Origin of the sequence: Ensifer sp. Root1252 (assembly GCF_001425885.1) — a bacterium.
Classification (GTDB): Bacteria; Pseudomonadota; Alphaproteobacteria; order Rhizobiales; family Rhizobiaceae; genus Ensifer; species Ensifer canadensis.
Map to the genome: position 1 here is coordinate 393,453 of NZ_LMDT01000012.1, position 222,334 is coordinate 615,786.

Here is a 222,334-nt window from a genome sequence, read left to right on the forward strand (position 1 = left end):
ACGCCATGAAATCCATCCGTGAAGCGCCGGGGCGTTGGATGCCGCAGCAGGTCGAACGGCCGCCCGCTCCGGTCGATCTTCCGTCGGCGGAGCAGGGCGGCTCGTTTATGAGGCTATTGTGAAATTTCTGTCCTGTCGACGGGCGGCGCCAGCACCGCCCTTTGCCGGTCACTTCGTGGTGTAGCCGCCATTGACGAGGATGGTCTGGCCGGTCATCCACCAGCCGTCGGAGACGAGGAAGCGGATGAAAGGCACGATGTCCTCGATATCGGTAAGGCCTGTGGTCGAGAACTTCGACAGCGCGGAAGCAGTCTTGTGATAGGCAACGGCATCGGCGCCTTCGGCAGGATAGAAGAAGGGCGTATCCATCGGCCCCGGGCCGATCGCCGTCACCGAGATGCCGCGATCGCCGAATTCCTTGGCGGCGGCGCGGGTGAAGTGTTCAACCGGCGCCTTGGTGCCGGCATAGGCGGCGTAAAACGGCGTGAAGGCGCCGAGCAGCGAGGTGACCAGCGTGCAGACCTTGCCGTTGTCGCTGACATTTTTGCCGGCTTCCTTCAGGAAGAAGAAGGCGGACTTGGAATTGACCGCGGTCATCTCGTCATACTCGGCCTCGGTGATGTCGACGAGCGGCTTCTTCACCACCTTGCCGACCGTGTTGACGGCGATATCGATGCCACCGAGCGCGGCCTTGGCATCGGCAAACAGCTTTTCCACCGCGCTGGCGCCGGTCAGGTCGGCCTGGAAGGCGAAGGCATTGGCACCAGCCGCCTTGATCGCAGCCACGGTCTCCTCGGAGGGGGCCTTAGTTGCGGCGCTGTTGTAATGGATGGCGACGGCGCGGGCGCCCTGTTCGGCAAAATCGCGCGCCAACAAACCGCCGAGGTTTTTCGCGCCGCCGGCGATGAGAACGGATTTACCTCTGATGCTGTGATCGGTCATGGCCAGAACCTTTTCGGTGCTTGAAGGCCGCCCGCTGCGGCCGTCTTTCCACCCGAAGCATATCGTCGGCATCTCTGTTATAAAGCCGCCGTCCGTGACATAACCTGTCAGGAATCTCGAACAATAAGCGGCTGACCATGGACCGGATCGAGCTTTTTCGCATTTTCACACGCGTCGTCGACTGCGCCAGCTTCACTCGCGCCGCCGACACGCTGGATATGCCGCGCTCGTCGGTGTCGGCGGCGGTGCAGGCGCTGGAAACCCGGGTGGGCACGCGGCTCCTGCATCGCACCACCCGCAAGGTTTCGCCGACCCAGGATGGGGCGGCCTTCTACGAGCGCTGCATGCGGCTGATCGCCGATGTCGACGAGACGGAAAACCTGTTTCGCCAGGGAGAGGACTGGCCGACCGGCCGGCTGCGCGTCGAGCTGCCGAGCCGGATCGGCCGGCTGATCGTCGCCCTGAACTCGCCAGCTTCCTCGAGCGATATCCCGGTATCGACGTCGACCTTGGCATGACCGACCGGGCGGTGAACCTGATCGAGGAAAGCGTCGATTGCGCGCTGCGGGTCGGGCCGCGCAGTGATTCCGCCCTGATCGCCCGGCCGATCGGTAACCTCAAGCTCGTCAATGTCGCAAGCCCGGCTATCTCACGCGCTATGGCACGCCCGAAAAACCGGAAGACCTGGCCCGGCATTTCGCCGTCAACTACGCGTCGCCCTCAACCGGCCGGGTGGAGGAGTGGGAGTGGATCGAAGGTGGCGAGACACGGACCGTGGCGATGGCCGGCCGCGTTACCGTCAACAGCGCCGAGGGCAGCATCGCCTGCTGCCTGGCGGATCTCGGCCTCATCCAGATCCCGGCCTATGACGTCAAGGCGCATCTGCAGGCCGGAGACCTCGTCGAGGTCATGCCCGGCCATTGCGCCGAGCCGATGCCGCTGGCGCTGCTCTACCCGCACCGCCAGCATCTTTCCCGTCGCTTCCAGGTGTTTGCCGAGTGGCTGGAGGGATTGATGCGGCCGTTGCTCGCCACCTGATGGGGTGCGTGGCGGCGAAGGCGGGCAGCCGCTGATTGCAAGGGTGGCGAGGCGCGTCGCGGGTTTTGCGGACAAGAGGAGGCGTCCGGTGCGGCGATGGCCCTTACTCATTCGGGCTTCGGACTGTCATGGATGGCCGATCCGCGCCTCTGCCTGGTGCCGGTTTCCAAGTGCCTCATGCCAGCGGATGACGTCAGATAATGCGGGGTGACCGCCGCCCGCGGATGGGGCAATATCAGCGATTACTCTTGTCATCCCCAGCGCGGTGCCTCACCGACAGTGGGCTTTCGCGCGGAGGCATTGTAAGAGCCTGCCGCGTCCAAACGGAGTTCGATCGTGAGCGTTGCCTTCACCAAGGAAGAAAGTGCCGAAACCGCGGCGGAAACCCTTTTGCCCGACCGCCCGGTTTCGCCGCATCCCAACCTTGTCACCGAAGCGGGCCTCAAGGTGCTGGAGCAGCAGCAGCGCGAAGCGCGCGCGGCCTATGATGCGACCAGCGGGATCGAAGACGTCAACGAGCGCCGGCGGCAGGCGGCCGGCCCCTTGCGCGACCTGCGCTATCTTGCCGAACGGCTGCGCACCGCCCAGCTCGTCGCCGCCCCGACCTCGACTGACATCGTCGCCTTCGGCAGCACCGTCACCTTCAGCCGCGACGACGGCCGGGTGCAGACCTATCGCATCGTCGGCGAGGACGAGGCGGACCCGAAGGCCGGATCGATTTCCTACGTTTCCCCGGTGGCCCGGATCCTCATGGGCAAGGGGGTCGGCGATGTGGCTGCCATGGGCGGACACGAGCTGGATATTACGGGGATTTCATAGGGCGGGCGTTTTGTCCGACGGCCATTTCCTCTCGATGCAACGGCGTCAGTCGGGCATTCTTGTGAATGTTCATTCGGTGCGATCCTGGAAAACTGAGGTGTGGTAACTCCAGTCTCCTAAATCTGCTCCAAATGGACAACCTCCTGAAAGTTCACAGCTAGAGGCGCTGGCTTGGCTGCTACTGGCCCGGGATGGGACGATGGCTATCAATCACGGCTATCGTGGAAAGAGAATTCGATATTATATTCAATCAACAAAGGCTTCGAAACAAACTGGTTTTGCCATGGCGCAAGAAAAACCTACAGTCATGCGGCGCACGGTCGTGCTCATCAAGATCGTATGGTCAGTGTCGATCATCGTCGCAGCGACAGCGGTGGGAGCTTCGACTGGCTGGGAGAACCATGGACTTGTCGGAGCGCTAGCTCTTGGATTCGTTGGCCTCTTTGTTGGCGGCTTCCTAAGTTCGCCTTCGCTGCTTTTGCAACTGATAACTTAATATCTCGCCGACGTTGAGCCACTTCACATCGGGGGTGTTTTTCAACGGTATCGGCCAAAAGCTGCCGCTGCCTTTCACCCGGCTACTCGACGGTCGGGGGCGAGCCACGCCGGGTCGTGAGCGGTTGAGTCAGTATCAAGAGCGCAATCTGTGTGGTAGTATTCCGCCACATCCGGAAGACTGATCCAAGCGGCGCATCAATGACGCCGTCCGGTTGCTCGCATTCGCTGCAATCACTGCCGTCACGTCGTCCTGCTCAGAAGCGTCATCGCTGAAATAATCAAGGTGCCGATTCTGAAAGCTCCGCCGATGTTGCCGGCCGTGCCCAAGGCGACCAAGGGCACAGTCCTACGTCTCTACAGTCCGATCGAACCTTTCTTCAGTATGGAATGGCCGCCGAGCGAGATCGAAATGGTGCAGTGCGCGTCCGCCCTCGGACGGAGCTGCCACGAGGGGAGGGTGTTGACATGCGTAGCATGAAATCGACCGCGATTGCATCGACCGCCATCATCACAATCCTGATGGGGTTTGGTGCGGCGAGCGCACAACAGATCACCGGCACACCGGGCAACCCGGATGCCACGACGACGGTCGACGGGCGATATCTCCCCAACCCCCCGCCGACATTCGGTGGTGCGATCGGGCTCAGCGCGAAAGACTCGAAGCCCTATTGGCCGCCGCAGATCGTGCCCCCAAAAGGCGCGCCGAACATCCTTTTGATCAAGACCGACGACGCGGGCTACGGTGTCCCTGGTACCTTCGGCGGTGTTGTCCCCACGCCTGCATTGGACCGGATCGCGCAGGCGGGGCTCCGCTACACCCAGTTCAACTCGACGGCGCTCTGCTCGCCCTCGCGCGCGGCTCTGATTACCGGCCGCAATCATCACTCCGTGGGTTTCGGTGTGATCTCCGAGCAGGCCACCGGTTATCCAGGTTATGATTCCATCCTCGGTCTCGATAACGCCAGCGTCGGTGAAATCCTGAAAGACAACGGCTATGCGACGTCCTGGTTCGGCAAGAACCACAACACGCCGAGCTATCAGTACAGCTTGGCGGGCCCCTACGACCAATGGCCCTCTGGGATGGGTTTCGAATACTTCTATGGCTTCATGGGCGGCGAGACCGACCAGTGGACACCCTACCTGTTCCGCGATCACACACAGATTTTTCCATGGATCGGAAAGCCCGGCTACAACCTCACGACTGACATGGCGGATGAGGCGATCGGCTACATGCGACAACTCAGCGTCGTTGCGCCTGATAAGCCGTTCTTCCTCTATTACGTGCCGGGCGGCACCCACGCCCCCCATCATCCAACCCAGGAATGGGTCGATAAGTTCAAGGGCAAGTTCGACATGGGCTGGAATGCCATGCGCGACCAGATATTCGCCAATCAGAAGAAGCTGGGCGTCATTCCGGCGAACGCCCAACTGACGCCGTGGCCCAACGATCTGCCCAAGTGGGATACGCTCGACGCCGACAGCAAGAAGCTCTTCGCGCGCCAGGCGGAAGTCTATGCCGCCTATGTGGCCTACACCGACAATGAGATCGGACGGGTGATCCAGGCGGTGGACGATTTGGGCAAGCTCGACAATACGCTCGTCATCTACATCGAAGGCGACAATGGTACCAGTGCCGAAGGTTCCACCGTTGGCACGCCGTTCGACCTGGCCGCGATCGAAGGCATCAATGTTCCGGTCAAGGAACAGTTGAAATATTACGATGTCTGGGGTTCGGACAAGACCCAGCCGCACATGTCGGTGGCGTGGTCCTGGGCCTTCGACACCCCATTCAAGTGGACGAAGCAGGTGGCATCGCACTTTGGCGGCACCCGGCAAGGCATGGCCATGGCCTGGCCGGCCCGTATCAAGGATGCCGGTGGAATCCGCACACAATTCCACCATTTGATCGACATCGTCCCGACGATCCTCGAGGCGACCGGCATTCAGGCTCCCGTGATGGTCAACGGCGTGGCGCAGAAGCCGATTGAAGGCGTTTCCATGGCCTATAGCTGGGACAAGGAGAACGCCAATACTGCGTCTCGGCGTACGACGCAGTATTTCGAAATGCTGGCCAACCGCGCCATCTACCACGACGGCTGGATGGCATCCACAACGCCGCCGCTTGCGCCGTGGTTGCTCGGTTTGGGTAAGATGCCCGAAGTGGTCAATGGCTACACCTGGGAACTCTACAATCTCAACGAGGACTATTCGCAGAACAACGACCTCGCGGCCAAGATGCCTGACAAGCTTCAGGAGTTGAAGGAACTGTTCCTCGTCGAGGCGGCGAAGTATGGTGTGTTTCCGCTCGACAACGACTTTCTCCAGCGCGTTCTCGCACCCCGCCCGAGTGCCACGGCCGGAAAAACCTTGTTTACGTACTCAGGCGAAATATCCGGTCTTCCATCCGGAAACGCGCCCGACATCGTCAATAAAAGCTACACTGTCACGGCTGAGGTAGACGTGCCGCAAGGCGGCGGCGATGGCATGCTGGTCACCCAAGGCGGTCGCTTCGGCGGGTACGGGCTCTACCTGCTGAAGGGCAAGCCGGTCTTCCTTTACAACCTTCTGGCACTGGAAAAATTCCGTTGGGAAGGCCAGGACGCGCTCACTCCGGGCAAGCATACCATCGTCTTTACCTTCAAATACGATGGTGGCGGCCCCGGCAAGGGCGGCAGCGGAGTCCTGAACGTCGACGGCAAAGAAGTCGCCAGTCAAAAGGTCGCAAACACCGTGCCCTTCCTCATGACGATTGACGAGACCTTCGATGTCGGCGTCGATACCCGCACTGGCGTCGAGGACGGGGATTACCAGGTGCCATTTCAGTTCACGGGAACCATCGACAAGCTGTCGGTGCAACTGAACTAAGCAAGGGCCGGTTCGTCCGTCTGCGCCCCAAGAGGCGTCTCGTACATCCGTGCCGGCAGGGAGGATGAAATGACAGATGTTCAATTTAGTGGGCTTCAGGGCGAAACGGTCACCCTTTCAACCGACCTTTTGGAGATGTTGGGAACTCGGTGTCGCGGGAACGTGTGTTTGGCCGGCCAGGCTGGTTACGACGAGGCCAGGACAATCTGGAACGCCATGATCGATCGGCGGCCTGGGGCTGTGGTGCGCTGCCATGGCGCAGGAGATGTCGTAAAGGCGGTGCAGTTTGCCCGCGACAACGGATTGCTCCTCTCTGTACGCGGTGGCGGTCACAACATATCCGGCAATGCCGTCTGCGAAGGCGGACTTTTGATCGATCTTTCGCCGATGCGTTCTGTCCGGGTCGATGACAAGGCACGCACCGCGAGGGTCGAGCCTGGCGCGACGCTCGGAGAGTTCGACAAAGAGGCGCAGGCGTTCGGTCTTGCCACCCCGCTCGGTATCAACTCAACCACAGGGGTGGCCGGTCTCACGCTTGGGGGTGGTTTCGGGTGGCTCAGTCGCAAATACGGATTCACGGTAGACAATCTGATTTCGGCCGATGTGGTGACCGCCGACGGCGAGCTTGTCCATGCAAACACAACGGAAAATCCGGACCTATTCTGGGCTCTTCGCGGCGGCGGTGGAAATTTTGGCGTGGTCACGTCGTTCGAGTTCAAGCTGCATCCGGTCGGTCCCGATCTGGTATCCGGGCTGATCGTTCATCCGTTTGCCCACGCCCGTGAACTTCTTGCGGGGTATCGCCGCGTGGCGGCCGCTGCGTCCGACGATCTTACCATTTGGGTGGTCCTGCGTAAGGCGCCGCCATTGCCGTTCCTGCCCGAAGAGGTGCACGGCAAGGAAATCCTCGTCTTCGCCGTCTGCTATGCCGGTGAGCCGAGCAGAGCCGAGGAGGCACTTGAACCACTGCGTTCGCTTGGCGAACCGATCGCCGACGTCGTCGGCGTGCAGCCATATTCCGCATGGCAGACGGCATTCGATCCGCTTCTCACGCCAGGGGCATTCAACTATTGGAAGTCGCACAATTTCACGGCCCTGAGCGACGGGTTGTTTGAGATCCTGAGCGAACATATAGGGACGTTGCCGACTGATGAATGTGAAATCTTCATCGGGCAGCTCGGTGGTGCCAGCAGCCGCGTGGCACCCGACGCGACCGCCTATCCGCATCGCGAGGCCAAGTTTGTCATGAACGTTCACACCAGGTGGCGTGACCAGGCCGACGAACAACCCTCCATCGATTGGGCGCGGGCAATCTTTGCCGCGGCTGCGCCACATGCGACAGGTGGCGTCTACGTCAACTTCATGCCGGAGGATGAAACCGAAAGGGTCGCCCAGGCCTATGGTGGCAACCATGCACGGCTGGCGGCGCTTAAAGCCAAGTACGATCCTGGCAATCTCTTCCGGCTCAACCAGAATATCCAGCCAGAACGAAAATCGGGCTAACGCGGCAAAAGCTTTCATGCAGCGAGGAATTCGCGCGGTGCCTAGGAACGCCAACGTGCCGGCGCTCGGCACGTTGGCCATGCGCCCACCGCCGTCAGGCTTGGGACCGCGAATAGACCAGCTCGACACCGGCGCGGAAACAACGCTGGGCCATGGCTGCTGCATCAAGCAGCGGGCAGAAATCCATCCGCTTCATTTGCTGTATTCCGGCGGTTTCTCATGGGGTCGCCTTTGTCGGCACGAAAAAACTCTTGGTTTTCGCCTTCACGGTGGTCTTCGGTTGTTTCGAAGACACGCAGGCGTGTGCTTTCCACATCACTGACCGTTCGCTGGACAACAAGCGTTGGGGGCCACTCAGGAGAGGCTCCCGCACCTGCCGGGAAATCGCCCTCGACATTTGCGCTTCAATGCCTAATCTCCGCGGCAATTCAGTTATGGAATTGCTTGATGTCCCTTCGACTTGCCACCTTCAATATTGAAAATCTCATGAGCCGCTTCGATTTTTCCGGCTTCCGCAATCAGCTCAAGCAGGACCGGGTGCTCAGACTCTTCGAGGTGAAGAGCGAGGCGGAGTATCAGCGGCTGGAGGAGGCGCGGACGATCGCGCATACGGATGATACGCGGCAGATGTCGGCGCTGGCGATTGCCGATTGCGATGCGGATATTCTGTGTTTGCAGGAGGCCGACAACATGGCGTCGCTGCAGGCGTTTGAGTACAACTATCTCTTCCGCATGGTCGGCAACGGCTATCGCCAGAAATACCTGATCGAGGGCAATGATTCGCGCGGGATCGACGTGGCGGTGCTGATGCGCGAGGAAACGCGCGATGGCCAGCCGATCGAGTGCCTCGAGGTGAAGAGCCATGCGGGGCTGACCTATGCGGATCTCGATATCTTCAACGATGCGCTCGCTGCCTCCAGCCGGCCGAACGACCGGATCTTCAAGCGTGATTGCCTGGAACTGGACCTGCGGATCGGCGGGCGGCCGCTGACGCTTTATGTCGTGCATTTCAAATCCATGGGGCCGGCACGCGACGGGCTCGACGGGCGCCAGGCGACGATGCCGGTGCGGGTGGCCGAGGCCAAGGCCGTGCGCCATATCATCGAAAGCCGCTTTGGTCGCGGGCATACGGCTGACAAGATGTTCGCGATCTGCGGCGACATGAATGATTATCAGGAGAAGGTCGACATCCTTGGCGACCGGCGCAACGGCTACGAGTTCGTGCCGCGCGAGGAGGAGGAAAGCGCGCTCGATGTGCTGACTGCAGACGGTTTTGTCGAAAACCCGATGCTGCGCCGGCCGGTGCTCGACCGCTGGACGCTGTTTCACAGCCGCGGGCCGCAGGAGCGGCACCTCTGCCAGCTCGACTATATCTGGCTGTCGCCGGCGCTCGCGCAGCGCAATGCAGCCCAAGTGCCGGAAATCATCCGCGGCGGCCAGCCCTTCCGCACGATCTTTCCGCCGGGGCAGGAGGTGGAGCGCTATCCGCGCACCGGCTGGGACCGGCCGAAGGCATCGGACCATTGCCCCGTGGCCATGACACTGGACGTGTGACGATGGATACTCTCGAAAGCAACCTTGCCCACTGGCCCGAAGAAGGCGAGATCCTGCCGATCTCAGGCGTCGATATCCGGGTGAAGGAGGGCCCGCATCCCTTCCATCTCGATCAGGTGGATACCGCGCAGGAAAACTGGCGGGCGGAGATCGCCGCTAACCCGCATCTCTTCGACGGGCAGATGGTGCTGCAGCGGGCGCTCCGGATCGAGGACGGCCGCGTGGTCGGCGAGGGGCATGTGGTGCCCTATTCGACCTTTCTGTGGTGGCGCAAGACCCGCGCGGACGCCGCCTTCCACCTGTTCGCCATGCCGGTGATCGTGTCGTCCGATGGTGCCCTGATCCTGGTGCGCATGGGATCGCACACGGCCAATCCGGCCCGGGTCTACAGCCCCTCGGGCTCGCTGGAGCCTGATGACGTGGTCGACGGCCGCTGCGACATTCCAGGCAATATCCGCCGCGAGGCGCTGGAGGAAACCGGCATCGACCTCGATGCCGCGACTGCCGAACCCGGCTATCACGTGCTGCACATGGGGCGGGCGGTGACGGTGTTCCGGCTCTACCGGGTGGCGGAAACGGCGGAAGCGCTGGTTGCAAGGGTGGCCGCCCATATCGCCGGCGATCCCGAGCCGGAGATCGACGAGGCGATCGCCATCTGGGGGCCGGATCCGGGTGCGCACAACTATCCGCCGTTCATTTTGCCGATCCTCACCTGGCTGTTTGACGGAAAGCGGTGACGATGTCTCGGGGGCATGGCCATTGCGCTGTGCGGCGGCGGAGCGCGTCGTCTTTGAGATGTGGTCAACCGGTGCGCGGAGCGGCCCTGTTCGTCGGCAGGCGGCGAACGGCGGCGCTATCCATGGGCGGCGCGCGGCTGCTTGGCGTATGCCGGAAAATGGCAGGGGCTGATTCAAACGGTCGGCGTTGGCTTTTCGGCGAACGATCGGCGCAACCGTCAACCGTGCGGAATTGAGACGCTCACAGCGATCGACCCAAGACTTCCATTCTGTGCTGCTTTGTCCCGATGGGGACCGGCCCTGCGGTGCGCACCATCTCGAAGCCCTGGCCTTCCCAGAAGCGAAGGCCCTGTTCATTCTCTGCGAAGACGGCGAGCTCCACGCGGTCCGCGCCTTGTGTCTTCAGCCAGCTGAAGAAGTCGTCGCAGAGTGTTTTCGCCGCGCCGTGCCGGCGAAAGGCCGGATCGATCATCAGCAAGGCGATCCACCAGGACTTCTCCTGCGGATAATTGCGGTCGCAGGCGAGCATGCCGATGAGGTTCCCGGCGCCCGATTTCAATCCGAAGACGAACTTGTCGGCCTCGGTTCTGCCCGGCGGAAAGCTTTGAAATTCTTCGATCGCCACGGTTGCATCCGGTGGATGGCCGCGCTCCAAAACCACATAGTCCTGACAGTTCTGGTAAAGCGGCATCAGTCGCGGTGCATCCGCTTCAATCAGCCCTTCGATCTCAAAACCGGAGAGCGAGATCGGGAATGTCGTGGTCTTATCCATGGCCGGCACATTACATGGCAAAGCTATCGGTACAATCCGCATTGTGGCGGTGCGGCGGCGCCTGCACATCGGTCGTCAGGGAGGACACGGCGTCACGGTCGATAATGTCGATCGTGCCTCTTTTTGGCGTTTCGGACCCAATGCCGAAGAATGATCGTGGCTAGGCAGGCGGCTGCGGCCGGATAGATCGCGGGCCACTGGAACAGCAGTGCGACGATGGCACCCACGTAGCTGGCGAATGCACAATAGATGACGATGGAAAACGACCCGGCATAAAACGAGGTGATGCGGCGATAGTCCTGCAGGAATTCCGCCAATCCCCTGGCGAACGGCGACAAAAGCCCCCGAGACGGTGGGCGTTCGACGCCGCGCCGCGCCTCCATCTCCCTGAGCTTGTTGAGTAGCCGCTTTGTTGTGCTGGGCATTTGTCGATGTTGATGGGCGTCGTGACAGGATTTCATCCGAGATTATCGCAAGAGCAGTTTCGGCAAGGTAAAGGCAACTCTTCCGCGTAGCCGCATTCAATGCGTATCCGACCCCGATGGTGCCCAATGGTCGGGCGTTGGCTCGGATCACCAAAATCCTATAGCCGTAAAGCATGAAGACACTCGCTTGCCTCATCCTATCCGCCGCATTGGCGTTTGCTTCCAGCCTGATCATCGCGGGGTTGTTTCTACCCGTCTACGGCATTTTCGAGGGCGGGACGCACAACTGCCTGAATGACGGTTTGCGGGCGTGTGTCTCCATCATCCCGCTGAGCGCGCTGATTTACGGACCGTTGTTTGTCTTCGCCGGCGTCGTGGTCGGGACGCCCATTTTCATGACGATGCTCGCATCGCGCGGTTGATTGCTGTGGTTGGGTGCGCAGATATGCAGTCAGCAGCGCTCGCCAGATGCGGGGTCCGGGCTGGTGGGCATGATGTCGCGTTGCTGGTGCAGCGCCGCTGGCAGGGGCGCGAGACGGAAGGCCGACATGTGCCGACCCATCCGCACGCCGGCGTCAGGCCTCGATCTTGCGCGCTATTGCGATCTTCGGGTTGCGGAAGCCCATGGCGATCCAGGCCCAGAGAAGCTTGGCGTAGAAGGATACGGTGTGGGTCTTCAGGTTGGGGATGTCCTTGGGCAGCCAGGAAGCGTCGGGCAGGTCGCCGACCATGGTGCGCAGCTCGGCCTTCGGCCGCGTCTCGGCCGGCCAGAGGTGCAGATAGAGGCTGAGCCAGTGCGCGCCCTTCATTTCCAAAAACATCGGCGTGTTGCAGCAGGTGGCGACGACGCGGCGTGAGCCCGCACCCTCTGACAGCCGGAATTCGCTGAGGTTCTCCTCGCCGGAGACAATCGTGATCCGGTCCTTGCGGTATTCGGCGCTGGGGGTGGCCTCATAGGAAGTCAGGATGTTGCGGGCGCCGGGCAGGGCGCCAAGGCGGGCGGCGGCCGCCCTGCAGCTGTCGCAAAGGCATTCGGAAACAAGGATCGGCGCTCCCTGCACTTTCAGCCGTGTCTGTCCGCAGGCGCATCCGATATGGGTGGTATCGCTCATGTCGCATCCTCCTCAAGTGACGTGAAACAGGTGCCGGATGTACCGGTCGAGATGGTCGAGGCTTTCGCGCGCAAGCTCGGGGTCGTTGCCGGCCTTGGCGAGCACGAAGCCGCCCTGGATGACGGCCTGCGTGTGCCGGGCCAGGCTTTCGGCCGTCCAGGCGTCGACAATGCCGCGGTCGCTGCGTGCGGCCTCGATGTCGGCTTCGAGCGTGGCGGTATGACCGAAGATGCTGCGGGCGCAAGCCTCGCGAATGTCGGGCGCGCTGGCATAGACCTCCTGCGCCAGCGTGCCGACCAGACAGGTGAACTCGGTGATTTCACCGAGGATGATCGCCTTGCGGAAGGCGACGTAGGCGAGAACGCGCGCCAGCGGATCGGGCGGTCCGTGATAGGGGGCGGCGGCGAAAAAGTCGGTCGTCGTTTCCGCCCAGTAATCGGCCGCAGCGACGCCGAGCGCGTCCTTGCTGGCGAAATGGTGGAAGAACGCGCCCTTGGTGACGTCAGCCGCACGGCAGAGGTCGTCGACGCTGGTGGCCGCAAAGCCTTTTGCGCGAATGACATCGCGCGCCGCATCGAGAAGCCGGATCCGTGCGTTGCCGCGTTCGGGTGATTGCTTTGTTGGTCTGGGCATTTAACCAACATACCATACGGTCGGTATGTGTCAATGGCGGGATTTTTTGGTAACTGGGCGATAGGAGCGATCCCGAGCGGCTATGAGGGTGATTTTCGTGTCATTGCATTGACGAAGGCCGGAATGGGACGCGACACGGGGTACCTCACGGGCCCGGATCATGATGGGCAAATGCCTGAATTTATTCAAGGAATTGCGCGCGCTATTTAACGCAACGCAACATCTCCATGCGGCCCCGGTTTTGGCGCAACGCGCCATAACGGTTTGGCGCCGGAGCGATGGCGAAGGGCGGGTAATGCGAGGGGATGGTTCGCGACCATCAGTCGGCGGCAGTGTCGGCGATGGGAAGCCCAAGGTCCTGCCATTGCTCGCGCGGGATGGCATCGCCGACCTTGAAGTCGAAGCCGACCACTGTCGTTCGATCCGGCGTGACCGAGCAGGAATAGGCGATGCGCCACCATTGCCGTTTGCTGCGAAACGCTCCGCCATTGGTCTTCAGCGTTTCCCCGGAGAACTTCACGCCCGACAGGGCATAGGCGACGAGGTAATCCGGATCGAGGTCGGCCTTCCAGCGGTGGACCTGTTCCATCGCTTCGAGATTGCAGAGCTGCACCACGCGCTCTTCGGGCGCCAGCTGCGCCAGACCCTTACGCGCCTGGCGGCTACGCGGCGAGGCGAGGATGCCGGCGGAATAGAGGTTTTGGGCGTGCACCATGCCTGGGGCCTGCGGCGCGGGCTGGTTGCCGCGGGGGCGCTCGTCGGTCGTCTTGGCCGGCGTCTTCAGATTTTCGCGCTGCGGTTCTGGCACCGGCAGGCTCGCTTCCGACGCGGGCACGGCAGGTTTCGGCTTTTCCGGCACGCCGGCCAGGATTTCGACCTCGATGCTGTCTACGGCGCCCGGCGGGGGCATCAGCTTCGGCGGCAGGCGCGAGAATGCGGCGAAGGCGAAGGCATGCAGCACCAGCGCAAGCGCCAAGGCCCACCAGATCGTCGTGTCATCCGCCCGTCGCATCGTTTGCTGCATGCGCTACTGCCCGCTCCTTAAATCCTATTCGATTTAAGGATAAAAACATGCAGCCATTCAAAGTGCTACAGCGACCTTTGCGCGTCTAATAGATGCGCGGCGCTGTAGATCACGTCGTTCAAGATCGGTTTGCTGCGTTGTGTTTTGAAGTGTTGCCCGTTTCGACGGGGTCGCAGAAGCGCTCTACCTCTTTGTTCTTAGCTTTTCCTGACGGAAATCCGCTTCGCACTTTTCCTGGAAGTGCTTTGGCTTCTCGCCCTATGCACGTCGTGACGCGGAAGCGCGGGACATTTTCGGGCGCCATGCATGAGATCAGCACCAAATCCGCGGCACGGTCGCGCATTGGCGGCCGCGGCGATCACTTTTCCGGCACCGGCAGGGGCGTTCTTGCGCAGTCGTGCCGCTGACGGGTGTCCCATGCGGTCAACGGCGGCCTTGTTTTCGGCCCAGTGGCGAGGGGGATCGGATAACGATGGGTGTGGTGCACGATGGCGTTTTTGCGCTTGCCGCCCGGGCGATGACATTGCAAGTTCGTGGCCGGACTATATTCGCAAGGGGGAATAAATGCCGCTCAGCTACGCGATCTACGATGTCTTCACGCAGAACCGGCTGGAGGGCAATCCGCTGGCCGTCGTCTTCGGGGCGGATGCACTCGACGATCAGGCGATGCAGACGATCGCGCAGGAGTTCAACCTTTCGGAGACGGTGTTCATCCGCCGGCCGGGCGGGGCGGCGCATACGGCGCGGCTGCGCATCTTCACGCCGGGGCGCGAGCTTCCCTTTGCCGGGCATCCGACCGTAGGTGCTGCGGTGGCGATCGCCGAAAGAGCCCACGGCATGGCTGAGGAGAGCGCCGATCTCGTGCAGGTACTGGAGGAGAAGGTGGGGCCGGTGCGCTGCGCCGTGCGCATCAAGCCGGGCAAGGCGAGCTTTGCCGAATTCGACCTGCCGCGCAGATCGACCCGGCTCGACGCCCGCTTCGACAAGCAGGCGCTTGCCGACGCGCTGAGCCTGAAGACCTCGCAGATCGGCTTCGAGAACCATGCGCCGTCCTTCTGGAGCGCCGGCGTTCCCTTCGTCATGGTGCCGCTGCACGATGTATCCGCGGCCGCTACCGTCGAATTCGACCCGCAGCGCTGGGAGCATCTGGCGCCGCTTGCCGAAGGACGCCTAGCGTCTGCCTATCTCTATTGTCGCGGCGGCATCAACCACACGGCGCGGTTCCACACCCGCATGTTCAGGCCCGAGATGGGCCTTGCCGAGGACCCGGCAACGGGTGCGGCGGCGGCAGCACTTTCCGGTGCCATCCACCACTTCGACCAGCTGGTCGATGGCCACCACCCCTTTCTGATCGAGCAAGGGGTGGAGATGGGGCGGCCGTCCTTCATCCACCTGCATCTCGATGTGGCGGGCGGCCAGATCAACACGGCGCGCATCGGCGGCCATGCAGTGAAGATCGCCGCCGGCGAGCTGCTGCTTTAAGGGAGCATGGCGCAGGGGCGGATGTCAGGGCGCTTGTAGCGTGCCGCGATCCCTGGGGTTGGCCAGTCGGACTTTAGGCGTGTCGCTACCCGCAAACCGGCTGCACGCTTTTGCGCGACATGCGCTTGGGTTCTTGTCCTCGATGTATTTAGCCTGATGCATGTCGTCGTCCCGAGGCCGCGATATGCTTTGGGAGGCATGCATTCGCCACAGACGCGGCGTTCAAGGTCGGGCAGGGGAAAAGACGGCGTGTTGTTTCAGAGGCTTATGGTGGGTGCATCCAACGCAGTTGGCGAGAAGGGCGGCAGATCCTGTGGAAAAAGCCTGTTTTCCGCCCGTCTGAAATTTTTTCCCAAGAATTTTACAAAGGACGCTAGACAAGCCGAAAGAACGCCTTTATACGCCCCTCCAGACCGCAGCGACAAACACCGAAGCGGTCCGGATGGGTGATTAGCTCAGTTGGTAGAGCAGCTGACTCTTAATCAGCGGGTCCACGGTTCGAGCCCGTGATCACCCACCAAAACTTCCTTAAGCCGCTGATTTATTTCCAAAATTCCTGCTCTGTAAGAAGTTGCCGGTTTCCAAGAATTTGGAAACGGATTCCAATTTACATTGCGTTCTTGTTCCGGAAAGCAGCCGGTTCAATCTCGCTCCAACGAGCCTCCATCAGCTTCATTGCGTCCTTCGCCAATGACCGCAGCGCGACCTCTCGGCCGTAGTGCTGAACCATCTGCGCCGACATGTTGAGATCGCCCCGACCTGGTTCTCGGTGCACCCAACTTCCAGCAGATTGATGACCGCGTTTTTGCGCAATCCGTGAAAGTCAATCCGCTCGTCGCGGAACCGTGTGAACTCGTGCTTCTTCATCAGCTTCTGCCATTCGGTCCGGAAACCGTCGGCCGACTTATAGGAGGGGGCCTGGGGCGGCCCACTACATGTGGCTGGAGATCGAAACGGCCACGGAAAGCCCACCAGATTAGATCAACTTGGCGAACTTGGCGCCGTAGTAGCTCAAGCCACCGCTGACGATGAGGCCGACCCAACTTACCCACATAGGAACTGTCCAGCCGTCGATGACAACCGAAAAACCTATGAGAATGCGAACCAAGTGCACCATTGCAACGATCCCGAATATTGCGGCCGCAATCGTCAAGAAGGTCTTCTCGGTCATCGGAAGTTCCTCGTCTCAGAAACAAATAGTCTCTATCACACGCGCATCAGGGTCGTCTTGCGCCGGATCGCTCTGTGACCATACCGCAGCAGCTATGGTCGCCATGTGCAAAGTTGGTATAAGCAGGGTGAGCACTTGCAGCCAGCTAATGTCCACGTGGCGTGTCCTCCTGCAGGAGAGGCGAGTGCCGCTTGCGTGCGAGCAACACGACACCGGCGCCAATCTCGAACATCTCGGCATTCGAATTCATCGCGAGGAAATTGTTGTCGGCAAGTTCCATCAGCGCCGTCGCCACTTCCTCGCGTGACCGTCCGGCCTGGAAGGCCCGATCGGCAATCGACTGAAATTCGGCTTCTATCGCCTCCTGGCAATGGAGGTCGCGATCTGGATGGCATTTGGGATGCTTCGGCGCGGCGATTTTCGGCATGGCGTGTCCTCCCGCAGAAGATGGTAGGGCGCGGGTTGCCGTTCTCAAGGCCTAGCTAATTCACTGATGCCTTCTCGAACACGATGTGCATGTCGGTCCAACCGCGCTGGTAGGCCTCTTCGAGCACGTCGCACGACACGTCGTCGTCGACCCCGTTGACCCAATTTGCATGAGCAAGGTGGAAGATGCCCACTAGGCAAAACTCACGCAAATCGTCGTCGTCAAGCTCGGTGATGAAGGGGGTTGCTTCCATGATGGTCTCCTTTGATCGGAGGCTAAGGCGCATCGGTTGCGGTTGGCTACTCTCACTAGTGATAGTGATTTTTCGGGGTAGTCGACTCGACAAGAGCACGGATCGAAGAATTGGCCGGAGGGTTTCCCCTCCGGCCCCAGGCGCTGTGATGCCGAGGGTAGCGTCGCACGGCTCACACGCAAGGCTGCCACTAGCGCGATCAACGTCAGGCGTCATTCCCGGAGGTCTGTACCGCAAAACTTGACGTCGACCTTTTGAACCTGCCTATTCAAGAAATCTTAGGCGGACTTCCGCAAAGTGGATGCACGCGCGCGCCGGAGAAAACATGAAGTGCAGGAATAGTCCGATATGAAGGCTTCAACTGCCATCCCGCTTGCTCTGCTGCTCGGCGCTGCCACGATGCCGTTCTTGGGAACAACCGACGCGCAGGCACAGAACCGCGACGTCGATCAGTCGGTATTCGCCTTCGGCGGCACGATGGTCGACGCGGACATGTTCCAGTCAGCCAATCCTTTCGGCGTCAAATACGCCGACCTCCCGATCGTCGGCCTCGGCTACCAGTACTTCCCGGTAAGGATGGGCTCCTTCAGGTTTGGACTGGAAGCGGGGCTCGCCGGAAGATTCGGCGGGCATCCGAATGCGGAATTCTGGGGCGGCGTCGTCGGTCGCTACGACGGTTTCGAGATTGGCGATGCTGTCCGTATCTCGCCAGCCCTTACGTTTGGCATCAGCTATGTCACGCATGCCCAGGAGGGACGGGAGCGCCAGAACGAGCTGGAACGCAACGGGAATGCCAGAACCCTGTTCTATCTCGGCCCCGAGTTGAACCTTTCCTTCGAAACCATGCCCGACGTTGATTTCTTCTGGCGGGTTCACCACCGGTCCGGAGCCTGGGGGACGCTCGGCGACATGCACGGAGGCTCCAATGCAAATGTCCTTGGCGTGCGGTTCAATTTCTGAAGGACCTTCTTCGTCTCCAAATCTTCCGAATGCCACGATTTATGTTCTCTATCGGTTGCGCCATCGCACTGCAGCCGATCGAATTCCTTAGTTCACCAAACGCCGAACGGCATTGGCAATGTGTGTCGGTCGTTTGTGGAATTACAGAAAATAATCTAAATAGCGATCAGAATCGGTTGCCAATTCGCGATATGTTCCGGCGTTTCTCGTGCTTTGTCCTAAGCACATTGGAAACAGCTTTACTTGGGCGGTGGCGTTTTCAGCCTAAAGTCAATTACTCTTAATCAGCGGGTCCACGGTTAGAGCCCGTGATCACCCACCAAAACTTCCTTAAGCTGCTGATTTATTTCCAAAAGTCCTGCTCTGTAAGAATCGATCGGCTGGCTTTGGTCGACCGTTTCGCGTCTCATGTTGACCATTGAGGACAGCTCCGCCGGTTCCCTTAAGTAGACATCGTGCAAAAAACTCCAGAAATAACAGAGCACTGGCGTAAAATGAGTGGTTTCGAACTCTGTTTGCTGCTCAGTACCGTAGAAATATGAATGTCGCGCAAGCAAAGCCGTCTTGCGACGGCGTGCAACACACACGTCCTACTGCATTAGCGAGGGGCAGACCATGACGACCAGACGGAATCTCCTGCTGGCAGCCACAGCCGTCGCAGCGACGGAAGTGCCACTCAGACCGCAGCACGTCGTCCGATACGCCCGCCACTGAAGCCTCGTTGCCCCGAAGGGCGCATCGCGTTCGAGGTTTAGTTACACGCTCGTAACAGTAATTTACGTTGCTCTAAGCCCGGAAGCGACGCAGCGTAAGTGGTGCACTGAGGGAATTCTATTTCACAGATCCAACGCAATTTTAAAGGTTCGGCCATGAGAGCAATGATACGTACGACGAGACTGCTTTGCGCCGCCGCCGCGGCAGTCCTGATAGGCTTGAGTACTGCTTCTGCTGCCGATACGGCGCAGACCTACAAGATGACGACGCCCTTTGCGTCGGGCGTCGCGGTTCCGGATAAGATCGAGTCCTCGATCGGGACGCTGAATCTCAATTACGGCTACCCGTCGGCCGATACCGTCGACAAAATCTACGACAACCTCGACCGTTCGCGCGCGCTGCAGGCTTATCTGCTGGCGATTCCGATCGTAAATCAGGCCGGCATGCGCGACTCGATACGCAAGTTCGGGCCTGATAACCAGACCGACGTGATCTGGGAAAATCTGGTCGATCCGAAGTCCGTGGAGCTGACGGCCAACGATAACACGATCTACAACTACGTTTGGGTCGACACGAGCAAGGGACCGTTGGTGGCCGAGATACCGCCCAAGGTGCTGGGGATGGTCGACGACTTCTGGTACAAGTGGGTGGCCGACATCGGCATCACCGGGGCCGATAAGGGCAAAGGCGGCAAGTACCTCCTGTTGCCGCCTGGATTCAAGGGCGACATACCATCGGGGTATCACGTGGTGCGGCCGAGCACTTTCGGCAGCTACCTCGTCTTTCGCGCCTTCGTTGTAGACGGTTCCACCCAGCCCGGGGTTGACTCGGTCAAGAAGCACCTGCGGATCTATCGCCTGGACGAGGCCGCCAACCCGCCGCCGATGAAATTCGTCAATGCCTCCGGAATTCCGGCGAATTTCGTCTCGCCAGGCGACTATTCGTTCTGGAGCCTGTTGAACCAGGTCATCCAGGAAGAGCCGGCGGACGGTTCCGATCCCACCACCTTGGGCCTGTTCGCCTCGATCGGCATCGTCAAGGGCAAGCCCTTCAATCCCGATGAGCGGATGAAGAAGATCCTCACCGATGCCGCCAACATCGGCGCCGTGACGGCCCGGACGATCGCTTTCAAGGTTCGCGCGAAGGATGCGTATTTCTATCCTGACAGTACGTGGCGCCTGCCGTTTTTTGGCGGCTACAAGTTCGAGTCGGCGCCCGGTGTCAGCAACCTGGATGGTGCTGTCTTCTACTATTACTTCGCCATCGGCGTGACACCGGCGATGGAAGAGAAGATGGTGGGCGAGGGCTCGCAATATCCGTGGTCGGTTCAGGATTCGGAGGGCAATCCCTTTAATGGCGGCAAGACCTACAAGCTGCGCCTGCCGCCAAATGTCCCGGTCAAGGATTTCTGGTCGGTCATCGTCTACGACAACCAGACCCGGTCGATGGTGCAGACCGACCAGCAAGCCCCAAGCGTCAGTAGCCAGAACAAGGGCGTCAAGGCCAATGCGGATGGTTCGGTGGATGTCTATTTCGGACCGAAAGCCCCGGCGGGAATGGAGAACAACTGGGTGCAGACAATCCCGGGCACAGTCGAACGAGCGGATGGTTCGCCATCCGCTCGTTCGATCGTCAGGCGAAGGTTCGTCTCGCAGCGCCGATCGGAGCCGTGCGCTGGCCAAGGCCAGCCGCTCTGGAGGTAAATCCGCGCGCCACCCATCTTGAAAAATCGCAATTGTCGGATTACCGGATATCTCATGAAGATCTTCTCCGGAATTGCGTTTGCTGTTGCTACCCTCTTGCTTGTTTCGTCCTGCAGCGAAACTGGTCCGTCCGGGGATTCCCGGGCTGGCGTCGAAAATGCCCATCTGAGCGAAAAGGCCAAGGCGAAGCCTGCGAGCGGCAAGAAGGCCAAGACTGCAACTGCGGCCGAGGCGAAGGCGCTGGCTGATGCGAAGAGCCCAAGACAGTGCAAGACCCCGAGACAGCAGTGCGGCTATGGCGCAGGTCCGGCCGGCGAGCCGTGTTCGTGCTGGTCGAACGAGGGCTCGCCCGCAATGGGCGTGACCGTCAAGTAGCGAGAGGCAATCTGTCCCGGCCGCCGCGAATCTCTGCGCCTATGTGCCGAGGGCAGGGGTAAGGGCGTGGTGCATCTCGCCCTATTGTTGACCGTGCACTATCAAGTGATCTGTCTGGCTCCATCAGCCGTGTTCGGTTGATGGGGTCTTTTTTGTCGGCAGCGCTTCCGTTTCGACAGACGCAATCCACTGCATCCTCACCTTCAGGCCTTGCCGGCATGCCAACAGGCCGCCGCGCTCGAGCCTCTCTCGCCGATCCTCCAAAAATATTTCGGACGCATGTCGAAATCCGACGGCGGCTTCCGTTCTTGGGTCGTACGCAACTCAAACCGGGGATATCCCCATGATGCTGACGACCACTTCCCTCTACGCCCTCCTGCTCATCCCAATCTGGTTCGTTCTCTGGATCAGGGTGAGTAACGCCCTCCGGCGCAGGGCCGGGATCTCGCCGAGGAGGCCCTGTTTCTGTGCCGGCTGCTGAACCGGCTTCGCCCTGAAGATCCAGAGATCGAGGGGTGCCTTGCGCTTGTGCTGATCACGCATGCGCGCTGCCTGGCGCGCGTCGACGGCGATGGCGTCACCGTGCCGCTCGGCGAGCAGGACCGGACGAAATGGAACCGGGGGCAGATCGACGAGGGGCTCGGGTTGATCGATACCGCCATGCGGCGGCGCGCGCCGGGGCCATACCAGATCAAGGCCGCCATTGCCGCCTGCCACGTTCAGGGCGAGGCATCCGACTGGGCGCAGATCGTACTGCTCTATGACAGCCTGCTGCGGCTGGAGCCGACGCCTGTCGTGCGGCTCAACCGGGCGGTGGCGCTGTGCGAGGCGGGGTGGCAGGAACCGGCGATGCGCTCGCTCGACGCGCTTTCGGCCGAGCTTCGGGACTACCAGCCCTATCATGCGGCGCGAGCGGAGCTCCTGTCGCGGATGGGGCAAGCGGACGAAGCGGCAAAAGCCTATGCGATCGCCATTGCTCTCGCCGGTTCGCCTTCCGATGCGGCCTTCCTGCGGCAGCGGGCAGAACGTCCTTTGCGAACAGCCACTTGAAGTTTCACCTTGCAACAACCATCTCGAATCCAGGGCGTGCAACTGCGCGCTGGCAGTGACGCCTTGGTGAAACTTCATTCGTGGAGGTTATCAAATGGCGTACCATTTCATGGAAGGCAAAAGAGGGCAGGATTGGTGCAATCTTGCGCTGGCAGTGTGCCTTTTCCTTTCTCCCTGGGTGATCGGGTATAGCATGGAAACCGTTCCGGCTTGGAATGCCTGGATTGTTGGGCTTGCGCTTGCTGTGCTGGCCTACGCTACTCTCTCGGTCTTCGCAGAGTGGGAGGAGTGGGCCAATCTGGCGCTTGGGGCATGGCTGGTCGTGTCGCCCTGGGTGCTCGGCTATGCGGTCAATATGAGCGTGATGTGGACGCACGCCGTCCTCGGGCTGCTCGTGGCCGCCGTGTCGGCCTGGGCGGTTTGGGCGCATCGCCACGATCCGCATGCGCATGCGTGAAAGAGCATCGTCTGATAATCCATGATGGCCCCGGTAGGCGCAAGCCGAAGGGCCATCATGGACGAAGGACAGGTTTGATCGAAGGGTTCTCAAGGGACTGACGACACGTGCGTTCATTGGAACTGTTCGTTAAGTTCTCATGGCTCCGGGGCTGGGCTCCGGGTCTGGGGCGGAGCAGCGTCTTGCAATGCTGGTTGGGCCCTACAGCGCCGCGCATCCTGTTGGACGCGCAAAGGTCGCTGTAGCTTTGAATGCTGCATGTTTTTGTCCCTAAGCCGGATAGGGTTTAAGGAAACATGCGGTAGCAATGAAATCGGAAAATCGCTGGAATGATAGACCAATGGCGAGCGCCGACGCCGGCTTTCCATTGTCGGGCCGCGATCGCGGGCGGCGGCTTTCCGGACCGCGAGGCGCCGTTGCGCCCACGGCGCCGGCGTTCAGCGGTTTATGGGCAGCAACCGAGGCGTCTGCAGGCGAATGTATAGGTCCTGTCGGGCGGCTCGAAGACTTGCTGCGCGGACTGCAATGCGGACCAGACGACACTCCTGACGTTGTCGGCAAATAGGGCAAGGAACGTTCCGATCGGGCCTTCCGCCAGCGGGCCGTGGATGGCGGCATGACCGAGCCCCTCGTCGAGTTCGTACGACTGCTCGGCGGTGATGTGCAGCACCTCACCCCGCGTCAGATCTTCCGGGTTGGGGACGCCGACATAGGCGAGCACGGTGGAAGCCAAGAGCTTGCAGACCTGCTTGCAGGCGCGGCAGGACAACTCGCTGGCGGCACTGACAAAGGCGCTGCCGATGCGAGCGATGATGGCGCGAAACCGGCTGCCGGGTCGGGCGCGGATCTCCAGAAAGGCATCGTAGGCCCGCCGCGCGGGGGGTATGATATAGAGCCGCACGCGATCGGCGAAATCCCTGGCCAGGTTTGCGACATCCGGGCCCCTGAGCGTGAAGGTGACGTCGCCGGCCAGGATCTCCAGAAGCAGAACGATGTGGGAATCCTCGTCATCGAACAGGATGCGCTCGTCGATTTCGACGCTGCCTTCGCCAACGAACTCCCGCACCTCTATCGTGTGCTCGCGGATTTCGGTTCGTTGCAGAAACATTGCCGCCCCCAGGGTCGCAACCGTGGGCATATCCTACAATGCGGGGCGGAACCGGGACATTAGCCTTATCTGAGTATCGACCCCGTTTGCTGACTAAGCCTGCGGAGTAACGCAAGGGCAAGGGCCGTATCTCCGACGCTTTGCGAGGTAAAGCGCATCACCGGGAATGCCACGCGGACGGGAACTTTTTGCCGGGATTCGACTTTCCGTAGCGACAACCAAACAGGAGTATTTGCGATGCTCAAGTGGGCGCTGATCTTCTTCGTCGTTTCATTGATCGCCGGCTTTCTCGGCTTCTCCGGCGTTTCGTCGGCAACGGCGGGCATCGCCAAGATCCTGTTCTATCTTGCTTTGATCGTCTTCCTGATCTTCCTGGTGCTGGCGTTCATGGCCGGTAGCGTTGTCGTTTGAGGTGACGAGGGCTGCGGCGCCGACACTGGCGGACATATCGAATTTTCTGTCGCCGCCGTCAGCGAGATGATACGGACCCGCGCATGAACCAGACCTTCCTTGCCGATCGCGCCTGCGGCACCTGCACGCTCTGTTGCCGGCTGCCGGATATCGATGCGCTGGCAAAGCCGGCCAACGAATGGTGTGAGAATTGCGTCGAGGGCAAGGGCTGCCGGATCTATCAGCGGCGGCCGCAGCTTTGCCGCGATTTTCTCTGTCTATGGATGACGGATGAGCGGCTCGGGCCCGAATGGGATCCTGCGAATTCGCACATGATGATCTATCGGCAGGGGCCGCAGATCACCGTGCTTGTCGATCCGGACTTCCCCGATATCTGGAGACGCGAGCCCTATTGGCGGCAGCTTTCGGACTGGGCAAGCGAGCCGACGACGGAGGGGCAATATGTCATCGTCTTCGCCGGCGATGCCGTCTTCAAGGTCGATTGAAATGTTTCCGTCATCGACGGACGAAAACCGCTTCGCACTTTTCCTGGAAAGGTTCTGCGCCCGGTAAGAAAAAGCCCCGCGCGATGGCGGGGCAAGCAAGCACCCAAAATGGCTCAGGGTGCGGGGAAGCGCAGTTCATAAAGGAACGTACTGCGCGGTACGGTAAATACTATGCCGACCTTGGGCTGGGGAAGGTCCGATTCGGCGATTCCGGTACGCCTGATGAAATAAATACGACGGGCGAGCTGTAGCGGCGCGGTTGCGCGGGCCGGCAGTACGGCTCAGGGCCGCCGGGGCGAGACAGGTGGCGGGCCTATTCCGGCGTCGTCAATTCCTCGTCCCAGGCCTCGAGGCTGCCCAGGATCTCCCTCAGCGTCTCTCTTCCCTGAACCCAGAGGCCTTCGTCCGGGATCGGCTGCACATCACCGCCCGCCGCCGCGATCGCGCTTCTGACCTCTTCCGGGCTTTCGCGGACATATTGGCGCTTGCCGCCGATATCCAGCGCTGACCCTAGGCCAGGCACGCGGTGGTTGGGCGCAAGCGGCATTGGCCCCTTGGCCGCGTGCACATTGACCCAGACCGGCGCGCCGATGCGATGGGTGAAACGATAGAGGGATGGCAGCTCGGCCTTGACGGCAGCGGCGACGGCCGCTGCCTCCTCCTGGACGAAAAAGGTCTGGCCGGCATTGATCAGCGTGTTGCCGAGACCGTCATCGAGGCGCGGATCCGTCTTGCGGATGCGCAGCACCTGGCTTGCCTCTAGCTCCAAAGGGGTGCCACTCCTTCGCATAAGCCTGATCATGAAATCCTCTCGAACGACAGGTTTAAGAGTGCTCCAAGTTTCGGAAGGTGTCGAGTGGGCGGTGCCGGCACGAAACTGGTTTAGTCCTTGTTTTTGTTGTCGGACACGTTGATTTTACCAGCGGGCGCGTCATCTCGTCAGGCGAGGCAAATCAAGACGGAGATGAGGATGTCCAGGGCCACCATCGCGCTGGTGTGTCCGGTGCTGCTTTCGCTGACGGCCTGCGGGAACACGGTGCGCGGATTCCAGAAGGACGGCACCGAGACCGGCCTTGCTCTCGACAATGCGACGTATCGGGTGCTGAAGGCGAGCGCTCAGTAAAGAGCGCCCGGCCTTGCCACCGGGAGACGGCCGCGCGTCTTTGCGAGCCAGCGCGGTTCCGGTAAAGACGGAAACGCGCTAGCTCCTTGTTTTTTACGAAAACCGCTTCGCACTTTTCCTGGAAATGCGCTGGAGCGTTTCCCGTTTAGACTGAGCCGCAGAACGCTATGGCTCTTTGTTTTTACGCATTTCCTGACGGAAAACCGCTTCGCACTTTTCCTTGAAATGCTTTAGCGCGACGGCACCGCGGTCGGCCGCGTCACCGTCTCGCTGCTGCCAAAGATGATGGCCGCAAACAGGAGCACGCCGATGAAGGTGATGACCGACGCGATGGCGACCACCGGCTCCAGTTGCGGGCTGCCGGTCAGCATCAGGTACAGCGACGGCACCAGCAGCGCGACGCCGGCGGTGTAGACGCAGTACTGGATCATCGCCAGACGCTTCTGCGCCTTGGCCGGGTTCAGCGCGTGGTAACCACCGAAGATCGCCATCGTCACCCATCCCAAAAGGTTTGCATGGGCGTGGGCGCCGATCGCGCTGTGATCCTGGCCGATGGCCATGTGCAGGCCCATCGATATGCCGATGATCAGAAAGATGATCGCTGTCTTGAAATACAATTGTGCTAGGCGTGGCATAAAGTAATTCCCCTCTGTTCCTGCCCCACCTGATTATTAGCATTTTCGCAGATGATTGCTGCCTGCCTTTATTGGGTAGTTCTTTGGGCTGGGTGCGAGATCAGAAGCTGACGGCGATACCGCGATTGGCGAAGAAACGGTCGAAGGTGGAAAGCGGCACGACGACATCGGCTTGATTGGCCCGGTCATGGCCGGAAGGATTGTGAAACCGGACGCTCTCGCGCGAGGCGGCCGTTACCAGCACGAGGTGTCCGCCTTTTGAAGGCGGCTCGCGCTGCGGCCACCGTATGGCGCTGCTGACCGAAGCGATGAAGAAGCGGCCTTCGGAAAGCACCTCCGGAATGTCCGTCGTCGGGATGTTGGTCAGCGTTTCGGCGGCAAGCCCGAAGCGCTCGCCGACGAAAGACACGAAGGGAGCGTAGATCAGTCCCTTGATCGAGGCATCGGCCTCGTTGACGACATAGCCGCCATAGTCGGTGCAGCCGCGCGCAAGCGACAGGATCGGGTGCAACTCGCCGCGTGCGGCCAGGATCATCTTCAGGCAGGCCATGCCGCAGACATTCACCGCCCAGCGCGCATATTCCTCAATCGTCTCAGCGCCCGAGTTGCGCCAGAGCGGATCGCGGTGAAGGGCCGCCGCACCCTCCGACAGAACCGCCAATGTCATCTCCGGGCTTTCCCATTGGCTGAAATAGGGGACCTTGTGTTCTACTGTTTCCATACCGCTTACTCCGTCGGGCGCGACGCAACTTTTGTCATTGGCGCAAGCCCCTATCAAGCCGGTAGAGCAGCGCGTGGAACTGGCCCTTGCTTGGTGCGCGCGCCGGCATTCGCTGCACGATGTGCCGGACTTCGGGTGGTGCCTGCGCGATCGCCCAGCGGACTTCCGCTTCGATGATGCCGGCCGGATCGACGGCGGCGAGCGCTGCGGCTTGCGCGCCGTAGGCTGCCGGGCCAAGGATGTGGTTGACCTGGTGAGGGGTGGCGATCGGATGGGCGTAGGCGGATCCGGCGGCAGCCATTGCGGCGCGGGCGGCGGCGGAGGCTGCGGGATCGCCGGCCTCGCGTGCAGCGGAATTGGCCGCCCAGGCTAGCTTGCGCAGCGCTGCAGTCCGCGCACCGCCTTGCGCAAAGGCGCGGATGGCCGAGAGAGCTGCGCGCGGGCGGGTATCATCAGGGGCCTCCGTCTCGAAAATGGGGAGGGCGCGTTCGGCGCAAACGGCAGCCCAGAGCGCAATATTGCGCAGGTCTTCTTCGTTCAGCAGTGGCGGATTCGTTTCGATGGGCATCATCTGCGGTCCCGGCGCGATGGGCGTGTCGATGTCTGTTTCGATGAAGCGGGGGATTTCGGCAATATCAGGGCGTGGCGTGGAGCGTCCCCCAAAGGCTGTCACGTTCAACGCCTCTCTACGGCCGGCCAAGGGTGTTTCTAGTCTCAGAACCGCTGCAGCGCTTTGTTTTCACGCATTTCCTGACGGAAAACCGCTTCGCACATTTCCTGGAAATGCTCTATGCGGCGCGGAAACAGAACACGATTTCGGGGTCGTTTTCATCGAGGTTGTCGATGTACCCGCTTGTGTGAAAACCGGCGCCGCTCAGGAGCTGCTGCATTTGCCTGTTGGACTGGTTCGTCGATGTGAAGATCTTCGGCGTTGCGCATATGCTCTTGAAATGTTCGACGAGCGCCATTCCGAGGCCCTGGCGACGAAACTGCGCGCCGACCATGACCATTTCAATGAAGCCGTTGCCGAAGAAATGGTAGGCCAGGACACCATAGGCTCCGACGGATTTGTCCGTCTCGGCCACGTAGCAGCAGCCTGTCTCTATCCACGCCCTGATATGATCACGGCGCTCGGGGTCGCCAGCCGCAATCGTATCGAGGGCGACCAGGCTGTCGTAGTCGGCGATGGTGGCGCTTCTGATTTTCATCAACGAATCCGGATGTGGTCGAGTCAGGGCGTAAAGAATCCGCCGAGCGAGATGCGGGCACGACGCCTAGCTTTAGGCGGCCAGCGCATCTTTTTCCATGGCGGATTTTCAGAAGCGTACAGCGGGACGAATGTCTGAGACGGGAATGAAGAGCGATCGCACGGGCAGCCAAGATCGGTATTTGAGCTGGCATTTTGGGTGATGAGGGCGGGTCGTTGCTCGACCCTCAAGTGGTGGAACAGATGCGAACGAGTGATCAGCGCCGCGCCGCATCAGGCTGGCGAGCAGTGGCGGCGGCAAGGGTGGCGCGCTTGCGGGTGGCCATCTCGTTGAATGGGGCAAGGCCCATGCGCTCGATATAGGCTGTTACGGCTGCCTCGACGCCCTTGTCGTTGCCGTCTTCCGTTTGCCAGAAGGCTTCCATGGCGGCGAAGAGGGCCGATTTGTCGAGTGCGATATCCATCAGGGCTGGGGTCCGAACTGCTGGCGGTGATTGAGCGTGCCGTGGCCCGGCTGGCAGAAGGGAGCGGCCTGGCGGAGGCCACCACCCGGCGCCTCGAAATCCGCGCACCAGCGTTCCCACGCCTCAGACGTGCGCACGAAGGCGGGCAGGAGGTGTTCATCGTCAGGGGTGCGATCGAAATCGTCGAGCCAGGCGTCGGCGACGGTCTCGGAGATGTCTTCGCCGGAGAGCGCTTCGAGATCGAAGCGGATGAGCTTGGTGGCGTGCTCGCCGTCATGGGCCCTCAGCCAATCGGCGGCAGTCGCAAAGATGGTGCCGATGCAATCGCTTTCCTCGATGAAATGGCCGCGCCCGAGCATGGTGACCGCGAGGATGATCTCGCGGCTCTGGGTGAAGGGGCTGACAAGCTTACCTTCTCGTACTGATGTCACTGTCATGCCTTCTCCCTGGCGAAACAGCAGGAAGGGCCGGCACGAGCCTTGAGGCGCGCTGCCGGATCCGGCTTTCCTCGTTTTCAATTGATGGTCACATAATAGGGAAAATCCTATTTATCCATCAATAGGAAAAATATATTCGGCAGGATTTTTCTGACTGGCCTGTCGATATCCTTCTGTTTGTTCTTGTTTTGTTCGGAAGATTGAGTCAGCTTAGGGCTGCCATTGCAGGTGGCAGAGAGGAGCATGACATGGTCACAAACTTCGTCGTTCAGAGCTTTACGCGGGGAAATCGGGGTGCCTTGCTCGCCGACACTCCGGTGCAGGCGACAGGGGCCGATCACGCGCTCCGGCTGGCCGAAAGGCTGGCATCGACCAAGGTGGGCGTTGTCGCATTCAGCCGGGCAGGGGATCTGTCGACCGGCGAATTCGAAGACGCGACCATCCTTTTTATCGGCGGCGACCTGCCGTCCGAGATGCAGGAGATCATGGCCGCATAGACGGATCGGCAATTGCGTGAGACGGGCCTGTCCGTCGGTCTCGCGTTCTTTTCCGGTGTCCCAGGCGGCGGGGTGCGTTGTGTGGGCGGGCGCTTGGGCGCCGGTGGGCCGCTTAAGGCTTCCCAACTGTCATGCGAGCCGGCGCCGTGTCTGCCGGCGGCCACGTTGCACGCGCCGGTTCCCGGGATTTTTACTGCGTGCCGGCTTCCTCTCGGCGGCGTGCCATTTCGGCTGCGTGCTCCGCTGCTGACAGTGCACTCCAGCGCCGCGCGTCTTATTAGACGCGCAAAGGTCGCTGTAGCGCTTTGAATTGCTGCATGTTTTTATCCTTATCGCCGGCTGCTCTCGCGCATGACGTAGCGTCAAGCAGGCGCCATTTTCGAAAAGCTATTACTTTTGAAGCTGTTGCGGAGCGGTGTTCCGGGCGGCGGCTGGCGGGCGATGCCTGCGCAGCGTCAGCGGGCGCTGTATTTGCCCACGACCCGGTGGCAGAAGGACCATTCCACCCGGCTCTCGGTGAATTCCAGATAGGGATTGTACTGCTTCAGCGTCCATTCCCGGTCGTTGAACGACACCAGGCGCTTGATGATCGCCTCGGCGTCGTTGGCGGGTGGCACGTGGTAGAGCACGACATCCTTGTCGCGCGCCGGCGGCAGGTGCGGATGCACCAGCGCCATGTCGCCGGGCTCATAGGCCGGAATCATCGAGGTGCCGGTGAGGTAGATGCCATAGGCGCCCTTGACGCCTTCGAGCACCGAGGGGCGCTTGACGTATTCGACCGCATCGAAGGTGACGATCACATGGCCGTCGCCGCCCTGGGCGGCAACGAAAATCGGCAGGTCGCGATGGCCGACGAGCTGCTCGCCGGGCACGATCTGCGGATTGAAACCGGTGGCGTTGCGGGGTTGGCCGGTTTCGCCCGCGTCCGGCGTCGCGCTGATCAGGTCGGTGATGGTGCGCACGTCACGTTCGCGCAGTTCGCGCGGGCTCTCGCGCTCGACGAACTGCTGGATATAGGCGTGGTTCTTCCCGATCGCGATGGACAGATCCTTGTAGGTCGTCCTCTTCGCGTCGACTGCTTCCCGGATAAGGCGCCGCAATTGATCCATGGCAATGGCATCCCAGATTCCGCTTCCTACGTCCAATAGGATGTTTCCTCTTGATAAAACGATACGATCCTATTATTGATAGGATATGAACGGAAACGAACAGTCAATCGAACTTTACGAGGCCGACATTTTCGGTCGCGGCTCCAGCCTGGAGCGGGCCGGCTGGCACTTTGCCGGGCATGCCAGGCGCGACGCCTCGTGCTTCGCGGGCGGGTGTGACCGACGAGGTAACGCGGCGGGCCGCATCGACGATGACTGCCTGCTTGCTGGAGTGAGCCGATGACTGCCACCAGAATCGCATCAAGGACAACCAGGCGCGCCACGCGCCAGCCGCTCGGCCTGACGCTGCGGCAGAACGAGCTGCTCAGATTCATTCGCTGCTACAGCGCCGACAAGGGCGGGGTCTCGCCGACGTTCGACGAGATGAAGGACCATCTGGGTCTGTCATCGAAATCCGGCATCTCGCGGATGGTGGCGGCGATGGAGGAGCGCGGCGTTATCCGCCGGCTGAAAAACCGGGCAAGGGCAATCGTCGTGGTGGAGGTGGCACATGCTTGAGCACGTGACGGACACGCTTCTCGGCAATCCTGTTTTCGCCGGGCTTGCAGCTTTTCCGCCACCTCGGTGACGCTCGCCGCCTTCAGCTGGGCTGCCAGCCCGGCGCTTGGCTGCGGCAGGCAGCGCACGGGCAGGAGGAGGGCGGTCGGTGAGGCCGGGCTGGCCGGCCGGCTTAGGCGGTGGGGCATGGCGCTTCTCGCGGGCCGGATGAAGCTGGCGCCGGGGCTCGAGCTGATCGGCAAGGGGGACGCACCGGGCAAGAGGGACCTGCCGGGCAAGGAGGACCTGCCGGGTCTCGACTTCGAGGCATTGCAACGCGAGCTCGACGAGGCGTTCGCGCCGGTCTGGCGAGACAGGAGGAAATCGTGATGTCCGGTCCGACAGTCGTCATCGCCTTTGTCGGTGGCTCTGTCGCCGGCTGAAGGCGAGGTGGGGAATGGCTCCCTCCCTCAGGTGAACGGGAAGAGGCCAGGGAATTGTAGGCCATTGGTTCGTCGGCAACGACGGGTGAGGCCCTACTGCATGTTCCTTAAATCGTATTCGATTAGGGACGAAAACATGCAGCAATTCAAAGGGATACAGCGACATTTGCGCGTCTAACAAGACGCGCGGCGCTGTGGAAGAGACTGATCGTCGTCCTGCTGCTGCCCCCGATCTTTTCGGTGCCATGCGGCGCGGCTGCAGCGTCCCTTGCGTGCCGATCCGGCGCGCGGGCGCAGCCGCAGCGGCGATCACAGCGAGGGGCTGCTGCCCACCTCCTCCCCGGTGGCCCCTCGCTTCCATTTCGGCGCCGGCAAACCGTTTCTGACGCATGCCCCCGACGATCGGATGCGATCTCGGTGCGTGATCATGCGCGGGTTCGAAAGGCTGGAGCGGTTTGTGCGTCATGGGGGGTGCCAGGGCATCGTGGATGCCGGGGCATACCGGACGCGCAGCGCTCCAGCGCCACGGTCACGTGGCCGAACCCAGTCCCGCCCAGCAGGCTGCAGGCGGGGTTTCAGACGGCTTGCCGGCGAGGGCGCGGAGGAAAGTCAGACCAGGTGCAGGGCACGAAGAGCGATCGTCGGTTTGGGCGACGCGAACCTGTGCCGACAATCATGAGGAGCGACGTGATGCGAGAAGTGAGTTTGCAGAGATTTCTTTGTGCGTCGGTCCTGTCGGCGGAGAAATGGCCGCGGAGATGGGTGGCGGGTGCGAGCGTTTGGTCGAGCCGGCGCGTGCACGACCGTAGCGCCATGGCGGACCGGTCGTTGCGGCGAGGCGGCGTGCCTGCCGTTGTCGTGCCGGTGGATGGTCGTGTCCTTTCGTCTGCGAGCGGGATCTTGGCGACGCTTGCCCAGCCTGTTCGACCGCGCGCCATCGCCGGCCGGATCAACAGGTTTGTGCAGCGGCTTTTGCCGCAGCGGCATCGCGGTGTTTTCGTCCGCGTGGCGCTAGAGCGTTTCCGATTTAAACGGAACCGAACAAACGCTCTATCTCTTTGTTTTTACGCATTTCCTGACGGAAAACCGCTTCGTACTTTTCCTGGAAATTCTCTAGCCCTTGCGAGCGAGGACTAGGCGATGCGCATCACATCGATCGTCGAGGCTCTGGTCCAGTGCGGCGCGACGCCGGAGATGATCCTGTGTGCGGTGCGTGCGGCGGAGGCCGGCCAGCAATCGGACATCGACAAACGCCGGGCCAGCGATCGCGAACGGCAACAGCGCCGCCGCGCTCACGTGACGTCACAGGTCGTCACGGCGACGGACGGCGTCCCCCTCTCTGATAAAGAAAGATCCCCCGCACCCCCTAAAGAAATTAACTCTCCCGACAACACCCAAACCCTTGCGCCGCGGCGTCCTGTGCCAGGTGGCAGGCGCGCCACGCGCCTTCCCGAGCAATTCGAGCCGGACCGGGATTTTGCCGCCCGGCTGGGCTTCGGCGCGGCCCAGGTGGAGCTGGAGCTTGAAAAATTCCGCGATTACTGGACGGCGAAATCCGGTCGGGACGCGGCCAAGCTCGACTGGCTCGCCACCTGGCGCAACCGGATGCGCAATGCCGCAAGGCCGCGCAAGGATCACAGGCCACAGGCGCCGCCGCGCGAAAGCGCCTTTGCCCGCCACCAGCGGGAATGCCGACAAGCGATAGAGCGAGAACTCAATGGAAACCTTGGAAATGACGACCTTATCAACAAACCGATATTCGACCTTGAGCCGGGAGATTACCGCGCTCACTGAACGGCTGGCGCCGGCAAGCGACGATGCGATCCTGCGCAGCCTCAACGTGATGCAGACGGCCGGCATGACCATGCCGCAGGGCATCGATCCCCGAAAACTTCTGCCTGTCTACCAATATGCGCTGGCGGGGGTGCCCGCTTGCGGGCTTTCGGTAGCGACGCAGAAGCTGATCCGCGGCGACTATGCCGCCAACGCCAACGTGCTTCTGGGCACGATTCCGAAGCCGCCAGTGCTGGCGGCGCTGGCCAAGAGCGAGGCAGCAGCGACGCGCGCCGAACTGGCGCGCAGACGCGACCTCGCCGTGGCGCTGAACCCGACAGGGCCAGTGCCTGAGCGCTCGCCCGAGATCCGCGAGCGGGTGAGGGTGCGGCTTCGCCAGTTTCGTGCCGAGCAGGCGGCGGTCAAGGCGGCCAAGGCCATGCCAAGCGAGGCGCCAGCGGTCTCGCGGGCCGGGGTGCTGGCTGAGATGATCGGGCTTCCCGATGCAGCCACCATTACGACCGAACAGCGCGCCTATCGAGTGAGGCTGGAACGCGAGATGGCCCATCCCGCAGGGCGTGGGGCGGCGATGGATTTGACCATGGAGGTGGCGAGCGATGCAGCCTGAAACGAGATATTCGACGATGCCGACGGGCGAGCAGCTCGCCCAGAAGGGGTCCGGCAGCGTCGGCACCGCGCGCGGCAGGAGGGGCGGGCCGGATGCCGAGCCGCATTCTTTGGAAACGCGGACGGCGGACTGCACGACCAGCGGAAATGCCGGCGAAAGCGAGCCGCCGCAGGCGCCAACGCCCGACGCGTTGCTCGGCGCGCTCAGCGCCCATGTGAAGGCGCAGCGGCTGCGGGTGCTGGAGCTGGAGCTTGCGCTTGCCGACGCTGAAGCGCGGATCCTGTCGCAAGCGCAGCTGCTCTGCGGCACGAATGCCGACGGCGAGGGCGGCCTCTTCAGCCGCCGACCGGTGCGCGAGATCGTCGAGGAGGTGCTCATTGCCTATCCCGGCATCGGCTGGGCCGATGTGATCGGGGTTCGCCGGGAGCGCCGGCTGGTGGAGCCGCGCCACCGCTGCATGGCGGCGGTTTATGACGAGCGGGAGGACCTTTCGCTTCCGGCGCTCGGCCGCATCTTCCGGCGCGACCACACCTCGGTGCTGCACGCGGTCAACAAGGGCAGGGCGAAGCGATGAGCCGCTCTCTGAGCGGTCGGCCTGACGGATCGTGGCCCGGTCCACGGGCGATCGCGATCGGCGGCGACGGGACGGGGTGGCTTGGGCGGCGGACTATCGCCAGCTTCGGCTGGTGGGTCGCCGGCTATCGCCGGTGGCGGGCTGCAGTCTCTGCTCGCCGTCGCCATCGGGCGGGTGTGGCGGTGCCAGGCCCGGTGCGCGATGGACGCACTGACGAACACGTATTTTCGAGGCGAGCACCCGCATTGCCGCGGCCAAGCGGGCAGGCAAGGCGGGCCGGCCGCGCAAGGCCGATGTGGCGCGCTATCCCGGCGGGCAGATCAAGCATGGCGAAACCGAAAGAGAGGTGCGCTCGGTCGCCATCGCCGCACGGCAAAGTCACCACTTTTCAGGAGCGAAGGGCGTCGATGTCGGCAGTCCCTTTGCCGGCTACACACTCGGCCGGATGTTTCTCGACGGCAAGCTGACCGCACACGAACGCCCGGCTGGCGACGAGTATGCCCGGCAGATGGCGCGCTATTACAGCCTGACCGGCATTCCCTTCCCAAGCGTGCGGGCGCAGTCGCTGTTCAGCGTCAAGGGTTTCGAAGGCGAGACGACCGAGCGCACCCGGGCCGCAATGGCTGCGACCAACCGGATGATGGAGCTCGAGGGCGTGCTTCTGAAGCTGCCGGAAGGGCCGCGGGTGAAGACCACGGTCTTCAACGTCTGCGTCATGGACTACGAGGTGCTGCGCACCATGCCGGAACCGCAACTGGCCTGGCTGAAGCGCGGCCTGACCGAACTGCACTGGCATCTCGGGCTTTCCAGGGAGAGGGAGGCGGTTTGAGTGGCGCGCGCCTGTTGCCGAGGGAGCGGTCTCAGGCAGGCCCCCTAGGCTCCGGGCAATTGCTGATAATGCCTGGGAGTGACCCCGTTGACCTTATCCTCGTCCCTGTGGCCGGGATCCAGCGACCTTTGCGCGTCTGATAAGGCGCGCTGGGCTGTAGGGTGAGGCGGAATCGCGCCGCGATGGCCTTGGTGCAACCATGATCCATGGCGACGCTTCGGCTTGCGTCATCAACGTCTGCTTGTACCTAAAAGCAGACGTTGATATTGTTTGGTGCCGAATGGCGATCGGCCTGACTGCGAACATGGCCTTGCAAGTGCATGGACGAGCGGTGGCTCGCGCCTCGGCCCATCGCAATGGATGCTGCAACTTTCTCTCGTGTGCCACGACCCATCCCTTCCTCAAGGTTGGAGAATCGCCGTGTGTATCAATTCTTTCGAATCGCAGGAGTTGATGAAAGCCACGTTTGTGACGCGTGCCTTGTCCCACGCCGTAGCCGTGTACGCTTGTGTCCGCACAGCTTTCATGGTGCTGCTGTCCCGCAGGCGGTGGATTGCGGCAGTTCTCGTGCTCGGAGCCTGCCCGGCTGCGTGGGCGGATGATGTGCTTTTCGAGAACGTCCGCATTTTCGATGGAAAAGGAGCGACCTCGCTTTCGGCTCCGTCGAATGTACTGGTCAAAGGCAATGTGATCACTCGGATCTCGACAAGCCCTGTCGAAGCGGAGGGTGCCCAGCGCATTGCCGGGAACGGCCGAACGCTGATGCCGGGTCTTATCGATGCGCATTGGCACGCAATGCTGGCCCGGTCCACTCCTGCAGAATCGTTCGGCGACGTCGGCTTCAACAATCTTGTGGCCGGCGACGAGGCGACGGACACACTGATGCGTGGCTTCACCACCGTCCGCGATGTTGGAGGGCCGGTGTTCGGTCTGAAGCGCGCGATAGACGCCGGTATTGTCGAGGGCCCGCGCATCTACCCCTCCGGCGCCATGATCACCGTGACCAGCGGGCATGGAGACTTCCGCCAGATGACCGACCTGCCGCGGGTGATCGGCGGCCCGCTCACCCGCATGGAGCAGATCGGCGGGAGCATCGTCGTCGACAGCCCCGACGAGGTGCGCATGCGGGTCCGTGAGCAACTGATGCAGGGCGCGGCGCTGGTCAAGATGACGGCAGGTGGCGGCGTGTCGTCACCCCACAGCCCGCTGGATGTAACTACCTTTACCGAGGCTGAGCTGCGGGCCGCGGTCGAAATAGCCGACAATTGGGGCACCTACGTTGCGGCACACGCCTTCACGTCGCATGCGATCAAGACAGCGATTGCCGCCGGCGTGAAGTGCATCGAACACGGCTTCCTCATGGATGAGGAAACCGCCAAGCTGATTGCCGACAAGGGCATCTGGCTAAGCCTGCAACCGCTTCCCGAGTTGTTGCGGCAAGGCTTTCCTGAGGGATCGGTCGAGCGGGCCAAGGCAGATGAGGTGTGGCCCGGCATCGGCAGAACCTACGAGCTGGCGAAGAAGTACAAGATCAAGACGGCGTGGGGCACCGATGTCTTGTTCTCCCGCGCATTGGCGCAGCAGCAGGGGGCGATCCTCGCCTCCCTCGTTCGCTGGTACACGCCTGCCGAAGCGCTCTCCATGGCGACTGGGACTAATGCGGAGTTGCTGGCGCTATCCGGCCCGCGCAATCCCTATCCGGGAAAGCTCGGCGTGATCGAGGAGGGCGCGCTTGCCGATCTCCTGCTCGTCGACGGCGACCCGTTGGGCAACATCGACCTGGTGGCCGATCCCGCCAACAACTTCAAGATCATCATGAAGGACGGCATCATCTACAAGAACACGTTGGTGAAATAAGGAACAACTAAAACGGCTTGTTGCCTGGCACACGATTGTGAGAAACGGTACAGCAGGCTGACGGCGCAGGCCCGAGCGGCGGCGGATTTGCCGTCAGATGATAGCCAGGCACAGGCGGCAAAGACGTACCCGGGAAGATGGCGTGCTCAATGCTGGTGTCGACAGCCGGGATTCGTTAGAACCCCAGCTCTCCGCAATGCATTGCCGGTCTAAGACGCTCTCAATTGCCGCCGATGCGTTCGCGCAGGCGGTCGTCGCGCTCGGCGATCTCCGGGGTGATCAGGTCGCCGAAATCGGCGGCCTCGAAGACTGGGCGGATTTCGATTTCGCTCGGGCCCGGCATCGGGTTGGGGCAGCGCTTCACCCAGGCGATCGCCTCGTCCATGTCCTTGACCTGCCAGATCCAGAAGCCGGCGACCAGCTCCTTGGTCTCGGTGAAGGGGCCGTCGATGACGAGGCGGCTTGCGCCGTCGAAGGCGACGCGCTTGCCCCTGGACGAGGGATGCAGGCCTTCGCCCGCCTGCATGATGCCGGCGTTGACCAGTTCTTCGTTGAACTTGCCCATGGCATCGAGCAACTCGGTCGAAGGCATCTTGCCCGCTTCGCTATCCTCGGTCGCCTTCACCATAACTATCACGCGCATGGTCTTTTCTCCTTTGATCGACGAAGCCACAACGACCTCTCTGCCTGAATGACGATCGGCCGACGACGGGGCCGACATTTCGCCGAAACTTTTTTCCGCACACCGTCGCGGCACTGCGTGAACCCCACGCAGAGAGGGAGCGCAGCGTTTCCGCAACGCCTGGCCGAGTGCTCAGGTGGTGTCGTCGACCAGCGCAGGGAAGACATCTTCGTAAAGATATGGCGATTGCCGCGGATGGCGAGATGCGCTGGCGACGAGATCGGCTGCGCTGTCGCGCTGGTTTCCGAGTGTGATGACCTGTCGTTCATATCTCTATGTTTTTAAATGATAATATGACGAAGGACGCATTCACCATGGGTTCACGTCAGGGGGACATAGCTTGCGCCTGTTCGAAACGGATAGGTATCGAGATGAAGAAGATAGGCATTGTGATCCTTGCGGCGGTGACGGCTCTGACGAGCTACACGCCTGCGAATGCCATGCCGGTTGCAGCCGTTCAGCTGACGCAGCAGAGTGACATGGACAGGGTACAGAATCGCGAATGGGGCGGCGACAGACATCGTCCGCGGCCGGGTTGGAACCATGGCGGATATCGGCCGCGCCCAGGTTGGCACGGCGGCTACCGTCCGCGTCCGCACTGGGATGGCGGCTACCGCCCGCGGCCGGGCTGGCATGGCGGCGGATACCGCTATGGCTGGTACAATGGTCACCGCGGCTACCGCGGCTATCGCGACGGCTATCGTCGCCACAATGACGGCTGGTGGTATCCGCTGGCAGCCTTCGGCGCCGGCGCCATCATCGGCGGTGCGATCGCTGCTCCGCCACGCCGCGTCGAGTCCGGTGTGAACCAGCGTCATGCCAGCTGGTGCTATGACCGCTACCGCTCCTACCGCGCCTGGGACAACTCGTTCCAGCCCTATGGCGGACCGCGGCAGCAGTGCTACTCGCCGTATTATTGAGCTGAAAGAGAACCCGCCGATCGGCTGCGATCGGCGGGTTTCCTCGGGACCTGCCAGACGCTTCGTTCGGTCGCGGCGCGCGCTTTTACTTGAGCTGCCAGGCCGAACCGAGCCCCACAGACGATGGACGCGCGGATCATGTCCCAAGGAGTGGTGTAGCTTCGGCGATCGCCGTGCTTTCCGGACGGAGCCGGGAATGGGTCAGCTTGCCGCAGCGGGCAGGCTGATGAGCGGATCATCGCTCATTGCGGCGATGGTCTCAAGGGTCAGGTATCTGGAGCGCTGGACAGCCCACTCGTCGTTCTGTTCGAGCAGCAATGCGCCGACGAGGCGGACGATGGCGTCATCGTTGGGGAAGATGCCGACGACCTCGGTGCGCCGCTTGATCTCGCCATTGAGGCGCTCGATTGGGTTGGTGCTGTGAAGCTTGGTCCAGTGCTGCTTGGGAAAGGTCATATAGGCGAGCACGTCTTCTTCAGCGGTGTCCATGAGTTGGGCGAGCTTCGGCACTTTCGGCCTGATCTGGTCGGCGACGTTGCGCCACTGAGTGCTTGCGGTCTCCGGCGTATCCTGGGCGAAGGCCGTGGCGATGAAGGCGGAGACCACTCGTCGGCCGCTCTTTCCGGCATGGGCCAGCGCGTTTCTCATGAAGTGAACCCTGCACCTCTGCCAGGTGGCCGATAGAACCTTGGAGACGGCGGCCTTGATCCCTTCATGGGCATCGGAGACGACGAGCTTGACGCCTCTGAGACCCCGTCGCGTCAGTTTGCGCAGAAAATCCGTCCAGATCGGCTCGGCCTCGGACGTGCCAATCTCCATGCCCAAGACCTCGCGCCGTCCGTCGGTGTTGACGCCGACGGCGATGATGACGGCAACCGAGACGATGCGGCCACCGCGACGAACCTTCAGATAGGTGGGATGAGTAGGCGATACGCGCCTTACCGCATTACGGCGGCAGGTTTCGCATCGCCTCTCGCCGAACCGGACGTGCGCCTTTCGTTACGCATCCGGCTCTCCAGAAGACATGGCAAAGTCAGGCATATCCATCCACGCGAGACGGTATCGCTCGACAGGTGTCCAGCCGAGCACATGTTGCTCAACGGCCCCTTCTCTCCAAACCCGTCTCGTCGCCCGGCGTCTGCTTGGCTGTTTCGAGCCCCACAGTTCGCTCGGCGTAGCCTTTGGGCGTTTCTTATGCAGCCAGCAGTAAAGGCGCAGGCCGATGTACCAGTCGAGGGCGACAAATACGCGGCCGGCGCCGACACAGTAGCGATAATAATTCGCCCATCCGCTGGTGATGGAATTCACCTTCCGGAGCTTTTCGCCAAGACTGACGGATATGCTATCGCGCTGCGTCAGTTGCTTGACCTTGTGACGCAGGTTCGCGGCCTTTGCCTTGGGTATTTCAACGCGCGGGCCATAGCCGTAGCGTTTATCCCAATGCACACTGAAGCGGAATCCGAGAAACTCGAAGCCCTCTGTCATGGCCGTAACCTTCGTCTTTTCCGGCGACAACGTTAGCCCGGTCGTCTCGATCAGGTAGTCGGCCAGAGCGGATTTCTCTGCCATAGCCTCCTCCAGCGATCCAGACACCAAAACCACGAAGTCGTCGGCGTAGCGCACCGGCAGAAACACACAGCGTCCTGCTATGCGATCACTGTCCCGGGCGCTCGCCGCTGCCGCCACTCCGTCGCTTTTGCGACGGGCTTGGGTCTTTCTGCGGTGATAGGTCCACCTTTCATATCGCTCCTCGATCGCGCTAAGGGCGATGTTTGCGAGCAATGGTGAGATGATCCCGCCTTGAGGGGTACCGGCGTCCGTCCGCAGGAACTGATCCTCCGTCAAAACACCGGCCTTGAGGAATAATCCGACCAATCGCACCACTCGTCGATCACCGATGCGCTTGCGCATCCGTTCGAGCAGGTGATGATGATTGATATTGTCGAAGCATCCTTTGATGTCCCCCTCAATAACCCAAGGGTATGGCAACCGGTTTCGCCGGGTGTCCCTGTCCCGCTTCTGCGGCAAGGCTGCCCGACGAATGTACTCCAGGGCACCGTGGGTGTTTCTGCCGGGTCGGAACCCGTAAGAGACATGCCAGAACTGTGCCTCGAAGATTGGCTCCAGAAGAATCTTGACCGCGCCTTGTACGACGCGGTCTCTGATGGTGGGGATGCCCAAGGGCCGGAATTGCCCCGGTTTCCCGGCCTTTGGAATCAGTTTGCGTCTGGCCGGACTTGGCCGATATGCGCCGCTGCGCAGATCCGCTTGAAGGTCGATCAAAAAGCAATGTTCACTCCGGTTCCGGATGCGTCCCACCGTCATCCCGTCAACCCCGGCCGTACGTCCACCTTTATTTGAGGCAACGCGCAGCCAGGCATGACGCAGCACCCGCAGGTTGGTCAACCAACCCCACATGTCACGCCATTGGTCGTCGGGATTAGCCTTACTCCACTGATAGAGTTTGCTTTGAATGCCGAGTACCCAGACCTTGTCGGTCTGATGATCCATGTCCACAGATCACTCCTCCGTCTTTACAAGCCTATCGTCTTCCTGCTTCCCTTCGCCCTGTGCGCGGCTTTCCCGCACTCCGACTACTACGAAAGCTCCGCCCTTGGTGTCGTCCATATCCGGCCATCGCAGCGAGCCCAGCTTCCAACCGGGCAGACAATCCAAGTTCCCGTGTTCCGACTTCCAACCTTGTGCCGTTAGGCGGTGAGCTCTACCCCGTGCAATGCGGGAGATGGGGCATAGGAGCCAATCCCATCTCGGGTCTCTTCGAGAACCCGGCAGCAAGGATCGATGAGCCTTGCCGCCTCTGATTGCTCTTTCGTGCCTCCACGCCATCACGCTAATGGAAGCGATTTCTGTGTTTCGAGGCTTCTGACGCTCACTTCGTTGTCTCGCCATGGGCATTGCGGTAGCCCGACCTGCGGTTGATGGCCCGCATCCGGTACAGTTAAGGCCGATCTGCTTATGCAACCCAACCGGCGACGCCCGGTCAGGCTTCTCGGCCCCCTTCGATCCACTGCTCCCGTGGATCGGACGGCATTGCAGCCGTCGGTCAAAAATCGGCAAGCTTGAGAGGTTACACTAAATCATACGCACCTCCCGCGCCGCACGGCGCACCGTCGATCCACAGATACGGCCAGTCGCCTTCAATGGGGCGGCTGAGGAACGCCTTCACCTTGTCGTCGATCTCCTCGCACAGCCTCGAGACCTGGCTCTTGGAGATGCCGCTCATACCCATCGCCTTGACCAGGTCGTCGACGGAGCGGGTCGAAACGCCCTGGATATAGGCTTCCTGAATTACGGCCGTCAGAGCCTTCTCGGCCATGCGACGCGGCTCGAGAAAGCTTGGGAAATAGGTGCCGGTACGAAGCTTCGGGATGCGCAGTTCCACGGTCCCGGCCCGTGTTTCCCAGTCGCGCTCGCGGTAGCCGTTACGTTGGGCAAGCCGAAAGGCGTTCTTCTCGCCATAGGCCGCGCCCGTCTTCGCCCCGACCTCCAGCTCCATCAGCTTCTCGGCAGCAAAGCCGATCATCTCCCGCAGCAAATCCACATCCGCGCTCTTCTCAACAAGCGAGCGCAGGTTCATCATCTCGTCGGTCATCGGTGATCTTTCCATCAGGTTGAGCTTGAACAACCCGACCCTACCGGAAAAACACTGATGGCCGCCTTCCTGTTACACCACCTCACGGGACACGATCGACGCGCCTCCTCGCTGGATTGCCGGTGACCTACTGCATGTTTCCTTAAATCCTATTCGATTTAAGGATAAAAACATGCAGTAACTCAAAGTGTTACAGCGACCTTTGCGCGTCTGATAATACGCGCGGCGCTGTAGAGTACATGGTGTCCCCGATGACCCCTGATGGAAGCGCGTGAGACATGGCCGATTTTGCCGTTCATATTGACGAGATCCGGGCACTCGAGGAGGCGCTTCATCGTCCGGAGCTGCGTCGCTCAAGAGCGGCCGTCGAGGTGCTGCTGGCCGAGGGCTTTGTCGAGTTCGGAGCGTCCGGGACGAAATATCACCGCGCGGAAATGATCGACCTTCTCTCAGAGGAAGACGACGACCCAGCGGGTGATGAGCTTCGAGCGACGGACTTTTCGCTGACGCGCATTTCCGCCCGGGGCGACGACACGATGTCGACCGAAGCAGGTGCTGATGCTCGCGCACAATGCTGCCTGGTTGATGGCCGCGGCTAATTCATCCGGGCGGGCGCGGCTTTTGCGTCATGTGGACCGACGTTGCGGTCAACTCCGGTTTCAGCGTTGTTTTTGCGCATGTCGTTATCGCAAAACCGCTTCACACTTTTGCGCAAGCGCCTAGAATTTCAGCGTGGCGTCGTCGTGTTTGGGTGGCGGGTGGCTGTCTCTCTGGCGGCGCATCCCGTAGGCGAGGGCAAGCCCCAGCACGGCAGAACCGATGACGACGGCGAGTAGTGCGAAGAAATTCTCCATGACATTCTCCTCCCGGCAGCGATGATAACACAATCGGACGCGCACAACCAAATTCCTGCACATCCTCGAGAACCGGCATTGGCTGCAGGCAAAAGTCGAGCCCGAAGGGACAACGAGGGCGGGGCGTGGGTTGTTCCGAGCGGTTTGAAGATATCCGGTTTAATCGGCCGGACGCGGGCTTTGGTTGTCCGATCTGCGTTTGGAGCCGTCGGCGAAGTCGATGGGACTTTGTCAGTTTCGCGTTGAGACCGCCTGGCCGCACGTGATGGCATGGTCCGGAATGTGCGGCCTCAAAAAAAGAACGAAAATAGAACAAAGTTTGTCCGAGAGGGTTGCCATTCGCCTAGAACCGGGCTAAGGATATTACAGGATGGTCGTTTCGTAATCGAAGCGGCCTTTTTCATTTTAGCGGGGCAGGCGGCCCTTCCGGGCGACACCTCTCGTTGTACTCAACACCTCTCGTTGTACTCAACGGCGCCCAGTTTCTCTCTGTTCGTCTTCGACCCTCTCCAGCGCCTGATTTGACAGGCTTTCCGCAGGCTTTCTTTCGACGGGTCCTTCGCGCCTTTCGCGGGGATCGAGTGCTGCGCACAGGCTGGCCGATGCCGTGTTCTGTTCGGGGCCACCGTCGTCCTGATTGCGCCTGTCGATCACCTGGCGGGCGCCGTGATGACCCTTGCGCGCGGCGCTCCGCAACCAGCGAAGTGCCTCCTGCTGGTCGGGCTCGACACCGATGCCCTTGTGGTAGATCGCTGCCAGGCGGGCTTGCGATGCGGCGTCGCCCTGGCGGGCGGCTTGGCCGTTCCAGTGGTAGGACGCAGCGTAGTTTTCCTTGCGGCCATCGTTGAAATAGATTTCGCCGAGCGCCGCCTGGGCGTCGAGATTTCCTGACGTGGCGAGTTCGAGCAACCTTGGCGAGACATTTGCGGCGGAGAGCCGCGGCTTAAAAATGGTCTTCAACCTTCTGACTGCATTTTGGATCATCAGACACCCGTCTTATTCATCGCATAATTCCTCAAAGTCGGCATCGATCGAACGGATAAATTATGCTGCGATTTGAAAGTGTTATGTCTTCAACCTGCCTGTCATATCCGCTGCGAGGCGCCTTTGGCCGCCCAGCGTGCCGCGAATGCGCTGCGTGTAAATTAGTATTGGTGACAGAATACAACCTAAGGTCAAGTAGGTGAATGCAATTCCCCGTGGATATCGGGTGGCTGTTGCCTGATTGCCGATGGCCGGGCGCGTGGGTGCGTGGGCGACATTAGAGAGCTTTGCGGCGCTACTGCATGTTTCCTTAAATCGACGCGTGGCGCTGCATGGGAGCCATCATCATGAGCATCGGTAAGCCAGCCAAGGACCCGAAGACCGGGCGCTTCCTGCCGCGTGTGCCGGGGGCGGCGACACCAGTCCGGACACGCGCCCGCAAGGCGGTGCGCACCAAGCTCGGCGAGCTGTTTCTCGAAGACATGCTTGTTGCCTGGCAGAGCCGGGGGCGGCCGCGATCCACGCGCTGATCGAAAAGAGTCCGCACGATTTTCTCAAGGCCGTGGCCTCGCTGATGCCGAAGGACGTGAATGTCAATGTCAACCAGATCGGCGAGATGACGGATGCGCATCTGCCCCCCCTTTTCCTCCGGCTGCCGATCGATGCGCTTTGGCGGTCGTACTATCGATCATATGAATATCCGCATCGCCACACTTGACCAAAGCCTCAACCAGCCGCCGCCATATTCCCCGTGCCGACCAGCGATGAAACCGGTTGTAGATGGTCCTCCTTTGGTTGAGTGATTGAATCATGGCAACGAAGAATGTTCAATGGCTTGATTGGGTTTTGACCCTAGAGCCACAAGAACAAACCACTCATCGGATCCTTCAGCGAAGAATCTAAATCAGATGTCAGCCAAAATTATTGGGTCCAGAGCCTAAACGGCGATTGAGGCCGCAAGCACTGCCAGAAGTGTCGCGAGTGCGAGAGCGGCTCCGTACTTGGCCACTGTGATGCGGCGGCGGCGTCCGCCGGTCCAATCGTAGCTCATGGTCTTGCTCCGACGACTTTCATGTCGCGACGCGGACGATCGGTGATTCTGCTTAACAAATAGGAAAGCATTGTCGACAAAACTGCGCTTGCGTTTTGGGGATGCTGTTAGTCTGGCGTCCAGAGGCCCCTATGAGGCGGAGGTAGCGTATGCCGGATGCTTCGATCGACTTGGCGCTCTATTCGGCAGCGCTGAACATCACTGCGCCACCGGCGCTTATCCGGCCCTTTCTCGACCAGTTGGCGGAGGGCCAATTCTCCGTTGATGAAATCAGGAGGCGTTGCGCGGAGAACGGCGTCCGCCTCAAGGCCCATCTGCGCAAGGGCGAACGCACCCGCAAGGACCTGCGTGCGGCCTTCGACCTGCAATCGGTGGAGCGGCGGCACTTGGATATTCTCGACATGCTGATTGCGAGCCTGGAGGCCAAGGCTGCGCGTGACGCCAGCGAGTTCGATGGGCTGCTGGATGATTTCAAGGCGAGGGTTTCAACCCTTTCCGGCTCTGTCGATGTGGGGGAAGCGGCAGAGCTCGAAGAGATCTACAGGACGATCGAGGCGCAGGTGCGGGTGGAGATCGGTGAACTCGTCGATGTCGCCCAGTTCTTGCGTGGCCTGCGCTCGAGATGCGGTGACGACCGAGGCGAGAAACGCCTACCCGACAGCGAAAGCCTCAAGACGTTGCTGGGTTCGTTGTCGCCGTCCAAGCCCCCCTCTGTCTCCTAGTGCGTTTCCGGTCTAAACGGAGTCGTAGAAACGCTCTATCTCTTTGTCTCGACGCATTTCCTGACGGAAAACCGCTTCGCACTTTTCCTGGGAAGGCTCCAAACCGGCGAGAGTCCGCATGTCCTATTCGGTCGGACGCGGCTGTTACCGGCGACCCTGCGATGCAGGCGCCGCGACAGATGTTGTCCGCGAATTGCCGCTTGTCAGTAGGGCTGCACCATGATGACACAGCTGACAAGCACGATGACCAAAGCGGTCATCTTCACGAATGCGGCATCCATCATGGCTAGATCTCCCCTTTGATCGTTTCCTTAAATCCCATTCGATTTAAGGAAACATGCAGCAATTCAAAGTGCTGCAGCAATCTTTGCGCCTTTAATAAGACGCGCGGCGCTGTAGCAACACATTACCGTTGCTTCTGGTTCCCAATCTAAACAGGACAAACGACATGAACATGAACCGACGCATCAACGCGGCGGGCCTTGCGCTCGTCAAGCAGTGGGAAGGTCTGAAGACGAAGGCCTATCGGGACGTCGCCGGTGTGTGGACCATCGGCTATGGCCATACCAGCGCCGCGGGCGCTCCGGCGGTGACGCCGGGAATGGTGATCTCCGAGGCGCAGGCAGACGATATCCTGAGGGCGGATTTGGCGACATTCGAGGAACGGGTCTTGCGTCTCGTTAAGGTGCCGCTTTCCGACAACCAGTTCGCCGTGCTTGTCTCGTTCGATTTCAACACCGGTCGCCTCGGCAAATCGACTTTGCTGAACAAACTGAATGGCGGCGACTATGACGCTGTGCCGGGCGAGCTTATGAAATGGGTCAATGCCGGCGGCAAGCGCGTGAAGGGGTTGGTCAATCGCCGAGCTGCCGAAGCCGGGCTTTGGGCCAAGGGCGAGTTCGTGGCCTCCAACACCGTTATCGCCGCGCCGAAGCCGCCCGAAGCGGAACAAAGGAGAATATCTCCTGGCTCGCGGGCATTCTGTCCTCGCTCGGCTTTGCGTTGACCGGAAGTGGCCCGCTGCAATGGGTGTTTGCCGGCATCATTGTTGCTGCCTTCGCAATCGGCGCCTTCCTCTTCGTTCGCAAGCGGCTCGATCCGGCATGATCGCCCGGCCAAAGATCCTTTTCGGCGGGCTTGTGCTCGCTGCCGTCACCTGGGCCGTACTCGAGATCCGGGCGGACGGCGCCCGGTCCGTTCTTCATGCGATTGAAAGGCAGAATGATGACGCTGCGAACCGCGCTCGAAAGATGCGCCTTGATTACGATTCCTGTCTTCGCGCTGGCGGGCTATGGGATTTCGGCGCCGAAGACTGTGACCGGCCTTAAAAGCGTCGTCGGCGTCGACCTTGTCGGCGCGCGCGGCGCGACGCCGGCAGATCAGCGCAAGATCGACCGCACTGTCGTCGGTCTCTGCGCCGCGGCAGTCTGGTCAAAGGCGGACTGCGCAAGGCACGGAGGGCGTCAAGATGTCTCCAGCTGAAATCGATGTCAGCGTGCACCGCCAGCTCGGAGAGCTGGTCGCGGGCATGCGCGGTCTGCAGGAATCGATCCGGCGGATCGAGGAGGGCGCACAACGTGCCGAGGATAAGGCGACGAGCAGTCGGGCGGGCGTCCATCAGCGGATGGACCAGTTGGTCGATCGCGTCGGTGATCTCGAGGCTTCGGTCTCGACGCTTGGTGGTGACGTTGCAGAGATGAAGCCGGTGACCGACGACGTCAAACGCTGGAAGCTGATGGGCATCGGCGCCCTTGGTGTTACCGGCATAGCGGCGATGGCGCTTGGCGTCAGCTTTGCCGAGGCGATAAGGCGGATCATATTCGTCATTGTCGGAAAGGGGTGATGGTGTCGTTCGCAGCTGCTGCTCTGCCTTGGCCGAACAGGGGTGAGCCAAGCAACGTGACAGCGGCAAGCTGCCGCTGTCACTGATGTGCGCGTGAGAGCATGAGGCGTGAAGGGGGCCGCGGAAATGGTTCGATTGGCTCAGTCCAACCGGGCCAGCCTAATGAAGCGTCTGGACGGGATGTTCGGTGAACGTGTGGATGCCATCGCGTTCGATCGTGGCGAGGAATTCTTCGTAGGCGTCGCGGTCGGTGGGGAAGGAATCTTCCCAGACGGTGGAGTAGCCCTCCTCGTCGATCACCTCGAGCGTCCAGTCGAGATTGGAGCCCGTCGGGCGCGAGATGCGGATATGAACAACGACGTCGTCGTCGGCAAACTCGCCGGACAATTCCGAAAGCTCCAGGTCTTCTTCTGTTTGGGTCATGAGCGTTTATAACATGTCCTGAGTGAGCGAACCAATCTTGTGGCGGTTCCTGGCCTTTGCCTGCGTACGAAGGCTACGTTTGCGTAGCCGATTACTGCATGTTTCCTTAAATCCTATTCGATTTAAGGAAACATGCCGTAATTCAAAGTGCTACAGCAACCTTTGCGCGTCTGATGAGACGCGCGGCGCTGTAGGTGAGGGCGTTTGACGCCTTGATAGGCCGAAAGGCGATTGCCATACAATAGGATAGGTTTGGCCGGGGTTGCTTTGCAACCCCGGCGTCTTTTGCACGTCAAGATGGCGGCAATAGCGAAACGATCCCGGATCGCTACTGCATGTTTCCTTAAATCCTATTCGATTTAAGGAAACATGCAGTAATTCAAAGCGCGACAGCGATAGCAGGTCATGCCGGCGCCGGTCATCCTTGTTGCCTTGCAACGTCACTGCTCGGGAGCCAACGACCACGGCTCGCTTCTGCGCTCGAACCACAGAGCCCGCTCGCACAGGGCCGCCTCGTCGCGTGTGCCGGAGCGGAATTCGCCGATGATGAATTTCGCCAGGCGATTGGCACGGTAGTCACTGCGCGGCATCCTTGCTGCAAGGCAGGCCGTGTTGAGAACCCGCTGGAGCATGGCGATCTCAGCTGGATTGAATGCACAATCGAAGTGTTTGGAATGATGCTGCATTTTGACCTCCCTACTGCATATTTCCATAAATCGTTTTCGATTTAAGGATGAAAACATGCAGCAATTCAAAGTGCTACAGCGACCTTTTCCGCGTCTGATAAGACGCACGGCGCTGTAGGTGCGACTGCGGGAGCCTTCATTTCTCACTGTCGGCTTGTATCGTCGTGCACGCATGTATCAGGTGGTCAAGTTCCACCTTATAGGGGCCGTGCTTCGCGAAAATCTCGCGTGCCTCCAGCGGCGGCAGGCCGGAGGCGGCGATGAATTCCTCCAGGTCGTATCGTGTATTCCAGTTTTTGACGATCCGGCCGAACTGTCTTTTCGTATCTGACGCAAACATGATGAACCTCCCGTTCTGCAGGCTAAATTCGCGACGCGAACGGTGGTTCCACGGTGCTGAAAATTCCGTCTTCTGGGATGTGCCGGCCCTGTTTTCTCAGCTTGCATCGTTCGGGCGCCGCCGCGACGGCCTCGCGACCAGACAGTTATAGAGAAACGTCTGTGGCAGGTCAGAAATCGCCACACGCGACCCGTTGCAGTTGTGGTCCTGCGGGCAAGACAGGCGTAGAGTAAGCCATTGCACATCAATCTTGAATGCGGTCTCGGTTATCCACGGAGAGGCCGCATTTTTTTGTGGCGGCCTCAGCGCTGATGCGGACTGCGCCGGCCGGGTCTGGCAACCCAGATGTCGACGGTTTCGGTCTCTTCTGTCCTTGGCGGTACCCGGCGCCGTTCGCGCCACAGCGCGCATTCCAGCAGCGTGCGCTCGTCGCCATTGCCGATGCAAAATTCATCCATGATGAATTTGGCCAGCCGGTTGGCGCGTTCGCCGCGGCGTGGGACGCGGGCGGCAAAGCAGGTCGCGTCGAAGACCCGCTGCAGCATTTCGATGTCATCCGGACTTAATTGTCTGCCCGAGGTCTGCGGGAGATCATGCATTCGAACCTCCTTCATGGACGTCCATAGCCAGTGCCGAAGGGAGACAAGATACATCAGCCGTCTTATCGGGCAATACGGAAATATTCGCCTGCATCCCGGACGTGGTGTCGGCAGCAATTCCAAGTCCTACGGCGACCTTAGCGCGTCTAATAAGACGCGCGGCGCGGTAGACCGCGCCATCTGCGCACGATCGTTCAAGATCGATGCCCGCGCTCCATGCATGTTGGCACTTCATCGAAATGAGGAAAGACATGACGGAAAGCATCGAGACGTCCGACCGCAAGCCCATCAAATTCTCCGAGAAGCTGGAGATGATCGCGGAACTGTGGCAACCGCGCGTGATCGCCGAGATGAACGACTACCAGTTCAAACTCGTGCGCATCGAGGGCGATTTCATCTGGCACGACCACCCCGAGACGGATGAGACGTTCATCGTGCTCGATGGCATCCTGCGGATCGATTTCCGCGATGGATCTGTACAGATTGGCCCTGGCGAGATGTTCGTCGTGCCTCGAGGCGTCGAGCACAAGCCGTTTGCAGAGAGCGAGGTGCGGATGCTGCTGATAGAACCGCGTGGCGTTTTGAACACCGGTCATGCCGGCGGCGAGCGCACAGCGCAGAACGACCGCTGGATCTAGGGCAGGGCTGTCGCGCTGGCGTTTCCTTGATGCCCGCTCGCGTCGTATTCCTGTCAGGCGCCTACAGCGCCGCGCGTCTTATCAGACGCGCAAAGGTCGCTGTAGCACTTTGAATGGCTGCCTGTTTTTATCCTTAAATCAAATAGGATTTGAGGAAACATGCAGTAGTGATCACCCGCGCCTGATCGGCAATGCCGATGCTAGAAGGGGCAGGCCGGGCCGACGGCCAGGCAGGCACGGGCGAAATCGGCCCCCGGATCAGTGCAATGCTGGTGTAATGAAATCAGTAGAGTTTGCCGCCAATGCTCCAACGATGAGGATTGGCGTCATCCCATGTGTTTTCTCAGGATCGGTCTGCTGGCATGTCACCTGCTCGGGGCGTCATCCCAGATGGAACACAGCCGCCTCGAAGCGAGCGGCGACGATCGCTTTGCACTCGAGCGACAGTTCGTTCAGTATCGCCCGGATCCCTGCCGCGACGGGCGTTTCAGTGACGGCCGGCCGCGCAGCTGCGCGGAGCTTCGCCGCTGGCTTGACGACGGCGGCGACCCCGGCTGGCGAAAGCACCGGGAGGGATTGAGTTGGGCCGAGCGTCGCCGGCGGATCTGCACCGACGGACGTTTCAGCGATGGCCATGCGCATACCTGCGACGAGCTGATGGAGCGATACCATCCGCAGGACGAGGATTAGAACATTTCCTGAGATAACCCCCTGCCGTATTGCATCCCTCCGATTTTCTGAAAAGTGGTCGAAAAATAATGGTCTTTCATCAAGCTAGCTCTTCATCGCCGCTACGATACTTGGTCTCCATCCTGTTGTGGCCGGCGCTTTATTTCGGCGGACTGGCCGCAGCCGGATTGGCTTTTGCCACATCCTCGCCGGTGCCCTGGTTCAACGTCGTCTACCTCTCGGTGGTGGCGATCATCGCGCTGTTCGAGCGCATCATGCCCTATGAGCCGACCTGGCTTGCTCCGGATGGCGAGACGCTCAACAATCTCGGCCATACGATGTTGACGAAGGGGATCGTGCAGATCGCGGCGGCGTTCGGTGCATCCTTTCCATTACTGGTCGCCATTTTCGCGCAGCCGTTCTTCGGGTCGCAGCCGCATATCTGGCCGGCACATTGGTCGATGTTCGCCCAGGTCGTGCTCGGGCTGGTCGTTGCCGAGTTCGGGCTCTATGCCGCTCACCGCCTGGCGCATGAGCGGCTTGGGCTCTGGCGCTTCCACGCGCTGCATCACAGTGTCACGCGGCTTTGGGTGCTGAACACCGGCCGCTTTCACGTCGTCGATTCCCTGCTGAAGGTGGGCCTCAGCCAGCTGCCGCTCTATCTGCTCGGGGCGCCGCTGCAGGTCTTCCTCTGGATCGGTGCCGTCACCGCCTTTACCGGCCTTCTGACCCATTGCAATGTCCAGATGCGCACCGGCCCGCTTGACTGGGTCTTCTCGACGCCACGGCTTCACCGCTGGCACCATTCGAAGGACATGGCCGAGGGCAACAGCAACTACGGCGAAAACATCGTGCTTTGGGACCAGCTGTTCGGCACCTACTTCAATCCCGACCGGCCATCCTCCACCGACATCGGCATCACCGGCAAGGTGTCGCGCAGCTTTGTCGGCCAGCTGGTGCAGCCTTTTTCAAAGAGCGGCGCGCGCCAGATCTTGGGGCGAAAGCCGAGCGGCGATTAACGGCACCCGGAAAACGTGTTGGCGAAACATGCCGGCGTCGACGCCGTGCAGATCAGGCGGGCGCGGCGGCTGCAAGTCCTGCCATGGCCGGCCGTCGCGTGCCGTCCGACACCGAGAAGCGCAACCGGTACTCCCGCGGCGACAGGCCGAGGATCTTGCGGAAGATCTTGCGGTAGGCGTTGGTGTCGTCGTAGCCGCTCTGCCAGGCAACCTGCTCGATCGACAGGTGCGAGCGCTCGAGCAGGTCGCGTGATTTGGCGATCCTCAACCGCTGGCAATATTCCGTCGGGTTGAAGCCGGTCGCCTTCTGGAAGCGCCGGAGAAAAGTGCGGTCGCCGAGCCCGGCGCGCTCAGCCATCATCTGCAGCGTCACGCCCTTGGTGTTGGCGCCGTGCAGCCAGTGCTGGATTTTCAGGATCGTGCTGTCGCCGTGGTCGAGCTTGGGCGCAAAGACGCTGTAGTAGCTCTGTTCGCGGGCACCGGGATCGATGATCATGAAGCGGGCGGTTGCCAGCATCACATTGGTTCCAAGGAACCGGTCGACGAGTTTCAGCCCCAGATCGATCCAGGCCATCATGCCACCGGCAGTGATGATATCGCCTTCGTCGATCAATAGCTTGTCGGTATCGACACGGACATCGCGGTAGCGATCGGCGATCAGGTCCTGGTGCGACCAATGGGTGGTGATCGTGCGACCTGCGGCGAGCCCGGATTCCGCCAGCAGATAGGCGCCGCCGCAGACCGAGCAGACAGTGGTGCCACCGGCATGCTGCTCGCGCACGAAGGCGGGCAGCTGGCCCATGCGCCCGCCTACGGGCAGCTCCGCCAGCGTCGGCGGCAGGATCAGCGCGACGAGACCCGAGGAGGGGCCGGGGTGGGTGTCGAGCGTCTTTTCGACCGAGCCATCCTCCTGAAGCTGCCAGTGGCTGACGCGGATGCGAGGTGCGCGTGCGCCGCCCTGTTCTGTCGCCTGCATGCCGGCCACCTGGAACATGTCGGTCAGCCCATGGACCGCCGACTTCAGCGCGCGCGGATAAACGACGATGCCGATCTCCGCCGGTTCGCTTTCGAGTGGTTTTGTCACTTCTGCCCCCATCGTTGTCAGCTTTGCCGGTCGAGAGGGTAGGCCGGTCATTCTATCAATTCAACCAGCGCTCCGGAACGGAGATCGCCGGTCAACCGAGATGGAAGAGGGCAGGACAATGATTGAAGCAGAAGCAGTTTCCACAGCAGTCTCCACTGGCCTTTCGCGCCGCACAGTTCTTTCGGCTGCCTTTGGCGCCGCGGCCACAGCCGCCGCCGTTCCAGCCGTCATTCGCCCGGCGAAAGCCGAAACCGCATCAAGCACCACATCCGACACATTGGGAGTAACGACCATGGGCAGCCGCATCATCACCCGCGATGGCGTCGAGATCTACTACAAGGACTGGGGCTCAAAGGAGAGCCCGGTGGTCGTGCTCAGCCACGGCTGGCCATTGTCATCGGACAGCTGGGAGGCGCAGGCCTTCCACCTCGCCAGTAACGGCTTCCGCGTCATCACCCATGACCGGCGCGGCCATGGCCGCTCCTCTCAGCCCTGGGACGGCAACGACATGGATCACTATGCCGACGATCTTGCCGACCTGATCAATGCGCTTGATCTGAAGGACATATTCCTCGCCGGGTTCTCCACCGGCGGTGGCGAAATCACCCGCTATATCGGCCGTCACGGAACAAGCCGTATCGCCAAGGCCGGATTGATCTCGGCGGTGCCGCCGCTGATGGTCAAGACCGACAGCAATCCCGGAGGGCTGCCGAAGGAGGTGTTCGACGGGTTGCAGGCGGCAAGCCTGAAGGATCGCTCCAAGCTCTATCGCGATATCGCCTCGGGTCCGTTCTTCGGCTTCAACCGGCCGGGTGCCGTGGCTTCGCAGGGCATGATCGACAGCTTCTGGCTGCAGGGCATGATGGGCGGGCACAAGAACACCTATGACTCGATCGTCGCCTTCTCGCAGACCGACTTTACCGAGGACCTGAAGAAGTTCGACGTGCCGACGCTGATCATCCATGGCGACGACGACCAGATCGTGCCGATCGATGCGGCCGCCCGCGCTTCGAAGCAGCTGGTGCCGAGCGCCACCCTGAAGGTTTATCCCGGCGCGCCGCACGGCATCACCGACACCCACAAGGACCAGCTCAACGCTGACCTGCTCGAATTTGCACGGTCTTGACCCTCGGCCCCCGGCCGGTGCCGCGGAAACGCGCTGCCGGCCGGTTGCTCTCGCTCAAAACAGAAGGAACCGATCCATGACCTGCACAGACGACAAAACCTCCGGCCTCAACCGCCGTTCCTTTCTCGCCGGCTCCGTAGCGGGCGCTGTATTGCCGCTGCTGCCGAAGGGCGTTTACGCCGCAGACACCCACCGCTTCACCCATGGGGCTTTCGATATCGCCGTCGTCAGCGACGGCTTCCTGACGCTGCCGGTCAGCATCGTGCTACCGGATGCGGCGCCGGAGGAGCGCGACGGAATCATGCGCCGGCTCGGCGGCACGCCTGAGGGCGCACCCTTCCACACCAACATCCCGTTCATCCGCACCGGCAGGGACCTGATCGTCGTCGACAACGGATCGGGCGGCAATTTCCAGGCGAGTGCCGGCAAGCTTGCGGCCAATCTGGCGACTGCAGGTATTAATCCGGCGGATGTGACCAAGGTGGTCTTTACCCATGCCCACCCGGATCATGCCGGCGGCACGGTCGGGGCAGACGGCAAGCTCACCTTTCCGAATGCGCAATATTTCGTCTCGGAGCGCGAATGGGCATTCTGGACGAACCCCGACTACGAGAAGGTCATGCCGAAGGCGCTCCACGGCTTTGCCCGCGGTGCGCAGCGCGATCTTTTCGCGGTCAAGGAGCGCCTGACGCTGGTCAAGCCGGGCGACGAGATCGTGACCGGCATGCAGGTGCTCGACACGCGCGGCCACACGCCGGGCCATATCTCGCTGGAACTTGCCGGCGACAACGGGCTCGTCATCTCAGGCGATGCGGCAACCAGCAATATTGTCTTCTTCGAGCACCCGGACTGGCACTTCGGTTTCGATGCCGATCCGGAGCAGGCGCTGAAAACCCGCAAGACGCTGATCGACCGGGCAGCAACGGAAAAGCTGACGCTGCTCGGCTACCACTGGGGCTATCCCGGCATCGGGCGGGCCGAACGGAACGGTGCCGCGTATCGCTTCGTCGCGGGCGCGTAGGGGGCGAGGCCGCTGTCGCCACCAGGCGCAATGGCCAACGTTGGATCAGGGGTTCTTGCCATGGCAATGCCTAAACCGTCCTCATCTCTGTGCTTGTCACAGAGATCTCGCGCAGTTCCGTAGGAACTGCGGGACCAGCCCAAGTCTTTGGGCTGAAGGGTCTTTTGACTCGACAGACGTCGGGTCGCTGGATTCCGGCACAAGGCCGGAATGAGGGACTGGGGATGTTCCTACGCTCAAAGCAGGCCTGTCAGCTGCCAGGCCAGGGCGGCGCCTTGTTGTGGCGCCGCCTCTCTTGGCTCAAAGCTGAAGCTCGCTGTCCTTGATGTCGCTGATCGGCGACAGCATTTCCAGCTTCAGCGGGCGGGCCTCGCGCTTCTCAGTGGCGATGCGCGGCCAATCGGGATTGGCGAGCGCGCCGCGACCGAGCGCGATCATATCGGCGCCGGCCTGCAGCACCTGCTCGGCGCGGGCGATATCGTGCAGACCGCCATTGGCAATGACGAACAGATCGGGCGCATGCTGGCGGGCAAGGGAGACCAGCGATCTGCCGCCGGAAGCAAAGGCCGGTTGCCAGGCTTCGAACTCAGTCACGTGTACGAAGTCGGCGGGACTGGTGGCCAGCGCCTTGAAAACGATGGCAGCACCTTCTTCGCCCTCCGCCCATTTATGTAAGGGGTCGTTGACCTTGCCCTGGGACAGGCGGATGCCGACGGGCACCTTATCGCCGACGGCGCTGCGAACCGCGTCCAGCACTGCGAGGCTCAGGCCCAACCGCTTGCCGATGTCGCCGCCCCAGCGATCCTGCCGCCGGTTGGTGTAATCGGTGAAGAACTGGTCGAGCAGATAGCCGTTGGCGCCATGGATCTCGATGCCGTCGAAACCGGCGACATCGATGGAAAGCCTGGCGGCTTGCGCAAAGCCTGATATCGCTTCGGCAATCTCCGTCCCATCCATCTCCCGCGGCTCGGCATAGAGACCCTCACCGTGGTAGGAGACCATCTGTTTGCCTCTCGGCTGCAGTGCCGAGGGTCCGACTGTGTCGCTGCGGAAGCGATTGCCCTGGGCGAGCGCACCGCCATGCATAAGCTGGGCAAAGATGCGGCCGCCCGCGGCGTGCACCGCATCGACGACCGCCTTCCAGCCTTCCGCCTGTTTCCGGTCGGCAAGTCCCGGTTGGTCCCTATAGGTTTGCGCATAGGCCTTGTCGGGATAGATGCCTTCAGTTGTCAGGAGGCTGAAGCCGCCCTTTGCGAAGCGCCGGTAGTAGTGCGCCATCCTTTCGGTCGGTACGCCCTCGGCAGTGGCGCTGATGCGGGTCATCGGCGCGACGGAAAGCCGGTTGCCGAAGGCCAGCCCTTTGAGCGTCGTTCCGGTCAGGATCGGCGAGGCGACCGTGCTGTGCGCGTTCATCTCAACGATCCTCGGTCAGCGCAATCGCCTCGATCTCGATCATCGCCTTCGGCGAATAGAGCGAGGAGACCTCGATGATGCTGTCGGCGGGATAGGGTGCCGAGAACCATTTGCGGCGCAGCTCGACGATCTTCCCGAAGTTTTCCATCGAGCGCAGGAAGATCGTTACCTTCACGACCTTGGAAAGGCTGGAGCCGGCAGCAGTCAGGACGCGGTCGAGATTGCGGAAGGCCTGCTCGGCCTGACGGTCGAAATCGTTCTCACCGACGATTTCGCCATCGTCGCCGATTGCGGCCTGGCCGGAGACGAAGACGAAACCGTTGGCCTTGATCGCCTGCGAAAGCAGGAATGGCGCGTAAGGATCGGGCTTGGTGATGACCTGTTCGAGAAACACGGGGAATCCCTCTATGCTTGAGTTCAACTCAGCTTGGCGGCGTTGCCTTGGCTGCTGAACTCAATATGATGAGGCTTCGCCCGGCTGACAAAAGACCATTTTTCAGCCGACAGATGAATTCAAGTCATTTGTTGCCGTCATGAGAAAATTGCCGCCGCTCGGCGCATTGCGGGTTTTCGAAGCGGCCGCCCGCCGCTTGAGCTTCAAGCAGGCGGCCGACGAGCTGAACGTGTCGGCGACGGCCGTCAGCCATCAGATCCGCCAGCTTGAAGATCTGCTGGAGCTGAAGCTGTTCGAGCGCGGCACGCGCCAGGTGCGGCTGACGCCGGCTGGGCAGACGCTGTTTCCGGTGCTACGCGATGGGCTCGACCGCTTCGAGCAGGCGATCGGCGAACTGCGCCGCAGCCGTGACACCAAGGTGGCGCGGCTCACCTCAACCGTCGCCTTCGTCGCCAAGCGGCTGGCACCGCTCGCCGGCAGCTTTCGCGACGCTCATCCGGACTGGAACCTGCGCCTCGACGCCTCGAACAGGACGGTGGATCTGGATGCCGATGCCGACGCGGCCATCCGCTATGGCGACGGGCAGTATCCCGGCCTGCTTTCCGAGCCGCTTTTCGCCGATCGTTTCGCGCCGGTCTGTGCGCCGCGGTTGGCGCCGATGTCCCTCGATGCGCTGCGAGAGGCGACACTCATTCACTTCGATTGGGGGCCGGCGCGGCGCGACGACGAGCGGGCGCCGGTCTGGCGGCAATGGCTGAGGCACGCAGGCGTCACCGATATCGACCCGGCTGGCGGCCTCTCCTTCACCGACGAGATCCATGCGGTGCAATCGGTCGTGGCCGGGCAGGGCATCGGTCTCTTGAGCCTGACCCTGGTTGCCGAGGAACTTGCCTCCGGCATACTCGTCCAGCCGTTTGCACTGTCGCTCGAAAGCTACCGCTACGATCTGGTCTATAGTCCGCGGGCTGCCGAGCGGCCGGCAACGCAGGTGCTGAGGGATTGGGTACTGCAGCAGTTCAACGGCGGAAGCCAGTAAGAGGCGAGGCAGCCGATCGCCTCGGCAAGCTCAATTGCCGCAAGGTAGGCCCCGCAATCAGTCGAAGTCACCGAAGACGTCGAGGCTCCTCCAGCGGCGGCTGACGAGGCGCAGCGAGCGATCTGGTTCGATCACGTAGGTCTCAAAGACCTGACGGCCGAATTGGTCGAAGAACTGGTGCGGCACGATACTGCCGACCGGCGCCTTCTTCAACTTGGTGCGAGGCTGGCCGCCATAGGTGATGCTGCCGGGGATCGGCTGAAGGTTCGGCGAGTAGCCGTAGGTCTGAACACCAGTGGTGCAACCACTGAGAAGGAGGACGACGGAAAGGGCGGCAAGAGCATGTTTCATATCGATGGTCCTCGACTATGCAGAAGGCGGATCGGAGTTCTGCCCGACGCCATGCGCAACTTCCAGGGCGTTACGACTTACTTTGGCGCCTGCCGGCGATAATCCAGCACCTTTCTCTAAAGTGTAGCGCTTCAACGGAAATTTCCAAGTTTCCGTGCGGCGATTGCCGATGGCGACAGGACCCTCGGTGGCCGCGTGTCTCATTAGACGCGCAAAGCTCGCTGTAGCACTTTGAATTGCTGCATGTTTCTACGCTTCTTCGCGGGTGAGGCCGTCGCGCAGCATCTGGACCTTTTCGTTGAGATCGATCATCTCGGGCACGGTAAATCCGGAACGACGCAGCAGCGTGTCGGTGAGGCATGCGGTCTTGGGGTGAAGCTCCTTGCCCTTCTCTGTCAGGAAAACCTCGACCAGCCGTTCGTCGACGGTGCTTCTGCGTCTTGAAAGGAAACCGGCCGCCTCGAGCCGCTTGACTGCCGGGGTGATGGTGCTCGGTTCCAGGCCGAGCCGATCGGCAATCGCCGATATGCTCAAGCCGTCCTGTTCCCACAGTGTACTGACGGCCAGATACTGCGTGTAGGTGACGCCGAGCGCGTCCAGCATCGGCTTGTAGGCGCGATTGATGGCGATCGCTGCCGAGTAGATCGAGAAGCAGAGCTGGCTGTCGAGCGGAAGCGGTGCGGGTTCGGTCATGGTCGTCTCCAATATTTAAGTCCGTGGCTTTTCATGAGCTTAGCACGAAAACCATTATTGCGATAATAAAATGCTGGACAGGTGATCGCGTAAGGCATATCTAATGATTACCGCGATAACAACTATCGCGCTAACAAATTAAGGAGTTGCGCAAATGTTGAAGACATCTCTGCTTGCCGCCGCCGCCTCGCTCACCCTGGCCGCCACCGGCACCACCGCGTTTGCCGCTGATGCAGGCGCAAAGAACGTCGTTCTCGTCCATGGCGGTTTCGTCGATGGCGCCGGCTGGAAGGGTGTCTACGACATCCTGAAGAAGGACGGCTACACCGTCAGCATCGTCCAGAACCCGACGACCTCGCTTGCCGCCGACGTCGCTGCCACAAGGCAGGCGATCGACAAGGCTGATGGATCGGTGGTGCTGGTCGGGCATTCCTATGGCGGCGTCGTCATCAGCGAAGCCGGCACCCATGAGAAGGTGCAGTCGGTCGTCTACATCGCCGCGTTCGCCCCGGATAAGGGCGAGTCGGTCTCGACCTTGATTGCCAACCCGCCGGCCGGCGCGCCGGTGCCGCCAATCCTGCCGCCGGTCGATGGCTTCCTGTTCCTCGACAAGGCAAAGTTCGCCGCATCGTTTGCTGCTGACGTCGATGCCGAGACGGCCGCCTTCATGGCAGACTCCCAGGTTCCGTGGGGCGTCGAAGCGCTGGCCGGCGCCGTCACCGAGCCTGCTTGGAAGACCAAGCCGAGCTACTATCTGGTTGCGGGTGAAGATCGCATGATCCCGCCGGCTGCCCAGCAGATGATGGCCAAACGCGCCGGCTCAACCGTCGTCGAAGTGCCCGGCAGCCACGCCGTCTATGTCTCCAATCCGAAGGCGGTCGCCGATCTCATCGAGAAGGCGGCGGAAACCGCCAACTGATCGTCGGCGACGAACGACACAGCAACAATCGACCAACACAGGGCCGGGAGAGGGATCTCCCGGCTCTAAAGCGCGTCGCGATCTCCAGGATTCGCTTGCTGCCCTTTAAGCTCTTGTTTTTGCGCATGTCGTCATCACAAAGCCGCTGCGCACTTTTGCACGACATGCTCTAGATTGCCGACATACCCCAGAGAATCCTGTCTAACGGGAGGCTCACCCAGTTCTCCCTCATTCCGGCCCTGTGCCGGAATCCAGCGAGCTGACGTCTGTCAGGTCGAAAGACCTTTCAGCCCAAGGACTTGGGCTGACTGGATTCCTGTGACGGGCACAGGAATGAGGGTGCTTTGAGCGCCGTGAAGGCGCCCGAATGTCGAACAGGTCATATGGATGACTTTGTCATCAGTCTGAGGGGCGGGAGAGGGATCTCCCGGCCGTGTTTGCTGGGCAGGACCTTCCGTCTTCCGAACGGCCCGGCGGCAACATGCAGCTTGCCCACAGCTTCGCCGTTGATGGCCACGCTGGCCCATTGGTACAAGCCTTCCACCGTCAGCTGTGGGAAGAGGGCAGGTTGCGAGTTCGCCGCGCCAACCCGATGCGTTTCGCGCTCATACCCAGATTTGTCGCTGCGGCGAATTCCGATTTGGCGAAACATGCGGTAGTCCTTGGGTGAACTTCCCGTCGGATTGTGCGTCAGGCCCCAAGCGCCTGTCGCGCGCTCTGCTGTCGCCCAGTCCTTCTGCCGAACCCAGGTATTGCATGACCGCCGAACAGTCCCTCGCGTTTATAGTCATCGGCGCCATGATGGCATTCTTCATCTGGGGGCGGTTTCGATATGACGTGATTGCCTGTTCCGCCCTGATGCTTTCGGTCGCCGTTGGCATCGTGCCTTTCGATCACGCCTTTGATGGTTTCAGCGACGATATCGTCATCATCGTCGGTAGCGCCCTTATCGTCAGCGCCGGGGTGGCGCGCTCCGGTGTCGTGGATGCGGCGATCCAGCGGTTTCTGCCGAACATTTCCTCGGTCCGGGCGCAGCTTGCGCTGCTGGTCATCACGGTCACGGTGCTTTCCGCCTTCATCAAGAATATCGGCGCGCTGGCGATCATGATCCCGGTGGCGTTCCAGTTTGCCCGCCGTTCCGGCGTCCAGCCCTCGGTGTTCCTGATGCCGATGGCCTTCGGCTCGCTGATCGGCGGGCTGATGACCCAGGTCGGAACCTCGCCCAATATCGTCGTTTCGCGCGTGCGCCAGGAGTTGACGGGCGAGAGCTTCACCATGTTCGATTTCACCCCCGTCGGCGCCACGCTTGCTGCCGTCGGTGTCGTCTTCCTGCTGTTTGCCTACAAGCTGGTGCCGCAGCGCACGAGCCAGCATGTCTCGGTGCAGGCGGCGATCGAGATCACAGACTATACCTCGGAGGCGGTGGTTGCCGCCGGTACGCCCATGATCGGCAAGTCGCTGAGCCAACTCGTCAAGATTGCCGACGGCGGTGCCGTCGTCACCGCGATGTTCCGGCGCGGCCTGCATGTGGCGCCATTGCCTGACGTCAAGCTCGAGGCCGACGATATCCTGCTGCTCGAAGGCGGGCCGGATGCGCTCGATCGTATCGTCTCGCAGGCCAAGCTGAAGATCTCCGGCGACCGTTCGCCGTCATCCAGCGAAAAGACCGGCGCGGAGATCGAGGCGGTCGAGGCTGTGATCGGCGGCGGCTCGCCGCTCGAAGGCATGACCGCGCAGCGCCTGGCGCTGTTCAGCAACCACAACATCAACCTGCTTGCCGTCAGCCGGCAGGGCGAGCGGCTGAAGCAGCGGCTCGGCAACATTCGCTTAAGGGCCGGCGATATCGTCGTGCTGCAGGGCGCGCGCCGTGAACTGCCGTCGTTCCTGCAGGACTTCGGCTGCCTGCCGCTGGCGCAGCGCGAGATCCTGCTTGGCACCATCCGCAAGGCGACGCTGCCGCTCCTCGTTCTTGCCGCCGCCATGGGCTCGACGGCCGTCGGCCTCGTGCCGATCCCGATCGCCTTCTTCGCCGCGGCCCTTGCCATGGTGATCTTCCGCATCATTCCGCTGCGCGACGTCTACCGGTCGGTCGACGGGCCGATTTTGGTGATGCTGGCAGCGCTGATCCCGGTCAGCGATTCGCTGCGCACGACAGGGGGCACCGACGTGATCGCCAGCTGGCTCGGCACGATTGCCGCGGGCCTGCCGCCGGCCGGGGCGCTGACGCTGATCCTGCTCGCCGCCATGGCAGTGACGCCGTTCCTCAACAATGCCGCGACCGTCCTGGTCATGGCGCCGATCGCCGCCAGTTTCGCGACCACGCTTGGCTACCGCCCCGAAGCCTTCCTGATGGCGGTTGCCATTGGCGCAGGCTGCGATTTCCTGACCCCGATCGGCCACCAGTGCAACACGCTGGTCATGGGCCCGGGCGGCTACAAGTTCAGCGACTATCCGCGCCTCGGCCTGCCGCTTTCGGTGGTGATTGTCATCGTCAGTGTGCCGGCGCTGATCGCCGTCTGGCCGCTGCGCTAATCGCCTTCCTAAAGGTAGTTGCTTCCTCTAACGGCAATCGGACCGGACCCCAGACGTCACTTCACAGCGACGACGACTTTCCCCTTGGCACGCCCCGTTTCGACATAGTCCAGCGCCTCGTTGGTCCTCTCGAACGGGAAGACCCGATCCACTACCGGTCGTATGGCACCTGTGTCGATCAGGGAGGTGATCTGACCAAGCTGCCCACCGTTGGCCGTCATGAAGTGGAAGGAGTAGCTGATCCTTCGGCGCTTCGATTTTCTCCTGATGCCGAAACTCAGCAGGCGCATGACCTGTTGAAGCAGCCAGCCAGAACCGTTCTGCCGCGCGAAGTCCGGATCGGGCGGACCGGAAATCGAAATCAGCTTCCCGCCCGGCTTCAGAACAGCGAGGGATTTCTCCAGCGTTTCCCTCCCTAGGCTGTTCAGCACGACGTCATAGCCCTGCAGCACTTTCTCGAAGTCATCCTTCTTGTAGTCGACGACGACGTCTGCGCCGAGACTTTTCACAAGAGCGATATTTGGTGTGCTCGTGGTCGTCGCCACATATGCCCCAAGATGCTTGGCAAGCTGGATCGCGATCGCGCCCACACCACCGGAGCCGGCATGGATCAGGACCTTCTGTCCCTTTTGCAAGTTGGCCCGCTCGACAAGCACCTGCCATGCTGTCAGGGCAACAAGCGGAATGGATGCGGCCTCGTTCATACTCAGATTGTTCGGCTTCATCGCTACATCGGCCTCGTCCATGGCGATGTACTCTGCAAATGTCCCGATGCGATCCTGGGCCGGGCGTGCATAGACCTCGTCACCAGGCTTAAATCGCCGGACATTGGCCCCGACCCTGACCACCACGCCCGCTACATCGTTGCCCAGCACCAGTGGAAGGCGGTAGGGAAGGATGACCTTGAACTCTCCGTCCCTGATCTTATTGTCCAAGGGGTTCACGCCGGCGGCATGAATCTCAACCATGACATCGTTCTCTCGGCTGTGGGCCTTCGCCGAGCCGGAGAGCGCCGCCTTTCAGATAGCGATCGATCAGGAATGATTTCATCAGACTAACTTTCGTTTCTATGGTGAGCCGGCAGCGCCAGCAGTGCGGCGGCGACAGCTCAATCGGGAAGTCTGCTGAACTTCCGAAGGTTCTTGTCGACGATGGACTCGGGCAGGAAGCGACGCATGAAACGGACTTGTCCTGCAGCTTTTCCGGCGGTGTAGCGTCGTTTGGGCGATGCCGCATTGGCGGCCCTTACGACGGCTTCGGCGACCACCTCGGGTGCATCGCCCTTCGCGACGATGTCGCGCATCAGCCTCTCCGCGTCGGCGCGAACCGTGTCGTAAACGGCAAGCGGGCGGTCCGGTCGCGTGATGTTCTCTTCGAAGGATGTGCGGGTTACGCCGGGCTCGACAAGCACGATGCGGATGCCTTGCGTTCGCACTTCGTGGTCAAGAGACTCCGAATAGCCTTCGATGGCATGTTTGGTCGATGCGTAGAGCGCATTGTAGGGGGCGGGGATCAGCCCGAGTATGGAGCTGAGGTTGACGATCCGTCCTCGATGCTGCCGTCTCATCGTGGGCAGCACCGCATTTGTCATGCGTATGATGCCGAACACGTTTACGTCGAAGACGGCTTTCGCCTGTTTCGTCGTGGATTCCTCAGCGCCGCCGAGCAGTCCGATCCCGGCATTGTTGACAAGAAGATCAATCCGTCCTGCGCGACTTAGAACCTCGTCGACGGTTGTCTGCACCGATGCGTCATCGGTTACATCGCAGATCAGCATCGTGATCCCGTCCGGGGTATCGGGCATCGGCTTTCGGCTGGTACCGAAGACACGGTAGCCATCGTGCCGCAGCGCTCGTGCTGTCACCAACCCAATGCCTGAGGAAGCGCCCGTGACCAGGGCAATGCCGCGTTCTGTCTTGCTCATCGGCTTGTGCTTTCATTTTATCATGGAATATCGCTGAACATTCAGTTACTATTAAATTAGTAGTTAGTCACTATCAAAAAGATACTAACATGAAAAATCTGTCGAGCCAGCCATGCCTGATCGCCAGGAGCCTTGCGCTTGTGGGGGATGCCTGGAGCATGCTGATCATGCGAGATGCCCATGCGGGCCTGACCCGCTTCGATGATTTCCGCAAAAGTCTTGGTATCGCGCCGACGATGCTGACGGGGCGGCTTTCAGCGCTGACGGAGGAGGGGCTGCTGGAGAAACGCCGCTATTCCGATCGTCCGCCACGAGACGAATATGTCCTGACCGAAGCTGGCCAAGACTTCCTGCCGGTTCTGTTTGCCATCGGCGCGTGGGGACGCAAGCATCGCGGCGGGGGCGAGGTAACCCGGTTCTTCGACGCCGAGACCGGAACGGAGATCGATCCCGTCACCATCGACCGGGCGACCGGCGCTCCAGTCGGGACACGTCCCATTCGTATCGCCGCACCGGAATGAGGCACCCCAGGCAGATGAAGTATCGCCTGACAACGCCTCTTGAAATCGCTTCCAGCACAGAGTTGCCGGTCCGTTGGTCGAGCAATGTCTTATGACCGTCGCCGGCAAACGCTGATGCCAGATTAATAGGTCCGGTTGACAGTCGCGATCGATCGTCCTGATGGCGTGAGAAGTGCTCTGCCAATGTGCGTCGCAGGCATCATTCGTTAGCTTGTGTTGTATTATGATATTACATAACAGATGAATATGAAAATATGCCGCATGTTGATATGCCAATGCCGCACCTTTGCGGTAAACGTCGGAAGCTGCTGGAACAATGACGGCCCGACTGCTTAGGTGGCAACGCCTTCCAGCGTCATGATCCGCGTCTTGGCGCAGCGCTCTCGGATCGCCTTGAGGCGTTGATACGCCGGCGAGTTGTACCACTCGAGCAAGGAGTGCATGTCCGGGAACTCGACAATGACGAGCCGGTGCGGCTCCCAGTCTCCCTCGAGCACCCGGGTAGCGCCACCGCGCCCCAAATATCGGCCACCATAGCGCGCCTCCGTTGCCGGCACTTCCCGTATGTATTCTTCAAAGGCCGCGGCATCGGTGACCTCGACATCCGCAATCAGATAGGCGGCCATGGCAGATCTCCTTTTCCACACAGGCGCCATCGAAGGATACGCCCGTTGGTCGGTGCGGGCGAGTTGGTCAACATATTTTTGTGTTGAATAATGTTATGTTATCACATAACAAATGCGCATGAAAAAATGCGACATGTTGATAGGCCAAGGCCGTGCTGTCGCGGCGGTTGTCACCTCCGCCGAAGTGTGCGACGAAGGCTTTGATGGTGCTGCAACCGCGACAATGCGGAAGCGGCTGAAAAGGGAACACGGAGCGGACGACCCAAATGGGGCCGAAACCGTGGCTGCCCCCGCAACTGTGAGCGGAAAGCGCATTCACACCATGTCACTGGCGATCAGCCGGGAAGACGTGGATGCGCCGCGACCCGCGAGCCAGGAGACCTGCCATCGAACCGATCAACCACAACGGACGGGGTGTTCCGATGGAAAAGAACTGGTTTTTGCGCGACGGTCATCCGTCATCATGCCGCGTTGCCACATTCTCTCCGGACCAATCCGGAGGAGAAGAGACATGGCCAATCCGGTTTCCCGACAGCACACGATAACGGTCTGCACCGATTGCCGTTTCACCGGCGGCCCATGCCGTCCGGGAGCGGATCTGATCCAGCGGCTGAACCGCAGTATTGCCGCGCTCGGCGAGCCGCTCGACCGGGATTTCTCCATTACTGGGACGGTCTGCATGGCCGCGTGTACCAGGCCTTGCACCATCGCTTTCCAGGCAACCGGCAAGGCGACCTACCTCTTTGGCGATATCTCGCCCGAGGAGGATATCGATGATCTCGTCTCGTTCGCGACCACCTATGCCGGAAGGGGCGATGGCATGACGCGGGCGGCCGAGAGGCCGCGCGGGCTCAACGGCAAGACGCTGGCGCGCATCCCGGCAGCGATGCTGGTCTCCGAAGACATCGGCTGGCATTTCCAATGATGGCGCGGGGAGGGACGAGCCGATGAGCTGCACCGCGACAGGGGCCGGGCTTCGGGTCCACGCCCTGGATTGGGGACCGCGCCCGGACCTGCGGCTGGTCCGCGAGATCGACTTTGCCATTGCGCCCGGCAGCCGGCTTGCCATTCTCGGGCCGAACGGTGCCGGCAAGACCTCGCTGCTGCGCTGCCTCTATCGCTCGGCCCAGCCGATAGCGGGCGCAATCGAGGTCGATGGCGTCGACATCTGGGCGATGACGGCGCGCGAGGCGGCAAAGATCATTGCCGTCGTGCTGCAGGAAATGCCGAGCGACTTTCCCTTCAGCGTGCGCGACGTGGTGATGATGGGCCGCATCCCCCGGCGTGAGGGCATGAGCGGCTGGACCGCGAGGGACCGCGAGACGGTTGCGCACGCGCTCGAGCATCTCGATCTCACCCACCTTGCCGGGCGGCAATTCGCGACGCTTTCGGGCGGCGAGAAGCAGCGGGTGCTGATCGCCCGGGCGCTTGCCCAGCAGCCGCGCATCATCATTCTCGACGAGCCGACAAACCATCTCGATATCCGCCACCAGCTCGAAATTCTCGAGTTGTTGCAGACGCTGCAGCTGACGATCGTCACCACGCTGCACGACATCAACCTGGCAGCCGAGTTCGCGACCGATGTGGCGATCCTGACGGAGGGACGCATGACGGCCTTCGGCCCGCCCGAAGACGTGCTCAACCCACAAGCGCTTTCCGCCGCCTTCGGCGTCACCGCCACTGCCCACAACAATGCCGTTTCGAGCGGCGCACGCTTTTCCTTTTCACTTGCTCGACAGGAACTGATTTCATGAAGACCTTCATTGCCCATTCCGCCTTTGCCCTGCTGGTTCTGGCGGCAACGCCGGCGCTCGCCTATCCCGTGACCGTCAAGAGCTGCAACCGCGAGGTGACCTTCGATTCAGCACCGAAGCGCGCCGTTTCCAACGACGTCAACCTCACTGAAATGATGCTGGCTCTGAAATTGCAGGACCGCATGGTCGGCTATACCGGCGTATCCGGCTGGAAGACGCTGGACGAAAAGCTGCGCGAAGGCGTCAAGGCGCTGCCGGAGCTTTCGGAAAAATATCCGACCAAGGAAGTGCTGCTCAATGCCGACGCCGACTTCTACTTCGCCGGCTGGAACTACGGCATGAAGGTCGGGGGCGAGGTGACGCCGGAAACGCTCGAACCCTTCAAGATCAACGTCTATGAGCTGACCGAATCCTGCATTCACGTCATGGCCAAGGGCAAGCCTGTCATGGACGACATGTTCGTCGATATCCTCAATCTCGGCCGCATCTTCGGCGTCGAGGATCGGGCGCAGGCGCTGGTCGACGGTTATCGCCGCGATCTCGACAAGATCACTGCAGACACCGGCGGCATCGAACGCCCGACCCGCGTCTTCGTCTATGATTCCGGCGAGGAGAAGCCGTTCACGTCAGGCCGGTTCGGTATCCCGACGGCAATGATCGAGGCGGCGGGCGGCGTCAACGTCATGGACGACATCGAGAAGAGCTGGACCGAGATTTCCTGGGAGCCGGTGATCGACAAGAACCCTGAGGTGGTGGTGATCGTCAACTATGGCGAGGTCACCGCCGAGCAGAAGATCGCCTTCATGAAGAGCAACCCCGCCTTCAAGAACATCGATGCCGTCAGGAATGACCGCTTCGTCGTGCTCGATTATGTCGAGGCGACACCGGGTCCACGCAACATCGATGCCATTGCGCGCCTTGCCAGGGCCTTTCACGGGCAGGCGATGTAACCGAGGCGGCCTGCGGGAGCATGCCGTTTCGCATGCTCCCGCCTTTCCATTCCAATAATTGACCAGGGACGGACTGTGAAAACCACGACCGCCATTCTCGCGGCGCTGCTGTTGCTGTGCCTGACGATCACTGCCGCCGTCTCATGGGGTTCAGCGCCCATCCCGGTCTCGACCGTCTGGTCGATCATCGCCTCGAAGCTGTCGCCCGGCAGCGTCGACGTCGTCTGGTCGGCGGGGCGCGAAAGCATTGTCTGGGACGTGCGCCTGCCGCGTGTCGTGCTTGCCGGGCTGGTTGGAGCCGGGCTGGCCTTGACCGGCGCCGTGCTGCAGGCGGTTACCCGCAATCCGCTTGCCGATCCGCATCTGCTCGGTGTGTCCTCCGGCGGCGCGCTCGGCGCGATCATCGCGCTACTGCACACCGGACTCATTCTCGGCCTTGCCACGGTGCCGCTGTTTGCCTTTGCCGGCGCGCTGGCTGCGACCGCACTTGTTGCGCTCGTGACAAGGGTGCTCGGCACCAATGCCGACCGGCTGGTGCTATCAGGCGTGGCCGTTGCCTTCACCTTGACGTCTGTCGGCAACCTGATGATTTTCCTCGGGGATCCAAGGGCGGTGCATACGGTGATTTTCTGGATGCTCGGCGGTCTCGGGCTCGCGCAATGGCCGCATCTTGTCTATCCCGCGGTGGTGCTGACAGCCTGCCTCGGCTACCTCGTGCTGAGGGCGCGCGAGATCAATGCGCTTGCCATGGGCGACGAGACGGCAACGACGCTCGGCATTCCCGTTCGCCGGTTCCGCCTCGTCCTCTTCGTCGTCACCGCACTTCTGACCGGGGTCATGGTCGCTTTTTCCGGCGCGATCGGCTTTGTCGGCCTGATGGTGCCGCATTTCGTGCGGCTGTTTGCCGGCAGCGACAATGTCCGGGTCATCCCGCTTTCGGCCTTCGTCGGGGCGCTGGTGCTGATCTGGGCGGACCTCTTTTCCCGCGTCGTCATGGCGCCCGAGGATATGCCGATCGGCGTCATCACCGGGCTTGTCGGCGGCATGGCTTTTATTGCCATTTTGAAGCGTCGCGCGTAAGCCAGCGGCATGGACACGGTGCGATTGCCGCCTATCTGATAGGTCGACCGTCCCCACGGCATGACATGAGGAGCGAATGACCCATCAAGCTGAGGCCTGCACCCCAGATGAAGTGCTGAAATTCTGGTTCGAGGAACTGTCGCTCGACCACTGGTTCAAGCCGTCGCGCGAGCTGGACGAACATTGCTTCCTGCGCTTCCAGGCGTCGCACCTCGCCCTTGCCAGGGAGATCGGCGACATCTGGCGGGCGACGCCGGAAAACCGGCTGGCGGCAATCGTGCTTCTCGATCAGTTGCCGCGCAACATGTATCGGGGGACGCCGCTTGCCTTTGCGACCGACGGCCTGGCGCTCCGGGAAGCCAAGCTCGCCGTCGGCGCCGGCGCCGACATGGCGGTCCGGCCGGAGTGGCGGGCGTTCTTCTACATGCCGTTCGAGCACTCGGAGAACCTGACGGATCAGACGATGGCGGTGAAGCTTTTCACCGAGCTCGGCGATCCCATGTATATCGATTATGCAATCCGGCACCGGGAGGTGATCGAGACCTATGGTCGCTTCCCGCACCGCAACGCCTTCGTCGGTCGGACGTCGACGGCGGCGGAACTGACCTATCTGGCGCAGCCGGGCGCAGGATTCTGACAGTTTTACGGGCTGTGAAGGCATGTTTTACCGTGTCTTTGCATCTTTCCGCCGTCTTTCGTATTCAAACCGCATTGTGACGGCTGCCGGGGCGATTCCGCATCCGGGCGAGGTCTGGGCTTCCGAGGGTTTTGAAATTGCATTTCGTGGCAAAGTTGTTCGCTGTTTCTGTCTGCCTGCTGTCGCTGGCCGGTGCCGGCACTGTCGTGGCGCAAAACGCCCAACCGGTGCAGACGACGACGCAACCCGGCGAGAAGCCCGCTCAAGCTCCGGCAGTGCCTGCCGAGGGCGGCGCGCAGCCTGCCCAGAACACACAACCGGCCGCCGACGGCAAGGCGCAGCCGGCAGCGAACGTGCAGCAGCCTGCAGCGGGTGCTGCCCAACCGGCGCAAAACGCCGCGACGCCAGCGCAGCCGACCGACGCAGCCGTTGCTGCCGAAGCCGGCCAGAGCCAGACGGCGGAGCAACTGGCTCACGCCGGCAAGGAACTGGCGCGGCTGAGGGACCTCATTGCCAAGGCCAGTGACGACGACATTGCGCTTGCCGAGCTCAAGGTGCAGGTCGATGCCGTCGCCAAGCAGATCATCTCGACCTCGATCGCCACGCGTCCGCGGCTGGACGAGATCAAGGCGCGGCTGACCGAACTCGGCGATCCACCGGGCGCGGGGCAGCCACCGGAAGCCGATATCGTCACGGCCGAGCGCAAGCGGCTGCTTGCCGAACGCGGCGAGATCAATGCGCTGACGGGGGAGGCCGAGGGCCTTTCGGTCCAGGCGACGAAACTGTCGAACGGCATCACGGCGACGCGACGCGCGCTGTTTTCCAACACGCTGTTGAAGAACACCGACGTTTCGGTCGAAATGTTCGACGAGGCGCTGTCGGCAACGGCCAATGAAACCAAGGTGCTGTCGCGCAGCACGATGAGCTGGCTGACCTTCGTCTGGAAATACAAGCGGATTCCCTTGCTGACCGCGATCTTCCTGTCGATCTGTGCCGCACTCGTCTTCCTCGTCGGCAGTAACAAGCTGTTTTCACCCTATATCCACCACGACAAGTCGGACGAGGAGCCGAGCTATTTCCGGCGTCTGTCGGTTGCCTTCTGGTCGACATTCATTCCGACCATTTCGACAGGCGCCTTTGCGCTGTCGAGCTTCTTCTTCCTGCACAGTTTCAACGTGCTGCGTTCGGATATCACGCCGATCATCGCGATTGCGCTTGCGGTCACGGTGGTCGGGTTCTTCGTGACCACGCTCGCCAATGCGGTGCTGTCGCCGTCGGACTCGCGCTGGCGCCTCGTGCGCGTGTCGGATCGCGGCGCCAAGGTGCTTTTGGTCACCATCTTCGCCATGGCGCTGGTCAACGGCCTTGACTACATGTTCGGCGGCGTCAGCGAAGCGCTCGGCTCGCCGGTCGTGCTGACGGTGGTGAAGAGCTTCACCGCCTCTGTCATCATCGGTCTGATCATCATTGCTTCGGCCTGGATCAAGCCGACGCTCAAGCACGATGAGCCTTTCGATGCGCCGGGTCGCCCGTGGCCGCGCCTGGTCTCCATCGTTCTGATCCTGACTGGCGCGTCGCTCATCATCGCCGCCGCTACCGGCTATGTCGGCCTGTCCCGCTTCATCGCCACGCAGATCATCATTACAGGCGCGATCCTGGTGATGATGTATATCGGCTTCCTCACCGGCAAGGCGGTCTCGCGCCAGGGGGCGTTCGCCGAAACGGCAGCCGGGCGCTATCTCGAGCGCCGCTTCAAACTTGAACAGGTCGGGCTCGATCAGGTGGGCCTGGTGGCAGGCCTCAGCATTTACGCGCTGGTGACCCTGTTCTTCATTCCGCTAATCCTGCTGCAATGGGGCTTCCAGGTCGCCGACATCGAATCCTGGACCTATCGCGCCATCACCGAGATCAAGATCGGCACCATCACCATCTCGCTCATGGGCATCATGGCGGGCATCCTGTTCTTCATTCTTGGTTACATCGTCACCCGCTGGGTGCAGCGCTGGATCGACGGCAACATCATGGCGCGCAGCCGGGTGGATGCGGGCGTCAGAAACTCTATCCGCACCGGCATCGGCTATATCGGCGTTGGGCTCGCGTGCCTGATCGGCCTTTCGGCTGCCGGTATCGACCTTTCCAATCTCGCGCTCGTCGCCGGTGCCCTCTCGCTCGGCGTCGGTTTCGGTCTGCAGAACATCGTTTCGAACTTCGTCTCGGGCCTCATTCTCCTGGTCGAGCGTCCGTTCAAGGTCGGCGACTGGATCGTCAGCGGCACGACGGAAGGCTTCGTCAAGCGCATCTCGGTGCGCGCCACCGAGATCGAGACCTTCCAGCACCAGTCGATCATGATGCCGAACTCGCTGCTGATCAACGCGTCGGTCGGCAACTGGACGCACCGCAACAAGCTCGGCCGTTCGGAAATCGCCGTCACCGTCACCTATGCCAGCGAGCCCCGGCGGATCATGGATCTCTTGGCCGAGATTGCCGCCGCCCATCCGATGGTGCTGAAGAACCCGTCGCCAAGCGTCGGCTTCACCTCCTTTGGCGATGACCGCATGACCTTCGAACTCCGGATCTACGTGGCCGATGTGTTGACCGGCGGCGGCGTGCGCAACGATCTGCGTGTGGCCATCTACGAGCGCTTCCGCGACGAGGGCATCGGTGCACCGTTCCCCTTGAAGATCGAGGACGTGCCGATCGAAGATCAGACCGGCATCGAGAGCCACGAGCCGGAAACCGTCGGCGAGCCAAAGGGCGCAACGTCGGCCGAGGCGAGGGCCACAGCCTCGAAAAAGGAAACCGCTTCCGCGGCGCCGCTTGACGAGGAAAATGAAGAGGAAGGCGGCAAGCGCCGCGCTTCCAGCCGCCGCTCAAACCCCAACCGCTGATAAACGGAGCGTTCAGCCGCTATTCAGCCTGCCCGCGATAAAAAGCATGCAATTCTTCTTTTGACGGTCTAGGCTGTCATGGGCTGAAGAGGTGGCCGGAGCCACCGTCGCTTATCCGACGGGGCGGACGGCTGTGCAAAAGGGCGGCGCCGCGGGCGTCGATGGGCGATGAAGACATTTGTGATTGCTTTGCTTTCCGGCGTGCTGGCGGCAGGGGCGGTTTCGGCCGCGACTGTCACGAACAAGGATGGCGAGACTGCTGTTCTGGTTGTCGTCGAGGGCGAAAGCCGCATGGAAGTGGCGATCAGCGCCGGCGCCACCGAGATGATCTGCCCCAGCGGCTGCTTCGTCACCACGCCGAGCGGCGACCGTATCGGCCTGCAGGGCGACGAGAATGTCGAGATCGTCAACGGTTCGGCGATCGTCAAGTAAGCGCAGCTCTTCAAACGGAATTCGAAACGGCGTCGGGATCACCCGGCGCCGTTTTCCGTTTCACGACATCGCGCCAGATGCATCGGTGCGCGACCTCGCCGGCAAAAGCGGCCTGCGCGCAGCCCTAAACCGAAGGGGTGAGGACGCGCTAATCCCATTTGGCAATTGAATGAAATGCGGCGATCGCCCGTTATTCCAGAGACGAAGCGTCCACAAGGTTTCGCGCAGACCGGGTGACGCAAGGGCGGGTCGGCGGCATTGACAGGGCCGGCAATGGATCGCACCCTTGCGACAACAGGCGCTGTGCGGCGGCGGGGCAGGCGAGTTAAGACAGCGCCGCGCGTCTTATCAGACGCGCAAAGGTCGCTGTAGCGCTTTGAATTGCTGCAGGTTTTATCCCTAAATCGACAACGATTTAAGGACACGTGCAGCGGGGGGCATGCATGGGCATGCCCGGGGGGTATGGCATGCATTGGCTTCGCATCGTCATCGCGGTCTTCCTGGTGCTGATATGTTCGCAGGCGCTTGCCGAAAGGCGGGTGGCGCTGGTCATCGGTAACTCGGCCTACCAATATGTGCCAGAGCTTCCCAACCCCGACAACGACGCAGGCGACATGGCCGCCAAGCTTGAAGCGCTGGGATTCGAGGTCGTCGTCGGTCGCGATCTTGATCTTGCCGGCGTGCGCAACACGATCCGCGACTTCGTCGGCAAGCTCGACGGTGCGGACCTCGCGCTGTTCTACTATGCCGGCCACGGCCTGCAGGTGAACGGCGAGAACTATATCGCTCCCATCGACGCCAAGCTTCTCTCCTATATCGACCTTGAATTCGAGGCGGTACCGATGAACCTGATCCTTTCGGCGATGGAGCGCGAGACGCGGGTCAATCTGGTGTTCCTCGATGCCTGCCGCGACAATCCGCTGGCAGTCAATCTTGCCCGCTCGATGGGCACGCGCTCCAGCTCGATCGGCCGGGGGCTGGCGAAGGTCGGTACCGGCATCGGCTCGCTGATCGCCTTTGCCACCCAGCCCGGCAACGTTGCGCTCGACGGCGCCGGGCGCAACTCACCGTTCACGGCGGCGCTGCTGCGCCACCTCGGCAAGCCCGGACGCGACATCACCCGTGAGCTGATCGACGTGCGCCGTGACGTGCTGGAGGCGACCGATGGCAAGCAGGTGCCCTGGGACAATTCCTCGCTGACCGGCGAGGTGGTGCTGAAGCCATCGACATCGACGGAGCCTGCGGCGTCGGCCGGCGGCGACAAGGGCGACAACGCCGCCGAGCTTGCCTATTGGGACACGATCAAGGGATCGAGCGACCGAGACCTGTTCGACGCCTATCTGCAGCAATATCCTGGTGGTGCCTTCGTCTCGCTGGCGAAGGCGAAAATCAGGATCATCGAGCGTGCGGCGGCCGACGTTGCGGCTGCGCAGCTGGAAGCCGAGGGGGCGAAACAGCAAGCACCGCCTGTCGGGGGGCTGCCCACCGCAACGGAGCAGGTGGCTGCATTGACCCAGCCGCTGGCCAACCAAACCCCGACGCTTGAAACCGCCTCGCCCGACCGGGAGCTGGTGCGCTCGATCCAGAAGGAGTTGAACCGCGTCGGCTGCCGCGCCGGCAGCGAAGACGGGCTCTGGGGTCTCGGAAGCCGCAGGGCGCTGGAGCAGTTCGCCAAACTGATCAAGGTCGAGCTTGCGGCCCTTGAGCCGTCTGATGGCGTGCTGGAACGATTGCGGACGCAGAAGGCGCGGATCTGCCCGCTCGTCTGCGCCCAGAACCAGCAGCTGAAGAGCGGCCGCTGCGTCGATATCAAGCGCGAGGCGAAGCTGCCGGAGCCGGCGAAGACGCGCAGCACCGACGAGACGCCGACCAGGAAAGCGCCATCGAACACCATTACGGCGCCTGACGACGCCAAGAAAAAGAGTTTTGCCAACTGCCCGGCCAGTGCCCAGCTCGCAGCCCGCCAGACCCTGGAGCGCGGCACGGGGCGCGGACGCACGATGAGATCCGCCATGCATTCCTGCGGCCGCACCTTCGTGTGCCACCGCGCCGCCCGCGGGCAGCCCTGGGACTGCAGCTGGCGGTGACAGGGCCGCGGCATGGCGACCGACCGGAACGGCGTCGCGGCCACACAACAGCGTGATCTTCGGACCCATATGGAGGATAGTCAGCATGAGCCAAGCGATCCGCGCACTGCAACCGGGCGAGCCTGCTCCGGCCTTCTCGCTACCCGCCGCCAACGTCGGGGGCGTGGTTTCGCTCGCGGACCTGCGCGGACGCCCGTTTCTGATCGGGCTGTTTCGCGGCCTGCATTGCCCGTTCTGCCGGCGCCAGCTGCGGCAATTTTCCGCGCTCCAGCCCGCCTTGCGCGAGGCGGGCGTCGAGACACTGGCCGTGATCAACACGCCGCTCGAGCGGGCAAGGCTCTATCTCCAGTTTCAGCCGACGCCGGTGACGGTGTTGTGCGATCCGGAGTGCCGCACGCATCGTGACTTCGGCGTGCCGCGCGTGGTCTTCGCCCCGGCCGACGGTGAGGAAAAGAAGCAATGGCCCTTTCACGCCAGCTTCGAACAGTTTGCCGCAGCGCGCATCAATCCGAACGACGAGATGGCCGAGCCGGCACACCCGATGGAGGCCAATACCGTGCTCAACACCAAGGATGGCTTCGAGCTGAATGACGTCGACCGGTCCATCTTCGAGAACCATGGCACCCAGCTTGTCGGCCATTTCCTTGTCGATGGGTCAGGCCATATTGCCTGGGCCGAGGTCGAGGCACGCAACGGCCCCGAGGGCCTTGGAACCTTGCCGACCGCCGAGCAGATCATTGCCGCCGCAGGAGATGTGGCGGTTTCCTCCGCCAACCAGGGGCCGCGATGATGGATGCTGCCGTGGCGAAATCAACCGCGCTCCTGCATGCGTGATGTTTCAGTCGCGCCGAAGACCGAAGCTTGTTGTTGCGCCGCGCTGGGGCTGGCCTGTCTCGGCCGGTCCGCCCGTGTGTTTTCGGCTGGCGTAGATGAGATAGACCGAGGCAGCGATGAACAGCGACAGCGGCAGGCCGGGATAAAGGGTGAAACGGTGCAGGTAGACCTTGGCCCAGGTCAGCGCACCGTAGAGACCAAAGCCATGCAGGCCAAAGAAAAATGGCCACAGCATTATCGCAAGCCCGAGCAGGCCGTACGCCATCATGAGAACGAGCAGGGTGGACCAGACGCGATACGCGGCGGCGTGGCCCTCGTTCATCGGACCGCTTGGTGCGCGTGCAAGACTCAGCGTGATGATGGCAATGACCGCGCTCAGGAGCGAAGTGGGTAATTGCGGGCCGGCGAAGCCGAAAAAGAAAGCGACGCCCCAGTGCGCCCCGAAAATGAGCGCAAAGGGAAGATCGGACAGGGCAAGCAGGACGATGTAGATGCCGATCTTGCCCGGCATGCCGACTACCTTGCTCCGGGCGATCGAGATGCGTGCAAGCGACGCTGCGAAGGTCAGGTAGATGATCGGCTTCAAATAGACGCCAAGCACCACGGCGAAGGCGCCGGCAGCATCAGTTCTGGCGGCGCCGCTCATATGGACCAGGGCATACACGATAAACGGAAATGCCAGGGTGACGACGACGAAAAGGCCAAAACGCCATGCCCATGCCCGCGCGTAGGCTCCGCCGCTAATGACGTTTTCCACGATGTCTCTCCCGATTGCTCGTGCTTGTCGCCACGTTTGGCGATAGGTCGTTAAAGTTCTGCTCGGTAGAACAATGCAACTTTAGGGATTGTCTCCTTTGGCGGTGGTAATTGCGAACGCGGGCAGTTCCCGCGGTCGGCGCTCCCAGCCCCATCCGCGTCGTCGGGACCACGCCGCGTGTCCGGCTCGCCCGGCCGTGGTCGCATTTCGGGGCTTGATTTTGTCGCCGCAATCGTAACCATCCGGCGACCGTCAAACACCTGATGTCGCCAGAGGATGCGCCCCATGAAACTGCAGCTGATCCGCAACGCCACCTTGAAGCTCGACTATGCCGGCCGCACGGTGCTGATCGATCCCTATCTGGCGCCGAAACACAGCCTGCCGTCCTTTGCCAACCGGTCCGAGAACCCGATGGTCGAGCTGCCGGTGTCGATCGAGGCGATCCTTGATGGCGTGGAACTGGTCATCGTTTCGCACCTGCATTCCGACCATTTCGACGATGTGGCCAAGGAACGGCTGCCGAAGCATCTGCCGATCTTCTGTCAGCCTGGCGATGAAGGCGAGATCCGCGCCGCGGGCTTTACCGACGTGATCCCGCTTGTCGACCGCGCCAGCTGGCAGGGGCTGACGCTGACGCGGCGCGAAGGCAGCCACGGCCTTGGGGCCGTCGTCGAGCTGATGGGCTCGGTCATGGGCTTCACGCTTGAAGCTGCGGGCGAACCGTCGATCTACTGGGCCGGCGACACCGTGCTCTATCCGCCGGTGGCAAGCGTGATCGCCGAGACGAAGCCCGACATCATCGTCACCCATTCCTGCGGTGCCCGCTGGGACGGCGACCTCATCGTCATGGATGCGCAGGAAACCGTTGCCGTCTGCGAAACATCCGGCGATGCCGTGGTCGTCGCCACGCATATGGAGGCGCTCGACCACGCCACGATCACCCGGCATGACCTGCGCGAAGCTGCTGATAACAGCGGGATTTCGGCGATGAAGCTGCGAATCCCGGCCGATGGTGATGTCCTGGTTCTTGAAGGGGCTGCGACATAATTTCGAGCGCGGGCGCCATCGCGAGTCATGCTGGCCCTCAGCGGAAAGGCGGCTCTCGCATTCGCAGACGGCTGCCGCCGTCTAACTCCGCTCTCGCGTCTGCATTTACAGTAACGCACTTACGTCTGCGATCGATTCGGACAATGCTGTAGCTCCACGGCCAATTGGCAGGAGGGCAGCATGAGGCGGTTGTTTTTTGCGGCGATGGCTCTGGCGGCGATGTCGTCGGCCGCCGCAGCACTTTCACCCGATGAACTCGCACGGCGGACGATCGAGCGTCGTGCGGTGGAGGCAGTGATCTGGGGCATGCCAGCGGTCAATTATGATCTGATGCTCCAGGAAATGCTCACCAAGACCAAGGGCAAGGTCAACGAGATCGTCTACTGGTCCCGTCCGCTCGATTGGCAAAATCAGACGCTGACGCCCAACCCGGATGCGATCTATCTGATGACCTTCACCGATACCCGTGATGTCGGGCCGGTGGTCATCGAGGTGCCCCCTGCCGAGGGTGGATCGATCAACGGCAACATTGTCGATGTGTGGCAGATGCCCCTGGAGGATGCCGGTCCGTCCGGCGCCGACCAGGGCGAGGGCGGAAAGTACCTCGTTCTGCCGCCGGGCTATGTCGGGACGATCCCCGAAGGCTACATACCACTGAAGTCGAATACCTATGGCGGTTATGCGCTGTTGCGGTCCAACCTCGCCAGCCACGCCGACGCTGATATCGAAAAGTCCGTGGCCTACGCCAAGAGGCTGAAGGTCTATCCGCTGTCCCAGGCGGCATCTCCGCCGGAGACGGTGTTTACCGATGCCAGGGACGTGCTGTTCGACAGTACCATCCGCTACGATGTCAGCTTCTTCCAGTCGCTCGATCGCATTGTCCAGAGCGAACCATGGCTGGCGCGGGACCGGGCGATGATCGATCAGCTGCGGTCTCTCGGCATCGAGAAGGGAAAGCCGTTCAGGCCGGAAGCCACGACCACCGAGGCGCTCGCGGTAGGAATAGAGGAGGCCCGCGAATGGCTCGAGTTGAAATACGATGCCGGCTTGAAACCCTTCTATGACAAAGGACGCTGGAATTTCCCGGCCGACCCGGAGCTCGTCAAGGCGGCGCAGGCGTCGTACGATGAGCCGGATGCCTATCCCGTCGATATTCGCGGCGTCACCTACAGCTATGCCTATGTCGGCATCAAGCGCCTGGGGGCGGGGCAGTTCTACCTTATTGCCATCAAGGACAAGGACGGCCAGGCTTTCGAGGGGTCGAAGACCTACCGGCTGACGGTACCGGCCAATGTCCCGGTCGAGCAATACTGGTCGCTGACCGCCTACGATCGCCAGACCCACGCGCTGATCCGCAATATGCCGCACGCCAGCCGTTCCTCGCAGGTCGCCGAACTGCAGAAGAATGCCGACGGCTCGGTCGATATCTACCTTGGTCCGAAAGCTCCTGATGGAAAAGAGTCGAATTGGATCCCGACCGATTCGCAGCGCGACTTCGAACTTATGTTCCGCCTCTACGCGCCGACAAAGGCCTTGTTCGAAAAGACGTGGGTGCTGCCGGACGTCGAGCCGGTACGCGAATGATCCGGGATCGGTAACCGGGGCAGCCGTCATGTGGCTGCGCGTCGTGTGCCCCTTGCGGTGGAGAACTCGCGCGTCGCACCACACGCCGCGATAGGTGGCGACCGGCTGCACTGCGGCCGGTCACCTTGCCTCGGTATTGATCGTGGCCTCAGTACTGGTCGCAGCGGCGCACCCATTCCATCGGGTAATTCAAGCTGTCCTCGTCGCGGCCCTTGGGTACGAGGTCGAGGAAATGGTAGGCGCCGTTCAGCATCTCGACGCCGCGCGAGTAGCAGGAATAGGTGTGGAACAGCTCGTTCCTGTCGTCCCTGTAGAATACGCTGATGCCCACCTGTTCCGACACGGTGCTCGGCTGGATCTTGTAGTTGTAGTAGGCCTCGCCCTTGGCGAGCTGTTCGGGCGTCCGGGATGCCTGATAGTCGAAGTTGAAGTCGCTGCCGAAGGATGACACCCATGGGAAGCTCCAGCCCAGCCGCTTCCTGTAAGCCTCGATCTGGGTGAGCGGTGCGCGCGATACGGCGGTGAAGGTCACGTCGCGATGGTTGAGATGAACCGGGATGCCGTTGAAATTGTCGGCCCAGAACGAGCAGTGCTTGCAGCCTTCCTGCCAGTCGGGACCAAGCATGAAGTGGTAGACGATCAGCTGCGAGCGGCCGTCGAAGAGATCGGTGAGCGACAGGGCGCCGTTCGGCCCGTCGAACTGGTAGGATTTTTCCACGCGCTCCCAGGGCATTTCCATGCGGCGGCGCGTCAGCGCCTCCCGTTGACGGGAGAATTCCTTTTCGGCGGCAAGCAGGTCCAGGCGCGCCTTCAGCCACGCCTCGGGTGAAACGATTTCGTTCTGCATCGTGGTCTCCTTGGTGTTGAGATGTTTGTCTGGTGGCAACGATCGGGGCTCACGGCCGATGGGTAGAGTTTCGCCGTCCGGAGAGCAGCCGCAGCCACGGCCCGGAATGGAAGGCGCTCATCAGCCCGTACATCGCCACCATTCCCGTCAGCGGGGACGCGGCTGAGGTCGTGCAGAGCATGTCCGGCTCGCCGATGCTCAGAACGCCGGTCAAAAGCGCCATGAACGCAAAGGTCGGACTGGCGAGGAGAGGGAGCCGATCGGCCGCGCCACGAGCTATCGCCCTTCGCGACCCTTCAATCGTTCCGGTTCTGTGCGTCGACATTTTCGGCTATCCATTTGTTCGGCGGTTGCGCAGGTCGTTGCGGGTCTGCGAATACAGTTAGCGTCCGAAGCTGAGAGTGCGGGAGTTACAAGTTTGACGGGATTGCGATGGACTCGCTGATCACGGCTGCGGCGCGGGCGCTGGCGGCGGGCGATCCGCTCGGCGCGCTGAAACGCGTCGCACTGCGCGACGACGCGCCGGCGCTGGCGCTGCGCGGGATCGCGATGGCGCAGCTCGGCGACTTCCCACGCGCAAAAGCCCTGCTGAAAAGTGCCGCGCGTGCATTCGGCCCAAGGGAAGCGGTGGCACGGGCGCGATGTGTCGTGGCTGACGCCGAGATTGCGCTGGTTTCACGCGACCTTGGCTGGCCGGAGAAGGCGCTTGAGACGGCGCGGGCTGTGCTCGAGGCCCATGGCGACCGCGTCAACGCCGCCCATGCGCGCAATCTCCAGGTCCGACGTCTCGTCCTGATCGGCCGCCTCGATGAAGCCGAGCAGGCGCTTGACGGCTTCGACCCGATGCCGCTGCCGCCCGCATCACGCGCCGCCAACGCTCTCATTGTCGCCGGCATCGCCGTCAGGCGCCTGCAGACGAAGACGGCGCGCGCTCAGCTGGCGCTGGCGCGCGAGGCGGCGCGTGAAGCCGGTATCCCGGCATTGACCGCCGAAGTCGACGGCGCCTTTTTAGCGCTCTCCAAGCCGGCTGCGCGCCTGATCGCCCGTGGCGAGGAGAGGGCGTTGCTGCTCGAAGAGGTCGCGGCGCTGCTGGCATCCGGCGCGCTGGTCATCGATGCATGCCGGCATGTCGTGCGGGCAGGTGATAGGTTAGCATCACTCTCGACGCGCCCGGTTCTCTTTGCGCTTGCCAGGACGCTGGCTGAAGCCTGGCCGGGGGATGCTTCGAGGAGCGCGCTTCTCGCCCGCGCCTTCCGGGCGAGGCACGCAGACGAATCGCACCGGGCGCGACTGCGCGTCGAAATCGGACGGCTTCGCGCTGAGCTACGGGATGTGGCCGAGGTAAGCGCGACAGCGCGCGGCTTTGTGCTGGTGCCGCGGCACGCTCGCGAGGTCGCCGTGCTGGCGCCGCCCGTCGAGGGACAGCACGGCGCGGTGCTTGCCTTGCTCGCTGATGGCGAGGCGTGGGCGAGTTCGGCGCTGGCGATTGCGCTTGGGGCGAGCCCGCGCACGGTGCAGCGGGCGCTTGACGCGCTTTGCGCGGCTGGCAAGGTGCAGCCGATCGGGCGGGGACGTGCACGCCGATGGATGACGCCGCCGGTGCCGGGTTTCCCGACAGTGTTGTTACTCCCCGGGCCGCTGCCGAGCGATTAGGATGAAACCATGAAAAAAGCCTCAGCCGAAATTCTCCGCGAATATGGTCCCTTTCCCGGTGCCGAGCAGGTGCATGGCGTGACGTTCGACGGCCATCACGTCTGGTTTGCCACCGGCGACAAATTGAATGCGCTCGACCCCGAGAGCGGTGAGACGGTGCGTTCCATCGATGTCGCCGCCCATGCGGGCACGGCCTTCGACGGGGAGCACCTGTTCCAGATCGCCGAGGATTGCATCCAGAAGATCGATCCGAAGACCGGCCGCGTACTTTCGACGATCCCGGCGCCGGGCAACGGTGGCGACTCCGGCCTTGCATGGGCGGAAGGTACGCTGTGGGTGGGCCAGCATCGGGGGCGAAAAATCCATCAGATCGATCCCGAGACGGGGGCCATCCTGCGCACGATCGAGTCAAACCGTGTCGTTACCGGCGTCACCTGGGTCGATGGCGACCTGTGGCACGGCACCTGGGAAGGCGACGACAGCGATGTCAGGCGCATCGATCCGCAAACGGGCGAGGTGCTGGAGCGGCTCGACATGCCGGCCGGCATGGGCGTGTCGGGGCTTGAGGCCGATGGCGGCGACCGTTTCTTCTGCGGCGGAGGCGCAAGCGGCAAGGTCAGAGCCATCCGCCGGCCGAAGCGGGCGGAGGCCGCCGACCGCAGCGCCAGAAGCAAATAATCCACGCTCTCTCTATGTCCCGCGCATCGTGAGGAATAGCAGAGCGCCTTGTCGCCTCGTCGCGGCGTCGCGTGCCTACGCTGACGCGACAAGGACGCCGTAACGTCTTGCATCAGTTGCCGAAGTCTCTTTTCAAATCGGTGCCGGCTCAACGAATTGTCAGGCCGGCTTCAGCGATGCAACGCTCACGCGCCGAACCTCTGGTCAAAGCGTGCAGGCGTACCTACCTACAATGCAGAGACGAAAATCGGCGCCCGCAAATCCGTCTCGTGGCCGCGACGTTCGTTTGCGCCAAGTAATAGGCGGCGCTTTGGAAGAGGCAAGAATGGCTAGGACGTTCCAGTCCTTCATTCACGGTGTTTGGGTCCTTGCCATCATCAGCGCGGCGACATCTGTAGGTATTGTCTATGGGTGGCAAAGCCACGGCTGGGTCGGGGCGAGCCTGTACGGGCTGATCGGTTACGGCAGCGGCGTTTTGTTCGCCTACTCGCCCTCGATGTTTTTCGATTTCCTGGAGTTGTTGGGATCCTGAGCGCGCGCTGAACGCGCTTGCCGACATCACGATCAAGGTATGGCGAAGATGCTGATCTCGTTGGTGATGCCGCGCAGCGTGACGTTGTGTGTCATCGGGTTGAGGCCGCGCTCGCTGAGCAGGTCGGCGGCGGCCGGATTGCGCAGCACCGTGCTGGTGGCGAAGATCTCCTGGGCGGTGGCGAGGTGCTGCACGCGCGAGGCGATGTTGACCGTCTGGCCGAAATAGTCCTGCCTCTCGTTGAGGCTGACGGCGATGCAGGGGCCTTCATGGATGCCGATCTTCAACAGCAGGTCCTCGCTGCTGCGCTCGTGATTGAGCTCGCGCATGGCGTCGCGCATCCGCATGGCCGCGGCGATCGCCCGATCGGGCGTCGGGAAGGTTGCCATGACGGCGTCGCCGATCGTCTTGACCACGGCGCCGGCTTCGGCGGCAACGATCTCGTTGAGCACGGTGAAATGGGTCTTGACCAGATCGAAGGCGGCGAGATCACCGACACGCTCGTAAAGCTCGGTCGAGCCGCGAAGGTCCGTGAACAGGAATGTCATGCTGGTGATCTTCAGGCGCTGGTCTACGTCGATCGTATCGGTGCGGTAGATGTCGCGGAATGTCTGGTTGGACAGCAGCCGCTTGGCCGTCAGGAAAGGACGACGGCGCCCGAGCAGCGCATGCAGCGCTTCGCCGGCGACGCAGACCGTGGGCAGCGTGCGCACCTCCGCATGGTTCTCCACCTGGATCCGCAGCGGACCCGGCTGCATGCTGATGGTCTCGTTATGCCGATGGGTGCGATCGAACACCAGGGATAGGTTGCGCCTTTCCTTCGTCGGTTCTCCCGACACGTCGATGAACTGCGCTGCGTGTGTCACCGGCTCGAAGATGATGATGAACTCGGCCGGAAGCTGCAGCGCGATGACGGCCTTTTCGCCGGGCGGCAGTTCGAGAGTCTCGAGAATGAACTCCTCGGCCTTCGCCTCGTAATCGTCTTCAGGCAGGTCGACACCGGAGCCCCAGTAGACCTGGCGGAAATATTCGGCGGCTGGAAGCTCGTGCGGATTGTGGGCCTCGATATGGCGGACGCGCGGGCTGACGGTAAACGTCACCTCGATCATCTCGTCCAGCGTCGGCTCGTAGCCGGCTGCGCAAAGCGCGCAGGTATAGGCCTCGCTCTGCACGGTTTTCAGCGAGGTGTTGGCGTCGAGCACCCCGCCGCAGCCGGGGCAGAGCACATTCCAGGACAGTTCGAACAGACCAAGCCGCGAGGCGTGCAGGAAACCGGCGATCGTCTTTTCTTCGTCCAGCCCGTGCTCGGCGGCAAAGGCGAGCGCATTGATGCGGCCGAGCTTGCGGTCCGGCGCGTCGCGCACGTGCCGCTCGATGGCATCGGCGAAGGCGGGTGCCGCCGACTGGCGCAGGACGTCGAAGAGGGCCTGGGTTTCGCTCATGGTGGTATCTTATACTGAAATGGGCGCGCGGTCAGCGCCTTGTCTTGGCGGGCTGAGAAACTGAGCCGGCTCTTCGACCAGCCGACGGGAGCCGGCGCCGCGTCGACGCTTTTGCCAAGGTCAACTCTGCTCCAGGGTCGTCTCGTTGGCCCCATTGCGCTTGGCCTGAAGCATCTTATGCTAAGAGGGTGGTAGGCCGCGGGAGCGTTGAATGTCGGCACGGCCGTTCTCGAAGATTTCTGCGCCGCTCGGCGGGCTGCTCGCCGTGGTTGGGCTCGTGGCGGTCGCTGCACTCACGACGCCGGACATGACCGGACGAACCAGGCTCAATTTGGAGGTCCTGCTTGCTCTCATCTGGGCCATCTATGTCCTGCAACTGATCGTGACGCTGATCGCCGCGCGCGAGAGAGACTTTTGGGACAGGCTGCCGGCGATTGCTATCGATGTGCTTGCTGTCTTGGTTCCTTTCGCCGCGGTGCTGTTTGTCGGCACGCGCGATCAGACCCTCTACTGTGCCATCTGGCTGCTGAAGCCTCTGCGCGAATCGCCCTTCTTCCGGCTTATGGGCAGCGTCCTGAGCAAACAGGCACGTAACCTGATCGGCATCACCTCGATCTTCGGCATCGTTCTTTTTGGTGCGGCGCTCACGGCCTATCTCATCGAGCGCGACGTCCAGCCTAACACGTTCGGCAGCATCCCCCAGGCGATGTGGTGGGCGGTGGTGACGCTGTCGACCACCGGCTATGGAGACGAGATTCCGCAAAGCTTCGCCGGCCGCGTCCTTGCCGGGCTGGTCATGATGTGCGGCATCGGCATCTTTGCGCTCTGGGCCGGCATCCTCGCCACCGGCTTCTACGAAGAGGTCCGTCGCCGGGACTTCGTGCGCAATTGGCAGTTGGTGGCGACCGTGCCACTGTTTCAGAGGCTTGGCTCGTCGGCGCTCGTCGAGATCGTGCGGGCGCTGAGGCCTCGCGTCGTGCCGGCGGGCGCTGTCATATGCCGCAAGGGCGAGGCCGGCGACCAGATGTTCTTCATCGTCGAGGGACGCGTCAGTATCGCGACACCGAACCCGGTGGAGCTAGACGCTGGCAGCTTCTTCGGCGAGATGGCGCTGATTACGGGCGAGCCCCGCTCGGCGACCGTCAGCGCGGCGACCGAGGTCTCGCTGTTGTCGCTGTATTCGGAGGATTTCCAGATGCTGTCCAGCAGCAACCCGGAGATCGCGGACATCATCCGCAAGACTGCGCTCGAGCGGCGCGGAGCGACGCCGAAGGCTTGACGGCCCCGCAGGGCTATTGGGTCGTATGCGCAGACCTGAATGCAAGCGCGCCAAGCAGCATTTCACGGCTACCTCATTAACAGCCGGGAAAGTCTTTCTCCTCTAGCATGGCTTCGGGGACACTCTTTCTTATAGGCGATCAATGTCATTTTTCGGCGTTTCCGGAATGTACTATTCCGGTGAATCTCTTGCTGAGCACCGCATCGTGCTTGCCGAGGACTCCAATCTGTTTTCGTCGATGGTCTCGAAGCGGCTGAAAGAGCTGTTCGACATCGACGTCATCGTCTGCCGCGATTATGACGATCTGCAGTTTGCCGTCGAAAATGCGACATTCCCGGCGTCGCTGGCCATTTCCAACATCAACCTGCCCGGTGCCGAGAATGGCGAGGCGCTGAATTATCTCATCGAGATGAGCGTGCCGACCGTGGTCTTCACCGGCTCCTTCCAGGAAAGTACGCGCGAGAAGATCCTGGCCAAGGAGATCGTCGACTATGTCATCAAGGACAGCGTCTTTGCCGTCGACATGCTGGCGGAATCGGTTTGCCGGTTTCTCACCAACCACAAGCACCATGTGCTCATCGTCGACGACAGCCCGACGGCGCGCGCGCTGCTGACGACGCAGCTGAAACGCTACAATTTCCGCACCAGCACGGCAGAAAACGGTGCGACGGCGCTCGAAATCCTCAAGAACCATCCGGATATCGGCCTCGTCATCACCGACTACAACATGCCCGACATCGACGGCTTCGAGCTGACGCGGCGCATTCGCGGCACCTATGGGCCGCACCAGTTGCGCATCATCGGCGTCTCGTCCTCGACCAACCGGCTCTTGTCGGCACGCTTCCTCAAGGCCGGCGGCAACGATTTCGTCGTGCGCCCCTTCGTCAACGAAGAGTTCTATTGCCGCGTCAACCAGAACCTCGACACGCTGATCAAGATCAAGACCTTGAGCGAAAAGGTGAAAGTTCCGGCCTAAAGCATGTCGCGCAAAAGTGTGCTGCGGTTTTGCGATAACGACATGCGTAAAAACAAGAACTTGAAGCGCGGCAAGCGAATCTGAAAGATCGCGACGCGCTTTAACGCGCCTGCGAACTCCGCGAACCTGGCTGCCGGATGCGCCGTTTGTCGGCGCCTTGATCCCGCCCGCCACCTCCGTTTCGAGGCGGTGGCGCTCATCCGTCGGCTACACACGCCGGCGCATCTGCCGCTTTCCTGCGCTTGCGACCCCTAAAATTGCCGGGGTCGCGAGAAAAGCCCTCTTACGGTTGCCGCATTAACGAAATTGCAATCCGGACCGTCTTCAATCGGCCGCAACAAAAGTGGGGAGCCCGGTAACGCCTGGTCATGCCAAGACAAAATGTCTGGCGCGATCCGTGCCGGGTATAATTGTATATTGGGAGCCAGCGTCGCCCTTTTTGGGACAGCACGCCTGCGGCTCGAAATCGGGATTTGCAGGGACGTGAGATTGCGCCGCACGCCAGGTCGGATCAATTCTGTGCAGAAGCACAGCGACAAGCGCATGTTGCTGATCGAAGATTCCCGCATGTTTGCCACCGCGCTGAAATACGGCCTGGAAACGGTGCATGGTATTCGTGTCACCCATTGCGCCTCGCTGGAGGCGCTGCGCCAGGAAATGACCGCAGCGCCGGATAGCTTCTCGCTCGCCGTGCTCGACCTCAATCTTCCCGACGCGCCCAATTGTGAGGCGCTCGACTTCATCCTCGCCAACAACGTTCCGGCCGTCGTCTTCACCGCGGCCTTCAACGACAACACGCGCGACCAGATCCTCGGTCGCGGCGCGCTCGATTGTGTCATCAAGAACCAGCCGGAATCGATCAATCTCCTGATCGGCGCCGTGGACCGGGCCTTGACCAATGGCAAGACGACGGTGCTGCTTGCCGATTCCGACACGCCGTCGCGGGTCGAGCTTGCGGGCATCCTGCGCCGGCAGCGGATTTCGGTGTGCGAGGTCGCTTGCGCCGCCGATGCGCTGCTGGTGCTCGATTCCGGCGAGGCGATCGATATCGTCGTCACCGATCTTGATTTGTCCGACATGACTGGGGCAGCGCTGCTTGCCGAGGTGCGCCGGCGCCAGGGCGATGAGGCGCTGCCGGTGATCGCGCTTTCCGACAGCGGCGACCGCCGGATCGGAGCGCGGTTCCTTGAGGCCGGCGGGACGGACTTCATCCAGAAGCCATTCCTTGAGGCAGAGTTCAACGGTCGCATCGCCTATGCCGCCGGCATCCAGAAACGGTTGCAGACGCTGCAGCGACAGGCAGCGAGCGACTATCTCACCGATATCTACAATCGCCGCCATTTCTTCCTGACCGGCCCGCGCCTCGTCGAGCAGTGCCTGCGCCGCGGCGAGACCACGGCCATCGCCATTCTCGACATCGACCACTTCAAACGCCTCAACGACACCTATGGCCACGAGATCGGCGACGTCGTGTTGAAGCATGTGGCCAAGCGGTTGACGACGCTGGTCGGCGACGAACACCTGCTTGCCCGCCTCGGCGGCGAGGAGTTCGGCATCCTGTTCAACGGCTTCGACGTCCAGCGCGCCTTCACGTTCTGCGAGAAGCTGCGCATCGAGCTTGCGAGATCGCGCATCGTTGCGGATGACGAGGAACTGTCGATTACAGTGTCGATCGGTCTTGCGACCATCGAGGCGCCGGAGTCCTTCGAGAACTACCTGCATGCGGCCGACCAGTTTCTCTACATGGCCAAGCACGCCGGGCGAAACCGGGTGATTTCGGAGCTCGCACTGCTCGACGCACTGGCGTCGTAGCGAGCCGCAATCCGCGACGCTGTCCGGCCAAGGACCTGTTCCTGCATGGTGGCGAGCTAGTGCCGCTAGCCGCGATGATTGCAATGAATCGCGAAGCATTGTCGGTTTCGGCATCGGCGAAACGTCTTCCAAGCAGCCGGACATGATCCGGGCCTGCGAAGAGGAGCCGCATATGACCAAAGTTGTCTCAAATCTCTGGTTCGAAAAGGACGCCCTCAGGGCCGTCGAACTCTACGTCTCGCTCGTGCCCAATTCGGCGATCGTCCGCACGACGGTGATGCCGGCGGATTCGCCGAGCGGGCCGGCGGGCAGCGTCAAGGTGATCGAGTTCACCCTGGGAAACCAGAACTTCACCGCGCTCGAAGCCGGACCGCTGGACCCGTTCAACCATTCCTTCTCGATCATGATCCAATGCGACAGTCAGGAGGAGATCGATCGCCTGTGGAATGCGCTGCTTGAAAACGGCGGGCAGGCCGAGCAATGCGGTTGGCTGCGGGACCGCTGGGGTCTTTGCTGGCAGATCGTGCCGAGAGCGCTCGGCGACATGGTTGCCCATACCGACCGCGAGCGCGCCCGGCGTGTGACCGAGGCCATGCTGGGCATGATCAAGCTCGATATCGCCGAACTGGAGCGCGCCTTCCACGCCCGGACCTGAGCCAGATCCGGCTGAACAGGTGCGCTCATGGACAAGGGTTGACGGTGTGGCCTGCGCTATTTCCGCGCCTGCGGGTAGATCGTCTCGCCGCGCTTCAGCATCTCGACGAAGGTCTCGATCTTTTTCCGGCGGCCGGCCTCGGTCTTCATATTGTGCGTGCGGAAGGCAAGCGCGAAGCGGTTCTGCGCGCTGAGTTTTGCCAGCATTTCTCGCGCCTGCGGCTCGGCGTCGATCGCTGCCTGCAGGTCGTCGGGGATCTTCATTTCCTTGCCGCTGCCATAGGCGCGATCCCAGCGGCCGTCGGCCTTGGCCTTGTCGACCTCTTTCAGCCCATACGGGGTCATCCGGCCTTCGGCGATCAGCCGGGCCACATTGTCGACGTTGATCTGGCTCCAGATGCTTTTCTTGCCGCGCGGGGTGTAGCGCTGCATGTAACTCTGGTCGTCGTGGCTCTTGCGCACGCCATCGATCCAGCCCCAGCACAGGATCACGTCGATCGCCTCCTTCGGCGTGATCGATTTGAGGCCGGAGCTTACCTTGTGGATCTTGATCCAGACCTCGGTTTCGCCGGCATGGTTGGCGCCGAGCCAGACATAGAAACGCTCTTTGTCTTCGAACTCGTGGACCTTGCTCGGATCGATGATCACGGGTGCCATGGGGTGAAATGCTCCTGATGTTCAAGCGGCGGAGGCGTGCCAGCACGTTCCGGCTGCGGCGCGGCCACGCGTTCTCCTTTTCCGTTCAAGCGAAAAATGCGGATCGACGCAAGCGCGAACGTGGGTGGAGCGGGTTCCAGAATGGCGGGAAATGAGGGGCGACAAAGCGGGCCAGGTGGTCTGTGGTATCGCTGCGGCGGCAAGCGCAACCGCAAATTGGGCGGACGGTTCCATCTGAAATTCGGACCGATACCGTCTTCAACGAGGTTTGCACCCCGTTCTCCTCATCCTCGCCCCTGTGGCAGGGATCCAGCGACCCGACGTCTGTCGGGTTAGGGGGCATTTCAGCCCAAGGACTTGGGCTGGCTGGATTCCTGTGACAGGCACAGGAATGAGGGAAGTTTTGGCGGCTGGCGGGCTCACATCGCCGGATAGGTTAAGAAGGGACGGCCTGTTGCCAACAAAAAGGGCGGATGACCCGCACTTTTTGTGTGTTCGCACCAGTTCCTATCGCGCCATCTGCAGCGTCAGCTTGCGGTCGGCGCGCTCCTGCTGCGGCGAGCGGTTGTAGAGTTCGCGATAACACTTGGAGAAGTGCGACGCCGAGACGAAGCCGCAGGCGACGGCGACTTCGACGACCGGCATCGACGACTGGATGAGGAGGTGTCGAGCGCGGTCGAGCCGGATCTCCAGATAGTAGCGGGCAGGGGACCGCCCCATCTCCTGGCGGAATAGTCGCTCGATCTGCCGGCGCGACAGGTCGGCGCCCTCGGCGATCTCCAGGAGCGACAGCGGTTCGGCAAGATTGCCTTCCATCAGCTCGATGATCGACAGCACCTTGGCGTTCTGGACGCCGAGACGGGCGCGCAGCGGCAGCCGCTGGCGGTCGTGAGGGCCGCGCACGCGGTCGGTCAGCGCCTGTTCGCAGACGCGGTTGACGAGGTTCTCGCCAAAATCCTGGTCGATCAGGTTCAGCATCATGTCGAGCGAGGCGGTGCCGCCGGCGCAGGTGTAGATGTTGCTGTCGATCTCATAGAGGTCGGCATAGACGTCGACCTGCGGGAAGTTCTCGGAGAAGCCGGGCAGGTTTTCCCAGTGGATGGCGCAGCGCTTGCCCGTCAACAGGCCGGCCGAGGCCAGCACATGGGCGCCCGTACAGAGGCTGCCGACGGCGACGCCGCGGTTGTAGACTTCGCGCAGCCAGGCATTGACCGACTTGTTGTTGAAATCCTCGACATAGATGCCGGAACAGACCAGCACCATCGACGGACGGTTTTCCCCGCCCAGGAACTTGCGTTCGTCGGCGAGAGACGAGTTGACCTCAAGCGCGATGCCGCTTGAGGAGAGAACCTTTTCGCCGTCGGTCGATGTGAGGCGCCATGTATAGGCCTCGTAGCCGAGCATGCGGTTGGCGATGCGGAGCGTTTCGATGGCGGCCGAAAACGGCAGCATGGAAAAGTTCGGTACCAGGAAGAAGACGAGAGAACGCTTTTTGGTCAAGGGCTTGTTCATGAGGCTTCCCGTGCTTGGCGATGCCGTATATTCGTCGCTTGGAAGATACCATCCGGCTTGTCTGTTTGCGACATTGACATGGAAAGCAGCGACCGCAAAGACATTTCGCATTGCGACATGGGGCGGGAAAGCCGCTGTCGAGCCGGCTTTGCGGCTTTTGTAAGGAATGCGACAGATTTACCGGCGTCGTTGACGTAATCTGACAAGAAACGCCAGAGATGCGCAATTTTCAGAAAGAACGCCTTTGGGTTGTGTTTGCCGATTGCGACGCGCCGGCGGTGAAAGGGCCAGGTGTCGGTATCGGACAAGTTCGCGCAAGGGCCGGTTTGGGGCGTTTCGACGCCCGACGGCATCTGGCGAAACCACAAAAGAAGAAAGGCATCGCCTTCTCGACGATGCCCTTCAGCGGTTCGCGCTCGGGGTCTTGGGTCCCCGAGAACAGGTCAGGCGGTCATTCATTGTTCGGTCTTGTGCACCGCGTCGTCGACGGATGGGAAGCCGATGTCCTTCATCGTGTCGTAGGACAGGTTTTCAAGTGCGCGCTCGTTGGCATAGCGCTTCCAGGCAGCCCAGGCGCGTGCACGCAGATTGAAGAGACCCGGGATGGACGAGAGGGAGGGTGCCCGCTCCGAGGTCTGTGATAGATGGATAGTAGACATTTCATGGCTCCTTCTGAGTGCCTCAGAGGTCGCGACCACGATCTATATATGTCGCAACCCTAATCATCATTCAAACGAATATGTTTGATGTTTTCCATCAAACATGGTGATCAATCAGCGTCTCGGCGAAGATGAGGTCGTTGCGGACCCGCTTGGGTAGTTTCGCCAATTCGCGGTGGGCTTCCACCCGATTCCGGGCGATGCGTTTTGCCTGTCGTTTTCGTGCAATGCCGTCGATCAGCGTTTGCACGCGGGAGAGGAACGACAGGACGAGATCGCCGTCGGCATTGACCTGTCTCACAGGCAGGGCCTTTGCCATTTGCACGGCATGATCCGGAGTGCGGTTCATCTTGGGCTTCACCTTGCTCACGTGCCGGATGTCCTGCGGGGCAGAGAAGGCCATTGTTGTCGCGGACATGACTGGTTTCCTTCCTTTGGCGTCCTTGCAACTTGACTATCGGTCTTTGCTGATGTTCAATCAAACGAAATGAAGTGAACCATTCTGTCAGTTTTATTGAACACGGATGCCGCCATGAACATGATGCTGCGCCATGCGCTTCCGCTCCTGGAAATGGATGTGTTGAAAACCTTCGTCGCCATCGCCGAAACGGGCAACTTCACCACCGCGGCCGAAACGGTCTATCGCACGCCGTCGGCGGTCTCGATGCAGATCAAGAAGCTGGAAGAGCAGCTCGGCTGCACGCTGTTCCTGCGCGATGCGCGTTCGGTGTCGCTGACGCCCAAGGGCGAGATGCTCTTGGGCTTTGCTCGCCGCCTGCTGGCGCTCAACAACGAGACGGTGTCTCGCTTCCTGCTGCCCGACATGAACGGCGTCGTGCGTGTCGGCGCGCCCGAGGATGTCGGCGAGCGCATTCTGCCGGAAGTGTTGAAGCGCTTTGCCGAATCCTATCCGAACGTCACGGTCGACGTCTCGATCGGCATGAGCGGCGCCATGCGCAAGCGCGTCGACGAGCACCGTCTCGACATCGCGATCTTCAACAGCCTGACCGACGTCGCGCCGAAGAACGGCGAGATCCTGATGCAGGAGAAGCTGGTCTGGGCCGGCGTCAAATGCGGCAATGCGCATCTTAAGGATCCGCTGCCGGTGTCGATGTGGGAGGACGGTTGCGTCTGGCGGGCCGATGCGGTGGAAAAGCTGTCGCGCGCCGGCCGCCGGTTCCGCATTGCCTTTCTCAGCGCCTATACCACGGGCCAGCGTGCCGCCGTGCTCGCGGGCCTCGCGATTGCCCCGCTGCCGCGCTACCTCGTCCAGGGTGAGATGGTGCAGCTCGGCGAGCGTGACGGCCTACCGGATCTCGGCCATTACGACATCGGCTTGCAGGTGATCGACGATGCGCCGGCGCCGGTGCTGGCTGTCGCAGATCATGTTCGCGACGCATTCGCGGAACTGAGGATCCAGTCGGGAGAGGCGCGGCTTGCAACAGCGGTTGCCTGACAAACCGGCCGAAAGCGACCCGATCGTCATGCGTTGATCTCGGCGCAAGGGGAAGGCGTGCCATGGCGCGAGATGACCAGTCGCGACGCATTTTGGATCCGATCGATCGCCTCTCGGAGATCATTTTCGGGCTGCTGATGGCGCTGTCCTTCACCGGTACGATGAGTGCGGCCGTCGGTGGCGGCGAGAAAGTGAATGCGGTGCTTGTCGCCGCTTTCGGCTGCAATCTGGCCTGGGGCATCGTCGATGGCGTCATGCATGTGGTAACGACCGCGGTCGAGCGGGTGCGACGTCGCGGCCTGGTCGACGCTCTGCAGCGCGAACCTCTCGATCGCGCCCGCCAGATCTTTCTCGACAACCTCCCTGATGATATCAGGTTGGTGTCAGCGCAAAGCGAAATCGAGGCGCTGCTTCTGCGCGTACGGGCCTTGCCGTCCAACGGTCAGCATTCCGTGGTCACAGGCGGAGACCTCAAGGCCGCGCTTGCCATCTTCGCGCTCGTCGTCATCTCGACGCTGCCGCCGAGCATTCCCTTCCTGTTCATCGAGCAGATCGACGTCGCCATGCGCGTTTCGAACGCCATCGCGCTCATCATGCTTTTTATCGTCGGAGCACGGCTCGGCAGCTATATGGGGCGAAGCCCCTGGCCGATGGCCTTCGCCATGGCAGCGATCGGTGCCGTACTTGTCGCAGTGACGATCGCGCTTGGTGGGTAGAGGGCGCAGCACGTTCGGTCCGATGGTGAAGCGCGCCGACCCGCTGCTGATATTTTGAATCACGTTCGCAGCTTATCGCCATGAAACAGCATGACTTTGTGCCGTTCCATTGTGCCAATCCCGCTGTCTTGCCGCCGGGCTCAAGCGGTGCTTGCCCTTCCATAAGCGTAGGCTTATAATAAGTAATGACTTATGAAGGCAGAGTGCTTGCGGCGTTGGCAGACCCGACGCGGCGCCAGATTTTCGAGAGGCTGGGTACCGGTCGTTGCTCGGTTGCCGATCTCGCACGGTCGTTGCCGGTGTCGCAGCCGGCAATATCGCAGCACCTGAAAGTGTTGAAAGAGGCGGGCCTTGTTCACGACACGCCTTCAGGCACGCGCCGTATCTATTCGATCGACCCCGCTGGCCTTGGTCCGCTGCGGCAATGGCTCGATCGCTTCTGGGGTGATCAACTCGCCGCCTTCAAGGCAGTGGCGGACCGCGACGAAGCCATCTGACATATCGGCATGGTTTGTGGTGCGGTCCATGAGGCAAACGGGAGTTTGTGAAATGCATCACATCGAGCCTGCCCCTGTGCGCAAAACCGTGACAGTCCGCGCGACGCCGGAGCGCGCCTTCGACATCTTCGTCGCCGGCATGGGCGAATGGTGGCTGAAGAGCCATAGCCTGACGGCAAGCGGACAGAGGACCGTCGTGGTCGAGCCGTTTGCGGGCGGCCGCTGGTACGAAATCGGCAATGGCGGCGAGGAGAAGGAATGGGGGCGGGTGCTTGCCTGCGAGCGGCCGAGGCGCATCCTCCTTGCCTGGCAACTGAATGCCGACTGGGTGTTCGATCCGGAGTTTGAGACCGCGGTGGAGGTCATCTTCGAGCCCGCAGTCGATGGCGGCACCACCGTACTGCTCGAACATCGCGATCTCGCCAATTATGGTGCGAAGGCGAATGAAGCCCGCGTGGCGCTTGATTCAGAAGATGGATGGACGGGACTGCTGGGGGCATTTGCGGCGAGGGCCGCGTGAGATTCTAAGCGTCACCGCCTTTCTCGAACGCGCTCCCTGGTGCGTTGTTGCAGCCCTCATCCGCTTGCCGGCACCTTCCCCCGCAGGCGGGGGGAGGGATGCTTGGCACTGTCACCGCCCTCACTTGCCGTTGGGCCAAAACATTTGACTATGCAGTGACTTGAACGCAAGCATGCCATGACGTTCAACCGAAGCAACGCGCGATCAATTATGCAGGTATCAACGCCATTGGAGGCTTTTCCCGAATTGGGATCAGTCGCAAACCCCGTAGTGTTCTATGACGGCATTGACGCCCTGGTTTGCTACGAGACCTCGCCCCCGGTTGGCGGTGGCAACGTGGTCCTGAGGTTCGGTGACGTTATCGATTTCCGAGTCACGCCGATGAATGTCGATGGCCTGCCAGGATGCAGATACCCGGTCCTTCCGTGGGCGTTCAATGAAGTCTCTGGTGGCGAGGAAACAGCCCGGTGGGAAGTCCTCAGTCCACGATTTTGGATCATATCCTTCCACGACGTCACGATCGACGTTCTGTTCGAGACGGTCTCCCTCGTGGTTCATGACGAACGCGGCGGGCCGCTGCGCAGGACGCTGATGGACGTCATACGTTGATGCGCTGAAGACCATTCTAAAGGGCGCAGTGTGTCCGCTTGCTTCTTTTCGGCCCTACTCCCGGCTACGCCTCCGCCGTCTGCCGCCGCCCTCGCCATCATCTGCCGCCACCTTGCGCTCCGGCAGGGTGACGACTGCAGACAGTTTCGGGAAGGCGTCGACCTTGTTCGGCATTGCCATCGCGTTGATGAAATGCTCCTGAAATTTTGATTCAAGAGCGGTCTCTATCTTCTCGATTTTGCTGACGGTTTGCTCGATCTCGCGACGGTGGCCGCGGTTCAGGAGCGCCATCAGCGCGCCGGTGCCGGCGGCGTTGCCGACGGCCTTCACCTCGTCGAGGTCGCAGTCCGGGATCAGGCCCAGCACCATGGCGTATTTCGGATCGATGAAGGAACCGAAGGCCCCGGCAAAGCGGATGGTGTCGACATGGTCGATATCCAGCTTTTCCATCAGCAGCTTGATGCCGGCATAGAGCGCCGCCTTGGCGAGCTGGATGGCGCGGATATCGTTCTGCGTCACGGTGATGCGCTGCTGGCCCTCGTGCAGCAGGTAGGAGAAGGTGCGGCCGTTCGGGATGATGCGCGGGCTTTTCGCCGCCATCGCGCCATCGACGACGCCATCCTGCGAGATGATGCCTGAGAGATACATCTCCGCGACGATTTCGATGATCGCCGAGCCGCAGATGCCGGTGACGCCAACGGCGGCGGCCGCCTCGGCAAAGCCGTCCTCATCAGACCATTTGTCGACGCCGATGACGCGGAACCGCGGCTCGAGCGTCTCGGGATCAATGCGCACGCGCTCGATCGCGCCCGGTGCGGCACGCTGGCCGGAGGAGATTTCAGCCCCTTCGAAGGCCGGGCCGGTGGGCGAGGAGGCGGCAACGACGCGATCCTTGTTGCCGAGCACGATCTCGGCATTGGTGCCGACATCGACGAGCAGCATCATCTTGTCCTGCCGGTAAGGGCCTTCCGACAGCGTGGCGCCGGCGGCATCGGCGCCGACATGGCCGGCGATGCAGGGCAGCATGTAGAGCCGGGCGCCGCGGTTGACGTCGATGTCGATCTCGTGCGCCCAATATTGCAGCGCGCCGGAGACAGCGAGCGCAAACGGCGCCTGGCCGAGCTCGGTCGGGTCGATGCCAAGGAACAGGTGGTGCATGATCGGGTTGCCGACGAAGACCATGTCGAGGATGTCGTGGCGGTCGACCTCACCTTCGGCGCAGACCTTGCCGATCAGGCCGTTGACCGCCTCGCGCACCGCCTTGGTCATCGCCTCGCGGCCATCGGGATTCATCATCACATAGGAGACGCGGCTCATCAGATCCTCGCCGAAGCGGATCTGCGGGTTCGAGGTGCCCGAGGAGCCGACGATACGGCCGGAGAGCAGCGAGACGAGATGCATGGCGATCGTCGTCGAGCCGATGTCGCAGGCAACGCCATAGGCCTCGTTCTTGAGGCCCGGCCACAGGCCGACGATGAAGGGGCGTGAACTGTCCATGTCGCGGTGGATGGCGGCGGTCACGGCCCAATTGCCCTTGCGCAGGATGCCCTGGACCTGCGGAATCAGGTGCGGCGCGATCAGCAGGTCCTTCCAGCCCCAGTCCTTCTCCAGCATCACCTTCAGCCGGTCGAGATCGCCGAGCGGCTTGTGCATGTCGGGCTCATCGACCTCGACATAGCAAAGCTGGATGGCGGCGTTGCGCTCGATCACCCGGTCGCTTGCGGCCTTGCGCACCACCTGGGCGTTGATGACGGTATCCTGCGGCACGTCGATGACGAGATCGCCGAGAATCTGGGCGGAACAGGAAAGCCGGCGACCGTCAGGCAGTTCGCGCACGGAGGCGTAGCGCTGTTCCTTCGGGCCAACAGGCGAAATATGGTCGTTGGAGGAGACGATCTTGTGCTTGGCGAAGTTGCCTTCCTGCACCTCGATCTGACAGCGCCCGCAGGTGGCGCGGCCGCCGCAAACACTTTCGACATAGACCCCGAGCGAGCGGGCGGCATCGAGAACCGGCGTGCCGACCGGGAAGCGGCCGCGCTTGCCCGATGGCATGAACAGAACGAGGGGATCCTTGTGCGCGGCTTCGGTCATGTTGGTCTCGATTTCGGAAGTGCCTTCGATGCGCATTCTGTTCTGTCTTTCCTAAAGCCTGCTTCTGCCCGATGGACCGAGGCATGGGTAAACGTCTTCAGACTGCACCGGAATGCTGCCTGATAGTTGTCAGATCCCGACATGGAAAGATCTGCGAGCATCATTTCGTCAGGGTTGCGCTCGCGGGGCGTATCCGTTCATGACGTCTTGCGCGACAGGCGCCGGGCATTGACGCGCACGCGCTTGCCGTAGGGTTTAAGGGCGGCGGCAGCGATCGCCGTTCCACCCAGGCCAAGCGATGCGCCGCCGCCGGTCATCAGCCGCACCGCATTATCGAAACCGGTGCGCCACAGCGCCATGTTCACGGCCATGGCACTTTCCGCGGTGGCCGCGATCTTCTCGGAGACCATGCGGCTAAGCTCGGTCGGATCCTGCGTTTTCCCGGTCAGTGCCGCCAGTTGCATTTCGTGCAGCCGCAGCGCCATGACGAAAGGGGCTTCGAACCAGAGCGTGAAAGTGTCGAGGTGAAGTCGGCGCGTTGTCATCGATGATCCCTACTCTTGTGCTGCGACAGCGACGGTCGGATGCTTGACTATGGAGCCGTGGTCAGTTTCGCAGCTGCTATTGCCCAGACAAACGCCGCCGCCAGTGTCGTCGAGCTACCCCAGAAACAGACGTTCATGACCCGTTCCTGGGAACCAAAGTTGATCCTCCTCGTGACAACCGCAACGAAAGTGACGGCAAGCACCGCGAGGTTTGCGAACAGGACCGGCAGGACTTAAAGCGCGTCGCGATCTCCAGGATTCGCTTGCTGCGCTTTAAGTTCTTGTTTTTGCCCATGTCGTTATCGCAAAACCGCTGCGCACTTTTGCGCGACATGCCTTAGGTCCTGAGCGCACCGTAGAGCCTTTTGAACTCGCCCGCATCCTCAAAGAGCGCATATCTGACAAGGAGAGCCAAAGGACAACCAGGGCAACTCATGACCTGGTTGTCCTTTCGATGTGCAGTACGGCGCCGAGCAAAAGCCTATTCGCTCGCCGCAGCTCCGCCGGTGCGCGCGGCGCGCCCGCCGCGACGACCGCCGGAGGCTGCCGGTGCTGCGGCCGCCGCCACGGCATGGCCGCCTTCTGCCGGCTTGTGGTCGCGGTAGGTCCTGATCCAGTTGGTGCAGTTGGCGTCGGTGCCGTTCAGAACGTTTGCAGCGCGAACGGCCTCCATCTCCTGCGGACGGCAGGGGTTCATGATCGCGGACGTCATACCGGCGCCGATGACCATGGGGATGAAGCCGGCATTGATGCCGTGGCGATGCGGCAGGCCGAAGGAGATGTTGGAGAGGCCGCAGGTGGTGTTGACCTTCAGCTCTTCGCGCAGACGGCGCAGAAGCGCAAACACCTGCCGGCCGGCGTCGCCCAGGGCGCCGATCGGCATGACCAGCGGATCGACGACGATGTCGTGTGGCTTGATGCCATGATCCATGGCGCGCTCGACGATCTTCTTGGCAACGGCGAAGCGCACGTCCGGATCCATCGAAATGCCGGTTTCGTCGTTGGAGATGGCGACAACCGGCACGTCGTATTTCTTGCAGAGCGGCAGGATCGCTTCCAGCTTTTCCTCTTCGCCGGTGACGGAATTGACGAGCGGCCGGCCCTTGGCGACCTTCAACGCCGCCTCGATTGCCGCCGACACGGAGCTGTCAATCGACAGCGGCACGTCGACAAGGCCCTGGACGATTTCCAGCGTCTTGACCAGCAACGGCGGTTCGGTCTCGTTCGGGTTGACGGCGGTGACGCCGGCGTTGACGTCGAGCATCGTCGCACCGGCGGCGACCTGCTCCAGCGCGTCCTTGATGACGGTGTCGAAATTGCCTTCGATCATTTCCGCGGCCAGCTTCTTGCGGCCGGTCGGATTGATGCGCTCGCCGATGACGCAGAAGGGCTGGTCGAAGCCGATGATGATTTCGCGGGTGGCGGAAGCGACGATGGTACGGGTCATGTAAGATCCTTTGATCCTGTGGCGTCGGGTTTCGTTATCTCAACCGTTAAGCGATGGAGGCGGCCGGACGGGCCGGCACCGGTTTTGTCTGCGATTGCCTCAGTGGGGATGGTGGGCCGCGGCCTCGGCCATCTCCTGCTGGTTTTCTTCCTTGCCTTCGCGAATGTGCTCCATGCGGGAGGCGACAAGCGCATCGGTCGGCAGCGTTTCGTGTTTCCAGGGCTTGCGACCCTTCAACACGCCCGATTCATGCACGATCTCTGCGACATATTCTTCCTGGCGATAGGCCATGACGTGGACGCCGGAGACGCCTTCGATCTCCTTGACCTCGTTGATGATGTCGATGCAGAGCTGCTTACCTTCCTTTTTCTGATCCTGCGCACCTTCCAGCCGCGTGATGATGCTGTCGGGAATGTGGATGCCCGGCACGTTGGAGCGGATCCAGCGGGCGGTTTTCGCCGACGCCATCGGTCCGACGCCGACGAGGATGAAGCATTTTTCGTGCAGGCCGAGATCGCGCACCTTCTTCATGTATTCGCGGAACATCGGCACGTCGAAGCAGTACTGGCTCTGGACGAACTGCGCGCCGGCCTCGATCTTCTTGGCCAGCCGATAGGGGCGGAAGTCGTAGGGAGGCGCAAAGGGGTTGATGGCGGCGCCGAGAAACACCTGTGGCGGCGTCGTCAGCTTGCGGCCGGAGAGGAACTTGGAATTGTCGCGCATGATGCGCACGGTCTCGAGCAGCGACATGCAGTCGAGGTCGAACACCGGCTTGGCGCCCGGCTGGTCGCCGGCCTGCACGCCGTCGCCGGTCAGGCACATGACGTTCTGCACGCCCATGGCGGACGCGCCAAGCACGTCGCCCTGGATGGCGATGCGGTTCTTGTCGCGGCAGGCGATCTGCATGATCGGGGCATAGCCCATGCGCGTCAGCAGTGCGCAGATGCCGACAGATGACATGTGGCAGTTGGCGCCGGAGGCATCGACCGCATTGATGCCGTCGACCCAGCCATCGAAGATTGCGGCGCGCTCGTAGACGTCCTGCGGGTTGGCGCTGTCGGGCGGGTTGAGTTCGGCGGTGACGGCAAATTCGCCGCGACGCAAAACGCGCTCGAGCCGTCCGCGCGAGGAGTGGCCGGGCAGAGGATCGAGCGGCGCGCCGGGGTCGTATGGATTGTAATCGGGGCTCATGCCTGGTTCTCTTTTGCCTGGGCTTCGCGGCGGGCGGCGGCTTCCGCCGTCACCCGCAGCCACGACGAGGTCTCGCGCAGCGACTGGTTGACCGGCTTCTGCACGTTCATGATCGCATCGCCCTTCGTCATGTTCTGCGAACCTTTCCACGCCTGCACCCAGACGCAGGGCATATCCGGCTCGACCTCGCAATTGCCGTTGGCCCTGACGCCGCCGCAGGGGCCGTTGCGCAGCTGCTTCGGACAGTTCATCGGGCAGGACATGCCGGTCGACGACAGCGCGCACTGGCCGCACATGCGACAGTCGAAAAGAAAGCCTTTGACGTGGCGTTCGACGAAGGTCACCGGCCGCTCGACGCGGCCGTAGCCAATTGCGTTCCACAGCGGGTGCAACAGCAGGAAGAGATCGGCAAAGCGGTTGTAGAACCATTCGAGGAAGCGCGAATGGCGCACGGCCCAGAGGCGGACGGTATATTTGTGGCGCGAGCGGCGGCTCGGCGAAACGCCGGCGGGGGTATAGGCGCCGGTCGCGGCCTTGGCGGCAGGCGCGGCATTGCCCTTGACGATCTTCGCCTCCGCTGCACCTGCGAGCTTCGGCTCAGCCATTGTCGCGGCCTCCTGCTTTGACGAGGGCAACCAGGCGCTCGCGGTCATAGGCGGCTTCGAGCTCGGCGGCCGCACGGTCTGCTTCCGCTTCCAGTTCGTCGGAGACGGGTTCTGGCTCGGCCTTGCGCCATTCGGCGAGATAATCGTCGGTTTCGGCAGCGCCGGTGCGCATGGCGCACATGTCGATCGCCTCGGTGAAGCGCAGCGAAAGCTCGCGCTTGGCGGTCGTGCGGCCCTTCTTGATGATGACCTGGGCCGGGATGTCGCGCCAGTAGACGATTATGCGATCTGCCATCGGGTGTCGTTCTCCTCTTCCTGCGACAATGCTTATGTCCGGGCGCTGTGGCTCACCTCGCCACGACGTTGGATGTGTCCAAAAACGACGCCGGCGCAGAACGTCGAAGACCCCCGGCACTCTACGCGTTGCCGCAATGCGGGCAAGTCCACACTTCGGGATATCCATCGGTTGAGGAGTGTCAGAAATTTCAGGGCCTTAGGGCCTTCTGACGGCCACAGGCGGCGTGTCCTCATCGGCGAATCTGCGCCCGGTTTTCCTACCAGATGCCGCGCCGAATTCCATTCCAGAGCCATGTCCAGATCGGCGGGTGGTACCACTGTTGCGACGGGCCTGCGACATCGAGCGGTTGCAGCTTGCCCTTGAGGGCATCGTCGACGGCGGCAATGGCGATGCCGGTGGAGGCCGCCGTCTGCAGCAGCGGATAGGTATGCATCGTATCGCGGCGGTCGGGCGTCTGGCGCGACTGGTAGAGAATGCCGCCGGTATCGACGCCTTCGTCGACGAGATGCACGGTCGCGCCGAAATTGATGACATCGTCGTTGACCTGCGCCCAGTAGCCGCCCATCAGCCCGCGATAGCCCGGATTGATGCCGGCATGGAAGTTGACGACCGGGCAGGGGATCTGCGCCAGGGTATGGGCCTTCAACAGGCGGCAACTGATGAGAAAGACGACTTTTGGCGCGAGCTGCCGGATCTGCGACACAGCCTCAGCGTCGTTCACGGACGTGATCTGGCAAACCGGTACGCTCGGATCCGGCGCGCCCGATACACCGTAGTGCCTAAGGATGCCTTCCGCTCTCTTCCGGGTAAAGCGCTTGCCGAAGCGCGAGGCGATCATTGTCGCCAATTGCCCGATCGCTGTCGGCCACCCGAGCTTTCGCGCCCGCCGGCGCAGGAAGAGGCTCTTGGATTCCGGCTGCTCCTGGAGAACGACGATATCGTCAAAGCGTGCGGCGAGCGCATTGATCATGATCCAGGGATTTTCTCCGCCCGCCGTCACCACGACGACGCGGCTCGGCTGCCTGGCCGCGGTGTTGGTCTCATTGTCTGCGTCCGCCATGCCGGCCCCTGAAGCGTTGGTCGCAACAGATATGGCGGCTGGCGCGTTACCGGCGACTTAATGGCGGGTATTTGGGAAGCAGATGCCAGAAGTGGCATCGGGAGACGGTTTGGCCGAGGCTGGGGCATCGGACCCCGAGCGCGTCGCGACGAGCGTGTTCGTTCGATGGTGGCAGATAAGGCGCCGGCTTGTCCGGTCTAACGGAAGTCCGCGGCGGTCAGGACATAGATCGTCTTGCGACCGTGGGCATATGCTGCCTTTGCGACTTCGTAGATCTTGTTGCGTGCAGCGTCGAATGCCAGAAGGCAGGCCGCTTCTGTCGTCCGGGTCGGCGCGCCACGCGAGAGCGCCTCCGCCTCGACATAGAAGGGCACTTCGAACATGCCATCGTGGCCAAGGAAGCGAACAGCGTTCCTGGTATCGTCGAAGCTTCGGCTTTGGTTGGGGAAGCTTAGTGGCATCGTGTGATCCTTTTTAGCGATAAGCCAGCTCGGCCAGCGGTCGGCCGGGCGGACGAGTGAGGATGGGCGTTTGGCTCCGTGCCGCGCCATCACAAGATCCGGCCGAAGAGGATCGTGGTGATGACCACAAAGACCGCGACCGAAAGAGCAATCCAGGCAAACCGCGATAGTCGAAGAGATAGATCTGAGCCGGTATGTGGTATTTCATGATCGCCTCCCGTGGCTGATCTGTTTGGCCGGTTTGGCATGGTCGTTATAGGATATGTGCCGTTCTGAAGGCTCGCTCGGCCAATGCCATCCCATCCTTGCCGGCACTGACAATCAATTCGAGATTGCCTTCATCCGTTACACGCTCATGGGTTTCGCGGCTGCTGCGGATGCGATACTGGAGCGCATTGTCGCGGATCGGCAGCGTCGCAACGATGCGATACGTTTCTCCAGATATTGACTCTCTCGTCAGCGCCCCCTTGGAGCGGACAAGTTGGCCAACATGGAAGCGGTGGATCGGTAACGTGTCGCGCGGGCCGCGGATGATGCGTTTCGTGAAAGATAGAGCGTTCATAGTGGTCTCAGTCCTCCTCAAGCGTTGGTAAGAGTAATTCGGCTGCAACAGCCGCTCCGCATTTCGCGCTGGCGTAGACGGATCAAATGCTCGTTGCGATGGGCCGGCGGCTCGAGATCTGTTTCGAGACGCGTTGGCCGCAAGCACTGACGCCGAGCCTGCCTGTCTGTCGAGAATTTAGGGGATTGGGGCGGTTCGAAGTTCTGATACCGCGAAAGCCACATCGGCCAAATCAACTTGCCACAGCATAGCGCGTCGATTGAGTTTCAATTGAGGCGGGTTGTGTATGCTGCCAGATCCGAGCTCATCCTGTTGGCGAACTGAGCTTTCCCTCGGTCTTTTCTACCTGAGCTGGGCGCCACATACCTTCTGCGGGATCAGGCGCTCAGCAGTGATTTCGTCAGGTCGCCATAGCCGGTGAAGCGGTATTCGTATTCGAGGCCGAGGTAATCGGCGGCTTCTTTGGCCTTTGCCTGCAGCGCTTCGTCTTCCTGCTGCGAGAGGTAGACGAGCTTGCGGTAATGGCCAAAATACATATCCCGGAGTTCCGGATGGCGCTTGAGGCCGAGCGGCTCGATGACGAAGGCCTCGAACTGGCGGGCGAGGAAGTCGGTGAGGAAAAAGGCGGTCAGATCGTCGTCCCAGCGGCTGGCAAAGGCATCGTTGCCGGCGAAGAAGGAATAGCAGTGCGGGCCGGGAATGCGCTCGACGCATTCTTCTTCGCAGAGCCGGTCGAGGTGGCCCCCGGTGCCGCAATCGGCATAGGCGACGAAGATGCGCTCGAAGCCGGCTGCACGTGCCTTGGCAATCGCCTCCTTGACCCCCGGCGTGATCTTTTCCGGCGTGTTGTGCCAGATGGCGGGCAGACAGGAGAGGTCGACATGGTCGAGCCTGTTGGCCTGGCAGATGGCCAGAATTTCGCGCGCGATTGCGCCGCAACCGATGACGTGAACTTTTTCCGGTTGTGCGCGTTCTATTGTGCGCGATACGTTTTCCATCTCGATTCCACCCAGTGATCAACGTGAAGGAAGCTGGCCATGAAAACACAAACTGTTGCGACCGTCGGAGCCGTGCTCATCGCGCTTACGACGTTGAGCGCCTGCGGCAACACAATCCGCGGCATCGGTCAGGATACCGCAAACACCGTCAACGCGACACAGTCGGCCGGCAAGAAGGTGGCCAACGCCGCCAACTGAGCCGTGACCTGAAGCGCCGCGCGTCGAATTCGGCTGTGCCAGAGACGCTTTGATCCCCTGGTGTCCAGCCTGGTGTTCCGCGGCGGTCGCGACGTGGAACATCAGCAGACGCCGCGGTTGCGCAGCCCTCCGTTTTCATGCCAGCAAATGAAAAGCCGGCCGCAAGCGTCATTGCTGCGGCCGGCTTTCGTGTTCGTGAAGCGGGCTCAGCCGGCAGCGAGCAGGTTGTGCTTGCGCTTCATGAAGTCCTTGGCGGTTTCGACCGCGACTGCCGCGTCGCGGCAATAGGCGTCGGCGCCGACGGCCTTGCCGAATTCCTCGTTGAGCGGCGCGCCGCCGACGAGCACGACATAGTCGTCACGCAGTCCCTTTTCCTTCAGCGTGTCGATGACGACCTTCATGTAGGGCATGGTGGTGGTCAAAAGCGCCGACATGCCGAGGATGTCGGGCTGCTCGCGCTCGATCGCTTCCAGGTAGTTTTCGACCGGGTTGTTGATGCCGAGGTCGACGACATCGAAGCCGGCGCCTTCCATCATCATGCCGACGAGGTTCTTGCCGATGTCGTGAATGTCGCCCTTGACGGTGCCGATCACCATCTTGCCGAGCTTCGGCGCGCCGGTTTCGACGAGCAGCGGCCGCAGGATGAACATGCCTGCCTTCATCGCATTGGCCGACAGCAGAACTTCCGGCACGAACAGGATGCCGTCGCGGAAATCGACGCCGACGATCCGCATGCCTTCGACCAGTGCCTGGGTCAGGACGTCGTAGGGCGTCCAGCCACGCTTGAGCAGGATGTTGGTTCCGTCCTCGATCTCCTCCTTGAGGCCGTCATAGAGGTCGTCATGCATCTGCTGCACAAGTTCCTCGTCGGAAAGGTCCTCGAGAATGATTTCATCGTCTGCCATAGTAGGGTTCCTCGGTTCCTGGCACGGCCGGGCTAAAATCCGGACACGTTCAACAATCAATAGCGGTCGACGCGTAAAAATCTGTTTTCGAAAGCGACGTCGCATATGACAAAAAGCGACGGCAGGGCACCTTCTTTCGAGGCCTGTATATTCTTAACAAAAACAATATATTCGCGCCATGCGGTTTTTGGCCGGCGATGACGCAGGTCGCAGTGTTCGAGTTGCGCCACTTGTTGGCGCATTGAGACCCGTACAGTCCCTGCGGCTTGGTAGCATTAGGGCCAAATGGTGCTTGAAGGCGCACGAAATGCGCGGGAGAGGAATGAGTAAATGAGCGACGTGACAGAACAGGACGCGGTTGAGGGTGGCGGTCGCCGCTCGCGTGGCGAGGGACGGGGAGCAGCGGCGCGGCGTGCCTCGCGCACCGGCGGCGGCCCGGGGCCGTCTCTGCCCTATATCCAGCGCAAGATTCGCGAATACGAGGTTCTCGACGAGGAGGGTCTTGAGCTCATCGAGCGCAATGCCGATACGATCCTCGAGGAAATCGGCATCGAATTCCGCGACGACGCCGAAGCACTCGAACTGTGGAAACAGGCTGGTGCCGACGTGCGCGGCCAGCGCGTTCACTTTCCCAAGGGTCTTTGCCGCGAGCTTCTGAAAACGGCGCCGTCCGAATTTACCTGGCACGCCCGCAATCCCGCGCGCAGCGCCCAGGTCGGCGGCAAGGCGACGATCTTCGCACCGGTCTATGGCCCGCCCTTCGTGCGCGATCTCGAGGGTAACCGCCGTTACGCGACCATCGAGGATTTCCGCAACTTCGTGAAGCTCGCCTATATGGCGCCGTCGATGCATTCGTCCGGCGGCACGGTCTGCGAGCCGGTGGACATTCCGGTGAACAAGCGTCACCTCGACATGGTCTACAGCCACATCAAATATTCCGACAAGCCGTTCATGGGCTCGGTCACGGCACCCGAGCGCGCCGAAGACACGATCGCCATGGCGAAACTCGTTTTCGGCGACGAGTTCGTCGAGAACAATTGCGTCACGCTCAACCTGATCAACGCCAACTCGCCGATGGTCTTCGACGAGACCATGGTGGGCGCACTCAAGGTTTATGCCCGCCACAACCAGGCCTGTGTGCTTTCGCCGTTCATCCTGTCGGGCGCCATGAGCCCGGTCACTGTTGCCGGCACGCTGACGCAGATTCTCGCCGAAGTGCTGGCCGGTGCCTCGTTCACCCAGCTGATCCGCAAGGGCGCGCCGGTGCTGTTCGGCACCTTTGCCGCCTCGATCTCGATGCAGTCGGGCGCGCCGACCTTCGGCACGCCGGAGCCGTCGCTGGTTTCCTATGGCGCGGCACAGCTTGCCCGCCGCTTGAAGCTGCCGTTCCGCACCGGCGGTTCACTCTGCGGCTCGAAGGTTCCGGACGCTCAAGCCGCGCATGAATCGGCCAATACGCTGAACATGACGCTGCTTGCCGGCACCAACTTCGTGCTGCATGCGGCCGGCTGGCTCGAGGGGGGTCTCGTCTCGTCCTACGAGAAGTTCATGATCGACCAGGACCAGCTCGGCATGATGCAGAAGATGGCCGAAGGCATCGACCTCTCGGAAGACGCGCAGGCGCTCGACGCCATCCGCGAAGTCGGTCCGGGCAGTCACTACCTCGGCTGCGCCCACACCCAGGCCAATTTCCAGACCGCCTTCTACCGTTCGCCGCTCGCCGACAACAATTCCTACGAACAGTGGGAAGTGGAAGGCGAAAAGCGCATCGAGCAGCGCGCCAATGCGCTGGCCCGCAGCTGGCTGGAGCACTACGAGGCGCCTTACCTCGATCCTGATATTGACGAGGCGCTCAAGGCCTTTATCGCCGAGCGCAAGGACTCGATGCCCGACGCTTTCACCTGAAAGGGTCCCGAGCGAGCCAGGGAGCAAGGCGGCGCGGCGCAGGTGGCTGACATGATCCAGAAGGAAGTCTGGCGCCCGCATTACGATCTACAGGGGCCGAAACCGAAATGACGGCGCCTTCCGCATCTGCGGAAACTCGACTTGAAACCGTCCGTGCGGCTCTTGAGCCGCACGGACTTTTTTTGCGCGGCACGCTGAACTTTGCTTCCGGCGATGCCGCGCCGTTGCTTTCGGATGGTCGGCCGGCTGCAAGCGTCGCGCTGATCGGCAATGTCGGCGGCTCGCTGTGGCAGCCCTTCGTGCGCTGGCGCGAAAGTGCGCCGGACCATGGCGGCAACGATCCGCTCGATACGTGGTCGAAGTCGGTGATTGGGGAAATCGCTCGAGGCAGTGGGGCGACGGCCTACTTCCCGTCGGATCCACCCTGGCAGCCATTCCAGCAATGGGCGATGCGGGCGGAGGGGCTGAAGACTTCGCCGCTCGGCATTCTCATTCATCCGCGCTACGGGCTCTGGCACGGCTATCGTGGCGCGCTCGCCTTCGACGAACCCTTGGCTGCCGATAGCGAGCGGTTGGCCAGCCATCCCTGCGACACTTGCGTGGATAAACCATGCATTTCCGCCTGTCCGGCCGGCGCGCTCGAGCGCCTGCAATTCGATGTCGGCCGTTGTCGCAGCTATCTGAGGACGGAGGCGGGCAGGAGTGGCTGTCTCGAGCACGGATGCCTGGCCCGCGACGCCTGTCCCGTCGGGCAGGACTATCGCTATCCGCCGGCGCAGCTTCGCTTCCACATGTCCGCACTGGACCTTTGATCTGTCGCCGCTGCCGAAACTATGGCCTGATGGGCGGAGCCAGGGCTCAGCCTGGACCACGCGGTTCAAAGACTGGAAGAAGCGCAGATCGTAGGGAATGGTCGAATCGTAGACAACGTCGATGGCATCGACAAAAGTCGTCGGCGGATTTACGGCCTGCGACAATGGATAGAGCCTGATCCGTTTGGCGTAATCGACGCCTTGGCAACGTCGGCTTCGCTGCCGCTGTTCAGAATGGAGCGCAGCAGGGCGTAACCCTGATAGGTCGATGACGGCAGCACGATGTATCCGTCCGGGATCGCGCCGGAGTGGTCAGGTGGCAGGATGAGGTATTTTCCGCCCTTGCCCTTGTCGACCCCGGCCGGGCCGACATCCTCCAGGGGGAACTGCCATGCATGACGTCCGGATTGGGGGTGAGTGTCTGGTTCTTTCAGTCCGGCAGGCGAGACCAGTAGACGATCTGATTGGGCTTGCCTTTGGCGCCCGTGATCATCGCCTGCAGCATCAGGTCGAAGTTGACGACAGGCATGCCCCAGTTGACGGCCTCGATCGCTCGGCTCTCGATTGTCCTTGCGTCAAGGTCTTTGACCAGCTTGTCGTCGGCGCTGGCCGGGGCCGCCGCGATCAACAGGCTCAGAATCGCCATGGCGAACCTGCGCATTTGAAGCCTCCGTCACATGCCGCCGTTGCGGGAAACATGCGGTTGAATTGCCCCGATTGTAACCTAGTGTGTGTAGGCTAATGCAGGGGGTCGCATGATTCGAAAGATGTGCGCCGGTTCGCTGGTGTTCGTGGTTGCGTTTGCCGCGTCACAGGCCAGCGCGGATGAATTTGGCGTCAGTTTCTGGCTGCCTGGCCTATACGGCAGTTTTGCTGCGGTGCCGGGTAAACCCGGCTGGTCCTTCGCTTCGATCTACTACCACTCCTCCATCAGCGCGGGTGCGAGCGAGGCTTTTCCACGCGGCGGGGCCGGGCAAGTCGATGTCGGCATGAGCGGGCGCGGCGACCTGGTTGCCTTCGGACCGACCTACACCTTCGATCAGCCCGTATGGGGTGGGCAGCTCGCCCTCAGCCTGTTGGGCGTTGCGGGACGAAGCCACGCCTTCGTAGACGCCACCTTGACTGGGCCGCTCGGCGGTTCGGTCTCCGGCGAAAGATGCGATTCTCTAACCGCGTTTGGCGATGTCCTTCCCCAGGCGGCACTTAATGGAACGACGACGTCGACAACTATCTCGTCTATATGACCGGCGGCATTCCCGTTGGTTCCTACGATCCTGATCGCCTGGCGAACCTGGGGCTCGGCCACGGTGCCATGGATGGCGGGGTCGGATACACCTATCTCAATCCGGACACGGGTCGCGAGTTTTCGATTGTCGGCGGCCTGACCTACAACTTCAAAAACCCCGATACGGACTATCGGAACGGCATTGATGGGCACGTCGACTGGGCCGCATCGCAATTCCTGAACGAGCATGTCCATGTCGGCGTCGTTGGATACGCCTATCAGCAGCTTACGGGGGACAGCGGCGAAGGCGCGACCCTTGGTGATTTCAAGTCCCGCGTGTTCGGGGTCGGTCCCCAGCTCGGTTGCAAGTTCGACGCCGGCGATGAAACGGCGGGCTATGTGAACCTCAAGGGATACTACGAGTTCGGGGCCAAAAACCGCCCGGAAGGCTGGAATGTGTGGCTGACGCTGGCGTTTTCACCTGCGCCGAAGCCTCCAATGAAATAGAGGACGGTAAAGCGTCGGCCGGGGCCGTGAATGACACGGCAAGGTCCAGCCTGCCCATCCACCGATGGCCGCTCGGGCATACTTTCCACAGCCGCATACACAGCAGGAAGTGACGTGCGTAACGCACAATCCCAAGGCACCGCCGGCACAGGCATCCACACGACCTGCGCCGTCACCTTCCGGCGCTGATTGACTGGTGCTGTCCCCGCAGCTGGGTGCGCATGGAAAACCGAGCGCCTGTTTCGCTGTTCCGCTCCGGCACGCAAAGATGGTGTAAATCTCCAAAATGACTAAAATTGCAGGTGTTCTGGAAACGTAAAATTTCCGAATTTATACCGATTTGGACGGTGTGGCATTGGAGACCATCTCATGACGCGCAGCCCAGTGGTATCCGTGAGCAACTTTCCCCCGCGCTTGTCGCGGGAGGAAGTCGACGCGCAGGTATCGCGTCTGGACAGTATTCATGCCGCCAATTCGCAGCTTCTCGACGAGGCGTACAAGCGCCTGCTGGCGATTGCCGCCGCCCATGCCGCGGTGGTTGCGGCCTGCATCGCCGGCTTCGACGGTCTGTTCGACAGCTCCATATTGGGCGCGAGCTTGCTGCCGGAGGCGATCGATTTTCTACGCAAGGCCGCCCTGGTCGTCGGCTGCATTGGCCTGCTGCTCACTTTCTTTGCCATCGCCAACAATTACGGCGAGGTGCAGCGGGTGGCGCGCCAGCACGCCAGCAACCTGCGCTTCACGCTGCAGGAAAAGCGATTGCTGACCAGGCTGTCGAGCGAGATCCTCACCGGTAATCCCAACTCTTACCTGCGCAGCGGCGTTGCCGGCCTTGCCTGTCTGGCGGCGATCTTCGGCCTTGCGGCGGCGGCCGGCTGTTTTGTGCTGGCCGGCATTGCCGGGATTATGGCTGGCGGCTGAGCGGAACTGTCGCGGCCGTAAGGCCCTGTACTTTCCTTACCTCATCCCTGTGCGCACAGAATTGCGACGGCGACCTACCTACACCGCGACGATGCCATGTTTGGCTGCGGCTACGGATGCCGATTTCTCCTCTCCCTCATCTCTGTGCTTGTCACAGAGATCCAGCCGCCCGCGTCGGCGGCGCGCAAAGACCGCGTCATGCAGCAGACAGCGAGGTTTTGGTTCCTTCACGGCGCAGACGCGCTGTGGCTGGACCCCTGTGACGAGCACAGGGGTGAGGGGGAGAGCACGGTTGGCCTGTCCGTCTACGGCGAGGCCGGGCCTGCCATCAGCATTTTCCTCGCTCCTGCGCCAGAACCGCCGCAATCTCGATGATGCTGGGCGACTGATTCCATTGGATGTTTTTCATGCCGCTTTTTCCAAAACCATTTCTCGTCGGTGCCGTTCTCTCGGCCGGCCTTGCCGGCCCGGCGCTCGGCGCCTGCCGTGACGTCAGCCATCTCGGGCAGGACTATATCGCCTGCACCGTCGACCCCGCCGATAACGACATCCGTCTTTACGACAAAGATCAGGCCGGCGTTCCCTTCCGCTCGTTCCGGGCGCTGTCGCTGGAACTGCGCCATCGCGACGAATACATGCTCTTTGCCATGAACGGCGGCATGTATCACGACGACCTGTCGCCGGTCGGCCTGCATATCGAGGAGGGGCGCGAGCAGGCGCCGCTCAACACCAATACCGGCTGGGGCAATTTCCACCTTCTTCCTAACGGCGTCTTCTATGTCGATGGCGGCAAGGCGGGGGTGATGTCGGCGGACGCCTATCGCGCCGCCAATATCCGGCCCCGGTTTGCCACGCAGTCCGGCCCGATGCTGGTGATCGATGGCGAGCTGCATCCGCGCTTCCTGCCCGACAGCACCAGCCTCAAGACCCGCAACGGCGTCGGCGTGACGGCTGCGGGCGAGGTGGTGTTCGTCGTCTCGAAAAGGCCGGTGCGGTTTCACGACTTCGCGACGCTTTTCCGCGACGAGCTCGATTGCCCCAACGCGCTTTTCCTCGACGGCACGATCTCCAGCCTCTATGCGCCTGATATCAACCGGCACGACCGGCTGTTCCCGATGGGGCCGATGATCGCCGTCGTCGGAAAATTCCCGCGCTAGTTTTTTCTTTGGGGCCGATGCGATTTTTTTCGTCGCGGCCCCAAGGAATTGTCGTCGTGCAACGTCTAAGGTTCAAAACAGCTAGGAGCGGGCACGCCATTGGACGCTGAACTCGTCGAGAAAGCGGTGTCTGGAGACAGACGGGCGTTCGGCCAATTGGTCGAGCGGCACTATGATTTTGTCCATGCCGTCGCCTGGCGCTGGTCGGGCAATGCCGCGGATGCGGAAGACATCGCCCAGGACGTCTGCGTACGGCTGGGTACCGCCGTTCGCGGCTTTCGCGGCACCAGCCGGTTTCGCACCTGGCTCTACACCCTAACGCTCAACGCGGCGCGCGACCACAAGCGCCGACAGATGCGCGACACCAGCAGGATACAGGCCTATGCCAACGAGCAGGCCGTTCTTGGCGGCGGCGAGACGGCCGAAGACGATCGCCAGGAGGCGCTCTGGACGGCCGTCAGGGCGCTGCCGGAAAAACAATGCGACGCAGTGCTGCTCGTCTATGCCGAGGGGATGAGCCATGCCGCGGCCGCCGATGTGCTTGGATGTTCCGAGGCGACCGTGTCCTGGCACGTGCACGAGGCGCGCAAGCGGCTGAAGACATTGCTTGGCAAGGAGGCCGTGTGATCATGACCGACGATTTCGACAAGCTCTCCGGGCTGACCCCGCCAAAGGCTTCGAACGAGGCACGCGCGCGTGCGCTCGCGGCCGCCATGCAGGCTTTCGACATGGCAGAAGAAAATTCGACCATCACCCAAGGATCAATGCTGCCGGTTCGTCAAAGCTCCATCTTCAACCGGATATGGAGCCCCATCATGAACAGGAAACTGCTTGCCGGATCGGCACTCGCCACGCTGCTGGTCATCCCCGCCGCCACGTTCCTGACGCTGGAACTGACGCGCAACTCCGTGCTGCCCGGCGACACCGGGGCAGAGATCGCGGTGAAGGGAGAGCCGAAACAGAAGGCAGCGCCACGGCCGAAGTCAGCTCCGACTGCGTCGGCGGTGGACGAAAACCTAGCTGCTGCGAAGAGGCAGGAGACCTCCGGCTTTGCAGTCGGCGGGTCGGTTGCCGTTGATGCTGAGGGTCGGCCACCGGCCGATAAGCCAGCCGCCGAGGCGCTTGCCCGCGCCCGCGAACAGAAGACCGTCGAGGTTCAATCTGCGGCGCGAGCCGAGAACCCGGCGCCCACTGCCGAGGCCGAGGCGGATGCTTTGGGCAACCAGATGATGAGCGATAGCGCAGCACCGCTTTCTGCAGCTCCGGGCGCTGAGACACGGATGACCTTTATGCCGGCGCCCGTTGTTGCCGAGGAGATGGCTCCGGCTCCTCAGGAAAACCGCGAGCGCTTCAACAAGGCCGACAGCAATCCGGTCAAGAGCGTCGCCACCGACCCGGTCTCCACCTTCTCGGTCGATGTCGATACGGCTTCCTACGCCTTCGTGCGCCGCTCGCTAATGGAGGGTCAGATGCCGGAGCGCGATGCGGTGCGGGTCGAGGAGATGGTCAACTATTTTCCTTATGATTGGCCGCGCCCGGCGAGCGCCACTGAGCCGTTCAAGGCGACGGTGACGGTGACGCCGACGCCGTGGAATGGCGGCACACGGCTGATGCACGTGGCGATCAAGGGCTATGACGTCGTGCCGGCGCAGGCACCGAAGGCGAACCTGGTGTTCCTGATCGACGTTTCCGGCTCCATGGACGAGCCGGACAAGCTGCCGCTCTTGAAAGGCGCCTTCCGGCTGCTGGTCGAGAAACTGAAGCCCGAGGATACGGTTTCGATCGTCACCTATGCCGGCAATGCCGGCACGGTGCTGGAACCGACCGCGGTCAAGGACAAGGCGAAGATCCTGTCGGCGATCGACACGTTGCAGCCCGGCGGCTCGACCGCCGGTGCCGAGGGCATCGACGCTGCCTACCGGCTGGCGGAGAAGGCCTTCGTCAAGGGTGGCGTCAACCGCATCATGCTGGCGACCGACGGTGACTTCAATGTCGGTCCCGCCAGCGACGACGAGCTCAAGCAGATGATCGAGGCCAAGCGCAGGAGCGGCATCTTCCTGTCGGTGCTCGGCTTCGGCCGCGGCAACTACAACGATGCGCTGATGCAGACGATTGCCCAGAACGGCAACGGTACGGCCGCCTATATCGATACGCTGGCCGAGGCGCAGAAGACGCTGGTGGAAGAGGCGGGCTCATCGCTGTTCCCGATCGCCAAGGACGTCAAGCTGCAGGTGGAATTCAACCCGGATGCAATCGCCGAATACCGCCTGATCGGCTACGAGACCCGGGCCCTGAAGCGCGAGGACTTCAACAACGACAAGGTCGATGCCGGCGACATCGGCTCCGGCCACAGCGTCACGGCGATCTACGAGGTGACGCCGAAGGGCAGTCCGGCGGTGCTGAACGACGACCTGCGCTACGCGGCGGCGGAGAAGCCGGCAGCCGATGCGACGATGAAAACCGGCGAACTCGCTTTCCTCAAAATCCGCTACAAGAAACCGGATGGCGACCAAAGCGAACTGATCACAACGCCGGTTACCGAGGCGAACGCCGTGCCATCGCTCGCAGAGGCGCCCAATGACGTGCGCTTCTCGGTCGCCGTGGCCGCCTTCGGGCAGAAGCTTTCGGGTGTGACGGCGCTGTCGGACTATTCCTATGATGCCGTCGTCGATCTGGCGGCAGCGGCCAAGGGGGCGGACCCGTTCGGTTATCGCGGCGAATTCGTCAATCTGGTGCGGCTCGCCAAGGGGCTTTCGGGCGGCGGCTCGGCCAATTGAGGGTCGGGCGGGAGGATGAGGCTGCGCCGTTACCGCGGCGTGGCCCATCATCCGGCTGCCGCCACCTTCTCCCCGCTTGCGGGGAGAAGGGATATACGGCGCTGCCTTCGTCTGACGTAACCTGTTCTGCGCGTGGTCCGTTTGGTAGGCGTCGGGGAGTTCAAGGACCCCGTTGCCGAAAGGGATAGTCCGATGCCCGGCAACCATCGTCCTGACTAAAGGTGCCGTCTCCTTGTCCTCGGACGGTACCACTTCCCTCATTCCTGTGCTTGTCACAGGAATCCAGTAACGGCGCGTCTGCGCAGTTAAGGATCCTTCCAGTGGCCCTTCTTCCTCAAGCTCTTCCGCGCCGTAGACACGGCGCTGCTGGATTCCTGTGACAAGCACAGGAATGAGGGCGAGAAATCCCACTCGGGCAGCAAGGTGCAGCGGACCAACCAGCTAGGTCAAAGATTCATTGTGATCGCGCCGAGCCCCATGGCGCTCTTTAAACGCCTAACCTCAACCCTTCGGAAACGCGCGCTCCAGGCCGCCTGATTTCGTCAAACCCGTTCTGAACGCCTGGTAGGCCGGGTGCTGGCTGGAGCGGGCGGCTTCCATCAGGCGCATCTGCAGCCGCGCCGGGGCCTCGCTGCCGAGCCAATGGCCAAGCTTTTCGAGCTTCAACGTGTTGAGGAAGCGGGCTTCGGAGGCGATGTCGAGGCAGCGATGGAGGCCTTCCATCAGTTGCTCGTCCTGCTCGGGGTTTTCCGCCAGCAGGCGGATAAAGGCCTGATCCGCTTCGCCAAAAGCCGAAAGCTTGTCGGCAACGGTGTCCCTGTCGGGGAAGGAAGCGGGTCCGGCATTCATGTCAGTGTCTCCAGGCGAATCTCGTTTTCTTCGGGATAGGACAGGCCGGCAGGGCGCGCAAGCATCGGTGAATGATGCACCTAAACGAAACGTCTAGAATTGACAAAAAGTCCAGAATCGGTCATTCCAGTGACATGAACATAAAGCCCGCCATTGCCTTCGACATTGCCATGCACGCGCCAACGGCTGCGGCCATCAGCGCCTTGCTCTATCCGCATGCGGAGGTGGTGCTGCATGACCTTAAGCGCGGCACCGTCGTTGCCATCTGGAATGCCTCCTCCGGCCGGGCGGTCGGCGAGGATTCGCTGATCGAGGAAGAGTTCGGCGTGGTTTCGGGCGCGGAAAACGTGCTCGGGCCATACGAGAAGACTGGAGTCGACGGTCGGCGCATCAAGTCCATCTCGGCGGTGTTGCGCGACGCCAAGGGCGACGCGGCAGGCCTGCTCTGCATCAATCTCGATGTCTCGATGATCGACAATGCCGTGAAGCTGCTTTCCGCCTTTGCCGGTGCTGCGCAGCCGCGGCCGCAGGTGCTGTTTTCGCGTGACTGGCGCGAAGAGATCAACGCGTCGCTGCATGACTGGCTGAAGGAGCGGGGGCTCGCGCTTTCAGCGCTGAAACGGGCGGACCGGGTGGCGCTGGTGGCGGCGCTGGAGGAGCGCGGCCTGTTCAAGACCCGCAACGCCGTCGACCATCTTGCCAGCCTGATCGGCACCTCGCGCGCCTCGATCTACAACTATCTCACTGCCGCCCGCGGCGACGCTTCCTGATCACGACGAAGACAATGGTTTCGCCCGTCCGCCGGACGCAGCGATTGGAGGACCCGATATGACCACCTTGCCAGACTTCCGCCTCGAAACGCATTTCTCCCGCTGGGAGTTCAAGGCGCGCCACCACATGACCGCCAGCGACAGCGAAACCATCGGCATGGGCGAACTGCTGGCGCTGGCCGACGACGCGGACCGGGAAGCCTGGGACAAGCTGACGCTCGGCTACACCGAAACCTATGGCGCACCGGCCTTGCGCGCGGCCATTGCGTCGACCTATCAGGGGCTCTCGGCTGAAGACATTCTCTGCTTTGCCGGGGCGGAGGAGGGGCTTTACTGCGCCATGCTGGCGCTGCTCGGCCCTCAGGACCACGCCATCGTCACCGTGCCAAACTATCAGTCGATGGAAACGCTGCCGGTCACGATCGCCGCTTCGGTCACCGGCGTGCCGCTGCGCCCGGAAAACAACTGGCGCCTCGATATTGCCGACGTGCGTGCGGCGCTGAAGCCGAACACCAGGCTGATTGCAGTCAACTTCCCCAACAACCCTACCGGCTCGATCGCCGATCAGCAGACCTTCAAGGCGCTGGCCGAGCTCTGCGCCGAACGCGGCATCCATCTCTTCAGCGACGAGGTCTATCGTGGGCTCGAGCGCGACCCGGCGCTGAGGCTGTCGCAGGCGGCCGAGTTGTTCGAGCGCGGCATCTCGCTCAACGTCATGTCCAAGGCCTATGGCCTGCCGGGCTTGCGCATCGGCTGGATCGCCTGCCGCGATCATGCGCTGATCGAGCGCATGGAGAAGATGAAGCACTATCTGTCGATCTGCAATTCGCGTCCGTCCGAGGTTCTGGCAACGATCGCACTCAAGGCGCGCGAGCAACTGCTGACACGCAATCGGGCGCTTTGCGCCTCGAACCTCGAAAAGCTCGGAGCCTTCTTTGCCGAATTCCCCGCCCTCTATGAATGGCGGGAGCCGGATGGCGGCTGCGTCGGTTTTGCCCGCTATCTCGGAGCCGATGGGGTCGAGACCCATTGCCGCCGCCTGGTGGAAGAGGCGGGCGTGCTGCTGCTGCCATCCAGCCTGTTCGTGTCCGACCTGCTGCCGGTCGCTGAGGATCGCTTCCGTGTCGGCTTCGGTCGCAAGAACATCGAGATCGGGCTTGAGGCCTGGCGGCAGCATCTTCGGGCGGACAGTGCGATCAAGCGCAGCGCCTGATTTTCGGGGGCATTCCCGCTCGTTGCGAGAGCCATAGCGAACGCTACAAATGAAAACGCTCCGGGATCAGATGATGCCGGAGCGTTTCGTTATTTTGTCGATCTTGCGTGCTTTTCGCACTTCCCCTGGAAGTGCTTTTAGCCGCGGCGGCTGCGCCGTTCCCGGGCCGGGGCCGATGGAGCTTCATTGGCCGACTTGTTGCGCAGCGGGCCGATCCTTTCGATGATCACATCGAGCGTCGGGCGTTCGCGCGGCGAATGCTCGTCGAGGGCCACGCGCATGGCGGCGAGGTGCCCGCAGGTGGTGCCGCAGCAGCCGCCGATGATCTTGGCGCCGGCGTCGGCCGCGAGCCGAGCATATTCCGCCATCAGCGGCGGCGTGCCGGAGTAATGGATTTCCGAGCCGCGGAATTCCGGAATGCCGCAATTGCCCTTGACGATCACGGTCGCCTCGGGCTTTGCCGCGGTCATGTCGAGCAGCGAGGACAGGATGTCGGACGCGCCGACGCCGCAATTGGCCCCGACGGCGACCGGGCCATTGCCCAGATCCTTGGCGACATCGTGAATATCCTTGGGGTGCAGGCCCATCATGGTCTTGCCGGCGGTGTCGAAGGAGCCGGTATAGACATAGGGCATGCCGACCTTGGCGGCGGCCTCGGCGGCCGCGCGGATCTCGTCCGGCGACGACATGGTCTCGATCCAGGCGACTTCGGCGCCGCCGGCCTTCAGGCCTTCGATCTGTTCGACGAAGGCCGAGACCGCGTCCTCATAGGACAGCGCGCCAAGCGGGATCAGCAGTTCGCCGGTCGGGCCGACAGAACCGGCGGTGATGACCTTGCGCGGTGCCTGGTCGGCGACGGCGCGGGCGATTTCGGCCGCGCGCCTGTTGAGTTCGTGCACGCGATCCTGGGCGTGGTGCAGCTTCAGGCGGTGGCGGGTGCCGCCGAAGGAGTTGGTCAGGATGATGTCGGCGCCGGCGTCGACGAAGTCCTGGTGCAGCTTGGCGATGTTCTCGGGCCTGGTCTCGTTCCAGATTTCCGGCGCTTCGCCGGCTTCGAGGCCCATCGCGAACAGCGAGGTTCCGGTGGCGCCATCGGCAAGAAGAACGCCTTTTTCGGCGATAAGGTCGGAGAGAACGTTGGCTGCAGCGGTCATCGGCTTTTCCCGGCTAGAATGAATGCAATAAGATATAAAGATATCTTTATGTCTTTGCAAGCGTCGGCGTGGGTGGCCGGGACTATTGTTGGTGGCGCAGGCCCAAGCGCCCGGCAAGGCCGAGCCCGAAGATGGCCAGCGCCGTCAGCAGCCACATCGGGTCGGCGCGGTTGAGGAAGAAGCTTTCGAGCATGGCGTTGTAAGTCATGAAAATGACGACCATGACGCAGAAGTCGGCAAAGGCCCGACCCTCCGGCCGGCGCGAGGCGCGGATGTAGTCGAGGAGCGGTTTGACGAAGAGCAGCAGGCTTATGAGGATACCGCCGGGCAGGCCAAATGTCAGCGCCGCGTCGAGATAGCTGTTGTGGCCGGCAACGATGCCACGCACGTCCCAGTTCGCCTCGAAGTTGGCCTCAAGGCCCATGATGACGGGCGAGAGCCAGAAGCTGGAGTAACCCTGACCTAGCCATGGGTGCTCGGCGATGCTGGCGCTGGCGAACTTCCAGATGTCGTCGCGTCCGGTGAAGGTGGCATCGTCGATGATCGCCCTGGTGAACGAAAGCAGGGTGTCTGAATAGATCGTGCCGAGCGTCAGGCCGAAGACGACGACCGACATGACCAGATGCGCGACGATCATCAGGCCGGGGCTGCGAACGGCGCGACCGGCAAGCACCAGCGTTATGGCGATTGGCAGGAAGCCGATGGTGGTCTTCGAGCCGGTGTGCAGCACGAAGTTGACCGAGAGCAGGGTGATGGCCCAGCCGCGAAGCGTGGCGCCGGAGCGCAGGCAATAGATCCCGAACATGCACAGGATCGAAAACACCGGCGCCGAGACGTTCTTGTGTAGGAGATGGCCGCGCCAGAAGCCGGCATGCCAGGGCTCGCCGCCGGCGGCCGAGTGAATGGCCAGGTCCGGCGCCACGATGAGCGCGGCATAGTCGATCAGGATGAGGAGCAGTATGGCATTTGCCCCGGCATGAACGAAATCCTCCTCGCTGCGCGGCAGCACCAGCACGCCGGCCACCATGATCATCGCCACAAGGCTGAGCGTCAGACCACGGGCGGAGGCGGCCGGATCGTAGGACTGCAGGCAGGAGAAGTAGGCGATGGCGAAGATCGCCACCCAGGCCGGCGAGGCCAGCCGCGCCAGCACCCGCTTGTCGACCACGAGCAGCATCGCAAACAGATAGACCGCACCAAGCACGATGTAGCCGACCTGGTTGATGATGTTGCCATCGTTGGCGGCATTCGGGTCCGTCTCCATGGCGCCCTGAAAGGGCATCAGCGTGAAGACCATGAGGAAGAGCCCGAGGCCGGATAGCAGCGAAGCCAAATGGCGCGTCAGCTGTGCGAGCCCAACGTCGTAGCCTACCCGCGCCGGCACTGGATGCCGACGTGTGGGTAAGTCTGCCGTGGCGGGGGGTACTTGCATCAGGGCGCCGAGATTGCTGGGGCGTCGCCGACACGGCGCCACCTCCGGGTTTGCGGTTCCCGTCTGCAGTTGCCCCCAGAGGGCCGGGACCTGCCATCAAGCATGGCGCAATCGGGTTAAGGTCGAATGAAACGGCGGCTCGGTTCAATCGGGCATCTTTTGCCAAAGCGGGCAGTTTTGCCTTGCCCCGACAACAGAAGCCAAATGTCTTTGGCTCAACGCAGAATGCCCATTACCGGATTTTAAGGCTTCCCGGGCGAAGGTAGCTTCCAATCGTCCTTGCGGGACCTGTCTTCTCGAAGCAGACCGTCTAAACGACGGGCGCAACGTGACGAAATGGCGGCGCTTGCCGCCAGCGATGGAGCATTCTCCGCAATGGTGAAGAAACCCAAACTCCTGGCGCTCGAATCCTTGCGGGGTTTCGCGGCCCTTGCGGTTGTCCTGCACCATTTCCGTTACGGCAGCCTGCTGAGTGAGAATGCCTTCATCCGGCACGGCTACCTCATGGTCGACTTCTTCTTCGTGCTCAGCGGCTTCGTGATTGCTCTCAACTATGCCAACAGATTGTCGAGCCCCGCAGAGCTCGCAAGCTTCCAGCGCCGGCGGTTCTGGCGCCTCTATCCGCTTCATCTGTTCACGCTGCTGATCTTCCTCGGCATAGAGTGTCTCAAATACATCTTTGAACAGAAGACCGGCATCATCTCCAATAACCCCGCCTTTGTGGTGTCCGACGCAAAGGCGTTCCTTGCCAATCTTTTTCTGCTGCAGGGCGTGGTTCTGAGCGAACTCGGGTTCAATATTCCGAGCTGGTCCATTTCGGTCGAGTTCTGGACCTATCTGATCTTCGCTTTGACGGTGGGTCTCCTGCGGTTACCGGTGCGCTGGTGCCTTGTTCTGGCGGGTGGAGCGGCCATCATCCTGCTCGCTCTGGAGGGCGGACGGCTCGAAACCGATCCGATCTTTGCGATCATCCGCTGCGTATTCTCTTTTTTCCTGGGGGCGTGGGCCGCTTCGCTCCACGTCCGATTGCCCCGAAAGGCGGCGGCGCCGATGGCTGCAGCGGCGCTGACGCTCGTCGTTTTGGCAATCTGGGGCCTCGGCGGCGGCCGCGCGGAAATCCTTCTGCCGCCTCTTTTTGCGGTCACGGTTGTGGCCGTGGCGAACCTGCAGGAGGACACGAGTCTTCGCCGCTTTCTCGAGTGGCCGTCCTTCGTCTGGTTGGGCACCGTCAGCTACAGCGTCTACCTGACCCATTCCATTGTCGGCTGGGCGGTCACCCAGATTCTGCGCTTCGGCCTGAAGGTTCCGACCCACGTCGCTCCCGATGGGGACACGGTTCTGACGCTCGACCAGGGCTTCGCGACGCTGGTGACGCTCGCTGCGATAGGTGGGGTGCTGGTTGTCTCTACTCTGACCTTCCGTTTCATCGAAAAACCCTTTCTGTCAGGCTGGCCTTTTGGGGCGAGGGCTGTCGCGGCGCGTGAGGGTTAGGCAGGTTCGATCTGGCGCCGAAGCCAGGTTGTCCGTTGACGCCATTGTGGCGGAAGCGGGGCGATTGCTCACGACGAAAAGCCGCAGCCGATAGGCGATTGCGGCTCGCTTGTGATCGCTGTAAAAGGCGGCACTTATGTAGTCGCTAGCTTGCCCGCGGGTATCGCGCGCTGATCGATAGCCTCAAACGAGAAGAACATCATGCATTTCACTATCCGGACACTCGCGTCGGCGGCGGTTTCACTCGGTCTGTTGCTCGGCGGTGCGTCCTACGCGTTCGCCGGAAAAGCCCATCTGGTTCTGGACGCGCAGACCGGCACCGTTCTCGAAGCCGAGAATGCCGACGAGCTGAACTATCCCGCGTCCTTGACCAAGATGATGACGATCTATCTTGCGTTCGAAGCGCTTCGCGACGGCAAGCTGACGTGGGACCAGCGACTGACGATGTCGGAAAATGCCAATGGCAAGGAGCCCTTCAAGCTGGCCGTCGGCGTCGGGCGCACCGTCTCCGTCCGCGAAGCCGTGATGGGCATGATCGTGCTGTCGGCCAATGATGCTTCCGTTGCCATCGGCGAACAGCTGGCCGGCACTGAAACCGGGTTTGCCAAGGTGATGACCGAGAAGGCGCACCAGCTCGGCATGGCCAGCACCGTGTTCAAGAACGCCAACGGCCTGCCGGATCCGGAGCAGGTGACGACGGCGCGTGACATGGCGACGCTCGGCATTGCGCTGATGCGCGATTTCCCGGAAGAGTTTGCGCTGTTTTCGAACCGCAAGATCGAATTCAGGGGCATGAAGCTTCGCGGCCACAACGGCGTGATGAACCGCTATGCAGGCGCTGACGGCATCAAGACCGGCTACACCACGGCGTCTGGCTATAACGTGGTGACGTCGGCGACGCGCGACGGCAAGCGCCTCGTCGGCGTCGTCATGGGCGGCGAGACCGCCGAAAAGCGCGACACCCAGATGATGGGCCTGCTCGACAAGTATTTCCCGGCGACCAGCGATACGCTTTCGTCCGCAAGCACCGTCGAGCCGGCTGCAGCCGAAACGACGAAGACCAACTGAACAGCGCCGTAGAGCACTTGGTGCGAATGCGAGGCTGACATCGGCCTACAGCGCCGCGCGTCTTATTAGACGCGCAAAGGTCGCTGTAGCACTTTGAATTGCTGCATGAGCGCCGACAGCGTGCGTCTTCCGAGTTGCACCCCGCAGACGATACGACCCGCCTGACATGCGAAGGGCGCTGCGGCCTGTTCCCGCGATGGGAGGTGCCGAGCGCCCTTGCTGCCGATTGGCCTGTCTATGCGGCTCTCTTGTCCTCGTGACTGGTGGGCGTCACCATGGCCGAGATGATCGTCGGCAGATCGAGCGCGCCGATCGGGCGGCCGTTTTCGTCGACGACATGGGCCACGTTGAGATGAGCGCCGGTCATGGCGCGGGCCGCCGATTCCAGCACCGTGCCCATCGTCAGCGGCATGCCTTCCGGGTTGCCGGAAAGCGGCCGCATGATCGTCTCGACATTGATGACGCGTCCGCGGTTCACTTCCTTGACGAAGGCGCTGATGTAGTCGTCGGCGGGCGACAGCACGATTTCCTGGCCCGTTCCCTGCTGCACCACGCGGCCATCCCGCAGGATGGCGATCTTGTCGCCGAGCCTGAGCGCCTCGTCGAGATCGTGGGTGATGAAGACGACGGTCTTCTTCAGCTCTTTCTGTAGGTCGAGAAGCACGCTCTGCATATCGACGCGGATCAGCGGATCGAGTGCCGAATAGGCTTCGTCCATCAGCAGGATGTCGGCATCGTTGGTGAGCGCCCGGGCGAGGCCGACGCGTTGCTGCATGCCGCCGGAAAGCTGGTTGGGGTAGTGGTTCTCAAAGCCCTGGAGACCGACCCGGTCGATCCAGCCGCGCGCGCGCTTTTCGCTCTCGGCCTTGCCGACGCCCTGGATCTCCAGGCCGTAAACGGTGTTGTCGAGCACGGTCCGGTGCGGCAGCAGCGCGAATTTCTGGAACACCATCGCCGTCTTGTGGCGACGGAATTCGCGCAGGTCGTTGTCGTTCATCTTGCAGACGTCGACGCCGTCATAGAGCACTTCGCCTGCGGTCGGGTCGATCAGCCGGTTGATGTGGCGGATCAGCGTCGACTTGCCCGAGCCCGAAAGCCCCATGACCACCATGACGCCACCGGCCGGCATCGAGATGTTGATGTCCTGCAGACCGAGCACGTGGCCGTGCTTTTCGTTGAGTTCCGCCTTGCCCAGGCCCCGCTTGACGGCATCGACATAGTTGCCGCCATTGGGGCCGAAGATCTTGTAGAGGTTCTTCACCTCGATCGCGTGACTAGCCATGGATAACCTCCGAATGCTTCTGTAGCCGCCTGCCGAAGGCCTGGCTGGTACGGTCGAAAATGATGGCGATACCGACAAGGGCGAAGCCGTTGAGGAAACCGACGGTGAAGAACTGGTTGGCGATCGCCTGCAGCACGTTCTTGCCGAGGCCGCCCACGCCGATCATCGATGCGACGACGACCATCGCCAGCGACATCATGATGGTCTGGTTGATGCCGGCCATGATGGTGGGCAGCGCCAGCGGCATCTGCACGTTCTTGAGCTTCTGCCAGGCCGACGACCCGAAGGCGTCGGCGGCTTCGAGCACTTCCTTGTCGACGAGGCGGATGCCGAGATTGGTGAGCCGGATCATCGGCGGCACGGCATAGATGACGACGGCGATGAGGCCCGGAACCTTGCCGATGCCGAAGATCATCACGACCGGAATAAGATAGACGAAGCTCGGCATCGTCTGCATCACGTCGAGCGCCGGATTGACGACCGACTGCACCCGCTCGGAGCGCGCCATCAGAATGCCGATCGGAATGCCGATCAGGATCGAGATCAGCGTGCAGACGGTGACCATTGCGAGCGTGACCATCGTGTCGTTCCACAGGCCGACGAGGCCGATGGCGATCATCGACAGCGCCGTGCCGATGGTGATGTTGATGTTGCGGCTGCCGAAATAGACGATCGCCACCATGAGCGCGAGGATGACGATCCACGGCGAGCTGACGAACAGGCTTTCGAGATAGTTCAGAAACCATTGAAGCGGCTGGACGACCGTGTCGATGGCGTCGCCATAGGTGCGGACGAAACCCTTGAAACCATCGTCGATGGTCTTGCGAGCCAGGCGGATCGTTCCGTCGTCAATGGCAGGGAACTTGCAGAGCAACTCTGGCAAGACACTGCAGATGGATGCCATATTTTTCCCCTTCTTGGCCTGAAGTCTTATGACGCCGACTGCGTCTTCAGACCGGTCGTTGCCGATCCCTGCGCAGACTTTGCGGTGACCTCTTCGGGTCCCGGCGTGAGGAATGTGACAGCGGAACGTGACGCCCGCTTTACTGAATGCGACATGCGAAGCGAACTGAACCTGTTCGTCGTCGCCGGTATTGCTTGCCATGTCCGACAATTTTTTCCGGCTGGCGAAGACGCCGATGCAGGCGACCGCTTTTCACGCGGGCCGCCTGCATCGTCAGCGAAAATCAGAGTGCCGCCTTGACCTTCTCGGCCACATCAGGGCTTACCCATGTGGTCCACATGTCCGGGAACTCTTCGAGGAAGTGCTTTGCTGCATCCTCGTTGGTGCCCTGGTTCTCATCCATCCAGGCAAGGACCTTGTTGACGGTGCCATTGTCCCACTTGCGCGCCTTGACATAGTCCATGGCAACGCCGGCCTTGTCGGCAAACGACTTGGTCACGACAGTGAAGACGTCGGAGACCGGGTAGGAGTTGACCTTCGGGCTCGGGCAATCCGGAACGGCCGAGCAGGCGTCCCATTCCTTCTTGTCGTGATCAACGCCGAAGGAGAGGCGGGTCATTTCGTACTTGCCGAGGATGGCAGTCGGTGCCCAGTAGTAGCCGAGCCAGCCGGTCTTCTTGGCAAAGGCGTTGGCGATCGAGCCGTCGAGGCCGGCCGCAGAGCCGGTGTCGATCAGCTGGAAGCCGGCCTTCTCGGCATCGATCGCCTTGTAGAGATTGGCGGTCGAAACCTGGCAGTTCCAGCCAGACGGGCAATTGTGAATGGCGGCTTTGGACGGGTCTTCCGGTGCCGGGAAGAGATCGGGGTGTTTCAGCGCATCCTGCACCGTCTTGATATCGGGGTTGGCATCGGCGACGAATTTCGGGATCCACCAGCCTTCGACGCCGCCTTCGCTCAGGATCTTGGCGGCTTCGATCAGCCGGCCTTCCTTGATGGCCGCGTCGAGCGGCGTGCGAACGGCGTTGACCCAGAGTTCCGGCGCCATATCCGGCTGGGCCTTTTCGTTCATGGAGGCAAAGGTCGGCATGGTGTCGCCGGTGACCAGCGTCACGGTGCAACCGTAACCGTTTTCCAGAATGAACTTGTCCACGTGAGCGGCAACGCCCGCCGACGCCCAGTTCATCTCGGCAATGCTGACTTCACCGCATTCCGCGGCCTGCGCGGAACCCGCCAGCGCGTACAGACCCGCGGCGAGAATGGTGGAAGCGAGGAGTTTCTTCATGTTGCAAGACCTCCCAGTCTTTAACTGCAGCCTACGATCAAACGGGCGTCGTGGGGACGCCGTGCATCCCGGTCACCCGAGCCAAATGAGCAGCCTGGGGTTCGGCAAAAGACAAGCCAAGGGTAGCCCCTGCTGCGGCGGTGTGGGAGTTCGATCTGGTCCTGGCCGCGGAACCCTGTCGCCGGCCGGATCTCCTCTATACCGCTCCGCAAGCCTAAGTATTCTCGTTGGGAAATCAACCTCTTGAATCGGAAAACGGCCGCGCCGGGCTGCGGGCAGCGTCTGTCTGCGACATGATGGAAGGGGATTTTTTTGGCTTCCATCGGGCCAAATTTAAGCATTCGCGACAATTAGTGCCGTAAAATATAGCGGTCGCCGCAATGCTTGTTTTCGATCTGTTGCAATCAGGACCTTTCCTGTCGTGAATGCGCCACGCGCACATTTTGTAAATGTCGCGAAAAAAATTCAAAAAATGCCGCGATTCATCTTTCGTTAAATCCTCGATAACCATCCGGTAACGATGTCCGGCTAATTGTTGTTGCGCGGCGGGAAACGGCCGTCGACCCGGATCAAGGTATAGCGTCCCGGGTTTGAGCGAACCTCCGGTGTGTTTTTCCGGAGTGACCAGCGTTTTTTGGAAGCCGCATCCCTCGATAAGAGGTCGATGCGGTTTTCGCGTTTAAGGGCGTGTCGCACAAAAGTGCGTGGCGGTTCTGCGGCGACGACATGCGCAAACCCAGCGCCTCACATGCGCCGTATGGCCAAAAAAAACCGCCTCCACGAAGGGAGACGGCTGGAGGAGAAGGCGTCAGCTGCCGGAATGCGAAGCCGTGGCCGATAGGGGCCCGATCCTATGGGCCTGATGGGTCAGCCGACGTTGGACGTGCGGATGAAGCCGAGCGGGCCGAAGGGAGCGTCGAGAACGACGTTGCGAACGCGCGACTGGCTGACCGGTGCCTTGGAATTCCAGGCGATCTGAACGAAATTTGGTTTGCTGAATATGTACAGCATGGGCATGGACCTTGAGAGGCCGGACGTTTGTCGTCCGGTGTGTGTTTCGATGGCGCTGATATAGGCTCGCGCCTTATGGAATTGAATGCCAAACTCGTCACGGGATGTCGCATTTATGCTAGTTTCGGAGGGAAACTCGACAAGCTTGATGAGCGGCCGAAACAGTCCGTCATCGACGCGCCGCAAATGCGGCGAAAACGTGTCAATACAGCTCTTTGCGGCCGGTCAATTCGGTGTTACCGGTGGCCGCATGACACGCAAGATCATGCTTCAGGGAACCGGCTCGGATGTCGGAAAATCGGTATTGGTGGCAGGCCTCTGCCGGCTCGCCTCCAATCACGGGTTGAAGGTCAGGCCGTTCAAGCCGCAGAACATGTCGAACAACGCCGCCGTGTCGCATGACGGCGGCGAAATCGGCCGGGCGCAATGGCTGCAGGCGCTAGCCGCCCGCGTGCCGTCTTCGGTGCACATGAACCCGGTGCTCTTGAAGCCGCAGTCGGATGTCGGCAGCCAGATCGTCGTGCAGGGCAAGGTCGCAGGCCAGGCGAAGGGGCGGGAATATCAGGCACTGAAGCCGAAGCTGCTCGGGGCGGTGATGGAAAGCTTCGAGCAGATTTCGGCCGGTGCCGATCTCGTGGTCGTCGAGGGGGCGGGGTCACCTGCCGAAATCAACTTGAGAGCAGGCGACATCGCCAATATGGGTTTTGCGACCCGCGCCGATGTCCCCGTTGTGCTCGTTGGCGACATCGATCGCGGCGGCGTCATCGCCTCGTTGGTCGGCACCCATGCGATCCTGCCCGACGAGGACCGGCGCATGGTGACGGGCTATTTGATCAACAAGTTCCGTGGGGACGTCACGCTGTTCGACGACGGCATCGCCGCGGTCGGCCGCTACACCGGCTGGCCCTGTTTCGGCGTAGTGCCGTGGCTGAAGGCGGCCGGGCGGCTGCCGGCAGAGGATTCGGTCGTGCTCGAAAAGCTGGCCCGCGGCGAGGGGCGGGCGCTCAAGGTTGCCGTTCCGGTGTTGTCGAGAATTGCCAATTTCGACGACCTCGATCCGCTCGCCGCCGAGCCGGAGGTCGATCTCGTCTTCGTCAAACCGGGCAGCCCGATCCCCGCCGATGCCGCTCTCGTCGTCATCCCTGGGTCGAAATCGACCATCGGCGATCTCAAGGATTTCAGGGCGCAGGGTTGGGATGAGGACCTCAAGCGCCATGTGCGGCGCGGTGGCCGGGTGATCGGCATCTGCGGCGGCTACCAGATGCTGGGCGCGCGCGTCACCGACCCTCTCGGCATCGAGGGCAACGAGCGGGAAATCAAGGGACTTGGGCTGCTCGACGTCGAAACGGAAATGGCGCCGGAAAAGACCCTGCGCAACAGCCGTGCCTGGTCGCTGGAACACGACGTGCCGCTCGAAGGCTATGAAATCCATCTCGGCCGCACCACGGGTCCTGACTGCGACCGCCCTTCGATCCGCATCGACGATCGCGCCGATGGCGCCCTTTCGGCCGACGGACGGGTGATGGGAACCTACCTGCATGGGTTGTTTTCCAGCGATGCCTACCGTGCTGCCCTGCTCAAAAGCTTCGGCATCGAAGGCGGCATCGGCAACTACCGCCAGTCGGTCGATGCGGCGCTCGATGACGTCGCCGCGGAGCTCGAGGCGGTGCTTGACCCGACGTGGCTCCATCAACTGCTCGGCAATTGAGGCCCGCCCGCAGCATTTGCAGCACGCGCGCGGGGCGTTAAGATGCGTCGCGGACTGCGTGCCGCAGGCGCCGACACATGCAGACTTCTGACCACGGGATGACCGGCGCAACAGGCGGTTTGCAATGAGTGACGACGAGCGGCGTGCGCATTGGGATGCTGCCTATGCCTCCAAGGACGAGGCGGGCGTCAGCTGGTTCGAAGGCACGCCCGAGGTGTCGCTGCGGCTCATTCACGAGTACGGGCGGGGCTTGCCGGCATCGCTGATCGATATCGGCGGCGGTGCGTCTAGATTGGTCGATCGGCTGCTGGAGGAGGGCGGATGGTCGGTCGCGGTGCTTGACCTGTCTCCAACCGCGCTTGGCGCCGCACGAGCCCGGCTCGGCGCGCGCGGCGAAGCGGTAGAGTGGATCGCCGCCGACGTGACCGACTGGTCGCCTTCGCGGCAATACGATATCTGGCACGACCGCGCCGCGTTTCACTTCCTGACCGGTGCGGCAGAGCGCGCGGCCTATGTCGAACGTCTTTGTGCTGCCGTGAAGCCTTCCGGACACGCCATCATCGCCACCTTTGCGCCGGATGGGCCGAACCGCTGCAGCGGTTTGCCGGTGATGCGCTACGACCCGGCGGCGCTTGCCGAAGTAATCGGGCCGTCCTTCCGGCTGGTCGAAGCGATCAGGCACCAGCATAAGACGCCATGGAATTCAGTGCAGGCTTTTCAGTTCAGCGCGCTGCAGCGGGTACGGTAGCGGTAGCATGGGCGAGCGCAAGGGGCTAGCGGACCTGCGAGAACGTCAACGCCCTGTCGCCGTGGTACCATATGAATTCGTTTTCCTTGCCGCTAAGTCCTCCGGGATTTCGCAGCACCATTCCGCAGAGGTTCGTTGTCTTGAGCCACAGGAAGCAAACCTCGTCCCTGTCAAACTTGACCTCGACATCGGTCATGCGACCAGCGCCGATGGAAGCCCAGCCTCCTGTCAGAGTGGCCACGCCCCCGGTTGAAATGACAGCCTCATGTTCCTCGCCCGAGTCCAGCATGCGTCCATGCAGCCGATGCCCCAGGAATAGTGAGCGGGCTTCGTCGGCTTCCAGTCTGTTCCTGCCTACGAAGTCGGCGTTCATCAAGGTCTCAGGCACGCCGGCCAGGCGCAGTCCCCGGTAGAAGAGCTCGCTATCCGCCAGCTTTGCCAGATCCATGGGCGGGCTGGTCGAGATGGTGGCGGCAGTGCCACCGCGTGCGAGGCGAAGCGCGTTGAAACGAGTGATCGCTGCCTGCGCTTCCGTGTTCCGGCCGAGGTGCGCGTAAGCGGAGGCGAGAAGAAGGAAAGAACCGTCATCCTGAGGATTGAGTTCGATGCTGCGCTTCACCGCAGCCACCGACGCCTCGAAATCCTCCAGGCTGAACTGCGTCAGTCCAAGAACGTAAATGAAGAAGGACGGAGAGTGCGGATCGAGGCGCATGGCCGTACGGATATAGGGCAGGGCCTCCGCTGGGCGGCCGGCGGAGGTCAGCACGAAGGCCGTCAGCGCGTAGCTCCAGGAATCGCCGGGTTCGAGCGCGATCGCTTCCTTGAGTTCGGCGAGCGCATCGGCATGCTGCCAGGCCGCTTCGGACAGGAGAGCGGCCGCCTGATAGGCGAGCGCTGTTTTGTGTTTCTGCGCGGTCCTTAGAAATTGTAGCGCCTTGGCTCTAGCTTCGATCCGCGAGATATCAAGCCGATAATGCCAACGCCACAGGTAGACGCGCGCGTAGACCATGGCGGCGGCGGCATAGGCTCGTCCATAGGCAGGATCGAGCGCAATCGCCTGCTCGAAAAAAGGCACTGCCTTTGCAAAATCTTCGGGGGTCGTGCGCCGGTGATGCTCCCAGCCGCGCAGGAACGCATCGAAGGCCGCCGGGACCGTCGTTTCCTTGCGTCCGAAGGCCATCTGCTCGTCAGGATTCAACCGAAGCGCAAGCGCGTCGGCAATGCCGCGCATCACTTCGTCCTGCAGCGCAAAGACATCGGAAAGTGAACCGTCGAACTTGCCGGCCCAAACGTGGCCGCCGCTGAGAGAATCTATGAGCTGAGCATTGATCCGTAGCTGTTCTCCGGCACGCTGCACACTGCCTTCGAGGACGTATCGGACACCGAGTTCCTTGGACACCTGCCTGGGTGTCACCGCCCTGCCCTTGTAGGTGAAGGTCGAGTTACGCGCGATAACGAACAAGCCGGATACCTGAGCCAGCTCGGTGACAAGGCCATCGGTCATGCCATCGGCGAAATACTCCTGCCTGGGATCGTCGCTCACGTTGGCAAACGGAAGCACCGCGATCGACGGCTTGTCCGGCGCGGTCAGGTTCGGTGGTTGTATCTGGACCGTTTCCACAGGCGACTCCCAGGGCCGCCACCAGGCCACGCCGGCAGCAGCGCCGAGCACGACAGCAGACGTAACGAGTGCCGCCCAGCGCTTCGCGTGGCGCCCAGCGACCTTTACGCTGCCGGGGCGGGCTTCGTTCAGCCCCAGCCGGTAAGTCCGCACCGGCTTTTCGATATGCTTCAGGCGTTGTTCGCCGAGAAAGACGAAGCCGACATCGAGGTGCTTCTCGACCTGGTCGTAGGCGGTGCCGGAGATGATGATCCCACCCGGTTCGGCGAGGCTCTGCAGGCGCTCGGCAATGATCACTCCATCGCCGTGAATGTCGTCGCCTTCAACGATGACGTCGCCAAGATTGATGCCGATGCGGAATTCCAGTCGACCCTGATCGGAGCCGCGGCTTTCGGATTTCGCGCGCTGAACCTCCACCGCACAACGGACCGCCTCGACGACACTCTGGAACTCGACCAATAACCCGTCGCCCATGGTCTTGATCAACCGCCCGCGATGTGCGGCAATCCTTTGTTCGAACAGGCCGTGCAGATCGGCCTGAAAGCGGGCACACGTACCCTCTTCGTCGGCTTGGGTGAGCAGTCCATAGCCGGAAACGTCGGCAATCATCACGGCGGTGAGCCTGCGTTCCATCTGCCTTCCGGATAATCGAAACGACTTTCGGCTACTCTATCGCAATATCTGACGTTGCTAAAATAAAGTTCAGTTGCCGTGGAGCGTCCGCTCCGACGTCGACTACAGCGCCGCGCGTCTTACTGGACGCGCAAAGGTCGCTGTAACACTTTGAATTGCTGCATGTTTTTATCCTTAGGTCGAATACCATCTAAGGATAAAAACATGCAGGAGTGGCCTTTGCGGCCTGCTGCCGGCAAATTGTCGCGCGCCGCATCTCGACGGGTGGCGTGTCGCACGCGTCGATTGACTTTGCGGCGCCCGCTTCCTAATCATCTGACGTTGGATGGTTTCCCCGGATCGTGGCGATGCGGGGGAATAATTGGGAATGTGACGGATGGACCCAAATCGGGCATCCTTATCGCAGCCGACCCCGCGACTGTAGAACGGTCAGGGTTCGCCATCGGGCTGATAGCCGGCTTCCTTTCGATTGCATGGGGCAATCGAAGGCGGTTTGGAATTCAGCCGGAAAAGCCACTGGCGTGGCTTCGTGATCAGCCGGGTTGGACGCCTCTTCTTCTACGAATCGTCCGCCTTTCACGAAACCAGAAAACGCCGGGAAGGTGAGGCGGGCCGTTCGGGCCCAAGCATCGGTCTTCGCGTGATCACGCGGGGCGCGATGTGGTGGGCTCGTGACGCCGTGAGCCAGGAGACCTGCCGTCCGACAGGGGCATTCCGCCCGAAGGGAAGCCCGCTTCCCACGCCATCACGGAGGTTGTCTTGGCTCATCGATCGTTTCCCGAACGCGCCGTCGGCGCGGTGAAATCCTGTTGCCGCTCGAATTCGCGACCAAGCGCGTGAGGCTGCAACGCACATGAGCATTTCCCATGCCGGGCCGGTTCTGGTCCTCGGCGGTGCCCGTTCCGGCAAATCCAGCTTTTCCGAAAGGCTCGTCGAAGCCTCCGGGCTCGGCATGCACTATGTCGCGACCGGCCGTGCCTGGGACGACGAGATGCGCGAGCGCATCGACCATCACCGGGCAAGGCGCGGCGAAGGCTGGACGACGCATGAAGAGCCGCTCGACCTCGTTTCGCTGCTGACGCGCATCGATGACGAGAACCGCGTGGTGCTCGTCGACTGCCTGACGCTGTGGGTCACCAACCTGATGATGGAAGGGCGCGACATGGCGGCAGAGTTCGCGGCCCTTGCCGCTTTCCTGCCGGAGGCGCGGGCGCGCCTCATCCTTGTTTCCAACGAAGTCGGCCTCGGCATCGTGCCCGAGAACCGCATGGTCCGCGATTTCCGCGACCATGCCGGCCGGCTTCACCAGATCGTTGCGGAGAAATCCGCGGAAGTTTACTTTGTCGCGGCCGGATTGCCGCTGAAAATGAAGGGTTGATCCATGACCACTGCCAGAGCCAACCAGGGCAAGATCCCGGCGACCGTCATCACCGGCTTCCTCGGTGCCGGCAAGACGACGATGATCCGCAATCTGCTGCAGAACGCCGATGGCAAGCGCATTGCGCTCATCATCAACGAGTTCGGCGATCTCGGCGTCGACGGCGACGTGCTGAAGGGCTGCGGCGCAGAAGCCTGCTCGGAAGACGATATCATTGAGCTTACCAATGGCTGCATCTGCTGCACGGTTGCCGATGATTTCATCCCGACCATGACCAAGCTGCTCGAGCGCGAAAATCGTCCTGACCATATCATCATTGAAACCTCGGGCCTCGCTTTGCCGCAGCCGCTGATCGCCGCCTTCAACTGGCCTGATATCCGCAGCGAAGTCACCGTCGATGGCGTCGTCACCGTGGTCGACAGTGCCGCCGTTGCCGCCGGCCGTTTTGCCGACGACCATGACAAGGTCGATGCGTTGCGTGTCGAGGACGACAATCTCGACCACGAAAGCCCGATCGAGGAACTGTTCGAGGACCAGTTGACCGCCGCCGACCTGATCGTGCTCAACAAGACCGATCTGATCGACGCCTCCGGCCTCAAGGCCGTGCGCGACGAGGTCGCTTCGCGCACTAACCGCAAGCCAACAATGATCGAGGCGAAGAACGGCGAAGTTGCCGCTGCCATCCTGCTCGGCCTCGGCGTCGGCACGGAAAGCGATATCGCCAACCGCAAGTCTCACCACGAGATGGAACATGAGGCCGGCGAGGAGCACTCTCATGACGAGTTCGACAGCTTCGTCGTCGAGCTCGGCGCGATTGCCGATCCGGCAGGTTTCATCGATCGCCTCAAGGGCGTGATATCAGAGCATGACGTGCTGCGCCTCAAGGGCTTTGCCGACGTGCCCGGCAAGCCGATGCGCCTGCTGATCCAGGCCGTTGGCGCCCGCATCGACCAGTATTACGACCGTGCCTGGGCGGCTGGCGAGAAGCGCGGTACGCGCCTCGTCGTCATCGGCCTGCACGACATGGACGAAGCTGCGGTGCGCGCCGCCATCACCGCACTCGCCTAACTCCTTGAAGCAACGCAATTCCAGGAAAGCCATTTCACGCTTTTCCTGGAATTGCTCGAACGGACAGAAACATGCATCTGCTTCTCGCCCAGAAAGGAACGATCGCCGACGGCAACGAGGCGATCGACCTGGGGCAAACGCCGGCCGACGTGCTTTTCCTGTCGGCCGCCGACACCGAGCTTTCGTCGATCGCGGCGGCCCATGGCCGGCGCGACGGGGAGCTGAGCCTGCGCATCGCCAGCCTGATGAACCTGATGCACCCGATGTCGGTCGACACCTATGTCGAGCGCACGGCAAGGCATGCAAAACTCATCGTGGTCAGGCCGCTCGGTGGCGCCAGCTATTTCCGTTATGTGCTGGAAGCATTGCATGCCGCCGCCGTCACCCACCGCTTCCAGATCGCGGTGCTGCCCGGCGACGACAAGCCCGATCCCGGCCTCGAGCCGTTTTCGACCGTTGAGGCCGACGACCGCCAGCGCCTCTGGGCCTATTTCACCGAGGGCGGCGCTGACAATGCCGGCCTGTTCCTCGACTACGCCGAGGCGTTGATCTCAGACGCGGAAAAGCCGCAGCCGGCAAAACCGCTGCTCAAGGCCGGCATCTGGTGGCCGGGCGCGGGCGTCATCGGCGTCAGCGAATGGAAGGCACGTGTCCAAGAGCGGATGGTCGCGGGGGAGGGATTCGAACCCCCGACAGTCGGGATCTGCTTTTATCGCGCCCTGGTCCAGAGCGGCGAGACCCGGCCGGTCGAAGCGCTGATCGAGGCGCTTGCCGCCGAAGGCATGCGCGTGTTGCCGCTGTTTGTCTCCAGCCTCAAGGATGCCGTTTCGGTCGGCACGCTGCAATCGATTTTTTCCGAGGCGGCACCCGACGTGGTGATGAACGCCACCGGCTTTGCCGTTTCCTCGCCCGGTGCCGACAGGCAGCCGACCGTGTTGGAATCAACCGGCGCGCCGGTGCTGCAGGTGATCTTCTCCGGATCGTCGCGCGCGCAATGGCAGGCCTCGCCGCAGGGGCTGATGGCGCGCGATCTCGCCATGAACGTTGCCTTGCCGGAGGTCGATGGCCGCATTCTGGCGCGCGCCGTCTCCTTCAAGGCGGCCTCGATCTACGATCCCAAGGTCGAAGCCAACATCGTCGGGCACGAACCGCTTTCCGACCGGGTCCGCTTTGCCGCCAGGCTTGCGGTCAATTGGGCAAAACTGCGCCGCGCCCGTCCGGCCGAACGGCGGATCGCCATCATCATGGCCAATTACCCCAATCGCGATGGCCGACTCGGCAATGGCGTCGGGCTCGATACGCCGGCGGGCACGGTTGAAGTGCTGCGCGCCATGGCGAGCGAAGGTTATCCCGTCGCCGGCGTGCCTGAGGATGGCGATGCACTGATCGGCTACCTGATGGCTGGGCCGACCAACGCGGCGAGCCGCGATCGCGAGATCCGCGAAGTTCTTTCGTTCAGCGATTACAATACGTTCTTCGATTCGCTTCCGAAACAGATTCAGGATGAGGTCAGCGACCGCTGGGGTGCGCCGGAAACCGACCCGTTCTTCCTCGATGGCGCCTTCGCGCTGCCGCTTGCCCGCTTCGGCGAGATTGTCGTCGGCATCCAGCCGGCGCGCGGCTACAACATCGATCCGAAGGAAAGCTACCATTCGCCGGATCTGGTGCCGCCGCACGGATATCTCGCCTTCTACGCTTTCCTGCGCAACCAGTTCGGCGCGCAGGCCATTGTGCATATGGGCAAGCACGGCAATCTGGAATGGCTGCCCGGCAAGGCCTTAGCGCTGTCGGAGACCTGTTATCCCGAGGCGATCTTTGGGCCGCTACCGCATGTCTACCCCTTCATCGTCAACGATCCCGGCGAGGGCACGCAAGCCAAGCGCCGCACCAGCGCCGTCATCATCGACCATTTGACGCCGCCGCTGACGAGGGCGGAATCCTATGGGCCGCTGAAGGATCTCGAAGCGCTGGTCGACGAATATTACGACGCGGCCGGCGGCGATCCGCGCCGGCTCAGGCTGCTCAGCCGGCAGATCCTCGACCTCGTGCGTGACATCGGCCTCGACCACGATGCCCGTATCGACAAGGGCGACAGCGACGACAAGGCGCTGGAGAAGCTCGACGCCTATCTCTGCGACCTCAAGGAAATGCAGATCCGCGATGGCCTGCACATTTTTGGCGTTGCACCGGAGGGGCGGTTGCTGACCGACCTGACCGTGGCGCTGGCGCGGGTGCCGCGCAGCCTTGGCGAAGGCGCCGACCAGAGCCTGCAGCGGGCGATGGCCGCGGATGCCGGGCTCGGCTTCGATCCGCTCGATTGCGTGATGTCCGATCCCTGGGAAGGCGCACGGCCGGACATGCTTTCCTCCATTTCCGATGCACCGTGGCGGACGGCCGGCGATACTGTCGAGCGCATCGAGCTGCTGGCGGCGGCGTTCGTTTCTGGCGAGACGCTCGCGCCCGAGGACTGGCCTGCCACCCGCACCGTGCTTGGCGAGATCGAGGCGCGACTGAAGCCATCGATCATCAACTCCGGCGCTGCCGAGATGGCCGGCTTTCTCACCGGCCTTGATGGCCGCTTCGTGGCGCCGGGGCCTTCCGGCGCGCCGACCCGCGGCCGTCCCGACGTGCTGCCGACCGGCCGCAATTTCTACTCCGTCGACAGCCGCTCGGTGCCGACGCCGGCGGCCTTTGAACTTGGCAAGAAATCCGCCGAACTGCTGATCCGCCGCTATCTGCAGGATCACGGCGAATGGCCGTCCTCATTCGGCCTGACGGCCTGGGGCACGGCGAACATGCGCACCGGCGGTGACGACATCGCCCAGGCCCTGGCGCTGATCGGCACCAAGCCCACCTGGGACATGGTCTCGCGCCGGGTGATGGGCTATGAAATCGTGCCTCTGGCGATGCTTGGCCGCCCGCGCGTCGACGTGACGCTGCGGATATCAGGCTTCTTCCGCGATGCCTTCCCGGACCAGATCGCGCTGTTCGACAAGGCGATCCGTGCCGTCGGGGCGCTTGAGGAAGACGATGCCGACAATATGATCGCCGCGCGCATGCGCGCCGAGACGCAGCGGCTGGAGGCGTCGGGCGTCGAGCCGGCGGAAGCCGCGCGCCGCGCCTCCTACCGCGTCTTCGGTGCCAAGCCCGGAGCCTACGGCGCCGGCCTGCAGGCGCTGATCGACGAGAAGGGCTGGGACAGCAAAGCCGATCTCGCCGATGCCTATCTCACCTGGGGCGCCTATGCCTATGGCGCCGGCGAGGAGGGCAAGGCGGGACGGGAGCTCTTCGAGGAGCGGCTGCGCACGATCGAAGCGGTGGTCCAGAACCAGGACAACCGCGAACACGACCTGCTCGACAGCGACGACTACTACCAGTTCGAAGGCGGCATGAGCCTTGCCGCCGAGCACCTGAGCGGCGCCCGGCCGGCGATTTACCACAATGACCACTCCCGGCCGGAAAAGCCGGTCATCCGCTCGCTGGAGGAAGAGATCGGCCGTGTGGTGCGCGCGCGCGTCGTCAACCCCAAGTGGATCGATGGCGTCATGCGCCACGGCTACAAGGGCGCCTTCGAGATCGCCGCGACGGTCGACTACATGTTTGCCTTTGCCGCAACCACGGGTGCCGTGCGCGACCATCATTTCGAGGCTGCCTACCAGGCTTTCATCGTCGACGAGCGGGTGTCAGGCTTCCTGCGCGACAAGAACCCGGCGGCACTCGCCGAGCTCTCGGAGCGGTTGCTGGAGGCGATCGACCGTAATCTCTGGATCCCGCGCTCCAACTCGGCACGCTTTGAACTGAGCGGCCGCACAACGGCTGCGGTGCGGCTTCGCGCCGGAAACGAATAGAGCAGCTCCGGGGAAAGCTTGAAACGGTTTTCCGTCCGGAGTTGCGCAATTGCAAAGAGTGAGATCGCGGGCGGTACTACGTCCGCATCCCACGATAGATTCATATGATTGAGGAGAACGTCATGAGCGAAGAAGTGGTGAGCACGGGTGAAGGTGTCGCCGAAAAGGACGATGCCCGCCATGCGATGAAGATGGCGAAGAAGAAGACCGCACGCGAAAAGATCATGGCGACGAAGACCGACGAGAAGGGTCTGATCATTGTCAACACCGGCAAGGGCAAGGGCAAGTCGACCGCCGGCTTCGGCATGATCTTCCGCCATATCGCCCATGGCATGCCCTGCGCAGTCGTGCAGTTCATCAAGGGCGCCTGGGAAACCGGAGAGCGCGACCTGATCGAGAAGCATTTCGGCGATGTCTGCCAGTTCTATACGCTCGGCGAGGGTTTTACCTGGGAAACGCAGGACCGCGCCCGCGACGTGGCGATGGCGGAAAAGGCCTGGGAGAAGGCCAAGGAACTGATCCGCGACGAGCGCAACTCGATGGTGCTGCTCGACGAAATCAACATCGCGCTGCGCTACGACTATATCGACGTGGCCGAAGTCGTGCGCTTCCTGAAGGAAGAAAAGCCGCACATGACCCATGTGGTCCTGACCGGCCGCAACGCCAAGGAAGACCTGATCGAAGCCGCCGATCTGGTGACCGAGATGGAATTGATCAAGCATCCGTTCCGCTCCGGCATCAAGGCGCAGAAGGGCGTCGAGTTCTGATGAGCCAGAGCTGGCAGTTCTGGGCTCTGCTTTCGGCTGCCTTTGCGGCGCTCACGGCAGTGTTTGCCAAGGTCGGGGTTGCCCAGATCAACTCCGACTTCGCCACGCTGATCCGCACCGTCGTCATCCTCCTCGTGTTGGCCGGCATCGTCGCGGCAACGGGGCAATGGCAGAAGCCTTCGGAAATCCCGGGGCGGACATGGCTGTTTCTGGCACTTTCCGGCCTTGCCACCGGCGCCTCCTGGCTTGCCTATTTCCGCGCCCTGAAGCTCGGCGATGCGGCGCGGGTGGCGCCGATCGACAAGCAGTCGATCGTCATGGTCGCCATCTTCGGCGTGCTGTTCCTCGGCGAAAAGCTCAACCTGATGAACTGGCTCGGTGTCGTTTTCATTGCCGCCGGCGCGCTGCTGCTGGCGGTGTTTTGAGGTCGGGTGCGGGTCCAGCCGCCGCAGGTTCCATTGGCGCGCAATCCGCGTGATTTCAGATCCACCGCCGGACGCGCTTGCAATAGGCGCCATCCGCCTCGCCAAAAGCGCGGGAGAGGTACGTTTCCTCCATGCGGATCTGATAGGAGATCGATATCCAGGCTGAGAGAGTGAGCGCCACCGAGGCGACGTTCGGCACGGCCAGCACGGTGCCGGTCAGCGCCGTGACCATGCCGACATAAATCGGGTTGCGGGAAAACGCGTAGAGGCCGGAGGTGACCAGCGGCGCGTCCTGCTCCTCCGGTATGCCGATCTTCTACGAGTGGCGCATCGCCCATTGCGACAGCATCGTCAACCCGCCGCCGAGCGTCATGAGCACGAGGCCAACGGCGTGAAGGAGCGGCTTGTCGAGCATCGGGATCCGGCCGAGCGTGGCGCCGACCGCATCGGGAAAGGCGGCGATCGCCAGGAGATGAACCACCAGCGCCGCCACGATCATCCGAAAGAGCTTGCCGGCAAAACCTTCCGCGTCGTTGCCATAGGTCAGCACAACGGGCGAGCGGCCAGACTGCACGCGGCGCAGGATCGCCAGCGCCAGGGTGAACAGGCCGACGACAAGCATCAGGATGGCGGGCAGGGTGGTAAACATTGGAACCTCAAGGCGAGCGAAGGACAGCACGACGCTTCGCGGGCAGGCGGCCCCATGCGGCCCCTGACTGGCGAAGCATGAGTGGCACTCTGAAATCTCTAGCGACTAGAGGCTCAAGGTGCGGCCTTGCTCGACTTTCGTCTTGGTTACGGGAATTTCACCGGCGAGCCGACGGTGAGAGGTGACACCCGCGGGGGCCTTGGGGAGGACGTCACCGCTTCCCGCCATAGCCGCATATTGCCAAAATTCAGGGCGGCCGCAGCCGCCCTTTTTGCATTAGGCTGGATCAGCGAAAGGTCCTGCCGTTCGAGTACTTGTCGGACGATGTCGTGGTTTGGCCCGAGCGGTTTTTGCCCCATGCCAGTTCAACTTGGCCTGCAGTTTTGACAGTGGGCTTCTTCTCGGTTGGCGTCGACGGCACAGCAGCAATAGCGGAAGTCGCAAACGCGAGTGATGCCACTGCGGCGATAATAATTTTCATTGTAATCTCCTAAGTTCGAACCTCCCGCCAAGGAGTGCGGGAGACTTGGCCTTCTGTAACGGGCCTTGAGTCAATCCCTTGTGAGCTTAATCCCTCGCCGAGTGCTTGCTTCTGTTCGCAGTCGACGCTGGGCCGCTGCTCTATGGGGTCTGCTGAGGACCGGCTGGCCAATCTAGGGGCGCGCAGTCACCTGAGTGCTGCGCCCAAGTCTGCGGCCTAACCCATCCATCGTCCCGGCGAAGGGACCTCGCTCGGGGGGGCTGATGGCAGTGCCCACCCGAAACCTGTGTTGTTGTCTCCTTCCGGCTCAAGCGGCCATGGCTGGCGTCACCTTGTGGGGAATGAAGTTGGTTCTGTCCATGAGCATGTGGTGCAACACCACCGCCAGCTTGCGGGCCAGTGCGACACGCGCCTTTCTGGGACCCGCACGTCAGGCGACCGCCAACGCCCAGCTCTTCAGATCCGAGCCTTTGACCGGTCGCGTGAGGATGACGTTGGCCGCCTGCGCTCGGCAGCACAGGCAAACAGCGCGTAGGTGGGTCCCGCCTCAGAGCCCCAGCCAGATGCGCAGCGGATGTGTCGGGTCGGCCAGCAACCGGGCGGCCAGCGCGATCGAGACGACGACGAGCAGCGGCTTGATGATCTTGGCGCCTTTGGCCATGGCATAGCGCGAGCCGACCTGGGCGCCGAGGAACTGGGCGACGCCCATCATCAGGCCGATCTTCCACAGGATGGCGCCGAAGAACAGGAAGACGGCGAAGGCGCCGACATTCGAGCCGAAGTTCAGGAATTTCGTATGTGCCGTCGCCTTCAAGACGCCGAATCCGGCAAGCGTGACGAAGCCGAGCATGAAGAACGAGCCGGTGCCGGGACCGAAGACGCCGTCGTAGAAGCCGATCAGCGGCACGAGCGTCAGCGTGAACACGAACGGCGTGATGCGGCGGTGCTGGTCGACGTCGCCCATGTTCGGCTTGAGGCCGAAATAGAGCGCGATGGCAATCAGCAGGAAGGGTAGGATCGCCTTCAGAACGTCGCCGGGAACGACGGTCGCGAGCAGCGCGCCCAACACGGAGCCCGCCGCCGACATCAGCGCCATCGGCAATTGCTCTTTCAGGTTCACGTGACCGCGCCGGGCATAGGAAAGGGTTGCCGAGCCCGAGCCGAACAGCCCCTGCAGCTTGTTGGTGCCCAGCGTCTGGAGCGGCGGGATGCCGGCAATCAGCATGGCGGGAATGGTAATCATGCCGCCACCGCCGGCGATCGAATCGATGAAGCCGGCAATGAAGGCGGCAACGAACAGGAACACGAGCAGGTGGAAAGCGAGATCTTGCACGGGAGAGACTCGAGGAGGGAGGAGTATGCAGGCCTTTCTCGCCTTGTGTCAGAGGCCGCGGCGAAATGCAAAGCCTTCTGTCGTGGTGCATCTGCGATGCTCGTCGCAAGATGAGAATTCTCTCAAGAAATCAGTGCCTTATTCTGAGACTATGGGTACTCGGATGGGCGTTTGCTGTCTTCCGTCGATTGCCGGTTCTGGCGGTATGCGCGCGCCGAAGGCGAGTGGTGGGTTTCGTCAAACGCGACATGGCGATGGCGCAATCCGGTTTGACCCGTGCGGTTGCCTCCGGTAAAAATGACGGATGTGCGACGGCGTCCGCTTCTGGCGGACTGAAAGAGCGTCCGATGCGGCCGACCCAGGCAGGGGGCTGGAATCGGTGCTGTCCAGACCGACCCGGGATTTGAGCCGGGCGGCGCTTCGTGTGGATTGCCGCGAAGGGGGCCGAGGTCGACCATGAAATCATCCAGCATAGCGCGGCGACCGCCGGGACCACTCGTCCTCGGTCTTGGCTGCGAGCGCGGCACGCCGATTGATGAAGTGATTGCGCTTGCCGAAAAGGCGTTGGCGCAGGCCGGCGCTGACAAAGCCGATATCGGCTTCGTCGCCTCGCTCGACGCGAGGCGCGGCGAGCCGGCGATCCACGCTGCCGCCGAGCACTTTGCCGTGGCCGCACGCTTCTTCGATGCGGCGACGCTTGAAGCCGAAGCGCCCCGGCTGCAAAATCCCTCGGCGATTGTCTTTGCCCATACCGGCTGCCACGGTGTTGCCGAGGGCGCCGCTCTTGTCGGCGCCGGCTCGGCAAGCGTGTTGCTGGTTGCCAAGCTCACGTCTTCACATGCAACGGCAGCGATTGCCGGGCCTGCCGATCACCGTCTGGCAATCATGCCGGCAACCCTGGCGGCCGCATCATGAGCTATTTCTCGGATCGCGTTTTGGTAAAGATATGCAAGATATTTCAAATAACTATGCGGAATTCCTGTGAATCTGAATCCGCTCGGTGCCAAGGCAGTTCAGCGGTAGGCTTTAAGCGCGTGGCGGGAGAAACGGCATGAACGACACGATTTTTTCCGGCCTGCCTGCGCTTGAGCCCGGTACCGTCTGGCTCGTCGGCGCTGGCCCGGGCGACCCCGGCCTGCTGACGCTTCATGCCGCCAATGCGCTGCGGCAGGCGGATGTCATCGTTCACGACGCGCTGGTCAACGAGGACTGCCTGAAGCTCGCCCGGCCGGGCGCCGTGCTGGAGTTTGCCGGCAAGCGCGGTGGCAAGCCTTCGCCGAAACAGCGCGATATTTCTCTCCGGCTCGTCGAGCTGGCGCGCGCCGGCCAGCGCGTCCTGCGTCTCAAGGGCGGCGATCCCTTCGTCTTCGGGCGGGGTGGCGAGGAGGCGCTGACGCTGGTCGAAAACCGCATCCCGTTTCGCATCGTGCCGGGCATTACTGCCGGGATTGGTGGGCTTGCCTATGCCGGCATTCCCGTCACCCACCGCGAGGTCAACCACGCCGTCACGTTCCTGACCGGTCACGACTCCTCCGGCCTAGTGCCGGACCGCATCAATTGGCAAGGCATTGCCTCGGGCTCGCCCGTGATCGTGATGTACATGGCGATGAAACATATCGGCGCCATCGCCGCCAATCTCATTGGTGCCGGGCGCTCGCCGGAAGAGCCGGTGGCCTTCGTCTGCAATGCGGCAACGCCGGAGCAGACGGTGCTCGAAACGACGCTGGCGCGCGCCGAAGCCGATGTTATCGCTTCCGGTCTGGAGCCGCCGGCGATCGTCGTCGTCGGCGAGGTCGTGCGCCTGCGGGCGTCGCTCGACTGGATCGGGGCGCTTGATGGGCGGCAGCTTGTGGCCGATCCTCTTGCAAGCCGCGGGCTCAGGGATCCCGCATGAGCGGATTGCTGATCGCCGCGCCCTGTTCGGGCTCCGGCAAGACCACGGTGACACTCGGGCTGATGCGCGCCATGCGACGGCGCGGCATGGCGATCGCGCCGGGAAAGGCAGGTCCTGATTATATCGACCCGGCATTTCATACCGCGGCGAGCGGCGAGCCCTGCCTCAACTATGACCCTTGGGCCATGCGCCCCGCGCTTCTCGCGACAAATGCGGCCTACGCCGCCGATGGGCGCACGCTCGTCGTCGAGGCGATGATGGGCCTGCATGACGGTGCCGCCGACGGCAGCGGTGCGCCGGCCGATCTTGCCGCGGCACTCGATCTCGCCGTCATCCTGGTGGTCGATTGTGCCCGCATGTCGCATTCGGTGGCGGCACTGGTGCGCGGTTATGCCGATCACCGCAAAGATATCCGCGTTGCCGGCGTCATTCTCAACAAGGTCGGCAGCGATCGGCATGAGATGATGCTGCGCGATGCGCTGACGCGCGTGGCCATGCCTGTCTTCGGCGTGCTGCGGCAGGATGGTGCCCTGAAGCTGCCCGAGCGGCACCTCGGCCTGGTGCAGGCAGGAGAACACGGCACGCTTGAAACTTTCATCGACTATGCGGCGGACCGGGTCGAGGCGACCTGCGATCTCGACGCGATCCGCGCTGCGTCAGCACTTTCACCGGAAGAGCGGGTGATGGCCGAGGTCACCCGGTTCAAACCGCTCGGCCAGCATATCGCCGTGGCACGGGATGTGGCCTTCGCCTTCTGCTACGAACACCTGCTCTTCGGCTGGCGCCGCGCCGGGGCGGAAATCTCCTTCTTTTCGCCACTTGCCGACGAAGGCCCGGACGTGGCGGCCGATGCGGTCTATCTGCCGGGCGGCTATCCCGAGCTTCATGCTGGACGCCTGCAGGCGGCGGCAGCCTTCCGATCCGGTATCGGGACGGCGGCCAGGCGTGGCGCGCGGATCTTCGGCGAGTGCGGCGGCTACATGGTGCTGGGCGAGGGGCTTGTCGCGGCCGACGGTGCGCGCTACGAAATGCTCGGCCTGCTGCCGCTCACCACAAGTTTTGCCGAGCGCAGGCGGCACCTCGGCTACCGCCGCGTCGTGCCCCTCGACAACACATTCTTCGATGGACCCATGACGGCGCACGAATTCCACTATGCGACCATCGTCTCGGAAGGGGCAGCCGATCGGCTGTTTTCCGTCAGCGATGCCGCCAGCGTAGATCTGGGGCAGGCGGGTTTGAAGCGCGATAATGTCGCCGGCTCGTTCATGCATCTCATCGATATTGCGGGCAGGCCATGAGCGCGCCGATCGTGCATGGCGGCGGCGTCACCGAAGCCGCTGCCCGTTTCGGCGGCCGCTTCGAGGACTGGCTTGACCTGTCGACCGGCATCAATCCGCGCCCGGTCGAATTGCCGCCGGTGCCGCAGCAGGCCTGGCACCGGCTGCCCGACAAACTGACGATCGATGGCGCGCGCGCTGCCGCCGCCAGCTACTACCGAACCGATGGTATCCAGCCCTTGCCGGTTCCCGGCACCCAGTCGGTGATCCAGCTGTTGCCGCGGCTGGTTCCTACCGGTCGCCGCGTCGCGGTCTTCGGCCCGACCTATGGCGAATACGCACGCGTGCTGGCCGCGGCAGGCTTTGCCGTCGATCGGGTGGAGCGTGCCGAGGATCTTGGCGTCGACCACGGCCTTGCAGTTGTGGTCAACCCCAACAACCCGACCGGCCGCGCCTTCCAGCCGGCAGGAATCCTGGCGATGGCGGCGACGATGGCGGCGAATGGCGGCGTGCTGGTCGTCGACGAGGCCTTCGGCGATCTGGAGCCGGACTTCAGTGTCGCCGGCCAAGTCGGCGCCCACGACAATCTCATCGTCTTCCGCTCCTTCGGGAAATTCTTCGGTCTGGCTGGCCTGCGCCTGGGCTTCGTCGTGGCAGCCGATACCGTGCTCGATGCATTTCGTGAGTGGCTCGGCCCCTGGGCAGTGTCCGGGCCGGCGCTGGTTATCTCCAAGGCATTGATGTCCGGCGATACGCAAGCGATCGCCGCGGGCATTCTTGAGCGTCGCGCCGGGCTCGATGCGGTTCTTGATGAGGCCGGTCTCAAGCGCATCGGTGGAACCGGGCTGTTCGTGCTGGTGGAACATGCCGATGCCCATGCCTTGCACCGTCATCTCTGCGAGGCGCAGATCCTGACGCGCAAATTCGACTACGATTCTCGCTGGCTCAGGATCGGGCTTGCGCCCGATGCGGAAGGTGACCGGCGACTGGCGGACGCCCTGCGCCGTGGGGACGCGTTGCGCCCTGGGGACGCGTTGCGCCCAGGGGAGTGCTGAGTGTCGAGCGAGATTCTTCTCATCCTTGTGGCTGCCCTGCTGCTTGATCGTGTCGTCGGTGATCCGGACTGGCTCTGGTCACGCCTGCCGCATCCCGTGGTGTTTTTCGGCAAGGCGATCGCGGTTTTTGATGGGGCGCTGAACAGGCATGAGAGCCTCGGTGCCGGCGCCCTGAAAATACGCGGTATCCTGACGATCGGCGTGCTGCTGCTTGCCAGCGTGCTTGCCGGCAGCATCCTGCACCGCTTGTTCTCGGTGATGGCCCCCATCGGCTACCTGCTCGAGGCTGTCGTCGTTGCGGTGTTCCTGGCGCAGAAGAGCCTTGGCGATCATGTCCGGCGCGTTGCCGAAGGCTTGCGGTTGGGGGGGCTGGAAGGCGGCCGAAACGCCGTGTCGATGATCGTCGGGCGCGACCCGAAGACGCTCGATGCGCCCGCCGTCTGCCGCGCCGCGATCGAAAGCCTTGCCGAGAACTTTTCCGATGGGGTGGTGGCGCCTGCCTTCTGGTATGCGGTTGCCGGTCTTCCCGGGCTGCTCGCCTACAAGATGCTGAACACCGCCGATTCGATGATCGGCCACAAATCGCCGAAATACCTCAATTTCGGCTGGGCCTCCGCCCGGCTCGACGATGTCGCCAACCTGCCGGCAGCGAGACTATCCGTCCTGTTGATCGCTGCCGGCGCCTGGCTGCATCGTGGGCGCCCCGCGGCGGCCGATGCGATCGGAGTGGCGTTTCGCGATCACGGCCTGCACCGCTCCCCCAACTCAGGTTGGCCGGAAGCGGCGATGGCCGGCGCGCTGGACCTGCAGCTAGCGGGTCCGCGCGTCTATGGCGGGGTCATGGTCAGCGAACCGATGATCAATGGGCCTGGCCGCGCCGTTGCCGAAAGCGAAGACATCGACGCCGGTATCGCTGTATTCTATGGTGCTTGTTCGGCAATGACCTTGGCTGTTCTTCTGATCGCCATGATTTGATCGGTTTCTACCGCGTATCCACGGCAAGTTGATCTTGGCATTAAGACTTTTCTTTCCATATGTATTAAACTTGCAACATTACGGGCCGGTTATTCTCTGCGGACGTTTGGTTCCACTGATTGCGGCCTTGCGGGTCAAATATGACGCGCAAAGGATGCTGCAACGCGCCTGAAGCCTGCTGCGGGATTTTCTCCGCTGATCGGAGGCATGCAGTCGAGGTTTCACACGCGGGGAGTGAAGCATGCGACACACATCCCTGATTGTGGTGATTGCCGTTCTGATGCAGTTTTCCGTTCAGCCGCTGAACGCCGCCAATCTCGTTGCCAAGATCAGCCTCTCCTCCCAGACGATGGTGGTAAAGCAGAACGGCGTCGTGATGTATCGCTGGAAGGTTTCCACCGCGCGCAAGGGCTATGTCACGCCGAAGGGGAGCTGGAAGGCCAAGTGGCTTTCGCGCAATCATCGCTCGAAAAAATATGATGATGCGCCAATGCCTTACGCCGTGTTCTTCAACGGTGGCTATGCTGTTCACGCGACCTATGATGTCAAGCGCCTGGGCCGCCCTGCCTCACACGGATGCGTGCGGTTGCATCCCAACAATGCCGCGGAGTTCTTCGCGCTTGCCCGTGAACACGGGCTGAAAAACACGCGCATCGTCATCACGCGTTAAAAGCATTTCCAGGAAAAGTGCGGAGCGGTTTTCCGTCGGAGAATGCATAAAACAGAGAGATAGAGCATTTCCCGGAGAAGTGCGCAGCGGTTTTCCGCGACTTCTTTAAAGCGGAAACGCGCTGAACCTTGGACGGCGGACTCAGTCGATGCCGGCCACCTGCATCAACCGGTCCATGCTTGGCACGGTGACGTGACGGCTGTTTTCGATGTGGATGACATTGTCCTTGCGCAGCTTGGTCACCTGCCGGCTGACGGTCTCGATCGTCAGGCCGAGATAGTCGGCGATATCGGCGCGCGACAGTGGCAGATCGAATGCTGTTGCCGTGCCGTTTTCCGGATCGATGTGAGTGGCGATGATATAGAGAAAGCTCGCCACCTTTTCCTGCGCGGTCTTGCGGCCGAGCGTCAGCATCCAGTCGCGCGCTTCGTCCAGTTCCTTCAGCGCCTGTTCGTGCAGGCGGTGTTCAAGGCCCGGCGCATCGGCAACGAGCCGCTCGATGACATTGCGCGGGAACGAACAGATGTCGGTGTCGATCGCCGCTTCGGCGGTCAGCGCGCTTTCACGCGTGAACGGCCGGCCCATGAAATCGGGAGCGAACTGCAGGCCGACGATCTGCTGGCGTCCGTCGGAGAGAACCTTGCTCAGCTTGACGACGCCGCTGATGATGTTGGCGTAGCTGTCAGTCATTTCGCCCTGGCCGACGACCTCGCGACCGGGTTCGACACGCCTGCGGGTCGAATGCCGGCTGAGGTCGAGAAGCTGGTCAGCAGTCAGCGTGCCGCAGACGCCGCCGTGGCGCGCCTCGCAGGCAGCACAGACGGCTGGAATGTCCGAATTGTGGATATCCTTGCGGCGATGTTCGGTCACGATCTGCAAATCTTTCTTCCCTGCATCGGGTTTGTTCGAGGGACCAAAGAGGATGCGGGCGGTTAAATCAAGAGTTGACAGGTGCTAATTCCGGAAGCGCGAAACAATGTCTCATGTTGAATTGAGCATTGTCAATTTTAACGTGTTAATTCGACGGCTTGATCAAAATCAACGGCGTGCTTTCCCATCCGTCCTATGCGTTTGCCATCTTGACGGAGAGACCGATGGACGACGCTCTGATCCTGAAATATGCGAGCCCCGTGCCGCGCTATACCAGTTACCCCACCGCGCCGCATTTTTCGGAGGCGGTCGGTCAGGCTGAGTACCAGTCCTGGCTAGAGGCCATCGGGCCGGGTGAGGCGCTGTCGCTTTACGCCCATGTGCCCTATTGCGACCGGCTGTGCTGGTTCTGTGCCTGTCACACCAAGCAGACGTTACGCTACGAGCCGGTGGCGAGCTACCTGAACGGACTGCACCGCGAAATCGCCACGATCGGCGGGCGGGTGAACCGCCAAGCGAAGGTCACGGCGCTGCATCTGGGCGGCGGATCGCCGACACTGGTCAGGCCGGACGATCTGATCGCGCTCAAGCGCGCCTTCAGCAGTCACTTCGAATTTTCCAGCGATTGCGAAATCAGCATCGAGATGGACCCGAACGACCTCGACGCGGCGCGCCACGACGCGCTGGCAGCGATCGGCATGACGCGGGCGAGCTTCGGCGTCCAGGATTTCGACCCCGTGGTACAGAAGGCGATCAACCGCATCCAGACCTATGAGCAGACGCGTGATGCGATCGAGGCTTCGCGAGCCCGCGGCGTGGGTTCGGTCAATTGCGACGTGCTTTACGGCTTGCCCTACCAGAGCCTGTCGTCGCTGGAGGCAACGATCGACGCCGTCGTGTCGCTGGCGCCGGATCGCGTCGCGCTCTTCGGCTATGCCCATGTGCCGTGGATGAAGAAGCACCAGTCGATGATATCAGACGAGAGCCTGCCAGGTATCGTCGAACGTTTTGCCCAGATGAGCCGGGCGGCCGACATGCTTGTTGCCGCCGGCTACGAGGCGATCGGCATCGACCATTTCGCCAGGCCCGGCGACAGTCTGGCCGTTGCCAACCGGGAAGGGCGCCTGCGCCGGAATTTCCAGGGCTATACATGTGACAGCGCCGAAACCCTGATCGGTCTTGGCGCCTCGGCGATCGGCCAGTTCCGTCAAGGTTATGTGCAGAATATGCCGGCAACCGGCGAATATCTGCGCCAGGTGGAGAACGCAGGCCTGGCCGCGGTGCGCGGCTACATGCTGACGCCTGATGATCGCCTGCGGGCGCGGGTGATCGCATCCATCATGTGCGATTTCGCCTTCTCGTTCTCGCGAATCAAGGCGGAGTTTCCTGAACTCGCCGGAGCGGTCGTCGAGGAGGCAAAGCTCTGGCGCGCAAGGGATGTGGACGGGCTGACGACGATCGAGGACGGCGTCTTCAGCCTTACCGAACGCGGCCGGCCGTTTGCCCGGTCGGTGGCGGCCATTTTCGACACTCATCTTCAGTCAGGACGGGGGCGCCATTCGGTCGCCGTTTAGCAACACCGCATTTCAAATCGCAGAGGTTGCCATCAAGGCCATTGGCTTTTGCGGCGCATTTACCTATAGGATCGCCGAGACTCGGAATAAAATAATAAAGAGGTATGCGCGTGACTGCTACATTCGACAAGGTTGCCGACATCATCGCTGAAACGAGCGAGATCGATCGCGAGACGATTACGCCGGAAAGCCACACGATCGACGATCTCGGCATCGACAGCCTGGACTTCCTGGACATCGTCTTTGCGATCGACAAGGATTTCGGTATCAAGATTCCGCTGGAACAGTGGACGCAGGAAGTCAACGAAGGCAAGGTTTCGACCGAAGAATACTTCGTGCTCAAGAACCTCTGCGCCAAGATCGACGAGCTGCGGGCTGCCAAGGCCTGATCGGGCCAAGGTTCAAGCCTTTCCACTCGATTTCCAATGCCGCCGGTCGCGCCTCGCGCTTGACAGGCGGCATTGGCGTTTTTACTTGAGCCCGAAACCAAACGGGGTGAGCCTCCATGCTCCTTGAATACTTCCAGATGATCGATCGTGTCGAAACGGTCGATCTGTCGGCTGGCCGGCTGACGGCGCGATCCGTCGTTCCCGAAAAGAGCCCGGTATTCGAGGGCCACTTTCCAGGCTATCCGCTGGTGCCGGGTGTGCTTCTGATCGAGACGATGGCGCAGGCTTCGGGATTTCTGGTGCTGGCCGCGACCAATTTCGCGGCAATGCCGTTTCTGATGTCGGTCGATGGCGCCAAGATGCGGGCCTTCGTCGAGCCGTCGGCAGAACTCGATATCGAAGCCTTCCTCGAGCACGATGGCTCCGGTTTCGCCGTCACCAAGGCGAAGATCACGTCTGCGGGCAAGAAGGTCTGTGACGCACAATTGAAACTCAGAACGATGCCGTTCGATCAGGTGCCGCTCGGCGATATCGTGCGCAGGCGCGCCGACGAGGTGGGCCTGATGACGGCACTTGCGGCGGATGCCGCTTCGGAGAAGTGAAGATGAGCAAATCCGCAAACGACGTGGTGATCACCGGCGTCGGTATCGTCACAAGCCAGGGTGTCGGCGTCGAGCCGCATGTGGCGTTTCTGAACGCGGCCGAGGCGCCGGAGCCACGCGTCGAGGCCGAAAAGTTCAAGCCCTATCCGGTGCATCCGCTGCCGCAGATCGACTGGTCGCAGCAGATCGCCAAGCGTGGCGACCAGCGCCAGATGGAAAACTGGCAGCGCCTCGGCGTGTTTGCAGCAGGCCTGGCGCTCGACGACGCCGGCCTCAAGGACAATCTCGACGCCTGCGGCAGCATGGACATGATCGTGGCCGCCGGCGGCGGCGAGCGCGACATCAATGTCGATTCGCTGATCGTCGACGAGGCGCTGAAGCGCAACGACCGCGAGCAGCTGCTGAACGAGAAGCTGACGACCGAACTGCGCCCGACGCTGTTCCTCGCCCAGCTCTCCAACCTTCTCGCCGGTAACATCTCGATCGTGCACAAGGTGACGGGATCGTCGCGCACCTTCATGGGCGAAGAGGCGGCCGGCATTTCGGCGATCGAAACGGCGTTCTTCCGCATCAAGGCGGGACAGTCGACACATACGCTGGCGGGCGGCGCATTTTCGGCCGAACGTCTCGACATCATGCTGATGACGGAGGCCATCCAGGCGCAGACGGTCGGCGACTGGCAGCCGATCTGGTCGCGCAAGCGCCAGGATGGCGGCGGAATGATCCTCGGTTCCGTCGGCGCCTTCCTGATGCTGGAATCGCGCGAATATGCCGAAGCCCGAGGCGCCCGCATCTATGCCACGATCGACGCGATCGGCAGCGACCGTGGCAGCCGCAGCGACGGCAGGCTGGAGGCGCGCCTTGCCGATCTGGCAAAACCGGCCGAAACGCTCGATCCGGCGCAGACAGTGGTCTTCTCCGGCACCTCGGGCCTGCATGATCTCGTTGCCCACGAAAAGACCTTTCTGGAAGCAAAGCTCGCCGGCGCGCCGGTGCGCGCCTATGGCGGGCTTGTCGGCCACAGCATCGAAGCGCAGTTTCCGGCGGGCCTCGCGCTTGCCGCACTGGCGCTCGGCCACGGCGCCAAGGTTCCGGCTTTCGACGCAAGCTTCGAAAAACCGATGACGGCGGGCGCCAGAACGGCGGTCGTGACGACCATTGGTCATTCACGCGGCGAAGGCGTCGCGGTCCTTTCGGCCGAATAAGAGGAACGATTGATGAGCAACGCTTACAAGGATCATCTCGGTCGTCCGATCGTCGCCGTCACCGGCATGGGCGTCATCACCTCGCTCGGCCAGGGTCTCGAAGACAACTGGGCGGCGCTGACCGGCGGCGTCTCCGGCATCCGCAAGATCACCCGTTTCCCGACGGAAGGCCTGAACACGCGCATTTCGGGCATGGTCGATTTCATCGAGGTCCCGGCGGCCAATTCGGTCGAGCGCTCCTACGCCATGGCGCGCGAAACGACGCTTGAGGCGTTGGCGCAGGCCGGTCTTTCCGGCGATTTCAACGGCCCGCTGTTTCTCGCCGCTCCGCCGATCGAGCCGGAATGGAGCGCGCGCTTTGAACTGGCCGACCGCTCGCCACCGTCGACCCAGCCGGGCGACGCCTACAATCGCTTCCTTGCCGCGATGCGCGAGAAGGCCGATCCGGTGTTTCACGAGGCCGTGCTTTTCGGCGCGATCTCCGAACGCCTTGCCGATCGCTTCGGCACCCGCGGCCTGCCGGTGACGCTGTCGACGGCCTGCGCCTCGGGCGCAACTGCAATCCAGCTCGGCGTCGAGGCCATTCGCCAGGGCCGCACCGATCGCGCGCTGACAGTCGCGACCGACGGTTCGGTCAGTGCCGAGGCGCTGATCCGCTTTGCGCTGCTCTCGGCGCTGTCGACCCAGAACGACCCGCCGGAAAAGGCCTCCAAGCCCTTCACCAAGGACCGTGACGGCTTCGTCATCGCCGAAGGCGCGGCAACCCTGGTGCTGGAATCGCTGGAAGCAGCGGTCGCTCGTGGCGCCCGTGTCTACGGCATCCTGAAGGGGTGCGGCGAGAAGGCCGATCTCTTCCACCGCACGCGCTCGTCGCCCGATGGCGGCCCGGCGATCGCGACGATCCGCGCGGCCCTTGCCGACGCCGGCATCGACGAAGGTGGCATCGGCTACATCAACGCCCATGGCACTTCGACGCCGGAAAACGACAAGATGGAATATCTGTCGATGTCGGCCGTCTTCGGCGAACATCTGCCGTCGATCCCGGTTTCGTCGAACAAGTCGATGATCGGCCACACGCTGACGGCTGCAGGCGCAGTCGAGGCAGTGTTCTCGATCCAGACGATGCTGACCGGCACCTTGCCGCCGACGATCAACTACCAGAATCCCGACCCGGCCATCGTGCTCGACGTCGTGCCGAACGTGAAGCGCAGCCAGCAGGTCTCTGCCGTGCTGTCGAACTCCTTCGGCTTCGGCGGACAGAACGCCAGCCTTGTCATGACCGCCGAGCCGGCCTAAGTCGGCGGTCACAGCGCCGCGCGTCGAACATGACGCGCAAGCGACGCTGTAACGCTTTAAGCCTGCTGCACGCTTCCTTGAACCGGATCCGATCTAAGGAAGCACGCCGCAGAAACTTCAGACGAAATGATGCCGCTCAAGGCAGAGGAAAGATCATGCGCGCCCTGCAACTGCTCGATGACCGCAAGCTCGAAATCACCGACGTTCCCGAGCCGGAAGCGCCAGGCCCGGGCGAAGTGACGCTCCGGGTCAAGGCCGTCGCACTCAACCACATCGACGTGTGGGGCTGGCGCGGCATGGCCTTTGCCAAGCGCAAGATGCCGCTCGTCATCGGCGCCGAGGCGGCCGGTGTGGTCGAAAGCATCGGCCCGGGCGTTTCAAGCGTGCTTCCGGGGCAGCTCGTTTCGATCTATGGCGCGCGCACCTGCGGCCTCTGCCGCCCGTGCCGCGAAGGTCGCGACAATCTCTGCGAACATGTGGGCGGCGTGCATGGCTTCCACCTCGACGGCTTCGCGCAGGAGAAGATCAATCTTCCCGCACGCCTGCTGGTGCCGGCACCTCCGGGCATCGATGCCGTGGCCGCAGCGCTTGCACCGGTCACCTTCGGCACGGTCGAGCACATGCTGTTCGACAACGCCAAGCTTGAGCCAGGCGAAACCATTCTCGTCCATGCCGGCGGCTCCGGCATCGGCTCGGCGGCAATCCAGCTTGCCAAGAAGATCGGCTGCACGGTTATCACTACCGTCGGATCCGACGACAAGATCGAGAAGGCCAAGGCGCTCGGCGCCGATCACGTCATCAACTACCGCACCGACCGCTTCGAAGGTGTCGTGCGCAAGCTCACCAAGAAGAAGGGCGTCGACGTCGTGTTCGAACACGTCGGCAAGGACACCTGGGCCGGCTCAATGCTCTGCATGAAGCGGGGAGGCCGCCTGGTCACCTGCGGCTCGACCTCCGGTGTGTCGACCGACATGAACCTGATGATGCTGTTCCAGCAGCAGCTGAAGCTGCTCGGCTCCTTCGGCTGCCGCATGGAAAACATGGCCAACGCCATGCAGAAGATGGCGCGCGGCCTGGTGCATCCGGTCATCGATACGCAGGTCGGTTTCGACGAGATCGACCGGGCACTGGAGCGGATGGAATCGCGCCAGATCTTCGGCAAGATCATCCTGAAGATGGATTGATCCACGTGCGCATGCTGATCACACGGCTGGTTCTGACGGCGGATCATTTCCGGCAGTGGCTGATTGCGCAACTCGTCTTTCTGCTTCTGACGATCCTGAAGCTGTTTCCGGCTGACGGCGCGATCCGCTTCATGGATCGCGCCGCACGCTTCATCGGCCCGAAGACCAGCCGGCACAAGCTGACGCTGACCAATCTGCGCAACGCCTTTCCCGAGAAGCGGGAGGCCGAGATCGAAGCGATCGCCATGGAGAGCTGGGGCAATATGGGCCGCATGGCGGCGGAATATGTCTTCCTCGACCGGCTGTTCGATTTCGATCCCGAGGCGACCAAGCCCGGCCGCGTCGAAGTCTCCGGCGTTCCGCTCTTTCTCGAGCTGCGCGACAACCCGCGACCCTTTATCGTCTTTACCGCCCACAGCGGCAATTTCGAGATGCTGCCGGTCGCTGGCTCCGCCTTCGGGCTGGAGGTGACGGTGCTCTTCCGTCCGCCGAACAACCCTTACGTCGCCGAGAAGGTCTTCGAGTTCCGCAAGGAGCGCATGGGCAATCTCGTGCCGTCGCATGCGGGTTCGTCCTTCGCACTCGCCCGCCAGCTAGAGCGCGGCAACGGCGTCGGCGTTCTGGTCGACCAGAAATTCCGCAAGGGCCTGAAGACCAAATTCTTCGGCCAGGACGTGCAGACCAACCCGCTGCTCGCCAAGCTCGTGCGGCAGTTCAATTGCGAGGTCTATCCCGCCCGCTGCATCCGGCTGCCCGGCAACCGTTTTCGGCTGGAGCTGGAGCCGGCGATCGACATTCCGCGCAAGCCCGATGGCGCTGTCGACGTCAACGCCACGGCACAGGTTCTCAACGACAAGGTGGAGAGCTGGGTGAGGGAGTATCCCGGGCAATGGTTGTGGTACCACGACCGCTGGCACATCAAGCGCTACCTGTAAGACTGATTCTCTTCGAACCGCAAAAGGCGTTGCCGCCGCAGGCATTAACGCCCTTTTTGTCTATGCCTAAGGCATTTGCTGGAGAAAATCGCCGTCTTTGCGCCGTTGAAGTCGTTTCGAAACCGCAAGCTTCCCTTTCTGATGTTGAACGGGGCGGTAATGAGTGTAAACTCACCGTTGTATTGCGAGGGGCAGACTGCAAGCGCTTTGGGTGGCCAAGTCTTTGTGGTTTTCGCTGAGGATGTGGGGGAAACGTCAACGCCTGCATGTTTCCTTAAATCCTATTCGATTTAGGAATAAAAACATGCAGTAATTCGAAGTGCTACAGCGACCTTTGCGCGTCTAATAAGACGCGCGGCGCTGTAGATCAGCATCTACATCATCAAAGCCTGTCATATAAGTGCATCGGCGCGGCCTCGGCCGTGGGGGATTGGGGTTTCGAATTGAACGCACTGATTGAGCTGTTCTGGTTCAAGTATTCACAACTGCAGTATGCAGTACGTACAGCAGACGAACATCTGATCGGACTTCTGGATCGCGAGCTCGATCCCATCTTGAAGTCGGTCTATGATGAGAAGGCCGTGAGCGTCGAAGATGCCCGCCTTCAGTTCCAGTTTCTGATCGATATTCTGCGCGTCGAGGCCGACGATATTTCCTGCGTGCTGCGCCATTCGCAGCTTTTGCAGTCGCTGATCAATCGCTATTTCGCAGCCACGGGCGCGGTCAACGCTGCCGACTTGCGACTGGAGCGCACGCCGGCTGCACCACACAAGGGGCGGGCGGACGAGGGGCTTCTCAACGAGGCGATTCTCGACAGCTTCCCTGACCGCATCGCCGTGATCACGCCGGATTATCGGTATCTCTATACCAATCCGCTCAACGCCAACCATCTCGAAAGCCGCCCGATGGATCTCATCGGTCGGCATATCGTCGAATTCATTGGCATCCAGCGCTTCGAGCTGCGCGTGAAGAGCTATCTCGATCGCTGTTTTGCGGGCGAGGTGGTCGACTATACCTTCGCCAAGACCGTCGACGCGCGAACCGTCGTGGTGCGCTGCCGGCTGACGCCGTGCATGTCGAGCAACGGCAAGCTCATCGGTGCGATCCTGGTGATCCAGGAGCATGCGGACCGACGCCGCGCCATCGCCGCCTGATCCCTGTCGCCTAGAGCGCCGCGCGTCTTATTGGACGCACAAAGGTCGCTGTAGCACTTTGAATTGCTGCATGTTTCCTTAAATCGAATAGGATTTAAGAAAACATGCAGTTGAGCCGGATACAGAAACGGCGGCCCTTTCGAGCCGCCGTTCGTTCAATTGATGTCCGGGTCGACTGGAAGCAGCGTGCGAAGACATTCCTGCTCGAAGCCGATGTGCCTTCGCAGATTGGTGAAGAAGCCGCGCAGCATGTAGCCGGCTGTCTCCGCATTGACGCTCTCGTCGGCAGCGCCGAGCTTCACCAGCATCTCCGTGAGCTCTTCGGCAAAGCACTCATCTTCGCAATGTTCGTATTTGAGCCGCGCGAGCGTTGCCGCGATCGACGGGTCGTCGCCGAAATTCTGCTCGACCCAGCGAAACACCGCGCTCTCTTCGCCCGAATGCAGTTCGCGTATGAGCGGCTCCAGCATCTTGGCGGCATAGGCGCATTTCTGCCGGTCGATTTCAGCCGGCAGGCTGTCGGCGATTTCCTCCAGGCTGTTGCAGAGCGCAAGCTGTTCCTGATGCGCACGTGCCAGCCAGGCCCGCGGTTCGCCCATCGGGGCAGGGCGCGCTCGCAAACCCGTCCACACCCGGATCATTCCACTATCATTCGTTCTCTTCATGCTGTTCTGACGCCAGCTCCTATGGCGCTCCCTCATTGTTTCCTGAGGGTGAAGCAAGTGGAGGCCCCCGGCCTTGATCTGAATCAAGGTGAGGGTGCCCCGATTCTGACACTTTCCGGCAAGCTGCGCTGGGCATGCCGCCTTTAGGCGTGTGCACGCGTCTGCATCTGGATAAAGTTGGGGACCCAACCATGAAATACACTTTCGAGACGATCCTGCTCGGGGTCGGTGCTTTCCTGGCGCTTCTAGGCGCCGGATTCGCACAGGACCGGCAGTTCGAAGCCCATATGTGGGTGCTGTTCTTCGTGCTGCTCGGCGGCACGATCGTTATGATGCGGCGCCTCGACTTCAGCACGGCGTCAGCAGGCAAGGCGGCCGCACCGCAGTCGGAATATTTCGACGAAGTCGTGAAGTATGGCGTCATCGCCACCGTCTTCTGGGGTGTCGTCGGCTTCCTCGTGGGCGTCGTGGTTGCGCTCCAACTGGGCTTTCCGGATCTCAACATCGAGCCGTGGTTCAACTTCGGTCGCATGCGGCCGCTGCACACCTCGGCGGTGATCTTCGCCTTCGGCGGCAACGCGCTGATCGCGACCTCGTTCTACATCGTCCAGCGCACCAGCCGTGCGCGCCTGTTCGGCGGCAATCTCGCCTGGTTCGTGTTCTGGGGCTACCAGCTCTTCATCGTCCTGGCCGCCACCGGCTATCTGCTGGGGATCACCCAGTCGAAGGAATATGCGGAGCCGGAATGGTATGTCGACCTGTGGCTGACGATCGTCTGGGTCGCCTATCTCGCCGTGTTCCTCGGCACGCTGCTGGTGCGCAAGGAGCCGCATATCTATGTGGCGAACTGGTTCTATCTCGCCTTCATCGTCACCATCGCGATGCTGCACATCGTCAACAACCTGGCGGTTCCGGTGTCGTTCCTGGGCTCCAAGAGCTATTCGGCCTTTGCCGGCGTGCAGGACGCGCTGACGCAATGGTGGTACGGCCACAACGCCGTCGGCTTCTTCCTGACGGCCGGCTTCCTCGGCATGATGTATTACTTCATTCCGAAACAGGCCAACCGCCCCGTCTATTCCTACCGCCTGTCGATCATTCACTTCTGGTCGCTGATCTTCATGTACATCTGGGCCGGTCCGCACCACCTGCACTATACGGCTCTGCCGGACTGGGCGCAGACGCTCGGCATGGTCTTCTCCATCATGCTGTGGATGCCGTCCTGGGGCGGCATGATCAACGGCCTGATGACGCTCTCGGGCGCCTGGGACAAGATCCGCACCGACCCGATCATCCGCATGATGGTCATGGCCGTCGCCTTCTACGGCATGGCGACCTTCGAGGGTCCGATGATGTCGATCAAGACGGTCAACTCGCTCAGTCACTATACCGACTGGACGATCGGCCACGTGCATTCGGGTGCGCTCGGCTGGAACGGACTGATCACCTTCGGCGCCATCTACTACCTCACGCCGAAGCTGTGGAACCGCGAGCGGCTCTATAGCGTGCGCATGGTCAACTGGCACTTCTGGCTCGCCACGCTCGGCATCGTCGTCTACGCCGCTGTCATGTGGGTTGCCGGTATCCAGCAGGGCCTGATGTGGCGCGAATACGACGACCAGGGTTTCCTCGTCTATTCCTTCGCGGAATCGGTCGCGGCCATGCTGCCCTACTACGTGCTGCGTGCGCTGGGCGGTGCCCTGTTCCTCGCCGGCGCTCTGCTCATGGCCTTCAACGTAACAATGACCATCCTCGGCCGCGTGCGTGACGAAGCCCCGATCTTCGGTTCGACGCCCGTGCTCAAGGCTGCGGAATAGGAGGGCAGTACCCATGTCCATTCTCGACAAACACGCCACCCTGGAACGCAACGCAACGCTGCTGCTCGTCGGCTCGCTTCTCGTCGTCTCGATCGGCGGCATCGTTGAAATCGCGCCGCTGTTCTATCTCGAAAACACCATCGAGAAGGTCGAAGGCATGCGGCCCTATTCGCCGCTGGAACTCGCGGGCCGCGACATCTACGTTCGCGAAGGCTGCTACGTCTGTCACAGCCAGATGATCCGGCCGTTCCGCGACGAGGTGGAGCGCTACGGGCACTACTCGCTGGCGGCAGAATCCATGTACGACCATCCGTTCCAGTGGGGATCGAAGCGCACCGGGCCGGATCTCGCCCGCGTCGGCGACCGCTATTCGAACGAGTGGCACGTGCAGCATATGACCGAGCCGCGCTCGGTGGTGCCGGAATCGGTGATGCCGAGCTATGCGTTCCTGAAGTCGACGCCGCTCGACGTGAGGAACGTCGCCGGACAGCTGAAGGCCAACAGGGCCGTCGGCGTGCCCTATTCGGACGAGATGATCGAGAACGCCGCCGCCGACATCAAGGCGCAGGCCGACCCGAATGCGGACACGTCGGGTGTCGAGGCGCGCTATCCCAAGGCCAAGCTCGGCGATTTCGACGGCGATCCGCAGAAGCTGACGGAGATGGACGCGCTCGTCGCCTATCTCCAGATGCTCGGCACGCTGGTCGACTTCTCCACCTACGACGACACCACGGGCTATCGCTAAGGGAGGGCACGGACATGGAAACCTACACGGCCATGCGCCAGTTCGCCGACAGCTGGGCGCTGCTTGCCATGACGCTCTTCTTCCTCGGCGTCGTCGCCTTCATCTTTAGGCCCGGCGCCAAGAAGGCCGCCGATCGGGCCGCAGCCATCCCCTTCGATCACGATGTGATCGAGACTCAGAAATCAGAGCGGAATGCGGGCGGAAAACCGCAAAACACTTTTCCTCATTCCGCTCGTAAGGAGGATTGATCCATGTCGGACAAACATGTCGACGAGATCAGCGGCGTCGAGACAACCGGCCACGAATGGGACGGGATCCGCGAGCTCAACAACCCGATGCCGCGCTGGTGGGTCTATACCTTCTACGCCACCATCGTCTGGGCGATCGGTTACATGATCGTCTATCCGGCCGTGCCGCTGCTAACCGATGCGACCAAGGGCGTGCTCGGCTACTCCAGCCGTGCGGAACTCAGCGTCGAGCTTGCCGATGCCAAGGCGGCGCAGGCCGGCAATCTGGAAAAGATCGCCGCGAGCTCACTCGACCAGATCATCGCCGATCCGCAGCTTCACCAGTTCGCAGTTGCGGCCGGCGCCTCGGCCTTCAAGGTCAACTGCGCCCAGTGCCACGGTTCGGGTGCCGCCGGTTCGGCCGGCTTCCCCAACCTCAACGACGACGACTGGCTGTGGGGCGGCAAACCTGAGGAGATCTACCAGACGGTGGCGCACGGCATCCGCTATACCGGCGACGACGAGACGCGCGTCTCCGAAATGCCGTCCTTTGCCGAGATCCTCAAGCCGGAAGAGATCAAGCAGACCGCCGCCTATGTCGTCAGCCTCACCGGCACGCCTTCGGATGCGGCGCTGGTCGAACCGGGCAAGGCGCTGTTCGAGGCCAATTGCGCCTCGTGCCACGGCGCCGACGCCAAGGGCAATCGCGAGTTCGGCGCGCCGGATCTTGCCGATGCGCTCTGGCTCAATGGCTCAAGCGAGCAGGCAATCGTCGCGCAGATGAAGGCGCCCAAGCACGGCGTCATGCCGGCCTGGCTGCCACGCCTCGGCGACACCACAGTCAAGCAGCTTGCCGTGTTCGTGCATTCGCTCGGCGGCGGCGAGTAGGGGAACGCTCGCGCCCCGAGCTAAGGTTTGCCCCTCACTGTCCTGCCGGACATCTCTCCCCGCCAGCGGGGAGAGAGCCGTTGGGAGCGACGCTTTCGCCGAACATCGGCGTTGATGGGTGCGGTGCCGGCCCGGCTTGCTACCTTCGCCCCGCTGGCGGGGAGAAGGTGCTGGCAGGCGGATGAGGGGCGGTACCAATCGTCAAGTTAAGAAAATGGCCGCGTCGAAAGACGCGGCCTATCTTCATTCCAGCGCAGCGGCGATGGTGGCGCCGACCATGACGCTTGAAAGGGCGGCGCCCAAAAGCAGCGGCGCGTTGACCGGTCGGCGCACGACGGTGCCGAAATTGAACAGGTTCATCGGCAACAGGTGAAAGCCGCCGCCCTCGGGTTTGCTGCGTGGGGCTTCCATGAAACATTCGTCGTCGAACCAGATCCAGTCATTGCGCCAGGTCCAGCAGCCCTTGTCGCGATAGACGGCGGCAACCTCCTCGGCGAAGGCCTTATCGGCCGGCAGCCTGATGTAGTTGACCGGCTTGCGGCTAAAATACTGCATCGCCAGCGGCATCGAGCGTTCGGTGCAATAGTTCGACATCCAGAGCTTGAAGCCGATTTCGTCGCGAAGCCGGTCGAGCACGCGAAACACCTGCACATGATCCTCGTGACCGTACTCGCCCCAGGGATTGTGGGTGAAGACGTTCATGTCGGGCTTCAACCGCGGCTGCAGCGTGCGATAGAGCGTTTCGTAGTTTTCACGGTAGGCCTGGGCGATCGGCCGCGTCGAGTGGCGGAAGCTGCCGGGCATCAGTTGCGACAGCGATTTCTTCACCACGCGCTTGGCCTCGCGACGCGTGCCTTCGGTTCCGAACTCCATGCCGTAGGGGCCAGGCTTCGGGCTCGTCCAATCGGCGCAGTCGAAGGAGCCGGTCTCCTCCATCTCGAGGAACCGGACGTTGCCGCGGGGATAGGCCTTGATGGCGGCAACGCGGGCGTCGCCCATCTGCGGCTCCGACCAGATATCGCGATAAAGGATGATGACCTCGTCGACCTTTTTCAGGATCGAGGTGAACCACAGCAGTTCGTCGTCGGGGTGGGCGCCGATGATGACGGAATTCCGCAGAAACTCGTGATCGTCTGACATTGCCCAGCGCCCTTTGCCGCTTCTTGTTTTCGCGCGCAATCTTGGGATGCAAAGATTAAGTCTGGGTAAAATCTGCAGGCGCAGACGCCGGTTGTCCACAGGTGGCGGAAACCGGCGCGAGGGATGGTTATTGCGCCGACCAAACCGCCAGCTCGTAGCCGTCAGGATCGGCGAAGTGGAAGCGCCGGCCGCCGGGGAAGGGGAAGATCGGTTGCAGGATTTTTCCGCCGGCCGCCTCGACCTTCGTCAAGCTCTCTTCCAGATTGTCGGCATAGATGATGATCAGCGGCCCTCCGGCCCGGACTGGCCCTGTCGTGGTGAAGCCGCCGGTCAATCTTCCGTCCTGGAACTCGCAATATTCGGGGCCGTAATCCGTGAAGGTCCAGCCGAAGGCGCCGCCATAGAACGCCTTACTGGCGGCGATGTCGGAGACGTTGAACTCGACATAGTCGATGCGGCGATCGTTGCCCTTGTTACCCATGATGTGTCCTGTCGCTTTCTGATTCCAAGATTGACTTAAGGGCGGCGAGATCCTTCGCCACCCATTCGGCATCGCCGGCGAATTGCTCGTCGCTCATGTCGGCCTGCCGCAGCAGCGTGAACATCACCTCGGCGCCATCGTCGTTCGACACGACGCGCAGGGCGTTGTGCACCTTCACGCCGTTTTCCAGCGTCACCAGATGATCGACGACGCCGAAGGCATTGTCGGGGGCAAAACGCACGCGCGCGTTGCCGAGCGGTCCCGGAGCGACCCATTCTTCCCCGTCGCGCGTCAGGCCGGACGAAAGGCCCGATGCCCAGAGCGGCATGTTTTCAGGCTTGGCCATGAAAACATAGACCTCGTGCCAGTCGCGCTCGATCGAGATGTGGATGATTTTCGCTGCCAGTGTCGTCATGCGTTTCGTCGCCTTGCCATTGCCGTTGCAATCAAGGGGTAGCACCACAGGGCGTCGCCGTCTTGAATGAAACGGCCAGTCAGTTCGCGAGCTGGCGCCGGATTTCGCGCGGCGAGAGCGAGGTCAGCTCCCTGGTCTCGCGCGTCAGGTGGGCTTGGTCGGCGTAGCCGGTATCAAGCGCAAGCGCGCTCAGGCTCGCCTCAACGTCGCTTCGGCAGGTGGCGAGAAAACGCTGCAGGCGGAGGATGCGGTCGAGCGTCTTGGCGCCATAGCCGAAATGTTCGTGGCAGCGGCGGCGCAGCGTGCGCTCGCTGGTTCCTGTCGTCTGCGCCAGCAGCCGGATCGGGTTGTCAGACATCGGTTGCCTCTGGCGCAACTCAGCCAGGCAAGCGGCGATGTCGGCAGGCGGGGCTGCGACCGCCGCCAGCCTTTTCTCAACCGCGTGAGCAAGCATCGCGGCACGCGCTGCTGCGCTACCGGCCTCAGTCATCCGCGCATGGAGTTCATCGGCGGCGGCACCCCAGAAGGCATCGAGCGGCACGACCGTACCGGTCAGCTCGCAAAGCGGCGTGCGCAGCCAGGAGGCGGCAATACCGGCCCGAAAGCGCAGGCCGACCACGGTCTCGCCGGGGCCGATGACCGGAAAGGCTGCGACCCTGTCTGGGCCGGCAACAGCCAGACCCCGGCTCGACCAGATGATATCGACGCAGCCATCGGGAACGACAGCCATGGGCGAGGGCGGGCCCTCGGGCATGGTATGGCTCCAAAGGCACTCCACATGGCCCGCAAGCGAGGCAGGCGCCGAGCGCTCGCGGTAGATGCCGCAGCGCTTGGCAAGCGTCAGTGGCCGCAAGGTACCATGCATGCCTTGCCCTCCGAGGTCTCCCGCTTCCGGTTACCTGTCTCTTGCCGCCCTAATCGCGCGACCAGATCTTGCCGTCGATCTGCCCTTGCAGTTCCGGGTAGTCGGCGGCGTGGAAGACCGGCTCGACACCCTGCTTGCGCTGGGCGAAATAGTCCTTCGTCAGCTTGGCAATGGTACCCGACAGGAGCAGGATGGCAATCAGGTTGATCGTCGCCATCAGGCCCATCGAGGCGTCGGCGGCGTCGAACACGGTGGCGATGCTCTCATAGGCGCCCCAGACGACCATGGCGAGAACGGCGCATCGCATGAGGGTGATGCCGAGACGGTTGGCGCCGCCGAGATAGGTCAGCGCGTTCTCCGCGTAGGAATAGTTGCCGATGATCGAGGTGAAGGCGAAGAAGAAGATCGCAATGGCGATGAAATAGCTGCCCGCCCAGCCGATATGGACGTTCATGGCGGCCTGGGTCAGTTGCGTGCCGGTGATGCCGGAGCCGGGCTCCAGCGTGCCGGACAAGAGGATCATCACCGATGTCGCGGTGCAGATCAGGATCGTGTCGATGAAGACGCCGAGCGATTGTACGAACCCTTGCGAGGCCGGGTGATGCGGAACCGGGGTGGCGACGGCTGCGATATTCGGGGCGGAGCCCATGCCGGCTTCGTTGGAGAACAGGCCGCGCTTGACGCCGTTGAGCATGGCGGCAGCGACCCCGCCGGTGATGCCGCCTGCCGCTTCCTGCAGGCCGAAGGCGCTGGAAATGATGGTCCAGAGCACCGTTGGCACCAGCGAGGCGTTGGCGATCAGCACATAGATCGCCATCAGCAGATAGGCGACGGCCATGAACGGCACGACGATTTCGGCAACGCGCGCAATCTGGCGGATACCGCCGAAGATGACGATGCCCGAGAGCGCTGCAACGGCGATGCCGACCACGATCTTCGGAATGCCGAAGGCGCCCTGTACGGCATCGGCGATCGAATTGGCCTGAACCGCATTGAAGACGAGACCGAAGGAAAGGATGAGGCAGACGGAGAAGATCGTTGCCGCCCACGGCGCATTGAGGCCACGGGCGATGTAGAAGGCCGGACCGCCGCGATACTGGCCGTTTTCGTTCTTGACCTTGTAGAGCTGGGCCAGCGCGCTTTCCGCATAGGCCGTCGCCATGCCGACGAGCGCGACCATCCACATCCAGAAGGTGGCGCCCGGTCCGCCGAGATAGAGCGCAACGGCAACGCCGGCGAGATTGCCGGTGCCGACGCGCGAGGCAAGGCTCACGGTCAGCGCCTGGAACGGACTGATGCCCGCCGCATCCTTCGACCCGCCGCTGCTCAACACACGAAACATCTCGCCGAAATGCACGATCTGAGGAAAGCCAAGCCGGATGGTGAAGAAGATGCCGACGGCGAGCAGGCCATAAATGAGCACATAGCCCCAGAAGATCGTGTTCAAAAAGCCGATGATCGTGTCCATGCGGTCCTCGTAGGTTTGGCGGGATGTCGTGGTGTGGCAATTGCCATCAAGTCGCGCGGCATGAAGCCCGGACGTTTCGACGCATGCGGCCGCTTTAGCCCGCAAACTTGACACAGATCAACGTTTCCGGCCGCCAGATCGGGCAAAACAGCGTTCAATACGCGATATATTCGGGGATATCCCACAGATGCAGCCTCAATCCGCCACAAACGCCCCCATCGTCGAACGCCACGAGGCCGAGGCGGTCAACGCGGCGCATGTGCGCAAGCCGCTTTACGAAAAGCGCAAGAAGATCTTCCCGAAGCGCGCCGAGGGACGATTCCGCCAGTTCAAGTGGCTGGTGATGCTGGTCACGCTCGGCATCTACTATCTGACGCCGTGGATCCGCTGGGACCGCGGCGAGCATGCGCCCGACCAGGCGGTGCTTGTCGATATCGCCGCCCGTCGCTTCTATTTCTTCTTCATCGAGATCTGGCCGCAGGAATTCTTCTTCGTGGCCGGGCTTCTCGTGATGGCGGGTTTCGGCCTCTTCCTGGTCACGTCAGCCGTCGGGCGCGCCTGGTGCGGCTACACCTGTCCTCAGACCGTCTGGGTCGACCTGTTCCTTGTCGTCGAGCGCTACATTGAAGGCGACCGCAACGCGCGCATGAAGCTCGATGCCGGACCATGGACAGCGGCCAAGATCGTCAAGCGGGTGACGAAACATTCGATCTGGATTCTGATCGGCATTGCCACCGGCGGCGCCTGGATCTTCTATTTTGCCGACGCGCCGGCCTTGCTGAAGAGCTTCGTCTCGCTCGAGGCGCCGACGATCGCCTATATGACCGTCGCGATTCTCACCGCCACGACCTATGTGTTCGGCGGGCTGATGCGGGAGCAGGTCTGCACCTATATGTGCCCGTGGCCGCGCATCCAGGCGGCGATGCTCGACGAAAACTCGCTGGTCGTCACCTATAACGACTGGCGTGGCGAACCGCGCTCGCGCCACCAGAAGAAGGCGGCAGCCGCGGGCGAGAGCGTCGGCGACTGCGTCGATTGCAATGCCTGCGTCGTCGTCTGTCCGATGGGCATCGACATCCGCGACGGCCAGCAGCTCGAATGCATCACCTGCGCGCTCTGCATCGACGCCTGCGATAACGTCATGGACAAGCTTGGGCGCGAGCGCGGGCTGATCGCCTATGCGACGCTGAGCGATTATGCCTCCAACATGGCGCTTGCCACCGACGGCGGCACGACGGCGATCGACCCGGGCCGGGTGCGTGACGCCGACGGCACCTTCGTCGACAAGGTCAGGCATTTCAACTGGAAGATCGTCTTCCGGCCGCGCGTGCTTGTGTATCTCGGCGTCTGGACGCTGGTTGGTATCGGCCTGCTCTATGCGCTCCTGGCGCGCGATCGGCTGGAGCTCAACGTGCTGCACGATCGCAACCCGCAATTCGTGCTCGAATCGGATGGATCGGTGCGCAACGGCTACATGGTCAAGCTCTTGAACATGATCCCCGAACAGCGCACGATCACACTCACCATCGACGGCATGCCGTCGGCGATGATGCGCATTGCCGGCCAGGCACCGGGCGACGGCCGCAGCTTTGCCGTCGGCGTCGATCCGGACAAGGTGACGGCGCTGAAAGTGTTCGTGACGCTGCCGAAGGATAAACTCGGCGAAGCGGAAGACGGCTTCAGCCTGATTGCAGAAGACCCGTCGAGCCATGAGCGCGACGAATACCAGGCCAACTTCAACCAACCGGGAGCCGCGAAATGACCGCTGACCAAGGCAGGCAACCCCGTGTCTTCACCGGATGGCACATGCTCGGCGTGATGGTGCTGTTCTTCGGCACCATCATCACCGTCAACCTGATCATGGCCTGGAACGCCAGCCACAGCTGGAGCGGGCTCGTCGTCCAGAACACCTATGTCGCCAGCCAGCAGTTCAACGGCAAGGTGAAGGAGGCGCGCGCCTTTGCAGCGAGCGGCCTCGACGGCAAGCTCAGCCTGGAGCCGGGCGCGGTGCGCTACACGCTGACGCGACAAGGCAAGGCTGAAACGTCGGCCGACAAGGTCGTTGCCGTGTTCAAGCGTCCGGTCGAGGAGCATGAGGACGTGCAGATCGAGATGGCGCATCAGGGCAACGGCGTCTTCGTTGCCGCAACCGACCTTAAGCGCGGACAATGGATTGCCGATATCACCGCGACGTCGGGCGACAAGGTCGTCTATCGCCAGGCCATTCGCTTCATCGCGCCGGGAGAGCGTCCATGAGTTGCTGCGCTGCCGGCGCCGAAACCGCGCTGGAGATCGACAGGAGTGCGCAAGGCCTGCCGAGTTCGGAAGAGCTGTGGCTGACCAGCCGCACGCTCGGCAGTGGCCTTCGCCAGACCGACCTCAGCGTGCCCGGCATCCACTGCGGCGCCTGCATCACGACGATCGAGGCTGCCCTGAAGAGCCGGCCGGAGGTGGAGCGCGCCCGCGTCAACCTGTCCTCGCGCCGGGTCTCAGTCGTCTGGAAGGAAGAGGTCGCGGGGCAGCGCAGCGATCCGCGCGAACTGGCGCGCGCGATCCGCGAGCGCGGCTACGAAACGCATCTGTTTGCACCCGGCGAGGAAGAGGGCGACACGCTGTTGAAGCAGCTGGTCCGCGCCGTTGCCGTCGCCGGCTTTGCCTCGACCAACATCATGCTGCTCTCGGTCTCGGTCTGGTCGGGCGCCGAGGCGGCAACGCGCGATCTCTTCCATTGGATTTCGGCGCTGATCGCCGCGCCGACGCTGATCTATGCCGGCCGGTTCTTCTATGCCTCCGCCTGGAATGCGCTGAAGCACGGCCGCACGAACATGGACGTGCCGATCGCCCTGGCGATCACGCTCTCCTACGGCATCTCGCTTTATGAGACGATCACTCACGGCACCCATGCCTGGTTCGACGGCACGGTGATGCTTCTGTTCTTCCTGCTTATCGGCCGCACGCTCGACCACATGATGCGCGGCCGCGCCCGCTCGGCGATCAGCAGCCTGGCGCGCCTGTCGCCGCGCGGGGCGATGGTCATCGATGCCGACGGCAGCCGCGAATACCGTCCGGTGGACGAGATCAAGCCGGGCGAACGGCTGGCGATTGCGGCCGGCGAGCGTATTCCTGTCGATGGCCGGATTCTCGTCGGCTCGAGCGACCTGGACCGCTCGATCGTCAACGGCGAAAGCGCACCCGCGCCGGTGCATATTGGCGACACGGTCGAGGCCGGCACGCTCAACCTGACGGGACCGCTGACGATCGAGGCGACGGCTGCTGCCCGCGACTCGCTGCTCGCGGAAATCATGGGCCTGATGGAGGCGGCCGAAGGGGGCAGGGCGCGTTATCGCCGCATCGCCGATCGGGCAGCGCAATATTATTCGCCAGCGGTTCACCTGTTGGCCTTCCTGAGCTTTATCGGCTGGATGTTCGTCGACGGCGATTTCCATCACGCCATGCTGGTGGCCGTTGCTGTGCTGATCATCACCTGCCCATGCGCCCTTGGCCTGGCGGTGCCGGTGGTGCAGGTCATTGCCGCAGGCCGGCTCTTCCAGAACGGCGTCATGGTAAAGGACGGATCGGCCATGGAGCGGCTGGCCGAGATCGACACGGTGCTGTTCGACAAGACCGGCACGCTGACCGCCGGGGAACCGCGCCTGACCAACGGGGCCGAGATCAAGCCGGCGGTGCTGGCGACCGCTGCCGGCCTTGCCGTGCATTCGCGCCACCCGCTGGCCATGGCCATCCACGATGCGGCTGCGATCGCGCCGGTTCTCTCCGGCGATATCCGTGAAATCCCGGGCGCGGGCATCGAGGCACAGACGACCGACGGCATCTATCGTCTCGGCAGCCGCGCCTTTGCCTGTGGCGACGCCGGTGAGGCGAGCGGCCAGTCGGAGGTCATCCTCTCGCTCGACGGACGCGAGCTTGCCTGCTTCCGCTTTGAAGACCGGCTGCGGCCACAGGCGCGCGAAAGCGTCGACAAGCTGACACGCATGGGCTTTGCAACCGGCATTCTCTCGGGCGACCGCGAGCCGGTCGTGGCAGCGCTTGCCCGCAGGCTCGGCATCATCCGCTGGCGTTCCGAACTGTCGCCGCGCGGCAAGGTCGACGAATGCGCGGCTGCGGCCGAAGGCGGTCATCGCGTGCTGATGGTCGGCGACGGTATCAATGATGCGCCGGCGCTGCGTGCAGCCCACGTCTCGATGGCGCCGGCAACGGCTGCCGACGTCGGCCGGCAGGCTGCCGATTTCGTCTTCCTGCACCAGGGCCTCGACGCCGTGCCGATGGCGATCGACACCTCGCGCCGGGCAGGCCGGCTGATCCGCCAGAACTTCGCGCTGGCGATCGGCTACAACGTCATCGCCGTCCCGATCGCCATCATGGGCTACGCGACGCCGTTGATTGCAGCCATCGCCATGTCGACATCGTCGATCATCGTCGTTGCCAACGCTTTGCGGCTGCGCGCGAAGGTGGCGAAGTCTGCCGCAGCGATCGAGCGACAGGCGCCGACGACGCTGGGCGCGATCGGAAGCGCCTCATGAACACGCTGATCTATCTCATTCCGATCGCATTGTTCTTAGGGGGACTCGGTCTCGTCGCCTTCCTCTGGGCGCTGAAGAGCGGCCAGTACGAAGACCTCGACGGCGCCTCCTGGCGCGTGCTCGACGATGGCGACGGCAAGCCCGAAAAGGAGTGATTTTCTCAAGAATCGCTTGTCGTTAATCGATTTGAATGCCAAAACAGCCTCCGCCGTCGCATCTCGCGTCCGCCCCTTTCCCGAGGGGCAATGCGAGCGCGCGAAGTTTAATTCGAGGGGCCGGCTCCCACGCGTTTATCCTGATCGCGTCCGGCTCTCCTGTCCAATGGAGGCAATCACGTGTCACAGGCGGAAATCGGCCTTATCGGTCTCGGCGTCATGGGCTCGAACCTGGCGCTCAACATCGCTGAAAAAGGCAACAAGATAGCGGTCTTCAACCGCACCGTCGAAGCGACGCACAAATTCTACGCGGAAGCCGGCGAACTCCAGGGCCAGATCGTGCCCTGCGACACCATCGAAGAGTTCGTCGCCGCCATCCGCCCGCCACGTCCGATCATCATCATGATCAAGGCCGGCGAGCCGGTCGATCAGCAGATGGAAATCCTCAAGCCGTACCTCGCCAAGGGCGACATCATGATCGATGCCGGCAACGCCAACTTCCGCGACACGATGCGCCGCTTCGATGCGCTGAAGGACTCAGGTCTGACCTTCATCGGCATGGGTGTTTCCGGCGGTGAAGAGGGCGCGCGCCATGGCCCGTCGATCATGGTCGGCGGCACGGAAGATTCCTACAAGCGCGTCGAGACGGTGCTGACCTCGATCGCCGCGAAATACGACAATGATCCGTGCGTTGCCTGGCTCGGCGAAAACGGCGCCGGCCACTTCGTCAAGACCATCCACAACGGCATCGAATATGCCGATATGCAGATGATCGCCGAAATCTACGGTATCCTGCGCGACGGCTTGAAGATGACGGCCGGCGAAATCGGCGAAGTCTTTGGCGCCTGGAACAAGGGTCGCCTGAATTCCTACCTGATCGAGATCACCGAAAAGGTCTTGAAGGCAGCGGATCCGCTGACCGGCAAGCCGATCGTCGACCTGATCCTCGACAAGGCCGGCCAGAAGGGCACCGGCAAGTGGTCGGTGATCGAAGCGCAGAACATGGGCGTTCCGGCAACCGCGATCGAAGCGGCCGTTGCCGCGCGCAGCATCTCGTCCGCCAAGGATGAGCGCGAAGCCGCCGAGAAGATCCTCGGCCTGCCTGATGTCGGCGAGTTAAAGGTCACTGATAAGGCTGCCTTCATCAAGGACCTGGAAAACGCGCTGCTGGCCGCCAAGATCGGCGCCTATGCTCAAGGCTTTGCCGTCATGTCCGCCGCCTCGAAGGAATTCAACTGGTCGCTGCCGATGCCAACGATTGCCAAGATCTGGCGCGCCGGCTGCATCATCCGCTCGCAGTTCCTGGATGAAATCACCACCGCCTTCACCAAGGCGCCCGATGCCGCCAACCTGATCGTCACCCCGACCTTTGCCGCCATGGTCAAGGAAACCGACGGGGCACTGCGCCGTGTCGTTTCGGCGGCCATGCTCGGTGGCCTGCCGGCGCCGGCGCTGGCCTCGGCACTCGGCTACTTCGACAGCTACCGCCGCGGCCGCGGCACTGCCAACGTGATCCAGGCCCAGCGCGACTTCTTCGGCGCCCACGGCTTCGACCGCGTCGATGGCGCCGATGCCCACCACGGCCCGTGGGGCAGCGGCCTCAACGCCTGAGCGGGCAAAATCGGAATTTCGAACGGGGCGGCCTACAGCGCCGCGCGTCTTATTAGACGCGCGGCGCTGTAGCACTTTGAATTGCTGCATGTTTTTATCCTTAAATCGAATGCGATTTAAGGCAACATGCGGTAGGTCGCCCCGTTTCGTTTGGTCATCGATCCCCATCTATTCACACGGTTGTATCGAGCAGGAAGACCAGTATGCAGTAGACGGCCGTCCTTGGTGCGACCGGTGATTGAATCGCCGATGAAACCGAAGAGAGCGCCCATGATCAGACTGTCATGAGAGCTGCGGATAACGGCGGCGGCAGCGCGCCCGGTGCGCCGTTGCTGATAAGACGGCCAATTGCAGTAAGGGATTTATTCGTTCCAAGCGCGAAACAGAGTCGTTTCAAAAACGGAGACTGAGTTCCATGAAGGCTTCATTGTTGACTGCCGCCCTGGTCTTGGCAACGTCCACGTCGCATATGCGGAGCAAAGCTGCGGCGACCTGACGAACCAAGCGGACATGAACATATGCGCCGGGAAGGCCTATGACAAATCCGACACCGAACTGAACACTCTCTACAAGCAGATCGAGGCACGACTAAAGGACGACGCAGACACCACAAGGCTGCTGCTAACAGCGCAGAGGGCGTGGGTGGCGTTCCGCGATGCCGAGTGCAACTTTTCGAGTTCCGTGGTCACGGGCAGCTTGTATTCGTTCATTTTCAACTCGTGCCGTGATGGCATGACCAAAGTCCGTATCGAAAACCTCAAGGTTTACCTGAAATGCACCGACGGTGACCTGGACTGCCCTGTTCCTACCGTTTGATCGATACCGGCACGGCGGACTGAAGCTCCGGCTGACTGAGGCTCTGCAGCGTTTCGGACGGCTGGCCGTCGATATGGCCGATCACCGCCTTGGCGAGTTCGCGCCCGGCAACCCGGATGTCCTCGTACATGGTCACCACTTCGGGGCGAAGCCAGCGCAGGAAATCGCTCGGCACCTTGGACACCATGTCGGCATCCTTGCCGAGTGTCCTGTTGGCGGCCTCAAGGCCGGCGATCAGTGCGATCGCGCCGGAGCCGCTGCCCGACACGATGCCGTCAGGCGGATTGTCCGAGCGCATCAGCGTCTCGAAGGCGTCGCGGATCTCGACCAGCGTGTGATCGATATTGATGTGGTGGAAGCTGACCGCATCCGCCTGGAAATCGCGAAGGCCGCGCTCGAAGCCGGCGCGCATGTGCGAATAGAAGGTCAGGTGCGGCGGCGGCTCCAGCAGCACCAGGCGCTTGCGGCCGCGCTCCACCAGCTCGCGCACGGCCTCATAGGCAAAACGCTCGTTGTCGAAGTCGTGATAGGGGTGGACGACGCCCATCTCGGTGCGGCCGTGGGTGACGAAGGGCAGGCCGCGCTCCGTCAGAAGCGCCACGCGCGGGTCGTGCGGCTCGGTGCGCGAAATGATCACGCCGTCGGCCGCGCCGGTGTCGAGGATATAGCGGATCGGCGCCAGCGCATCCTTGGTAGCGCTATAGGGCGTGACCACCAGATGATAGGGGGTGCCGGCGAGAACCTCGGTGATGCCGACGACCATGGGGCTGGTGATGCCCATGATTTCTTCTTCCAATGTCAGTACCAGGCTGATGACATTGGTCTTGCCGGTTCTCAGGCGCACCCCGGCGCGGTTCGGCTGGTAGCCGATCTGCTTGGCGACGAGGCGCACGCGCTCCTTGGTTTCGGCGCCGATATCGGGCGCATCCTTCAAGGCGCGCGAGACGGTGGTGATGCCGAGCCCGGTCATGAAGGCGATCGTCTTCAGCGTGGGCCTGCCGCCATCCGGCGGCGGCGTCAGCGGTCTGTTTTTCGTCTTGCTGTCCATCGCTGTCACCCGCTCGCCCTTGCCGTTGCCGCCCGCCGCCCCATTTAGCGTCACTTCCCGCCTTATATACGAAATGTGACGGGGAGCTATCCTGCTATGGGCGTACGGCACCGAGGCAAATCTGTAACGATACAGTAGCGCTGTCGAGCATTTTCGTTGCTGCGCTGCGGTGAATGAAACACTCTGGTTGAGTGTGCTGTGTTGCAGCGGGCTTTTTGCGTCTGCGAGAGAGCATATGCAGCAAAATACCAGCATTTCTGCACAAAAAATATCAAAATCAGCGCGTTATCAACCCGCTATGCCGGATCTTCATGGTCTTGCCCGTGATCAGTTCACGTCTCTTTGATGTCCGAAAGTACGCCTGTAGATTGCAGAAAATGTTTCTGTTTAAATTCATTGGGGTGGGAGTTGCGGACCGGGATCGTTTCCTCTAAGTTTTTTACGGTAACGTTACAGTGAGGGAGGAGACTCATGAATTTACGTTCTTTCGCGGCCGCTTTGGCGGTGACGGTGGCGCTGCCATTTGGTGCAGCAAACGCAACCGATCTCGAGGTGACGCATTGGTGGACGTCGGGCGGGGAGGCTGCTGCGGTCGCCGAGCTTGCAAAAGCGTTCGATGCCACCGGAAATCACTGGGTTGACGGTGCCATTGCCGGCGCCGGCAGCACGGCGCGGCCGATCATGGTCAGCCGCCTGACCGGTGGCGATCCGATGGGTGCCACGCAATTCAACCATGGACGCCAGGCAGAGGAACTGGTCGAGGCTGGGCTGATGCGCGACCTGACCGATGTCGCCTCCAAGGAGAACTGGAAAGAGATCATCAGGCCGGCGAGCCTGCTCGATTCCTGCACCATCGACGGCAAGGTCTATTGCGCGCCGGTCAACATTCATTCCTGGCAGTGGCTCTGGCTGTCGAACGCTGCCTTCAAGAAGGCCGGCGTCGATGTGCCGAAGAACTGGGACGAGTTTGTCGCAGCGGCACCGGCACTTGAAAAAGCCGGCATCGTGCCGCTCGCCGTCGGCGGACAGCCGTGGCAGTCGGCCGGTGCCTTCGACGTTCTCATCGTCGCTCTTGCCGGCAAGGACACGTTCCTCAAGGTCTTTGGCGACAAGGACGAGGAAGTGGCCGCCGGTCCTGAAATTGCCAAGGTGTTCAAGGCTGCGGATGACGCGCGTCGCATGTCCAAGGGCACCAATGTCCAGGACTGGAACCAGGCGACCAACATGGTCATCACCGGCAAGGCCGGCGGCCAGATCATGGGCGACTGGGCGCAAGGCGAATTCCAGCTCGCCGGCCAGAAGGCCGGAACCGATTACACCTGCCTGCCGGGCCTCGGCGTCAACGAAGTCATCGCGACGGGCGGCGACGCTTTCTATTTCCCGGTGCTGAAGGATGAGGAGAAATCCAAGGCCCAGGAAGTGCTGGCATCGACGCTCCTGAACCCGGCGACGCAGGTGGCGTTCAACCTGAAGAAGGGTTCGCTGCCGGTGCGCGGCGATGTCGATCTGGCTGCCGCCAACGACTGCATGAAGAAGGGCCTGGACATCCTCGCCAAGGGCAACGTCATCCAGTGGACCGACCAGCTTCTGTCGGCTGACAGCCAGAAACAGAAGGAAGATCTCTTCTCCGAGTTCTTCGCCAACCCCTCCATGACGCCGGAGGAAGCGCAGAAGCGCTTTGCCGACATCATCGCTTCGGCGGACTGATGGAGCTTCCTTGATCCGTCGGCCCCGCCCTCGGCGGGGTCGGCCAAGGCTCCCATTCGGCACGACACGTTCAGGCGGACCAGCGTGCCTTTGCCTGGCAGGCGTATTGGGAGAACGGCTTCAACGTGGCGAGGCGGTTTTCGAGCGACGGCACATCCGTTCGTCATCGACGCCGCCTGCCATCGGCAATCCAATGCAGTTCCGGAGGAACGAAACATGGGTCACACACGCGGTTCGGGTCGGCCGAACCAGTGGCTGCGGAATCTGAATGCGAAGCTGGCCTCGATCCCGATGATCCTGACGGCCGTGGTCATTTTCCTCGGCGGCACGGTCTGGACCGTGGTCTATTCCTTCACCAATTCCAAGCTCTTGCCGCGGCTTTCCTTCGTTGGCCTCGACCAGTATGAGCGGCTGTGGGCCGCGCCGCGCTGGCTGATGTCGGTGCAGAACCTGGCGATCTACGGCTTGTTTTCGCTGATTTTCAGCCTGGTCATCGGCTTCCTGCTGGCGGCGCTGATGGACCAGAAGATCCGCTTCGAGAACACGTTCCGCACGATCATGCTCTATCCCTTCGCCCTGTCCTTCATCGTGACGGGCCTCGTGTGGCAATGGCTGCTCAACCCGGAATACGGCATCCAGTCGGTGGTGCGCTCTCTCGGCTGGACGAGTTTTGCCTTCGACCCGCTCTACAATTCCAATATCGTCATTTACGGCATCCTGATCGCGGCGCTGTGGCAAGGGACCGGGCTCGTCATGTGCCTGATGCTCGCCGGCTTGCGTGGGATCGACGAGGATATCTGGAAGGCGTCGCGCGTTGACGGCATTCCGATGTGGAAGACCTATGTCTTCGTCATCATCCCGATGATGCGCGGCGTCTTCATCACCACGCTGGTGATCATCGCAAGCGGCATCGTCAAGGTTTACGATCTCGTGGTGGCGCAGACGAGCGGCGGCCCGGGCATCGCCTCGGAAGTGCCGGCCAAATACGTCTACGACTACATGTTCCAGGCGCAGAATCTCGGCCAGGGATTTGCCGCCTCGACCATGATGCTCATCACCGTCGCCATCATCATCGTGCCCTGGGCCTATCTCGAATTTGGGGGAGGGCGCAAGCGTGCCTGAGATCGTCGCTTTCAACGCCATCGCCGCCGGTATCGACCCCGAGGCGGAAAAGACCTCCGTTGCCCTTTCAGGCCCGCGGGGCCGCAAGCCGCGCCGGGCGCTTTCGGGCCGCAACATCATGGTCTACGGCACCCTGATTGTCGTGGCACTCTACTACCTGCTGCCACTCTACGTCATGGTCATGACCTCGCTGAAGGGCATGCCGGAAATCCGACTCGGCAACATCTTCGCGCCGCCGCTCGAAATCACCTTCGAGCCCTGGGTGAAGGCCTGGTCGAGCGCCTGCACCGGCCTCAACTGCGATGGCCTTTCGCGCGGCTTCTGGAACTCGGTGCGCATCACCGTTCCCTCGACCATCGTCTCGATCGCGATTGCCTCGATCAACGGCTATGCGCTGGCCAACTGGCGCTTCAAGGGCGCCGACCTGTTCTTCACTATCCTGATCGTCGGCGCCTTCATCCCCTATCAGGTGATGATCTATCCGATCGTCATCGTGCTGCGCGAGCTCGGCGTCTATGGCTCGCTGACCGGCCTGATCATCGTTCACACCATCTTCGGCATGCCGATCCTGACGCTTCTGTTCCGCAACTATTTCGCCGGGCTGCCGGAAGAATTGTTCAAGGCGGCGCGCGTCGACGGCGCTGGGTTCTGGACCATCTATTTCCGCATCATGCTGCCGATGTCGATGCCGATCTTCGTGGTGGCGATGATCCTGCAGGTGACCGGCATCTGGAACGACTTCCTGTTCGGCGTGGTGTTCACCCGGCCGGAATATTACCCGATGACCGTCCAGCTCAACAACATCGTCAATTCGGTACAGGGCGTGAAGGAATACAACGTCAACATGGCGGCAACCATCCTCACCGGTGCCGTGCCGCTTTTCGTCTACTTCGTCTCCGGGCGGCTTTTTGTCCGCGGCATCGCCGCCGGCGCAGTGAAAGGGTAAGGGCATGGAAAACGTCAGCGTATCGGTCAAGGATCTGTCGTTGAGCTTCGGTGCCGTCACTGTGCTCGACACGCTCAACCTCGACATCAAGGATGGCGAATTCCTGGTGCTGCTCGGCTCATCCGGCTGCGGCAAGTCGACCTTGCTCAACTGCATCGCCGGGCTCCTGGACGTCAGCGACGGCCAGATCTTCATCAAGAACAAGAACGTCACCTGGGAGGAGCCGAAGGACCGTGGTATCGGCATGGTGTTCCAGTCCTACGCGCTCTATCCGCAGATGTCGGTGGAGAAGAACCTCTCCTTCGGGCTCAAGGTGGCCAAGGTCGAAAAGGCCGAGATCGACAAGCGCGTCAGCCGCGCCGCCGAGATCCTGCAGATCCAGCCGCTGTTGAAGCGCAAGCCCGCCGAGCTTTCCGGCGGCCAGCGCCAGCGCGTGGCGATCGGCCGGGCACTGGTGCGCGATGTCGACGTGTTCCTGTTCGACGAGCCACTGTCGAACCTCGACGCCAAGCTGCGTTCGGAACTGCGCGTCGAGATCAAGCGGCTGCATCAGTCCCTGAAGAACACGATGATCTACGTCACCCACGACCAGATCGAGGCGCTGACGCTAGCCGACCGCATCGCGGTGATGAAGAGCGGTGTCATCCAGCAGCTTGCCGATCCGATGACGATCTACAACGCGCCGGAAAACCTGTTCGTCGCCGGCTTCATCGGCTCGCCGTCGATGAACTTCTTCCGCGGCGAGCTGCAATTGAAGGATGGGCGGGCCTTCGTGCGCGCCAATGGCGTCGATTTCGACGTGTCGGCCTATCCGTCGCGCGGGCCGTTCAAATCTGGCCAAAAGGTCGTCCTTGGCCTGAGGCCGGAGCATGTGCGTGTCGACGAGGCACCGAACGGCCAGCCGTCGCACCAGGCGGTCGTCGATATCGAGGAGCCGATGGGCGCCGACAACCTGCTCTGGCTGAAACTTGCCGGCCAGTCGATGTCGGTGCGCATCGGCGGCCAGCGCCGCTACAAGCCGGGAACGGCGGTGACGCTTTCCTTCGACATGGCGGTCGCCTCGATCTTCGACGCGGTCAGCGAAAATCGTCTCTGAACAACGGGGAAACGCGCCGGCTTTCATCATCCGGCGCGTTTCGACACACTGGCATGCCGGCAGTTTCGCCGGCAATCAACGGAATATGGAAATGCTCTCCCAGGACCCGAATCGAACCGCTTGCTATCTCGACCTCGCGGGAGAATGGCAGCTCGCTTCCAGCGATAAAAGCCACGCGACGACCATGGCGCTGCCGGGCGACGTGCACACGGCTTTGCAAAGGGCCGGCATCATCGACGACCCTTATGTGGGTCGCAACGAGGATGACGTGCAATGGGTGGCGCACGAGGATTGGGTGATCGAGCGCACAGTGTCGATCGATGCGGATGATCTCGGCGGCTACTGGTATCTCGACCTCGAATGCATCGACACGGTCGCCTCGGTCTTCGTCAACGACCGGCTCGTGCTCGAGGCCGACAATTGCTTCCGCCGTCATCGGCCCGATGTCTCCCGTACGCTGGTCGCCGGTGAAAACCGTATCCGCATCGTGCTGCCGTCCTCGATATCAGAGGGTGCACGCCGGCAGAGGGCGCAGCCCTTCTACGTGCCCTACCACCCCGGAAATTCGCCGATCGCCAACGGCAACATGCTGAGGAAGCCCCAGTGCCATTTCGGCTGGGACTGGAACATCGCGATTGCGCCGCTCGGTGTCTACGGTACGCTGGCGCTGCGCCGGCTGGAGATCGCCCGCATCGAGCATGTGACGACAAAGCAGATCTGGCTCGGCGACGGCTCGGTCGATCTGCAGGTAACGGTCACGCTCTTTGCCGATGGTCCGGGCATCGTCCCGGTTCATTTCTCTCTCGACGGCCAAAGGGAGCGGCTCGATTGCGCCGTCGGCACCGGCGAGACCCGCATCACCCACGTCTTTACCGTCAGTGAGCCGAAACGCTGGTGGCCGGCCGGCAGCGGCGAGCAGAACCTTTCGATGCTGACCGTGGAAGTGCCACAGGAGCAGGTGACGCGTCAGATCGGCTTTCGCACGATCGAGCTTCTGACCGACAAGGACGAGGCGGGAAGCCGCTTTGCCTTTCGCGTCAATGGCCGCGAGATCTTCTGTCGGGGCGCCAACTGGATCCCGGCCGACGCGCTGATGTCACGGGTGACGCCTGATGGTGTCGAGGACCTGCTGCGCTCAGCGTTTGACGCCAACATGAACATGATCCGCGTCTGGGGCGGCGGCTTCTACGAGCCGGACTGGTTCTACGATCTCTGCGACCGGCTGGGCCTGATGGTCTGGCAGGACTTCATGTTCGCCTGCAACCTCTATCCCTCGACGCCCGATTTCCTCGACAACGTCGCGGCCGAGGTCGACTACCAGGTCAAGCGCCTGTCGTCCCATCCGTCGATCGCGCTCTGGTGCGGCGACAACGAGCTGGTGGGCGCGCTCACCTGGTTCGACGAGCCGCGCAAGGATCGCGACCGTTATCTCGTCTCCTATGACCGCCTGAACCGTACGGTCGAAGTTGCGCTGAAGGCGGCGCTGCCGGACGCACTGTGGTGGCCCTCAAGCCCGGCCTCCGGCTATCTCGATTTCGGCGACGCCTGGCATTCCGACGGTTCCGGCGACATGCACTATTGGTCGGTCTGGCACGAGAACAAATCCTTCGACAATTACCGGTCCGTGCGCCCGCGCTTCTGCTCGGAGTTCGGTTTCCAGTCCTATACCTCCATGCCCGTCATCCGGCAGTTTGCTGCCGAGAAGGACCTCAACATCGCGTCGCCGGTGATCGAGAGCCACCAGAAGAACGTCGGCGGCAACGAGCGCATTGCCGGCACGATGTTCCGCTATTTCCGCTTCCCCAAGGACTTCCCAAGCTTCGTCTATCTCAGCCAGATCCAGCAGGGCCTGGCGATCCGCACGGCCGTCGATTACTGGCGCTCGCTCAAGCCCCATTGCATGGGCACGCTCTACTGGCAGCTCAACGACACCTGGCCGGTCGCTTCCTGGTCGAGCCTCGACTACGGCGGCAGCTGGAAGGCCATGCATTACATGGTGCGCCGCTTCTTCCAGCCGGTGGCCGTTGCCGCCATTCCGTCCGCCGACGGCAAGGAAATCACCTTTTCGATGGTCAACGACACCGCCGCGCCGGTGACTGTGGAACTGCAGGCCTTCGTCGTTACGCTTGACGGTGCGCGCACGCCGCTGATGGCGGCAGCAGGCACCTGCTCGCCGGACCGCGCGGCGACCTTGGTGAGCATCGCGGCGCGCGACATTCCCGAAAACGCACTGTTGTTCTGGTCGTTCGAGGCGTCGAACGGCATGCGTGGCGAAGGCCATCACGTGCCGGGCACCTATAAGGCTCTCGATCTTCAGCCCTCCAAGCTGTCGCTTGAGGTCTTGCCAATCGGCGACGGCGCCTACGACGTCTCGATCAAGGCGAGTGGCCTGGCGCTGCATGTGATGATCGAGGCCGACGTCGCCGGGCGCTACGCCGACAATGCCTTCGATCTCACATCAGGTGAAACGAAGGTCATCCGCTTCACGCCGAAGACATCACTTGCCGAAGGCACGGTGCCGCGCTTTGCCGCCTTCGATCTTGAATCCTGCCAGGGAAAGGGGTGACCCACCGTGAAACGCAGCCACGTCAATGACATCATCGCCAGCAGCGATGCCTTCATGCGCAGCTTCGGCTTCGTGCTTCCGCCCTTTGCCTATTGGTCGCCGGAAGAAATGAAGTCGCGCGTCGCTTCGGATTGCCCGACGATCTTCGATGCCCGGCTCGGATGGGACATCACCGATTACGGCAAGGGCCGCTTCGATGAGGTCGGTCTCGTGCTCTTCACGCTGCGCAATGGCGATGCCTCGAACCTGACGACGGGGCAGGGCATGGTCTATGCCGAGAAACTGATGATCACCCGCAACGGTCAGGTCAACCCGCTGCATCGCCACGCCGCCAAGACCGAGGACATCATCAACCGTGGCGGTGGCACGCTGGTGCTGCAGATGTACAATTCGCACTCCGACGGCTCTGTCGACGACGAAAGCGACGTCGAGGTAGCGACCGATGCGCGCCTGCGTCGGCTGAAGGCCGGCGACCTCCTGAAACTCATGCCCGGCGAAAGCGTGACGCTTTTGCCCGGCAACTGGCACGCCTTCTGGGCGGAAGACGGAGACGTGTTGATGGGCGAGGTTTCGACCGTCAACGACGACCTTACCGACAATTACTTCCGCGAACCCGTTGGTCGCTTCTCGGCGATCGAGGAGGACACAGCCCCCGTCCATCTGCTGGTGTCGGATTACGACGCCTGGCTCAGGGCCGGATGACGAAAAACCCGGCCGGGTCTCGTCCCGCCCCTGGCCGATCAGACCGATCACGATGATTTCCCGAGGAGGATTTTCGATGAAAGACGTCAGTTTTCAGCTCTATAGCGCCCGCAACTTCCCGCCCTTCGCCGATGTGCTGAAGGCGATCGGCGAGGCAGGATATAGCCAGGTCGAAGGTTACGGCGCGCTCTATGCGGCGCTCAGCGATGCGGAGATCGCAAGCTTCAAGCACGGTCTCGACGAGAACGGCCTCGCCATGCCGACGGCGCATTTCGGCCTGGATATGCTCGAAAGCGATCCGGCACGGGTGCTTGAAATCGCCAAGGCGCTCGGCATCCGGGCGATCTATTGCCCTTATCTCCTGCCCGAGCATCGCCCGACGAACGCGGCCGGCTGGCGCGCCTTCGGCGAGCGCCTGCAGGCGGCGGGCAGGCCCTACCGCGATGCCGGCCTCATCTTCGGCTGGCACAACCACGACTTCGAATTCTTCGCCCTGCCGGATGGCAGCATTCCGCAGGACCTGATCTTCGAGGGTGGGCCGGATCTTTCCTGGGAGGCCGACATCGCCTGGATCATCCGCGGCGGCGCCGACCCGATCGCCTGGATCAAGAAATATGCCAACCGGATCACTGCCGTGCATGTGAAGGACATCGCGCCGACGGGCGAGAAAAAGGACGAAGACGGCTGGGCCGATGTCGGCGAGGGTACGGTCGACTGGAAGGGCCTGTTCCAGGCGCTCTCCGGCACCAAGGCGCGCTATTTCATTGCCGAGCACGACAATCCGAGTGACTTCCAGCGCTTCGCCAAGCGCTCGCTCGCCTCCATCCAATCCTACTGAAAAACAGGTAGATCCATGACCAAGGAACTTGGCGTCGGCATCATCGGATGCGGCAACATCTCCACCACCTATTTCAAGCTTGCCCCGCTTTTCAGGGGCATCAAAGTCGTCGCCTGCGCGGATATCAATCCGGCGGCAGCCGAAGCACGGGCGACTGAGTATGGCGTCAAAGCGCAGAGCATCGAAGCGCTTCTCGCCAACCCGGATGTCGATATCGTCGTCAACCTGACGATCCCTGATGCGCATTTCCCGGTATCCAAGAGTATTCTCGAAGCGGGAAAACACGTCTACTCGGAAAAGCCGCTGGTGCTCTCGCTGGAGCAGGGTGAGGAACTCCGCGCCCTTGCCAAGGCCAAGGGCCTGACGGTCGGTTGCGCCCCCGACACCTTCCTCGGTGGCGCCCACCAGCTTGCCCGCAGCTATATCGACGCCGGCAAGATCGGCCGCGTGACGTCGGGCACCTGCCACGTGCTCAGCCCCGGCATGGAGATGTGGCATCCGAACCCGGACTTCTTCTTTCTTCCCGGCGGCGGTCCGATCCTCGATCTCGGGCCCTACTACATCGCCAACCTGATCAACCTCATCGGTCCGGTGAAGCGCGTGGCAGCGCTGTCTTCGATGGCCAATCCGACACGCACCATTACCAGCGAGCCGCGCAACGGCGAGGTCATCCCGGTGAAGACGCCGACCAACATCCATGCGCTGCTGGAGTTCGCAAACGGCGCAACGATCACCCTGTCGGCGAGCTGGGATGTCTGGTCGCATCGCCACGCCAATATGGAGCTCTACGGCACGGAGGGCTCGATTTTCGTCCCTGATCCCAACTTCTTCGGCGGCAAGGTCGAAGCGAGCGGCCGGGACAAGAACATCCAGCCGCTGGAAATGTGGGATCATCCCTTTGCCGTCGAAAACCAGGAGCACCCGCAGGGCCCGATGGCGAACTACCGCACGGCTGGCCTTGCCGACATGGCGATCGCCATTCTCGAGGGTCGCGATGCCCGCTGCTCGCTTGACCGCGCGCTGCACGGCGTCGACGTGATGGTATCGATCCTGAAGTCGGGCGAGGAAGGGCGGTTCATCGAACTCAGTACCACCTGCACCCAGCCGGCAGCCCTCGGGATCGAGGAGGCGCGGGCGCTGCTCATCGAACCTCAAGAAGAAATATCGGGAAATCGTGCCGCTGCCGCTTCATAGCTGCATCGGACCAGTTTAGACGTTTCTGAACAGAGGTTTCCGCAGCCGCGGAAACCTTTCTCATTTGCAGGATGGCGGTCTCTTATTCGCCATCAAAACCCGATCGCGGAGGAATTGCGATGACCTGGCTACCGGCGGAAAACCGCTACGACACCATGAAGTACAACCGCGTCGGACGGTCCGGCCTGAAGCTGCCGGCGATCTCGCTGGGGCTTTGGCACAATTTCGGCGGCGACACCCCGCACGACCGCAAGGTCGACATGTGCCGTACTGCCTTCGATCTGGGCATCACCCATTTCGATCTCGCCAACAATTACGGTCCGCCTCCGGGATCGGCCGAAACCGCTTTTGGCGAGATCATGCGCACGGACTTCGCGCATCTGCGCGACGAGTTGATCATCTCATCCAAGGCCGGCTACGACATGTGGCCGGGTCCCTATGGCGAGTGGGGCAGCCGCAAGTATCTGATCGCGTCCTGCGACCAGAGCCTGAAGCGCATGGGGCTCGACTATGTCGATATCTTCTATTCGCACCGCTTCGATCCGGACACGCCGCTGGAAGAGACCTGCGGCGCCCTCGACCATATCGTGCGGTCGGGCCGGGCGCTTTATGTCGGGATTTCCTCCTACAACTCGCAGCGCACCCGCGAGGCGGCCGCGATCCTGAAGGAACTCGGCACACCCTGCGTGATCCATCAGCCGAGCTATTCCATGCTCAACCGCTGGATCGAGGACGACGGCCTCGTGCACACGCTCGAAGATCTCGGCATCGGCTCGATCGTCTTCTCGCCGCTCGCCCAGGGCATGCTGACGACGAAGTATCTCGGCGGCATTCCGCAGGACAGCCGCGCCGCACAGAACCACTTCCTCAAGAAGGACTTCATCCGTCCGGCGATCATCGACAACATCCGCAAGCTCAACGGCATTGCCGAAAAGCGCGGCCAGACGTTGGCGCAGATGGCGCTCGCCTGGGTGCTGCGCGGCGGGCGCATCACCTCGGCGCTGATCGGTGCCAGCCGTTCCGAGCAGATCGTCGATTGCGTCAAGGCGCTTGAAAACGACACGTTCACGGCGGAAGAGCTGGCCGAGATCGACCTTTACGCGCGCGAAGCCGACGTCAATCTCTGGGCCTCTTCGGCCGAGCTCTGATCCTGCGAATACATTGATTTGCCTCGATTTTGAGCATATCCGATTACTTTCCGGCGCATTAGACAAAAGTCGAATATGCGCCGGAAAGCGTCCGCTGGACATGCATAAGTGAGCGTGTAAGGTGCGTCGATGCCACCGGTTCGCGCTGCGACACGGATGGCTCCAAAGCATGCCGTGCGCAGCGGCTTTGCAGAAACTACAGCGCCGCGCGTCTTATGAGACACGCAAAGGTCGCTGTAGCACTTTGAATTGCTGCATGTTTTTATTCTTAAATCGAATAGGATTTAAGGAAACTGCAGTAGAGCTTAAAGCGCAGCGAGCGAATCCTGGAGATCGCGACGCTTTGGGAGGAGGAGCGGGGCCTCGCACGTGCCGCAAAGGCGGTGAGGTTCCATTGGGCGGAGGCGCGACCACGGTTGCGCCGGATTCTGCCTCGGCGGAAATAGGGAGGAACCATGGATCGCCGTTCATTCATTAAAAACGCAAGCCTCGGTGGCCTGGCTGCGGCTGGCGCATCGGCGCTCGCATCGCCTGCGATCGCGCAGGCAAATCCCAAGATCAACTGGCGCCTTGCCTCGTCGTTCCCCAAGTCGCTGGACACGATCTATGGCGGCGGCGAAGTCCTTTCGAAATATGTCTCTGAAGCAACCGACGGCAATTTCCAGATCCAGGTCTTTGCAGCCGGTGAAATCGTGCCCGGCCTGCAGGCTGCGGATGCTGCCGCTGCCGGTACGGTCGAGGCCTGCCACACGGTCGCCTACTATTACTGGGGCAAGGACCCGACCTGGGCGCTTGGCGCTGCCGTTCCTTTCGCGCTCAACGCGCGCGGCATGAACGCCTGGCACTACCATGGCGGCGGCATCGAACTATTCAACGAGTTCCTGGCGACCCAGGGTCTCGTCGGCTACCCCGGCGGCAACACCGGCGTGCAGATGGGCGGCTGGTTCCGCAAGGAAATCAAGACCGTTGCCGACATGCAGGGCCTGAAGATGCGCATCGGCGGCTTCGCCGGCAAGGTGGTCGAAAAGCTCGGCGTCGTGCCGCAGCAGATCGCCGGCGGCGACATCTACCCGGCGCTCGAAAAGGGCACCATCGACGCTGCCGAATGGGTCGGCCCCTATGACGACGAGAAACTCGGCTTCTACAAGGTCGCGCCCTACTACTACTATCCCGGCTGGTGGGAAGGTGGCCCGACGGTCCACGCCATGTTCAACAAAGCGGCGTTCGACGGCCTGCCGAAGAACTACCAGTCGCTGCTGCGCACCGCCTGCCACGCAACCGACGCAAACATGCTGCAGAAGTACGACTACCTGAACCCGTCGGCGATCAAGCGCCTGGTGGCTTCGGGCGCCAAGCTCAGCCCGTTCAGCCCGGAAATCCTGTCGGCGTGCTTCGAAAAGGCGAACGAAGTCTATGCCGAAATGGAAGCTTCGAACCCGACCTTCAAGAAGATCTGGGACTCGATCAAGGCATTCCGCGGCGAGTACTACCTCAACGCCCAGATCGCCGAATACAACTACGACACCTTCATGATGATCCTGCAGCGGGGCGGCAAGCTCTAAGCCTGCGACTGGCTACAGCGCTTTCCATCGCTGATGGGAAGCGGCATCGAACCGGAATGAAAGCCGCTTGCAACTTCGGTTGCGGGCGGCTTTTTCGTTCCGGCTTGCGGGTGGACGCGGTCTCCAGATTTCGTGGTAAGGTTGCTGTCTTAACGCTCGATGAGGAGGATGCCATGCCGAGCGAAAGCCAATCGATCGTGCACGGGCCGGACGGCGGCCGGCGCTACGACATGGGCGCGATACAGGCCGTGTTCAAAGCCGACGGCCCGGAGACCCAAGGTCGGTTCTCGATTTCCGAATGGTGGGTGGAGGCGCGGCACGAAGGGCCGGGGGCGCATACGCACGACGACAATGACGAAATCTTCTACGTGATCGAGGGGACCGCCAGCATCCTGGTCGGCGACACCTGGCACCAAATGGAGAAGGGATCGATCTGTGTCATCCCGCGCGGAACGATGCACGACTTCCGCAACGAGAGCACGTCGCGCATGGGCCTGCTCAATGTTTTCGTCGGCGGCCCGTTCGAGGAGATGATGCCGATGATCGTCGACTGGTATCGCGACAATCCGGCCAAGCGGCTGGATTGAGCGGACATCGGTGGCTGGAGCAGGCTTGTTGCCACATGAAGAGGGCGGCCCTTGTGGGGCCAGCCCTGACTGCCGACAAGGGCATGTTCGATCATCGCAAGTTTGCGGGGGAAAGCCCGAACGCCATCCAAAACCTCCATCATTCCTGTGCTTGTCACAGGAATCCAGTCAGCCCACGTCCTTGGGCTGAAAAGAGTCTTTTGGCCCGACGGACGTCAGGTCGCTGGATCCCCGCCACAACGGCGAGGATGAGGGAAAATGGGATGCCCGTTTGCCAGAAAGCGATCTTCGGGGGGCAGCAAGCTGAGAGGGCGGCCCTTTACGGGGCCGCCCTCTGTCTGCATAAGCCGAACGTTACTTGAACGAAGGCGGCTGGCTCAGGTCGTTTGACGGCGCCGTCTGCGGTTGTGCGCCAGCCCCGCCGTTCTGGTCCGCCGGCTTCTGGTCGAGCGGGCTGCCGCCCGGAAGCTGGAGACCGCCGGGAAGGCCGAGGCCGCCGCCGTTGTCGGGGAGCGTAAGCCCGCCGCCACCGGTCCCGAATCCGGGCACCTCGATCTTGATGGTGTTCGGATCGATGACTTCGCCGCTTCCCTTGTAGTGCATGACCATCTGCGGGAACATGATCGTCAGCGCCACCATGATGATCTGGATGCCGACGAAGGGCACAGCCCCCCAGTAAATCTGCCCTGTCGTCACCGGTTGTGTCATCTTTCCGGTGACCCTGTCGAGATAGGGCACCTTGGCCGCGACCGAGCGCAGATAGAAGAGCGCGAAGCCGAACGGCGGATGCATGAAGCTGGTCTGCATGTTGATGCCGAGCAGCACGCCGAACCAGATCAGGTCGATGCCGAGCTTGTCGGCGGCCGGAGCCAAGAGCGGCACGATGATGAAGGCAAGCTCGAAGAAGTCGAGGAAGAACGCCAGGAAGAAGACGAGCAGGTTGACCGTGATCAGGAAGCCGGTCTCGCCGCCCGGCATCGCCGTCAGCAGGTGTTCGACCCAGATGTGGCCGTTGACGCCGTAGAAGGTCAGCGAAAACACGCGGGCGCCGATGAGGATGAACAGCACGAAAGCGGAAAGCCGGGTGGTTGCCGCCAGGGCCGAGCGAACGACGTCCATGCTCAGGCGGCCCTTGGCCGCCGCCATGATCAGTGCACCGACCGCACCCATGGCGCCGCCTTCTGTCGGCGTGGCGATACCGAGGAAGATGGTGCCGAGCACGAGGAAGATCAGCGCCAGCGGTGGGATCAGCACGATGATGACCTGCTGGGCAAGCCGCGACATCGCATTGATCTTCAAGCCGCGATCCAGAAGAGCGACGACGTAGATGAAGCCGACGCCAACGGTGGCGCCGAGGATGTCGGCGTTCTCGCCATGGGTCGGATAGAGATAGATATGCGCCGCGTAGGCAAAGGCGCCGGCGACGATGAGCGCGACGATCAGTGAGGTGACGCCGGAGCCGAGTGTGCGGGCGGCCAGCGGCAGGGCCGGCATCGAGTCACGCCGGACGAAGGTCATGATCAGGATATAGATCATGTAGAGGCCGGTCAGGACCAGGCCCGGGATAAGCGCGCCGGCATACATGTCGCCGACTGAGCGGCCGAGCTGGTCGGCGAGAACGATCAGAACGAGCGATGGCGGGATGATCTGGGCGAGCGTGCCGGAGGCAGCGATGACGCCCGATGCGACCCTGCGGTCGTAGCCGTAGCGCAGCATGATCGGCAGCGAGATCAGGCCCATGGCGATGACCGAGGCTGCAACCACGCCGGTGGTGGCTGCAAGCAGCGCGCCGACGAAGATGACCGCATAGGCGAGACCACCGCGGATCGGGCCGAAGAGCTGGCCGATTGTGTCGAGCAGGTCTTCCGCCATGCCCGATTTCTCGAGCACGATCCCCATGAAGGTGAAGAAGGGGATGGCAAGCAATGTGTCGTTCGACATCACCCCCCAGAACCGGTCCGGAAGCGCGTTGAGCAATGGCCAGGACAGGTTGATCGAATCCGACAGCGGAGCGAGCTCCACGCCGATGATGAAGAACAGGAGGCCGTTGGCGGCGAGCGAGAAGGCGACGGGATAGCCCAGCAGCAGGAACACGATCAGCGAGACGAACATGATCGGTGCCAGGTTTTCAGCAATGAATTCGATCATGGACGGGCCTCCGGAGCGACGACGTCGTCAAGCGGTGCATGGGTCGGCACATAGGGTGTCGGGTCGTCCATGTTGCCGGTCATGATCGCGACCTTCTTGATGATTTCGGATACGCCCTGGAAGGCGAGCAGCAGGAAGCCGAAGAGCAGGATGGCCTTGGCCGGCCAGATGATCAGGCCACCGGCGCTGGAGGAGCCCTCGCCCGAGATGTAGGACATCTTCACGTAGGGCACGAAGTAATAGAGCATCAGCAGCACGAACGGCATCAGGAAGAAGACGTGACCGAACAGGTCGATCCAGTGCTGCACGCGGCGCGAGAACTGGCCGTAGACGACGTCGATGCGGATGTGTTCGTTCTGGCTCAGTGTATAGGCGGCGGCGAACATGAAGGCCGCCCCGAAGAGATACCACTGCGCCTCGAGCCAGGCGTTCGACGACATGTTGAACATTTTCCGGATGATGGCATTGCCGGCGCTGACGAGCACAGCGACCAGAATGAGCCAGGACACCGATTTGCCGATGAACTCGGTCGTCGTGTCTATGAGTCGGCTGAAGCCGAGTAACGCTTTCATCGATTTCCTCCCCGCAGTGGCTGTTTTGGTTTTTGTGCCAAGCACAACCAGAGTGCCGATTTCAAGCCAGCGTTCAAGTCCGAGGCTCGATTTTCCCGGTTAGTTCCGCCACCCCAGACTAAAGTCGAATGGAGCTGTCAGGCGATTGCCCAATCATTGTGCACAACAGGGTGCCAACCAGTATCGCCAGTGGGTTTCACTGCAGATGTGAAGGGCGCAAATGGCAATACTGCGTGAACCACTCGTGCCGCGTCGTGGGCTACGTCACCAACTGTAACGTTGCAGTCTTGAAAATCACGGCGGTTTGGGGCTGGATGCGGCCGACAATTGGAGGATGCCCGAGGAATGACTGCCCTGATTCGCAATCCGATCCTGCCCGGCTTCAACCCGGACCCGTCCATCTGCCGGGTGGGCGATGACTATTACATCGCCACGTCCACCTTCGAGTGGTATCCGGGCGTGCAGATCCACCATTCGCGCGATCTGGTGAACTGGCGTCTGGTGCGCCGGCCGCTGGAGCGGGCAAGCCAGCTGGACATGCGTGGCAACCCGGATAGCTGCGGCGTCTGGGCGCCGTGCCTTTCCTATAACGACGGCCTGTTCTTCCTTGTTTATACCGACGTCAAGCGCTTCGACGGCAACTTCAAGGACGCACACAACTACATCGTCACGGCAGAGGCGATCGAAGCCGTCTGGTCCGATCCTGTCTACGTCAATTCCTCCGGCTTCGACCCGTCGCTGTTCCATGACGACGATGGGCGAAAATGGTTCCTCAACATGCAGTGGAACCATCGCAGAGGCGGCTCGCCGAAACATCCGGCCTTCGACGGTATCCTCTTGCAGGAATGGGACGAGCGCGCGCGCAGGCTGGCCGGGCCGGTGAAGAACATCTTTGCCGGCTCGCCGCTCGGTCTGGTCGAAGGGCCGCATCTCTTCAAGCGCAATGGCTGGTACTATCTGACGACGGCGGAAGGCGGCACGGGATACGACCATGCCGTGACCATGGCGCGGTCGCGCACGATCGACGGTCCCTACGAAATCCATCCCGATACCTACCTAATCACGTCAAAGGATCACCCTGATGCGCCGCTGCAGCGCGCAGGGCACGGGCAATATGTCGAGACGCCGGACGGGCAAGCCTATCACACCCATCTCTGCGGCCGGCCGCTGCCGCCGGAGCGTCGCTGCACGCTTGGCCGCGAGACGGCACTGCAGAAATGCGTCTGGCGCGATGACGGCTGGCTCTATCTCGAAAACGGCGGGCCGGTTCCCGAAGTCCTGGTCGCAGCTCCAGGCCCGGTCGGGGCCTTGGTGGAGCCGCGCGTGGTCGAAACCGATTTCGATGGGGCCGCGCTTCCGGCCGAGTTCCAGTGGCTGCGCACGCCGCTGCCGGAGCGGATCTTTTCGCTGGAAAGGCGGGCAGGGCACTTGAGGCTCTTTGCCCGCGAAAGCATCGGCAGCTGGTTCGAGCAGGCTTTGGTCGCCCGCCGGCAGGAGCATCATTCTTTCCGCGCTGAAACCTTGGTCGACTTCGCGCCGGAGACCTATCAGCAGGTCGCCGGGCTGACGCACTACTACAACCGCCACAAGTTTCATGCGCTCGGCCTCACCTGGCACGAGACTCTTGGGCGGACGCTGACGATCCTGTCCTGCCCGGGCGACTTCCCGCTTGGCCGGCTGCAGTTTCCTGTCGGAAGCGGCATCGCCGTGCCCGGAGGGCCGATCGGGCTTGCCATGGAGATCCGCGACAATGACCTGCAGTTCTTCTGGCGCGCAGACGGGGCGGTCGATTGGCAGGCCCTCGGCCCGGTGCTCGACGCTGGCGTGGTGTCGGACGAGGGCGGCCGCGGCGAACATGGATCGTTTACCGGCGCTTTCGCCGGCATGTTCGCCTTCGACACGTCGGGTGCGGGACTGGCGGCGGATTTCGATCTGTTCCGTTACGTCAGCCTCTCAGAGTGAGAATATCAGTCTGTAAGGTAAGGCTTATAAGTACTAGATATCATTACGTATTTGTAATGTAGCGTTTCATATTCGGTTCAGGAAGCCGGACCTATTTTCGGGGTGCAAATAACGAAAGGATACCCCGATGAAACGTCTCCTGACCGCTCTGGTCGCCAGCTCCTTCCTGATCACACCGGTAGCAGCCTTTGCCCAGCCGGCAGGTTCCTTCGAGGTCGCACAGAACTACGACCGCTATCAGCGTCGACCTGTCGACCGCCACGTGGACCGGCATGTCGACAAGCACGTGACAATCGAAAAGCGTGTCATCGTCAAGAAGAAGGAACGCTGGTCGCGCGGCCATCGGTTGAGCCCCGCCGAGCGCCGCCACATGGCGCAGGTGCGCGATTATCGCCGCTACAAGCTGCGCCAGCCGCCGCGCGGCCAGCAGTGGGTGCGTGTCGACAACGACTTCCTGCTGATCAGCCTTGCGACCGGCGTCATCGTCGGCCTGACGTCTGCGCGTTGAACGATTTGATCGAGGGCAGCCTTTCGGGCTGCCCCTTCAAACTTATTACAGCCTCTGAAAGAATCTATTGACGAAGGGCGAAACCCGCTCTCCTCATCCTCGCCCTTGTGGCGGGGATCCAGTGGCCCGACGTCTGTCGGGCCAAAAGACCCTTTAGCCCAAGGACTTGGGCTGACTGGATTCCTGTGACAGGCACAGGAATGAAGGAAGTTTCCGATCGCCTTGAGCTTGCCAATGGTCGGCAGATAACCAGCGGCAACTTTGTCAGCAGTCCGGGGGCGCTTTATGGCTACCCCTTCGATTTTCCCTACACCGTCGTTCGACGCAGCGACGGAATGTCCGCGGCTTCAGTCCGACCCCGCTCTCCGAAAAGCAGTCGCTCCAGCGGGCCGGGCGGGGCGAGTGCCTCCTCCCCATTATCCTGTCCATCAAAGAACGGATCGAACATCGGCACGGGCCTGCCGGCGGCATTGAGGCCCATGCAGGTGAAGCGCGGTCGACGTGGTCTTGGACCGGCCGCCTGCATCAGGCCGCCCGCTGCGACCAGTTCGCGAAGGGATCGGGCAGATCCCGCCAACGGTCCGGCTGGAAGCTGGTGTCATTGACCAGGCAGGCGTCGAGTTCGGCCGTCAGCATCGCCTGATCCATGGGGTCGGCGCCGATGAAGACGATCTCCTGGCGGCGATCGCCCCAGACGGGATCGATGTAGGGACCGACAGCCTTCAGGAAGCCCGGGTCGCGCGGCCATTGCTCCCTAGGCACTGCCGCCCACCACAGGCCCATCTTTGATGTTCTGACCAGCGGCCCGGCCTGGCTCAGTTCGCCGACATGATAGGGTCGCGTCGCCAGCCAGAAGAAACCCTTGGCCCGCACCACGCCCTGCCAGGAGCGATTGAGAAACGCCTGGAACCGGGTGGGATCGAACGGGCGGCGGGCCTTGTAGACGAAGGAGCGGATGCCGTATTCCTCGGTTTCCGGAATATGATCCTTGAAACCATGCAGCTCCTTGTACCAGAGCGGGTGCTGTTCGGCCTTGGCAAGGTCGAAGCGGCCGGTGCCGAGCACGTCGCGCAGTTCCACCTGGCCGAAATCCACTTCCACCAGCTGCGCATCCGGGTTCAGCCCGACGATGATCTTGCGTGCGGCATCGCGCTGCTCTGATGTAGCCGTGCCGATCTTGTTGAGCACGACGACATCGGCGAACTCGATCTGCTCGACAAGCAAGTCGACCAATGTGCGGGTATCGCCTTCGCCTGCCGTCTCGCCGCGATCGGCAAGGAAATCGAGCGAGGAGTAGTCAGCAAGCAGATTGGCGGCATCGACCACGGTGACCATGGTGTCGAGGCGGGCGACGTCGGTAAGGCTTTCGCCATCCTCGTCGCGAAAATCGAAGGTGGTTGCGACGGGCAGGGGTTCGGAAATGCCGCTCGATTCGATCAGCAGGTAGTCGAAGCGGTTCTGTTCGGCGAGATCGCGGACTTCGCGCAGCAGATCGTCGCGCAGCGTGCAACAGATGCAGCCATTGGTCATTTCAACGAGCTGCTCTTCGGTGCGCGACAGGTTGGCGCCGCCGTCGCGGATCAACGCGGCGTCGATATTGATCTCGCTCATATCGTTGACGATGACGGCTACACGCAAGCCGTCGCGGTTGGACAGCACATGGTTGAGCAGCGTCGTCTTGCCGGCGCCAAGGAAGCCGGACAGCACGGTTACGGGAAGTCTTTCCATCGTTGTTTCCTGTATGTTATACCATTACGCTTGACGCGCCTATAAAAGGCGGACGCTTACGCCCGCCTGAACAATCCGGTCGCTCGTGGACTGGCTTTGCCATCGGCCGCGAGGCTTCGGCCTTGTGCGCCGGTCCTGCCTCGACCGGTCTCAGTCATCGGTTAGACCTGTCCGCCGGTCACTTCCGGGGCTTGATCTGTCCTTTCGTCATCCTCGGGCTTGACCCGAGGATCCAGCGGCTGAAAGCCCCACAGGGAGGCACGCTGGATGCTCGGGTCAAGCCCGAGCATGACGGAGAGGGGCGGCGCGTGGCGCGCCTTTGCCGCCTTGGGAGGACGGCTATGCCGCCTTGGGAGCACGGATCAGCTTGCCGAGGCGAGGCAGGTCTTGAGCGACGTGCCGATACCTTCCATCAGCTGGAAGTAGAGGTCCGGCCCGGCATCGAGCGTGGCCGCCTCTGGATCGAGCGTCCCGGATTTCGCCGGCGTGCCTTCGATCACCACATTGATCAGTTTCGGTTCGAACTGCGGTTCGGCAAAGACGCAGGTCGCACCCAGTTCCTTGATCTTGGCGTGGATCTGCGACAGCCGATCGGCGCCGGGCAGAACCTCCGGGCTGACCGTGATCGAGCCCGCCACCCGCACCTGGTAGCGATGCTCGAAATACTGATAGGCATCGTGGAAGACGACGAAGGGCTTGTCCTTCACCGGCGCGACGGTTGCGACCAGGCTCTTGTCCAGCGCGTCGAGGCGCTGGTTGAGTTTCTCGAGATTGGCCTTGTAGGCGCCGGCATTGTCCGGGTCGGCCTCTGTGAGCGTCTTTTCGATCTCGGCTGCCATCGCCCTAGCATTTTGCGGGTCGAGCCACAGGTGCATGTCGAAGCCTTCGTGATCATGGCCCTCATGCGCATGATCGTGGTCATCTGCGGCAGCAGCCTCGGGAGCTGCGGCATCGTCGTGTTCCGCTTCGCCCTCGGCGTGCTTGTGGCCCTCCTCACCATGGCCCTCGTCGTCGTGATCATGCGCCTCGAAGGCGCCGCCTTCGCGGAACTTCAGCTTCTCAAGACCCGGCGCTTCGCTGAGCTCCACCACCTTGGCGCCGCCGCTCAGCGCATCGAGCGGCTTGTCGAGGAAGGCTTCGAGCCCCGGGCCGACCCAGAAGACCACCTTGGCCGCCTGCAGCGCCGCGGCGTTCGACGGTTTCATGTTGTAGGTATGGGGCGAAGCAGCACCCTCGACGATCAGCGACGGTTCGCCGACGCCCTGCATGATCGAAGCGACGAGCGAGTGGACAGGCTTGATCGAAGCCACCACATTGGGGCCGGCCGCTGCAACGGGCGAAGACAGCAGGATTGTGGAGGCAAAGAGCAGGGCGGAAGACGATTTCATCGGTTTCTCCGGGCTTGAATGTCACGCAAGGCCCTGAACCGACTATCGTTTTCGGCCAGGGACAGGCGCAGTTCGGACACTTGAAACACCGAGCACACGTCCGGTTGAACGTGTCGATGTTTCAATGTAATGTTATTACATCAATTGCGTTATGCTATAACGTGTGCGATAGCCAGTGGCAACCGCCAATCCGGAATTTTTTGATGCTGAATTTCCGATCCCCAGAAACGACACCGCTGGTGCGGTTGAACAATGCCGGCGTCAGCCGCAACGGCCGCTGGCTGGTGCGTGGCGTGGAGTTTTCCATCAGCCCGGGCGAGATCGTCACGCTGATCGGCCCCAATGGCTCTGGCAAGTCAACGACCGCGAAGACGGCGATCGGCGTGCTGAAGGCCGACGAAGGTTTTGTCGAGCGCAAGCCGGGCCTGAAGGTCGGCTATGTCCCGCAGAAGCTTGCAGTCGACTGGACGCTGCCCTTGACAGTCGAACGGCTGATGACGCTGACCGGCCCGCTGAAGGGCAGGGAGATCGAGGAGGCGCTGTCGGCGACCGGCGTTCTGCATCTGGCGAAAGCCGAGGTGCAGCATCTGTCGGGCGGTGAATTCCAGCGGGCGTTGCTCGCGCGGGCGATCGCCCGCAAGCCGGACCTGCTGGTGCTCGACGAACCGGTGCAGGGCGTCGACTTCAGCGGTGAGATCGCGCTCTACGAACTGATCAAGCAGATCCGCAACCGCACCGGCTGCGGCATCCTGCTGATCTCGCACGATCTGCATATCGTCATGGCCGAAACCGACACGGTCGTCTGCCTCAATGGCCATGTCTGCTGCCGCGGCACGCCGCAGGCCGTCAGCCAGAGCCCGGAGTACCAGAAGCTGTTCGGCAGGCGCGCTGCCAGCACGCTTGCGGTCTACAGCCACAATCACGACCACACGCATCTGCCTGACGGGCGCGTGCTGCATGCTGATGGTTCGATCACCGAGCACTGTTACCCGGGCGACGGCCATCACCACGACGAGGACGACAACGTGCATGACCATGGCGAGGATTGCGGCTGCGGCCACCACACCCGCCTGCATGGCTTCGAGGTGAAGGAGAAGCGCGATGCTTGACGATTTCTTCGTCCGGGCGCTGATCGCCGGCATCGGTATCGCCGTGATGGCGGGGCCGCTCGGCTGCTTCGTCATCTGGCGGCGCATGGCCTATTTCGGCGATACCATGGCGCATTCGGCGCTGCTGGGTGTGGCGCTGTCGCTGCTTCTCGATCTCCACCTGATGGTGGCGGTGTTCATCGTTGCGGCTGCCGTGTCGATATTACTGCTGTTCCTGCAGCGGCGCGGGGCGCTGTCGACCGATGCGCTGCTCGGCATCCTGTCGCATTCGGCGCTGTCGATCGGCCTCGTCATCGTCGCCTTCATGACCTGGGTGCGCATCGATCTCGTCGGCTTTCTCTTCGGCGACATTCTCGCTGTGTCGGAATCCGACATCGACATCATCTGGGGCGGCGGCATCCTGGTGATCTTCGCGATCGTCTATCTCTGGCGGCCGCTGCTGGCCTCCACGGTCAATCCTGAACTCGCCGAGGCCGAGGGCATGAAGCCGGAGCGGGCGCGGTTGTTCTTCATGCTGTTGATGGCGCTGGTGATCGCCATCGCCATGAAGATCGTCGGCATCCTCTTGATCACCTCGCTGCTGATCATCCCGGCGGCCACAGCCCGCCGCTTTGCGACGTCGCCGGAAATAATGGCGGTTCTTGCCTCGGTGATCGGTGCGCTTGCCGTTACCGGTGGGCTTTTCGGTTCGCTGCACTGGGACACGCCGTCGGGACCGTCTATCGTCGTTGCTGCACTTGCGCTTTTCGTACTGAGTCTGCTGCCGATCGGGCGGCGTCGGTTGGAGACAGCGTCTCATTCCACGCCTGGAGGGCATCATTGATGACGACCCCGCAACTGACCAAGAACCAGACGATGGTGATGAATGCGCTCAGCCATTCCGAAGGCCCCTTGAGCGCCTACACAATCCTCGACAAGCTGCGCGACCAGGGGTTTCGCGCGCCACTGCAGGTCTATCGCGCGCTCGACAAGCTGCTCGAGTATGGCCTCGTGCACCGGCTCGAAAGCCTCAACGCCTTCGTTGCCTGCACATGCCCGCACGAGCACGAGCATGATCACGGGGTCACGGCGTTTACGATCTGCGAGGGGTGTGGGCAGGTAACCGAGTTCCACGACACCGCGATCGAGCAGCGGTTGTCGGCGCTGACGCGTGCACAGAACTTCAAGACGGAAAAGACCACCATCGAGATCCGTGGTCACTGCCAGAGCTGCGCCTGACTGAGCGCGGCGGGCTCGTCGCGCTTAGAGCAATTCCAGGAAAAGTGCGAAGCGGTTTTCCGTCAGCGTTTTGTGACTCCGTTTAAACCGGAAACGCTCTAGTCGAGCTTCGTCAGCTGCATCGCATAGCGCTGCCAGTTCTTGACGTAGTGGCTGGCCGAGCGCTTCAGCCCTTCGACGGCGGCATCGTCAAGCGTGCGGATGGCCTTGGCGGGCGCGCCGACGATCAGCGAATTGTCGGGGAACTCCTTGCCCTCGGTCACCAGCGCATTTGCGCCGACCAGGCAGTTGCGGCCGATCTTCGCACCGTTCAGCACCGTTGCGCCCATGCCGATCAGCGAGTTGTCGCCGATGGTGCAGCCGTGGATGATGGCGCCATGACCGATGGTGCAGCCTTCGCCGATGGTCACGGGAAAGCCGGGGTCGACGTGAATGACGGTGTTTTCCTGGATATTGGTGCGGGCGCCGAGCCGGATCAGCTCGTTGTCGCCGCGCAGCGTGGCGCCGAACCAGATGCCGACATCCTCGCCGATTTCCACCTGGCCGATGATGTTGGCATCAGGCGCCACCCAGTAGCTGCCCTCAGTAGGCGTTTGCGGACGCAGCGGTCCAAGGGCATAGAGCGGCATCGGGCAATCCTTGTTGTTGGAGCATTCCCTGAAACCGCGTGCAGCGCTTCCTTTATCGGGAGATGCGTCAAGACAATGCGATGGGGCGCTTCCGCGATGCGTTCCGAAACGAAAGCGGAAGCGCTCCGATCTTAGAGAACGGTAACGGCAAGCGCCGCGACGCCATCGACGCCGCAGGTCACCGCGTCGCCGCGCACCACCGGACCGACACCCGAAGGGGTCCCGGTCATGATGATGTCGCCGGGGGCGAGCGTGAACAGCCGTGAAAGCTCCGAGATGACTTCGGGTATCTTCCAGATCATCTGCTCGAGATCGCCCTGCTGGCGTAGCTCGCCATTGACCTTCAGCCAGATATTGCCGTTGACGGGATGACCGATCGCCTCGACCGGCACGATCTCGGAAACAGGCGCCGAATGTTCGAAGGCCTTGGCCGCTGCCCAGGGCTTGCCCGCCTTCTTGGCCTCGGCCTGCAGGTCGCGGCGGGTGAAGTCGATGCCAACAGCATAGCCGTAGACGCAGTCGAGCGCCTGTTCGACAGGGATGTCGGCGCCGCCGCTTTTCAAGGCGACAACCAGCTCGACCTCATGGTGCACATCGGCCGTGCGCGGCGGATAGGGGAAGGTCTTATCGGCCACCAGCAGGTTGTCCGGGTTCTTCTGGAAGAAGAACGGCGGTTCGCGATCCGGGTCGTGACCCATCTCGATGGCGTGGGCCGCATAGTTGCGGCCCACGCAATAGACCCGGCGCACCGGAAAACCCACGAGGCTACCGGCGATCGGCAACAGGACGGGTGGTGAAGGTGGAATGACTGTTTGCATGATTGTCCGGCTGTTTCGAATCCCAGCCGGACGTTAACACCCTGTTCGGGTGCTGCAAGGGTTTATCTCAGGCGCAGCAGGCGTAGGCTTGCAACTGGGCGCGCGTGAGAAACCGTCCATCCGACCGAGAGTTCAGTTCCGGATGGCTGTATTCGAGGCTCGGTACTTGAAGTTCCAGGGCTTGGCGCACGGTCATGATGCCGACATCGCGACGATCGCCGTCGCGCTTCACACTGACTTCAACGATGCGATAGAGATTCTGCTCGCTCATGATATCTCTCCCGTTTTCGTTGTCCCTTTTTTCTGGGACATTATGCTTTTTCCCTTGATGGGACTCAGACGCTTCGAAATTGGTTTTTGTGAGGCACCTCATGATATAGCGCAGAGAAATGAAGGCTTCACGACAGAAATCGGGCCATTTCCGGGAAATTTGCGTGCTATTTGAAGATGCTGCGCCGAATCGGCACGGTAACTCCACCACCGGATGCCATGCTCAGGCACTGTCTGGGGCGCGATCGCGCCGCCGCAAGTCATTTCTTCCAAGAGGGCGCAGATGCCAATCAACAGGCCCTCCGGCGTGCTCTTCGCATGCCAACGGCAAGGGGCGAGTGCAGGGCACTCAATGCGGGTGGCAAATGCCTCTTAATGCGCTTTCAATTCGGCTTCATTTGCAGCCGAGATGAACAGCGATCGCGCTTCTTCCACCGTGCGACGGCCGTCGATGGCGGCGCGGCAGGCGCTGCGGGCGGCGACGTAACTCGGTCCGCGCCGCGGCCAATGGTCGGCAAGGCAGGCAAGCGCGTCTGACGGGCCCTTGACGGTGCGGACATCGCCCGTCACGAAGTCGAGTTCGATCGGCTGGTTCCAGATGATTTGATGCATGCGTCTCCTCCTCGAGATCATCTCAATGAATGTCGGCATCGCGACTGCTTGCGACAGGGCTCCTCCCACGCGGCAAGGGTCAACTGTGCTAATGTAGCGCAGGATAACGCTTTTGTAAGCAGCTTTTCCGGGTGCGTCTTGCCGAAGCACAACCGCTGGACTTCGCCCCTAGGCCGAGGTCGATGTCTCCGCCAAGCGTGAGGCGAACAAGCGGCCGACGACAAGCAGCAATTGCTCATTGGTCGTGCCGGCCAGATATTCGTCGATCAGCATGCGTGCATGGCGGCGGGCACGGGCGCTGTCGCGCGGCCAGTGTTGCTCGGCGCAGATGTTGTCGAAGACGCGCTGCAGCGTGTCGATATCAGGCTGCGACAGCGCGATACATTGTGTCGAGCGCAAAGGGTTCACGTCTTTCTCCCCCGGCACCCAAGCCCCGGTGCCCGGCGAACTATGCCATAACCCCCCATAATAGAACCCCTTGGGAATAAGGGGTTCGCGAAGCGGATTGGAGAGAAAGCTCGATCAGCGCCAGGCGCTCGTCTGGACGGGCAGGGCGAATTTCGAGCGCGGGCATCTCCGCCTTTCTGAAGCATTGCCGCGACGCTGGTGCCCGCAGCGCTGTCGCCGGTTCAGGCCGGTCCGACGCCTGCCACCTTGGTCTGGCGGCCGCCTTCCTCGATCCTGACATAGTCGGGTCCGATCCGGGCGAATTGGTCGCAGCGCCTGCCACCATCCTCGAAGGTGATGCAGACTTCGTCGCCCGCAATCGTGTAGGTTCCGCCGTCGCGCACTTCGTAATCGCGGTAGCCATATCGGCCGTCGGCAAAATAGGAGGAGACGACGCCGTTAATGGTGTAGCGCAGCGACTTGCCGACGATAAGGGCCTGAAGATCGGTGCCGGAGAGCGTCGGCACGGAAGGCGGTTTCGGCTTCGCGATCTCCTGATCCTCGAGCGCCACTGACTGGCAACCCGCGAGCTGGAGGGTGAGGAGTGCCACGATCGCACGTTTCATGCCGTCTTCCCTTGTTCCTGCCTTCTGTATCGATACAGGGACGCTGCCCTAATCGCCTGTGATACCGCCTGTCAAGCCGAAGATGCTTGCGTCTGGTTGTTTGCGCGGCCCGGCCACCTGCGAATTCGTTTCCGTGCTGCGGTTCGAGCCATATCTACCGCTTCAATATTGCGCGTTGGCGAAGATCTCGCTCAACGTCCACCGGGTATCGCCCTCGGTGCTTTCGATGTCGTCGACCTGCCAGTTTCCGGCTTCGTTCATCAGACTGTAGCGCAGGGTGACGGGCGCCGAAAAATTCTCGAAGCGCACGGTGACGACAGCGGATGGGCCGGTGATTTCGGCCTTGCCGATGCGCAGGTTGGCGATGTCCCAATCCTGCCCGTTGATGACGGGGTCGAAGCCGATGGCGCCGACCTCACCCTGGCTCTTCTCCGCGTCGGTCTCGTAAAGCTTGGTGAGATCGTTGGAGAAAAACGCGTCGCGCTCCGAGGTGTCGCCGTCGCCAAGATATGGCGCATAGAGCGCCTCGATGAGCGCGGTCGGGGACCTGAATGGCTGAGCCCAGGCGCCTGTTGCAACCGCCGTCGCAAGCCCCAGCACAAAAGCAAATGTGACATTTTGCATGAATGGTCCCCGATCGAGTCGCCTGTGATTTTTTATCAAGGATGACGGCTCGAGCGTGAGCCATTTTTGGTGCGTTTTTGCGCCCGGCTTTCCGGCCCCGCCGAACTGCCTCCGCCCGACGAAGGCTTCGGATGTCGCGACGCAAGTCTTGCAGGCGGCAGGGCGCAAGCCATCAAAGTCTGCCAGAAACTCTGGCGCGAAATGAAGCGTCTGTCGCAACAGCCCGTGGCGTTGCCGGCATTTCTGATCCGAAGCGTCCCGCCGTGCCGTTCGCGTGAGCAGCCACGCCCGATGACGGCGATCCGCAGCCAGGAGCCTTGCTGCCCTTCAAAGGCTCGCTTTCTTGCCTGCGCCATTATATAAGCCGGCAACGGTACAAGACGCTGGCCGTCGGCGGGCGCGTGGCCATCGCGCTGCCCTTTGCCGCCGCGAGCGAACAAGAGACAGAAGAAATGACTGAGAACGCAGCAAAATCTGCGGCCGGAAGAGCGTATTTCAAGGCTCCGATCTTCGCCGTGGCGCCGATGATCGACTGGACCGATCGGCACTACCGGTTTTTTGCGCGCCGGCTTTCGCGGCATGCGCTGCTCTATACCGAGATGATCGTCGCCGACGCGATCCTCAGGGGCGATCGGGTGAAGCTGCTCGGTTTTGATGCGTCGGAGCATCCGGTGGCGCTGCAGCTGGGCGGCAGCGATCCGCGCAAGATGGCGGAGGCGGCCCGCATTGCCGAAGCGTTCGGCTATGACGAAATCAACATGAATGTCGGCTGCCCGTCCGACCGGGTGCAATCCGGCACTTTTGGCGCCTGCCTGATGCAGGAGCCTGGCGTGGTGGCGGAATGCGTGGCGGCGATGAAGGCCACGGTCACGATCCCGGTGACGGTGAAATGCCGCATCGGCGTCGACGAGCAGGATCCGGAAGTGGCGTTGCGCGATCTGGTGTCGCGCGTCGTCGACGCCGGTACGGACGCGGTCTGGGTCCATGCCCGCAAAGCCTGGCTGCAGGGGCTCTCGCCCAAGGAAAACCGCGACATCCCGCCGCTCGACTACGCTCTCGTGCACCGGCTGAAGGCTGAAAACCCTAATCTTTTCATCGGCCTCAACGGCGGACTTCAGACTTTGAATCAGTCGCTTGACGAGCTCAAGCATCTCGATGGCGTGATGCTCGGTCGGGCCGCCTATCACGACAGCGCCATGCTTTCGTCGGTCGATGGCTTTTTCCCGCATCCGCTGACCGGCGCGCCGACGCTCATTCACGACGCTGCCGACTTCTCAGAGCGCGGCCACCGGCTGGACCTGTCCTTCTGGGCGGAATTGCGCGAAGCGATGGCCGATTATGCGGCCGGCCACATCGCCAATGGCGGCCGGCTCGCCCATGTCACGCGGCATATGGTCGGGCTGTTCCAGGGCTGGCCGGGTGCACGGCGCTACCGCCAGATCCTGTCGTCTGACGCCACCCGCCAAGGGGCTGGGCCGGAGGTCATCCACGCCGCCTTCGATGCCGTGTTCGAGGCGGCAGCCGCAAAGCAGGCGGCCGAGTAGGTCCGGAGACGTCGCGGAACGTCATCCTCTGCATGTCGCAGAGGGCCAGCGTCGGCACGGCCGGAATGTCTCACATGGCGACTAGGGACTGCGCCTACAGCTGCAACCTTGCGCCGCGGACGCGGCGCTGCTGGATTTCTGTGACGAGCACAGAAATGAGGGGCGACTTGTTCGAGGCAGAGCGGTGGCCCCGCTTGCTGGCCACATGGTGTGTTGTCGATCCTCACGGTGATCGAGAACGCCTGAGGCCAAATGAAAAGAGCTGGCGGACCCGCCAACATCGGCCGTCGTCCTCACACCGACGCGAGTCTCTCATTTGAGCCGGCGCCATACTCAGCCTTGAACCGCTGTCATCCTCGGCCTTGAGCCGATGATCCCCCTGGCCGCCCCGCGAATACTTGCGGATGCGGATGCCGAGGTCTCCTCGGTCGAAGCGAAGGCGGCTTCCGGCCAATGCGTCGGCACCCGCCCCGACACAAACCAACAGCCCAAACGAAAACGGCGCCCCCTGGGGAGCGCCGCTTCCAAAAAGTCCAGTCGGACGATCCGGCTTACGAAGCCTGGATGTTGACGGCCTTCGGGCCCTTGCCCATGCGGTCAGCTTCGGTGTCGAACGTGACAACCTGGCCGTCCTTCAGCGTAGCAAGGCCAGCGGCCTGTACAGCGGAGATGTGGACGAATACGTCCTTAGCGCCGCCGTCCGGCGTGATGAAACCAAAACCCTTGTCCTGGTTGAAGAATTTTACGGTGCCCTTAGTGGCCATGGAAGAAGTCCTTTTCCTTCAGTCTTAAAGCTATACCCGCGCCCCCGTGAGGATGTGGGTGTGTCGTCTTCCGCATACAAGCGGATAGGCGTCGAGTAGTCACGATAACGGGGAAAGAACGTCCATTTGCCGCTTCCGGCCGGCCCGGCAAGCCGGGCACAAAAGAGAAAGTCCAGTCTCCGGGATTGAAAACGCCCGAACGGTAGCAGCAGTGACAGTATTTGCAAAAAAACGCAAGAGCCATTCGCGCGGCTTATTTCGGGAAAATGTGCCGCCAACCACAGCATTCTCAGGGGTTTTGGGCTTCTGCAATTCAAAGCGCCACAGCGACCTTGGCGCGTCTGATTAGACGCGCGGCGCTGTAGCGGCTGCCGCTTGGTGCAGACGAACGGCGAGGGGACGCAGAGCCGGGCGGGCTATCGGCGAGCATGTTGCAGACTGCCGCGTTCCGGCCGCTGGATGATCGCGATCTTGGTGTCATTCCTCAGCGGGCAACCATCGCCGCTATCGGCAAAAGTGGAAGAGGCGACCAAGGTTTTGGGGCAGGCGCGTGCCGCAGAAAAGAGCGAAGGTCACCCGCGGCGGGCGGAGTGCGTGTGAGGGCCGTTGATGGCGACGTCCGTTGATTGTCGCGGCCACGCGCGGGCCGATAAGCAGCCGAACAAGCGGGCCGAACGCGCATCGGTTTCCGCGTGCGCCAAGGTGCGTCGCCCTTCGATGGGCCGCCTTCCGGCCATCGCTCCTGTTGCGGGCGACGCAGGTCACGTGGTCGGTTTGCGCCGTAACCATTGGTCCTGCATGGAAAAATCGGGGACGGCCCGTTTCCGACCACAATTTCGTCCCGACCACGGACGAACGTGCGCGCCGCCGCGTCGGAAGGGCGAGTGCTTCGGCGCGCCTCGACTTGATGAACGCGGCGCCCGGATGCGGTGATGATCCCATCACGCCGCATCAGCACTTGAACAAGTTTGGGATAACGCGCAGGCTTTACCGGTGATTGGTTCCGGTCTTCGGTTGCGTGCGTTAGGTCAGGCGGAGAAATCGGAATGCGAGACGAACAGGGGGCAGCGTGATCGATCCCTACGAGATGCTTGGCGTGGACCGCGACGCGAACGACCAGGCCATCCGCACGGCCTATCGCAAGGCGGCCAAGGCGGCCCATCCCGACTCGGGCGGCGATGCCGAGCAATTCGCCCGGCTGCAGGCGGTCTATGATCTCCTGAAGGATCCGGTGCGCCGCAAGGTCTTTGACGACACCGGCTACGACCCGCAGCTCGCCGAGCCGCGCGACCTCAAGGGCCTGATGATGCTGGAGACCCTGGTCAACGACTTCATTCTCGACGAGCGCGAGCCCGGCAGCTTCGACCCCGTCGCCGCCATGCGCCGCAAGCTTTCCGACGATATCGTCAAGAGCCGCTTCCACATCCTCGAGCTGGAGCGCCACCGCGCCCGCGTGCGAAAACACCTCGACCGCCTCGGCCGCCGGCCGGAAACCGACGTCCTCGGCTCGATGCTGCGCGCCCGCTCACGCTCGATCGCCGAGGCGATCAAGACCACCGAAGAGCAGATCAAGACGATCGAGCAGGCCTATGAAATGCTGGAAGGCTATTCCTACGAGCTGGAGGCGCTGGAGGTAAAGGCGCACGCCGCGGAGTAGCGCTGCTCGCATCTTGCCGCAGAAGGCAAGGGAGCCGTGCCGCTCGCCACTCGCGGCCCGACGCCGGCAGCCTGCGGACGTTCTGCCTCCAACTGGCCGTCACTGCGCTTGAAAACGCGGCGATCCGGTTCGCGTACAGCGCCGCGCGTCTTAATCAGACGCGCAAAGTCGCTGCAGCACTTTGAATGGCCGCCTGTTTTGCTATGGGCTTTGCGAGATGCAGGAATACTCGTCAACGGCGTGCAGCTGCAGCCGTCTGCACCATACTCGACGGTCGTTTTTGGGACACGCAAGGCGGTCGCGTCGGTTCAGAGCGCAGGGAATGAGTTTGCGGCGGTGGTGGCGGAACGGAGACGGGCTGGTGCAGGATCGGCATGACCATAACCACACGTTGCTTTCCTGGCTGTTTCAGGTTTAGCTGATATCGCCTTTAGCTGATATCACCGCACCGGGACTAGGGTGAACGCAGATGACCCGTCGCAGGAAACTTCATGCATCTCTGAGCGTCCTGGCGGTTGTGCTGGTCGCCTATCTGCTGGTCAGCTATTTCCTGCTGCCGGAGCTCTGGATCTTTCACGACAGGAGCCGGGTTGACGATTTTAGCGCCATGGTCACCACCACCGAGCAGGATATTCCCGGCGACCCTATCAACGTCGGCCTCGTTGGCTCCAAGGAACAGGTGATCCGCGCCTTCGCCGCGGCCGGCTGGGATCCGGCCGACAAGATAACCCTGCGATCCTCCGTCGACATCGGATTGAGCGTGGTGCTCGATCGGCCGGACCTCGATGCACCGGTCAGCCCTTTGTTCTTCGAGGGCCGGAAACAGGATCTGGCGTTTGAAAAGCCCGTCGGTAACAGCGCCGACGAGCGAAACCACGTGCGCTTCTGGCAGACCAAACATACCGGCTCGGATGGCAAGCCGCTTTGGCTCGGCTCGGCCAGCTTCGACCGCGGTGTCGGCTTCAGCCACGACACCGGCCAGATCACCCACCATATCGGCCCGAACCTGGACGCAGAGCGAGACTTGGTCATCGGCGATTTGCAAAAGGCCGGACAGGTTTCCTCGACCTACGACATCCCCGGCATAGGCGCCACCACGACCGGCCGCAACGGCGGTGGCGATCCCTATTTTACCGATGGCAAGGCGCTGGTTGGAGTGCTGGGGCAGGTGACGGCTGGCACTGGCGGCTAAAGCGTGGCCCGCAAGACGATGGCTCAAGCTCGGCGATGTCGTGAACTGACGACCGGGCTGCCGCGGATTCGAGACCGTCGGCCAACACCTCAGCCGTTGCGGACTTTGATAAAGTTCCTATCCTACAGCGCCGCGCATCTGACTAGATGGGCAAAGGTCGCTGTAGCACTTTGAACTGCTGCATGTTTCTTTAAAGCGAATAGGATTTAAGGAAACATGCAGTAGCCGCCCATGGGACGCGCCAGACGGACAGAGGGCAGTGGAATAACGGGAACGGGGCCGGAATGAGTGCGATCTTGATTGCCGTTGCCGCGTTCCTTTGCCTGAGTGTGGCGGCGCTTGGCATGATGCACCTCTATCCGAAGCTGCCGGCGCGTCATCGCGATGATGACACCAATACCGTCGTGCGGCTCGTTGCCAATATCTTCGTGGTCATGGCGTCGTTGGTCTTCGGCCTGATGATCAATTCGGCCAAGAATACGTTCGAGGGGATCGACGACAATGTGCATTCCTTCGCCATCAATCTGATCCTTCTCGACCGGACGCTCAGGACCTATGGCCTCGCCGGCAACGATGCGCGGCAATATCTGATCGCCTATGTAGAGGGGGTGATTGCCGATCCCGAAAGGGTCGACAATGTGCAGCACCAGGGACCCAATTCCACGCAACAGCGGCTGGATACGGTCGGTAACAGCCTCGCGGCCATTCAGCCCGCCGACAGCCTGCATGAATCCATGCTGGTGAGTGCCCGCCAGCAATATAACCGCATCGTCGAACAGCGCTGGACGATCGTCGAGCAATCGGAAGGCGCAATACCGATGCCCGTCATCGGCATGCTGATGGCGTGGATGACGCTGATCTTCGCCAGCTTCGGCTATCGCGCGCCGCAAAACGTCGTGGTCGTCGCCATGTTCGTGGTTTCGGCGATGTTCATCGCCGCCTCTGTCTATGTCGTGCTCGACATGGACATTCCGTTCACCGGCGCGATCCTGATTTCAGATGCGCCCCTGCATAGGGCGCTGGCGGAGATGAAGCTGTAGCGCGGAGCGGTGATGCATGCTGGGCTAGCCGCTGCCGTCCGCAAAGCTTTGCGCGATTCCGGGCAATTTGCCCGGCTGCAGGCGGCCTGCGTTCTCCTGAAGGATCTGGTGCGCCGGAAGATCCATGCCGACACCGGCTACGATCCGCAACTCGCCGAGCCGCGCGACCTCAAGGGCCTGATGATGCAGGAGCTTGATAGGCACAGGGGGGGTGGAGTTGAATTAGCCAGCCCATCATTCGATTAAGACGTGCGGGGGTACTCAAGCCATCGGGCCGGAGCGCGGTCTTATGGAAAGCTAAAGCAGAGGAAGCCCACGTGGCCGCATAAGGCAGTCCTGTTTGGCCAGGCCGCCTGAGGCGACGGAACTGGATGAGTTCAGTTCTGCCGAATGATTGACGACTCTGCGGCTGCTCTCCCAAAAAGAACTATGCTTTGATGTAGCGGAAGTTAAACGCAGATGCGTTCTCATTTACGGGTTTGATTCGACCGGAACCTCTCAGTTTCTGGAGTGCCAATTTAACTTTCTGCATATCATCCTCGCCGCGCGGTCATCTCGTCTGGTCAGGTCACGTCGACAAGATACTCATAGAAGTGGATCCCAAGCTTGACGCCAGCGATAGGCTTTGCAACCCGCGCCGCCCTCACATTGAATGGCGCTGCGCCTTGAGAAAGGTCCTATCCTTGGCGCGTCTGGTTCGCGCATACTGGGCGTGGTGTGATGAGAGCTGCGCCGGGATAACGCAAACTTGTTCGCCGTTGCCGACGCTACTTCCCCGGCCGCCCCGTCTTGCCCTTCGTCCGCCCCTTCTGACGCTTTTCGTCGACGGGGTCTTCATAGGAACCGACGCCCGGTTTGGCGCGGATGAGCGGCTTGTCCGGCACCTTGCCGATGACGGGTTTTTCGGTGCGGCCGACAGTCATTTCGTCGAGGCTGTTCTTGCGGAAGAGCGATTGGCTCTCGGCATCCTTGCGGCCGGCCGGCGTTGCCACGTCGCGGCCCATTTCGTCGAGTTCGGGCTTGCGAAACAGCGGGCGTTCGGTGTCGGTGCCCGGACCCATGTCGTCGAGCGACGGTTTCTGGAACAGGGAATTGTCGTCCGCGATGGTGGTGGGTCCTCGGCTCAAGGCTGAGGATGACGGCGAGGGGGAGGCCTTACCGCTATTTGGTGCCGTTGCCTTTTTCCGCCCCGTTCCACCTTCGATCGCCTTGGCTTCTTCCCGTGCCATCGGGTCGTCCATGGCGGCGAGTTCGGCGGCTTTGAGGCGCTTGATCTCGTCGCGCAGGCGGGCGGCCTTTTCGAAGTCGAGGTCGGCGGCGGCGTCGCGCATCTGCTTTTCCAGCGCGTTGAGGTGCGCCTGGAGGTTGTTGCCGACGAGGTGGCCGCCATCGGCAAAGCCCTTGCCGGCGACGCCGGAGATGTCGGCGCGCACGTGGTCCTTCTCGTAGACCGAGTCGAGGATGTCGGAGATCTTTGCCTTTACTGATTCCGGCGTGATGCCGTTGGCCTCGTTAAAGGCCATCTGCTTTTCGCGGCGGCGGCTGGTTTCGTCCATGGCGCGCTGCATCGACCCGGTGATCTGGTCGGCATAGAGGATGACCTTGCCGTCGACGTTACGCGCGGCACGGCCGATGGTCTGCACCAGCGACGTCTCCGAGCGCAAAAAGCCTTCCTTGTCGGCGTCGAGGATGGCGACGAAGCCGCATTCGGGAATGTCGAGGCCTTCGCGCAGGAGGTTGATGCCGACGAGCACGTCGAAAGCACCCAAACGAAGATCGCGGATGATCTCGATGCGCTCCAGCGTGTCGATGTCGGAGTGCATGTAGCGGACGCGAATGCCCTGTTCGTGCAGGTATTCGGTCAGGTCCTCGGCCATGCGCTTGGTCAGCACCGTCACCAGCGTGCGGTAGCCGGCAGCGGCCGTCTCGCGGATTTCGCCCAGCACGTCGTCGACCTGGGTTTTCGCCGAGCGCACTTCCACCGGCGGATCGATCAGGCCGGTCGGGCGGATGACCTGTTCGGCAAAGACACCGCCGGACTGCTCCATTTCCCAGCTGCCGGGCGTGGCCGAAACCGCGACGGTGTCGGGGCGCATGGCGTCCCATTCCTCGAAGCGCAGCGGACGGTTGTCCATGCACGAGGGCAGGCGGAAGCCGTATTCGGCCAGCGTCGCCTTTCGGCGGAAGTCGCCGCGATACATGCCACCGATCTGGCTGACGGAGACGTGGCTCTCGTCGATGAACAGCAGCGCGTTGTCGGGGATGTATTCGAACAGCGTCGGCGGCGGCTCGCCGGGATTGCGGCCGGTGAGGTATCGCGAATAGTTCTCGATGCCGGCGCAGGAGCCGGTGGCCTCCAGCATTTCGATGTCGTAGCGGGTGCGCTGCTCCAGCCGCTGGGCTTCGAGGAGGCGGCCGCCCTTTTCCAACTCGGCCAGCCGGTGCTTCAGCTCTTCCTTGATCGCCTTGATGGCGCCGTTCAGCGTCGGGCGCGGGGTGACGTAGTGCGAGTTGGCGTAGATTTTTACCGATTTCAGGTCGCCGGTCTTCTGGCCGGTCAGCGGATCGAACTCGGTGATGGCGTCGATCTCGTCGCCGAACATGGAGATGCGCCAGGCGGCATCTTCCAAGTGGGCCGGAAAGATTTCGATGGTATCACCGCGCACGCGAAACGAGCCGCGCTGGAAATCCATGTCGCGGCGCTTGTATTGCTGCGCCACCAGGTCGGCCAGCAGCTGCCGCTGGTCGAGCGTGTCACCGACGCTCATCTGGAAGGTCATGGCGGTATAGGTCTCGACCGAGCCGATACCGTAGATGCACGAGACCGAGGCGACGATGATGCAGTCGTCGCGCTCCAGCAGCGAGCGGGTGGCCGAGTGGCGCATGCGGTCGATCTGCTCGTTGATCGAGGATTCCTTCTCGATGAAGGTGTCCGAGCGCGGCACGTAGGCTTCCGGCTGGTAGTAGTCGTAATAGGAGACGAAGTACTCGACCGCGTTGTCGGGGAAGAAGTTCTTGAACTCGGAATAGAGCTGGGCGGCCAAGGTCTTGTTGGGCGCGAGGATGACGGCGGGGCGCTGGGTCGCCTCGATCACCTTGGCCATGGTGAAGGTCTTGCCCGAGCCGGTGACGCCGAGCAGCACCTGGCTGCGCTCGCCGGAGGCAAGGCCCTCGACGAGATCGGCGATCGCCGTCGGCTGATCGCCGGCGGGCTCGTAGTCGGAGACCATGCGGATCTCGATGCCGCCTTCGGATTTCGGCGGCCGGGCAGGGCGGTGCGGCGTCCAGAGCTTGCCGTCCTTGAACAGCGGATTGCCGCTCTCGATCAGCGCCGACAGCGCCTCCACGGTGGCGGTGACGCCGGAAGTGGACAGCTTGTCGGCATCCTCAAGCGACACGTCGAGGCCGGCGACCGGATTGAGGCCCGCCGCGGCGCGCGTCTTCGGGTCGGTCGTGCCGCCCATGGACGTCCCGCGGGACGTCCTTCCGCTCACGCTGTCGGCGCCTTGCGCCTTCGCTCCGCGTGGGCCTCGCATTGGCTCGGACGCCCCTTCGGGCTTGCGGCCTGCGGCCGATTTCGCGGCGATCTCCACCTTCTTGCGGTGCTTGCCGGCCTTGGAGGCGACCTCGCGCTGGCTCTCGAAGGCGGAAGCCTCGGCATCGGCCTCGAGCTGTTTCACCCAATCGGAGACGTTGCCGGATAGCGGCGTTCCCGACAGCGGCGCCTGCGGGGCTTCCTCGAAGCCGCCGGGCACTGTGGTTTTCCTGGGGGGATTTTTTGCAGACTTCTTCGGATCCTGGGCCATGGCGGGAATATGGACAGAGTCATAACGAAAATAAAGGGGGAATGAGTACAAAAGGGAAACGAAATGCATGGATTCTTCCGGGTGTTTACCGGTCCTGGGGCGACGGTTTGCCCATGTCGGTGGCCGAGCTTGCCCGCCAACGGGGAGAGGTAGTCTGCGGGCGCATGTGCGACCCCCGATCTAGCAAGATCAACTGGAGCTTGCAGTCGTTCCAACTGCTGCATCTTGCCGTCATCGGTTCCGGCTCAAGAAAACAGCCGGCAATGACGCCAGTCGCAGCTGAAAGCGCGACGCTTGCATCGTGTGCATCTTGGCTTCCCTATGGCCCGGCGGAAGCAGACTACCAGCCCGTTCGCCTTGGCCAGGCAATGCCCACCGTTTCCTCGTCTTCCTGTCGGCTCACGGCAGCTTTCGACGGGTGACTTCCGGTGTGTCGGTGCATTGAGTTGTCTATCTGGCGTTGTATTTGCGCCTGCCGTTCGTGAGGCAACATGCCCGGCGCATCTGGCGTTTTGGACGTATTGTTTTCGCGCCGGCAACGGGGAGGGGTTAGCTTTTGCTAGTTCTGGTTGCCGCCGGTTACCTCGAATGGGCGAGCAGACATCCGGCCATGCCGCGTGGTAAAAAGAGTGGTTTGGAGGGGCTCATGTCGCGTTTGCGCAGTGCCGCACTCATCGCTGTTAGTGCCACGCTTTTTTGTCCAGTGCCGAGCTTTACTGCCGAGCCCATTGGCCAGGCAGTCTCGATCAGGACGGAAGTCTCCGGCAAGAGTGGTCCGTTGGCGGTCAGGGACCCGGTCTACCGGGATGAACGGATCCGGACGTCAAAGTCCGGCCTTGGACAATTCGTCTTTCAGGACGGGACCAAGCTGGCTGTCGGCTGGGGATCATCCGTGGTCATCGATCAGTTCGTCTATGACGGCAGCAAGTCGGTGAAGAAACTGACGATCATGGCCGCCAAGGGAACCTTTCGCTGGGTCAGCGGCAAATCCAAACATTCGGCTTACGAAATCGTCACGCCGGCCGGCACCATCGGCGTGCGCGGCACGGCGTTCGATTTTTATGTCGGCAGCGATGGAACGACCGCGATGGTGCTGCTCAGCGGCGCGGCGAGCTTCTGCGGCGCCGGCGGATGTCGCCAGCTGACGCAGCGCTGCGACTGTGTGGTGGCAAAGCCCGGCGGCGCCGTCAGCCAGGCCAGCCGTGTCAACCGCCGTACGCTGCAAGCACTCGGCAACGCCCAGGCCTTGCCGTTCTTGTCTGGCGGCCAGCGGCTTTCCGGCGCCATGGGTTGGGCCGGAGGCGGCTGCGGGCTACGGGCTGCAATCCAGCGCGAGAGTTCTCCGGCGCAGCAACCGGATCCGGTCGTCCGCGAAGAGCCTAAGCCGGAAACGCCGCGACCACAAAAGCAGCTTCGCGAACAGGGCCATGACAAGCATGATCGAGGTGTGAAGCACGATCGAGGTGAGAAGCATGATCGCGGTGGCGAGAAGCACGACCAGGGCCGCGACAAGCAGGATCAAGGCGGCGACAATCAGGATCAGGGCGGCGACAACAACGACACCGGACCTGGCAGCACGGAACAGAGCAGCGGCAATCAGACCAACGGCACTCAGAGCAGCGCCGGCCAGAACGTCGGCGCCCAGAGTGGCGGCAACAGCCAGGATGGCGGCAAACGCGGCGGTGGCGACCGTGGTCGCAACACCGGTGAGTAGCAGGAGACCGCGCAATAGGTGCCCCACCGGGCTGCCAAACGCGTCCTTGATGGTGACAATGACGATTGATCGCTACTCGGCGATTCGGCTTTCCTGCTCGGCGGGAACATCGATGAAATGCTCCGCCCGGCGAGTGATCCTGCCGTAGAAGGTCACCAGACCCGGCGTGATCGCCGCCGCCTTGAGCTTGGCGGCATTGGCCAGGCTGCGGCTGGTCGAGGCGCGTGCACGCAGGTTTTCGATCAGCCTCGAATGTAGTCTGTGCAACTCACCGAAGTCGAGCGAAGAGGCGACGCCTTCGTCGCCGGCGACGGCAAAGAGCCGGGTTCGCGTCGTCTTTCCCTTCAGCCCCAGGGCGCCTGCTTCCAGCAGCGCGCAACCGGGCAGCGCCTGCGCCGTCGCTTCCGATACGAGAATGTCGAAGCTCACCTCCTTGCACGCCGCCTCGATGCGGGCGGCGATGTTGACCGTGTCGCCAACAGCCGAATAGTTGAAGCGCGTCTCGGCGCCCATGTTGCCGACACAGGCGATCCCCGTATGGATACCGATGCCGATACCGACCGCCTGCGTCGCGCCGAAACCGAAGGCGTCGTCGGCATTGAGCCGCGCCAAGGTCTCACGCATGCCGAGCGCTGCCCGCAGCGCCTTTCGCGGATGGTTGGCGACATCGACCGGTGCGTTCCAGAAGGCCATGATCGAATCGCCGATGAACTTGTCGAGCGTGCCCTCATTGGCAATGACGTGCCGGCTCAGCGCATCGAGCAGGGTGTTGAGAAAGGTAACGACATCGGTCGGCGCCATGCGCTCGCTGATCTCGGTGAAGCTGCGCACGTCGACGAACATGACCGTCAGTTCTCGATCGTCGCCGCCGAGCCGAAGGGCGTTGCGATTGTGTTCGATCCGATAGAGCAACGACGGTGAGAGATAGCGGCCGAAGGCCTGGCGAACCTCGCGGCGCTCGCGGTCGGTGACGAGGAAGCGGAACGCCGTGGCCGAAAAATGGGTGATGGACGCCGCAAGGATCGGCGCCAGCGGATCGAAGAGCAGGCCGGCATAGGCGAACGCGACCCATGAGGCGACGAGCGCCAGCGCCGTGATCGCCATGCCGCAGGCAAGCGCCATGACGGGACTGACGAAAGTCGTCAACAGCACGAGCAGGCAGCCGGCAATCGCAATCGCCAGGATTTCCAGGCCATTGGCCCAGTCCGGGCGAGAGAGATAGTGGCCGGAGAGGATCTGCTCGACGATCTGGGCATGCAGCGAGACGCCGGGAACGTTCTGGCCGAGCGCCGTCGTGCGAACGTCCTGCAGGCCGGCGGCGGAGGTGCCGATGAACACGATGCTGCCTTCGATTGCCGCGCTGACGTCGGGAGACATGTCTCCATCCTCGAGAATGCGCCGTGCGGAGACATAGCGCTCGGTTGTATCGGGACTGACGTAGAGCCAGAGTTCGCCGGCGGCGGTCAAGGGCACGACGAAATCGCCGATCTTGGCAGCCGTCATCGTATCGGGCAGGTCGGGCGCGCCGGCGATGACATAGGTCGATGCGCCTTGCGCCACACGCAGCGCCTCCATTGCGAGACTAGGGTAGAGTTGCTGGCCGTCGCTCAGGAACAGGGGCACCGCTCGCACGACGGCCGAGGAGTCGCTGGGGTTGAGGCTGATATGGCCAAGACCGGCGGCATTGCTCTCCAGTTGCGGTCGCAGCGGCGTGGCCGACAGAATGCGCGGCGGTGCGCCGATCGGACTTTCGCCGGTGAAGGCGAAGCCCGCCTTGACCGGCGGCAGGTAGCTTCCTTCGTTGGTCAACCCGAAGCCGAGGACGACGGGCTTTTCCGCGATCGACTGTGCAAAGACCTCGTCATTGTCGGGCAGGCGCTCAAGCAGCGTGGGATCGATCTCCGGCACGTCGCGCAATACGTTGCGTGGCGACAGCCGATCCGGCTCGGCAAACAGGATGTCGAAGGCGATCGCCGACGCCCCCATCTCCGCCAGCCTGTCCGTCAGCTTCGCCAGCCGGTCTCGCGGCCAGGGCCATTGCCCGAAGGCGCGCAGCGAGGCTTCGTCGATATCGACGACCTTGACCGGCATCGGCTCGTAGGCGCGCGGGGACAGCCGCTGATATTCGTCGAAGGTGACGTCGCGCGCCTGTTTCAGAAGCTGCGGATCGCTGGCGCGCAGCAATGTCAGGACTACCACGAAGGCCAGACCGATCACGACGCCGAGCTGTTGCGCACGTGTCATGGCGCCTCACGGTATAGCGGGCAGGCCCGCCTTGCGCAGCCCGTCGGTGAAATGCGCGTAGTCGGCGGGATCGACATAGGCGGTGAGGATCTGCCAGTAGCGCTTGAGATCAGAGGGGGCGTTGGCGATCGCCTCGTCGATAAGCTTGCAGGTATCCTCCGTGCGCCCGAGCTGGCCGAGGCAGGCGAGCACAACGACCAGATTGAAATAGGTGCGCCGCAACAGCAGTCCGCGCTCGGCATGGTGCTGCGCCTCCTCGTAATTGCCGAGATGATAGTGGGCAAGCGCGAGCCGGTTAAGGAAGAGATAGGTCAGCGGATCGTGCGGGCTCAGACGCAAGGCCTTGTGCAGTGGATCGAGCGCTTCGGCGAAGCGGCCGATGAAAATGCGGGCCCAGCCGAGTGCCATATAGGCCAATGCGAGATTGGGGTTGAGATCGATCGCCTGCTGCGCTTCGGCAACGGCCGCATGCGGACGATGGGCTGCGAAATTGGCAAGGCACATGACGTAGTGCGAATAGGGATCCCGATCTTCGAGCGCGATGGCGCGCTCGGCTGCGGCGAGCAGTTCAGTCCTGTCGCGGTCGATATCGTCGCTGAAGCCGAAGAAACATCGGGCGTAGAGCGAACGCGCCAGCATCATATGGGCGCGGCCGAAATCCGGATCGAGCGCGATGGCACGACGATGCCAGTCGATCGCCTCGGAGAAATGCGCGGCCGTGTCCTGGGCGTTGTGCAGCAGCGTGCCGCGCATATGGCATTCGTAGGCGTCGAGGTTCTCGGTGCCGCGCAACAGCGCTCGCCGATTTTCGCCGATCAGAATTTCCGGCTCGATGGCGGCGACGACGTGCTGGGTGAGTTCGTCCTGGATGGCGAAGATGTCCGCCACTTCGCGATCGAAGCGCTGCGCCCAGAGATGCACGCCGGTCTCGGCCTCGATCAATTGCCCGGTGACACGCACGCGGCTTCCTGATCGGCGCACGCTGCCCTCGACGATGTAGCGCACGCCGAGATCGCGGCCGATCTGCTTCGCGTCCGCTGCGTGCCCCTTGTAGGCGAAGGAGGAGTTCCGCGCGATGACGAAGAACCAGCGACAGAGCGAGAGCCCGGTGATGATGTCCTCGGTCAACCCGTCGGCGAAGTAGTCCTGGCCGGGATCGTCCGACATGTTGAGGAAGGGGAGCACGGCGATCGACGGCTTGTTCGGCAGGCGGAGCGGCATGCCGGGCAGGTCGGGCACCGTCGGGTCTTCGCGCCAGTCGACGCTGTGCACCAGCACCGGCCGCGGCATGTTCTTGAGCGTCTGCTCGCCGAGCTTGACCATGGGGAAGTCGAGCTTGCCCTCGATCTGGTCGTGCAGCGTTCCCGAGATGCAGACGCCGGCCGGTCGCGCCACCTGCTGCAGCCGCGCTGCGACGTTGACGCCGTCGCCCAACAGGTTTGTGCCTTCGACCACGACGTCGCCGAGATTGATGCCGATGCGGAACTCCATGCGTTTCTCCGGCGCCAGATCGGCATTGCGGCGTTGCAGGGCGCGCTGGATAGCAACGGCGGCGCGGACCCCCTGGACGGCGCTGTGGAACTCGGCGACGACGCTGTCACCGGCAGTGCTGAAAATGCGACCGCCATGCTCGGCGACGAGGTCGCCGATCGTGGCGCAATAGGTGCCCAGCGTCGCAAGCGTACCTTCCTCGTCGGTCGCGACGAGGCGACTATAGCCAGCGACATCGGCAGCGAGGATGACTGCGAGCTTCCGTTCCAAAGGGGCAAGCCCCTCCCGCGGCGTACAGCTAGAGGAAATTAAGGGTAACGTAATTTAGCAATATCTAGAAGCGCGAAAAGCGCGGCGATCGTGTGTCGGCATCGATTGCTGCGCCGATTTTGGGGCCATTTGCGGGCCGAAGGCGCTTTCGCCCGTGGATTGCACGTTTGAAGCGATGGAAGGACCTGCGTTGTGTTGGGGGCCTCAATCCCTGTTTCCAGCCGGCGACGTAACGTGCGAAGTTTACCGGCAGCGAGTGGCCGACGGCGACCGCAAAGCGCGAATCCAGCGTGAGGGAAAGCATCTTGATCATCGCGTGCCTGCATACCGCCGACAGCAACGTCGCCGTCTTCGAAGCCGCCGCGCGCGAACTCGGCCTTGCCGCGGGCGTGCTTCGCCATGCGGTGCGGCCGGACCTGCTCGAGGCTGCGGAACGGGCAGGCGGGCTCACCGACGATATAGCCGAGGAGACGGCTGCAGCGCTGACGGCGCTTGCAGGCGGCGCCGACGCCGTGCTCCTCACCTGTTCGACGCTCGGGCCGAGTACCGCGATCGTGCGTGAAGCGCCGGTGCCGGTGTTGCGGACTGATGCCGCGCTTGCCGAAAAGGCAGCGGCGATCGGAGAAAAGGTGGTGGCGCTCTGCGCCGTCGAAACGACCGTGGCGCCGACCACTGCGCTTTTTGCCGAGGCCACGAAGCGAAAGGGTGTGGCGCTCGAGGTGCGTCTCGTCGCAGGCGCATGGGGTCTGTTCAAGGCCGGTGACCGCGATGGCTATCTCGCCGCAATCGCCGATGCAGCCGACGCCGCCTATAACGATGGCGCGGCGATTGTCGCTCTCGCTCAAGCCTCCATGGCCGGGGCGGCCGAGCTTGTGCGTCGAGGAACGCGCCCCTTGACGAGCCCGTCTGCGGGGCTGAGCGCCGCGTTGGAACAGATCGCGCAGATGGCCTCGCGGGTTGCGCGATGAGTAGAGTGTTTGATTGTTGATTCAGGTGTTTAGGGCGAAGATTTAAAATTCGGAATCCGGTTGCCGGCATCACGGATTGCCGTGACGCGGCGGGTCTATGCGGAGAGGATCTTTCGCCCAGCAGCCAATTTTGGAACCGTGCTGTCTTCCTTTCAACCCCGCCGGCTTGATTGCCCCAGACGTCGACCTCCATCGGGCGCTATGCCTCGATGGTCATTCGCGCCATCCAGAGGCGTTCGGCGCCGCCTTTGAAGATGAGGCGAAGCAGCCGCTCGACTGGTTCGTCAACCGGCTGACCATCGCCACGGTCATTGGCGGTTTCGATGCTGCCGGCGGGCTTGTGCGTTATGCGCCTGACGGTTCCGCCGGGGGCGGATCGCGTGTGGTTGGCGAAGATATGGGGATAAGCGTTTGTCTTCATGGAGAAAACTCTAGAAACGTATCGTCGTTATCGCTTACTTGGGCGTTCTATCGAAAGACTGTTTCGACGGACCAAATTCCGTCGATAGGATGCCGCCATGAACGCCCTGATACGACTGACCCGTGAAGACGATGCGCCAGCGCTGCCCGATATCGAGAGATCGTCGGGTGAGGCATTTCGCACCGTGCCCGAGCTTGCCTGGATTGCTGACGACGACGTCCAGTCGGTCGCATCGCATCTGGAATTCGTTCGCTCCGGTCTTTCCTGGGTTGCGGTCGACGATCGCGACCGCCCGCTTGGATTTCTTTGCGCCGAGATCAGCGATGGTGCTCTGCACATCTGGCAGCTCGCGGTGCTGCACGAGCGGCAAGGCCTTGGACTTGGGCGCGCCTTGTTCGCAGCCGCTATCGCGCATGCGCGCGACCGCTCGCTTGGCGAGGTGACGCTGACCACGTTCCGCGAACTCGTCTGGAACGAGCGCTTCTATCGCAAGCTCGGCTTCCTGACGCTCGGCGAAGAAGAGCTCGGCTCGCGGCTGGCCCAGATCCTGGCGAAGGAGGCGACAAACGGCCTACCGGCCGAGCGGCGCTGCGCGATGCGCCTGTCGCTCGACGGTGCGCAGCCGGACATGCGCGACGATAGCCTCGTTCGTTGACCGCAGATCTTTCCGTCGTCGGCTAACGTCTAACTGCGACCACCTGACCGCGGGTGAACTGCGAAACCGTGACGCGACCCGATTGGTTGCCGCCAATCACCTTCGCCGTCGATTTGGACAGGGCGGAGATGATGCCGACGTGATAGCTGCGGCCGGTGCGCACAACGATGATGTCGCCGGGACGGGCATAGGACAGCTTGACCGGCGCGCCGAAACGCAGCCAGGAGCGGGCGATGCCGAAGCTTTGTGGCGGTGTTCGGCCAGCCTTACGGGCTATCAAGCCCATGAAGTGGCCGCACCAGGGGGTGCGGGCCGGATTGATGCCGAGCGCGGTCCGGAGCCGCTTGTTGTTCTTGACCTCGTGCAGGCCGTTATATTGCTGGGCCTGGGCCAACATGCCCGCCGTGGCCACATCCGGTGTCAAAAGCGCGACATAGGCAGCCGCGAGAAACGCCAGGACCTTCATGGTCAGGTCTCCTTGCCAAGTTGTTTGGTGCGTGCATCCCGGATGTGCCTGGCGATCGCCGAACACTGCCCCCGGTTTTCATCTGCATCGATCACTGTTTTCGGGGATATCGGCGGTTCGCGCCTCGTGCGTTGCACCTTGAACGCAGCATCAGCGCGTCGGCGAACCGCGATGAAACGCGGTGCCAACTTCACGGCGATTGCCGTCGGAGTGTGGTATTCCCCTGCCTGTCCCGTCGGACGGTGCGCGGACTTTGCTCACCGTCTGGTGCAAAATTGTGGCAAAGGGCAAAAAATACGAATATTCGTGCGCAATCTAATCCATTTGGGTTAGATATCGCCGTGTTTTCTGGGTTTGGTGCGTTATTTTTGTGTTCTGCCTGGCCCCTGGCGCAGGCACCGCGATCCATTGATCGCATCTTCGGGCCCTAATTAAGGCAGCAATGTCAATTGTAGCCGAATGCGGCAGAACGGGCAAAGCCATGGAAAGGAACAGGAATCGACGCGGGCGGCCGCAAAGGTCGGGCGACCGCGCACCAAGGCGCCGGAGGTCGGGCGGCAGAAGTTGATGGATGCCGGCGCGTCGCTGTTCCTCGAACGCATAACTCCATGCGACGACGATCAGCGGCATAGCTGCGCCGACCGGCGCAAATTAACGTCTTTACAGCAGTTTACCGGGATTTTTTCAACGACAAATTCAGGTCTCGTGCGCT

Annotated in this window: 221 protein-coding genes, 1 tRNA gene, 11 pseudogenes and 2 riboswitches (1 of these 235 running past the window's edge); of the genes and pseudogenes, 134 read left to right on the forward strand and 99 right to left on the reverse strand. The window is 62.2% G+C overall.

Annotated elements, in window-relative coordinates; genetic code table 11:
• Nucleotides 1–7 carry the start of a mechanosensitive ion channel family protein gene (locus ASD02_RS14395; protein ID WP_057220791.1) on the reverse strand. It extends 1,781 nt beyond the left edge of the window, so 7 of the gene's 1,788 nt are visible here — the first part of the coding sequence; it begins with the start codon at nucleotides 5–7; its stop codon lies off the left edge, out of view.
• Nucleotides 8–168: 161 nt separating this feature from the next.
• Nucleotides 169–942 carry an SDR family oxidoreductase gene (locus ASD02_RS14400; RefSeq protein ID WP_057206216.1) on the reverse strand — a complete coding sequence of 258 codons (774 nt, stop codon included), beginning with the start codon at nucleotides 940–942 and terminating at the stop codon, nucleotides 169–171.
• 137 nt (nucleotides 943–1,079) lie between these two features.
• On the opposite strand from ASD02_RS14400, the pseudogene ASD02_RS14405 reads away from it, so the two are divergent.
• The 8 genes and pseudogenes from ASD02_RS14405 (at nucleotide 1,080) to ASD02_RS14435 (ending at nucleotide 9,956) form a co-directional block, all read left to right on the forward strand.
• A pseudogene (locus tag ASD02_RS14405) lies at nucleotides 1,080–1,980 on the forward strand (LysR family transcriptional regulator).
• Between the two features lie 336 nt (nucleotides 1,981–2,316).
• Nucleotides 2,317–2,799: a transcription elongation factor GreA gene (gene greA, locus ASD02_RS14410; RefSeq protein ID WP_025427518.1), complete on the forward strand. Its 483-nt coding sequence runs from the start codon at nucleotides 2,317–2,319 to the stop codon at nucleotides 2,797–2,799.
• Between the two features lie 199 nt (nucleotides 2,800–2,998).
• Nucleotides 2,999–3,295, forward strand: a complete 297-nt coding sequence (locus tag ASD02_RS14415; protein ID WP_225906314.1) for a hypothetical protein — start codon at nucleotides 2,999–3,001, stop codon at nucleotides 3,293–3,295.
• Between the two features lie 476 nt (nucleotides 3,296–3,771).
• Nucleotides 3,772–6,162 (forward strand): arylsulfatase, encoded by a 2,391-nt coding sequence (locus ASD02_RS14420; protein WP_057220792.1) that lies wholly within the window; start codon nucleotides 3,772–3,774, stop codon nucleotides 6,160–6,162.
• 135 nt (nucleotides 6,163–6,297) lie between these two features.
• On the forward strand, nucleotides 6,298–7,665 hold the full coding sequence (locus ASD02_RS14425; RefSeq protein WP_225906321.1) for an FAD-binding oxidoreductase: 1,368 nt from the start codon (nucleotides 6,298–6,300) through the stop codon (nucleotides 7,663–7,665).
• 152 nt (nucleotides 7,666–7,817) lie between these two features.
• The gene (locus ASD02_RS38205) at nucleotides 7,818–8,144 is read left to right on the forward strand and encodes a hypothetical protein (protein ID WP_128090503.1); all 327 of its coding nucleotides are present in this window, start codon (nucleotides 7,818–7,820) and stop codon (nucleotides 8,142–8,144) included.
• Nucleotides 8,113–9,219, forward strand: a complete 1,107-nt coding sequence (locus tag ASD02_RS14430; RefSeq protein WP_025427515.1) for an endonuclease/exonuclease/phosphatase family protein — start codon at nucleotides 8,113–8,115, stop codon at nucleotides 9,217–9,219. The genes ASD02_RS38205 and ASD02_RS14430 overlap by 32 nt, the downstream gene beginning before the upstream one ends.
• Before the next feature lie 2 nt (nucleotides 9,220–9,221).
• Nucleotides 9,222–9,956, forward strand: a complete 735-nt coding sequence (locus tag ASD02_RS14435; protein WP_025427514.1) for an NUDIX hydrolase — start codon at nucleotides 9,222–9,224, stop codon at nucleotides 9,954–9,956.
• A gap of 241 nt (nucleotides 9,957–10,197) precedes the next feature.
• Here the strand turns inward: ASD02_RS14435 and ASD02_RS14440 are convergent, their stop codons facing one another.
• A complete protein-coding gene (locus ASD02_RS14440) occupies nucleotides 10,198–10,728 on the reverse strand; it encodes a GNAT family N-acetyltransferase (RefSeq protein WP_025427513.1) in 531 nt (176 codons plus the stop codon).
• A gap of 92 nt (nucleotides 10,729–10,820) precedes the next feature.
• Nucleotides 10,821–11,153: a hypothetical protein gene (locus tag ASD02_RS14445; RefSeq protein ID WP_025427512.1), complete on the reverse strand. Its 333-nt coding sequence runs from the start codon at nucleotides 11,151–11,153 to the stop codon at nucleotides 10,821–10,823.
• 173 nt (nucleotides 11,154–11,326) lie between these two features.
• Between ASD02_RS14445 and ASD02_RS14450 the strand changes: the two genes are divergently transcribed.
• Nucleotides 11,327–11,575, forward strand: a complete 249-nt coding sequence (locus ASD02_RS14450) for a hypothetical protein (RefSeq protein ID WP_025427511.1) — start codon at nucleotides 11,327–11,329, stop codon at nucleotides 11,573–11,575.
• 153 nt (nucleotides 11,576–11,728) lie between these two features.
• On the opposite strand, the gene ASD02_RS14455 is transcribed toward ASD02_RS14450, so the two are convergent.
• The 3 genes from ASD02_RS14455 to ASD02_RS37025 form a co-directional block, all read right to left on the reverse strand.
• Nucleotides 11,729–12,265, reverse strand: a complete 537-nt coding sequence (locus ASD02_RS14455; RefSeq protein WP_025427510.1) for a DUF6151 family protein — start codon at nucleotides 12,263–12,265, stop codon at nucleotides 11,729–11,731.
• A 12-nt stretch (nucleotides 12,266–12,277) separates the two neighbouring features.
• Entirely contained in the window at nucleotides 12,278–12,898 is a 621-nt protein-coding gene (locus ASD02_RS14460; protein WP_038576209.1) for a TetR/AcrR family transcriptional regulator, read from the reverse strand.
• Between the two features lie 319 nt (nucleotides 12,899–13,217).
• A complete protein-coding gene (locus ASD02_RS37025; protein WP_025427509.1) occupies nucleotides 13,218–13,922 on the reverse strand; it encodes a DUF930 domain-containing protein in 705 nt (234 codons plus the stop codon).
• A gap of 564 nt (nucleotides 13,923–14,486) precedes the next feature.
• On the opposite strand from ASD02_RS37025, the gene ASD02_RS14470 reads away from it, so the two are divergent.
• Both ASD02_RS14470 and ASD02_RS14475 read left to right on the forward strand, forming a co-directional pair.
• A complete protein-coding gene (locus ASD02_RS14470) occupies nucleotides 14,487–15,404 on the forward strand; it encodes a PhzF family phenazine biosynthesis protein (RefSeq protein ID WP_057220793.1) in 918 nt (305 codons plus the stop codon).
• A gap of 444 nt (nucleotides 15,405–15,848) precedes the next feature.
• A tRNA-Lys gene (locus tag ASD02_RS14475) sits at nucleotides 15,849–15,924 on the forward strand.
• Between the two features lie 87 nt (nucleotides 15,925–16,011).
• On the opposite strand, the pseudogene ASD02_RS40590 reads toward ASD02_RS14475, so the two are convergent.
• The 4 genes and pseudogenes from ASD02_RS40590 to ASD02_RS14490 form a co-directional block, all read right to left on the reverse strand.
• Nucleotides 16,012–16,325: pseudogene (locus tag ASD02_RS40590) on the reverse strand (hypothetical protein); the annotation flags it as partial.
• 55 nt (nucleotides 16,326–16,380) lie between these two features.
• The gene (locus ASD02_RS14480) at nucleotides 16,381–16,575 is read right to left on the reverse strand and encodes a hypothetical protein (protein ID WP_057220794.1); all 195 of its coding nucleotides are present in this window, start codon (nucleotides 16,573–16,575) and stop codon (nucleotides 16,381–16,383) included.
• Between the two features lie 145 nt (nucleotides 16,576–16,720).
• Nucleotides 16,721–17,002 carry a hypothetical protein gene (locus ASD02_RS14485; protein ID WP_025427505.1) on the reverse strand — a complete coding sequence of 94 codons (282 nt, stop codon included), beginning with the start codon at nucleotides 17,000–17,002 and terminating at the stop codon, nucleotides 16,721–16,723.
• Nucleotides 17,003–17,057: 55 nt separating this feature from the next.
• On the reverse strand, nucleotides 17,058–17,255 hold the full coding sequence (locus ASD02_RS14490; RefSeq protein ID WP_025427504.1) for a hypothetical protein: 198 nt from the start codon (nucleotides 17,253–17,255) through the stop codon (nucleotides 17,058–17,060).
• A gap of 348 nt (nucleotides 17,256–17,603) precedes the next feature.
• On the opposite strand from ASD02_RS14490, the gene ASD02_RS14495 reads away from it, so the two are divergent.
• The 5 genes and pseudogenes from ASD02_RS14495 to ASD02_RS14515 all read left to right on the forward strand — a co-directional run bounded on the left by ASD02_RS14495 (nucleotide 17,604) and on the right by ASD02_RS14515 (nucleotide 22,514).
• The gene (locus tag ASD02_RS14495; RefSeq protein WP_025427503.1) at nucleotides 17,604–18,215 is read left to right on the forward strand and encodes a hypothetical protein; all 612 of its coding nucleotides are present in this window, start codon (nucleotides 17,604–17,606) and stop codon (nucleotides 18,213–18,215) included.
• A gap of 878 nt (nucleotides 18,216–19,093) precedes the next feature.
• A complete protein-coding gene (locus tag ASD02_RS14505; RefSeq protein ID WP_244494220.1) occupies nucleotides 19,094–20,632 on the forward strand; it encodes a DUF1254 domain-containing protein in 1,539 nt (512 codons plus the stop codon).
• A gap of 54 nt (nucleotides 20,633–20,686) precedes the next feature.
• A complete protein-coding gene (locus ASD02_RS38210; RefSeq protein ID WP_025427500.1) occupies nucleotides 20,687–21,007 on the forward strand; it encodes a hypothetical protein in 321 nt (106 codons plus the stop codon).
• 450 nt (nucleotides 21,008–21,457) lie between these two features.
• A pseudogene (locus ASD02_RS14510) lies at nucleotides 21,458–22,057 on the forward strand (DUF6596 domain-containing protein); the annotation flags it as partial.
• A 94-nt stretch (nucleotides 22,058–22,151) separates the two neighbouring features.
• Nucleotides 22,152–22,514, forward strand: a complete 363-nt coding sequence (locus tag ASD02_RS14515; RefSeq protein WP_025427498.1) for an SPW repeat protein — start codon at nucleotides 22,152–22,154, stop codon at nucleotides 22,512–22,514.
• A gap of 445 nt (nucleotides 22,515–22,959) precedes the next feature.
• On the opposite strand, the gene ASD02_RS14520 is transcribed toward ASD02_RS14515, so the two are convergent.
• Complete coding sequence (locus ASD02_RS14520; protein ID WP_025427497.1) at nucleotides 22,960–23,622, reverse strand: hypothetical protein; 663 nt, start codon at nucleotides 23,620–23,622, stop codon at nucleotides 22,960–22,962.
• Between the two features lie 237 nt (nucleotides 23,623–23,859).
• Here ASD02_RS14520 and ASD02_RS37035 point away from each other — a divergent pair, with 237 nt between their 5' ends.
• Both ASD02_RS37035 and ASD02_RS14525 read left to right on the forward strand, forming a co-directional pair.
• A complete protein-coding gene (locus ASD02_RS37035; protein ID WP_025427496.1) occupies nucleotides 23,860–24,033 on the forward strand; it encodes a DUF1328 domain-containing protein in 174 nt (57 codons plus the stop codon).
• Between the two features lie 83 nt (nucleotides 24,034–24,116).
• On the forward strand, nucleotides 24,117–24,518 hold the full coding sequence (locus ASD02_RS14525; protein ID WP_025427495.1) for a hypothetical protein: 402 nt from the start codon (nucleotides 24,117–24,119) through the stop codon (nucleotides 24,516–24,518).
• A gap of 313 nt (nucleotides 24,519–24,831) precedes the next feature.
• Here the strand turns inward: ASD02_RS14525 and ASD02_RS14530 are convergent, their stop codons facing one another.
• On the reverse strand, nucleotides 24,832–25,320 hold the full coding sequence (locus ASD02_RS14530; RefSeq protein ID WP_128090504.1) for a hypothetical protein: 489 nt from the start codon (nucleotides 25,318–25,320) through the stop codon (nucleotides 24,832–24,834).
• A 168-nt stretch (nucleotides 25,321–25,488) separates the two neighbouring features.
• Between ASD02_RS14530 and ASD02_RS14535 the strand changes: the two genes are divergently transcribed.
• The gene (locus ASD02_RS14535) at nucleotides 25,489–25,641 is read left to right on the forward strand and encodes a hypothetical protein (protein WP_025427493.1); all 153 of its coding nucleotides are present in this window, start codon (nucleotides 25,489–25,491) and stop codon (nucleotides 25,639–25,641) included.
• A gap of 230 nt (nucleotides 25,642–25,871) precedes the next feature.
• Here ASD02_RS14535 and ASD02_RS14540 read toward each other — a convergent pair whose 3' ends face one another.
• From ASD02_RS14540 to ASD02_RS14565, 6 genes are all read right to left on the reverse strand, one after another.
• Entirely contained in the window at nucleotides 25,872–26,276 is a 405-nt protein-coding gene (locus ASD02_RS14540) for a hypothetical protein (protein WP_025427492.1), read from the reverse strand.
• A 100-nt stretch (nucleotides 26,277–26,376) separates the two neighbouring features.
• On the reverse strand, nucleotides 26,377–26,997 hold the full coding sequence (locus tag ASD02_RS14545) for a C39 family peptidase (RefSeq protein ID WP_025427491.1): 621 nt from the start codon (nucleotides 26,995–26,997) through the stop codon (nucleotides 26,377–26,379).
• 34 nt (nucleotides 26,998–27,031) lie between these two features.
• Nucleotides 27,032–27,670, reverse strand: coding sequence for a putative immunity protein (locus ASD02_RS14550; RefSeq protein WP_200951447.1), 639 nt, complete (start codon nucleotides 27,668–27,670; stop codon nucleotides 27,032–27,034).
• Between the two features lie 115 nt (nucleotides 27,671–27,785).
• Nucleotides 27,786–28,205 carry a GNAT family N-acetyltransferase gene (locus tag ASD02_RS14555; protein WP_025427489.1) on the reverse strand — a complete coding sequence of 140 codons (420 nt, stop codon included), beginning with the start codon at nucleotides 28,203–28,205 and terminating at the stop codon, nucleotides 27,786–27,788.
• Nucleotides 28,206–28,461: 256 nt separating this feature from the next.
• A complete protein-coding gene (locus ASD02_RS14560; RefSeq protein ID WP_025427488.1) occupies nucleotides 28,462–28,668 on the reverse strand; it encodes a hypothetical protein in 207 nt (68 codons plus the stop codon).
• Nucleotides 28,668–29,105 (reverse strand): hypothetical protein, encoded by a 438-nt coding sequence (locus ASD02_RS14565; protein ID WP_025427487.1) that lies wholly within the window; start codon nucleotides 29,103–29,105, stop codon nucleotides 28,668–28,670. Before ASD02_RS14565 ends, ASD02_RS14560 begins: the two co-directional genes overlap by 1 nt.
• 248 nt (nucleotides 29,106–29,353) lie before the next feature.
• On the opposite strand from ASD02_RS14565, the gene ASD02_RS14570 reads away from it, so the two are divergent.
• Nucleotides 29,354–29,602, forward strand: a complete 249-nt coding sequence (locus tag ASD02_RS14570) for a hypothetical protein (RefSeq protein WP_025427486.1) — start codon at nucleotides 29,354–29,356, stop codon at nucleotides 29,600–29,602.
• Between the two features lie 455 nt (nucleotides 29,603–30,057).
• Here the strand turns inward: ASD02_RS14570 and ASD02_RS14575 are convergent, their stop codons facing one another.
• Nucleotides 30,058–30,711 (reverse strand): S24 family peptidase, encoded by a 654-nt coding sequence (locus ASD02_RS14575; protein WP_081788905.1) that lies wholly within the window; start codon nucleotides 30,709–30,711, stop codon nucleotides 30,058–30,060.
• Between the two features lie 279 nt (nucleotides 30,712–30,990).
• On the opposite strand from ASD02_RS14575, the pseudogene ASD02_RS14585 reads away from it, so the two are divergent.
• From ASD02_RS14585 to ASD02_RS14615, 7 genes and pseudogenes are all read left to right on the forward strand, one after another.
• Nucleotides 30,991–31,257: pseudogene (locus tag ASD02_RS14585) on the forward strand (repressor LexA); the annotation flags it as partial.
• Nucleotides 31,258–31,455: 198 nt separating this feature from the next.
• On the forward strand, nucleotides 31,456–31,638 hold the full coding sequence (locus ASD02_RS38215) for a hypothetical protein (protein ID WP_084815198.1): 183 nt from the start codon (nucleotides 31,456–31,458) through the stop codon (nucleotides 31,636–31,638).
• 1,193 nt (nucleotides 31,639–32,831) lie between these two features.
• A complete protein-coding gene (locus ASD02_RS14595) occupies nucleotides 32,832–33,485 on the forward strand; it encodes a hypothetical protein (protein ID WP_025427481.1) in 654 nt (217 codons plus the stop codon).
• The gene (locus ASD02_RS14600; protein ID WP_225906313.1) at nucleotides 33,424–34,092 is read left to right on the forward strand and encodes a hypothetical protein; all 669 of its coding nucleotides are present in this window, start codon (nucleotides 33,424–33,426) and stop codon (nucleotides 34,090–34,092) included. The genes ASD02_RS14595 and ASD02_RS14600 overlap by 62 nt, the downstream gene beginning before the upstream one ends.
• Entirely contained in the window at nucleotides 34,082–34,666 is a 585-nt protein-coding gene (locus ASD02_RS14605) for a helix-turn-helix domain-containing protein (protein ID WP_025427479.1), read from the forward strand. The genes ASD02_RS14600 and ASD02_RS14605 overlap by 11 nt, the downstream gene beginning before the upstream one ends.
• Before the next feature lie 223 nt (nucleotides 34,667–34,889).
• Entirely contained in the window at nucleotides 34,890–35,495 is a 606-nt protein-coding gene (locus tag ASD02_RS14610) for a hypothetical protein (protein ID WP_057220797.1), read from the forward strand.
• A 525-nt stretch (nucleotides 35,496–36,020) separates the two neighbouring features.
• Nucleotides 36,021–37,352 (forward strand): amidohydrolase family protein, encoded by a 1,332-nt coding sequence (locus tag ASD02_RS14615; protein ID WP_038577126.1) that lies wholly within the window; start codon nucleotides 36,021–36,023, stop codon nucleotides 37,350–37,352.
• 220 nt (nucleotides 37,353–37,572) lie between these two features.
• Here ASD02_RS14615 and ASD02_RS14620 read toward each other — a convergent pair whose 3' ends face one another.
• The gene (locus ASD02_RS14620) at nucleotides 37,573–37,995 is read right to left on the reverse strand and encodes a YciI family protein (protein ID WP_025427476.1); all 423 of its coding nucleotides are present in this window, start codon (nucleotides 37,993–37,995) and stop codon (nucleotides 37,573–37,575) included.
• A 410-nt stretch (nucleotides 37,996–38,405) separates the two neighbouring features.
• Between ASD02_RS14620 and ASD02_RS14625 the strand changes: the two genes are divergently transcribed.
• Nucleotides 38,406–38,954 carry a BA14K family protein gene (locus ASD02_RS14625; protein ID WP_025427475.1) on the forward strand — a complete coding sequence of 183 codons (549 nt, stop codon included), beginning with the start codon at nucleotides 38,406–38,408 and terminating at the stop codon, nucleotides 38,952–38,954.
• A 201-nt stretch (nucleotides 38,955–39,155) separates the two neighbouring features.
• Here ASD02_RS14625 and ASD02_RS14630 read toward each other — a convergent pair.
• The 3 genes and pseudogenes from ASD02_RS14630 to ASD02_RS14640 form a co-directional block, all read right to left on the reverse strand.
• A pseudogene (locus ASD02_RS14630) lies at nucleotides 39,156–39,869 on the reverse strand (IS256 family transposase); the annotation flags it as partial.
• Nucleotides 39,870–39,953: 84 nt separating this feature from the next.
• Nucleotides 39,954–41,465: a group II intron reverse transcriptase/maturase gene (gene ltrA, locus ASD02_RS14635; protein WP_244494221.1), complete on the reverse strand. Its 1,512-nt coding sequence runs from the start codon at nucleotides 41,463–41,465 to the stop codon at nucleotides 39,954–39,956.
• A 619-nt stretch (nucleotides 41,466–42,084) separates the two neighbouring features.
• A pseudogene (locus ASD02_RS14640) lies at nucleotides 42,085–42,567 on the reverse strand (transposase); the annotation flags it as partial.
• A 278-nt stretch (nucleotides 42,568–42,845) separates the two neighbouring features.
• Here ASD02_RS14640 and ASD02_RS14645 point away from each other — a divergent pair.
• Nucleotides 42,846–43,166, forward strand: a complete 321-nt coding sequence (locus tag ASD02_RS14645; RefSeq protein ID WP_025427474.1) for a DUF4440 domain-containing protein — start codon at nucleotides 42,846–42,848, stop codon at nucleotides 43,164–43,166.
• Nucleotides 43,167–43,286: 120 nt separating this feature from the next.
• Here ASD02_RS14645 and ASD02_RS40400 read toward each other — a convergent pair whose 3' ends face one another.
• Both ASD02_RS40400 and ASD02_RS14650 read right to left on the reverse strand, forming a co-directional pair.
• Nucleotides 43,287–43,421: a hypothetical protein gene (locus ASD02_RS40400; protein WP_255569852.1), complete on the reverse strand. Its 135-nt coding sequence runs from the start codon at nucleotides 43,419–43,421 to the stop codon at nucleotides 43,287–43,289.
• A 468-nt stretch (nucleotides 43,422–43,889) separates the two neighbouring features.
• Nucleotides 43,890–44,381, reverse strand: coding sequence for a tetratricopeptide repeat protein (locus ASD02_RS14650; protein ID WP_158268925.1), 492 nt, complete (start codon nucleotides 44,379–44,381; stop codon nucleotides 43,890–43,892).
• Nucleotides 44,382–44,752: 371 nt separating this feature from the next.
• Here ASD02_RS14650 and ASD02_RS14655 point away from each other — a divergent pair, with 371 nt between their 5' ends.
• On the forward strand, nucleotides 44,753–44,935 hold the full coding sequence (locus ASD02_RS14655) for a hypothetical protein (RefSeq protein WP_057220799.1): 183 nt from the start codon (nucleotides 44,753–44,755) through the stop codon (nucleotides 44,933–44,935).
• Between the two features lie 102 nt (nucleotides 44,936–45,037).
• Here ASD02_RS14655 and ASD02_RS39765 read toward each other — a convergent pair.
• Nucleotides 45,038–45,190 (reverse strand): annotated as a pseudogene (locus tag ASD02_RS39765) (IS5/IS1182 family transposase); the annotation flags it as partial.
• 415 nt (nucleotides 45,191–45,605) lie between these two features.
• Between ASD02_RS39765 and ASD02_RS14660 the strand changes: the two are divergent.
• The 5 genes from ASD02_RS14660 to ASD02_RS14675 all read left to right on the forward strand — a co-directional run bounded on the left by ASD02_RS14660 (nucleotide 45,606) and on the right by ASD02_RS14675 (nucleotide 48,021).
• Complete coding sequence (locus ASD02_RS14660) at nucleotides 45,606–46,178, forward strand: hypothetical protein (protein WP_025427471.1); 573 nt, start codon at nucleotides 45,606–45,608, stop codon at nucleotides 46,176–46,178.
• A 448-nt stretch (nucleotides 46,179–46,626) separates the two neighbouring features.
• On the forward strand, nucleotides 46,627–47,184 hold the full coding sequence (locus ASD02_RS14665; RefSeq protein ID WP_225906312.1) for a lysozyme: 558 nt from the start codon (nucleotides 46,627–46,629) through the stop codon (nucleotides 47,182–47,184).
• Entirely contained in the window at nucleotides 47,181–47,285 is a 105-nt protein-coding gene (locus ASD02_RS39770) for an LPXTG cell wall anchor domain-containing protein (RefSeq protein WP_225906311.1), read from the forward strand. Before ASD02_RS14665 ends, ASD02_RS39770 begins: the two co-directional genes overlap by 4 nt.
• 117 nt (nucleotides 47,286–47,402) lie before the next feature.
• Entirely contained in the window at nucleotides 47,403–47,660 is a 258-nt protein-coding gene (locus ASD02_RS14670; RefSeq protein WP_025427469.1) for a hypothetical protein, read from the forward strand.
• Nucleotides 47,647–48,021 carry a DUF1515 family protein gene (locus ASD02_RS14675; protein ID WP_038576200.1) on the forward strand — a complete coding sequence of 125 codons (375 nt, stop codon included), beginning with the start codon at nucleotides 47,647–47,649 and terminating at the stop codon, nucleotides 48,019–48,021. Before ASD02_RS14670 ends, ASD02_RS14675 begins: the two co-directional genes overlap by 14 nt.
• A 159-nt stretch (nucleotides 48,022–48,180) precedes the next feature.
• On the opposite strand, the gene ASD02_RS14680 is transcribed toward ASD02_RS14675, so the two are convergent.
• The 4 genes from ASD02_RS14680 to ASD02_RS14695 all read right to left on the reverse strand — a co-directional run bounded on the left by ASD02_RS14680 (nucleotide 48,181) and on the right by ASD02_RS14695 (nucleotide 50,069).
• Entirely contained in the window at nucleotides 48,181–48,444 is a 264-nt protein-coding gene (locus ASD02_RS14680) for a hypothetical protein (RefSeq protein ID WP_025427467.1), read from the reverse strand.
• Between the two features lie 440 nt (nucleotides 48,445–48,884).
• Nucleotides 48,885–49,130 (reverse strand): hypothetical protein, encoded by a 246-nt coding sequence (locus ASD02_RS14685; protein WP_025427466.1) that lies wholly within the window; start codon nucleotides 49,128–49,130, stop codon nucleotides 48,885–48,887.
• 136 nt (nucleotides 49,131–49,266) lie between these two features.
• Entirely contained in the window at nucleotides 49,267–49,470 is a 204-nt protein-coding gene (locus ASD02_RS14690; protein ID WP_057206239.1) for a hypothetical protein, read from the reverse strand.
• Between the two features lie 302 nt (nucleotides 49,471–49,772).
• A complete protein-coding gene (locus tag ASD02_RS14695) occupies nucleotides 49,773–50,069 on the reverse strand; it encodes a hypothetical protein (RefSeq protein ID WP_025427464.1) in 297 nt (98 codons plus the stop codon).
• Between the two features lie 251 nt (nucleotides 50,070–50,320).
• Between ASD02_RS14695 and ASD02_RS14700 the strand changes: the two genes are divergently transcribed.
• The 3 genes from ASD02_RS14700 (at nucleotide 50,321) to ASD02_RS14710 (ending at nucleotide 52,395) form a co-directional block, all read left to right on the forward strand.
• Nucleotides 50,321–50,707: a cupin domain-containing protein gene (locus ASD02_RS14700; RefSeq protein WP_038576197.1), complete on the forward strand. Its 387-nt coding sequence runs from the start codon at nucleotides 50,321–50,323 to the stop codon at nucleotides 50,705–50,707.
• A gap of 390 nt (nucleotides 50,708–51,097) precedes the next feature.
• Nucleotides 51,098–51,397, forward strand: coding sequence for a hypothetical protein (locus ASD02_RS38220; protein ID WP_156407972.1), 300 nt, complete (start codon nucleotides 51,098–51,100; stop codon nucleotides 51,395–51,397).
• Between the two features lie 68 nt (nucleotides 51,398–51,465).
• Nucleotides 51,466–52,395 (forward strand): sterol desaturase family protein, encoded by a 930-nt coding sequence (locus ASD02_RS14710; RefSeq protein WP_038576195.1) that lies wholly within the window; start codon nucleotides 51,466–51,468, stop codon nucleotides 52,393–52,395.
• Nucleotides 52,396–52,447: 52 nt separating this feature from the next.
• Here ASD02_RS14710 and ASD02_RS14715 read toward each other — a convergent pair whose 3' ends face one another.
• Nucleotides 52,448–53,479: a helix-turn-helix domain-containing protein gene (locus ASD02_RS14715; RefSeq protein ID WP_239637573.1), complete on the reverse strand. Its 1,032-nt coding sequence runs from the start codon at nucleotides 53,477–53,479 to the stop codon at nucleotides 52,448–52,450.
• Nucleotides 53,480–53,597: 118 nt separating this feature from the next.
• Between ASD02_RS14715 and ASD02_RS14720 the strand changes: the two genes are divergently transcribed.
• Nucleotides 53,598–54,605, forward strand: a complete 1,008-nt coding sequence (locus tag ASD02_RS14720; protein WP_057206241.1) for an alpha/beta hydrolase — start codon at nucleotides 53,598–53,600, stop codon at nucleotides 54,603–54,605.
• Between the two features lie 76 nt (nucleotides 54,606–54,681).
• Entirely contained in the window at nucleotides 54,682–55,626 is a 945-nt protein-coding gene (locus ASD02_RS14725; protein ID WP_057220800.1) for an MBL fold metallo-hydrolase, read from the forward strand.
• Between the two features lie 300 nt (nucleotides 55,627–55,926).
• Here the strand turns inward: ASD02_RS14725 and ASD02_RS14730 are convergent, their stop codons facing one another.
• Nucleotides 55,927–57,039 (reverse strand): NADH:flavin oxidoreductase, encoded by a 1,113-nt coding sequence (locus tag ASD02_RS14730; RefSeq protein WP_025427457.1) that lies wholly within the window; start codon nucleotides 57,037–57,039, stop codon nucleotides 55,927–55,929.
• 1 nt (nucleotide 57,040) lies between these two features.
• Nucleotides 57,041–57,433 (reverse strand): RidA family protein, encoded by a 393-nt coding sequence (locus ASD02_RS14735; protein WP_025427456.1) that lies wholly within the window; start codon nucleotides 57,431–57,433, stop codon nucleotides 57,041–57,043.
• 139 nt (nucleotides 57,434–57,572) lie between these two features.
• On the opposite strand from ASD02_RS14735, the gene ASD02_RS14740 reads away from it, so the two are divergent.
• On the forward strand, nucleotides 57,573–58,469 hold the full coding sequence (locus tag ASD02_RS14740; protein WP_025427455.1) for a LysR substrate-binding domain-containing protein: 897 nt from the start codon (nucleotides 57,573–57,575) through the stop codon (nucleotides 58,467–58,469).
• A gap of 57 nt (nucleotides 58,470–58,526) precedes the next feature.
• Here the strand turns inward: ASD02_RS14740 and ASD02_RS14745 are convergent, their stop codons facing one another.
• Nucleotides 58,527–58,820 carry a hypothetical protein gene (locus tag ASD02_RS14745; protein ID WP_025427454.1) on the reverse strand — a complete coding sequence of 98 codons (294 nt, stop codon included), beginning with the start codon at nucleotides 58,818–58,820 and terminating at the stop codon, nucleotides 58,527–58,529.
• A 249-nt stretch (nucleotides 58,821–59,069) separates the two neighbouring features.
• Nucleotides 59,070–59,513 carry a MarR family transcriptional regulator gene (locus tag ASD02_RS14750; RefSeq protein ID WP_025427453.1) on the reverse strand — a complete coding sequence of 148 codons (444 nt, stop codon included), beginning with the start codon at nucleotides 59,511–59,513 and terminating at the stop codon, nucleotides 59,070–59,072.
• 154 nt (nucleotides 59,514–59,667) lie between these two features.
• Between ASD02_RS14750 and ASD02_RS14755 the strand changes: the two genes are divergently transcribed.
• Nucleotides 59,668–60,432 (forward strand): alpha/beta hydrolase, encoded by a 765-nt coding sequence (locus ASD02_RS14755; RefSeq protein ID WP_082555546.1) that lies wholly within the window; start codon nucleotides 59,668–59,670, stop codon nucleotides 60,430–60,432.
• A gap of 379 nt (nucleotides 60,433–60,811) precedes the next feature.
• Here the strand turns inward: ASD02_RS14755 and ASD02_RS14760 are convergent, their stop codons facing one another.
• On the reverse strand, nucleotides 60,812–61,084 hold the full coding sequence (locus tag ASD02_RS14760) for a hypothetical protein (RefSeq protein ID WP_025427451.1): 273 nt from the start codon (nucleotides 61,082–61,084) through the stop codon (nucleotides 60,812–60,814).
• A 104-nt stretch (nucleotides 61,085–61,188) separates the two neighbouring features.
• On the opposite strand from ASD02_RS14760, the gene ASD02_RS14765 reads away from it, so the two are divergent.
• Nucleotides 61,189–62,964, forward strand: coding sequence for an SLC13 family permease (locus ASD02_RS14765; protein WP_025427450.1), 1,776 nt, complete (start codon nucleotides 61,189–61,191; stop codon nucleotides 62,962–62,964).
• A gap of 56 nt (nucleotides 62,965–63,020) precedes the next feature.
• Here ASD02_RS14765 and ASD02_RS14770 read toward each other — a convergent pair.
• Both ASD02_RS14770 and ASD02_RS14775 read right to left on the reverse strand, forming a co-directional pair.
• Nucleotides 63,021–64,014, reverse strand: a pseudogene (locus ASD02_RS14770) (NADP-dependent oxidoreductase).
• 58 nt (nucleotides 64,015–64,072) lie between these two features.
• Nucleotides 64,073–64,888: an oxidoreductase gene (locus tag ASD02_RS14775; RefSeq protein WP_025427448.1), complete on the reverse strand. Its 816-nt coding sequence runs from the start codon at nucleotides 64,886–64,888 to the stop codon at nucleotides 64,073–64,075.
• 89 nt (nucleotides 64,889–64,977) lie between these two features.
• Between ASD02_RS14775 and ASD02_RS14780 the strand changes: the two genes are divergently transcribed.
• On the forward strand, nucleotides 64,978–65,409 hold the full coding sequence (locus tag ASD02_RS14780; protein WP_025427447.1) for a helix-turn-helix domain-containing protein: 432 nt from the start codon (nucleotides 64,978–64,980) through the stop codon (nucleotides 65,407–65,409).
• Between the two features lie 332 nt (nucleotides 65,410–65,741).
• Here ASD02_RS14780 and ASD02_RS14785 read toward each other — a convergent pair whose 3' ends face one another.
• Nucleotides 65,742–66,035 carry a DUF1330 domain-containing protein gene (locus ASD02_RS14785; protein ID WP_025427446.1) on the reverse strand — a complete coding sequence of 98 codons (294 nt, stop codon included), beginning with the start codon at nucleotides 66,033–66,035 and terminating at the stop codon, nucleotides 65,742–65,744.
• Between the two features lie 187 nt (nucleotides 66,036–66,222).
• A riboswitch (cobalamin riboswitch) is annotated at nucleotides 66,223–66,439 on the forward strand.
• A gap of 107 nt (nucleotides 66,440–66,546) precedes the next feature.
• Between ASD02_RS14785 and ASD02_RS14790 the strand changes: the two genes are divergently transcribed.
• The 9 genes from ASD02_RS14790 to ASD02_RS14830 all read left to right on the forward strand — a co-directional run bounded on the left by ASD02_RS14790 (nucleotide 66,547) and on the right by ASD02_RS14830 (nucleotide 76,653).
• Nucleotides 66,547–66,960 (forward strand): DUF1636 domain-containing protein, encoded by a 414-nt coding sequence (locus tag ASD02_RS14790; RefSeq protein ID WP_025427445.1) that lies wholly within the window; start codon nucleotides 66,547–66,549, stop codon nucleotides 66,958–66,960.
• A gap of 22 nt (nucleotides 66,961–66,982) precedes the next feature.
• Nucleotides 66,983–67,789, forward strand: a complete 807-nt coding sequence (locus ASD02_RS14795; protein ID WP_025427444.1) for an ABC transporter ATP-binding protein — start codon at nucleotides 66,983–66,985, stop codon at nucleotides 67,787–67,789.
• Complete coding sequence (locus ASD02_RS14800) at nucleotides 67,786–68,739, forward strand: ABC transporter substrate-binding protein (RefSeq protein WP_025427443.1); 954 nt, start codon at nucleotides 67,786–67,788, stop codon at nucleotides 68,737–68,739. The genes ASD02_RS14795 and ASD02_RS14800 overlap by 4 nt, the downstream gene beginning before the upstream one ends.
• A gap of 75 nt (nucleotides 68,740–68,814) precedes the next feature.
• Nucleotides 68,815–69,819 (forward strand): iron ABC transporter permease, encoded by a 1,005-nt coding sequence (locus ASD02_RS14805; RefSeq protein ID WP_239637572.1) that lies wholly within the window; start codon nucleotides 68,815–68,817, stop codon nucleotides 69,817–69,819.
• Nucleotides 69,820–69,895: 76 nt separating this feature from the next.
• Nucleotides 69,896–70,456, forward strand: coding sequence for a DUF924 family protein (locus tag ASD02_RS14810; protein ID WP_025427441.1), 561 nt, complete (start codon nucleotides 69,896–69,898; stop codon nucleotides 70,454–70,456).
• Nucleotides 70,457–70,587: 131 nt separating this feature from the next.
• A complete protein-coding gene (locus tag ASD02_RS14815; protein WP_063963245.1) occupies nucleotides 70,588–73,344 on the forward strand; it encodes a mechanosensitive ion channel domain-containing protein in 2,757 nt (918 codons plus the stop codon).
• A gap of 168 nt (nucleotides 73,345–73,512) precedes the next feature.
• Complete coding sequence (locus ASD02_RS14820; protein WP_025427439.1) at nucleotides 73,513–73,776, forward strand: hypothetical protein; 264 nt, start codon at nucleotides 73,513–73,515, stop codon at nucleotides 73,774–73,776.
• 467 nt (nucleotides 73,777–74,243) lie between these two features.
• Nucleotides 74,244–75,863, forward strand: a complete 1,620-nt coding sequence (locus ASD02_RS14825) for a caspase domain-containing protein (RefSeq protein WP_057220801.1) — start codon at nucleotides 74,244–74,246, stop codon at nucleotides 75,861–75,863.
• A gap of 85 nt (nucleotides 75,864–75,948) precedes the next feature.
• Nucleotides 75,949–76,653 carry a peroxiredoxin-like family protein gene (locus tag ASD02_RS14830; protein ID WP_025427437.1) on the forward strand — a complete coding sequence of 235 codons (705 nt, stop codon included), beginning with the start codon at nucleotides 75,949–75,951 and terminating at the stop codon, nucleotides 76,651–76,653.
• Between the two features lie 48 nt (nucleotides 76,654–76,701).
• Here the strand turns inward: ASD02_RS14830 and ASD02_RS14835 are convergent, their stop codons facing one another.
• Nucleotides 76,702–77,454 carry a hypothetical protein gene (locus ASD02_RS14835; protein WP_057206249.1) on the reverse strand — a complete coding sequence of 251 codons (753 nt, stop codon included), beginning with the start codon at nucleotides 77,452–77,454 and terminating at the stop codon, nucleotides 76,702–76,704.
• Nucleotides 77,455–77,739: 285 nt separating this feature from the next.
• On the opposite strand from ASD02_RS14835, the gene ASD02_RS14840 reads away from it, so the two are divergent.
• Nucleotides 77,740–78,501: an MBL fold metallo-hydrolase gene (locus ASD02_RS14840; protein ID WP_025427435.1), complete on the forward strand. Its 762-nt coding sequence runs from the start codon at nucleotides 77,740–77,742 to the stop codon at nucleotides 78,499–78,501.
• A gap of 180 nt (nucleotides 78,502–78,681) precedes the next feature.
• On the forward strand, nucleotides 78,682–80,085 hold the full coding sequence (locus ASD02_RS14845; RefSeq protein ID WP_025427434.1) for a DUF1254 domain-containing protein: 1,404 nt from the start codon (nucleotides 78,682–78,684) through the stop codon (nucleotides 80,083–80,085).
• A gap of 148 nt (nucleotides 80,086–80,233) precedes the next feature.
• Here the strand turns inward: ASD02_RS14845 and ASD02_RS14850 are convergent, their stop codons facing one another.
• Nucleotides 80,234–80,932 (reverse strand): thioredoxin family protein, encoded by a 699-nt coding sequence (locus tag ASD02_RS14850; protein WP_025427433.1) that lies wholly within the window; start codon nucleotides 80,930–80,932, stop codon nucleotides 80,234–80,236.
• A gap of 49 nt (nucleotides 80,933–80,981) precedes the next feature.
• On the reverse strand, nucleotides 80,982–81,257 hold the full coding sequence (locus ASD02_RS14855; RefSeq protein WP_025427432.1) for a hypothetical protein: 276 nt from the start codon (nucleotides 81,255–81,257) through the stop codon (nucleotides 80,982–80,984).
• Nucleotides 81,258–81,364: 107 nt separating this feature from the next.
• Here ASD02_RS14855 and ASD02_RS14860 point away from each other — a divergent pair, with 107 nt between their 5' ends.
• The 3 genes from ASD02_RS14860 to ASD02_RS14870 all read left to right on the forward strand — a co-directional run bounded on the left by ASD02_RS14860 (nucleotide 81,365) and on the right by ASD02_RS14870 (nucleotide 83,795).
• A complete protein-coding gene (locus tag ASD02_RS14860; protein ID WP_025427431.1) occupies nucleotides 81,365–82,585 on the forward strand; it encodes a hypothetical protein in 1,221 nt (406 codons plus the stop codon).
• Nucleotides 82,586–82,594: 9 nt separating this feature from the next.
• Nucleotides 82,595–83,263: a PQQ-binding-like beta-propeller repeat protein gene (locus ASD02_RS14865; RefSeq protein ID WP_025427430.1), complete on the forward strand. Its 669-nt coding sequence runs from the start codon at nucleotides 82,595–82,597 to the stop codon at nucleotides 83,261–83,263.
• 325 nt (nucleotides 83,264–83,588) lie between these two features.
• A complete protein-coding gene (locus ASD02_RS14870) occupies nucleotides 83,589–83,795 on the forward strand; it encodes a hypothetical protein (protein ID WP_025427429.1) in 207 nt (68 codons plus the stop codon).
• 32 nt (nucleotides 83,796–83,827) lie between these two features.
• Here ASD02_RS14870 and ASD02_RS14875 read toward each other — a convergent pair whose 3' ends face one another.
• Nucleotides 83,828–85,237, reverse strand: coding sequence for an adenylate/guanylate cyclase domain-containing protein (locus ASD02_RS14875; protein WP_025427428.1), 1,410 nt, complete (start codon nucleotides 85,235–85,237; stop codon nucleotides 83,828–83,830).
• A gap of 211 nt (nucleotides 85,238–85,448) precedes the next feature.
• Between ASD02_RS14875 and ASD02_RS14880 the strand changes: the two genes are divergently transcribed.
• The 4 genes from ASD02_RS14880 (at nucleotide 85,449) to ASD02_RS14900 (ending at nucleotide 89,959) form a co-directional block, all read left to right on the forward strand.
• Nucleotides 85,449–86,516 carry a cyclic nucleotide-gated ion channel gene (locus ASD02_RS14880; protein ID WP_057220802.1) on the forward strand — a complete coding sequence of 356 codons (1,068 nt, stop codon included), beginning with the start codon at nucleotides 85,449–85,451 and terminating at the stop codon, nucleotides 86,514–86,516.
• Between the two features lie 142 nt (nucleotides 86,517–86,658).
• A complete protein-coding gene (locus ASD02_RS14885; protein ID WP_025427426.1) occupies nucleotides 86,659–87,492 on the forward strand; it encodes a response regulator in 834 nt (277 codons plus the stop codon).
• Between the two features lie 519 nt (nucleotides 87,493–88,011).
• On the forward strand, nucleotides 88,012–89,304 hold the full coding sequence (locus ASD02_RS14895) for a diguanylate cyclase (protein WP_244445410.1): 1,293 nt from the start codon (nucleotides 88,012–88,014) through the stop codon (nucleotides 89,302–89,304).
• Between the two features lie 172 nt (nucleotides 89,305–89,476).
• Nucleotides 89,477–89,959, forward strand: a complete 483-nt coding sequence (locus ASD02_RS14900) for a VOC family protein (protein ID WP_025427423.1) — start codon at nucleotides 89,477–89,479, stop codon at nucleotides 89,957–89,959.
• A gap of 56 nt (nucleotides 89,960–90,015) precedes the next feature.
• Here the strand turns inward: ASD02_RS14900 and ASD02_RS14905 are convergent, their stop codons facing one another.
• The 4 genes from ASD02_RS14905 to ASD02_RS14925 form a co-directional block, all read right to left on the reverse strand.
• The gene (locus ASD02_RS14905) at nucleotides 90,016–90,615 is read right to left on the reverse strand and encodes a YdeI/OmpD-associated family protein (protein WP_025427422.1); all 600 of its coding nucleotides are present in this window, start codon (nucleotides 90,613–90,615) and stop codon (nucleotides 90,016–90,018) included.
• A 507-nt stretch (nucleotides 90,616–91,122) separates the two neighbouring features.
• Nucleotides 91,123–92,127, reverse strand: a complete 1,005-nt coding sequence (locus ASD02_RS14910) for a GlxA family transcriptional regulator (protein ID WP_057210910.1) — start codon at nucleotides 92,125–92,127, stop codon at nucleotides 91,123–91,125.
• Between the two features lie 455 nt (nucleotides 92,128–92,582).
• Nucleotides 92,583–92,786: a hypothetical protein gene (locus tag ASD02_RS14920; protein ID WP_025427418.1), complete on the reverse strand. Its 204-nt coding sequence runs from the start codon at nucleotides 92,784–92,786 to the stop codon at nucleotides 92,583–92,585.
• Between the two features lie 97 nt (nucleotides 92,787–92,883).
• Nucleotides 92,884–93,204, reverse strand: a complete 321-nt coding sequence (locus ASD02_RS14925; RefSeq protein WP_025427417.1) for a hypothetical protein — start codon at nucleotides 93,202–93,204, stop codon at nucleotides 92,884–92,886.
• Nucleotides 93,205–93,318: 114 nt separating this feature from the next.
• Between ASD02_RS14925 and ASD02_RS14930 the strand changes: the two genes are divergently transcribed.
• The 5 genes from ASD02_RS14930 to ASD02_RS14950 all read left to right on the forward strand — a co-directional run bounded on the left by ASD02_RS14930 (nucleotide 93,319) and on the right by ASD02_RS14950 (nucleotide 96,584).
• A complete protein-coding gene (locus ASD02_RS14930) occupies nucleotides 93,319–94,242 on the forward strand; it encodes a LysR family transcriptional regulator (RefSeq protein ID WP_025427416.1) in 924 nt (307 codons plus the stop codon).
• A gap of 62 nt (nucleotides 94,243–94,304) precedes the next feature.
• On the forward strand, nucleotides 94,305–94,958 hold the full coding sequence (locus ASD02_RS14935) for a VIT1/CCC1 transporter family protein (protein WP_025427415.1): 654 nt from the start codon (nucleotides 94,305–94,307) through the stop codon (nucleotides 94,956–94,958).
• A gap of 185 nt (nucleotides 94,959–95,143) precedes the next feature.
• Complete coding sequence (locus tag ASD02_RS14940; protein WP_057210908.1) at nucleotides 95,144–95,455, forward strand: metalloregulator ArsR/SmtB family transcription factor; 312 nt, start codon at nucleotides 95,144–95,146, stop codon at nucleotides 95,453–95,455.
• Between the two features lie 52 nt (nucleotides 95,456–95,507).
• On the forward strand, nucleotides 95,508–95,975 hold the full coding sequence (locus ASD02_RS14945) for an SRPBCC family protein (RefSeq protein WP_025427413.1): 468 nt from the start codon (nucleotides 95,508–95,510) through the stop codon (nucleotides 95,973–95,975).
• A gap of 177 nt (nucleotides 95,976–96,152) precedes the next feature.
• Nucleotides 96,153–96,584, forward strand: coding sequence for a hypothetical protein (locus tag ASD02_RS14950; protein ID WP_225906564.1), 432 nt, complete (start codon nucleotides 96,153–96,155; stop codon nucleotides 96,582–96,584).
• 54 nt (nucleotides 96,585–96,638) lie between these two features.
• Here ASD02_RS14950 and ASD02_RS14955 read toward each other — a convergent pair whose 3' ends face one another.
• From ASD02_RS14955 to ASD02_RS15005, 10 genes are all read right to left on the reverse strand, one after another.
• Nucleotides 96,639–98,711 carry an ASKHA domain-containing protein gene (locus ASD02_RS14955; RefSeq protein WP_025427411.1) on the reverse strand — a complete coding sequence of 691 codons (2,073 nt, stop codon included), beginning with the start codon at nucleotides 98,709–98,711 and terminating at the stop codon, nucleotides 96,639–96,641.
• 161 nt (nucleotides 98,712–98,872) lie between these two features.
• Nucleotides 98,873–99,220 (reverse strand): hypothetical protein, encoded by a 348-nt coding sequence (locus ASD02_RS14960; RefSeq protein WP_025427410.1) that lies wholly within the window; start codon nucleotides 99,218–99,220, stop codon nucleotides 98,873–98,875.
• Nucleotides 99,221–99,701: 481 nt separating this feature from the next.
• A complete protein-coding gene (locus tag ASD02_RS14970; protein ID WP_025427408.1) occupies nucleotides 99,702–100,667 on the reverse strand; it encodes a methyltetrahydrofolate cobalamin methyltransferase in 966 nt (321 codons plus the stop codon).
• Between the two features lie 99 nt (nucleotides 100,668–100,766).
• On the reverse strand, nucleotides 100,767–101,858 hold the full coding sequence (locus tag ASD02_RS14975; RefSeq protein ID WP_025427407.1) for a methylenetetrahydrofolate reductase: 1,092 nt from the start codon (nucleotides 101,856–101,858) through the stop codon (nucleotides 100,767–100,769).
• Complete coding sequence (locus ASD02_RS14980; protein WP_057210906.1) at nucleotides 101,855–102,463, reverse strand: methylenetetrahydrofolate reductase C-terminal domain-containing protein; 609 nt, start codon at nucleotides 102,461–102,463, stop codon at nucleotides 101,855–101,857. Before ASD02_RS14980 ends, ASD02_RS14975 begins: the two co-directional genes overlap by 4 nt.
• Complete coding sequence (locus ASD02_RS14985) at nucleotides 102,456–102,758, reverse strand: virulence factor (protein ID WP_025427405.1); 303 nt, start codon at nucleotides 102,756–102,758, stop codon at nucleotides 102,456–102,458. Before ASD02_RS14985 ends, ASD02_RS14980 begins: the two co-directional genes overlap by 8 nt.
• Before the next feature lie 259 nt (nucleotides 102,759–103,017).
• Complete coding sequence (locus tag ASD02_RS14990; RefSeq protein ID WP_025427404.1) at nucleotides 103,018–103,821, reverse strand: formyl transferase; 804 nt, start codon at nucleotides 103,819–103,821, stop codon at nucleotides 103,018–103,020.
• A gap of 197 nt (nucleotides 103,822–104,018) precedes the next feature.
• Nucleotides 104,019–104,282 (reverse strand): DUF1488 domain-containing protein, encoded by a 264-nt coding sequence (locus tag ASD02_RS14995; RefSeq protein WP_025427403.1) that lies wholly within the window; start codon nucleotides 104,280–104,282, stop codon nucleotides 104,019–104,021.
• 253 nt (nucleotides 104,283–104,535) lie between these two features.
• The gene (locus tag ASD02_RS15000) at nucleotides 104,536–104,844 is read right to left on the reverse strand and encodes a hypothetical protein (RefSeq protein WP_025427402.1); all 309 of its coding nucleotides are present in this window, start codon (nucleotides 104,842–104,844) and stop codon (nucleotides 104,536–104,538) included.
• A gap of 377 nt (nucleotides 104,845–105,221) precedes the next feature.
• A complete protein-coding gene (locus ASD02_RS15005; protein ID WP_025427401.1) occupies nucleotides 105,222–105,842 on the reverse strand; it encodes a DUF1638 domain-containing protein in 621 nt (206 codons plus the stop codon).
• A 39-nt stretch (nucleotides 105,843–105,881) separates the two neighbouring features.
• Between ASD02_RS15005 and ASD02_RS15010 the strand changes: the two genes are divergently transcribed.
• Nucleotides 105,882–106,040 (forward strand): hypothetical protein, encoded by a 159-nt coding sequence (locus tag ASD02_RS15010; protein ID WP_057220803.1) that lies wholly within the window; start codon nucleotides 105,882–105,884, stop codon nucleotides 106,038–106,040.
• Between the two features lie 206 nt (nucleotides 106,041–106,246).
• Here the strand turns inward: ASD02_RS15010 and ASD02_RS15015 are convergent, their stop codons facing one another.
• Complete coding sequence (locus ASD02_RS15015) at nucleotides 106,247–106,945, reverse strand: B12-binding domain-containing protein (protein ID WP_025427399.1); 699 nt, start codon at nucleotides 106,943–106,945, stop codon at nucleotides 106,247–106,249.
• Nucleotides 106,946–107,275: 330 nt separating this feature from the next.
• Between ASD02_RS15015 and ASD02_RS15020 the strand changes: the two genes are divergently transcribed.
• Together ASD02_RS15020 and ASD02_RS15025 are read left to right on the forward strand one after the other, a co-directional pair.
• Complete coding sequence (locus ASD02_RS15020) at nucleotides 107,276–108,850, forward strand: trimethylamine methyltransferase family protein (protein ID WP_025427398.1); 1,575 nt, start codon at nucleotides 107,276–107,278, stop codon at nucleotides 108,848–108,850.
• A gap of 107 nt (nucleotides 108,851–108,957) precedes the next feature.
• The gene (locus ASD02_RS15025; protein WP_025427397.1) at nucleotides 108,958–109,662 is read left to right on the forward strand and encodes a 4Fe-4S dicluster domain-containing protein; all 705 of its coding nucleotides are present in this window, start codon (nucleotides 108,958–108,960) and stop codon (nucleotides 109,660–109,662) included.
• Between the two features lie 149 nt (nucleotides 109,663–109,811).
• Here the strand turns inward: ASD02_RS15025 and ASD02_RS40595 are convergent, their stop codons facing one another.
• Together ASD02_RS40595 and ASD02_RS40600 are read right to left on the reverse strand one after the other, a co-directional pair.
• Complete coding sequence (locus ASD02_RS40595) at nucleotides 109,812–110,198, reverse strand: DUF1254 domain-containing protein (RefSeq protein WP_309141644.1); 387 nt, start codon at nucleotides 110,196–110,198, stop codon at nucleotides 109,812–109,814.
• The gene (locus tag ASD02_RS40600; protein WP_025427396.1) at nucleotides 110,093–110,323 is read right to left on the reverse strand and encodes a hypothetical protein; all 231 of its coding nucleotides are present in this window, start codon (nucleotides 110,321–110,323) and stop codon (nucleotides 110,093–110,095) included. The genes ASD02_RS40595 and ASD02_RS40600 overlap by 106 nt, the downstream gene beginning before the upstream one ends.
• 106 nt (nucleotides 110,324–110,429) lie before the next feature.
• Here ASD02_RS40600 and ASD02_RS15035 point away from each other — a divergent pair.
• The 5 genes and pseudogenes from ASD02_RS15035 to ASD02_RS15060 all read left to right on the forward strand — a co-directional run bounded on the left by ASD02_RS15035 (nucleotide 110,430) and on the right by ASD02_RS15060 (nucleotide 116,249).
• Nucleotides 110,430–111,394: pseudogene (locus tag ASD02_RS15035) on the forward strand (transporter).
• A 369-nt stretch (nucleotides 111,395–111,763) separates the two neighbouring features.
• Nucleotides 111,764–112,315: a hypothetical protein gene (locus ASD02_RS15040; protein ID WP_025427394.1), complete on the forward strand. Its 552-nt coding sequence runs from the start codon at nucleotides 111,764–111,766 to the stop codon at nucleotides 112,313–112,315.
• Nucleotides 112,316–112,722: 407 nt separating this feature from the next.
• A complete protein-coding gene (locus ASD02_RS15050; RefSeq protein WP_057220839.1) occupies nucleotides 112,723–113,472 on the forward strand; it encodes a phosphodiester glycosidase family protein in 750 nt (249 codons plus the stop codon).
• A 99-nt stretch (nucleotides 113,473–113,571) separates the two neighbouring features.
• Nucleotides 113,572–114,099, forward strand: coding sequence for an RNA polymerase sigma factor (locus tag ASD02_RS15055; protein ID WP_025427391.1), 528 nt, complete (start codon nucleotides 113,572–113,574; stop codon nucleotides 114,097–114,099).
• Nucleotides 114,100–114,101: 2 nt separating this feature from the next.
• The gene (locus tag ASD02_RS15060; RefSeq protein ID WP_244494222.1) at nucleotides 114,102–116,249 is read left to right on the forward strand and encodes a VWA domain-containing protein; all 2,148 of its coding nucleotides are present in this window, start codon (nucleotides 114,102–114,104) and stop codon (nucleotides 116,247–116,249) included.
• A 501-nt stretch (nucleotides 116,250–116,750) separates the two neighbouring features.
• Here the strand turns inward: ASD02_RS15060 and ASD02_RS15065 are convergent.
• Nucleotides 116,751–117,098 (reverse strand): hypothetical protein, encoded by a 348-nt coding sequence (locus tag ASD02_RS15065; RefSeq protein WP_025427389.1) that lies wholly within the window; start codon nucleotides 117,096–117,098, stop codon nucleotides 116,751–116,753.
• A gap of 134 nt (nucleotides 117,099–117,232) precedes the next feature.
• Here ASD02_RS15065 and ASD02_RS15070 point away from each other — a divergent pair, with 134 nt between their 5' ends.
• On the forward strand, nucleotides 117,233–117,868 hold the full coding sequence (locus ASD02_RS15070) for a PAS domain-containing protein (protein WP_025427388.1): 636 nt from the start codon (nucleotides 117,233–117,235) through the stop codon (nucleotides 117,866–117,868).
• A gap of 58 nt (nucleotides 117,869–117,926) precedes the next feature.
• Entirely contained in the window at nucleotides 117,927–119,081 is a 1,155-nt protein-coding gene (locus ASD02_RS15075; protein WP_025427387.1) for a pyridoxal phosphate-dependent aminotransferase, read from the forward strand.
• 137 nt (nucleotides 119,082–119,218) lie between these two features.
• On the opposite strand, the gene bmt is transcribed toward ASD02_RS15075, so the two are convergent.
• Both bmt and ASD02_RS15085 read right to left on the reverse strand, forming a co-directional pair.
• Nucleotides 119,219–120,235, reverse strand: a complete 1,017-nt coding sequence (bmt, locus tag ASD02_RS15080; RefSeq protein ID WP_025427386.1) for a betaine--homocysteine S-methyltransferase — start codon at nucleotides 120,233–120,235, stop codon at nucleotides 119,219–119,221.
• Nucleotides 120,236–120,317: 82 nt separating this feature from the next.
• Nucleotides 120,318–121,667 carry an O-antigen ligase gene (locus tag ASD02_RS15085; protein WP_081788862.1) on the reverse strand — a complete coding sequence of 450 codons (1,350 nt, stop codon included), beginning with the start codon at nucleotides 121,665–121,667 and terminating at the stop codon, nucleotides 120,318–120,320.
• 375 nt (nucleotides 121,668–122,042) lie between these two features.
• Between ASD02_RS15085 and ASD02_RS15090 the strand changes: the two genes are divergently transcribed.
• Entirely contained in the window at nucleotides 122,043–123,158 is a 1,116-nt protein-coding gene (locus ASD02_RS15090; protein WP_158071734.1) for an acyltransferase, read from the forward strand.
• Nucleotides 123,159–123,359: 201 nt separating this feature from the next.
• The gene (locus tag ASD02_RS15095; protein WP_025427383.1) at nucleotides 123,360–124,226 is read left to right on the forward strand and encodes a D-alanyl-D-alanine carboxypeptidase family protein; all 867 of its coding nucleotides are present in this window, start codon (nucleotides 123,360–123,362) and stop codon (nucleotides 124,224–124,226) included.
• 235 nt (nucleotides 124,227–124,461) lie between these two features.
• Here the strand turns inward: ASD02_RS15095 and ASD02_RS15100 are convergent, their stop codons facing one another.
• From ASD02_RS15100 to ASD02_RS39205, 4 genes are all read right to left on the reverse strand, one after another.
• Nucleotides 124,462–125,508, reverse strand: coding sequence for a glycine betaine/L-proline ABC transporter ATP-binding protein (locus ASD02_RS15100; protein WP_025427382.1), 1,047 nt, complete (start codon nucleotides 125,506–125,508; stop codon nucleotides 124,462–124,464).
• Complete coding sequence (locus ASD02_RS15105) at nucleotides 125,501–126,412, reverse strand: proline/glycine betaine ABC transporter permease (RefSeq protein ID WP_025427381.1); 912 nt, start codon at nucleotides 126,410–126,412, stop codon at nucleotides 125,501–125,503. The genes ASD02_RS15100 and ASD02_RS15105 overlap by 8 nt, the downstream gene beginning before the upstream one ends.
• Nucleotides 126,413–126,695: 283 nt before the next feature.
• Complete coding sequence (locus ASD02_RS15110) at nucleotides 126,696–127,694, reverse strand: ABC transporter substrate-binding protein (protein WP_025427380.1); 999 nt, start codon at nucleotides 127,692–127,694, stop codon at nucleotides 126,696–126,698.
• An 867-nt stretch (nucleotides 127,695–128,561) separates the two neighbouring features.
• Nucleotides 128,562–128,705 carry a hypothetical protein gene (locus ASD02_RS39205; protein ID WP_107027614.1) on the reverse strand — a complete coding sequence of 48 codons (144 nt, stop codon included), beginning with the start codon at nucleotides 128,703–128,705 and terminating at the stop codon, nucleotides 128,562–128,564.
• A gap of 250 nt (nucleotides 128,706–128,955) precedes the next feature.
• On the opposite strand from ASD02_RS39205, the gene ASD02_RS15115 reads away from it, so the two are divergent.
• Both ASD02_RS15115 and ASD02_RS15120 read left to right on the forward strand, forming a co-directional pair.
• A complete protein-coding gene (locus ASD02_RS15115) occupies nucleotides 128,956–130,413 on the forward strand; it encodes a cobyric acid synthase (RefSeq protein ID WP_025427379.1) in 1,458 nt (485 codons plus the stop codon).
• 124 nt (nucleotides 130,414–130,537) lie between these two features.
• The gene (locus ASD02_RS15120; RefSeq protein ID WP_025427378.1) at nucleotides 130,538–131,161 is read left to right on the forward strand and encodes a class I SAM-dependent methyltransferase; all 624 of its coding nucleotides are present in this window, start codon (nucleotides 130,538–130,540) and stop codon (nucleotides 131,159–131,161) included.
• A 25-nt stretch (nucleotides 131,162–131,186) separates the two neighbouring features.
• On the opposite strand, the gene ASD02_RS15125 is transcribed toward ASD02_RS15120, so the two are convergent.
• The gene (locus ASD02_RS15125; protein ID WP_057220805.1) at nucleotides 131,187–133,415 is read right to left on the reverse strand and encodes an adenylate/guanylate cyclase domain-containing protein; all 2,229 of its coding nucleotides are present in this window, start codon (nucleotides 133,413–133,415) and stop codon (nucleotides 131,187–131,189) included.
• A gap of 309 nt (nucleotides 133,416–133,724) precedes the next feature.
• Nucleotides 133,725–134,131, forward strand: a riboswitch (cobalamin riboswitch).
• A 137-nt stretch (nucleotides 134,132–134,268) separates the two neighbouring features.
• On the opposite strand from ASD02_RS15125, the gene cobU reads away from it, so the two are divergent.
• From cobU to ASD02_RS15150, 5 genes are all read left to right on the forward strand, one after another.
• A complete protein-coding gene (cobU, locus tag ASD02_RS15130) occupies nucleotides 134,269–134,793 on the forward strand; it encodes a bifunctional adenosylcobinamide kinase/adenosylcobinamide-phosphate guanylyltransferase (RefSeq protein WP_025427376.1) in 525 nt (174 codons plus the stop codon).
• A 3-nt stretch (nucleotides 134,794–134,796) separates the two neighbouring features.
• Nucleotides 134,797–135,861, forward strand: a complete 1,065-nt coding sequence (gene cobW, locus ASD02_RS15135) for a cobalamin biosynthesis protein CobW (protein ID WP_025427375.1) — start codon at nucleotides 134,797–134,799, stop codon at nucleotides 135,859–135,861.
• A 71-nt stretch (nucleotides 135,862–135,932) separates the two neighbouring features.
• Nucleotides 135,933–139,709, forward strand: coding sequence for a cobaltochelatase subunit CobN (gene cobN / locus ASD02_RS15140; protein WP_057220806.1), 3,777 nt, complete (start codon nucleotides 135,933–135,935; stop codon nucleotides 139,707–139,709).
• Nucleotides 139,710–139,831: 122 nt separating this feature from the next.
• Nucleotides 139,832–140,476 carry a cob(I)yrinic acid a,c-diamide adenosyltransferase gene (gene cobO / locus ASD02_RS15145; RefSeq protein ID WP_025427373.1) on the forward strand — a complete coding sequence of 215 codons (645 nt, stop codon included), beginning with the start codon at nucleotides 139,832–139,834 and terminating at the stop codon, nucleotides 140,474–140,476.
• Nucleotides 140,476–140,901 carry an EamA family transporter gene (locus tag ASD02_RS15150; RefSeq protein ID WP_057220807.1) on the forward strand — a complete coding sequence of 142 codons (426 nt, stop codon included), beginning with the start codon at nucleotides 140,476–140,478 and terminating at the stop codon, nucleotides 140,899–140,901. Before cobO ends, ASD02_RS15150 begins: the two co-directional genes overlap by 1 nt.
• Before the next feature lie 55 nt (nucleotides 140,902–140,956).
• Here ASD02_RS15150 and ASD02_RS39775 read toward each other — a convergent pair whose 3' ends face one another.
• From ASD02_RS39775 to ASD02_RS15165, 4 genes are all read right to left on the reverse strand, one after another.
• The gene (locus tag ASD02_RS39775; RefSeq protein WP_347376828.1) at nucleotides 140,957–141,214 is read right to left on the reverse strand and encodes an isoprenylcysteine carboxylmethyltransferase family protein; all 258 of its coding nucleotides are present in this window, start codon (nucleotides 141,212–141,214) and stop codon (nucleotides 140,957–140,959) included.
• 3 nt (nucleotides 141,215–141,217) lie between these two features.
• Nucleotides 141,218–141,550, reverse strand: coding sequence for a hypothetical protein (locus tag ASD02_RS39780; protein ID WP_244494223.1), 333 nt, complete (start codon nucleotides 141,548–141,550; stop codon nucleotides 141,218–141,220).
• Between the two features lie 286 nt (nucleotides 141,551–141,836).
• Nucleotides 141,837–142,031, reverse strand: coding sequence for a hypothetical protein (locus tag ASD02_RS15160; RefSeq protein ID WP_025427370.1), 195 nt, complete (start codon nucleotides 142,029–142,031; stop codon nucleotides 141,837–141,839).
• A 547-nt stretch (nucleotides 142,032–142,578) separates the two neighbouring features.
• Nucleotides 142,579–143,364, reverse strand: coding sequence for a TSUP family transporter (locus ASD02_RS15165; RefSeq protein ID WP_025427369.1), 786 nt, complete (start codon nucleotides 143,362–143,364; stop codon nucleotides 142,579–142,581).
• A gap of 456 nt (nucleotides 143,365–143,820) precedes the next feature.
• Between ASD02_RS15165 and ASD02_RS15170 the strand changes: the two genes are divergently transcribed.
• The 6 genes from ASD02_RS15170 (at nucleotide 143,821) to ASD02_RS15195 (ending at nucleotide 149,235) form a co-directional block, all read left to right on the forward strand.
• On the forward strand, nucleotides 143,821–144,279 hold the full coding sequence (locus ASD02_RS15170) for a cobalamin biosynthesis protein (RefSeq protein ID WP_025427368.1): 459 nt from the start codon (nucleotides 143,821–143,823) through the stop codon (nucleotides 144,277–144,279).
• A 136-nt stretch (nucleotides 144,280–144,415) separates the two neighbouring features.
• A complete protein-coding gene (cobA, locus tag ASD02_RS15175; RefSeq protein ID WP_025427367.1) occupies nucleotides 144,416–145,258 on the forward strand; it encodes a uroporphyrinogen-III C-methyltransferase in 843 nt (280 codons plus the stop codon).
• Complete coding sequence (locus tag ASD02_RS15180; protein ID WP_025427366.1) at nucleotides 145,255–146,556, forward strand: cobyrinate a,c-diamide synthase; 1,302 nt, start codon at nucleotides 145,255–145,257, stop codon at nucleotides 146,554–146,556. The genes cobA and ASD02_RS15180 overlap by 4 nt, the downstream gene beginning before the upstream one ends.
• Nucleotides 146,553–147,590 (forward strand): threonine-phosphate decarboxylase CobD, encoded by a 1,038-nt coding sequence (gene cobD / locus ASD02_RS15185; RefSeq protein WP_025427365.1) that lies wholly within the window; start codon nucleotides 146,553–146,555, stop codon nucleotides 147,588–147,590. The genes ASD02_RS15180 and cobD overlap by 4 nt, the downstream gene beginning before the upstream one ends.
• On the forward strand, nucleotides 147,591–148,565 hold the full coding sequence (gene cbiB / locus ASD02_RS15190) for an adenosylcobinamide-phosphate synthase CbiB (RefSeq protein ID WP_025427364.1): 975 nt from the start codon (nucleotides 147,591–147,593) through the stop codon (nucleotides 148,563–148,565).
• Nucleotides 148,566–148,806: 241 nt separating this feature from the next.
• Entirely contained in the window at nucleotides 148,807–149,235 is a 429-nt protein-coding gene (locus tag ASD02_RS15195) for a L,D-transpeptidase (protein ID WP_025427363.1), read from the forward strand.
• A 141-nt stretch (nucleotides 149,236–149,376) separates the two neighbouring features.
• Here the strand turns inward: ASD02_RS15195 and ASD02_RS15200 are convergent, their stop codons facing one another.
• Complete coding sequence (locus ASD02_RS15200) at nucleotides 149,377–150,114, reverse strand: Crp/Fnr family transcriptional regulator (RefSeq protein ID WP_051509171.1); 738 nt, start codon at nucleotides 150,112–150,114, stop codon at nucleotides 149,377–149,379.
• A gap of 215 nt (nucleotides 150,115–150,329) precedes the next feature.
• On the opposite strand from ASD02_RS15200, the gene hemN reads away from it, so the two are divergent.
• The 8 genes from hemN (at nucleotide 150,330) to ASD02_RS15240 (ending at nucleotide 158,444) form a co-directional block, all read left to right on the forward strand.
• Nucleotides 150,330–151,679, forward strand: a complete 1,350-nt coding sequence (gene hemN, locus ASD02_RS15205; RefSeq protein ID WP_025427361.1) for an oxygen-independent coproporphyrinogen III oxidase — start codon at nucleotides 150,330–150,332, stop codon at nucleotides 151,677–151,679.
• A gap of 104 nt (nucleotides 151,680–151,783) precedes the next feature.
• Nucleotides 151,784–152,068, forward strand: a complete 285-nt coding sequence (locus ASD02_RS15210; RefSeq protein WP_107027602.1) for an acyl carrier protein — start codon at nucleotides 151,784–151,786, stop codon at nucleotides 152,066–152,068.
• A 116-nt stretch (nucleotides 152,069–152,184) separates the two neighbouring features.
• On the forward strand, nucleotides 152,185–152,670 hold the full coding sequence (locus ASD02_RS15215; protein WP_057208732.1) for a 3-hydroxyacyl-ACP dehydratase FabZ family protein: 486 nt from the start codon (nucleotides 152,185–152,187) through the stop codon (nucleotides 152,668–152,670).
• 2 nt (nucleotides 152,671–152,672) lie between these two features.
• Nucleotides 152,673–153,875, forward strand: coding sequence for a beta-ketoacyl-ACP synthase (locus ASD02_RS15220; RefSeq protein ID WP_057220808.1), 1,203 nt, complete (start codon nucleotides 152,673–152,675; stop codon nucleotides 153,873–153,875).
• Nucleotides 153,876–153,887: 12 nt separating this feature from the next.
• Nucleotides 153,888–155,171 (forward strand): beta-ketoacyl-ACP synthase, encoded by a 1,284-nt coding sequence (locus ASD02_RS15225; protein ID WP_025427357.1) that lies wholly within the window; start codon nucleotides 153,888–153,890, stop codon nucleotides 155,169–155,171.
• A 155-nt stretch (nucleotides 155,172–155,326) separates the two neighbouring features.
• On the forward strand, nucleotides 155,327–156,355 hold the full coding sequence (locus ASD02_RS15230) for a zinc-binding dehydrogenase (protein ID WP_025427356.1): 1,029 nt from the start codon (nucleotides 155,327–155,329) through the stop codon (nucleotides 156,353–156,355).
• 11 nt (nucleotides 156,356–156,366) lie between these two features.
• Nucleotides 156,367–157,290 carry a lipid A biosynthesis lauroyl acyltransferase gene (locus tag ASD02_RS15235; RefSeq protein ID WP_038577074.1) on the forward strand — a complete coding sequence of 308 codons (924 nt, stop codon included), beginning with the start codon at nucleotides 156,367–156,369 and terminating at the stop codon, nucleotides 157,288–157,290.
• Nucleotides 157,291–157,733: 443 nt separating this feature from the next.
• Complete coding sequence (locus ASD02_RS15240) at nucleotides 157,734–158,444, forward strand: PAS domain-containing protein (RefSeq protein ID WP_025427354.1); 711 nt, start codon at nucleotides 157,734–157,736, stop codon at nucleotides 158,442–158,444.
• 155 nt (nucleotides 158,445–158,599) lie between these two features.
• Here the strand turns inward: ASD02_RS15240 and ASD02_RS15245 are convergent, their stop codons facing one another.
• A complete protein-coding gene (locus ASD02_RS15245) occupies nucleotides 158,600–159,085 on the reverse strand; it encodes a hemerythrin domain-containing protein (RefSeq protein WP_025427353.1) in 486 nt (161 codons plus the stop codon).
• 215 nt (nucleotides 159,086–159,300) lie between these two features.
• On the opposite strand from ASD02_RS15245, the gene ccoN reads away from it, so the two are divergent.
• The 4 genes and pseudogenes from ccoN (at nucleotide 159,301) to ccoP (ending at nucleotide 162,783) form a co-directional block, all read left to right on the forward strand.
• Complete coding sequence (gene ccoN, locus ASD02_RS15250; RefSeq protein WP_025427352.1) at nucleotides 159,301–160,923, forward strand: cytochrome-c oxidase, cbb3-type subunit I; 1,623 nt, start codon at nucleotides 159,301–159,303, stop codon at nucleotides 160,921–160,923.
• Nucleotides 160,924–160,936: 13 nt separating this feature from the next.
• Complete coding sequence (gene ccoO / locus ASD02_RS15255) at nucleotides 160,937–161,668, forward strand: cytochrome-c oxidase, cbb3-type subunit II (protein WP_025427351.1); 732 nt, start codon at nucleotides 160,937–160,939, stop codon at nucleotides 161,666–161,668.
• Nucleotides 161,669–161,682: 14 nt separating this feature from the next.
• Nucleotides 161,683–161,832, forward strand: a pseudogene (locus ASD02_RS39785) (cbb3-type cytochrome c oxidase subunit 3); the annotation flags it as partial.
• Nucleotides 161,833–161,919: 87 nt separating this feature from the next.
• Nucleotides 161,920–162,783: a cytochrome-c oxidase, cbb3-type subunit III gene (gene ccoP / locus ASD02_RS15265; protein ID WP_025427349.1), complete on the forward strand. Its 864-nt coding sequence runs from the start codon at nucleotides 161,920–161,922 to the stop codon at nucleotides 162,781–162,783.
• A gap of 243 nt (nucleotides 162,784–163,026) precedes the next feature.
• Here ccoP and ASD02_RS15270 read toward each other — a convergent pair whose 3' ends face one another.
• The 5 genes from ASD02_RS15270 to ASD02_RS15290 all read right to left on the reverse strand — a co-directional run bounded on the left by ASD02_RS15270 (nucleotide 163,027) and on the right by ASD02_RS15290 (nucleotide 167,152).
• Entirely contained in the window at nucleotides 163,027–163,923 is an 897-nt protein-coding gene (locus ASD02_RS15270; protein WP_025427348.1) for a hypothetical protein, read from the reverse strand.
• 127 nt (nucleotides 163,924–164,050) lie between these two features.
• Nucleotides 164,051–164,404, reverse strand: a complete 354-nt coding sequence (locus ASD02_RS15275; RefSeq protein WP_025427347.1) for a VOC family protein — start codon at nucleotides 164,402–164,404, stop codon at nucleotides 164,051–164,053.
• Nucleotides 164,397–164,819, reverse strand: a complete 423-nt coding sequence (locus ASD02_RS15280; protein WP_025427346.1) for a polyketide cyclase — start codon at nucleotides 164,817–164,819, stop codon at nucleotides 164,397–164,399. The genes ASD02_RS15275 and ASD02_RS15280 overlap by 8 nt, the downstream gene beginning before the upstream one ends.
• Before the next feature lie 79 nt (nucleotides 164,820–164,898).
• On the reverse strand, nucleotides 164,899–165,684 hold the full coding sequence (locus ASD02_RS15285; RefSeq protein WP_025427345.1) for a helix-turn-helix domain-containing protein: 786 nt from the start codon (nucleotides 165,682–165,684) through the stop codon (nucleotides 164,899–164,901).
• Between the two features lie 49 nt (nucleotides 165,685–165,733).
• Entirely contained in the window at nucleotides 165,734–167,152 is a 1,419-nt protein-coding gene (locus ASD02_RS15290; RefSeq protein ID WP_057208728.1) for a sodium:alanine symporter family protein, read from the reverse strand.
• A gap of 187 nt (nucleotides 167,153–167,339) precedes the next feature.
• Here ASD02_RS15290 and ccoG point away from each other — a divergent pair, with 187 nt between their 5' ends.
• The 6 genes from ccoG to ASD02_RS15320 all read left to right on the forward strand — a co-directional run bounded on the left by ccoG (nucleotide 167,340) and on the right by ASD02_RS15320 (nucleotide 174,275).
• Complete coding sequence (ccoG, locus tag ASD02_RS15295; RefSeq protein ID WP_025427343.1) at nucleotides 167,340–168,914, forward strand: cytochrome c oxidase accessory protein CcoG; 1,575 nt, start codon at nucleotides 167,340–167,342, stop codon at nucleotides 168,912–168,914.
• Nucleotides 168,911–169,408, forward strand: a complete 498-nt coding sequence (locus ASD02_RS15300) for a FixH family protein (RefSeq protein ID WP_025427342.1) — start codon at nucleotides 168,911–168,913, stop codon at nucleotides 169,406–169,408. The genes ccoG and ASD02_RS15300 overlap by 4 nt, the downstream gene beginning before the upstream one ends.
• On the forward strand, nucleotides 169,405–171,693 hold the full coding sequence (locus ASD02_RS15305) for a cation-translocating P-type ATPase (protein ID WP_025427341.1): 2,289 nt from the start codon (nucleotides 169,405–169,407) through the stop codon (nucleotides 171,691–171,693). The genes ASD02_RS15300 and ASD02_RS15305 overlap by 4 nt, the downstream gene beginning before the upstream one ends.
• A complete protein-coding gene (gene ccoS, locus ASD02_RS15310; RefSeq protein WP_025427340.1) occupies nucleotides 171,690–171,848 on the forward strand; it encodes a cbb3-type cytochrome oxidase assembly protein CcoS in 159 nt (52 codons plus the stop codon). Before ASD02_RS15305 ends, ccoS begins: the two co-directional genes overlap by 4 nt.
• 180 nt (nucleotides 171,849–172,028) lie before the next feature.
• On the forward strand, nucleotides 172,029–173,459 hold the full coding sequence (gene gndA / locus ASD02_RS15315; protein ID WP_057220809.1) for an NADP-dependent phosphogluconate dehydrogenase: 1,431 nt from the start codon (nucleotides 172,029–172,031) through the stop codon (nucleotides 173,457–173,459).
• A 510-nt stretch (nucleotides 173,460–173,969) separates the two neighbouring features.
• Nucleotides 173,970–174,275 carry a lysozyme inhibitor LprI family protein gene (locus ASD02_RS15320; protein WP_156408406.1) on the forward strand — a complete coding sequence of 102 codons (306 nt, stop codon included), beginning with the start codon at nucleotides 173,970–173,972 and terminating at the stop codon, nucleotides 174,273–174,275.
• On the opposite strand, the gene ASD02_RS15325 is transcribed toward ASD02_RS15320, so the two are convergent.
• Nucleotides 174,265–175,323, reverse strand: coding sequence for a LacI family transcriptional regulator (locus tag ASD02_RS15325; protein ID WP_025427338.1), 1,059 nt, complete (start codon nucleotides 175,321–175,323; stop codon nucleotides 174,265–174,267). The two genes, ASD02_RS15320 and ASD02_RS15325, sit on opposite strands and share 11 nt — an antisense overlap.
• Before the next feature lie 471 nt (nucleotides 175,324–175,794).
• On the opposite strand from ASD02_RS15325, the gene ASD02_RS15330 reads away from it, so the two are divergent.
• The 11 genes from ASD02_RS15330 to ASD02_RS15380 all read left to right on the forward strand — a co-directional run bounded on the left by ASD02_RS15330 (nucleotide 175,795) and on the right by ASD02_RS15380 (nucleotide 188,791).
• The gene (locus ASD02_RS15330; RefSeq protein ID WP_025427337.1) at nucleotides 175,795–177,030 is read left to right on the forward strand and encodes an ABC transporter substrate-binding protein; all 1,236 of its coding nucleotides are present in this window, start codon (nucleotides 175,795–175,797) and stop codon (nucleotides 177,028–177,030) included.
• 216 nt (nucleotides 177,031–177,246) lie between these two features.
• Entirely contained in the window at nucleotides 177,247–178,152 is a 906-nt protein-coding gene (locus ASD02_RS15335; protein ID WP_025427336.1) for a sugar ABC transporter permease, read from the forward strand.
• 118 nt (nucleotides 178,153–178,270) lie between these two features.
• Complete coding sequence (locus ASD02_RS15340; protein WP_225906378.1) at nucleotides 178,271–179,098, forward strand: carbohydrate ABC transporter permease; 828 nt, start codon at nucleotides 178,271–178,273, stop codon at nucleotides 179,096–179,098.
• A gap of 4 nt (nucleotides 179,099–179,102) precedes the next feature.
• Nucleotides 179,103–180,194 carry an ABC transporter ATP-binding protein gene (locus ASD02_RS15345; RefSeq protein WP_057208724.1) on the forward strand — a complete coding sequence of 364 codons (1,092 nt, stop codon included), beginning with the start codon at nucleotides 179,103–179,105 and terminating at the stop codon, nucleotides 180,192–180,194.
• A 91-nt stretch (nucleotides 180,195–180,285) separates the two neighbouring features.
• On the forward strand, nucleotides 180,286–182,760 hold the full coding sequence (locus ASD02_RS15350; protein WP_025427333.1) for a glycoside hydrolase family 2 protein: 2,475 nt from the start codon (nucleotides 180,286–180,288) through the stop codon (nucleotides 182,758–182,760).
• Nucleotides 182,761–182,766: 6 nt separating this feature from the next.
• Nucleotides 182,767–183,462, forward strand: coding sequence for a D-lyxose/D-mannose family sugar isomerase (locus ASD02_RS15355; RefSeq protein WP_025427332.1), 696 nt, complete (start codon nucleotides 182,767–182,769; stop codon nucleotides 183,460–183,462).
• A gap of 76 nt (nucleotides 183,463–183,538) precedes the next feature.
• Nucleotides 183,539–184,300, forward strand: coding sequence for a sugar phosphate isomerase/epimerase (locus ASD02_RS15360; protein WP_057220810.1), 762 nt, complete (start codon nucleotides 183,539–183,541; stop codon nucleotides 184,298–184,300).
• A 15-nt stretch (nucleotides 184,301–184,315) separates the two neighbouring features.
• Nucleotides 184,316–185,494 (forward strand): Gfo/Idh/MocA family oxidoreductase, encoded by a 1,179-nt coding sequence (locus tag ASD02_RS15365; RefSeq protein WP_025427330.1) that lies wholly within the window; start codon nucleotides 184,316–184,318, stop codon nucleotides 185,492–185,494.
• Between the two features lie 119 nt (nucleotides 185,495–185,613).
• Nucleotides 185,614–186,642: an L-glyceraldehyde 3-phosphate reductase gene (gene mgrA, locus ASD02_RS15370; protein ID WP_025427329.1), complete on the forward strand. Its 1,029-nt coding sequence runs from the start codon at nucleotides 185,614–185,616 to the stop codon at nucleotides 186,640–186,642.
• 455 nt (nucleotides 186,643–187,097) lie between these two features.
• Nucleotides 187,098–188,204, forward strand: coding sequence for a TRAP transporter substrate-binding protein (locus ASD02_RS15375; RefSeq protein WP_025427328.1), 1,107 nt, complete (start codon nucleotides 187,098–187,100; stop codon nucleotides 188,202–188,204).
• 173 nt (nucleotides 188,205–188,377) lie between these two features.
• Nucleotides 188,378–188,791: a cupin domain-containing protein gene (locus ASD02_RS15380; protein ID WP_057214282.1), complete on the forward strand. Its 414-nt coding sequence runs from the start codon at nucleotides 188,378–188,380 to the stop codon at nucleotides 188,789–188,791.
• Between the two features lie 354 nt (nucleotides 188,792–189,145).
• Here the strand turns inward: ASD02_RS15380 and ASD02_RS15385 are convergent, their stop codons facing one another.
• Both ASD02_RS15385 and ASD02_RS15390 read right to left on the reverse strand, forming a co-directional pair.
• Entirely contained in the window at nucleotides 189,146–190,939 is a 1,794-nt protein-coding gene (locus ASD02_RS15385) for a TRAP transporter large permease subunit (protein ID WP_025427326.1), read from the reverse strand.
• Nucleotides 190,936–191,511: a TRAP transporter small permease subunit gene (locus tag ASD02_RS15390; protein ID WP_025427325.1), complete on the reverse strand. Its 576-nt coding sequence runs from the start codon at nucleotides 191,509–191,511 to the stop codon at nucleotides 190,936–190,938. The genes ASD02_RS15385 and ASD02_RS15390 overlap by 4 nt, the downstream gene beginning before the upstream one ends.
• Before the next feature lie 345 nt (nucleotides 191,512–191,856).
• Here ASD02_RS15390 and ASD02_RS15395 point away from each other — a divergent pair, with 345 nt between their 5' ends.
• Together ASD02_RS15395 and ASD02_RS15400 are read left to right on the forward strand one after the other, a co-directional pair.
• Complete coding sequence (locus ASD02_RS15395; protein ID WP_025427324.1) at nucleotides 191,857–193,473, forward strand: glycoside hydrolase family 43 protein; 1,617 nt, start codon at nucleotides 191,857–191,859, stop codon at nucleotides 193,471–193,473.
• Nucleotides 193,474–193,600: 127 nt separating this feature from the next.
• A complete protein-coding gene (locus ASD02_RS15400) occupies nucleotides 193,601–193,981 on the forward strand; it encodes an RcnB family protein (RefSeq protein ID WP_025427323.1) in 381 nt (126 codons plus the stop codon).
• A gap of 525 nt (nucleotides 193,982–194,506) precedes the next feature.
• Here ASD02_RS15400 and zigA read toward each other — a convergent pair.
• A complete protein-coding gene (gene zigA / locus ASD02_RS15405) occupies nucleotides 194,507–195,709 on the reverse strand; it encodes a zinc metallochaperone GTPase ZigA (RefSeq protein ID WP_025427322.1) in 1,203 nt (400 codons plus the stop codon).
• Between the two features lie 362 nt (nucleotides 195,710–196,071).
• Nucleotides 196,072–197,097, reverse strand: coding sequence for a zinc ABC transporter substrate-binding protein ZnuA (gene znuA / locus ASD02_RS15410; RefSeq protein WP_025427321.1), 1,026 nt, complete (start codon nucleotides 197,095–197,097; stop codon nucleotides 196,072–196,074).
• A 203-nt stretch (nucleotides 197,098–197,300) separates the two neighbouring features.
• Between znuA and ASD02_RS15415 the strand changes: the two genes are divergently transcribed.
• From ASD02_RS15415 to ASD02_RS15425, 3 genes are read left to right on the forward strand one after another with little or no spacing between them, the layout of a single operon-like run.
• Nucleotides 197,301–198,206 carry an ATP-binding cassette domain-containing protein gene (locus ASD02_RS15415; RefSeq protein ID WP_025427320.1) on the forward strand — a complete coding sequence of 302 codons (906 nt, stop codon included), beginning with the start codon at nucleotides 197,301–197,303 and terminating at the stop codon, nucleotides 198,204–198,206.
• Nucleotides 198,199–199,029, forward strand: coding sequence for a zinc ABC transporter permease subunit ZnuB (znuB, locus tag ASD02_RS15420; RefSeq protein ID WP_057220811.1), 831 nt, complete (start codon nucleotides 198,199–198,201; stop codon nucleotides 199,027–199,029). Before ASD02_RS15415 ends, znuB begins: the two co-directional genes overlap by 8 nt.
• Nucleotides 199,029–199,424 (forward strand): Fur family transcriptional regulator, encoded by a 396-nt coding sequence (locus ASD02_RS15425; RefSeq protein ID WP_025427318.1) that lies wholly within the window; start codon nucleotides 199,029–199,031, stop codon nucleotides 199,422–199,424. The genes znuB and ASD02_RS15425 overlap by 1 nt, the downstream gene beginning before the upstream one ends.
• Nucleotides 199,425–199,522: 98 nt before the next feature.
• Here ASD02_RS15425 and ASD02_RS15430 read toward each other — a convergent pair whose 3' ends face one another.
• The 7 genes from ASD02_RS15430 to ASD02_RS15460 form a co-directional block, all read right to left on the reverse strand.
• Nucleotides 199,523–200,053 carry a gamma carbonic anhydrase family protein gene (locus ASD02_RS15430; protein ID WP_025427317.1) on the reverse strand — a complete coding sequence of 177 codons (531 nt, stop codon included), beginning with the start codon at nucleotides 200,051–200,053 and terminating at the stop codon, nucleotides 199,523–199,525.
• A 131-nt stretch (nucleotides 200,054–200,184) separates the two neighbouring features.
• The gene (locus ASD02_RS15435) at nucleotides 200,185–200,871 is read right to left on the reverse strand and encodes a fumarylacetoacetate hydrolase family protein (protein ID WP_025427316.1); all 687 of its coding nucleotides are present in this window, start codon (nucleotides 200,869–200,871) and stop codon (nucleotides 200,185–200,187) included.
• A 67-nt stretch (nucleotides 200,872–200,938) separates the two neighbouring features.
• The gene (locus ASD02_RS37080) at nucleotides 200,939–201,142 is read right to left on the reverse strand and encodes a hypothetical protein (RefSeq protein WP_025427315.1); all 204 of its coding nucleotides are present in this window, start codon (nucleotides 201,140–201,142) and stop codon (nucleotides 200,939–200,941) included.
• 371 nt (nucleotides 201,143–201,513) lie between these two features.
• Entirely contained in the window at nucleotides 201,514–201,753 is a 240-nt protein-coding gene (locus ASD02_RS15445; RefSeq protein WP_025427314.1) for a DUF982 domain-containing protein, read from the reverse strand.
• A gap of 168 nt (nucleotides 201,754–201,921) precedes the next feature.
• A complete protein-coding gene (locus ASD02_RS15450) occupies nucleotides 201,922–202,161 on the reverse strand; it encodes a hypothetical protein (RefSeq protein WP_171519872.1) in 240 nt (79 codons plus the stop codon).
• A gap of 221 nt (nucleotides 202,162–202,382) precedes the next feature.
• A complete protein-coding gene (locus tag ASD02_RS15455; RefSeq protein ID WP_057208715.1) occupies nucleotides 202,383–202,766 on the reverse strand; it encodes a hypothetical protein in 384 nt (127 codons plus the stop codon).
• A gap of 162 nt (nucleotides 202,767–202,928) precedes the next feature.
• The gene (locus tag ASD02_RS15460; protein ID WP_057214286.1) at nucleotides 202,929–203,390 is read right to left on the reverse strand and encodes a DUF3828 domain-containing protein; all 462 of its coding nucleotides are present in this window, start codon (nucleotides 203,388–203,390) and stop codon (nucleotides 202,929–202,931) included.
• 452 nt (nucleotides 203,391–203,842) lie between these two features.
• Here ASD02_RS15460 and dusA point away from each other — a divergent pair, with 452 nt between their 5' ends.
• On the forward strand, nucleotides 203,843–204,934 hold the full coding sequence (gene dusA, locus ASD02_RS15465; protein ID WP_025427310.1) for a tRNA dihydrouridine(20/20a) synthase DusA: 1,092 nt from the start codon (nucleotides 203,843–203,845) through the stop codon (nucleotides 204,932–204,934).
• 551 nt (nucleotides 204,935–205,485) lie between these two features.
• Here dusA and ASD02_RS15470 read toward each other — a convergent pair.
• A complete protein-coding gene (locus tag ASD02_RS15470) occupies nucleotides 205,486–205,698 on the reverse strand; it encodes a cold-shock protein (RefSeq protein WP_025427309.1) in 213 nt (70 codons plus the stop codon).
• 1,087 nt (nucleotides 205,699–206,785) lie between these two features.
• On the opposite strand from ASD02_RS15470, the gene ASD02_RS15475 reads away from it, so the two are divergent.
• From ASD02_RS15475 to ASD02_RS38240, 4 genes and pseudogenes are all read left to right on the forward strand, one after another.
• Entirely contained in the window at nucleotides 206,786–207,355 is a 570-nt protein-coding gene (locus ASD02_RS15475) for a J domain-containing protein (RefSeq protein WP_107027611.1), read from the forward strand.
• A 469-nt stretch (nucleotides 207,356–207,824) separates the two neighbouring features.
• A complete protein-coding gene (locus ASD02_RS15480; protein WP_025427307.1) occupies nucleotides 207,825–208,547 on the forward strand; it encodes an LssY C-terminal domain-containing protein in 723 nt (240 codons plus the stop codon).
• Between the two features lie 284 nt (nucleotides 208,548–208,831).
• On the forward strand, nucleotides 208,832–209,587 hold the full coding sequence (locus ASD02_RS15485; RefSeq protein ID WP_057208713.1) for a DUF4239 domain-containing protein: 756 nt from the start codon (nucleotides 208,832–208,834) through the stop codon (nucleotides 209,585–209,587).
• A gap of 54 nt (nucleotides 209,588–209,641) precedes the next feature.
• Nucleotides 209,642–209,779, forward strand: a pseudogene (locus ASD02_RS38240) (molecular chaperone DnaJ); the annotation flags it as partial.
• Between the two features lie 575 nt (nucleotides 209,780–210,354).
• Here the strand turns inward: ASD02_RS38240 and uvrB are convergent.
• Complete coding sequence (gene uvrB / locus ASD02_RS15495) at nucleotides 210,355–213,393, reverse strand: excinuclease ABC subunit UvrB (protein ID WP_057208754.1); 3,039 nt, start codon at nucleotides 213,391–213,393, stop codon at nucleotides 210,355–210,357.
• 646 nt (nucleotides 213,394–214,039) lie between these two features.
• On the opposite strand from uvrB, the gene ASD02_RS15500 reads away from it, so the two are divergent.
• Nucleotides 214,040–215,107 carry a FecR domain-containing protein gene (locus tag ASD02_RS15500; protein ID WP_025427303.1) on the forward strand — a complete coding sequence of 356 codons (1,068 nt, stop codon included), beginning with the start codon at nucleotides 214,040–214,042 and terminating at the stop codon, nucleotides 215,105–215,107.
• Between the two features lie 72 nt (nucleotides 215,108–215,179).
• On the opposite strand, the gene ASD02_RS15505 is transcribed toward ASD02_RS15500, so the two are convergent.
• The 3 genes from ASD02_RS15505 to ASD02_RS15515 form a co-directional block, all read right to left on the reverse strand.
• Nucleotides 215,180–217,351, reverse strand: coding sequence for an adenylate/guanylate cyclase domain-containing protein (locus tag ASD02_RS15505; protein WP_057220813.1), 2,172 nt, complete (start codon nucleotides 217,349–217,351; stop codon nucleotides 215,180–215,182).
• Between the two features lie 6 nt (nucleotides 217,352–217,357).
• Nucleotides 217,358–219,112 (reverse strand): adenylate/guanylate cyclase domain-containing protein, encoded by a 1,755-nt coding sequence (locus ASD02_RS15510; RefSeq protein WP_025427301.1) that lies wholly within the window; start codon nucleotides 219,110–219,112, stop codon nucleotides 217,358–217,360.
• A gap of 64 nt (nucleotides 219,113–219,176) precedes the next feature.
• A complete protein-coding gene (locus ASD02_RS15515) occupies nucleotides 219,177–219,425 on the reverse strand; it encodes a hypothetical protein (protein WP_025427300.1) in 249 nt (82 codons plus the stop codon).
• On the opposite strand from ASD02_RS15515, the gene ASD02_RS15520 reads away from it, so the two are divergent.
• Complete coding sequence (locus tag ASD02_RS15520; RefSeq protein WP_025427299.1) at nucleotides 219,418–220,080, forward strand: aspartate/glutamate racemase family protein; 663 nt, start codon at nucleotides 219,418–219,420, stop codon at nucleotides 220,078–220,080. The two genes, ASD02_RS15515 and ASD02_RS15520, sit on opposite strands and share 8 nt — an antisense overlap.
• Nucleotides 220,081–220,279: 199 nt before the next feature.
• Here the strand turns inward: ASD02_RS15520 and ASD02_RS15525 are convergent, their stop codons facing one another.
• Complete coding sequence (locus ASD02_RS15525; protein WP_025427298.1) at nucleotides 220,280–220,501, reverse strand: hypothetical protein; 222 nt, start codon at nucleotides 220,499–220,501, stop codon at nucleotides 220,280–220,282.
• A gap of 97 nt (nucleotides 220,502–220,598) precedes the next feature.
• Between ASD02_RS15525 and ASD02_RS15530 the strand changes: the two genes are divergently transcribed.
• Nucleotides 220,599–221,156, forward strand: coding sequence for a GNAT family N-acetyltransferase (locus ASD02_RS15530; protein WP_025427297.1), 558 nt, complete (start codon nucleotides 220,599–220,601; stop codon nucleotides 221,154–221,156).
• A 22-nt stretch (nucleotides 221,157–221,178) separates the two neighbouring features.
• On the opposite strand, the gene ASD02_RS15535 is transcribed toward ASD02_RS15530, so the two are convergent.
• Nucleotides 221,179–221,622: a TIGR02594 family protein gene (locus ASD02_RS15535; protein WP_025427296.1), complete on the reverse strand. Its 444-nt coding sequence runs from the start codon at nucleotides 221,620–221,622 to the stop codon at nucleotides 221,179–221,181.
• Between the last annotated feature and the right edge of the window lie 712 nt (nucleotides 221,623–222,334).

Coding starts and splice junctions, on each gene's coding strand:
- ASD02_RS14400 (WP_057206216.1), bottom strand. CDS start 942: ATGACCGATCACAGCATCAGAGGTAAATCCGTTCTCATCGCCGGCGGC.
- ASD02_RS14415 (WP_225906314.1), top strand. CDS start 2,999: ATGGCTATCAATCACGGCTATCGTGGAAAGAGAATTCGATATTATATT.
- ASD02_RS14420 (WP_057220792.1), top strand. CDS start 3,772: ATGAAATCGACCGCGATTGCATCGACCGCCATCATCACAATCCTGATG.
- ASD02_RS14425 (WP_225906321.1), top strand. CDS start 6,298: ATGTTGGGAACTCGGTGTCGCGGGAACGTGTGTTTGGCCGGCCAGGCT.
- ASD02_RS38205 (WP_128090503.1), top strand. CDS start 7,818: ATGGCTGCTGCATCAAGCAGCGGGCAGAAATCCATCCGCTTCATTTGC.
- ASD02_RS14430 (WP_025427515.1), top strand. CDS start 8,113: ATGTCCCTTCGACTTGCCACCTTCAATATTGAAAATCTCATGAGCCGC.
- ASD02_RS14435 (WP_025427514.1), top strand. CDS start 9,222: ATGGATACTCTCGAAAGCAACCTTGCCCACTGGCCCGAAGAAGGCGAG.
- ASD02_RS14440 (WP_025427513.1), bottom strand. CDS start 10,728: ATGGATAAGACCACGACATTCCCGATCTCGCTCTCCGGTTTTGAGATC.
- ASD02_RS14445 (WP_025427512.1), bottom strand. CDS start 11,153: ATGCCCAGCACAACAAAGCGGCTACTCAACAAGCTCAGGGAGATGGAG.
- ASD02_RS14450 (WP_025427511.1), top strand. CDS start 11,327: ATGAAGACACTCGCTTGCCTCATCCTATCCGCCGCATTGGCGTTTGCT.
- ASD02_RS14455 (WP_025427510.1), bottom strand. CDS start 12,265: ATGAGCGATACCACCCATATCGGATGCGCCTGCGGACAGACACGGCTG.
- ASD02_RS14460 (WP_038576209.1), bottom strand. CDS start 12,898: ATGCCCAGACCAACAAAGCAATCACCCGAACGCGGCAACGCACGGATC.
- ASD02_RS37025 (WP_025427509.1), bottom strand. CDS start 13,922: ATGCAGCAAACGATGCGACGGGCGGATGACACGACGATCTGGTGGGCC.
- ASD02_RS14470 (WP_057220793.1), top strand. CDS start 14,487: ATGCCGCTCAGCTACGCGATCTACGATGTCTTCACGCAGAACCGGCTG.
- ASD02_RS14480 (WP_057220794.1), bottom strand. CDS start 16,575: ATGACCGAGAAGACCTTCTTGACGATTGCGGCCGCAATATTCGGGATC.
- ASD02_RS14485 (WP_025427505.1), bottom strand. CDS start 17,002: ATGCCGAAAATCGCCGCGCCGAAGCATCCCAAATGCCATCCAGATCGC.
- ASD02_RS14490 (WP_025427504.1), bottom strand. CDS start 17,255: ATGGAAGCAACCCCCTTCATCACCGAGCTTGACGACGACGATTTGCGT.
- ASD02_RS14495 (WP_025427503.1), top strand. CDS start 17,604: ATGAAGGCTTCAACTGCCATCCCGCTTGCTCTGCTGCTCGGCGCTGCC.
- ASD02_RS14505 (WP_244494220.1), top strand. CDS start 19,094: ATGATACGTACGACGAGACTGCTTTGCGCCGCCGCCGCGGCAGTCCTG.
- ASD02_RS38210 (WP_025427500.1), top strand. CDS start 20,687: ATGAAGATCTTCTCCGGAATTGCGTTTGCTGTTGCTACCCTCTTGCTT.
- ASD02_RS14515 (WP_025427498.1), top strand. CDS start 22,152: ATGGCGTACCATTTCATGGAAGGCAAAAGAGGGCAGGATTGGTGCAAT.
- ASD02_RS14520 (WP_025427497.1), bottom strand. CDS start 23,622: ATGTTTCTGCAACGAACCGAAATCCGCGAGCACACGATAGAGGTGCGG.
- ASD02_RS37035 (WP_025427496.1), top strand. CDS start 23,860: ATGCTCAAGTGGGCGCTGATCTTCTTCGTCGTTTCATTGATCGCCGGC.
- ASD02_RS14525 (WP_025427495.1), top strand. CDS start 24,117: ATGAACCAGACCTTCCTTGCCGATCGCGCCTGCGGCACCTGCACGCTC.
- ASD02_RS14530 (WP_128090504.1), bottom strand. CDS start 25,320: ATGATCAGGCTTATGCGAAGGAGTGGCACCCCTTTGGAGCTAGAGGCA.
- ASD02_RS14535 (WP_025427493.1), top strand. CDS start 25,489: ATGTCCAGGGCCACCATCGCGCTGGTGTGTCCGGTGCTGCTTTCGCTG.
- ASD02_RS14540 (WP_025427492.1), bottom strand. CDS start 26,276: ATGCCACGCCTAGCACAATTGTATTTCAAGACAGCGATCATCTTTCTG.
- ASD02_RS14545 (WP_025427491.1), bottom strand. CDS start 26,997: ATGGAAACAGTAGAACACAAGGTCCCCTATTTCAGCCAATGGGAAAGC.
- ASD02_RS14555 (WP_025427489.1), bottom strand. CDS start 28,205: ATGAAAATCAGAAGCGCCACCATCGCCGACTACGACAGCCTGGTCGCC.
- ASD02_RS14560 (WP_025427488.1), bottom strand. CDS start 28,668: ATGGATATCGCACTCGACAAATCGGCCCTCTTCGCCGCCATGGAAGCC.
- ASD02_RS14565 (WP_025427487.1), bottom strand. CDS start 29,105: ATGACAGTGACATCAGTACGAGAAGGTAAGCTTGTCAGCCCCTTCACC.
- ASD02_RS14570 (WP_025427486.1), top strand. CDS start 29,354: ATGGTCACAAACTTCGTCGTTCAGAGCTTTACGCGGGGAAATCGGGGT.
- ASD02_RS14575 (WP_081788905.1), bottom strand. CDS start 30,711: ATGGATCAATTGCGGCGCCTTATCCGGGAAGCAGTCGACGCGAAGAGG.
- ASD02_RS38215 (WP_084815198.1), top strand. CDS start 31,456: ATGGCGCTTCTCGCGGGCCGGATGAAGCTGGCGCCGGGGCTCGAGCTG.
- ASD02_RS14595 (WP_025427481.1), top strand. CDS start 32,832: ATGCGCATCACATCGATCGTCGAGGCTCTGGTCCAGTGCGGCGCGACG.
- ASD02_RS14600 (WP_225906313.1), top strand. CDS start 33,424: ATGACGACCTTATCAACAAACCGATATTCGACCTTGAGCCGGGAGATT.
- ASD02_RS14605 (WP_025427479.1), top strand. CDS start 34,082: ATGCAGCCTGAAACGAGATATTCGACGATGCCGACGGGCGAGCAGCTC.
- ASD02_RS14615 (WP_038577126.1), top strand. CDS start 36,021: ATGGTGCTGCTGTCCCGCAGGCGGTGGATTGCGGCAGTTCTCGTGCTC.
- ASD02_RS14620 (WP_025427476.1), bottom strand. CDS start 37,995: ATGCGCGTGATAGTTATGGTGAAGGCGACCGAGGATAGCGAAGCGGGC.
- ASD02_RS14625 (WP_025427475.1), top strand. CDS start 38,406: ATGAAGAAGATAGGCATTGTGATCCTTGCGGCGGTGACGGCTCTGACG.
- ltrA (WP_244494221.1), bottom strand. CDS start 41,465: ATGGATCATCAGACCGACAAGGTCTGGGTACTCGGCATTCAAAGCAAA.
- ASD02_RS14645 (WP_025427474.1), top strand. CDS start 42,846: ATGGCCGATTTTGCCGTTCATATTGACGAGATCCGGGCACTCGAGGAG.
- ASD02_RS40400 (WP_255569852.1), bottom strand. CDS start 43,421: ATGGAGAATTTCTTCGCACTACTCGCCGTCGTCATCGGTTCTGCCGTG.
- ASD02_RS14655 (WP_057220799.1), top strand. CDS start 44,753: ATGAGCATCGGTAAGCCAGCCAAGGACCCGAAGACCGGGCGCTTCCTG.
- ASD02_RS14660 (WP_025427471.1), top strand. CDS start 45,606: ATGCCGGATGCTTCGATCGACTTGGCGCTCTATTCGGCAGCGCTGAAC.
- ASD02_RS14665 (WP_225906312.1), top strand. CDS start 46,627: ATGAACATGAACCGACGCATCAACGCGGCGGGCCTTGCGCTCGTCAAG.
- ASD02_RS14670 (WP_025427469.1), top strand. CDS start 47,403: ATGACGCTGCGAACCGCGCTCGAAAGATGCGCCTTGATTACGATTCCT.
- ASD02_RS14675 (WP_038576200.1), top strand. CDS start 47,647: ATGTCTCCAGCTGAAATCGATGTCAGCGTGCACCGCCAGCTCGGAGAG.
- ASD02_RS14680 (WP_025427467.1), bottom strand. CDS start 48,444: ATGACCCAAACAGAAGAAGACCTGGAGCTTTCGGAATTGTCCGGCGAG.
- ASD02_RS14685 (WP_025427466.1), bottom strand. CDS start 49,130: ATGCAGCATCATTCCAAACACTTCGATTGTGCATTCAATCCAGCTGAG.
- ASD02_RS14690 (WP_057206239.1), bottom strand. CDS start 49,470: ATGTTTGCGTCAGATACGAAAAGACAGTTCGGCCGGATCGTCAAAAAC.
- ASD02_RS14695 (WP_025427464.1), bottom strand. CDS start 50,069: ATGCATGATCTCCCGCAGACCTCGGGCAGACAATTAAGTCCGGATGAC.
- ASD02_RS14700 (WP_038576197.1), top strand. CDS start 50,321: ATGACGGAAAGCATCGAGACGTCCGACCGCAAGCCCATCAAATTCTCC.
- ASD02_RS38220 (WP_156407972.1), top strand. CDS start 51,098: ATGGAACACAGCCGCCTCGAAGCGAGCGGCGACGATCGCTTTGCACTC.
- ASD02_RS14710 (WP_038576195.1), top strand. CDS start 51,466: ATGGTCTTTCATCAAGCTAGCTCTTCATCGCCGCTACGATACTTGGTC.
- ASD02_RS14720 (WP_057206241.1), top strand. CDS start 53,598: ATGATTGAAGCAGAAGCAGTTTCCACAGCAGTCTCCACTGGCCTTTCG.
- ASD02_RS14725 (WP_057220800.1), top strand. CDS start 54,682: ATGACCTGCACAGACGACAAAACCTCCGGCCTCAACCGCCGTTCCTTT.
- ASD02_RS14730 (WP_025427457.1), bottom strand. CDS start 57,039: ATGAACGCGCACAGCACGGTCGCCTCGCCGATCCTGACCGGAACGACG.
- ASD02_RS14740 (WP_025427455.1), top strand. CDS start 57,573: ATGAGAAAATTGCCGCCGCTCGGCGCATTGCGGGTTTTCGAAGCGGCC.
- ASD02_RS14745 (WP_025427454.1), bottom strand. CDS start 58,820: ATGAAACATGCTCTTGCCGCCCTTTCCGTCGTCCTCCTTCTCAGTGGT.
- ASD02_RS14750 (WP_025427453.1), bottom strand. CDS start 59,513: ATGACCGAACCCGCACCGCTTCCGCTCGACAGCCAGCTCTGCTTCTCG.
- ASD02_RS14755 (WP_082555546.1), top strand. CDS start 59,668: ATGTTGAAGACATCTCTGCTTGCCGCCGCCGCCTCGCTCACCCTGGCC.
- ASD02_RS14760 (WP_025427451.1), bottom strand. CDS start 61,084: ATGTTTCGCCAAATCGGAATTCGCCGCAGCGACAAATCTGGGTATGAG.
- ASD02_RS14765 (WP_025427450.1), top strand. CDS start 61,189: ATGACCGCCGAACAGTCCCTCGCGTTTATAGTCATCGGCGCCATGATG.
- ASD02_RS14775 (WP_025427448.1), bottom strand. CDS start 64,888: ATGAGCAAGACAGAACGCGGCATTGCCCTGGTCACGGGCGCTTCCTCA.
- ASD02_RS14780 (WP_025427447.1), top strand. CDS start 64,978: ATGAAAAATCTGTCGAGCCAGCCATGCCTGATCGCCAGGAGCCTTGCG.
- ASD02_RS14785 (WP_025427446.1), bottom strand. CDS start 66,035: ATGGCCGCCTATCTGATTGCGGATGTCGAGGTCACCGATGCCGCGGCC.
- ASD02_RS14790 (WP_025427445.1), top strand. CDS start 66,547: ATGGCCAATCCGGTTTCCCGACAGCACACGATAACGGTCTGCACCGAT.
- ASD02_RS14795 (WP_025427444.1), top strand. CDS start 66,983: ATGAGCTGCACCGCGACAGGGGCCGGGCTTCGGGTCCACGCCCTGGAT.
- ASD02_RS14800 (WP_025427443.1), top strand. CDS start 67,786: ATGAAGACCTTCATTGCCCATTCCGCCTTTGCCCTGCTGGTTCTGGCG.
- ASD02_RS14810 (WP_025427441.1), top strand. CDS start 69,896: ATGACCCATCAAGCTGAGGCCTGCACCCCAGATGAAGTGCTGAAATTC.
- ASD02_RS14820 (WP_025427439.1), top strand. CDS start 73,513: ATGAAGACATTTGTGATTGCTTTGCTTTCCGGCGTGCTGGCGGCAGGG.
- ASD02_RS14825 (WP_057220801.1), top strand. CDS start 74,244: ATGCATTGGCTTCGCATCGTCATCGCGGTCTTCCTGGTGCTGATATGT.
- ASD02_RS14830 (WP_025427437.1), top strand. CDS start 75,949: ATGAGCCAAGCGATCCGCGCACTGCAACCGGGCGAGCCTGCTCCGGCC.
- ASD02_RS14840 (WP_025427435.1), top strand. CDS start 77,740: ATGAAACTGCAGCTGATCCGCAACGCCACCTTGAAGCTCGACTATGCC.
- ASD02_RS14845 (WP_025427434.1), top strand. CDS start 78,682: ATGAGGCGGTTGTTTTTTGCGGCGATGGCTCTGGCGGCGATGTCGTCG.
- ASD02_RS14850 (WP_025427433.1), bottom strand. CDS start 80,932: ATGCAGAACGAAATCGTTTCACCCGAGGCGTGGCTGAAGGCGCGCCTG.
- ASD02_RS14855 (WP_025427432.1), bottom strand. CDS start 81,257: ATGTCGACGCACAGAACCGGAACGATTGAAGGGTCGCGAAGGGCGATA.
- ASD02_RS14860 (WP_025427431.1), top strand. CDS start 81,365: ATGGACTCGCTGATCACGGCTGCGGCGCGGGCGCTGGCGGCGGGCGAT.
- ASD02_RS14865 (WP_025427430.1), top strand. CDS start 82,595: ATGAAAAAAGCCTCAGCCGAAATTCTCCGCGAATATGGTCCCTTTCCC.
- ASD02_RS14870 (WP_025427429.1), top strand. CDS start 83,589: ATGGCTAGGACGTTCCAGTCCTTCATTCACGGTGTTTGGGTCCTTGCC.
- ASD02_RS14875 (WP_025427428.1), bottom strand. CDS start 85,237: ATGAGCGAAACCCAGGCCCTCTTCGACGTCCTGCGCCAGTCGGCGGCA.
- ASD02_RS14880 (WP_057220802.1), top strand. CDS start 85,449: ATGTCGGCACGGCCGTTCTCGAAGATTTCTGCGCCGCTCGGCGGGCTG.
- ASD02_RS14885 (WP_025427426.1), top strand. CDS start 86,659: ATGTCATTTTTCGGCGTTTCCGGAATGTACTATTCCGGTGAATCTCTT.
- ASD02_RS14900 (WP_025427423.1), top strand. CDS start 89,477: ATGACCAAAGTTGTCTCAAATCTCTGGTTCGAAAAGGACGCCCTCAGG.
- ASD02_RS14905 (WP_025427422.1), bottom strand. CDS start 90,615: ATGGCACCCGTGATCATCGATCCGAGCAAGGTCCACGAGTTCGAAGAC.
- ASD02_RS14910 (WP_057210910.1), bottom strand. CDS start 92,127: ATGAACAAGCCCTTGACCAAAAAGCGTTCTCTCGTCTTCTTCCTGGTA.
- ASD02_RS14920 (WP_025427418.1), bottom strand. CDS start 92,786: ATGTCTACTATCCATCTATCACAGACCTCGGAGCGGGCACCCTCCCTC.
- ASD02_RS14925 (WP_025427417.1), bottom strand. CDS start 93,204: ATGTCCGCGACAACAATGGCCTTCTCTGCCCCGCAGGACATCCGGCAC.
- ASD02_RS14930 (WP_025427416.1), top strand. CDS start 93,319: ATGAACATGATGCTGCGCCATGCGCTTCCGCTCCTGGAAATGGATGTG.
- ASD02_RS14935 (WP_025427415.1), top strand. CDS start 94,305: ATGGCGCGAGATGACCAGTCGCGACGCATTTTGGATCCGATCGATCGC.
- ASD02_RS14940 (WP_057210908.1), top strand. CDS start 95,144: ATGACTTATGAAGGCAGAGTGCTTGCGGCGTTGGCAGACCCGACGCGG.
- ASD02_RS14945 (WP_025427413.1), top strand. CDS start 95,508: ATGCATCACATCGAGCCTGCCCCTGTGCGCAAAACCGTGACAGTCCGC.
- ASD02_RS14950 (WP_225906564.1), top strand. CDS start 96,153: ATGACGTTCAACCGAAGCAACGCGCGATCAATTATGCAGGTATCAACG.
- ASD02_RS14955 (WP_025427411.1), bottom strand. CDS start 98,711: ATGCGCATCGAAGGCACTTCCGAAATCGAGACCAACATGACCGAAGCC.
- ASD02_RS14960 (WP_025427410.1), bottom strand. CDS start 99,220: ATGACAACGCGCCGACTTCACCTCGACACTTTCACGCTCTGGTTCGAA.
- ASD02_RS14970 (WP_025427408.1), bottom strand. CDS start 100,667: ATGACCCGTACCATCGTCGCTTCCGCCACCCGCGAAATCATCATCGGC.
- ASD02_RS14975 (WP_025427407.1), bottom strand. CDS start 101,858: ATGAGCCCCGATTACAATCCATACGACCCCGGCGCGCCGCTCGATCCT.
- ASD02_RS14980 (WP_057210906.1), bottom strand. CDS start 102,463: ATGGCTGAGCCGAAGCTCGCAGGTGCAGCGGAGGCGAAGATCGTCAAG.
- ASD02_RS14985 (WP_025427405.1), bottom strand. CDS start 102,758: ATGGCAGATCGCATAATCGTCTACTGGCGCGACATCCCGGCCCAGGTC.
- ASD02_RS14990 (WP_025427404.1), bottom strand. CDS start 103,821: ATGGCGGACGCAGACAATGAGACCAACACCGCGGCCAGGCAGCCGAGC.
- ASD02_RS14995 (WP_025427403.1), bottom strand. CDS start 104,282: ATGCCACTAAGCTTCCCCAACCAAAGCCGAAGCTTCGACGATACCAGG.
- ASD02_RS15000 (WP_025427402.1), bottom strand. CDS start 104,844: ATGAACGCTCTATCTTTCACGAAACGCATCATCCGCGGCCCGCGCGAC.
- ASD02_RS15005 (WP_025427401.1), bottom strand. CDS start 105,842: ATGGAAAACGTATCGCGCACAATAGAACGCGCACAACCGGAAAAAGTT.
- ASD02_RS15010 (WP_057220803.1), top strand. CDS start 105,882: ATGAAAACACAAACTGTTGCGACCGTCGGAGCCGTGCTCATCGCGCTT.
- ASD02_RS15015 (WP_025427399.1), bottom strand. CDS start 106,945: ATGGCAGACGATGAAATCATTCTCGAGGACCTTTCCGACGAGGAACTT.
- ASD02_RS15020 (WP_025427398.1), top strand. CDS start 107,276: ATGAGCGACGTGACAGAACAGGACGCGGTTGAGGGTGGCGGTCGCCGC.
- ASD02_RS15025 (WP_025427397.1), top strand. CDS start 108,958: ATGACGGCGCCTTCCGCATCTGCGGAAACTCGACTTGAAACCGTCCGT.
- ASD02_RS40600 (WP_025427396.1), bottom strand. CDS start 110,323: ATGCGCAGGTTCGCCATGGCGATTCTGAGCCTGTTGATCGCGGCGGCC.
- ASD02_RS15040 (WP_025427394.1), top strand. CDS start 111,764: ATGACGCGCAGCCCAGTGGTATCCGTGAGCAACTTTCCCCCGCGCTTG.
- ASD02_RS15050 (WP_057220839.1), top strand. CDS start 112,723: ATGCCGCTTTTTCCAAAACCATTTCTCGTCGGTGCCGTTCTCTCGGCC.
- ASD02_RS15060 (WP_244494222.1), top strand. CDS start 114,102: ATGACCGACGATTTCGACAAGCTCTCCGGGCTGACCCCGCCAAAGGCT.
- ASD02_RS15065 (WP_025427389.1), bottom strand. CDS start 117,098: ATGAATGCCGGACCCGCTTCCTTCCCCGACAGGGACACCGTTGCCGAC.
- ASD02_RS15070 (WP_025427388.1), top strand. CDS start 117,233: ATGAACATAAAGCCCGCCATTGCCTTCGACATTGCCATGCACGCGCCA.
- ASD02_RS15075 (WP_025427387.1), top strand. CDS start 117,927: ATGACCACCTTGCCAGACTTCCGCCTCGAAACGCATTTCTCCCGCTGG.
- bmt (WP_025427386.1), bottom strand. CDS start 120,235: ATGACCGCTGCAGCCAACGTTCTCTCCGACCTTATCGCCGAAAAAGGC.
- ASD02_RS15085 (WP_081788862.1), bottom strand. CDS start 121,667: ATGCAAGTACCCCCCGCCACGGCAGACTTACCCACACGTCGGCATCCA.
- ASD02_RS15090 (WP_158071734.1), top strand. CDS start 122,043: ATGGTGAAGAAACCCAAACTCCTGGCGCTCGAATCCTTGCGGGGTTTC.
- ASD02_RS15095 (WP_025427383.1), top strand. CDS start 123,360: ATGCATTTCACTATCCGGACACTCGCGTCGGCGGCGGTTTCACTCGGT.
- ASD02_RS15100 (WP_025427382.1), bottom strand. CDS start 125,508: ATGGCTAGTCACGCGATCGAGGTGAAGAACCTCTACAAGATCTTCGGC.
- ASD02_RS15105 (WP_025427381.1), bottom strand. CDS start 126,412: ATGGCATCCATCTGCAGTGTCTTGCCAGAGTTGCTCTGCAAGTTCCCT.
- ASD02_RS15110 (WP_025427380.1), bottom strand. CDS start 127,694: ATGAAGAAACTCCTCGCTTCCACCATTCTCGCCGCGGGTCTGTACGCG.
- ASD02_RS39205 (WP_107027614.1), bottom strand. CDS start 128,705: ATGCTGTACATATTCAGCAAACCAAATTTCGTTCAGATCGCCTGGAAT.
- ASD02_RS15115 (WP_025427379.1), top strand. CDS start 128,956: ATGACACGCAAGATCATGCTTCAGGGAACCGGCTCGGATGTCGGAAAA.
- ASD02_RS15120 (WP_025427378.1), top strand. CDS start 130,538: ATGAGTGACGACGAGCGGCGTGCGCATTGGGATGCTGCCTATGCCTCC.
- ASD02_RS15125 (WP_057220805.1), bottom strand. CDS start 133,415: ATGGAACGCAGGCTCACCGCCGTGATGATTGCCGACGTTTCCGGCTAT.
- cobU (WP_025427376.1), top strand. CDS start 134,269: ATGAGCATTTCCCATGCCGGGCCGGTTCTGGTCCTCGGCGGTGCCCGT.
- cobW (WP_025427375.1), top strand. CDS start 134,797: ATGACCACTGCCAGAGCCAACCAGGGCAAGATCCCGGCGACCGTCATC.
- cobN (WP_057220806.1), top strand. CDS start 135,933: ATGCATCTGCTTCTCGCCCAGAAAGGAACGATCGCCGACGGCAACGAG.
- cobO (WP_025427373.1), top strand. CDS start 139,832: ATGAGCGAAGAAGTGGTGAGCACGGGTGAAGGTGTCGCCGAAAAGGAC.
- ASD02_RS15150 (WP_057220807.1), top strand. CDS start 140,476: ATGAGCCAGAGCTGGCAGTTCTGGGCTCTGCTTTCGGCTGCCTTTGCG.
- ASD02_RS39780 (WP_244494223.1), bottom strand. CDS start 141,550: ATGTTTACCACCCTGCCCGCCATCCTGATGCTTGTCGTCGGCCTGTTC.
- ASD02_RS15160 (WP_025427370.1), bottom strand. CDS start 142,031: ATGAAAATTATTATCGCCGCAGTGGCATCACTCGCGTTTGCGACTTCC.
- ASD02_RS15170 (WP_025427368.1), top strand. CDS start 143,821: ATGAAATCATCCAGCATAGCGCGGCGACCGCCGGGACCACTCGTCCTC.
- cobA (WP_025427367.1), top strand. CDS start 144,416: ATGAACGACACGATTTTTTCCGGCCTGCCTGCGCTTGAGCCCGGTACC.
- ASD02_RS15180 (WP_025427366.1), top strand. CDS start 145,255: ATGAGCGGATTGCTGATCGCCGCGCCCTGTTCGGGCTCCGGCAAGACC.
- cobD (WP_025427365.1), top strand. CDS start 146,553: ATGAGCGCGCCGATCGTGCATGGCGGCGGCGTCACCGAAGCCGCTGCC.
- ASD02_RS15195 (WP_025427363.1), top strand. CDS start 148,807: ATGCGACACACATCCCTGATTGTGGTGATTGCCGTTCTGATGCAGTTT.
- hemN (WP_025427361.1), top strand. CDS start 150,330: ATGGACGACGCTCTGATCCTGAAATATGCGAGCCCCGTGCCGCGCTAT.
- ASD02_RS15210 (WP_107027602.1), top strand. CDS start 151,784: ATGCGCGTGACTGCTACATTCGACAAGGTTGCCGACATCATCGCTGAA.
- ASD02_RS15215 (WP_057208732.1), top strand. CDS start 152,185: ATGCTCCTTGAATACTTCCAGATGATCGATCGTGTCGAAACGGTCGAT.
- ASD02_RS15220 (WP_057220808.1), top strand. CDS start 152,673: ATGAGCAAATCCGCAAACGACGTGGTGATCACCGGCGTCGGTATCGTC.
- ASD02_RS15225 (WP_025427357.1), top strand. CDS start 153,888: ATGAGCAACGCTTACAAGGATCATCTCGGTCGTCCGATCGTCGCCGTC.
- ASD02_RS15230 (WP_025427356.1), top strand. CDS start 155,327: ATGCGCGCCCTGCAACTGCTCGATGACCGCAAGCTCGAAATCACCGAC.
- ASD02_RS15235 (WP_038577074.1), top strand. CDS start 156,367: ATGCTGATCACACGGCTGGTTCTGACGGCGGATCATTTCCGGCAGTGG.
- ASD02_RS15245 (WP_025427353.1), bottom strand. CDS start 159,085: ATGATCCGGGTGTGGACGGGTTTGCGAGCGCGCCCTGCCCCGATGGGC.
- ccoN (WP_025427352.1), top strand. CDS start 159,301: ATGAAATACACTTTCGAGACGATCCTGCTCGGGGTCGGTGCTTTCCTG.
- ccoO (WP_025427351.1), top strand. CDS start 160,937: ATGTCCATTCTCGACAAACACGCCACCCTGGAACGCAACGCAACGCTG.
- ccoP (WP_025427349.1), top strand. CDS start 161,920: ATGTCGGACAAACATGTCGACGAGATCAGCGGCGTCGAGACAACCGGC.
- ASD02_RS15270 (WP_025427348.1), bottom strand. CDS start 163,923: ATGTCAGACGATCACGAGTTTCTGCGGAATTCCGTCATCATCGGCGCC.
- ASD02_RS15275 (WP_025427347.1), bottom strand. CDS start 164,404: ATGGGTAACAAGGGCAACGATCGCCGCATCGACTATGTCGAGTTCAAC.
- ASD02_RS15280 (WP_025427346.1), bottom strand. CDS start 164,819: ATGACGACACTGGCAGCGAAAATCATCCACATCTCGATCGAGCGCGAC.
- ASD02_RS15285 (WP_025427345.1), bottom strand. CDS start 165,684: ATGCATGGTACCTTGCGGCCACTGACGCTTGCCAAGCGCTGCGGCATC.
- ASD02_RS15290 (WP_057208728.1), bottom strand. CDS start 167,152: ATGGACACGATCATCGGCTTTTTGAACACGATCTTCTGGGGCTATGTG.
- ccoG (WP_025427343.1), top strand. CDS start 167,340: ATGCAGCCTCAATCCGCCACAAACGCCCCCATCGTCGAACGCCACGAG.
- ASD02_RS15300 (WP_025427342.1), top strand. CDS start 168,911: ATGACCGCTGACCAAGGCAGGCAACCCCGTGTCTTCACCGGATGGCAC.
- ASD02_RS15305 (WP_025427341.1), top strand. CDS start 169,405: ATGAGTTGCTGCGCTGCCGGCGCCGAAACCGCGCTGGAGATCGACAGG.
- ccoS (WP_025427340.1), top strand. CDS start 171,690: ATGAACACGCTGATCTATCTCATTCCGATCGCATTGTTCTTAGGGGGA.
- ASD02_RS15320 (WP_156408406.1), top strand. CDS start 173,970: ATGAACATATGCGCCGGGAAGGCCTATGACAAATCCGACACCGAACTG.
- ASD02_RS15325 (WP_025427338.1), bottom strand. CDS start 175,323: ATGGACAGCAAGACGAAAAACAGACCGCTGACGCCGCCGCCGGATGGC.
- ASD02_RS15330 (WP_025427337.1), top strand. CDS start 175,795: ATGAATTTACGTTCTTTCGCGGCCGCTTTGGCGGTGACGGTGGCGCTG.
- ASD02_RS15335 (WP_025427336.1), top strand. CDS start 177,247: ATGGGTCACACACGCGGTTCGGGTCGGCCGAACCAGTGGCTGCGGAAT.
- ASD02_RS15340 (WP_225906378.1), top strand. CDS start 178,271: ATGGTCTACGGCACCCTGATTGTCGTGGCACTCTACTACCTGCTGCCA.
- ASD02_RS15345 (WP_057208724.1), top strand. CDS start 179,103: ATGGAAAACGTCAGCGTATCGGTCAAGGATCTGTCGTTGAGCTTCGGT.
- ASD02_RS15350 (WP_025427333.1), top strand. CDS start 180,286: ATGCTCTCCCAGGACCCGAATCGAACCGCTTGCTATCTCGACCTCGCG.
- ASD02_RS15360 (WP_057220810.1), top strand. CDS start 183,539: ATGAAAGACGTCAGTTTTCAGCTCTATAGCGCCCGCAACTTCCCGCCC.
- ASD02_RS15365 (WP_025427330.1), top strand. CDS start 184,316: ATGACCAAGGAACTTGGCGTCGGCATCATCGGATGCGGCAACATCTCC.
- mgrA (WP_025427329.1), top strand. CDS start 185,614: ATGACCTGGCTACCGGCGGAAAACCGCTACGACACCATGAAGTACAAC.
- ASD02_RS15375 (WP_025427328.1), top strand. CDS start 187,098: ATGGATCGCCGTTCATTCATTAAAAACGCAAGCCTCGGTGGCCTGGCT.
- ASD02_RS15380 (WP_057214282.1), top strand. CDS start 188,378: ATGCCGAGCGAAAGCCAATCGATCGTGCACGGGCCGGACGGCGGCCGG.
- ASD02_RS15385 (WP_025427326.1), bottom strand. CDS start 190,939: ATGATCGAATTCATTGCTGAAAACCTGGCACCGATCATGTTCGTCTCG.
- ASD02_RS15390 (WP_025427325.1), bottom strand. CDS start 191,511: ATGAAAGCGTTACTCGGCTTCAGCCGACTCATAGACACGACGACCGAG.
- ASD02_RS15395 (WP_025427324.1), top strand. CDS start 191,857: ATGACTGCCCTGATTCGCAATCCGATCCTGCCCGGCTTCAACCCGGAC.
- ASD02_RS15400 (WP_025427323.1), top strand. CDS start 193,601: ATGAAACGTCTCCTGACCGCTCTGGTCGCCAGCTCCTTCCTGATCACA.
- zigA (WP_025427322.1), bottom strand. CDS start 195,709: ATGGAAAGACTTCCCGTAACCGTGCTGTCCGGCTTCCTTGGCGCCGGC.
- znuA (WP_025427321.1), bottom strand. CDS start 197,097: ATGAAATCGTCTTCCGCCCTGCTCTTTGCCTCCACAATCCTGCTGTCT.
- ASD02_RS15415 (WP_025427320.1), top strand. CDS start 197,301: ATGCTGAATTTCCGATCCCCAGAAACGACACCGCTGGTGCGGTTGAAC.
- znuB (WP_057220811.1), top strand. CDS start 198,199: ATGCTTGACGATTTCTTCGTCCGGGCGCTGATCGCCGGCATCGGTATC.
- ASD02_RS15425 (WP_025427318.1), top strand. CDS start 199,029: ATGACGACCCCGCAACTGACCAAGAACCAGACGATGGTGATGAATGCG.
- ASD02_RS15430 (WP_025427317.1), bottom strand. CDS start 200,053: ATGCCGCTCTATGCCCTTGGACCGCTGCGTCCGCAAACGCCTACTGAG.
- ASD02_RS15435 (WP_025427316.1), bottom strand. CDS start 200,871: ATGCAAACAGTCATTCCACCTTCACCACCCGTCCTGTTGCCGATCGCC.
- ASD02_RS37080 (WP_025427315.1), bottom strand. CDS start 201,142: ATGAGCGAGCAGAATCTCTATCGCATCGTTGAAGTCAGTGTGAAGCGC.
- ASD02_RS15445 (WP_025427314.1), bottom strand. CDS start 201,753: ATGCATCAAATCATCTGGAACCAGCCGATCGAACTCGACTTCGTGACG.
- ASD02_RS15455 (WP_057208715.1), bottom strand. CDS start 202,766: ATGAAACGTGCGATCGTGGCACTCCTCACCCTCCAGCTCGCGGGTTGC.
- ASD02_RS15460 (WP_057214286.1), bottom strand. CDS start 203,390: ATGCAAAATGTCACATTTGCTTTTGTGCTGGGGCTTGCGACGGCGGTT.
- dusA (WP_025427310.1), top strand. CDS start 203,843: ATGACTGAGAACGCAGCAAAATCTGCGGCCGGAAGAGCGTATTTCAAG.
- ASD02_RS15470 (WP_025427309.1), bottom strand. CDS start 205,698: ATGGCCACTAAGGGCACCGTAAAATTCTTCAACCAGGACAAGGGTTTT.
- ASD02_RS15475 (WP_107027611.1), top strand. CDS start 206,786: ATGCTTGGCGTGGACCGCGACGCGAACGACCAGGCCATCCGCACGGCC.
- ASD02_RS15480 (WP_025427307.1), top strand. CDS start 207,825: ATGACCCGTCGCAGGAAACTTCATGCATCTCTGAGCGTCCTGGCGGTT.
- ASD02_RS15485 (WP_057208713.1), top strand. CDS start 208,832: ATGAGTGCGATCTTGATTGCCGTTGCCGCGTTCCTTTGCCTGAGTGTG.
- uvrB (WP_057208754.1), bottom strand. CDS start 213,393: ATGGCCCAGGATCCGAAGAAGTCTGCAAAAAATCCCCCCAGGAAAACC.
- ASD02_RS15500 (WP_025427303.1), top strand. CDS start 214,040: ATGTCGCGTTTGCGCAGTGCCGCACTCATCGCTGTTAGTGCCACGCTT.
- ASD02_RS15505 (WP_057220813.1), bottom strand. CDS start 217,351: ATGACACGTGCGCAACAGCTCGGCGTCGTGATCGGTCTGGCCTTCGTG.
- ASD02_RS15515 (WP_025427300.1), bottom strand. CDS start 219,425: ATGATCAAGATGCTTTCCCTCACGCTGGATTCGCGCTTTGCGGTCGCC.
- ASD02_RS15525 (WP_025427298.1), bottom strand. CDS start 220,501: ATGAAGACAAACGCTTATCCCCATATCTTCGCCAACCACACGCGATCC.
- ASD02_RS15530 (WP_025427297.1), top strand. CDS start 220,599: ATGAACGCCCTGATACGACTGACCCGTGAAGACGATGCGCCAGCGCTG.
- ASD02_RS15535 (WP_025427296.1), bottom strand. CDS start 221,622: ATGAAGGTCCTGGCGTTTCTCGCGGCTGCCTATGTCGCGCTTTTGACA.